This is a genomic window from Arthrobacter sp. TE12232 (genome assembly GCF_054062615.1).
This window is the reverse complement of the sequence record NZ_JBSSFK010000001.1, coordinates 2,063,339-2,290,087: the sequence shown is the minus strand read 5'-3', so window position 1 is coordinate 2,290,087 and position 226,749 is coordinate 2,063,339. Positions and strand designations below refer to the sequence as shown.

Sequence of the window (226,749 nt, the reverse complement as noted above, 5' to 3'; positions counted from 1 at the left end):
GGACCGGCCGGGCGGGGCGGTCTTCACATCGTTCTTCGGTTCCGCGCCCATGACCGTGTTCTCGACGGTCACGCTGGTGGTGGCCTCGTTCACGATGGCCGAGCTGAGCTATGAACAACAGACTCGCGACCTCCGGGCACGCGCCACCGTGGACGGCCTCACCGGCCTGCTGAACCGCTCAGCGTTCCTCGACCTCGCGGGCAACGAACTGCGCAGGTTGCGGCGCACCGGAACCACGGCCTCGCTGATCCTCGCGGACCTGGATCACTTCAAGACGATCAACGACCAGTTCGGCCACTCGGCCGGGGACTCCGCCCTGCAGGCGTTCGCCGGAGCCTGCGCCGGCACCGTCCGCTCCACCGATCTCGTGGGCCGCTACGGCGGCGAGGAATTCATCCTCCTGCTCCCAGGCGTCACGCCGGAACAGGCCCGGGAAATCACCTCCGACATCAGCCTCCGGCTTCAGGAATCCGGCTCGGAAGTCATCCCCCGGCTGCCGACAGTGAGCTACGGCATTGCATCCACCGATGCCGGACCGGGCGGCCTCGACGCTGTAGTGGCCTCGGCCGACGCGGCCCTCTACCAGGCAAAGACGCTTGGCAGGGACCGCGCCGTGGTGGCCGCGGTCGGCGGAACTACGAAATAACCCCGTCCACCAGGGCCTTCGCCTCGGCCTGGACCTGCTTGAGGTGCTCGGCGCCCTTGAAGGATTCGGCGTAAATCTTGTACACGTCCTCCGTACCGGAGGGCCGCGCCGCGAACCAGGCGTTTTCGGTGACCACCTTCAGGCCGCCGATCGCCGCGCCGTTGCCCGGCGCCTCGGTCAGTTTGGCGGTGATCGTTTCGCCGGCGAGTTCGGTGGCGGTGACGTCCGACGAGGACAGCTTGCCCAGTGCGGCCTTCTGTTCACGTGTGGCGGCGGCATCGATCCGGGCATAGACGGGGTCGCCGAACTGGTCCGTGAGGCCCTTGTAGAGCTGCGACGGCGACTTGCCGGTGACGGCCGTGATCTCCGAAGCCAGCAGGGCCAGCAGGATCCCGTCCTTGTCGGTGGTCCAAACACTGCCGTCCATCTTATTGAAGGACGCGCCCGCGGATTCCTCGCCGCCGAAGGCCCCTTCGCCGGACAACAGGCCCGGAACGAACCACTTGAAGCCCACGGGAACCTCCACGAGCTTGCGCCCCAGGCTCGCGGCCACGCGGTCGATCATCGAGGAGGACACCAGGGTCTTGCCGATCACGGACTGCGGGTTCCATCCGGTGCGGTGCCGGTACAGGTAATCGATGGCGACGGCGAGGTAGTGGTTCGGGTTCATCAGCCCGCCCTGACCGTCAACAAACGGTGTGACGATGCCATGGCGGTCGGCGTCGGCGTCGTTGCCGGTGGCGACGTCGAACTTCGCCCCGTCGGACATCCGGCCGATCAGCGACGCCATCGCGAACGGCGAGGAGCAGTCCATCCGGATCTTCTCGTCCCAGTCCAGGGTCATGAAGGCCCACTGCGGGTCAACGGTCGGGTTCACCACCGTGAGGTTCAGGTGGTGGCGTTCGGCGATCTCGCCCCAGTAGTCCACCGACGCCCCGCCCATGGGGTCCGCGCCGATCCGGACGCCGGCCTCACGGATGGCGTTGAGGTCCAGGACGGAGGGGAGGTCATCCACGTAGCTGCTGAGGAAGTCGAACTTTCCGGTGGTCCCGGCGGCAAGGGCGTCGGCCACGGGGATCCGCTTGACGCCGCGCAGGCCGTTTTCCAGGAGCTCGTTGGCGCGGTTGGCGATCCAGCCGGTGGCGTCGGTGTCCGCAGGGCCGCCGTGCGGGGGGTTGTACTTGAATCCCCCGTCGCCGGGAGGGTTGTGGCTGGGGGTCACCACAATCCCGTCCGCCTGCGGTGCGCCCGGGCCGGCCTTGCGGTTGTGCGTGAGGATGGCGTGGCTCAGTGCAGGGGTGGGTGTGTAGCCGTGGCGGGCGTCGATGAGGACGTGCACGCCGTTGGCGGCCAGCACCTCGAGGGCGGAGTTTTGGGCCGGTTCGCTCAGGCCGTGGGTGTCCTTCGCCATGTAGAGGGGCCCGGTAATTCCCTGGCCCGCACGGTATTCCACGATCGCCTGCGTGATGGCGAGGATATGGGGTTCGTTGAAGGACGCCTTCAAGCTCGAACCACGGTGCCCGGAGGTGCCGAAGGCCACCCGCTGGCCCGGGTCCGTGAGATCCGGCGAAACGTCGTAGTACGCATCCAAAAGCGCAGTGAGGTCAACAAGGTCTTGGGGTTGGGCAACTGTGCCCGCGCGGCTAGCCATGGCACCAGCATGCCAGACGACGGCGGGGTGCAACACGCTTTCGCGCCAAACCCGCTCCTGTGACGCAAGAAAGCCGCAGACCGGGCCGGCCCCAACGCAACCCTCCGGCGGTAGTCTGGATCCAGGGACTTCTTGAGGGGACACGCCATGACTGAACAGCCACAACAGGGCAAAGACGAGAGCAAAGACGAGCCAGGCAAAGACGGGATACCCGAGGGCTACCAGCCGACGCTGCGTCTCCCGGACCACCAGCCGGACGTTCCGCCGCAGCAGGCAGCCCCCGTCAGCCAGGACTCCGGCCAGGCGACCGGCCAGGAGGCCGGCCAACCGGCGACGCACCAGTTCGCGCAGCCCGAGCCGCCGCAACAGCCGGACTACCCGCAGCAGCCCTCCGCGGGCCGGCAGCCCGGGCAGGAGCACTACGGCCAGCCCGCACAGGATCAAGGCCAGTTCTCCAGCCCGTACCCGCCGATCTACGGCCAGTCCTACACGACGCCGTATGCGCCCGGCCAGGGGGCTTACGGTCAACCGGCCCAGCAGTACGGCCAGCAGTCGCCGTACGCCCAGCCGGGCAGCGCGAACGCCTACGGCCAGCCCGCCTACTACAGCGTGCCGGCAGCGCCGAAAGGCCTGAGCATTGCCAGCATGTGCTGCGGCATCGCCGCACTAGTGGGATTCGGGTTCTTCCTGCTCCCGCAGCTGGCTGCGGTCATCCTGGGACACCTGGCCCTGCGGCGCGAACCGGCCGGCCGGGGCATGGCGATCGCCGGTCTCGTGATGGGGTACGTGGCGATCGCCGTCACGGTGCTGGTGATGGTCATCTTCGGACTGGTCATCGGCAGTGCGCGCAGTCGCGGCTACGGAGTCTAAGGACGGCGTCCCGCGCCGGTTGCGCCGTACCCGGGCCGGCGGCCGCGGCGGCCGCCGGAGGCTCAGCGTGTCAGCGCGGCCACCAGCGGGCGGGCATTGGCCTCAAGCCAGGCCCGCCGTCGATTGATGAGGCCGCCCACGCCGTCCTGCCACATCCGGGCCCAGCCGCCGCCCAGCGTCGCGGCGTTGTGCCGCATCCGTTCGTAGCTCAGCTCCGCGGCGTCGATCCCGGCACCTGGCACCCGGCGTCGTTCCTCCTCGGACCAGCCGTAGGCGTCGGCGAAGAGGCGCAGCCGGCGGAACGGATCCTGGTCCTCCCAGCCCGGCCATGCGTCGGACGGGTCGCGGAGCGGCACCCAGTGCATGGCGGTGTTGAGCGAATCGTGGAAGGCCGTGGACGGTCCGGCGAGGTCGAAATCCACCAAACCGGCGGCCAGGCCGTCCCGGACCACCACGTTCTGCGGCGTTACGTCCAGATGGCAGATGAGCCCGGAAGCCTCAGTGGGGTTCGGCCGGAGCGGACTGCGCGGAAACGGATGGTCCCGCGGCACGTAGCCCGCCGACGCCGTGTGGAGCCGCCGCACCAGGCGGCCCACCGAGGCCAGAAGGTCCGCGGACTGTGCCCAGGCTTCCGGCAGGGCCCCGGCGCATTGTCCGGGCACGAAGGTCAGGACGTCCCGGCCCTGATCATCCGGGCCCAGGAACCGGGGAGAGCCCTCAAAGCCGGCGTCTTCCAGCCAGTCGAGGTAGCCGGCCACGGCCAGGGATTGCGGCTGGTGCGGGCGGCGGATGGTTCCGCCAACCCGCACCACACCGTCGGTGACATCGCCCGCCGGCATGAGTTCGACGTCGGACGCCTCACCTGGGGCGGGGACGTAGACGCGCGCTGCAACCGGGACGCGATGTGCGGAGCTCATCGGGTCAGCGTACGCCGCCCATGAGCTTCTTGATGGCCGGCGAGGCAGCCGCCATGCCTACGGCCAGCAGGATGGCCGTTCCGCCCACACCGATGAAGTACGGCAGCTCGTCATTCGGGTTGTACAGGCCGGACAGGATGCCGGCCAGCGTGGTGCCCAGGGACACGGACAGGAAGAACAGCGCCACCATCTGGGTGTGGAAGGCCTTCGGCGCCAGCTTGGTCGTGACGGACAGCCCGATGGGCGAAAGGAACAATTCCGCCAGCGTGAACAGCAGCAGGATTCCCGCCAGAGCCAGCAGGGGAGTCTTGCCGTCGCCGGAGAGCGGAATGAAGGCCAGGAAGGCCAGGCCCATCACGAACAGGCCGATGGAGAACTTCAGCGCCGATCCCGGCTGCTTGCGGCCGAGCCGTGTCCACAGGGCCGCCATGACGCCGGCGAAGATGATGATGAACACCGGGTTGATGGACTGGACCCAGGCGGCAGGCATTTCCCAGCCGAAGAAGTTGCGGTCCAGCTTCTCCTCCGAGTACACCGCGATGAAGGTGAACTGCTGCTGGAACAGGGCCCAGAACGCGGCCGAGGCGATGTACAGCGGGATGAACGCTGCCACCCGTCCGCGTTCGGTGGCGGTGACCTTCTTGCTCCGGAAGATCAGGGTGAAGTAGACCACCGACGCGCCGATGGCGGCGTACGCCATGGACGTGGCCAGGTTCTCGGCGTTCACGGTGCCCGAGATGAACAGCGCGGCGATGACCGCGGCGATGCCGACGAAGATCAGTCCATACTGCTTGCGCTGCGCAGCCGGGAGGGGATGCGCAACCCGCTGGGTCTGCGCGGGGAGCTTGTTGCGTCCCAGCGCGTAGACGGTCAGGCCCACAGCCATACCGACGGCGGCAGCGCCGAAGCCCCAGTGGAAGCCTTGGCTTTCCTGCAGCCAGCCGGTGACGAGGGGGCCGATCAGCGCGCCGGCGTTGATGCCCATGTAGAAGATGGAGAACCCGGCATCGCGGCGTTCGTCCTTCTCGCCGTACAGGCTGCCGACAAGGGCGGTGGCATTGGCCTTGAGCCCGCCGGAACCGACGCCCACCAGCACCAGGCCGGCGATCAGGCCGGGGACGCCGGGCACGAGGGCCAGCGCGATGTGGCCGCCCATGATCATGATGGCCGAGCCGAACAACACCTTCTCGGAGCCAAACAGCCGGTCAGCGAGCCACGCGCCCAGGATCGTTGAGAGGTAGACGCCGCCGCCGTACGCGCCGACGAGGCTGGCGGCCAGGCCCTGCTCAATCCCGAGGCCGCCCTTCTCGACCGAGAAGTACATGTAGTAGAGCAGGATTCCCTGCATGCCGTAGAAGGAGAAGCGCTCCCACATTTCTACGGAGAAGAGGCTGGCCAGCATCTTTGGGTGGCCAAAAAACGAGGTATCGCCCGGCGTTGTAGCGGGGCGAGTTTCTAAATGAGTTGTGCTCATTTACTTAATGCTGACATTATGACGCGCGATTGTCACATTCGCGGCGCCCCGGGGCAAGTAACCCTGACGGTGTTTCGCCCCTATTTTCCCGCTGTTCGGTCGTGTGGACGCCGCCCCACCCCCTCCGGTCAGGGCACCGGCTTGGCCCGGAGCCGGCCGTCAGGCGGGACCGCCGGCGTCGAACATGATGATCTGCCGGATGGCGTGCCCGTCTGCCAGCTGGTCCATGGCCCGGTTGATATCGGCCAGAGCGATGCGGTCCGAGATCAGTTCCTCGACCGGCAGCTTCCCGTCCCGCCACAGCTGGGCGTATTTCGGGATGTCCCGCGACGGGACGGCGGAGCCAAGGTAGCTCCCCACGATCGTCCTTGCCTCTGCGGTGATTGTCAGAGGCGGCAGCTGGGCGCGGGCGTCGGAGGAGGGCAGCCCGGCCGTCACGGTGGTGCCGCCGGGGGAGGTGGCGGCGAAGGCGGTTTCGAAGGCGCGCGGATTGCCGGCGCACTCGATCACGAATCTGGCTTTAACCCCGCCGTCGAGGACCTGCTGCGGCGTGTACGTTTCGTGGGCGCCGAGGCGGCGGGCGTGGTCGAGTTTCTGCTCCAGCGTGTCCACGGCGATGATCCGCGAGATTCCTTGGGAGACGGCGGTGATGAGGGCCGCCATGCCCACCCCGCCCAGGCCGACGATCATGATGCTGTCCTCCGGCCGGGGCCGGGCCGCGTTGAGCACGGCGCCGCCGCCGGTCAGCACGGCGCAGCCCAGGACCGCCGCAATGTCTGCGGGGATGTCGTCGTCCACCGGCACGGCCGAGGCTCGGTCCACCACGGCGTATGTGGCGAATCCCGAGACGCCCAAGTGGTGGTGGACGGGCTCCCCGCCTCGGCTCAAGTGCCGGGACCCGTGCAGCAGGGTTCCGTCGTTGTTGCTCTTCGAGCCGGCCGCGCAGGGCAGCCGGCCGTCCTCGGCGCAGTTCGCGCAGCTCTCGCACCGGGGCAGGAAGGACATGACTACGCGCTGACCGGGCTGCAGATCCCCGACGCCGGACCCCACCTCGACGATCCGGCCCGCCGCCTCGTGGCCCAGCAGCATGGGCACCGGCCGGACCCGGTTGCCATCGACAACGCTCAGGTCCGAGTGGCAGATCCCGGCGGCCTCCAGTCGGACGAGGATCTCGGTGGGCCCGGGAGCGGCCAGATCCAGCTCGCAGATGCTGATCGGCCTGGATTCCGTGAAGGGGCGCGGGCGGCCGATTTCCTCAAGTACTGCACCGGTGATCTTCATCGATCCTCTTTCGCGGCCTCGTCGGTTTTGAGTGAACGATAGCCGCCGGCCGGAGCCAGCGTCCATTTGGCGGGGGCAAGAAAACCCCAAGGTGGCTCGGCAAGAGTGTGGTCCATGGCTGATTGGGGCAAGCTTTGTCGTCCCCCGAATGCGGCGCAGCCGCCGGTGCGGACACTACCTTCCTCAACGGCGGCCTCTGGGCTACGGCAGCCCCGGCACCCGGGTGGCAGGCCCCCGACGCGGCCCACGGCCCGGAGCCTCCACCGTGTCCTGATCGGTCTCGCGGTCTTCGCCTTGGTGGCGGCGGGCGTCGTGCCGGCGCGGGCTGCAACGGCCACCACCACTCTGCACGTGTTTCTCGCGGTCGGACAGTCGAACATGTCCGGGCGAGGTCTTCCCATCGATGGCGCGACAGACGTCGAAGACCCGCGCATCTTCCAGTTCGGAGCTAAGACCCGCACCTTCCGGGCCGCCTCGGTCCCGCTGGACATGCACGACACCCCCAGCGGCCTTTCCCCCGCCACAACGATGGCCAGGGAATACCTGAAGACCCAGCCCGCCGACGTCGGGGTCCTCATCATCCCGGCGGCGCACGGCGACACCGGATTCACCAGCGCGCCGGGGACACTGACCTGGTCCGTCGGTGCGGCTTCGGCCCCGGACTACGATCTGCCGACACTGGCCGTTAAACAGACGCTGAGCGGCCTCGCAGCGGCGAAGGCGGCCGGCTATGCTGTGGAGCTCAAGGGCATTCTCTGGCATCAGGGCGAGAGCAATTCCTCCACAAGCACCTCGGCCTACAGCGCCAAGCTGGACCAGCTCATTGCGTTCTTCCGGGACCGGCTGTCGGCCCCGAAGCTGCCGTTCGTCCTCGGGCGCATGTCACCGGAGGGCATCGCGGCCACGCCGGGCAGGACCAATGTGGACGCGAGTCACTACCAAACGCCGGGCCGCGTCGCCTACACCGGCTTCGCGCCCTCGCTGCCCTGTGCCCTGAATTCGGGGGACACGACCCATTTCTCCCGGGTGGGTATCGAATATCTGGGACGGGCATACCTGGCCGCGTACCGGCAGGCGGCCGCGAACACCCAGGCGTCCGCGGTCGCCACCCCCGCGCTCACTGTGCCGAACTGCGCGGGCCGGGCCATAGCGATGGACCCGACGCGATTCCTCGATACCAGGATCTGGCCGGGGCGCGTGGCCGCGGGCGGGTCGGTTTCCTTCCGGGTAGCCGGCGTAAGGGGTGTGCCGACCAGCGTGTCCGCGGTTGTCATCAACCTGACTGCGACGTCGCCGACGTCGCACGGGGTCATCACCGCCTATGCCTCGGGGACGGCCAAACCCGGGACCTCGAATCTGAACTACGTTGCCGGGCAGACCGTCTCGAACCTCGCTACGGTGCCCGTCGGCACGGACGGCCGGCTGACGCTCACCAACTCCTCGTCAGGCTCCGTGCATCTGATTGTGAGTGTGTCCGCGTATTTCCATGCCGGCACGCCGTCGTCGCCCGGGACGTTCAGTGCCGTGGCGCCCGCCCGGCTGCTGGACACGCGGAAGTCTTCCGGGGCCGTTTCCGGCGGAAGCTCGGTGTCCTTCATGGCTGGCGGGAAGTCGGGGATCCCCACGAATGCCTCGGCGGTGGTCCTGAACCTCACGGCGACCGAGACAAAGTCGTACGGCTTCCTGACCGCATACGCCGCGGGGTCCTCGAAACCGAGCTCGTCCACTCTGAACTACTCGGCGGGGCAGACCGTGTCCAACCTCGTCGTGGTCCCGCTCGGGACCGACGGGAAGGTAACAGTCTCGAACACGTCGTCCGGGTCGGCGCAGGTCATTGCCGACGTCGAGGGGTATTACCTGTCCGGCAAACCGGTCCAGGCCGGCGCCTTCGGAGCCCTGGCGCCCACCCGGTTCCTGGACACGCGGCTCTCTTCAGGAGCTGTCCCGGCGGGAGGGTCGGTCACTTTCCATGTGCGCGGCGTCAAGGGGATACCCACCACCGTGGCCGCCGTGGTGGTCAACGTGACGGCTACAGCGGGCAAGTCCTACGGACTCCTCACCGCATTCGCCTCGGGGTCCTCCACCCCGAAAGTCTCAAGCCTGTTCTATTTGCCAGGACAGATCGTCGCTGACCTCGCCGTGGTTCCCGTGGGGCCGGACGGCAACGTCAAAATTACGAATACGTCGAGCGGCTCGGTGCAGATCATCGCCGACGTCGCGGGCTACTTCCGCGGGTAGCGGTAGCGGGTGTGGGTGCGGCAGTTCGCGGAACCGGGGAACTGAAGAACAGGCAGGCGCGGAGCAGCGGATCTGCTGAGCCGGGGATTTGCTGAACCGCGGATCTGCTGAACGGCCCGTGGGGGACATGCCCATTCCTGGCACCCGCGCGTGGACATGATGGCATTGTGCCCAAGTCTCGCCGCGATGGAGGAGCATGTCCCCGGGCCGGCGCCGGACATGTCCCACGCATGGCGTCAACGCGGAGCATGTCCCCGGACCGGCGCCGGACATGTCCAACGCCCCTCACCACGGCCGGACATGTCCACGGGCGCCTGGAGAAGTGCCGGACGCCGCTGTGCTGCCCGTGCGCTGCCGGCGAACTCCTCAGGCCCATCGACCCGGGCCCGGCTGGTCGATCCCCTGGGGGAACAAGTGTGAAATAATCTGCGTATGGATGCAGATAAGCAGATATGCGGGCGCGAGCCGGACAGCCAGTATGTCGAACTCGCCGTTGAGATTTTTGCCATGCTCGCCGACGCCACGCGTGTCCGGATTATTCTTGCCCTGCGGGAGGGCGAACTGCCGGTCAACCAGCTGGCCGAGATCGTCCACAAATCTCCGGCGGCCGTTTCCCAGCACCTGGCAAAGATGCGCCTCGCGCGCCTGGTGACCACCAGGCAAGACGGAACACGCGTCTTTTACCGCCTGGAGAATGAGCACGCCCGCCAGCTCGTTACCGACGCCATCTTCCAGGCCGAACACTCACTGGGGGGAACCCCCCGCCACCACCACCCCGAAAGCGCGGACCTATCGTGACCGAATCCCATGACCTCCACCGTCCCGGGGCAACCGCGCCCGTCCACGCACAGCCGGACGCTGGCAGCCATGATCACGGGTCCGAGGACCACGGCCACGATGATCATGACCATGGGCACGACGGCCATGACCACGGCCATGCCCACCACAGCCACGGGCACGACGGCCACGATGATCATGACCATGGGCACGGCCATTCCCATGAGCATCCGACGGGGATCAAGGGCTTCTTGTACGGATTGTTCGTCCCGCACACCCACGACGCCGCGGACTCTGTCGACGACGCCCTTGAGGCGAGTGAGCACGGCGTCAGGGCGGTGAAGATCAGCCTCTTCATGCTTCTTGGCACGACTGTCCTTCAATTCATCGTGGTGCTGATGAGTGGTTCGGTGGCACTCCTCGCGGACACGATCCATAACTTCTCCGACGCCATGACGGCTGTGCCGCTGTGGATCGCGTTCCTGCTGGCCCGCCGGCCGGCGACCCGCCGTTATACCTACGGCTTCGGGCGTGCCGAGGACCTGGCCGGGCTCTTCATCGTTGTGGTCGTCGCGCTCTCCGCCGCCGTCGCCGCATGGCAGTCGATCGACCGGCTGTTGAATCCCCAGCCGCTGCAGAACCTGTGGTGGGTTGCGGCAGCGGGACTGGTGGGCTTCGCCGGCAACGAAGCCGTGGCCATCTACCGGATCCGGATCGGCCGGAAGATCGGCTCCGCCGCACTGGTGGCCGACGGTGTCCACGCCCGGATGGACGGTTTCACGTCTCTTGCCGTGGTGCTGGGCGTGATCGGGGTGTGGGCCGGGTTCCCGCTGGCCGACCCGATCGTGGGGCTGCTGATCGCGGCCGCCATCGTCATCCTGTTGTGGGGAACCGTCCGCAGCATCGGCCGGCGCCTGATGGACGGCATTGAACCGGACCTTGTTGACCGGGCACGGTCGGCCCTGGCCTCCACCCCCGGCGTGCACGCCGTCCCGGCGCTGCAACTGCGCTGGATCGGCCACCGCCTCCAGGGCAACGCCAGCATCCAGGTCGCAGACATGCCGGTCTCCGCAGCCGAACAGGTCGCCGCGGATGCCAGGCACCGACTCGGCCACGCTCTGCCGAACCTGGACGGCATCGCGATCCGGACCACCACCGGGCCGGTACACGACGGCGGGGATCTGGCGCGGTCAGCGTCCTCGCACGGACACGAATAACCCCGGCCTAGAAACCCAGCTGGGCGGCCACCTGCAGCAGCAGCCGCTCGGAGCCCATCGGCCCGATCAGCTGAATGCCCATCGGCAGGCCGGAACCCGGAGCGCCGCCCGTCCAGTGCACCGGGATCGTGATGGCCGGCAGGCCGCAGACGTTCACCATGGAGGACCACGGCGCGTATTCACATTGCTTGCGGTAGTCGCCGTCGGCGTCGCCCGCCCATTCAGCGGCCGGCCAGTAGCCGACGCCGTGGGCCGCGCCGGTGAACCAGCCCACCGGTCGGGGCGTCTGCGCCAGGGCCGGGGTCACGATGAGGTCCCAGCGGGCATACTGGGCGATCGTGTCCCGCTGGAACTGCCGCAGGAACCCGAGGCATTCATTGAGCTTGGACGTATTGCGCTGCTGCGCGCGCCGCCGGAACGTCCTGGTGAGCGGGGTCAGGAGCGCCTCGCGCTGGGGTGCTATTCGCGCGCTGCCGACGCCGGCGGTCCAGGCAGTGGTGAAGGCATCCGGGTAGCGGTTGTCATAGCGGATCGCCGCCTCCGAGGTCTCGTGGCCGGACGCCTCCAGCCGTGCGACGCCGTCGGCCAGCGCATCGAGCGCCTCGCGGTCCGGGGTGAAAGGGAAAATCGTCTGCCACGGGCTGTCCAGGCTGACGCCGATCCGCAGCCGGTCCGGCTCCCGGGCGGTCAATTCGAGGTAGCTGGCATCCGCCGGGCCGGGCACCAGGGCATCGAGCATCAGGGCAGCATCGGCGGCGGAGCGGGCGAGCGGGCCGGCAACCACAAGCTGGGCCGGATCGCCTGAGCTTTCCCCGGCCGGCACGAGCCCGCGGCCGGGCTTCAACCCGACGAGTCCACAGGCGGCGGCCGGAATCCGCACCGAGCCGCCGCCGTCGGATCCGGGGGCAAACGGCAGCAGCCCCGCGGCCACAGCGGCAGCGCTGCCGCCCGAGGATCCGCCTGAACTGCGGCTGAGGGCATACGGATTGCGCGACGGCGGGGCGATCCGGTTCTCGCTGTAGGCTGTCAGGCCGAATTCCGGGACCTGCGTTTTGCCCAGCGACACCACCCCCGCGGTCTTGAGCACGGCGGGGAGTGCGCCGTCCGTCAGCGCCGGTTTGTGCTCCAGAGCGGCGCTCCCATGCGTGGTGATCACCCCTGCCACATCTGTCAGGTCCTTGAAAGCGAGCGGCATGCCGTGCAGCGGCGGCAGGCCGCCGTCGCTCGGGTCCTGGCTTCGGAGGGCACGGAGCTGGTCTGCGGCTGCGGCATCCTTCCGGGCCTGGTCAGCCGTGACGGTGATGAAGGCCCCGAGGTGCGCGTTTTGGGCTTCGATGCGGTCCAGGAAATGATCCGTGGCCTGCCGGGCGGAGAGCTCCCCGGAACGAAGTGCATCCCGTAGTTGAACGGCAGAGAGCTCGTGGATTTCAGCCAAGGAAACGGGGCTCCAGGCCGTCCCGGAACCGTCCGGCAGGCATGGTGTGCCCTGCGGCCGCTCCGACGAGGGGAGGACATGTCCATTGTTGGGGACTGCGGACGGGCACTGTGGCATCATGCCCAACCCTGGCGGCGAGGGGAGGGCATGTCCCGCGGCGGGAACCGCGGACAGACCGCTCCGCGGGGTGTTTGGCAGCCATGAGGTCTCCTTTGCGCTCTCCAGAAGCGTAACGTGCCGACTGCGGGGGCGCTCGGCCAGCGGCGGGGGATACGCTGGGAACGGACCTTGAAATCTGCGGAAAGGGCGAACATGAGCGACTTCCACACCGTCAGCGTGTCTGGCATCCCCGACGGCGCCAAGATCCTTGATGTCCGCGAGGACTACGAATGGGTCGCGGGCCACGCCGAGGGCGCCCTGCACATTCCCCTGGACCAGCTGCCGGCCCGGCTCGAGGAGCTCGACCCGGACGAGGACGTCTATGTCATTTGCCGTACAGGTGGCCGCTCCCACCGGGCCGCCCAGTGGCTCGTCGGCATGGGATATTCCGCGCTGAACGTGGCCGGCGGCATGGACCAGTGGGTAGAGACCGGCATGCCGCTCGTGTCCGACAACGGCCTCAAGCCAGTCATCCTGTAACCGAAGAAGGAAAAGCCGATGCCCGCACCAACCGTCACGTACACATTCCTCGGCCCCGAGGGGACCTTCACCGAGGCGGCCCTGATGCAGGTTCCGGACGCGGCGCACGCCATCCGCATTCCGTCCTCGAATGTCAACACGGCGCTGGACAAAGTGCGGGATGGCTCCGCCGATGCGGCCATGGTGCCGATCGAGAACTCCGTCGAGGGCGGCGTCACTGCGACCCTCGACGCCATCGCCACCGGCCAGGAACTCAGGATCCTCCGGGAGGCCCTGGTGCCCATCAGCTTCGTCCTAGTGGCCAGGCCGGGCGTGGAGATCGGGGACATCCGGCGCGTCTCCACCCACGGCCATGCCTGGGCCCAGTGCAGGCTCTGGGTGGACGCCAATATTCCCAATGCGGAATACATTCCGGGGTCCTCCACCGCCGCGGCCGCCATGGGCCTGCTGGACGCCGACGGCGTCCACTACGATGCCGCGATCTGCGCCCCGATCGTGGCCCAGGAACAGCCGGGCCTGTCCGTTCTTGCCGAAAACATCGGCGACAACCCCGGCGCCGTCACCCGGTTCGTGCTGGTGGGCCGCCCGGGCGAACTGCCCGCCCGCACGGGAGCGGACAAGACCACGGTGGTGGTCCCGCTGCCCGAGGACCGGCCCGGTGCGCTGATGGAGATCCTGGACCAGTTCGCCACCCGCGGTGTCAACCTGAGCCGGATCGAATCCCGCCCTACCGGGCAGTATCTGGGCCATTACTTCTTCAGCATTGATGCCGACGGCCACGTGGCCGACGCCCGGGTGGCGGACGCGCTCGCGGGTCTCCACCGGATCAGCCCGGCAACTCGCTTCCTCGGCTCCTACCAGCGTGCGGACGGCCACCGCAGCATCGTGGCGCCGCATACCTCGGACCAAGCATTCCGGGCCGCGCATGCGTGGGTCAGAGACATACTGAGTGGCGCATCTGCCGTGGCGGAATATACCCCGGGGGCTTCGCCCAGAGCGTAGGCAAATGCCTTCCGGTGCACTTCCACCGCTTCCCAACTGTGCGTATGCTTGCCTGATCCATATTGGGGAAGTCCTCTACCGGAGGGAGCGGGTCATGTCAGGAACCAGCACAGACAATGACGGCCAGGGAATGATTGTCAATCCCAAGCCGACAGCTGACAACCAGGACTGGGACGGCGACGACGCCGACCGCGCGGACCGTCTGCGCTTTGAAGAAGAGCAGGCAATGATCCGCGAGCAGTCCGAGGCCAGGGCCGCCAAAGCTGCAGCAGATGCGAAGAAGGCCGCAGACGCCAAGAAGGCCGCCAGCGCCTAGTCCCCTCAGAGGAGCCGCCGTCAGACTAACCGGCGCGGGCCTAGTCGCCTCCCGCCCCGTCCTTGACCCGGACCAGCAGGGATCCCGGGGCCACCTGGACGGTGACCGTCGTGGCCTCGCCGGAAGGATCGCCGTCGATCTGGGTAGGCATGGGTTCGGAGCACCGGATGGTGATCTTGCCGGAACGGTAATACGTCATGACCGGCAGATCCTTCTTGTGCTTCAGCACGATCTTTGTGTACATCGCCAGCCAGCCGATTGCACTGCGCGGGCTCATCACCACGACGTCGAGCATCCCGTCATCGATCATGGCCTGCGGGATAAAGTCGATTCCCCCGGGAATCAGGCCACAGTTCGCGAACAACACACTGCGGATCTTCCGCGACTGCTCAGGCTGGTCATCCAGCCCAATCGAGACCTTCTTGCGGCGCCCCGGGAGGTGCCGCACCCCGGCTTCCGTATACGCCAGCCAGCCCACGGCCTTCTTCAAACCGTCATTGGTATCACTGACCACCTCGGCGTCCATGCCCATGCCCGCGATCACCAGGAAAGTGTGCTCCGCTGACTCCCCGGTCCGCGCATTCTCAACGGTCATCCGCGCCGTATCGATGAACCGCTGGTGACCGAACAGGGCCGCCTGCACGTTGCCCTGGAGGTCGTTGACCTCCAGATGCACGTTGCGGGCCAGGAGGTTGCCGGTGCCGAGCGGAATCAGGCCCATGGCGGTGTCCGTCCCGGCAAGGACCTCGGCCACGACGCGCACCGTCCCGTCCCCGCCGCAGGCCAGGACGACGTCGGCCCCGCTGGCCACCGCCGCCCGCGCCTGCGAGAATCCGGGGTCCTCGGCGGTGGTTTCAAAGATGCCGGGCGGCTCCCAGCCGGCCTCGGCGCACGCCGCTTCAACGAGTGCCCGCGCCTCTGCCGAACGGGCCTTGATGGGATTCAGGACCACGGCAACCTTCTGCCGCCCCAGGTCCGGGCTGTGGGTTTGCTCCCACACGGCACTGCGGGTGTGCTTGGCCCTCAGCCGGCGCACCCCCCACCAACTGGAGGCGGCAAACGCCAGGACCCCAGCGATGACGAGGTAGAGCAGCCAGTCGCGCATTGTGATCCAACAGTATCCCGCCAGCGCCCCGTGACCTGCTTGCCCGCTAACGCCGGCCGGATTGGATACTCTTGTCTGGTGATCGACGTAAAAGACCTCAGCGAAAACCCGGACAAGTTCCGTGCCAGCCAGCGCGCCCGCGGCGCCGACGAATCCGCGGTGGACGCGATCATCGCCGCGGATTCGGCCAGGCGCGCGGCGCTGATCCGGTTCGAGAACCTGCGGGCCGAACAGAACGTGTTCGGCAAGAAGGTCGCGCAGGCCAAGGGCGAGGAAAAGCAGGCCCTCCTCGCCGAGGTCAAGGTCCTTGCCGCCTCCGTCAAGGCCGCATCGGCCGAGGCCGATGTCGCCCAGGCCGCCCAGGAGGAGCTGCTCCGCACCATCCCCAACCTGATCGAGGACGGCGTCCCGGCCGGCGGCGAGGATGACTACATCGTTGTCAAGACCGTCGGCACGCCACGCGAATTCTCCGACTTCGAGCCCCGGGACCACTTGGAGATCGGCGAGCTGATCGGGGCCATCGACATGGAACGCGGGGCGAAGGTGTCCGGTTCACGCTTCTACTTCCTGCGCGGCGTCGGCGCCCGGCTGGAAATGGCGCTGCTCCAGATGGCCATGGACCAGGCGATCGAGGCCGGGTTCGTCCCCATGATCACGCCCACCCTGGTCCGCCCGGAAACCATGCAGGGCACGGGCTTTGACGTCAAGCACGACGCCGAGATCTACCGTCTCGCCGAAGACGACCTCTACCTTGTGGGCACCTCCGAAGTGGCCCTCGCCGGCTACCACGCCGACGAGATTCTGGACCTGTCGGACGGTCCCATCCGCTACGCGGGCCAGAGCTCCTGCTACCGCCGCGAGGCTGGCTCGCACGGCAAGGACACCCGCGGCATCATCCGGGTCCACCAGTTCAACAAGGTCGAAATGTTCATCTACACCACGGTCGAAGAGGCGGCTGCCGAGCACGCCCGCCTCCTGGCGTGGGAAGAGGAAATGCTGGCCAAGTGCGAGCTCCCGTACCGCGTGATTGACACCGCTGCCGGGGACCTGGGCAATTCTGCGGCCCGGAAGTACGACTGCGAAGCCTGGGTCCCCACCCAAGGCGCGTACCGGGAACTGACCTCGACGTCCAACTGCACCACCTTCCAGGCCCGCCGACTGAACATCCGCGAGCGTGTCCTGAACGAGGACGGTGCGCCCAAGGGCACCCGGGCCGTGGCCACGCTCAACGGAACCCTGGCCACCACGCGCTGGATCGTCGCCATCCTGGAGCACCACCAGAACCCCGACGGCTCTGTCAACGTCCCCGCCGCCCTGCAGAAGTACCTTGGCGGCATGACGGTCTTCCCCGTTCTCTAACCGCCGACCCCTAACTACCAGCCGGGCCTCCGCCCGCCGCCGGGTAAACATTCACACTGTGGACAGGCTGTGGGTGTTTACCGCAAATTCACGCCCTGCTGTGGCCTGAGTCCTAGCGGCAGTCGGGGCTCTCTGCTCTACTTGTGAGATGACAACCATGACTGAATCCTCAGTCGCCGGCAACGATGACCGGCGCACCACACACGAGAACAACATGCAGAACACCGAGGCCCGGAACAACACGGCCCCGAAGAGCCCCGGCGACAAGATGATGGTCGCCCTGGACGTCGACGGCACCCTGGTGGATCACGACGGCCACATGTCGGTCCCGGTCCGCGAGGCCGCCCAGGCCGTCGTGGCCGCGGGCCACCACGTCACGATCGCCACGGGCCGCTCGCTCAACGCCACGCTGCCGGTCATCGAGCACATCGGAATCGAGAACGGTTACGCGGTCTGCTCCAACGGCGGCGTGATCCTGCGCGTCGACTCCGGACTGTCCGACGGCTACGAGGTAATCCACAAGGCAACCTTCGACCCCGGTCCGGCCCTCCGCGCCCTGCGCAAGCGGCTGCCCTCGGCCAAGTACGCCCTCGAGGACGAATCCGGCAACTTCCTGTCCACCGAGCGCTTTCAGGACGCCAGCTTCGGCGTCGAGGCGGTCGGCGTCGACTTCCAGACCATGCTGGAGGCAACCGCCGTCCGCGTGGTGGTCTTCAGCTCGGAGAACACCCCGGAGGAGTTCAACGCCGCGATCCGCCACATCGGGCTTGCCGGCGTGACCTATTCGGTGGGCTGGACGGCGTGGCTGGACATTGCCGCCGCCGGCGTCACGAAGGCCAGCGCGCTGGAACACCTCCGCGGCCGGCTCAGCATCGAAGCACACCGCACAATCGCCGTCGGCGACGGCCGCAACGACATCGAGATGCTGACCTGGGCGCGCCGCGGTGTGGCCATGGGGCAGGCCCCGGTGGAAGTGATTGCCGCGGCCGATGAGGTGACGAAGTCGGTTTACGACGACGGCGCCGCGCACGTGCTGCGCAGCCTCCTTTAGACGCCCGGCCGGGCGGTCCGGGAGCCCGGACCGCCGCGGCCAGCGGATGTCGGGCTAGCTGACGTCGAGGATGAGGCCCAGGAGCCGGGCCGCCGCGGGACGTGCCGCGTGTTCTTCGTTCCACTGGGACCGGGCCACGGCCTTGCTGACGGCCTGCGTGGTGATCCCGAGTTCCTCGGCGACGGCCTTCTGCTGGCCGCGGACTCCCGGAGTGAGCAGATCCAGGACCCGCCATTCGGCGTGGCTGCGGTCGTGCACAATGTGGCCCAGGAGGCGCAGCACGGCCTCGGCTTCCGCGGCGAGGTCCGCCAGCGGGCCCTCCACGGCCACCCGGATGCGGTCCTTGCCGTTCCGCAGGCGGTCCACGGCGCGCCGGGCATAGATCAGCCCGTGGCCGGAGGCGTCTTTGATCTGGTTCGGCAGGGGTTCGTTCACCGGGCCCACCCCGATGCCCACATACCAGCTGCCGCTGCGCAGGGCGATCATGGCCGCCTCCACCGCCTGATGCGGACAGTCCACGATGCCCTGGACCTCGTCCTCCACGGAGCGGTCGAAATCAAGGCGCGCCGGGATGTGCCGCAGGTCCTTCAGGAGCTGCGGCACGCGGTCGCCGTCGCGCCGGCTGTCGGTTTGATTGATGGTCAGCGTGAACATTCTGGATCACACACTACCCGGTGGCAGTTCGGGGGCAAGTTGCCGGCAGGGCCGCCATGCCGGGGCCGTAACAGAGGCGGCTAGCCGCCCGCCAGCCCGGAAAGATGCCCGGACGGCAGGTGGATCCAGCCCTCGCTCACGGCTGCCGCGGCATCGCCGGGCCCGGGGCGCAGTGTTTGCCCCCGGCGGACGGCCCGTGCCGTCAGCGAGGCGATGACGGCATCAAACATGTCATCGGAGGCGGCAAGGTCATCCCGGTACCCCGCCAGGTCCAGCCACGGGGCTTTCAGGGTCAGATCCGCCAGCGCCGAGGACAGCTTCTCCGCTTCCGGGGCCCCGCGTCCCTTGTAGCCGCGCGCCTGGATCCCCCAGAGTTTCAGGGATGCCGCGGGATAGACCTCGGCGAGGCGGCCGGAGCCGTCGCGGGCCTGCGGCCCCGCGTCCCGGGCGATCTTGGCCTGGATCACGGCGCACCGCATGGCCGGGTGGGCCAATCGGTCGGCGGACACGCTGAGCGGAATCAGCCCGGTTCTGGCCGTGACGAACCGGTCGGTGTCCCGGTAGGCGAGCAGGCGGCGGCCCTCGATCCCGTCGTAGCCGAGCACCGGCCCGGCGTCGAAAGCCAGGTGCCCCGCAAGGAAGGGAAGGAAGGCGTCCGGCCAGCCCAAGGGGCAGTCAATCCCGGTCATATCGCTGCTGCAGAAGAGCCTGACGATCTCCTCGTCGCCGACGTCCAGGGACAGATGCGCCAGGTGTGCGGCGCCGTCGGCCCATTCGATGACGGCCACGGCCGTCTTCTTCGCAGCCGCCGCGAGGTCGACGCCGAGGGTCCTCACCGGCGTGCCCGCACGCCATGAAAAAACGCGGGGTCACGCACCGCCCGTTCCGGAGCTCCGGAACGGCAGTATGTGACCCCGCGTTGCAGTGCGGAAACGACTAGTGTCCGGCAGCCGGAACGTAGCGCTTGATGGAGGCCTCGAGCTCGGCCTCGGCGGCGGCGCGGTCGCCCCAGCCCTCGGCCTTGACCCACTTGCCCGGCTCCAGGTCCTTGTAGCGGGTGAAGAAGTGCTCGATTTCCCTGATCAGGAACTCGCTGACGTCGCTGATTTCCTTGATGTGGTCAAAGCGCGCATCGGTCGGCACGCAGAGGACCTTGGCGTCGCCGCCGCCGTCGTCGGTCATGTTGAAGACGCCGATCGGGCGGGACTCGACGATCACGCCGGGGTAGAGGTCGAAGTCCTGCAGGAGCACCAGCGCATCCAGCGGATCTCCGTCCTCGCCCAGGGTGTTCTCGAAGAAACCGTAGTGGGTGGGGTACTGCATCGACGTGAAAAGGACGCGGTCCAGGCGGACGCGGCCGGTCTCGTGGTCGACTTCGTACTTGACGCGCGATCCCTTGGGGATCTCGATAGTCACGTCATGCTTCATGGAATGCTCCTTGACGACTTCAGGGGGTGCGCGGCACGTGCATAAAGGCTGTCGGTGCCGCCGACTACTATTGAGGATATAGCGAGAGGCGCTGGTTTCAGGAACTAGTGGGGACATTTCAGGACTATAAGGACCAGCAGCAGCATGAAACCGAGAACCAGCCCCGAGGGCACCAGGCCGGTGCCCGGCAGGCGTCGGGGGATCCTCGTACTACTGCTCCAGGCCCTCCTGGTGGCGGCCGTGGCACTGCCGGCCGGCATCGCCGTCGCCCCGGCTTTCCTCGGCCCGGACCGGTCCCCGGACGCATCCCGGGCAGCCCCGCCCTGGCAGCAGGTCCCCGCCACACTGAGCGATTCCAACGGATCAGACGGGATCGGTCCCCTCACTGATACCGCACCCGTTCCCGCCGGCGCCGCCCTCTCGGACCGGCTCAACGAGACCCTGAAGACCGACGGCGGCGGCACCTTCACCGGGATCGTCCAGGACGCCGCCAGCGGGCAGGTGCTCTTTGACCGGTCCGCCGACGAGGCCCGCATTCCGGCGTCGAACATGAAGCTCCTCACAGCCAGCGCGGCCCTGCGCGTCATGGGCCCCGACCACCGCTTCAGCACCCGGGTTTTGGCAGGGCCCACGCCCGGGTCGGTGGTGCTGGCCGGCGGCGGAGACGTACTCCTGGGGGCGGGCGAATCCGATCCCGGGGCGGTCCTCGGCCGTGCCGGGCTGGCCACGCTCGCCCAGGCCACCGTCCGGGCACTCCAGGACGGTGCCGCCGGCAGCGGCGACGGCGGCGGCGCAGCCACCGGCACCGTGCGCGTCCTGCTCGATGACTCCCTCTTCACCGGCCCGCCGCTCCGACAGGCCTGGAGTCCCGAGGACGTCGCCGCCGGCGAAATGGCCCCGGTGTATCCGCTGGCACTGAACTCGGCCCGGTTCGATCCCGCCAAAACCACCGGACCCCGCCCGCAGGACGCCGCCATGACCGCCGCCGAGGCCTTCGCCGCCCGGCTCACGGCGGCCGCCGCGTCCGCGGGGCTGACCGTGGCACCGGGCGTCGCCCGCGTTCAGGCCGGTGCCACGCCGGACAGTGCCCACGCGAAAGTCCTGGCCGAGGTCCAGTCCGCCACGGTGGGGCAGCAGGTGGACCTCATGCTGCAGACCTCGGACAACTACCTCGCCGAGGTGATGGGACGGATGACCGCCCTCGGCGCCGGCCGGCCCGGCGGCGGCGACGACGCCATCGCCGCCGTGCTGCAGCAGGTCAAGGACCTGGGCGTTTCCACGGATGCCCTCCGGGCCGCGGATGTCTCCGGCCTGGCCCCGGCCGACCAGGTCTCGGCCCGGCAACTCACGGACGTGGTCCGGGCCATTACCTCCGGCACGGACACCAGGCTGCGCGCCGCCCTCGCCGGCTTCCCGGTCGCCGGGCTCACCGGCACCCTGGGGGGCCGGTACACGGACGCCGCGACGGCCGCCGGGGCGGGGCTGGTGCGCGCCAAAACAGGCACGTTGAACACGGTCATCGCGCTCAGCGGGTACGTCGTGGACGCCGACGGCCGGCTGCTGGTCTTCTCCTTCGTGGGCAACGGGCTGACCCCCGGCGCCGCGAACAAGGCCGCCCTGGACCGCTCCGCCGCCGTCCTGGCCGGCTGCGGCTGCCGCTGACCGGCGGAGTGCCGCCCTGAACCTGCGCCCGGCCGGTTCAACTGCCGGGTTCGCCGGCCGGTTCGCCGGTCAGCGAAAATTAAGGCGGATTGTCGGGGCCCTGTGATCTGATGGACCCCATGGAGTCCTCTGCGAGCGAGACATCAGGCAAGACAAACACAGGCAAGACAAACACAGGCACGACAAGCAGCAAGCCGTACGGCCAGACTTCAGGCGGCACACCGGTCCAGGCCCAGGATCTGATCAACTGGGAGCTTGCCGCCTCGACGGCCGCGCGGCTGACACCGGCCGGTCCCGTCCTGAGCCCTGCCGAGATCGGCGCCGCCGTTGAGAACCTGCGGCTCATGGCGGACATTTCCGTGCCGCACGTCCACGACATCACCGGCCTCGATGCCGCCCGGGACCTGCGCGATTCCGAGGTCCTGGTGGTGGACCGCGCCTCCTGGGCCAAAGCCAACACGCAGAGCTTCGCCGTCATGCTCGGGCCGGCCATGGAAAAGATGCTCGAGGGCCGCGGAACCCTCAACCCCGGGGCCGCGAGTGTCAGCGGCGCCATCACCGGCAGCCAGCTCGGGGCTATCCTTGCGTTTCTCTCCAGCAAGGTCCTGGGCCAGTACGACCCCTTCTCCGCGCTCGCCGAGAGCTCCACGGCCCCCGCTGCCGGCCGCCTGCTGCTCGTGGCGCCGAACATCATCTCCGTGGAACGTGAACTGAACGTCACCCCCGCCGACTTCCGGCTCTGGGTCTGCCTCCACGAACAGACCCACCGGGTGCAGTTCGCCGCCGCCCCGTGGCTCCGGCACCACATGCTCGACGAGATCGAAAACCTCAGCGGCCAGCTGCTCGGCAACGTCGATTCCCTCATGGAACGGGCCTCCGCGGCCGCGAAGTCATTGAAGGACCGCGCCGCACCCGGCGCGGCCCCCGGCCGGGGCGCCATCCTGGACCTGCTCCAGAACCCGGAGGAACAGGCCGCCCTGTCCCGCCTGACCGCGCTCATGAGCCTGCTCGAGGGCCACGCCAACGTGGTCATGGACGCCGTGGACGCCAGCATCGTGCCCTCGGTGAAGACCATCCGGCAGCGCTTCAACGCCCGCGGCAAGGATCGCGGCATGATCGAGAAGTTCATCCGCAGCCTGCTCGGCCTCGACGCGAAGATGCGCCAGTACAGTGACGGCTCCAAATTCGTCCGGGAAGTAGTGGACGCCGTCGGCATGGAAGGCTTCAACAAAGTCTGGGAGTCAGCTGACCGGCTCCCCACCGAAGCCGAGATCCACGACTCCAGGCTCTGGCTCATCCGGATGGGCCTCTAGCGGTCATGACAGCCCGTAATCCCGCCGGTTCGTCGTCGGTGTCCAGCGGACGACGCCGGCCCGGCCGCCTTGCGCCGGTGGTCGGCACCGCGCGGAAAATGCTGCAGGACGCGCTTGCCGCCGCCGGCTACCCGGAGCGTGTCCTGGTCGCCTGCAGCGGAGGTCCTGACTCGCTGGCCCTCGCGGCCGTCGCCGCCTATTTCGGCCGCCGGGGCCATGTGGACGGCCACCCCGTGTCCGTGGGCGCCGTCGTGGTGGACCACCAGCTTCAGCCCGGCTCCGCCGCGGTCGCCGCAACCACCGCCCGGACCCTCGAGGACCTCGGGCTCTCTCCCGTGCAGATCCGCACAGTCGACGTCGCCGCCACCGGCATGGGCCCGGAGGCGGCCGCCCGGGACGCCCGCCACGCGGCCCTGGACGCCGCAGCGGACGAGGCCGGCGCCGGCGTGATCCTGCTCGGCCACACCCTCGATGACCAGGCCGAGCAAGTGCTGCTTGGCCTGGCGCGGGGCTCCGGCACCCGGTCGCTCGCCGGGATGCGGCCCTCCCGGGGCCGGCTCCTGCGCCCCTTCCTGGGCCTGCGGCGCGCGGACACCCTGGAGATCTGCCAGGCGGAGGGCCTGGAACCCTGGCACGACCCGTCCAACACGGATCCCGCCTACGCCCGCTCCCGGACCCGGGTTGAGGTGCTGCCCCTGCTGGAAGACAAGCTCGGCCCCGGCGTCGCCGAATCCCTCGCCCGCACGGCCGCGATCCTGCAGCTCGACGCCGACTATCTGGAGGACGTGGCGAACGACACCTTTGACCGGCTGCGGGAGCAGGACGGGCAGGAAATCAGCCTTCCGGAGGCGGCACTGCGGGACCTGGCCCCGGCCGTGAGGTTCCGGGTGATCGCCAAGGCCGCCGCCGCCGTCGGCGGTCAACAGCCCAGCTACCAGCGACTGCTTGCCGCCGAAGCGCTGCTGCGCCGGCAGGGATCGGCCGGCCCGGTGGAGCTTCCCGGTTCGGTCAGCGTCTTCCGACTCTCGCTCTCGCAGCTCCTGGCGGAGCAGACGTCCGCCGCCGGCGGCGTTCCCCGCGAAGCCGCCCGCTGTGGGAAGCTTGTATTCCGGCCTCAACAGCCGCCCCGAAAATAGTCGCACCCCGCATCTACACAGGAGCCATTGGTGGATTCAAACGACGTCCAGGCAGACCTCAAGCACGTTCTCTACACCAAGGAACAGATCCAGCAACGGATCACCGAACTCGCGGCGCAGATCGACAAGGACTACGAGGGCCGCGATCTGCTGATCGTCGGCGTGCTCAAGGGCGCCGTGATGGTCATGGCAGACCTCGCCCGCGCACTGCACAGCCACGTCTCCATGGACTGGATGGCCGTGTCCTCGTACGGCTCCGGCACCCAGTCCTCCGGCGTGGTCCGCATCCTGAAGGACCTCGACACCGACCTCATGGGCAAAGACGTCCTGATTGTCGAGGACATCATCGACTCCGGCCTCACGCTCTCCTGGCTCAAGACCAACCTGGAATCCCGCGGCACCGCTTCGGTGGAAATCTGCACCGCGTTCCGCAAGCCGACGGCCGCGAAGGTCAAGATCGACGTCAAGTACGTCGGCTATGACATTCCCAACGAGTTCGTCGTCGGATATGGCCTGGACTACGCCGAGAAGTACCGCAACCTGGACTTCGTCGGCACCCTGGCGCCGCACGTATACGAATAGATCGTTCACGCGGAGACGCCCCCGCCCGGGACCGGGCGGCAGGACGCCGCGTCCCGCTACGCCCACAGGGAACTTTTGCACTTCACCGTGCGTGAGTTAGTGCGACGGTGTATAGCTAGAACCTGACGCAGCACCACACGCGCGCAGAACGGTCGCCGTGCAGCACTACCAGGAGGGACGGGGCCAGCCCCGAACAGATGAAAGCTAAGAGTTTCTTCAAGGGCCCGGGGATCTGGATTGTCGTCGTGGTGGCCATGCTGCTGCTTGCCTTCGCCACCCTGGCGCCGGGCGGCGCAAGCCGGATTGACACCGACAAGGGCCTTGAACTGCTGAATTCCGCCGGCAAGGTTGAACAGGCCAAGATTTTCGACGCCGAGAACCGCGTGGACTTGGTCCTGAAGGACAACCTGCAGGTCGACGGCCAGGACAAGGGTAAGAACGTCCAGTTCTACTTCGTCAACGCCCGCGCCCAGGACGTCGTCAAGGCGGTCACTGATGCCAAGCCGTCGGGCGGTTTCACGGACCAGCCGATCGAGAACAACTGGTTCTCGGGGCTCTTCTCCCTGCTGGTGCCCGTGCTGCTCCTTGGTGTCCTGTTCTGGTTCCTGCTTTCCCGGATGCAGGGCGGCGGGTCCAAAGTCATGCAGTTCGGCAAGTCCAAGGCGAAGCTCGTCAACAAGGACATGCCCCAGGTGACCTTCAGCGATGTCGCCGGCGCCGATGAGGCCGTCGAGGAACTTGAGGAGATCAAGGAATTCCTGCAGGAGCCGGCCAAGTTCCAGGCCGTCGGCGCCAAGATCCCCAAGGGCGTGCTGCTCTACGGCCCTCCGGGCACCGGCAAGACCCTCCTGGCCCGCGCCGTCGCCGGCGAGGCCGGCGTGCCCTTCTTCTCCATCTCCGGTTCCGATTTCGTGGAAATGTTCGTCGGCGTGGGCGCCTCCCGCGTCCGCGACCTGTTCGAACAGGCCAAGTCCAACGCGCCGGCCATCATCTTCGTCGATGAGATCGACGCCGTCGGCCGGCACCGCGGTGCCGGCATCGGCGGCGGCAACGACGAGCGCGAGCAGACCCTCAACCAGCTGCTGGTTGAAATGGACGGCTTCGACGTCAAAACCAACGTCATCCTGATTGCCGCCACCAACCGGCCCGACGTCCTGGACCCCGCCCTGCTGCGTCCTGGCCGCTTCGACCGGCAGATCTCGGTCGAGGCCCCCGACCTGATCGGCCGCGACCAGATCCTGCAGGTGCACGCCAAGGGCAAGCCGATGGCTCCCGGCGTCGACCTCAAGGCTGTCGCCAAGAAGACCCCGGGTTACACGGGCGCGGACCTGGCCAACGTCCTCAACGAGGCCGCGCTGCTGACGGCGCGCTCCAACGCCAACCTGATCGATGACCGCGCGCTGGACGAGGCGATTGACCGCGTCATGGCGGGCCCGCAGAAGCGCAGCCGGGTCATGAAGGAACACGAGCGGAAGGTCACCGCCTACCACGAAGGCGGCCACGCCCTGGTCGCGGCGGCCCTGCGGAACTCTGCCCCGGTCACCAAGATCACCATCCTGCCCCGCGGCCGTGCCCTGGGCTACACCATGGTGGTCCCGGAAAACGACAAGTACTCCATCACCCGCAATGAGCTGCTCGACCAGATGGCGTACGCCATGGGCGGCCGTGTGGCCGAGGAACTCGTCTTCCACGACCCGTCCACCGGCGCGTCCAACGACATCGAGAAGGCCACCGGGATCGCCCGCAAGATGGTCACCGAGTTCGGCATGAGCGAACGCGTCGGCGCGGTGCGCCTCGGCCAGGGCGGCGGCGAGCCCTTCCTGGGCCGCGACGCCGGCCACGAGCGCAACTACTCGGACCAGATCGCCTACATCGTCGACGAGGAGGTCCGCCGCCTCATCGAGGGCGCCCACGACGAGGCCTACGCGATCCTCACCGAAAACCGGGACGTACTGGACCAGTTGGCGCTGGAACTGCTGGAACGCGAAACCTTGAACCAGGCCGAAATCGCCCAGGTCTTCACCCACATCCGCAAGCGCGATTTCCGCGAGGTCTGGCTCTCCAAGGAGACCCGTCCGATCCTGTCCGCCGGCCCGGTGGAATCCCGCCGGGAGAAGGCCGAACGCGAAGCACAGGAGGAAGCAACCCAGGCCCGGCTCGAAGAGCCGCTGGACGCCCTGCCGCCGCACGCCCAGGGTGTCCCGGGACAGGAGTCCTTCGAAGGAGGAGCCGGCGGCGTTACCGATATCGGGACTGACGGCCTTCCCAGCTAGGCTTCTTCTGTGACTTCTAACTTCGACGACGACGTTCCCGCCCCCGCTGACCCTTCGGCGGGGGACGGGGAAGCCCAGCATCCAAGCACCAAAGTGGACCGCCCGAGGATCGAGGCGGCCGTGCGGGAAATCCTGCTGGCCATCGGCGAGGACCCGGACCGCGGCGGACTCCTGGACACCCCGAAGCGGGTGGCCAAGGCCTATGCCGAAATGTTCGCCGGCCTGCACCACGACCCCGCGGAGATCCTGGCCACCACGTTCGACCTCGACCACGAGGAACTCGTGCTGGTCAAGGACATCCCGTTCTACTCCACGTGCGAGCACCACCTGGTGCCGTTCCACGGGGTGGCGCATGTGGGCTACATCCCCTCGCACGACGGCAAGGTCACGGGACTGAGCAAGCTGGCCCGCGTGGTGGACATGTTCGCCCGGCGCCCCCAGGTCCAGGAACGCCTGACCACCCAGATCGTCGAAGCCCTCGTCACCCACCTCAAACCGCGCGGCGCGATCGTCGTCGTCGAATGCGAGCACCTGTGCATGTCCATGCGGGGCATCCGCAAGCCCGGTGCCAAGACCGTCACCAGCGCAGTGCGCGGGCAACTGCACGACCCGGCCACCCGCGCCGAAGCCATGAGCCTCATACTCGGAAGGTAAGTAAACAGACTATGGACTCCCTAGCTGCAGCCCCAGGGACCGGCCCCGCAACCTCGCCCCTGCCCATCCTGCGCAAGCCGCGCCCGGCGGCGAAGTTCCAGGACCTGCCCACGGACCGGACACTCGTCATGGGAATCCTGAACGTCACCCCCGATTCCTTCAGCGACGGCGGCGACTACGCGACGCCGGACACCGCGATCGCGGCGGGCCTGCGGATGTTCTACGCCGGGGCGGACATCATCGACGTCGGCGGCGAATCCACCCGTCCGGGCGCCACGGCGGTCGGCGTGGACGAGGAACAGCGCCGCGTGCTGCCGGTTATCGAGGCCCTCGTCAAGGTCGGCGCCCTGGTCAGCATCGACACCACCCACGCCGCGACGGCGGCCGCCGCCCTGAAAGCCGGCGCCGCGATCATCAACGACGTCTCCGGCCTGACCCTCGAACCGGAAATGGCTGAACTGGCCGCCCGGACCAAGGCGCCCTATATCCTGACGCACCGCCGCGGCGACGCCAGCACCATGAATGACCTCACCGACTACGATGACGTCGCCCGGGACGTCGTCGCCGAACTCGCCGGCGTCCGCGACAAGCTCTACGCCGCAGGCGTCAGCCCGGAACAGATCATCGTGGACCCGGGGCTGGGCTTCGCCAAGAACGACGTCCAGAACTGGGAACTGCTGCAGCGCCTGGACGTCCTGCAGGCCATGGGCCACAAGGTCCTCGTGGCCGGCTCCCGCAAACGCTTCCTCGGCAGCCTCCTGACCGTGGCCGGCAAGGCCGCCCAGCCGGTTGAACGCGATGCCGCCACCGCCGCCGTGACCGCCATCAGCGCCTTCCGCGGCGCCTGGGCGGTGCGGGTGCACGACGTCGGCCCGAGCCTGGACGCCGTCAAGGTCGCCGCCCGCATGGCACCCCCGGCGCACTCCGCACCGGCCGCCGCCGGCACCAACTGATCCGGCCGGCGTCATGGACCAGATCACGCTGCGCGGCGTCACCGCCGTCGGCCATCATGGAGTGTTCGACTTCGAGCGCCGCGACGGCCAGCCGTTCGTCGTTGACGCGGTGCTGCACCTTGACTTCAGCAAGGCTGCAGCGTCGGACGACGTCCTGGACACAGCACATTACGGCGAAGTCGCCGGCTGCATCCGGGACTGGATCACGGGAGAGCCGCTGAACCTGATCGAGGCACTGGCCGTGCGGATTGCCGACGACGTCCTGCAGAAGTTCCGCGTGGCCGCCGTGGACATCACCGTGCACAAGCCGAAGGCCCCGATCGAGGTCGAGTTCGGCGATGTCTCCGTCAGCGTGCACCGGAGACGCACATGAGCCCGCTCTACACCCGCGCGGTGATCGCGCTCGGCAGCAACCTGGGTGAGCGCAGCGACACGCTGTCCGCCGCCGTCGCCGATCTCGTCGACCCGCCGGAAGTACGCCTCCTGGCCATCTCGCCGATCGTCCAGACGAAGGCCGTGGGCGGCCCGGCGGATCAGCCCGACTTCCTGAACATGGTGATTGCGGTCGAGACGTCCCTGCCGCCTCGAGAACTGCTGCGGCACTGCCACGCCGTGGAACAGAAGCACCTGCGGGTGCGTGAAGTCCGGTGGGGACCGCGGACCCTGGACGTGGACATCATCACCTACGGTGACCTGGTGAGTTCCGACCCCGAGCTCACCCTGCCACACCCCCGGGCCGCGGAACGGGCGTTCGTGCTCTACCCGTGGTCACTGATCGATCCCGCGGCTGAGCTCAACGGCCAACGCGTGGGCGAGCTCGCCGCCAAAGCCGACGATTTCGCCGACCTCGCACCGTTTGACGGCTTCCGGCCCCCGGCCCCCGCGGACGTCACAGGCGCAGACGCCGCCGGCGTCCCCGGTAGGGTGGACCGGCCGTGAAGCTGACCAACCCCCTGCTCCTGCTGGCCATTGCTGTTGTCCTGGCCGTGGCGGGCTGGTTCGCCACCGTGATGGCCGGCCGCTACAGCCTGGCCACCCCCGTCCTGCCGCTCACCGGGCTACTGACCATGGGCGTGATCGTGGTGCTCACCCTCGTGCTGGGCATCCGCGTGCTGCGCTGGCGCAACGGCAAGAAGAAGAAAATCCTCAACCCCATCCTCGCGGCGTGGACCCTGGTCCTGGCCCAGGCCTGCGCCTACACCGGCACGGTCCTGCTGGGTTGGCACGCGGGAATCGTGATCGAGCAGCTGCGGCTGTGGAACCTGCGCAGCAACCAGGACATCACCTGGCAGGCCCTTGCGATGGCCGGCGGCGGGCTGATCATGGTGGTCGTGGGGCTGGTCGTCGAGCGGTTCTGCCGGATTCCGCCCGAGGACGGCGACGCCGAATCCGGGCACGAGGTGCAGGGAAAGCGCAACAAGCCCTCCGCAGAAGGCGAATATGCCTACCGAAGCGATTGACCCGCCGGGCATCGACTGGCTCAGGGTGTCACCGAAGTACGTCACCGTGCGCCTCGCGGAGTGGGCGCTGGGCAACCTGATCGCAGTGGTCCTGCTGTCGCTTCCCCTGGTGCTGGTACTCAACGGCGCCTGGACGTGGCCGCCGCTTTGGCTGGCCGTTGCCGTTCCCGCCGTCTGGCTGCTTCTGGCGGTCTGGCGGCTCGTCCTGATTCCCCGGCAGGTGCGCTCGATCGGCTACGCCGAGCGTGACGATGACCTCCTGGTCCGCCGTGGCATCTTCTTCCAACGAACCCTTGTGGTCCCCTACGGGCGGATGCAGTACGTGGACATCGCGGTGGGACCCGTCGAACGCCCGCTGGGCCTGTGCACCCTGAAGCTGCACACGGCTTCCGCCGGGACCAACGCCGAGATCCCCGGACTGCCCGCCGGTGAGGGAGCCCGGCTCCGCGAACAGCTGTCCGCCCGCGGCGAAGCCCGTCTGGCCGGGCTGTGACGGGAAGGCCATGACGGCATGGCGCTGACACCGGAGGGTCTCCCGGCGGCGCGGGAGCCGGGAACCGGCCCCGGTTCGGGAGACACCGGTGCCGCGGGGGAAACCGGCCCCGGTTCGGGAGACACCCGTACCGCCGACGCCGGCTGGCTGCGTGTCCACCCGGGATCGCCGTTCGTCCGCGGCTGGGTGGCAGTGGCCGCGCTGTTCTTCTTCTTCGGACGGGACTCCTTCGAACGGCTGCTCCAGGGCGGCCCGGTCTTTGACGAGCGGTTCGCCGGCCGTGCGCCGTGGTTGTTGCTCGGCGGCGGCACCCTCCTGCTGCTGACCGTGCTCGGCTTCGTCCTGAGCTGGTACTTCACCCGCTACCAGGTGGCGGACGGGTACGTCCGGGTCAACACCGGGTTCCTGTTCAGGCAGCAGCGCCAGGCCCGGCCGGACCGGGTGCAGGCCATCGACGTCGTGCAGCCCCTGCTGGCCCGGATTTTCGGTTTGGCGGAACTCAGGTTCGAAGTCGCCGACGCCGGAGAATCCGCTGTGCACCTGGCCTACCTGCGTGCGGACGAGGCCCGCCAGCTACGCGCGACAATCCTCGCCGGTGCCTCCGGTGCCTCCGGTGGGACGCTGTCGCCGTCGCAGGCGACGGAACCGGGGCAACCGGGGGCCGCCGCTGTTGAGGCACCGGAACGGACCGTCCTGACCGTGCCGCCGGCGCGCCTGATGGGCTCAGTGCTCCTGAGTGAACAAGGCCTGGCCATCGTGGCCGGCGGCGTCGCCACCGTGCTGCTGTCCGCCATCACCGAAAACCGCAGCTTCACGGTTTTCCTGATCCCCGCCGTGATCGGACTCGCCGCCTCCTACTGGTCCTCGTTCAACAAGGGCTACAACTTCACCGCCGCCGTTTCCCCGGACGGCATCCGGCTGCGCTACGGCCTGCTGGACACCCAGGCGCAGACCGTGCCGCCGGGCAGGATCCAGGCCTTGAAGATCAGCCAGCCGCCGCTGTGGCGGTTGTTCGGCTGGTACCGGATCCAGATCAATGTGGCCGGCTACGGCCTGGCCGGAAGCGCCCGGGAAGGCTCCCACCGGACCACCCTGCTGCCGGTGGGATCCCTCACCGACGTCCTGAAACTCCTCTCCCTGGTGCTCCCGGACCCCGGAACCGCGGACCCGGCGGGCGTCTTCACGGCAGGAATCAACGGACTCGCGGACCCAACCGGAACACGGGACGCCGGAGCACAGGAAACAGCGGCCCGGCAGGACGCCGACGGCGGCTTCGTCACCACGCCGCGCCGGGCCCGGCTTCTGGCACCGCTGGGCTGGCGGCGGAACGGCTTCACCGCAACGGAGACCGCACTGCTGCTGAGATCCGGACGGTGGTGGCGGAACCTCGTTGTGGTGCCGCACCAGCGCACCCAGTCGATGGCGCTGCAGCAGGGGCCGCTCGCCCGCAGGTTCCGGGTGGCGGACCTGGTCCTGCACACCACCGCGGGCCCGGTCGCCCCGCGGCTCATCCAGGCCGGCCTCGATGAGGCCCGGGCCCTCCTGGATGCCCAGGCCGCCCGCGCCCGCGCCGCACGCAAGCGCCAAACGAGCGAACACTGGATGGAACCAACCACGCAGCCCGCGCAATCACCCGCACCAGACACTCAGGAAGGCCCGCATCATGGCTAAACCAGGACGCCTCGGCGTCGGAATCATCGGTGCAGGGAAGGTCGGTGCCGTCCTGGGGGCGGCGCTGCGCGGAGCCGAGCACGCCGTCATTGGGGTGTCCGCCGTGTCGGACGCCAGCCGCGAACGCGCCGAAACACTCTTGCCGGGCGTGCCCATCCTGGAAGTGCAGGACATCGTGGAGCGCGCCGAACTGGTCCTGCTCGCCGTCCCGGATGACGCCCTCGGCCCCCTCGTGGACGGCCTTGCCAAGCTGGGCGCCTGGCAGCCCGGCCAGCTCGTGGCGCACACCTCCGGACGCTTCGGCGTCGGGATCCTGCACCCGGTCCGCGCCGCCGGCGCCGTGCCGCTCGCCCTGCACCCGGCCATGACGTTCACGGGCATGAGCCTGGACCTCACCCGGCTTCTGGACTGCACCTTCGGCGTCACGGCCGACGCCGCGATGCTGCCGATCGCCCAGGCACTCGTCGTCGAAATGGGTGCCGAACCCGTCGCTATTGCAGAAGCCGACCGCGTCCTCTACCACGCTGCCCTGGCGCATGGCTCGAACCATCTGGTCACGCTCGTGGCGCAGGCCTCGCAGCTGCTCCGCGACGTCGGCGTCGAAGCCCCGGACCGGATGCTGGGCCCGCTGCTCCGCGCCACGCTGGAGAACGCGCTCGCCTCCGGCGAATCGGCCCTGACCGGGCCCGTGGCCCGCGGCGACACCGGCACGGTCGCCGCGCACGCCGGTGCCCTCCGCGAGTACGACGGCGGCTCAGGCGGCGATATTCTGGAGGCGTACCTGGCCATGGCCCGGGCGACAGCCCGCCGGGCAGGAAGCCGCGGGCTCTTGAAGCCGGACCAACTCGACGGCATCGAACAGGCGCTCCGCGGCCCCGACCAGAACGGGACCCGCGCCCCGGAAGGACCCTGACATGGCAATCCAACTCGTCACCACCGCTGCCCAGCTCCGCGCCGCAAGCGCCCGGCTGCTGGCGCAGAAGGGCGGCACATCCCAGGGGCTGGTGCCCACGATGGGCGCCCTGCACGAGGGGCATGCCCAGCTGGCCCGCACCGCCGTCGTCCAGAACGACGTCGTCGTGGCCAGCATCTTCGTCAACCCGCTGCAATTCGGCGAGGCCGCGGACCTGGACCGGTACCCCCGGACGCTGGAGGCCGACCTCGCCCTGCTTGACGCCGAAGGCGTTGACCTGGCGTTCGCGCCGGCGGTGGAGGAGGTCTACCCCGGCGGGGAGCCCCTCGTGCGGATCACGGCAGGGCCCCTGGGCGAAAAGTGGGAGGGTGCGTCCCGGCCCGGACACTTCGACGGCGCGCTGACCGTCGTCGCGAAACTGCTCCACTATGGCCTGCCGGGCGCCGGGCTCCCCGGCGGAGGCCAGCCGGCCTACCGCGCCTACTTTGGCCAGAAGGACGCCCAGCAGCTGGCCCTGGTCCAACGCATGGTGGCGGACCTGAATTTCCCGGTGGAAATCGTATCCGTGCCCATTGTGCGCTCGTCCGACGGCCTGGCGCTGTCCAGCCGCAACCGCTTCCTCTCCGCGGACGAGCGCGGGGCCGCCCTGGTCCTCTCCCGGGCGCTGCGGCTCATCGAGGAGCGCGCCAACGCCCATCAGCCCCTCGACGTCGAGTCCGCGCAGGCCCTGGTCCGGTCCCAGCCGCTCGTGGAACTGGACTATTTCGAGGTCGTGGATCCGCGCACCCTCGAACCCCTCGCGGAGAACTGCAAGGAAACCCCGTTCCGCGGCGAAGCGCTGGCAATCATTGCGGCCAAGGTGGGTCCGGTGCGGCTGATCGACAACGTACCGCTGAAGGCCTGACGCCAGCCGGACCAGCAAACAGCAACGCGGGGTCAGACATGGCCCATGCCGAGGGCCGGATGTGACCCCACGTTGCTTTTCCGGCGGTGGAATTCTGCTCCGGTGACGGGAATGCGCCCAGGGCTTAGACTGTTGCAACCTGCAGCAGCGCCGACGCTCGCCGGACCCACACCCAACGCCCTGAGGGAATTCCCATGTCAACAGACGTCTCTTCCAACAACGCCGGCGCCCCCGCGCCGGGCGCTGGTCCCGCCAGCCCGGGACCGACGCCGACCGCGCCCGCCTCAGCTCCCGCGCCGGCCAAGATGTCGCGGGAGTCCGTCACCATCATCGTGACGTTGCTGGTGGCCACGTTCGTCGTGATCCTCAACGAGACGATCATGAACGTGGCCCTGCAGCGGCTGATGGTGGACCTCGGTGTTGACGCCCCCACCGTGCAGTGGCTGTCCACCGGTTTCATGCTCACCATGGCGGTCGTGATTCCCACCACCGGCTTCATCCTGCAGCGGCTGTCCACCCGTGCCGTGTTCCTGCTGGCCATGGGGCTGTTCTCCGGTGGAACTCTGCTGGCCGCCGTCGCCCCGGGCTTCGAAGTCCTGTTGCTGGCCCGCATCGTCCAGGCCGGCGGCACGGCCATCATGCTGCCGCTGCTCATGACCACCATCCTCACGCTCGTGCCGCTGGAACGCCGCGGCGCCGTCATGGGCAACGTCAGCATCGCCATCTCGGTGGCGCCGGCGCTCGGCCCCACGGTTTCCGGCCTGATCCTCCAGCACTTTTCCTGGCGGTTCATGTTCGTCTTCGTGCTGCCGATCGCGCTCGCCGCACTGGCCATCGGGGCCAGGTACCTGACCAACATCGGCGAGACGGAGAAAACCCGGCTTGATGCCCTCTCGGTAGTGCTGACGGTCCCGGCGTTCGGCGGCCTCGTGTATGGCCTCAGCCAGATCGGCGGCGGCGACGCCGGATCCCGCACGCCCGCCGTGCTGGCGCTGGCCGCTGGAGTGCTGGCCCTGGCAGCGTTCGTCCTGCGCCAGCTGAAGCTGCAGAAGAGCGACCGGCCCCTGCTGGACCTGCGCGCGTTTACCTTCCGGATGTTCACGGTGTCCGTACTCCTGCTGGTCGTGGCCATGGTCGCATTGTTCGGCGCGGTAATCCTGCTGCCGTTGTACCTGCAGGAAATCCGCGGCCTGAAGTCGCTCGAGACCGGCCTGGTGCTGCTTCCGGGCGGCCTGGCCATGGGCCTGCTGGGGCCCTTCATCGGCCGCGTTTTCGACAAGATCGGCCCCCTGCCGCTGACGGTGACGGGCTCGGTCATGATGGTGCTGTCCCTGTGGCAGTTCTCCATGCTGGACGCCGCGTCACCGGTGGGGTGGATCATTGCCTTGCATGTGACCCTGAGCCTGGGCCTCGCGCTCGTGTTCACCCCGGCCTTCACGACCGGCCTGAACCCGTTGCCCCCGCACCTGTACTCCCACGGCTCGGCCATCATGAGCACCCTGCAGCAAGTGGCCGGCGCCGCCGGCACTGCGCTCCTGGTCTCGATCTATGCGTTCGTGGCCGCAGCCTCGGGCATGGTGGCCGGCATGCATGCGGCGTTCCTGACGGCAGCCGTCATAGCGCTCGGCGCCGTCGTGCTGTCCGCCATGATGCGCAAGACCGCAGGCGTGGCACAGCCCGTCGCGCACTAGCCGCAATTGACAAGCAACGCGGGGTCACCTCGCGGCCATGTCCGGACTTCCGGGACGGGCGCGAAGTGGCCCCGCGTTGCTTCGTGGGTGTTGGTGGCCGGGAGTCAGCCGGCGTAGAACGCGCTGAGTTCGGCGATGAGCTTGTCCGGTGCCTTGTTGACGCCGTCGTGGCCCATGCCCGGCAGGATCGTGTAGCTGGATCCGGAGAGGACGTCGTGGATCTGGGCGCAGGCCACACCGAAGTAGGCAGGGCTCTTTTCGCCGACGATGATCAGCGTCTCAAGCGGCAGTTCCAGGAACGGCTCCGCCGGCATGTCCGCCGCGATGATCGCCTTGATCTCCCGCACACCTGTCTGCATAAGGTCGCGCAGCTGCTTGCCGATCGGGGTGCCCGCCGAAAGCTTGTTCGCCAGCGTCAGCATGGACAACGGCATCCGGGACAGGGCGCTCCCGGTTTCCAAGCCCTTGAGCAGGACGGCAAGGGCGCGGTCGTCGTCGCCGGCCGCCGTCGCCCGCTCGTATTCTGGCGTCCAGTCCGCCGTGACGCTGTGGTTGACCGACACGGCGGGGTCGTAGACCGCCAGGCGTTCCACCGGCAGGGTGCGGGCCGCGTGCAGGGCCACCGCACCGCCGAAGCTGTGGCCGAAGACGTCCGTGCTGGACGTGTGCTTCATGACGGCGTCGAGGTCGTGGATGTCCACGTCCAGGGTGTAGTCCTCCGGCTGCGGGGATGACGAGCCGCGTCCGCGCCGGTTGAAGGTGTGCACCGGCCGGCCCAGCGATGCGCTGAGCTTCTGCGCGAAACGCGTGTAATCGGCGGCCGTCACCATCGAGGCCGGCACGACGACGATGCCCGAGCCCGCCGAGGCAAGCTCGGCGCCCGTGCTGAAAAGCTCGATCGTTCCGCCGTCGGGGGTTCTGATGTTCTCGCGGGTCATGCTCCGAGCCTAGCCGAGCACACGCCGCCATGCAGTAGACGGTGCACTAAGTCCCGGTGCTAGTTGCCCAGCCGGCCGCCGGAGACCTCGAGGTAGCAGGCGCCGCAGAGCGACTCGTACCAGACGTCCTGGCCGTCGATCGCCACCTGGTCGCCGTCGAAAACCACATGGTCCCCGATCCGGCGGGTGTTGAAGATGGCCTTGCGTCCGCAGCGGCAGATGGTCTTGAGCTCTTCGAGGGTGTGCGCAATTTCCAGCAGCCGCAGCGAACCGGGGAAAGCCCGGGTCCGGAAGTCGGTGCGGATGCCGTACGCCAGCACGGGGACGTTGTCCAGGACCGCAATGCGGAAGAGGTCGTCCACCTGCGCCGGTTCCAGGAACTGCGCCTCGTCCACCAGCAGGCAGGCCACGGGCGAGGTCTCCACGTGCTGCAGCAGGGCATCGGGATCGTCCCCATGGGCCTGGGCCGTAAAGAGGGCGCGGGCTGACGCGCCGGCGGGGATCAGGAAGTCCACCGAACGGGTCATGCCGAGGCGGGACACGACGTCGGCGTCGCCCTTGGTGTCCACGTCCGGCTTGGCCAGAAGCACCCGCTGTCCGCGTTCTTCATAGTTGAACGCCGCCTGCAGCAGCCCCGTGGATTTGCCGGAGTTCATGGCGCCGTAGCGGAAATAGAGCTTGGCCAAGGGGGTCCTTTCGAAAGGGTCGCCCCCGATTCTAACGGCAGGCCGCGCTAGCGGCCCGTCAGCGGTCCGGCCCGGGCCGCCGCGTTCGGCCGGGGATCCGCCCGGGGATGCGCCCGTAGATGCCGGGCATGCCGCCAGCCATTGTTCCGGTAATGCTGCCTATCCCTCGGCCCGTAGCCGTGGACGCAGCACCGGGCCCGCCGAGCAGGAACCGCGCTGCCCGCAGGGCCAGCCTGTTGCCGGGCCGGATGGGGCCCTCGTGGAGCTGCCCGGGAACGACGGCGAAGGTCAGCGCGGGGACGGCGGCGGCGAGTTGGCGGCCCGTCTCGGCGAAGTACGCCGGGCTCCAGCCGCCGCTGAGCATCAGCGTGGGGGTGGTGATGGAGGTGAAATCGGCGACCTCGGCGTCGGCATCCAGCACGGCCCGCATCTCGGCGACGGCCGTGGGCAGCAGTTCCCGCATTTCGGCGCCCAGGCTGGTCCTCGCCGAGACGATGCTCAGCATGCGCAACGCGCCCAACGGCAGCCGGGACACCGGGCCCGCCGTCTCCAGGCCCTGCACCAAATGGGCCCAGGCCTCGTCAAGCTTGCCGGCAGCCACCGACCGCTCAAGCTCGGGCCGCCAGCGCCGGCTGAGGTTCCCCGAAAGGCTGACGGCCGCGTCATAGGTCACCATCCTGCGGATAGGCAGGCTCCGGGCGGCCTGGAGGGCCACAAACCCGCCATAGCTGTGGGCCACGACGTCGCTGGCGCCGGTCTCGCGCAGCACCGCTGCCAGGTCGGCCACCTCCGTGGCCGCCGAATAGTCTGCCGGCTGGGGGGAGGAACCGGCGCGCCCCCGCCGGTTGTAGCAGTGCACCGGCCGGCCCAGCAGCCGGCTGAGCTTTCGGGCAAAGGGCCGGTAGAGCGCATCGGTCACCAGCGTCCCGTGCACGACGACGACGCCGGATCCAGCGCCGGGTCCAGCGCCGGTTGTGGCGCCCGTTGTGGCGCCCGCGGCGGCCGATCCGCCCGGCCCGGGCGTCTCCGGCCGGAACGTATGCAGCTCGAGGTGCCCCTCGCCGTCGTCGGTCTTCACGGTCCACGTCTCCACAGCCCTGAGTCTATTCCCGCACCCGGACTGCGCAGTCAACGCCCGGCCGAACTTGCCGGGACCTGTCCGGGACCCGACCGGGACCTGACCGGGTGGAAATCGACGGTAAACTTGGGGATTGTGACTTCCCAAAACACCCCTGCCCCGCACAACGCCGCCGAGCCGCACGATGCCAGCGAACAGACGCGCATCCGCATGGAGAAGCGCGCCAAGCTGATCGAACGCGGCGTCGAGGCTTATCCGGTGGGTGTCGAGCGTACGCACTCGCTCACGGAAATCCGCGAGAAATACGCCCACCTGCAGGCCGACGAAACCACCGGCGACGTCGTCGGCGTGACCGGCCGCATTGTCTTCGTCCGCAACACGGGCAAGCTCTGCTTCGCCACCCTCCAGGAGGGCGGCCTGGACGGCAAGGCGGTCCGGCTGCAGGTCATGCTGAGCCTGGCCAACATCGGTGAGGAGGCGCTCGCGGACTGGAAGTCCCTCGTGGACCTCGGCGACCACGTCTTCATCACCGGCGAGGTCATCTCCTCACGCCGCGGCGAGCTGTCCGTCATGGCGGACTCCTGGACCATGGCCTCGAAGGCGCTGCGCCCGCTGCCCGTGCTGCACGCTGGGCTGAACGAGGAAACCCGTGTCCGCCAGCGCTACGTGGACCTCATTGTCCGTGACGAAGCCCGCGAGATGGTTTACACCCGCGCCGCGATCACACGCTCCATCCGCGAAACCCTGCACCGCCAGGGCTACGTCGAGGTGGAAACCCCCATGCTGCAACTGGTTCACGGCGGCGCCACGGCCCGTCCCTTCGAGACGCACATGAACGCCTTCGACCAGAAGATGACCCTGCGCATCGCCACCGAGCTCTACCTCAAGCGCACGGTGGTCGGCGGGATCGACCGCGTCTATGACATGGGCCGGGTCTTCCGCAACGAAGGCGTCGACTCCACCCACAGCCCCGAGTTCACCACCTTGGAATCCTACGAGGCCTGGGCCGACCAGTTCGTCATGGCGGACCGGATCAAGGAGATCATCCTTGACGCCGCCGACGCCGCCGGCGTGGGCCGGGTCCTGCAGACGGAAGCCGGGGAGATCAACCTCGACGGCGACTGGGCCTGGATGGCGGTTTACCCGGGGCTCTCCGAATTCGTCGGCCGGGAAATCACCCCCGACACCACGGTCTCTGAACTGCTGGAACTGGCCGCCAAGCACGAGGTCAAGGTGGACGCCGCCTGGGACGCCGAGAAACTGGTCGTCGAACTCTTCGGCGAGCTGGTGGAGCCCACTCTGCTCAACCCCACGTTCGTCTACGACTATCCGCCGTCCGCCCAGCCGCTGGCCCGCCATCACCGCGAGGACGGCCGCTTGATCGAGGCATGGGACCTCATCATCGGCGGCATGGAGCGCGGCACGGCGTTCTCCGAACTGATCGACCCTGTGATCCAGCGCGAACGGCTCACCGAGCAGTCCCGCCGCTCCGCCGCGGGCGATGTCGAGGCCATGCAGCTGGATGAAGACTTCCTCCGCGCGCTCGAGTACGGGGCGCCGCCCATGGGCGGGATCGGACTGGGCATCGACCGCCTCGTCATGCTCTTCACCGGCGCCGGCATCCGCGAGACCATCCTCTTCCCCCTGTTGAAGCCTGAAGGGCACTGAGCATGGACTACATCGCCGTATTGGTGCCCCCCATCGTGGTGGGCCTGCTTTTCTGGTTTGCCATGAAATCCATATTCAATGCCGATAAATCGGAGCGCCAGGCAGAAGCCCGCGCTCAGGCCGAAGCGGACGCTCGAGCGGAAGCTCAAAACCCGGGACAGGAATCCGGGCCCGCCAGGGGCTAATTCCCCTGAATGGGGCAATAGTCCCTATTGCTGTGAGCGGGTTTCCTTTGACCGGAGTTATACGCTTTGACTCTCTGCTGTAACCCGGAGGATACTTTTTACAGATACATCCTGCTTTTCTAAACGCTCGTCCTTTTGGAAAGAGAGTCATTTATGGCACAGAAAGTGAAAATCATCCTCGTTGATGATCTGGATGGGGGATCCGCGGACGAAACTGTCCGGTTTGGCCTGGACGGCGTGAGCTATGAAATAGACCTGTCGTCCGGCAATGCGTCAGACCTGCGTTCCGCGTTGGAGCGGTTTGTGGGGCATGCACGCAAGACATCAAGCGGCCGCGCCACGCGCACCAAAATTTCAAGCGGACGGAATCAGGACTCTGCCCAGATCCGTCAGTGGGCACGGGACAACGGCTATGCGGTAAACAGCCGCGGACGTATCCAGGCTGAAATTCAGGAAGCCTACCAAAAGGCTAATTCCTAGTCCGGACCTCCGTGCCAGGGCCAGTATCAATGGCCCTATCAAGTCTGCGCATCAAATGCTAATGCCCCCGTTATCTGACGGGGGCATTGCTATGCCGACGGCGGTATGTGCGGAACGGCGGCCCGGGCGCTCCCGGCGGGGCGGCCGGCGCCGCTGCGAGGGTGCCGCCGGACTGTTTCCCGGGTCCCGCGCCTGCGCTCGTCCGAACGGCCGCAGGCGGGATCCGTGTGGCATCCGGACAGCGTCCGGGCCGGGGAGCGCAACCCTTCGGTTTCCCCTGTGGCGAACAAGCCCCAAATCTGGAACCCGGGCACGTAGCATCAAAGTACGTCGTAGCTAGGAGTGTGGCGAAATGTTTGAGCGATTTACGGACCGTGCCCGTCGCGTAGTTGTGCTTGCCCAAGAAGAGGCACGCATGCTGAACCACAATTACATTGGTACCGAACACATCCTCTTGGGTCTGATCCATGAGGGTGAAGGTGTTGCTGCCAAAGCCCTTGAATCCTTGAGCATTTCGCTCGACGGTGTCCGCGAGCAGGTGCAGGAGATCATCGGCCAGGGCCAGCAGGCCCCGTCCGGACACATCCCCTTCACCCCGCGCGCCAAGAAGGTCCTGGAGCTCTCGCTGCGCGAGGCCCTGCAGCTGGGCCATAACTACATCGGAACCGAGCACATCCTCCTCGGCCTCATCCGCGAGGGTGAAGGTGTGGCCGCCCAGGTGCTCGTCAAGCTCGGCGCCGACCTCAACCGGGTCCGCCAGCAGGTCATCCAGCTGCTGTCCGGCTACCAGGGCAAAGAGTCCACCGGAGCCGGCGTCGGTTCGAGCCAGGCCGAAGGCACCCCCGCGGGCTCCGTCGTCCTGGACCAGTTCGGGCGCAACCTGACCCAGGCGGCGCGCGAGAACAAGCTGGACCCGGTGATCGGCCGCGAGCAGGAAATGGAACGCGTCATGCAGGTCCTTTCCCGCCGCACCAAGAACAACCCGGTGCTGATCGGCGAGCCCGGCGTCGGCAAGACCGCCGTCGTCGAAGGCCTCGCCCAGGCGATCGTCCGTGGCGATGTCCCGGAGACCATCAAGGACAAGCAGCTGTACACCCTGGACCTCGGGTCCCTCGTGGCCGGCTCCCGCTACCGCGGTGACTTCGAAGAGCGCCTCAAGAAGGTTCTCAAGGAGATTCGCACCCGCGGCGACATCATCCTGTTCATCGATGAGATCCACACCCTAGTGGGTGCCGGTGCCGCCGAAGGCGCCATCGATGCGGCCTCGATCCTGAAGCCCATGCTGGCCCGCGGCGAGCTCCAGACCATCGGTGCCACCACGCTGGACGAATACCGCAAGCACATCGAAAAAGATGCAGCGCTGGAGCGCCGCTTCCAGCCGATCCAGGTCAAGGAACCCTCCGTTGCACACGCGATCGAGATCCTCAAGGGCCTCCGCGACCGGTACGAGGCGCACCACCGCGTCACCATTACCGACGGCGCCCTCGCCTCGGCCGCGGCCCTGTCCGAGCGCTACATCTCGGACCGCTTCCTGCCGGACAAGGCGATCGACCTGATCGACGAGGCCGGTGCGCGGCTGCGCATCCGACGCATGACCGCTCCGCCGGAGCTCAAAGTCATGGACGAGAAGATCGCCGCCATGAAGCTGGAGAAGGAATCCGCCATTGACGCGCAGGACTTCGAAGGTGCCGCGTCGCTGCGTGACAAGGAGCAGAAGCTCATTGCCGAACGCGCCGAGAAGGAACGCCAGTGGAAGACCGGCGGCATGGACGACATCTCCGAGGTTGATGAGGATCTCATCGCCGAGGTGCTTGCGAACTCCACCGGCATCCCGGTCTTCAAGCTGACCGAGGAAGAGTCCTCGCGCCTGCTGAAGATGGAGGACGAGCTGCACAAGCGTGTGGTCGGCCAGAACGAGGCCATCAAGGCCCTGTCCCAGGCGATCCGGCGCACCCGTGCAGGCCTGAAGGACCCCAAGCGTCCGGGCGGTTCGTTCATCTTCGCCGGACCCACCGGCGTCGGCAAGACCGAGCTCGCCAAGGCTCTCGCGGAGTTCCTCTTCGGCGAGGAAGACGCGCTGATCACGCTGGACATGTCCGAGTACTCGGAGAAGCACACCGTGTCGCGGCTCTTCGGCGCCCCTCCGGGCTACGTGGGCTACGAAGAGGGAGGGCAGCTGACCGAGAAGGTCCGCCGTCGTCCGTTCTCCGTGGTCCTGTTCGACGAAGTGGAGAAGGCACACGCCGATCTCTTCAACTCGCTGCTGCAGATCCTGGAAGACGGCCGACTGACCGACTCGCAGGGCCGAGTGGTGGACTTCAAGAACACCGTGATCATCATGACCACCAACCTCGGCACCCGGGACATCTCCAAGAGCGTTGCCACCGGCTTCCAGTCGGGCACGGACACGCAGACCGGCTACAACCGGATGCGCGCCCGCGTCACCGAGGAGCTCAAGCAGCACTTCCGCCCCGAGTTCCTCAACCGTGTTGACGACGTTGTGGTCTTCCCGCAGCTGACCCAGGACGAGATCATCGAAATCGTAGACATGTTCGTGGCCCGGCTCGAGAAGCGCCTCAAGGACAAGGACATGGGCATCGAGCTCACGCCCGCGGCCAAGATCCTGCTCGCGACCCGCGGCTACGATCCCGCGATGGGTGCCCGGCCGCTGCGCCGCACCATCCAGCGCGAGATCGAGGACCAGCTCTCCGAGAAGATCCTCTTCGGCGAGCTGCACGCCGGAGACATCGTGGTGGTGGACGTCGAAGGCGAAGGCGACGACGCGAAGTTCACGTTCGCGGGCAACGCCAAGCCGCGCATCCCGGAGATCGCTCCGAGCGTCTAAGCAGCAATTCCAAAGGCGCGATAACTCAACGCCACACAGCAAGAGGCCCCGTCCGCTCCCGAAAGAGAGTGGGCGGGGCCTCTTGCTGTGTGATGCCAGCCGGGCGCCAACAGGCGCCCTGCGGTTGCCGTCAGGCGGTGACGGTGATCCAGTCCCCGTCGATGGCGGCGGTCAGGGGCGCGAGGGGGCTGCGCGCCGGACCCGTTATGACACTTCCGTCCGCGCCCTTGAAGGCGGAGCCGTGGCACGGGCATTCGAAATTCTGGCCGGACGGGGCCACCGGGCAGCCGGCGTGGGTGCACGTCGCGTCATAAGCCAGGACCTTCTGATCCGCGGACCGGAAAATGACGACTGTCTTTCCGTTGGCGGTCCCGGTGGCAGTGGCGCCCACTTTAACCTCGCTGAGCTTGCCGACCCGGACAGGCGTGCCCGCAGGCGCCGATGCGTCGGCGGCCGTCGAGGGGGCCGCGCTGTCCGAGGGTTGGGCGGCGCATGCGGAAAGGGCCAGGCCGCCACCAACCGTGGCGGCCGCACCGAGCAACATGGAGCGTCTGGGCAGGGACTTTTCAGGGTTCATGGACCCATCATGCCAAGCCCCCCTGAAAGGACGCTGCGATTCCGGCGGCAGGCCGACCCGGCCCGTGTGTCCCGGAAGGGCCCGGGCACTCTGAAGCGGCCGGTTCACTCTCAGTGAACTTTTTGTGATCGACGCCACAGGAGGTGTTGAATCGGTGCATGGCTGCCAAGGACTCAGTGACCCTGAGCGAACAACCCGAGACCCCTTTCCATGACCTGGACCATTACCTCGCAATTCCCCGAGTGAGCGGTCTGGCACTGAGCCCCGACGGCGGGCGGCTGGTTACCACGGTGGCCACGCTTAACGCCAAGGGCACCGAATACTGCGCCGCGCTGTGGGAAGTTGACCCGAATGGGTCCAGGCAGGCCCGCCGGATCACGCGCAGCGCCAAGGGGGAAGCGGGCGCGGTGTTTGCAGCCAACGGGGACCTCTACTTCACCTCCGCCCGTCCCGATCCGGAGAGCCCCGAGGCCGACCCCGTCAATGCCCTGTGGATGCTCCCGTCCGGCGGCGGCGAAGCCCGGGTGGCCTTTTCCCGCGCCGGCGGGATCAGCAGCGTCCTGGCAGCCGCGGATGCAGACACCCTGGCGGTCGCGGCCCCGGTCCTCGCCGGCTCCACCGACGAGGACAACGACGAGGAACGCCGCAAGGCCCGCAAGGACAACAAGGTCGCGGCGATCCTGCACAGCGGCTACCCCGTCCGCTACTGGGACGCCGACCTCGGCCCGGCGCAGCCGCGGCTGTTCGCCGTCGAACCCGGAGAGCCACTGGAGTCCGGAAAGCCGACGACGGTCGACGCCGCGCCGCCGCTGAAGCTCCGCAACCTGACGCCCGACGCCGGCAACAGGCTCAGGGACGCCCAGACGGTGATCAGCCCGGACGGCAGGACCATTTACAGCAGCTTCACGAAGCCGCTGGCGAACGCCGATTCGCGCTCCGTGCTGGTGGCGATCGACGTCGCCACCGGCACCCGGACGGTGCTGCTGGACACGGACGGGATGCACTATTACCCGGGACCTGTCAGCCCGGACAACCGGAGCCTCGTGGTGGTCAGTGAAAGCGATACCACCCCGTTTGCGGCCCCGCAGATGAAGCTCCACCTTCTCGACGTCGCCGTACCGGCAGGCGGGGGCGCGCTGACGCCCCTTGCCCACGACTGGGACCGCTGGGCCCGCCCCGCCGCCTGGCTGCCGGACGGATCGGCCCTGCTGGTCACCGCGGACGAGGACGGCGCCGCGCCGGTCTTCCGGATCCCGGTCGCAGGGGGACCGGGCCAGGCTTCCCAGGTGTCCCGCCTGACAGCCGACGACGCCGCGTACACCGACGTCGTGGTCGCACCGGACGGGCACAGCGCCTACGCCCTGCGCAGCTCCTACGAATTTCCCGCCGAACCCGTGCGGATCGACCTCGCCTCCGGCGGCGTCGTCCGCTTGCCGGCGCCGGCCGAGCGACCGCAGTTCAAGGGGACGCTCGAACGAGTGGAGACGACGGCGGCCGACGGCGCCCGGGTGCCCGCGTACCTGGCCCTTCCGGAGGGCGCGTCCGCCGCAAACCCGGCCCCGCTGCTGCTCTGGATCCACGGCGGCCCGCTGGGATCCTGGAACGCCTGGACCTGGCGCTGGAACCCCTGGCTGCTGGTAGCCCGCGGCTACGCGGTGCTGTTGCCGGACCCGGCCCTCTCCACCGGCTACGGCCAGGACCACATCCAACGCGGCTGGGGCGAATGGGGCAAGGCACCGTACACGGACCTGATGGCCGTGACCGACGCCGTCGTGCAGCGCCCCGACATCGACCAGGAGCGCACGGCCGCCATGGGCGGGTCCTTCGGCGGCTACATGGCCAACTGGGTAGCCGGGCACACGGACCGTTTCAAGGCCATCATCACGCACGCCAGCCTCTGGGCCCTGGACCAGTTCGGGCCCACCACGGACGCTGCGCAGTACTGGCTCAAGGAAATGACGGCCGAGATGGCGATGGAGAACTCCCCGCATCTGCACGTCGACAACATCCGGACTCCCATGCTGGTCATCCACGGCGACAAGGACTACCGCGTGCCGATCGGCGAGGGGCTCCGGCTCTGGTACGAACTGCTGGCCAAGTCACAGCTCGCGGCCGACGCGAACGGCGAAACCGACCACCGCTTCCTGTACTTCCCGGACGAGAACCACTGGATCCTGCAGCCGCAGCACGCCAAGGTCTGGTACGGCGTCGTGGAGCACTTCCTCGCCCGCCACCTGCTGGACAAGGACCTCCCCGTCCCTGACGAACTGGGTCTCTGACGCCGCGGACCCGGGGGCCGGCCGCGGGCCGGCCCCCGGGGCACCCGTAAGATTGGGCTGTGACTGAGACGATCCGTATCCGCCCTGCCCGCACCGGCGACGTCGCCGCCATCAAGACCTTGGTTGCGCCGCTGGCCGAACAGCGGATCCTCATGGCCAAGGAAACCGTGGCCTACTACGAAAGCCTGCAGGAATTCCGGATTGCCGAGTCGGACGACGGCGAGGTGATCGGCTGCGGGGCGCTGCACGTAATGTGGGAGGACCTCGCCGAGGTGCGCACCCTCGCGGCCTCCGATGCCTGGCGCGGCAAGGGCGTGGGGCACGCGCTCGTGGAGCGCCTGCTGGAGGACGCCCGGGACCTGGGCGTGTCGCGCGTCTTCTGCCTGACGTTTGAAGTGGATTTCTTCAAGAAGCACGGCTTTGAAGTCATGGCTGACCAGACCGCCGTCGACCCTGTGGTGTATTCCGAGCTCCTGCGCTCCCATGACGAAGGCGTCGCCGAGTTCCTGGACCTGGCGCGGGTCAAGCCGAACACGCTGGGCAACACCCGGATGATCAAGGAGCTGTAGGGCGCGCCCAAAATGCCTGATTTGTAGATCTTCCGATATATCCACTCGATCTATAAACTTCTAAGAGCTCGCTGGGGAGCGATCCGCCTAGCTGAAAGTACCCCATGCGCCCTCACGCCTCCGCTCACGAAAGAACCTCCCTCCAACTGCGCGTCCGCGGACTCGTCTACCTCCCCGGAGACTCCGCCTATGACCAGGAAACCGCGGCCTTCAACCTCGCCACCCGCCACACCCCCGACCTGGTCCTCGCCGCTGCCGACGCCGACGACGTCGCAGCAGCCGTCCGCTGGGCCGCCGAACGCGGCATGTCGATTTCGGTCCAGGCCACAGGGCACGGTGCCGCCAACGCCATCACGGACGGGCTCCTGGTCAGCACCCGCAGGCTCCTGGACCTCGACATCGACCCGGAAGAGCGCACGGCCCGGGTCGGCGCCGGCATCCGCTGGCGCGAGGTCGTGGCCGCCGCCGCACCCTACGGGCTGATGGGCCTGCACGGATCCGCCACCGACGTCGGCGTCGTGGGCTACACCGTGGGCGGAGGGCTGCCGCTGCTCGGCCGAAAGTATGGCTTCGCGTCAGACCATGTGCTGGCCGTTGAGGTCGTGACGCCCGACGGCGTCCAGCACCGCGTGGACCAGTACAACAACCCCCGGCTGTTTGCGCTCCTGCGCGGCGGCAAGGGCAACTTCGGCATCGTCACCGCCATGGAGTTCAGGCTCTTCCCGGCCGGCGAGCTCTACGCGGGCGGAATCTTCTATCCCGGGGAACGGGCCCGGGAAGTCCTCGCGGCCTTCCGTGAATGGGCGCCGGCGCTTCCTGCGGACGCCTCGGCTTCGCTCGCCTTCCTGCGGCTGCCCGAACTCGAGGACATCCCGGAGTTACTGCGTGGGCGCTTCGTGATGCACCTGCGGTTCGCGTGGCAAGGGACTGCCGCTGAGGGCCGACGCCTCCTTGACCCGATGCGCGGCGTGGCCCCGGTCCTGGCCGACCTCTCCGGTCCGCTGCCATTCACGCAGGTCGATGCGGTGCACCTGGATCCGGAGAATCCCGTCCCGGTGCGCGAAGGCGGCATGCTGCTAAATGAACTGGACGAGGCACTCGCGGAGGCCCTTCTGGAAGTCGCCGGCCCGGACAGCAACGCACCCCTCCTCCTGGCTGAGATCCGGCTGATGGGCGGAGCCCTCGCAGCCCCGGTGGCGCCTTCGAGCCACGGCGACCACGTGGCCGGGCGGGACGCCGCGTGGTCGTTCTTCGCGGTGGGCGTCATGATGCCCGAGAGCGCCGACGTTGTCCCGGCAGCCATCGCGGCCGCCCGCCGGACGCTGGCACCGTTTGGAACCGGCGGCACCGCCGTGAACATGCACGGCCACGTCGAATCCGCCGACGACGCCGCCAGGGCCTGGCCGGAAGGCTCCCGCCGCCGGCTCAGCGAAGCCAAAGCAGAGTTGGATCCGCAGAATCTGTTCCGGCATGGCCACGCGATTGCCCCGGCAGTTCCGGGGCCGGCCCCGGCGTTTTAGGGCCGGCGGCGGGCAGTCGCCGCACCCCGCCGCACCCCGCAGCGCCTCGCAGGACGGGGGCTTCCATTCAATAAATTTGGTGGATAAACTGATGCCGGCCCAGGGGGTGGGCCGCCATACTTCCGGAGGCAAAAAATTGCATAACGACGTGATTTTTCCCGATTTCTCCGCTTCGCCCAGCAAAGATATGCGCAGGACAGCCGCCAGCGCCCCGGCAGCGCCGCGGGTCCACTCGCTCGATACGCCGGACCAGCCATCGCCGGAACCTGCGAATCAGTTGTCGCCCGATGCCGATGCACCCGTAGGCGGACGAACGGCCGGCCCCGGATCCGCCTCCGGGCCGCCGGCCGCGTCCCGCACCCGCAAGGGCCGTCTCGCCGCGCCGCCGTTTTCCTGGTTGGGCGGCGATGCCTGGCCGCACTTTCCGGCATGGGCCGACACGCAAGTCTGAATCGTCGTCGGAGCCCAAGAGCCCGCCGCGGCACCGTCCCGCCGGCACGGGCGCTCGCAGCCCCGGCGGGAAGCCTCACAAGGGGAAACGGGAGCCTACCGCCGGCCGTGCCCCGGTAGTAGGGTCTAAGCAAGCAGCCAGGACACCATCCAGGGAGCACCGCCATGAAGAAACTCATCAATGATCCCAAAGCCGTGGTCGACGAGTCAGTGGAAGGGTTCGGGCTTGCACATGCCGACCTCGTGACCGTTTTTGCCGACCCCAAGTACATCGTGCGCAAGGACGCGCCGGTGGCGGGGAAGGTCGGACTCGTCTCCGGCGGCGGCAGCGGACACGAGCCGCTGCACGGCGGCTATGTGGGAATGGGCATGCTCGACGCCGCCGTTCCCGGCGCCGTCTTCACTTCGCCCACGCCCGACCAGATCCTGCCGGCCACGCTGGCCGTGAACTCCGGCGCCGGCGTTGTGCATATCGTGAAGAACTACACCGGCGACGTCCTCAACTTCGAGACCGCCGCCGAACTCGCGCAGGCCGAAGGCGTCGAGGTCCGTACCGTCCTGGTCAACGACGACGTCGCCGTGCAGGACTCGCTGTACACCGCGGGCCGCCGCGGCGTCGGCGGCACGGTCCTGGTCGAGAAGATCGCCGGCGCCGCCGCCGAGCGCGGCGATAACCTGGACGCCGTCGCCGCGATCGGTGACCGCGTCAACCAGAACGTGCGCAGCATGGGCGTGGCATTGTCCGCCTGCACCGTTCCGCACGCGGGCGTCCCCAGTTTCGAGCTCGAGGAAAACGAGATCGAGATCGGGATCGGCATCCACGGCGAGCCGGGACGGCACAAGATCCCCATGGAAAACGCCGACGGCATCACCGACCGGCTTCTGGACCCCGTGGTCAGCGACCTCGGACTGAGTTCCGGGGACAAGGTGCTTTTGTTCGTCAACGGCATGGGCGGCACCCCGGCGAGCGAGCTGTATATCGTTTACCGCCGGGCCGCGCAGAGGCTGGCGGATCAGGGTGTCACCGTGGCCCGCTCGCTCGTGGGCAACTACATCACGTCCCTTGAGATGCAGGGCTGCTCCATCACGGTCCTGCGCCTCGATGACGAAATGACGTCGCTCTGGGACGCTCCCGTGCACACCGCGGCCCTCCGCTGGGGCGTCTGACCGTGGGGCTGGATGTCGGCTGGGCCGTGCGCTGGCTGACTCTGTCAGCGCAGGCCATGGCGGAGCACCGGGTTGAGCTGATCGAGCTGGACCGGCCAATCGGAGACTCGGATCACGGCGAGAACATGGACCGCGGCTTCAAGGCCGTAATGGTTAAGCTCGCCGAGGCGCCGCCGGAAACCCCGGGCGCGGCCCTGAAACTGACCGCCATGACGCTCATGTCCAAGGTCGGCGGGGCCGCCGGCCCGCTGTACGGCACGGCATTCCTGCGGGCCGCCACCGCGCTGGGAGACACTTCCGACGTCGACGCCGCCACCCTGGCCACGGCCCTGCAGGCCGCCCGCGACGGAATCGTCGCCCGTGGAAAGGCAGAGTCCGGGGACAAGACCATGGTTGACGCGTGGACGCCCGCGATCGAGGCGGCCGCTGCCGCGGCAGGGGACGGCGACGTCCGGAAAGTCCTCGTGTCTGCGGCGGAAGCGGCCGAGGCAGGGGCCGTTTCCACGGATCCGATGCTCGCCCGCAAGGGCCGTGCCAGCTACCTGGGGGAGCGCAGCATCGGCCACCGCGACCCCGGAGCGGTCTCCAGCGCACTGATCCTGCGCGCCGCGGCCGGAGCAGCCGAATGACAGTCCGGCTTGTCGTCGTCTCGCACAGTGCAAAAATCGCGGACGGCGCCGCCGAACTCGCCGCGCAAATGGCGCCTGACGTCCTCATCCTCCCCGCCGGAGGCACCGACGACGGCCGGATCGGCACCAGCCTGGAGAAGGTCATGGCGGCCCTCGAACAGGCCGCCGGTGACGGCGTCGTGGTCCTCACCGACCTCGGATCCGCCGTGATGACGGCCGAGTCCGCAGCGGAGTTCGCGGCGGATCCGGAATCCGTGCTGCTCGCGGACGCACCCCTGGTGGAAGGACTCGTGGCCGCAGCGGTGGCGGCACAGACGGGGGCCGACGCAGCGGCGGTGAAGGACGCCGCCGAAGCCGTCTACCGGCCCCCGGTCCACCCCGCGGAGGCTGAACACGTGCACCAGCAGCCGCCGGACGCCACGGGGGACTTCGAGCTCGTCAACCAGGCCGGCATGCATGCCCGGCCGGCAGCCAAGATCGCCGGGGGACTGTCCGCCATGGATGCCGACGTCACCGTCAACGGGGCGGATGGGGCCTCCATGACGGAGCTCATGATGCTTGCCGCCGGCAAGGGAACCGTCCTGCATGTGGAGGCCAGCGGCCCGGACGCCGCCAAAGCGGTGGGCTATCTGGAACGCCTCGTCAGCTCGGGGTTCGGCGAGCCGTAGCCGTTGTCCGGCCGGGCGTAGCCCGGGCGCGGAGAGATGTCCGGGCCGGGCACCTCGGAGTCCGGGGAATATGAGCTAGGGCGACGGCCGAAGGCCGGCCGCGTCGAGCACCACGTGGGCCGTGATGAAGCTTCCGCACTGCTCTCCAAACGGATGCGCCACCCGGGGTGTGAAAGCCGCAGTCCGTGCCGGCAGCGGGGCCCCGGTGTTGGACGTGCCCGTGGCCGTCACCTCGATCCGGTTGGCGGTCAACGTCTCCATCATCAGCATCCCGGTCAGGGTGCCGTCGGGGGAAGACGTGGCCGAACAGACGCCGTCGAGGCCCGAGGGGCCCGGTTTGCAGCCCTGGTCCACGGCGACGCTCCCCGGGACCAGTTCCAGGTCCGCTTCCTTACAGCGGCCGTCCTGGCAGGCCAACAGGTGGATGGTCTTCACGGACGGGGCGTACTCCCGGTCCACGGTCAACGACACCACCGGCGCCTGCGCGATCGCCGGACAAACGGCCTCCGGCCGGCACGAGGTGACCAGGACGGCGGTGAGGGCCAGAGCGGCCACGGCCGCCAGCTTGCGCATGCTCCAGCGTAGATCCTCAGGCAGGGAGCCGGAAGCCGCCCCGGTGCAGCTCCGCGAGCCCGTCTCCCAGCAGGCCGGCCAGCGCGCGTTCCAGCTGTTCGGGAGCCGCATTGAGCCGGTGCAGGGCCGCGAGCGGAATCCCGATTCCATCCGGTTCGAAGCCCAGGTCCGCCGGGGCCCGGTGGAACAGTTCCGGCGCCACGGGGTCCTCGGCCACCCGCAGGACAGCCATCACGGCGCCGCGCACCTGCCGGTCCGTGCCATGCCATGACTGGCCCTTTGGCGTGTACGTCGGCGGCGGCTCGCCGGCGGCAAGCCAGGCGCAGGAGTCACGGACCGGGCACTGCCCGCACTTGGGGGCCCGGGCCGTGCAGACCATCGCGCCGAGTTCCATGACGGAGGCGTTCCAGCGGACCGAGGCGGCCGGGTCTTCCGGGAGCAGCGATGCCGCCAGCCGCATTTCGGCTGCGGTCAGGGCCTGCGACGGCAGCGCCGAGCCCGAGACCAGGCGTGCATGGACCCGGCGGATGTTGGTGTCCACCACCGTTTCCCGGCGCCCAAAGGCGAAGGCGGCAACGGCGGCTGCTGTGTAGCTGCCCACGCCCGGGAGTTCCAGGAGTTCGGTGTAGGCGCCGGGGACCGTCCCGGCGTGGCTGTCCCTGATGGCGACGGCGGCCGCGTGCAGGCGCAGCGCGCGCCGCGGATACCCCAGCCGGCCCCAGGACCGGACGGCTTCCCCCGCGGGTTCCGCGGCGAGGGCGGACGGCTCCGGCCAGCGGCGCAGCCACTGCTCCCAGACCGGCAGGACCCGGACCACCGGTGTCTGCTGGAGCATGACCTCGCTGACCAGCACGCCCCAGGGCGTGCACTCCGCCGCCCGCCACGGCAGCTCCCTGGCGTTGGACGCGAACCAGTCATCCAGCGCGGTGTGGAGGGCGGGCAGATCCGCGGCAACGGCAAGCCCTCCGGCGGCAAGCTCGCCGGAGGGAAGCGGCCCGGCGGCCCGGGATCCGGGTGGCGCCACGGCATTGACGGAAGGGGTGTGGGTTAGAGTTTCGATCCATTCAGCGTAATAGATCCGGCGAACCGATCCGGACGGCTGCGGGTCCCGCGGCGTGGTCGGACGCCATAGCCTGCAGGGTTCTCTAGGCTAGAAGAATGGTCAGGCAAGGCAGTTCAGCAACGGGTGGTTCACGGCCGAAAGGACCCGGCGGAGGACAATCCGCCGGAAGGCCCGGACGGCGTCCGCTCAGCCCGGTGTACCGCCGACGCCGGCTGTTTGCGGGCGTGGTCCTGCTAATCGTCCTCGCCGTCGCCTTCGGCGGCTTTGCCGCCGTCTCCAACGCCCTGGGCGGAGGTCAGCCTTCCGGAGCGGGAACGGCGCCGTCGGGCGAGCCGTCCGGGGCAGGTGCCGCGCCGTCGAACCAGCCAACAGCCTCAGCGTCGGGGAGCCCCGGGGCTTCGGAGGACCCGTCGGCCACTCCCATCCCCACAACATCGGGCGATGGCTGCGAGCAGAATCTGCTGATCGTCACGGCCGCCACCGACCAACAGGTCTATGCCGCGGGGGAGAAGCCGCTGCTAACCCTCAAAGTGACCAACAACAACAAGGTGCCGTGCACGGTCAACATCGGGACGTCGCAGATGGAATACATGATCACCAGCGGTTCGGACCGGATCTTCTCGTCCAAGGATTGCCAGGCGGAGGGCACTGACCTGATGAAGACCATCGCGCCGGGCAAGAGCGAGACCGCGAACTTCCCGTGGCAGCGCAACCGCACGGTGCAGGGCTGCGAACCCGTCGCCGCCAAGCCCGGAGCCGGCGGCGCCTACTACGTCTTCACGGCCCGGCTGGCGAACAAGACCAGCGACAAGGCCGTATTCCAGCTCAACTAGTTCCCGTCGAAGGGTGTTGGAAAGGTGAGGCGGGCTAGAGGAAGCGGTCCAGCAGGCTGGCCTCGGCCATGCGGCTCAGGCCCTCCCGGACGGTCCTGGCCCGCTGGTCACCGATCCCATCCACGGTCATGAGGTCATCGATCGTTGCCGCCATCAGGAACTGCAGGCCGCCAAAGTGGTCCACCAGGCGGTCGGCGACAGCCTTCGGCACGGCCTTGAGGCCGGAGAGCAGGCGGTAGCCGCGCGGCTGCACGACGGCGTCGAGGTTCGCTTCGCCGCCGGCGAAGCCGACGATCCCGGCGATCTTGCCCAGATCGATCAGCTCGGTGGGGCCCAGGCTCACCAGGGCCTTGACCGCCTTCTCAATGTCCTCGGCGGTTGCCGCCGGGCCGGAGTAGTCGCGGATGATCACGTCGCTGCCCGGGCCTCGTCCCACGGTGAGTTCGTCGAGCTGCAGCGAGAGCAGGCGGCCGTCCTCGCCCAGTTCCAGGACGTACTGGGAGATTTCCTCGGAGATCCTGCGCACCATTTCCTGGCGCTGCAGCGTGACCGCGACGTCGCGGACCGTCACCATGGCCTCGATTTCCAGGGCGGAGAGCGAGCTGGTCACCTGGTCCAGGCGCGAGCGGTAGCGTTCCAGGGTTGCCAGGGCCTGGTTGGCGCGGGCCAGGACCTTCTCCGAGCCCTCCAGGACATGCCGCAGCCCGTTCACGTACAGTGCGATGATCTGCATCGACTGGCTGACCGAAATGACAGGGACTCCGGTCTGGATGGCCACCCGCTCCGCGGTCCGGTGCCGGGTGCCCGATTCCTGGGTTTCGATGCTCGAGTCCGGGACGAGCTGGACCGCCGCGCGCAGGATATTGCTGGCATCTTTGTCGCAGACAATGGCGCCGTCCATTTTGGCCAGTTCGCGCAGCCGCGTGGGGGAGAAATCGATACCGATCTCGAAGCCGCCCGAGCAGATGGACTCTATGGTCCGGTCGATGCCGAGCACAATCAGCGCGCCGGTGCGTCCGCGGAGAATGCGTTCCAGACCGTCTCGTAGGGCGGTGCCCGGTGCCACTCTGGCCAGAGTCGCCTTGAGCGAATCTTCAGGGCTCCGAGCCATAGATTTCCCTTCAAAGGTGCGGGCACTGGCCCGCAGGTACGCCGGTTTCCAGGGTCCACCGGCAGGATCAAAAGTACTCAGTTCCCCGCTCTCCCCATGATAGGGGTAAAGCAGAGCCACTTCCGCACAGGCAAGCCTTAAAGTGGTCCATTGCGACGTGCGCGCGAAGCCCCCGGAATGGCTGTCGCGGGTCCCGTCGGCGGCGGCACTTTGGTGCAGCCGGGCGGCCGCCGCGCGTGGTGCCCTGCGCGGTGTTGGTCCAAGGTGTTTGGCCGCCACTTCGTGCGGGTCCACGGCCTGCGATAAACTTGGATCCTTGGGTGTACCGCGGGCTCTCCGCGCCGTGACCCGTCCACAGCCGCAGCGAAAGTAGCATCGTGTCTCAAGAAGTCCTCAGCCCCGCCCGAGTCCAGGAGATTCACAAGCAGGCGGCCCGGCGCCGGACTTTCGCGGTCATTTCGCACCCCGACGCCGGCAAATCCACCCTCACGGAGGCCCTCGCGCTGCACGCCAAGGTGATCGGCACGGCCGGTGCCTCCAGCGGCAAGGCCAACCGCAAGGAGACGGTCTCGGACTGGATGCAGATGGAAAAGGACCGCGGCATCTCCATCAGCTCGGCCGCACTGCAGTTCGCCTACCGGGACACCGTCATCAACCTCCTGGACACTCCCGGGCACGCCGACTTCTCGGAAGACACCTACCGTGTGCTGGCAGCCGTGGACTGCGCCGTCATGCTGGTCGACGCCGCGAAGGGCCTGGAAACCCAGACGATGAAGCTCTTCGAGGTCTGCAAGCAGCGGAACCTGCCCATCATCACCGTCATCAACAAATGGGACCGGCCGGGCCTGGACGCACTGGCCCTCATGGACGAGATCACCGAGCGCACCGGGCTGCAGCCGATGCCGCTGACCTGGGCCGTGGGCATCTCCGGCGACTTCCGCGGCGTATGGGACCTGCGCAACGACCGTTTCGCGCAGTTCAAGCGCAACAACGCCGGCGCCAACATCGCCCTCACCGAGTACTTCACCCCGGACGAGGCCGCCGCCAGCCAGGGCGACGACTGGTCCAACGCGGTGGACGAGGCCGGACTGGTCATCGAATCCAACCTCGCGTTCGACGTCGAGGCCTTCCATGCCGGCAAAGCGACGCCGATCCTCTTCAGCTCTGCAGCCCTCAACTTCGGCGTGAAGGAAATCCTCGACGCCCTTGTCGACTTCGCCCCGCCGGCCGCGCCGCGGCCCGACGTCGACGGCGAGCCCCGCCCCGTCGATGCCCCCTTCGCCGGGTTCGTCTTCAAGGTCCAGGCCGGCATGAACAAGGCCCACCGCGACCACGTGGCCTTCATCCGGGTCTGCTCCGGCATGTTCGAGCGCGGCATGGTGGTCACCCAGGGCCGGACGGGAAAGTCCTTCGCCACCAAGTACGCCCAGCAGGTTTTCGGCCGCGAACGCGAGGTGATCGATGAAGCCTTCCCGGGCGATGTGGTGGGCCTCGTCAACGCCTCCTCCCTCCGTGTGGGGGACAGCCTGTTCCTGGACCAGCCCGTGGAGTTCCCCGCGATCCCGCTGTTCGCCCCGGAACACTTCCAGGTGGCGCGCTCCAAGGACCCCAGCCGGTTCAAGCAGTTCCGCCGCGGCATCGAACAGCTCGAGCACGAGGGCGTCATCCAGGTGCTCCGCTCCGACATCCGCGGCGACCAGGCGCCCGTTCTGGCCGCCGTCGGCCCCATGCAGTTCGAGGTGGTTGAAGACCGCATGGCGCACGACTTCAGCGCGCCCATGCGGCTGGAGCGGCTCCCGTATTCCCTGGCCCGGATTTCGACGGCGGATGCGATGCCTGCGCTGGCCAACGTGCCCGGCGCGGAGGTTCTCTTGCGGTCCGACGGGGAATACCTGGCCCTGTTCAACGACGTCTGGGCCCTGCGCCGGATCGAAAAGAACCACCCGGACCTCACCCTGGTTCCGATCGGCACGCACAACCCCGCCAAATAGCGGCAAGGCGCCGGTGCCGGAAGATTCCCCGGAGAGTCTTCCGGAATCCGGTTTCCGCGTTATCATAAGTAACCTTGCTAACGATGCGGGCGCCGGGTCGGTTTCCGGCTTTGGACTGATCCGCCCGATACTCGCCGGCGGGCCCCATTAGAGGGACCACGTAAACCTTTGACAATAACCATGGACCCCGGTTTTCTGCTGAGCGGGCGTTACCGGATCGAAGAACTCATTGGCCGGGGCAGCCAATCGAGCGTGTACCGTGCCACGGACGAGGTCCTGGGACGCGAAGTGGCAGTCAAGCTCTTCAGAGACGGCGCCGTGTACGAAAATGCGGTGGAGGAGGAACGCATCCTCCGGCAAAACGACGAAGTGCGGATCCTCGCCGGGATGGCCCACCATGCCCTCGTGACGCTGTTCGACGCCGGGACGGATCTGAGCAACCCCGACCGCAAGCTCAGCTACCTCGTGATGGAACTCGTCCGCGGGCCCGACCTCCGCCGCCGCTCGGCCGAGGGACCGCTGTCCGCAGCCCACATGGCGCTGATCGGACACGATCTCGCCGACGGACTGGCACACATCCACCACCACGGCATCATCCACCGGGACGTCAAACCGGCCAACATCCTCCTTGTGGACTACAGCGTGGAGGACCGGCGTCCGCGCGCCAAACTCAGCGACTTCGGCGTGGCGATCACCATCCGCAAAGGCCACCACGGAGACCCGGACGACAGCTCAGGCACCCCCGCCTACCTGAGCCCCGAACAGGCCGCCGGAGAACCGGCCGGCCCCGCCAGCGACGTCTATTCGCTGGGGCTGGTCCTGCTGGAAGGCCTGACCGGGAAGATGGCCTACCCCGGCGCGCCGGTCCAGTCCGCGCTGGCCCGCCTACTCAACGACCCGGACATCCCCGAAGGGCTCGCGCCCATGTGGGTGGCCCTGCTGACCTCCATGCTGGACAGGGATCCGGCGGCCCGCCCGCCGGCCCGGGAAGTGTCCCTGGCCCTGCGGCAGGAAGTCATCAACGGCGCCGGGCGCCACCGCCGGGACGCGGCTCCTCTGCTGACCGATGAAGACGGGCGCATGCAGGCGGTCGAGCGGTACCGGATCCTGGACACCCCGGCGGACGGAGCCTTCAACCGCATCGCGGCGCTCGCCGCACGCATGTTCTCGGTGCCCGTGGCGATTGTCAGCGTGGTGGACCATGACCGTATCTGGTTCAAGGCCCACCACGGCACGGACGTCAGCGAAATCGGCCGCGATCCCGGACTGTGCGCCTCCGCAGTCCTGCAGGGCGATGCCTGGATTGTCCAGGACGCCACCAAGGATCCCCGGACGCTGTCCAATCCGCTCGTGGCGGGCGATTTCGGCCTGCAGTTCTACGCCGGGGTGCCGCTGCGCACTCCGGACGGCTACAACCTGGGCACCTTCTGCATCCTGGACCGTGAGCCCCGCGAGTTCAGCGACGAGGACACCTCAGCGCTGGAGGACCTGGCGGCGCTCGTGATGCATGACCTGGAACTGCGGCTCCACAGCCGGCAGGCGCTCGCCGGGTAACTCGCCGGGTAAGCGGCCTACCGCCGGCCGGCGTGCAGGGCCAGCTCAAGCTCGAAGCGCGCCGTCGGGTCCTCGAGGGCGTCGCCAAAGAGCTCGCGCAACTGCGCCGCCCGGTAACCGACGGTCTGCGGATGGATGCCGAGTTCGGCGGCCACGGGGGCCCGCTGGCCCCAGTGGCGCAGCCAGGACAGCAGGGTTTCGGCAAGCCGCTCCCGCTGCGCCGGCCGGAGTCCTTCCAGCGGTGCCAGGCGGCGGTTGGCCAGCTCGGTAATCGCCGAGGGCTCCGCTCCGAGAACCACCTGCGCCAGGTGCTCGTCAGCCCAGATCGGCGGGTCCTCGGGCCCCTCGCGCGGAGGCAGCGCCGCGGCCGCCAGCACGGCCAGCCGCAGCGAATCCGGGACCCTTTCCCAGCCGCCGGAGGGCCCCACGGAGGCTCCGCGCCCCTTCAGGGCGCGGTCCAGCTCCTCCCGGGCAGACTGCGACTTCCGCGCGGGCACCAGGGCCACGACGTCGGTCTCGCGTTCAATCACCAGGGCTCCTGGGCCGAGCCGCAGCCGCAGCCCGGCTGCCCGGTCCAGCGGAAGGGTCACCACCGCCATGCGCTGGGGCAGGGACCAGTCCGCCATCGCCGCCGTCTGGCGCAGGGCCGCCTCGTCGGCCTGGCCGAGCAGGAGCAGGTCCAGCAGTTCGGTGCGCCGGCGGTCCACCGCTCCGGCGCGTTCGGACTGTTCGAAGGCGTAGGCCTCGGCGCTCACGGCCGAGAGCTCGTCGATGTAGGCGAGGATCGATTCCCCCAGGTCCACCACGACGCCCTGGCCCAGATGGTGTTCCACGGAGACCCGGGACATTTCCCGGAAGGTCACGCGGGCACCCATGCGGTAGGCGCTCAGCAGGGCGTCCATGCTCCGGCCCTGCCGGAATTCCCCGCTGCCCAGCCCGGCCACCAGATCCCGGCTTTCCTGGGACAGCGCCGGCAGCCGGGTCCCGGGCAGCTGCAGGAACCGGTCCAGCGCCGCGGCCACACCCCTCCTCAGGCCGCGGCCGAACCGCCCCTCAATCGGCCTGGCATACGCCGGAACAAGCTGCGGGACGGCCTCGATGATGGCCTCGACGATGCCGGGCATCCTGGGCCGCAGCATGTCGCTGACCTCCCGGGGCAGCGCCAGCCACGGCGGATCGTAGGCGGGAGCGGAGCCGGCGGGCTCCCGGACAGGGGAGGCGTTCATAGACAATCCAACGAGTTGTTGCGGCGGGATAGTTTTCTACAGTCGATCGTATGCCTTGGGTGAAGAAGTATGGCGCAAACTGACATATGGTTAATGAATGATCCGGCTCCGTAAGCTGGCGCGCGCCGCATCTCTACTGACCACCCCCCTAGCTCCAGAAGACATTCTGTCGCTGTTCAACCCTGTGTTCTCCGCACGCCAATTGCGTGGCGTAGTCACCCGGGTGGTTCCAGAAACGGCCGATTCCGCCACCATTTTCTTCCACCCCGGCCGCGGCTGGCAAGCGCACCTTGCCGGCCAGTGGGCCCGAATCGGCGTCGAGCTCGACGGTGTCCGCCACTGGCGGTCGTATTCGCTCAGCGCCCCCGCCGGGCAGGATCCGGCCATCACGGTTACCGACATGGGAGCCGTTTCCGGCGCTCTTGTCCGCGGCACCAAACCCGGCGACATCCTGTTCCTGGCGCCCCCGCAGGGCGACTTTGTCCTGCCGGAACACCCGCGCCCGCTGCTCATGCTCACCGCGGGCAGCGGAATCACCCCCGTGATGTCGATGATCCGCACCCTCGTGCCGCACCGTCCCGACTCCGACGTCGTCCTCATCCACACGGCCCGCACCGCCGCGGACGCCATCTTCCGTGAGGAACTCGCCGAGCTCGCAGACCAGTTCCCCAACTTCCGCGTCACGCACTGGTTCACCGGGGACCGCGGACGGCTGGACTTCACCTCCGCTGCCGATCTGGACCGGTTGTGCCCGGACTGGCGCCAGCGCGCCGCCTACGCGTGCGGTCCGGAGGATTTCCTCAACGACACCGAGGCGCTCTGGGAGGCCGAAGCCGAGGACGCCGCGCCGGCCGCGGCAGTCCGGCCGGGCACCCTGACCATCGAACGCTTCACCACCAGCCTCGCCGCCGGTGCCGGGCACGACGGCGGCCTGGTCACCTTCGAGGCCTCCGACCGCGAAGTCGAGGCCGACGGCGACACCCCGCTGCTCGATGTCGGCGAGGACGCCGGAGTCCTGATGCCCAGCGGCTGCCGCATGGGCATCTGCCACAGCTGCCTCATCCCGCTGCGGGCCGGCCACGTCCGCGACCTTCGCACAGGCGAAGTGCACGGCGAGCCGGGCCAACTAATCCAGACGTGCGTGTCGGCAGCCGCCGGCCCCGTTAACCTCGACCTCTGAGGAGTATTACCGTATGACGATTGTTTCCAACACGCCTGATCTATCCGACGCCGACACCCCCGACGCGAACACCCCCGCCGCAGGCGGTCCAGCCAGCGGTTCAGCCGTCGATGTCGCGGCAGCAAAGGTGCGCACTACCGCGAAGAAGCGGCCAGGCGCCCTTGCCGAGTCCGGCAGTCCGCTGGTGCGTCCGCCGGCAGCCGCGCACCTCTCTGACGAGCAGGTAGCGGAGCTGGGCCGCGAACTTGACGCCATCAAGGACGACATCCTCGCCAAACGCGGATCCTCCGACGCCGCCTACATCCGCCGCATGATCAAAATCCAGCGAGGCCTGGAAATCTCCGGCCGCGCCGCACTGCTGGTCAGCAAGAACAAGACCGCCTGGGTCGCCGGCACGTCCCTGCTGAGCCTCGCCAAGATCCTGGAAAACATGGAACTCGGGCACAACATCCTGCACGGCCAGTGGGACTGGATGCGGGACCCGGACATCCACTCCACGACGTGGGAGTGGGACTTCGTCACCCCCGCGCGCTCCTGGCAGCACACCCACAACGATCTCCACCACCGCTGGACGAACGTGATCGGCAAGGACAACGACGTCGGATACAACCTGCTGCGCATGGATCCCCAGCAGAAGTGGACGCCGTTCAACCTGGGCAATCCGGTCTACAACGCGCTCCTGGCCCCCGTCTTCGAGTGGGGCATCGCGATCTACGACCTCGAACTCCAGGACTTCAAGGAGGGCAGGAAATCCAAGGAAGCCCTCGTCCGGGACCTGAAGGCCCTCGGCCGCAAGGCTCTCAAGCAGTTCACCAAGGACTACGCCGCCACGCCCGCCGTCGCCATGCTCACCGGTTCAGGCAAGCAGGCCCTCTACGGCACACTGACAGCCAACGCCGTCCGCAATGTGTGGGCGCACGCGGTGATCTTCTGCGGCCACTTCCCCGAAGGTACTGACACCTTCACCGAGGAAATGGTCGAGGGCGAGACCCGCGGTGACTGGTACGTGCGGCAGATGATCGGCTCGGCCAACATCTCCGGTTCCAAGTTCATGCACCTCATGACCGGCAACCTCTCGCACCAGATCGAGCACCACCTGTTCCCGGACCTGCCGTCCAACCGCTACGGGGAAGTGGCGCCCAAGGTGCAGGAGATCTGCCGGCGTTACGGACTGCCGTACACCACGGGCCCGCTCCTGAAGCAGGTCGGCTCCACATGGGCCAAGATCTTCAAGCTGGCCCTGCCTCCCAAAAAGGCCTAGCCACCAAGGCCGGGTCCGCCCGGAGAGCATCGCCGAAAGGGGCGTCCGCCATAGTGGCGGGCGTCCCTTTCGCGTGGCGCGTCCTTTTGCGTGCCGTCCCGGGAACGTTGGGCCGGGAGCGTTTGAGCCCGGGAGCGTTTGAGCCCGGGAACGTTGGGCCGGGAGGTTGGGACGGAGCCGCTCTGGACGGAACGTCACGCCGGCGGGGGGCTCAGGCTTTGCTCGCCGCCCCAAGGACGTGGGCCAGCCGCGGGTTGCCGGGGAGGGCCGAAAAGCCGAAGCGCTCCAGGCCCTCCACGGTGAGGCCGGCCACGGCGATCGCGGCAGCGGTGTCCCGATTCGGGTGGCATCCGCCTGCCACGCGGCTCCACAACGGTGTGATCAGGTCTTCGGCGGCCCCCAGCACCCGGTGCGCCGAACGGACATGTTCATAAAACAGCAGCACGCCGCCGGGCCGCAGGACCCGGACCACTTCCGCCAGGGCGGTCGCCTGGTCCGCCACGCTGCACAGCACCAAACTGGAGACGACCACGTCCACCGAGGCGTCCGCCGCCGGCAGCGCTTCCGCCACGCCGTCCTGTACGGTGACGGGCACCGGCGCCTTGCTGGCAGCAGCGCGGGCCAACCCCCGGAGCGTGGGATCAGGTTCGAGGGCCAGCACGCCCGTTACCGCGGAAGGGTAGAACGGGAAGGTGGCCCCGTAGCCCGCTCCGATTTCGACGACGACGCCGTACGCCGCTTCCACGAGGCGCCGACGGTGCTCCGCCGCCCCACGGGCGTCCATCCGCGGGCCCACGCGGGCAAAGGATCGCCCGAATGATGAATCGCGGGGGTTCGTCTCCGGCATGCCTGGCTTCTTCCGCTCAGCCGGCCGCAGCCGGATTGAGCTTGAGCCTGCGCAGCAATTGCGCGTTCAGGGCCACCACAATTGTCGACGCCGACATCATCACGGCGCCCGCGGCGGGGGAGAGGACGATCCCCGCGAAGGCCAGAACCCCGGCCGCCAGCGGCACCGAGATGATGTTGTACCCGGTGGCCCACACGAGGTTTTGCCACATCTTCCGGTAACTCGCCTTGGACAGGTCGAGCATCGACAGCACGGCCCGGGGGTCGTTGCCGGCCAGGACCACACCGGCGGATTCCACGGCCACATCCGTGCCGCCGCCGATCGCAATCCCCACCTCCGCCCGTGCCAGCGCGGGGGAATCGTTGACGCCGTCGCCCACCATGGCCACTCTCAGCCCCCGGCCCTGTAGTTCTGCCACCTTCTTGTCCTTGTCCGCGGGCAGGACCTCGGCAAACACTTCGTCGATGGCGAGTTCGGCGGCGACGGCCTGCGCGACCTGCCGGGCGTCGCCGGTGATCATGGCCACCTTGATGCCGCGGGCCTGGAGGGCCCGGACGGCCTGGCGGGACTCGGGCCGTACGGCATCCTCGAGGCTGACAGCGCCCAGCACGGTGCCGCCGTCCACCACGTGGAGCACAGCCGCGCCGCGCTCCAGCCAGGCCCCGGTGGCGGCGGCCAAAGCCGGGGGCTCCTGCAGACCGAGTTCCCGGAGCAGTGCCGGGCCGCCCACGTAAACGGTGCGGCCACCGACCGTGGCACGGACTCCGCGGCCGGTCAGCGAGGTGAACCCGTCCGCCGTCGGAATCTCCAGCCCCCGTTCCCGCGCGGCGGCGACGATGGAACGGGCTACGGGATGTTCACTGTCGGCTTCCACGGCGGCCGCGAGGGCCAGGACTGCGTCCTGGCCGGTTGCCGTGCCGGCGCCTGCGGCGCTCACGACTCCCTTGAGCTCCGGCTCGCCCCGGGTCAGGGTTCCGGTCTTGTCGAAGAGCACGACGTCGACCGTCCGCATCCGCTCCAGCGCCATCCGGTTCTTGATCAGGACGCCCGCCCGGGCTGCCCGCTCGGTGGAGATCGCGATGACGAGCGGGATGGCAAGGCCCAGGGCGTGGGGGCAGGCGATCACGAGGACGGTCACGGTGCGGGTGACGGCGTCGGTGACGCTGCCCATCAAGGTCCAGAAGACGAAGGTGAGGAGGCCGGTTCCGGCGGCGAAGTAGAAGAGGAACGCGGCCGCCCTGTCGGCGAGGGCCTGGGCCCGGGAGGACGATGCCTGCGCCTCGGCCACCAAACGCTGGATCCCGGCGAGGGCGGTGTCCTCGCCGATGGCTGACACCCGGACCCGCACGGAGTTGTCCGTTGCGATGGTGCCGGCCACCACGGGATCCCCCGGTGTTCGCAGAACAGTTTTCGATTCGCCGGTGATCATGGATTCGTCGAATTCGGCCTGGCCGTCGCTGACCGTACCGTCGGCCGGCATCCGGCCGCCGGGGCGGACCAGGATGGTGTCTCCGGCGCGGAGCTCGGAGACGCTGACAGTCTCCGTCCCGGCGCCGGTGACGCGTTCGGCTTCGTCAGGCAGAAGAGCTGCCAGGGCATCCAGTGCGCCTTGGGCGGAGCCGAGGGCGCGCATCTCGATCCAGTGGCCCAGCAGCATGATGGGGACCAGTAGCGCCAGCTCCCACCAGAAGTCGAGGTCGAAACCGCCCAGGCCCAGGCTGGTCACCCAGGAGGCGATGAAGGCAACGCTGATGGCCATCGCGATCAGCAGCATCATTCCCGGCTTGCGCGTCCTCAGCTCACTGAGGCCGCCCTTGAGGAAGGGCTGGCCGCCGTAGATGAAGATCGCCGTGCCGAACACCGGGGGAATCCAGGCCGAGCCGGGAAAGACGGGCGGCTCGTAGCCGAGGAGATCCGCGAACATGGGGCTGAAGAAGACCACCGGAACGGCCAGGGCCAGGCTCAGCCAGAACCTGTCCCTGAACATCGCGACGCTGTGCCCGGCATGCTGTCCCTGGCTGTGCACCATGTGGCTGTCCCCGGCTGGGCCTGCCGTGGCGGGGGCGGCCGCATGCACCCCGTGGCCACCGTGCGGCGTCCCGTGCGGGCCGTGGCTGTGGGTGTGTTGGTCGACACTCTTGTCAACGCCGGGGCCGGTGTGCCGGTGTTCCATGATGCATGCTCCTGAAGGGTGCTCAGTCATTGATGGCTACGCCCCAACATACCCCGGGGGGGTATTTCGCGCAAGAGGTCGAGTGATTCAGCGGACCTCGATGGCGCCCATCATCCCGAGGTCCTCGTGGTCCAGGATGTGGCAGTGATACGCGGATCGTCCGGTGAAGTCTCTGAAGGCAATCCGGACGGTCACGCGTCCGTTCGCGGGCACATTGACCACGTCCTGCCAGGCAGGGGAGGCGGGGGCTGCGCCATCGACCGAGATGAGCTGCATCGGCCAGACGTGCAGGTGGAACGGGTGGTCCATGGGACTGGTGTTGACCACGGTCCACTCCTCCACGCTGCCGGCCGCTACGGTGGTGTCCGTCCTGGCCTCGTCGAATTCCCGGCCGTTGATGGTGAAGGCCATCATCCCGGTGCCGTCTCCGCCCATGCTCCCTCCGCCCATGCCGGCTGCCAGCAGGAATTGCCGGTGCGCGGCGACAGGTGCCTGGCGCAGATCCGCGGGGGCAGGCTGGGGCGGCACCCCGGAGGGGCCGGGGACGGATTCGCCCGCTACCTGGAGCGTCGCCAGGGAGACGCCCTGGGAGGGGTCCCCCTGGGCCCGTCCGGCGGGACCCCGGCCCATCATGCCGGGCATGCTGCCGCGGTCATAGTAAGCGGACCGGAGAACGGACTCGCCGGCCATCGTCGTCACGAGAAGGTCGGCCCGGTTCCCCGGCGCCAGGAGCACCTCCTCCACGGCTGCCGGCGACTGGAAGCGCCCGGAGTCCATGCCGAGCAGCTGCATGCTCTGTCCGTCCAGCTGCAGCCGCAGGTAGCGGGCAGCGCAGGCGTTGACCAGCCGCCACCGCTCCCGTTGCCCGGGAAGGGCGCTAAGCAGAGGGTTGCTTTGGCCATTGACGAGCACCAGCCCGCCTTCCCGGCCGGCCATGCGTTCTGATGGCGGAACGTCCCGGACGTTTCCGGCGGCGTCCAGGTCCGTGTCGGACACCACCAGGACGCGGTCCATAGACACCGGAAGGGGGACGGCGTCCTCGACGACGATCGCGCCGAAAAGGCCGCCGAAGATCTGCTCCGCGACCATGCCGTGGTGGTGGGGGTGGTACCAGTAGACGCCGGGCGGGTGGTCGGCCGGCAGCCGGTATTCGTAATCAAAGCTGCCGCCGGGGTCCACCGCGACAAACACGTTGTCCCCAGCCCCCGCCGGGGACACATGGAGCCCGTGCACGTGAAGGTTGGTGGGTTCAGCCAAGCGGTTGGTCAGCCGGATGCTGAGCACGTCACCTGCGCGCAGGCGCAGCGTGGGGCCGGGGCTGGTCCCGTTGTAGCCAAGGGCCGTGGCCTGGCGGCCGGCAAGCTGCACGGGACCCCGGGCCGCCTCCAGCTCGAGCGCGAGGCTGCCGCCAGCGCTGCGAAGTTCGGCCGGGTGCGTCAGGGCAGCCCCGGAAACCGGCGCGCCGAGGGAAGTCAGCGTCCAGGCGAGCCCCGCTGCGCCGGCCGCGGCTCCGGCCACGCCAAGACCGCCCAGGAGCAGGGCGCTGCGGCGGCTGAGCGGCTGCACTAGGACTCCTCACCCAGCACCTTCAGGCTCTCGCGGTACTCCTCGGCGGAGAGCTCGCCCCGGGCAAAGCGTTCGTCAAGGATCAGGCGGGCCTGGGACCGTCCGGGGAGCGGGGAAACAGGTCCGTTGGGAGCAGGAAAAGAACCGGGAGGGGTGACCTGCCCCGGCGGCGGATACTGCCCGGGACCATGCTGGCCCGGGCCCGGCGCCACGCCCCCGCCGTCATGGCGAACCCCGCCTGTCACGAGCCGGATGGCCAGGATGACCAGCACCGCAATCCCGGCGAGCAGCAACACGCCCCAAAGCCACATCCAGCCGATCTGGTACCCGTAACCCCACATCATGACGCATCCCTTCGCCGCGGTCGCGCCGGCCGGGCCGGCCGCATCCCGTGCAACCGTCCCTGGCCACAATCCAATCGTGCGTCCGCCGGCGCTCCAGTGCTAGGGCCCTAAGTCGTCTTTGTGCCTGCAACCGGAGGCTCCGGTTGCAGGCGCCACGTTCCAGGGCTGCCCGGGCTTCAGCTGATCAGCAGCCCCAGTGCCTCGGCCAGGTGGCCGACCTCCCGGACCGTGAATCCCGCGGGCACCGGCCCGTGCCCGTTGGGGCTGGACGGCACCACGGCATGGGTGAAGCCGAGCCGGTGTGCTTCCTGGATGCGCTGGTTAATGCCGGGGACAGGACGGACTTCGCCTGCCAGGCCTACCTCGCCGAAGGCGATCAGGCGCTGGGGGAGGGGCTTCTTGGCCTTCGCGGAAGCCACGGCCAAGGCCACGGCGAGGTCCGTGGCGGGCTCGCTGAGCTTGACTCCGCCGACCGTTGCCACATAGGAGTCATCTTTGTTCAGCAGGCAGCCCGCGCGCTGCTGCAGGACGGCGAGCAGCATCGCGACGCGCGAGCTGTCCAGGCCGCTCGTGGCGCGGCGGGGCTGCGAGCTGGCGCTCTCGGCGAGCAGCGCCTGGACTTCGGCGAGCAGCGGCCGGCGGCCCTCGAGCGTCACCGTGATACAGGTTCCGGACACCGGGTCCTTCGTCCGCGAGACGAACAGGCCGCTGGGATCGGCGAGGCCCTCGATGCCGTCCTCGTTCAAGTCGAAGCAGCCGACGTCGTCGGTAGGTCCGTAGCGGTTCTTGACGGCGCGCAGCAGGCGCAGCCGGGAGTGCCGTTCGCCCTCGAACTGGCAGACCACATCCACGAGGTGTTCCAGCAGGCGGGGCCCGGCAATGGAGCCGTCCTTGGTCACGTGTCCTACCAGCAGCGTGGTCATGTTCCGGCGCTTGGCCGCGGCGATCAGGGAGGCCGCAACCTCGCGCACCTGGGACACCCCGCCGGCGCTTCCCTCGACGTCGGCGCTGCTCAGGGTCTGCACCGAATCCACCACGAGCAGTCGCGGTTCGAGTTTTTCCACCTGCCCCAGGGCCTGCCCGAGGTCCGTTTCGGCCGACAAATACAAGGATTCGGCGACGGCGTCGATCCGGTCCGCGCGGAGTTTGACCTGGGCGGCGGATTCCTCGCCGGTGATGTACAGGACGTCCTGCGCGGTGCGGGCGAACTTCGCGGCAACGTCCAGCAGGAGGGTGGACTTGCCCACCCCGGGTTCGCCCGCGAGCAGGATCACGGCGCCGGGCACCAGCCCGCCGCCGAGCACGCGGTCGAGTTCGTCCACTCCGGTGGGCAGGAAGGCCGCCGTGGTGGCGTCGACGTCGGCGATCCGGCGGGCAGGTTCAAGGACCGTGGTGGCCGCCGTCGTCCGGGCGACGGCGGTGCCGGTCTCCTCGACGCTGCCCCACGCCTGGCACTCGCCGCAGCGGCCCACCCACTTGACGGTCGTCCAGCCGCATTCGGCGCATTTGTAGCCCGGTGCCTTCGGCCCCCGGGAAGTCTTTGTAGCCATTGGTCCACACTATCCGGGGGCAGCGACAACGAACGGCGCGGCCGGGGTGAGGGGCCGTACTTAGAGCGGGGGAAGGATGTCCCGGGCTTCCCCGGAATCCACGCCGGCGGCTTCGAGCAGGTCCACCATGAGCGGCCGGAACAGCATGACCACCGTTTCGCCCTCGAGCCGGTGAACGTCCAGGATCCGGGGATGCAGGCGCCCGGCGATCTGCCGCAGCTCGGAGCGGGCCGTGCGCAGGTGGGCGCGGCGGGTGCCGTCGTGCACCTCGGCCAGGCCCAGCGACAGTTCGTCGACGGCGGCGGCCGTCTCCTGCAGGATCTCGGCGATGTTCTGGGTGGCCTCGTCCGAGAGCGCCGCATGGTTGATGGCGCTGGTTAGCCGGCGGGCAAAGACCCGGCTGTTGCGAAGCGCGAGATCTATATAGTCGAGCGACTGATCCATCTGGTCCAGCTCGTCCCGGTGCCGCCGGTAGGCGGGTGCCAGGGTGGCCACCTCGCCGGAAGCGCGCAGCGACTGCCGCATGGCGTCGATGAGGGGCTGGCAGTTCCGCCCGCGGATGAGCGCATGCCAGGCCTGGGTGGCGTCGCTGTAGCTCAGCGCCGAGGCGCATTCCCGCAGCACCTCGGCGAGCTCGTGCAGGAGCTTCTTGACGTCATTGCGGGGTTCACGCCGGGGGTCCTTGGGCACGAGGATGGTCACGAGCAGCGCGAACACTCCGCCCACCACGGCATCGATGCTCCGGGTGAACGGGCCCCCGGCCGGCGCGGGCAGGAGCACCACGAGCACTGACTGCAGACCCAGCTGGGTGGTGAAGATGGTCCCGCTGTCCAGAAACCGGGCCAGCAGGATGGAAAACAGGAGAACGACGGCGGCCTGCCAGATCCCGGAGCCCAGCCAGTGCAGCAGCAAGTCCCCGACCACGATCCCGAGGGTGCAGCCCAGGCCCACCTCGATGACGCGGCGAAGCCTGGGGTCGCGGGAGAAACCGAGGGCAATCAGGGATGAGGTGGCAGCGAACAACGGCCCGCTATGCCCCAGGACGTATTCGGCGAACGCGTAGGCGCCCACGGCGCACGCGGTCATCTGGATGGCCGGCATGAGGGAGTTCCGGCTCCGGACAAAGCCGGTGCGGACCCGGCCGCGCAGGAATCGTGCGCTTGCGGAGAGTCCAGTCGCGGAGGCCATGCCCTCCAGTCTATTTGCTGCCCCGCGCCGGCCGTTCACGGCCGTGTCACGGGCCGGGACGGCACAATGCACGGGCGCAACGGGCAGGCGCGGCAGTGCGGCACGCGGGTCTGTCCCAAGGGTTCTTTGTGGGGCTTCACCGATACGACTGTGACGCACAGAACACAATGGTGACCCGGCAGATGTAAACCAATAGTCCGGCGTCGTTAACCAGCCGTTCACCTTGGACCGCAATTCTCTTCATCTGGGCGACCTACCTTCGGTAAAGGTACAAACCGTACGCATCCTTGCGGGCCTTCTCCGGCCCGGCACGCAAAGCCCTGGAAGGGGTACATCTAAGTGAAGGCACTCCGCTTCGGCCGCAACGCGGCTATCGCTGTTATCGCCGTTGGCGCACTCGCGCTGACCGCTTGCGGTTCGGACAACGCAACGAACGCGGCTTCATCCGCCGCGCCGACCGCCTCGGGTCCCGCTGTCACCGGCACCCTGACCGGCGTCGGCTCCACCGCCCAGGGCGCGGCCATGGATGTCTGGAAGACCAACTTCGCCTCCGCGAACCCGGGTGCCACCGTGCAGTACTCCCCGGACGGTTCCGGCGCCGGACGCAAGGCGATCCTCGACGGCTCGGCCCAGTTCGCCGGCTCCGATGCTTACCTCAAAGACGACGAGCTCGCCAGCTCCAAGGCCAAGTGCGGCCCCGACGGAGCTCTCGACATCCCGGTCTACATTTCCCCGATCGCCGTGGCGTTCAACGTGCCGGGCATTACGGACCTGAAGCTCGACGCCACCACCATTGCCAAGATCTTCCGCGGCCAGGTGGCCAACTGGAACGACCCCGCCATCGCGGCCCTGAACCCGGGCGTCCAGCTGCCGGACCTCAAGGTCACCCCGGTGAACCGCTCGGATGACTCCGGCACCACCACGAACTTCACCGACTACCTGGCCGCCGTCGCCCCCGAGGTCTGGACCGACAAGGCCGCCGGCGTCTGGCCTGCGAGCCTGAAGGGCGAGAACGCCAAGGGCACCTCCGGCGTCGTCAAGACCGTCACCGACACCCCGGGCGCCGTGACCTACGCCGATGACTCCGCAGTCAGCGGCAAGCTCGGCACCGCGCAGGTGAAGGTCGGCGACTCCTTCACCAAGATCTCCGCCGACGCCGCGTCCAAGGCAGTTGACCAGGGCAAGCCGGTCGAGGGCCGCAACGCCAACGACCTCGCCATCAAGCTGGACCGCACCACCACGGTTGCGGGCGCCTACCCGATCGTCCTGGTGTCCTACCACATCGTCTGCACCACCTATGACACGAAGGCCACCGCCGACCTCGTCAAGGCCTTTGTGAACTACGCAGCGTCCGACGCCGGCCAGAAGGCCGCCGCCGATTCCGCCAAGTCGGCACCGCTCTCCGCGGCACTCCAGGGCAAGGTCAAGACGGCCCTCGAGGCAGTCAAGGGCAAGGCCTAGGGAAACGTTGCGCTCAAAGGCATAGTGGAGACACCAGCCTGACGAAGGTTCCCTGTTCCGAAACGGCCGCCACCGGCGGCCGCGACGGGGCAGGGAACCGACGCATTTGTTCGAAGAACCAGGATTTGCCGGACCCCGGCGCAGACGCGTCCCCAGCCCGGATTCCCACCCAAACCGAAGGACCATGAAGTGACCACCACCTCCCTGACCAAGTCCCGGGGCGCAGGCCACACCGGTGACAAAGTCTTTTCCGCCGCCACCTTGGCGGCAGGGTGTCTGATCCTCGCCGTGCTCTTCGGCGTGGCACTGTTCCTGGTCGTCCAGGCGATCCCGGCCCTCGTGGCTCCGGCCGACCAGATTCAGGGCGGCGAAGGATTCTTCACCTATATCTGGCCGCTCGTCATTGGCACCCTCATCGCCGCCGTGATCGCCCTGGTGATTGCCACCCCGCTCGCCATCGGTGTGGCGCTCTTCATCTCGCACTTCGCCCCGCGCAACCTCGCCTCCGGCCTCGGCTATGTGGTCGACCTGCTCGCCGCCATCCCCTCCGTGGTCTATGGCGCCTGGGGTGTTGCGTTCCTCGCCAAGGAAATCTCCCCGTCCTACGACTGGCTGGCCAAGAACATGGGCTGGCTGCCGATCTTCCAGGGCCCGGCCTCGGCCACCGGCAAGACCATCCTCACCGCTGGAATCGTCCTCGCCGTCATGGTCCTGCCGATCATCACCTCCCTGACCCGCGAGATCTTCCTGCAGACCCCCAAGCTGCATGAAGAGGCCGCGCTGGCACTAGGCGCCACCCGCTGGGAGATGATCCGGATGACCGTGCTGCCCTTCGGCCGGCCCGGAATCATCAGCGCCGTGATGCTGGGACTGGGCCGGGCACTAGGAGAGACGATGGCCGTCGCGCTGGTCCTTTCCTCCGGCGCCCTCACCGCCAGCCTGATCCAGACCGGAAACCAGACCATCGCCGCCGAAATCGCCCTGAACTTCCCCGAGGCCAGCGGGCTCAAGGTCAACACGCTGATCGCCGCCGGCCTGGTGCTGTTCGTCATCACCCTCGGCGTGAATGTGATCGCCCGCGGCATCATCAGCCGGCACAAAGAATTCTCGGGAGCCAACTAAATGACCTCCACCCTGACCCCGGTCCGGAAGCGCTCGGCCCTCACCAAAGGCCAGCTGCCCAAGACCGCACCGTATATCGTCCTGGCCGTTGCCTTAATCCTCGGCGCCGCTATCCTGGCCCTGATCGGATTCAACGCCTTCGGCTGGGGACTCGTCTCCGCCATCCTCTTCGCCGCCGGCCTGGTGGGCTGGAGCCTCGTTGTGGAAGGCTCGCGCAAGGCCAAGGACAAGCTGGCGACCTGCCTCGTCGTGGGTTCCTTCCTGATTGCCCTGCTGCCCCTGGTCTCGGTGATCTGGACCGTGCTGGTGAACGGGCTCCCCGGGCTCCTGGATCCCGGCTTCCTCACCACCTCCATGAACGGCGTTACCGGCGCCTTCGACAACAAGACCGTGGAACAAGGCGCCCCGTTGCTGGGCGGCATCTACCACGCGATCGTGGGCACTTTGCTGATCACGGTGCTCGCGACCCTCATCTCGGTCCCTGTGGGACTGCTGACCGCGATTTATCTCGTGGAATACGGGCAGGACCGCGCTCTGGCCCGTGCCATCACCTTCTTCGTGGACGTCATGACCGGCATCCCCTCGATTGTGGCCGGCCTGTTCGCCGCGGCCGCCTTCTTCGCCGTGGTCGGCCCGGGCACCAAGACCGGTGCCGTCGCCGCCGTCGCACTCTCCGTGCTGATGATCCCCGTGGTGGTCCGCTCCAGCGAGGAAATGCTGAAGATTGTCCCCAACGAGCTCCGCGAGGCAGCCTATGCCCTTGGCGTCCGCAAATGGCGGACCATCCTCAAGGTGGTCCTTCCGACGGCGATCTCCGGCATCGCATCCGGCATCACCCTCGCGATCGCCCGCGTAATTGGCGAAACCGCGCCGATCCTGGTCACCGCCGGTTTCGCAACCACCATCAACACCAACGTGTTCAGCGGCTGGATGGCCTCGCTGCCCACCTTCATCTACACCCAGATCCTGAACCCCACTTCACCGTCCAACCCGGACCCGTCCTCCGAGCGGGCCTGGGGCGCGGCCTTGGTGCTCATCATCCTGGTGATGCTGCTCAATCTGGGCGCCCGCCTGGTTGCAAGCCTCTTCGCCCCAAAGACCGGCCGCTAGGCCAGCGCCGCGCCCGCCGTCAATACCTCCAGCAAGTGAAGGAACACCATGTCTAAGCGCATCGACGTCAAGGACCTGAACGTCTACTACGGCAAATTCCTGGCCGTCGAAGACGTCAACATCAACATCGACGCCAAGTCGGTCACGGCCTTCATCGGCCCCTCGGGCTGCGGCAAGTCCACCTTCCTGCGCACCCTGAACCGCATGCACGAGGTCATTCCCGGTGCGCGGGTTGAAGGTGAGGTGCTGCTGGACGGCGACAACCTTTACGGCCCCGGCGTTGACCCGGTCACGGTCCGCTCCCAGATCGGCATGGTGTTCCAGCGCCCCAACCCGTTCCCCACCATGTCCATCCGGGACAATGTGCTGGCCGGCGTGAAGCTGAACAACAAGAAGATCTCCAAGGGCGAGGCTGATGTCCTGGTGGAGCGTTCCCTGCAGGGCGCGAATCTGTGGAACGAGGTCAAGGACCGCCTGTCCAAGCCGGGCTCGGGCCTGTCCGGCGGCCAGCAGCAGCGCCTGTGCATTGCCCGTGCCATCGCCGTGGAGCCCCAGGTGATCCTCATGGACGAGCCCTGCTCGGCCCTGGACCCGATCTCGACGCTCGCCATTGAGGACCTCATCAACGAGCTCAAGGACCAGTACACGGTGGTGATCGTGACGCACAACATGCAGCAGGCGGCCCGCGTGTCCGACAAGACGGCTTTCTTCAACATTGCCGGTACCGGCAAGCCGGGCAAGCTGATCGAGTTCGGCGACACCCCGACCATCTTCAGCAACCCCACCGAGAAGGCCACCGAGGACTACGTCTCCGGCCGCTTCGGATAGACCAACCCGCTCGTCGATTGCTCCGCAGGTGCCGTTTTTTTGAGCCCTCAAAAGGGCACCTGCGGAGCAATCGAGGAGTCCTACAGCCCTGCCAGCGGCGAGAGCGCCAGCTGAAGGACGAACGCGGCGGCGGCGGTGGCAACCGGGGTCAGGGCCCATAGCGCCAGGATGCGGATCACCAGCTTGCGGTTGGTGCCCGGGAAGCTCTGGTTGGCGCCGGCGCCAAGGGCTGCCGACGTCACGGTGTGCGTTGTGGAGACGGGCCAATGCAACCCGATCGCGCCCACGAGCAGCATCACCGAGCTGTACATCTGCGAGACAAATCCGCGCAGGGGGTCGATCCGGGTCAGCCGGTAGCCGATCGTGTACGAAATCCGCCAGCCCCCGGCCAGCGTTCCGGCCGACAGCAGGACGGCGGTCAGCACGGCCACCCACGCCGGCACGGAACCGCCGTCGGAGAGCCCGGCCGCTACCAGCGCGAGGATCACCACAGCGCTGGTGCGCTGGCCGTCCTGCAGCCCGTGGCCGAAGGCAACGGCGCCCGCGGCGATGGCCTGTGCGCGCCGCGACCGGGAGTTGACCACGCTGGGCGGCGTGTAACGGGCGGCCCAGCTGGCGGGCCAGACCAGCAGGTACGCCCCGATATAGGCGATCACCGGTGAGAGCAGCAGAGGGAGCGCCACCTGGTACACGAGGGAAGCGTCAACACCGGTGACGGGATGACCGCCGACGGCGACGCTCGCGACCCCTGCTCCGGCGAGACCGCCGACCAGGGCGTGCGTGGAGGAAGTCGGAATCCCGCGCCACCACATGTAGATGCCCCACAGGATGGCGCTGAGCAGCCCGGCCAGCAGGATCGTGAGGCCGTTCGTGCCTGGCGGAAGCGACACCCACGCCTGGCTGACAGCCAGCGCCAGGGCGGCGCTCAGTCCGGCGCCGATGAAGTTGAACAGGGCGGCCAGCAGGACCGCCACGGTGGGGGTCAGCGCCCGTGTCCGCACGGCCAGGGCCACCGACGAGGACGCGTCCCTGAAGCCGTTGAGGAACGCGAACGCACCGGCGCAGATCAGCACCAGGGCAAAGAAGAAGATCATCACGTCAGGATTCCTTGACGATGATGCTGCCTACTTGGGTGGCGATCCGGCGCATGTCCTTCGTGACTTCCACGAGCTGGTTCGCGATGTCGCGGTTGCGCGCGTACTGCGTCGACTTCATCTCGCGGAGCATGTCCGCAACCCAGACCCTGTGCGTGCGTTCTGCACGTTTGGCCAGGCGCAGGATCTCGATCCAGTAGTCCTCAAGGTCGTCCAGGTTGTTCAGCTTCCGCATGGCGTCGACGGTGAGCTCGGCCTGCCGGCTGATGATTTCCAGCTGGTCCGCAGCGCGTTTGGGCAGCCGTTCCAGCTTGTAGAGGGAGACGAGCTCGGCGGCGGCATCGAGTTTCTCGATCGCTTCGTTGAGATACCGGGACAGCGCGTACATGTCCTCGCGGGGCAGCGGGTTCACGAAACTGGTCCGCATGTGGGTCAGGAGCGCAAAGTGCAGCTCCGCCGATTTAGCTTCATGGTTGTGCATGTCCTCCACCAGCCGGGCATGCTCACTGGCCGGGACGCCGAGGATCTCCGACAGGGTTCCGGTTGCCAGCACGATCTGGCGCGCCATTTGGGAGAGCAGGTTCAGCCCGGCGGATTCCTGCGGGAACAGGCGCAGCTTCACGTGGTGTCACCGGTCTTCCGGGGAGAGGTTCGCGGGTGGACTCGGCCGGCCGTGTGACTTGACGGAGACCAGCGCATACGCATTACTTTACCGTCCGCCCCCGGCCCGGACCGTCCGGACGCGGCGTATGTCTGCGCAGGCAACGCCGCAGTTTGAACCGCAGGCAAAACAGCCGTCAAAGCCGTAGGGAAAGTCACCGTCAAAAGGGCATAAAAATGGTGCCGAACCGGATACGCCTCTCGGCGGTAGGCCGCTCTAGGCGGCTAAATGTTGAAGCCCGGGGGTTTCGCGGTTCGGCACCGCTTTTAGTTTTCTACGTAGGTTCAATCAAGTCAACATTGACAGCCTGCCCCCGCCGTGCGTGCCCGTCGCGGCGCCGGAACTCTGTCCGCAGGCGCATCGCAGGCATCCCAGCCAGACCCGGCTGGCCGTCGTCTAGTCCAGTTCGCCGAGCCGCCACGCGTTGGCGGCGTGTTCGAGGTCCTCCGCCGTCTTGACCAGGAGGTGGGAGTTGCGGGTGAGCTTGCTGGCATGGTTCTCGTTGCTGTGCTCGGCGCCGTCGGCCAGGGTTACCTGGCCCAGAGCCACAACGCGGCAGAACGCGGCAGAGCGTTCCAGAGCGACGTCGAAGTCGCCGTCGAAGGCTCCGGAGAGGATGGCGTCCGCCATGGATTTCATCTCGTCCGCTCCCGGCGGCTCGGCAGCGCCGGCCACCACATGGGACACCTGGGCCGTGTCCTTTCCCGCCTTGAAGTACACGGAAATCCGCTCCGGATCCTGGATCGTGGCGGCCCGCAGGGCATACAGGCGCCACAGGGCACCGGGGAGTGAGCGTGCGGGGCTCTCGGCCCACATTTCGGCGATCGCTTCCAGGCCCTGCTCGTCGGCGAGCTTCACGAGCCGCTTGGTGACCCTGGGGTCATCGCTGTCGCGGCCGCGGCGCACGAGCGCCTGGGCGGCCAGATGGGCCGCCTCCGAAACGCGGGCGGGATCAGCCCCGCCGGCGAACGGTTCAAAATCGATCGGCGCGAAAGGTTTCGGCTTGTGGTGCCGCGGGCCGGGGGCGCTGGATCCTGCTTGCTCGCTCATGCCACCACGCTACTCCAGTGCCGCCGGGTAATCGAGGATCGGCCGGCGGTCCCCCCGGTGACGGCCGACGCCGGTCCCGCCACGGTGAAAAGCCGGCCCGGGTCTGGGGTACAGTATTAATCGTCCAGAAATGGACTGGGCTGAAACGCGCCGCAGCTACGGATTTGTCCGCTGGCTTGGGCGCTTTTGGCTGGGGCCTTTAGCTCAGTTGGTAGAGCATCGGACTTTTAATCCGTGGGTCGTGGGTTCGATCCCCACAGGGCCCACTCTTTCTCGTGAAGAGTGGAAAATCCCCGGTTTCCTGGCAACAGGACGCCGGGGATTTTTGCGTGCGCGGCCCCGGACGCGCCCGCCAGGGCAGGAAGGGCTTGGGGGCCCGGCACTTCAACGAGGCATCCTGGATTGTACGGCAGGCTAGTTACCAGTTCCGCTAGGATTGCCGGATGGACTCCCACGGCACGCCGGCCTCCGGATATTGGTATGGCCCCGATGACAGGCTGGATCCCCCCGCGGCCATCCTGCAGGCCCTCCGCGACTACAGGGCCTCGGAGGTGGCGACCCGGCGGTCCACCCGCGATTCGATGGGCATGGGCGAGACCGACCTCCTGGCCCTGCGCTACCTGCTGCGGGCCAAGTCCACCGGCGAGCGGGCCGGCCCCAAGGATCTCAGCCGCGCCCTGGGGATCACCACCGCGTCCACCACCTCGCTGATCGACCGGCTGGTTGCCAGTGGACATGTCCGGCGCGAGCCGCACCCCACCGACCGGCGCTCGCTCGTGATTGTGCCGACGGTCGCGACAGACTCCGAGGTCCGCGCCACCCTTGGGCAGATGCACCGCCGGATGATGGAAGTTGCCGAGTCCATGAGCGCTGAAGAGGCCCGGGTTGTCATCACGTTCCTACGGCGGATGAGCTCGGCCATTAGTGAAGAGCGGCACCAGCCCTAGCCCCCTGGCGAAAACTAGTACGCCAAACTAGTTAGCCGGACTAGTTATATGTATGCTTACTACTTGTTCCTCACCATCGAATGAGAGTAGGCGTCGTGACTGAATCCGCAACTCCCAACGGGGGAGCCGGCGACGGTTCCCTGTCCGCCGGGCACGTGGGCCTGGCCGACGCGGATATGGCGCTGCCCGAGATGAGGTTGGCGCACACTGTTCGGCCCTGGGCGGCGGACAGCCAGGCCCCCCGGCACTGCGGAACACCCATGGAATGGCGGTCCCCGGAACCGGGTGCGATGGCCTCCTACTCGTTCGAGCCCGCCGGCCACTCCGCGGCCCTGCCCGCCCTGTGGCGCTGCCGCTGTGGCTTCCAGCTCGACGGCGTCGACCAGCGTGGCGCGTCGCTTGCCGCGGCCTACTGGCACAGCCGGTGACCGCTCCGGCGGCGGCCCGCCCGGTACTCGCGGGCAGCGTCCTTCCGGCACGCCGGCCCACGGGCGAGCCGGGATCCTTCCTGATCCACGAACTCCTGGGCAGGGGAGCCACCGCCACCGTCTTCCGCGGAACTGATCTCGCGAACCAGCGCCCCGTGGCCGTCAAGGTGGCCGAGGGACCCGACGGCCGGCACGCGCGCAGGATCCATGAAGAAGCCCGCATCCTGTCCGGGCTGGATCATCCGGCCGTGGTCGCGTTCGCAGGTGAGGGCCGCGTTCCGGACGGAAGCCCGTGGGCCGGCCGCCCCTTCCTGGTGGAGGAATTCGCCTTTGGCGGCAATCTGGCGGAACGGATCCACGCAGGCCCGGGGGACCCCGGGGAAGTCGCCGGCTGGGCCGCGGCGGCCCTGTCCGGGCTCGGCCACGTGCATGCGCTCGGACTCGTCCACCAGGACATCAAGCCCGCCAACATTCTGCTGAGTTCCCTGCGCAGGTCCCCGGTGCGGATTGCGGACTTCGGCATTGCGGCCCCCGCGGGGACCGTGCTCGAGCCGGGAATGTCGTCCGGCACCGTGCACTACATGAGCCCGCAGCAGGCCAACGGGGGCCCGGCTGATCCGGCGACGGACGTCTATGCCCTGGGCCTGGTTCTCCTGGAGTGCCTGACGGCGGCCAGGGCATTTCCCGGGACGCATGTGGAGTCGCTGGTGGCGCGCACCTTGAGGGGGCCCGCAATTCCGCAGGGACTGGGACCGCGCTGGGTGTCGCTCCTGGCGGCCATGACGGCCATGGAGGCCGCTGACCGGCCCTCGGCCGAAGAGGCTTCCGCCGCGGCCGCCGCCATGGTGCAGCGGCCTGTACCGCCGCTGCGGGACTACGCCGCCGGGCTGTTCGCCGGCGGGTGGAGGGCGGCTCCTCCCGCTTCCAGACGCCGGCCGCTCACTCCCGTGGCGTGAGCCGGGCCCGGGCCGGCACCAGCGCGGTGGGTGACGCCACTCGCAGCCGGCCCGAGGGGGAGCCCGGCAGCCCGGTTTCCGGGTCCAAGGGGTAGGTCACGACGTCGCCGGACCGTTCGTGGGCCACGTGCAGCCATCCGTCGCGGACCAGGTGATGGCGGGGCCAGTCCCCGCCGCTGGGCACATCGGCCACCGGCCGCAGCGCCGCGCCTCCGGCCTCAACCACCAGCGCACTGATCCGGTTCGAGCCGCGCACGCCCACGTAGGCGTGCCCGGCGTCGGGCGCCAGCGCGATCTCGGCCGCGGAATCTCCCGGCAGCGCCCCGCCGGCCGTGGCCGGTCCAACGAAGCCGAGCCGGAAGTCCCCCGAGCCCGGCGACATTGCCGCCACGGCCACCTCAATTGAATACTCGGTCACCACAAAGACATGCCCGCCCGGGTGCTGAACCAGGTGCCTGGGACCGCTGCCCTGAGGCAGGACCACCTCGTGGTCCAGAACCAGCCCGGGCACCGGCCCGGGGCGGACGTTCCAGATCCGCAGAAGGTCGTGACCGAGGTCCGTGGTCATCACCCGGCCGTCCGCAAGCATGAGCGCGGCATGGGCACGGCTGGGCCGCTGGGCGCCCCCGGAAGCATCTCGATAGGGATCTCGGGACCCCGCGGCGGCGGCCCGGTCCATGATCCCGCCGTCGGCGTCGAGCTCGTAGTACAGCACCTGGCCGTCGCCCCAGCAGCAGACCACCAGGAATCGGCCGGAGGGCTCGACGGCGACATGGCAGGCCGCGTCGCCGGCCGGCCACGCCGGGCCGGCCGGCTCCAGGCCAAACGCGCCGGCCCTGCGGTAGGCCCTGACCGTCCGAGCGTGCTCGGCAACGGCGTAGACCACAGGAAGTAAGGGGTGGGCAGCCAGGAAGGACGGAGAGTCAGCCGCCGCCGCAACACCCAGCCAGCGCAGGGTGCCGTCCTCCGCCGCGGCCACTGCGCCGATCCCCGTGCCGCTGCCGCCGGAGTCTGCCGTGTAAGAGCCGGTCCAGATGAGGTCGTGTGCCGGGAAGGAGTCCATGGTGACATCCTGCCAGCCCGGACCGGGAAGCCGCGGTCAACCGCCGTCACAAACCCCGGACTCAATGCCGCCGGATTAATCACCGCGCGACGGTCTGTCCTTGGGTAGCATGGGGGAGTTCGAGCAACTGCAGCAAAAGGAGGTGGGTCCCGTTTACACAAGTCCAGACAGGGTGCCCTCCTGGCGCTGCCGGCCTGCCGGCCGCGGCTAGCTCACGGTGAGGGCGTCTGAGATCAGACCGAAGGGCGCTCCCATGCCAGTAATCCGCCACCATTCCCCGCACGGCACCCTCACAGCCAGGCTCCGGGCCGCCGGCTGTGTTTTCGCCGAGGACGAAGCCCGACTGCTCCTCGACGCAGCTCCGACGCCTGAAGCACTCGAAGCGATGGCACGCCGGAGGATAGCCGGCCTGCCGCTGGAACACATTCTTGGCTGGGCCGAATTCTGCGGACGCCGCATCGCCGTCGGCCCCGGGGTGTTCGTCCCGCGGCGCCGGACGGAATTCCTCGTCCGGGAGGCTGCCGCGCTCTTGACCGAGTGGCGCTTGGAACCGCTCGGGGTCGCCCGCCCGGCACCCGTTGTGATCGATCTCTGCTGCGGTTCCGGCGCCGTCGGGGCCGCGCTTTCGGCGCTCGGCGGCCCACTCGAACTCCACAGCGCCGACATCGACCCCGCAGCCGTGGCGTGTGCACGCACCAACGTCGGGCCGCTGGGCGGGGAGGTCTACGAGGGTGATCTCTATGCTCCGCTCCCGGCAGGACTCCGTGGCCGCGTCCGGGTGTTGGCGGTCAACGCCCCCTACGTGCCATCAGCGGAGATCGAAACCATGCCCCAGGAAGCGCGCCTGCATGAACCGCGGACCTGCCTGGACGGCGGTGCCGACGGGCTTCACGTGCAGCGCAGGGTGGCCGCCGGGGCGCTGCAATGGCTCGCGCCTGGCGGCCACGTGCTCATCGAGACCAGCCGCCGGCAGGCCGCGCAGACGGCGGGGATCTTTCGCCGCCACGGACTGACGGCCCGGGTGCTGGTCTCTGAGGAGCTCGGCGCTATCGTGGTGGCCGGTACCCTGGCGCCTCCCGGTTGAGGGCGGTGCCCTCAACCGGGAGGCGCTGCAGCTGCCTAGGGCAGTTTGTCCGTCTCAACGCTGGTGGCGGGACCGGCAGGGGTGGCGCCGCCTTCATCAGACCAGTCCTGTCCGTCCTGGTCAGTGAGCGCCGGGTCGGATTGGACATCGGCGGCCACCGGCACTGACATTTCCGGGCCCGCGTCGCGGTGGACGGCTGAGCCAATGACCGTCCGTGCACGGCGGGCGGCCTCGGTGAGCTGTCCGGCGACCTCGGGGGCTTTATCCTTGACCGTCTCGGCTGCCGCCGTGAGCTTGTCCTGGACCGGTTTGCTGTGCCAGAGGTCGGTAGTCCGGGACTTGAGCTTTTCGTAGGCTTCGCGGCCGGACCGCGAGCCCAGAACATAGCCTGCTGCCAGTCCGGCGCCGAAAAGAAGTTTGCCCTTCATGCTGTACTCCTGTTCTTTAGGGACGTATGAGAACGGTCGTGCGTGAAGAAGTGGAGGTTCCCGGGAAATGGCCGTGCCGCCGAAATATGCGGTCGTGACGCCATTGCGTCCTGCCAAAATTGTGCGAAAAAACCGGCCCCGGGGATCACCCGGGACCGGTTTCCGTTCAGTTTCCGTGTTAGCGGACTGAACGCTTGCTGATCATGCCGTAAACGAGCAGGACGATGATCGCACCGCCGATGGCCAGCAGCCAGGTCGACAGCGAGAAGAACTCGTTGATGCCAACACCGAACAGTGCACTGCCGATGAATCCGCCCAGGAGAGCGCCGACGACGCCCAGGATCAGGGTGATCACGATGCCACCGCCCTGACGTCCCGGGAGGATTGCCTTAGCGATTGCGCCGGCGATGAGGCCCAGAATCAGAAATGCGAAAAAACCCATTTTATCGTTCCTTCTTCTTTCATTGAGGAGGCACCCGGATCGCCGGGTGCGCTTCATCCTTCTGCCCTAATACTAATCATGCTTAGTATAAAAGAGCCACCCGACTACCGGCAGGTTTCGCCGGTACACGGCTAAAACGGCTGAAAACGGCCGGAAGGTTCACTCGGGATTCATCGCGGATTCGGAAATCGTTCCATTGCCCACAGGGTGCCGGGCGCTGTCACGGCCTACCAGGCGTAGTCTTCGGGTGCCGTGCGGTGTCCCGGGAAGATCTCGTCGAGGCGCTTGAGCGCGTCGGCGTCGAGCTTCAATTTCTGCGCCCGGATGGAACCTTCGAGGTGCTCGAGCGTGCGCGGGCCGATAATCGGAGCGGTGACTGCCGGCTGGTGGAGCAGCCACGCGAGCGCCACATCGCCAGGCTCCTGGCCCAGTTCGTCGGCGAAGTCCTCGTAGCGTCGGATCTGTTTCTGGTGTGCCTTGAGTGCCTCGTGGGCGCGGCCGGCGATGCGGCGGACGCCTTCGCGCTCCTTCTTCAGCACCCCGCCCAGCAGGCCGCCGTGCAGCGGCGACCACGGCAGGAGCCCCAGGCCGTACTGCTGCGCGGCCGGAATCACTTCCCGTTCCACGTCCCGGGTCAGCAGGTTGTAGATCGACTGCTCACTGACCAGCCCGTTGTAGTTCCGGCGTGCCGCTGCTTCCTGCGCGCGGGCGATGTGCCAGCCGGCGAAGTTGCTGCTGCCGCTGTACAGGATTTTGCCTTGCTGCACGGCGACCTCGACGGCCTGCCAGATCTCCTCCCACGGCGTGTTCCGGTCCACGTGGTGGAACTGGTAGAGATCGATGTAATCCGTCTGCAGCCGTTTCAGGCTGGCGTCGAGCGCCCGGCGGATGTGGAGCGCCGAGAGCTTGGACTCGTTGGGTCTGTCCGTCATGGTGCCGAACAGCTTGGTGGCGAGCACCGTGCGCTCACGGCGCTCGCCCCCCTGGGCAAACCAGCGGCCGAGGATTTCCTCGGTCCAGCCGCGGTGGCTCGACCCGCCGTACACATTGGCGGTATCGACGAAATTGATGCCGGCTGCCTGCGCGGTGTCCAGGATGGCGAAAGCCTCCGCCTCCCCGGTCTGCGGGCCAAAGTTCATGGTGCCCAGGCACAGGCGCGAGACTGTCAGGCCGGAGCGGCCCAGATGCGTATAGCGCATGAAGCGTTCCTCTCCGTCCTGACCTCCTCCGCCCTGACGCGTTGCGGGTTGGCTCCGAAGGCGGCCCGGTGCGCGCCGTTGCCGCTCCGAAGCGGGGGTCAGCGTTCCAGGCGGAACCCGAGCTTGATGGTGACCTGCCAGTCGGCGACCTGACCGTTCTCAAGGTGGCCGCGGATTTCCTTGACTTCGAACCAGTCAAGGTTCCGCAGAGTCTTGGCGGCCTCGGCAATGCCGTTCCGGACGGCCGCATCGACACCCTCGTTCGAGGTTCCGACAATTTCAGAAATGCTGTAGGTGTGATTAGACAACTTCGCTCCTCGTGATCGCCATCGATGCCCGGCTGTGGGCCGTTCCTGCAGACTAGCCCACGGAACCCGGCCGGACTAGGGGTGCGGGGCCCGGGGGCCGGGACCCGGGGGGCGGCCCCGGCAGCGGGCGCTTGGCCTGGCGGGGCAGGGTGTCGGCCCGCGGCCTGATCCGGCTCACCATCCAGGGCAACATGTAGTGCGCCATCCAGGCGAGGTCCCCGGCTCTGGTTTCCCGCCAGTTGCCGGGCGGCATGGGCTTGGGTTCCAGCGGCCGCAGCCGGTGCGGCACGCTGAGCGTGTCCAGGACCATGGCGGCAATGGTGTGGTGCCCCAGCGGCGAAAAGTGAAGGCGGTCAGGGTCCCACATCCGGGGATCGCTCAGTTGCCGCAGCGCCCACAGATCGGCGATGACCCCGTCATGCCGGGCGGCGATGACGCGGATATTCTCGTTGAACACCGCGACCTTGCCGCGGATGTGCCCAAACACGGGTGTCTCGCCCCAGTCCGGGCCGGTAAACAGGACCACCGTCGCCCCGGTGGCGGAGAGCGCGGCCACGGCATCGTCAAGGGCGGCGGCCATCCGGTCCGGATCGCCGCGATGGAACACGAGATCATTCCCGCCGGCCGAGAGGGTGACGAGGTCCGGCTTCAGGTTCAAGGCCGGCCCGAGTTGCTGGTCAAGGATGTCGCGAAGGACCAGGCCGCTGATGGCCAGGTTGGCGTAGCCGAACTCGCGACCCTCGCCGAGTTCTTCGGCAATGCGGTCGGCCCACCCGCGCATGCCGCCGGGGCTCAGCGGTTCCGGGTCGCCGACGCCTGCCGTGAATGAATCCCCCAGGGCGACGTACCGGCTCCACGGCTGTGAATGCCAGGCGCCGTACTGCCCCCGTGCGGAGCCCTGTTTCCCCGGCGGCCATGGCCCCGGGGAGGGGGTGTTGGAGCCGGTATGGCCGGCGTCCGGCTCGGGGAACCTGGCGGCGTTCACATCACCAGCAATACGCCGATAATGCATGCCGCACAAGGTACTTATGCCCCTAGCGACCCGTCGTGGAGACGCTCCCATGGCCGCTCCGGAGCCTGTCCCGGAGCCCGCGTCGCCGTCGCGGCGACGAGGTCCTCCAAATACTCAGGGGGGTATGATATAAAAGCTGACGCATCGAACCCGGAGGAACAAATGGAACTCGATCCCACAGACATGAAGCCTGTCATCAACCGGCTTCGCCGCGCCCAGGGCCAGCTTGCCGCGGTCACCCGGATGATCGAGGAGGGCCGTGACTGCAAGAGCGTCGTGACCCAGCTGGCTGCCTTATCGAGCGCCCTGGACAAAGCCGGATTCTCCATCATCGCCACGGGCCTGCAGCAGTGCATGCAACAGGAGGACCCAAGCCTGGACCGGGCCGAACTGGAGAAGCTCTTCCTCTCGCTCGCCTGAGTGCTTCCACCGGGCGCGTCCGCTGTGGCCCGCCCGGACCGGTGCGTCGGTGTCAGGCGGTACCGTCGCCCAGGACATAGGTCTTCAAGTCATCCAGGGTCTGCTGCATGTGCGCGTCCATGGCATCGCGGGCGCGGTGCGGATCCCGTGAGGCCAGGGCATCCGCGATGTTCTGGTGGTGTCCGATTGCATGCTCCTGGATGTCCGGCACCTTGGACGTTTCCGTCCGCCGCTTCTCCAGGACGCGGTGCAGCGGCTCGAACAACACAGCGACGAAGACGTTGTCCGACGCCTGCAGGATGAGGTCGTGGAAGGCCAGATCCGCCTCCACGAAGGCCGCCAGGTCGTTGCGCTCGTGCGCCAGCCGCATCTTTTCCACGTGCGCGCGGAGGGTCTGGATGTCCGAATCCGCCATCCGTCCGGCGGCCAGCTCGCAGGCGCCCGTCTCCAGCATCCGGCGCAGCTCGATGAGCTGAATAGCGGCGGAGGCGTCGTTGGTGCCTTCCGAGGCCGCCCGCAGCACCGCGTCGAGGGAGCCCCAGCGGTTTACCGGGTTCACGAACGTGCCCCGGCCGCGTTCCACGCTGAGAATCCGCTGGGCTTCGAGGGTCTTCATGGCCTCGCGGACCGTCATTCGGCTGACCTCGTGCCGGGAGCTGAGCTCCAGTTCGCCGGGGACGCTCGCGCCGGGCGGAAATTCGCCGGCAATGATCCGGTCCAGCAGTTCATCGGCCACTACGCCGACCAGCGATTTCCTAGCCAATTCTCCCCGTCCAGCGACTCCGCTTTGCCTGAAGCTCTGCCTGATGTTTTGTCTCACGGCATGTTCCCTGATGGCCAAGTCTACTTGCGCGTCGTTGTGCCATATGCCACACTAACACTCGGAAATAAGATGTCTGACATCTTACATTTAGCCTCAACTCCGGTTCCCTCCCGGGCCGTAGCTTTTCACCGATAGATCCCCACACAATGGAGTGCATAGTGCCCCTCGAAGCAGACGTGCTGGCCGCTTTCCCCGCGGAAGTACAGATCCCCGCCCGGCTAGTGGCAGACAGCGTGGCCGCCTCGTCCGAGGCGTCCCCCCGCGTCCTGGTAGTGCTCGACGACGACCCCACCGGCACCCAGTCCGTGGCGAACCTGCCGGTTCTCACGCGCTGGGACGTGGCGGACTTCGCCTGGGCCTTCGGCTACGAAGTCAACGGCCAGCGCCAGCGCGCGGTCTACGTGCTGACCAACACCCGCAGCCTTGACCCGGCAGAGGCGGCGTCCCGCAACGAGGAGATCGTCCGGAACGCCCTCGCGGCCGCCGCATCGGCTGATCCGGCACTGCGGCTTAGCTTCGTCAGTCGCAGCGATTCCACCCTCCGCGGCCACTACCCGCTCGAACCCGACGTCATCGCCGCCACCGTCACCGCCGTCAACGGCGAGACGACGGACGGCGTCGTGATTGTTCCCGCGTTCCCCGATGCCGGCCGCGTGACCATCGGCGGCGTGCACTTCATGCGCGGCACGGGCGAGGACGCCGAACAGCTCACCCCCGTGGCCGAAACCGAATTCGCCCGGGACGCCAGCTTCGGTTTCGCCAATTCGGAGATGGCCAAGTACGTCGAGGAAAAGTCGAAGGGCCGGTTCCCCGCGGATTCGGTGATCGTGCTGGATCTGGACATCATCCGTGCCTCAAATGATCCGCTGATCTCCGCCAAGGCCATTGCCGACGCCATCGAACCGGCCACCGACTCCACGCCGATCGTGGCGGACATCGTCACCGAAAACGATCTCCGCGCCCTGGCCCTGGGCCTGGAAGAAGCAGAGCGCCGCGGCAAGAAACTGCTCTACCGCGTAGGGCCGCCCTTTGTCCGGGCACGGATCGGCCAGGAAATCCGCACCGAACTCAGCGGAGACGAAGCATATGCCGGCAACACGCCGTCGGAGGCCGGCGGCCTGATCGTCGTCGGCTCCCATGTCGGCGTCACCACCCGCCAGCTCAACGCACTCACCGAGCAGCACAGCGCGGCGCGGATCGTGGAGATCGACGTCGAACAGCTGCTCGGCGACAACGCGGGGGCGTACCTCGACGAAACCGTCGGCACGGTGGTCGCTGCCCTCCGCGCCGGCGACGTGATCGTCCACACCAGCCGGCTGCTGATCAAGACCTCCGACGCCGCCGAAAGCCTGCGGATCGCCCGCACCGTCTCAGCCGCCGTCGTCGCCGTGGTGAACCGCACACTCAAGACCTTCCCGCCCCGCTTCGTGATCGCCAAGGGCGGCATCACGTCCTCGGACGTCGCCGCGCACGGCCTGGAAATCCGCCACGCAATCGTCCGCGGACCCATGCTGCCGGGCATCGTGAGCCTCTGGGAGCCGATGGACGGCCCGGCCAAGGGCATCCCGTACATCGTCTTCGCCGGCAACGTCGGCGACGACCAGTCCTTGGCCCAGGTCACCCGCAAGCTCAGCAGCACCTTCTGAACCCCGCTTTCCTTCCGCCTCTTTCCCCGCTTCAATTTCAATGGAGAAGATCATGACCACCGATTACAAAGTCACCGTTCTGGGCCTGGGCGCCATGGGACTGCCCATGGCCGCGCGCCTCGCCACCCGGCTGACCGTCCACGGCTTCGACATCGCCAAGCCCCGCCTCGCGCTCGCCCAGGAAGCAGGGGTCCGCACCTTCGGTTCCGCCCGCGAAGCCGCCGAGGGCGCCGACGCCCTGCTGCTGGCGGTGCGCAACGGCGAACAGCTGGACGACGTCCTCTTCGGCGAGCACGGCGTGGCCGCCGTCCTGAAGCCGGGCGCCGTCGTGATCCTTGGCAGCACCGTGGGCACCGAAGCCATCCCGGCCACCGTTGCCCGCCTCGCCGAGCACGGCGTGGCCCTGGTTGACGCACCGCTCTCCGGCGGCCCGAAGCGCGCCGGGGAAGGCGACCTCCTGATCGTCGTCGGCGCCGAGCCGGCCGCCCTCGAAACCGCCCGCCCCGTCCTGGAGCTCCTCGCCTCCACCCTGACCGTGGTGGGTGAGAAGCCCGGCGACGGCCAGGCTCTCAAGACCGTCAACCAGCTGCTCTGCGGCGTCCACATCGCCGCCGCTGCCGAGGCAATGGCGCTGGCAGACGCCCTGGGCCTGGATCAGGCCAAGACACTCGCCGCCCTCGAGGCCGGCGCGGCGGGCTCCTTCATGCTCTCCAACCGCGGCCCGCGCATCCTGGAGGCCTACACCGAGGACGGCGCCGAGGTTCTCAGCCGCCTGGACATCTTCGTCAAGGACATGGGGATTGTCGGCAAGGCCACCCGCGCCGCCGGCCTCGCCGCCCCCGTGGCCGCCGCCGCCGAGCAGCTCTACCTCCTCGGCCAGGCCCAGGGCCTCGCCGCCGCTGACGACTCCGCCGTCATCAAGGTCGTCGCACCCAGTAAGCGCACCGCCTAGACAGCCCTTCATCAGCCGGCGAGGGCGGATCCCCTCCGCCGTCACCGGCCCCCTCCCCGCCACTTTTCCCGACGACGTATCGACGACCTTCCTGTCAAAGGAGACACTCCCTCATGACCCCCCTGCTCAATTTCCTGATGGTGCGCGCCGCCGACGCGCCCGTCATCAAGCCGGCCGTGCAGCTGGGAACTCCGCTGCTGCTGACCATCGCGGCTGCCGGCGTCGCCCTGCTGCTGATCATGATCATCCGCTTCAAGATCCAGGCCTTCGTGGCCCTGCTGACCGTCAGCATCCTGGTGGCCGTCGCCGCGCAGATCCCGCTCAAAGACGTCTTCACCGTGGTGGCCAACGGCGTGGGAAGCACCATGGGCAAGGTCGCGCTCCTCATCGCCCTCGGCGCCATCCTGGGGCGCATGATCGAAATCTCCGGCGGCGTGCAGTCCCTCGCCGACCACTTCACCGCCAAGCTCGGCGCCAGGCGCGTGGCCGTGGCCCTCACCGCCGTGGGCTTCCTCGTCGCGATTCCGGTGTTCTTCGAAGTCGGCATCATCGTGCTGGTGCCGATCGTCTACGCGTTCGCCAAGATCGCCAACGTCCACCCGGTCAAGTTCGGCCTGCCCATGGCCGGCATCATGCTGGCCATCCACGTGGCCGTGCCGCCGCACCCGGGCATTGTGGCCGGTGCCGGCGTGCTCGGCGCCGACATCGGACTGATCGCCCTGATCTCGCTGACGATCTGTGTCCCGCTGGGCTTCCTGTCCTACTGGGTTGCGTCCATCATGAACCGCAAGAACTACGATCTGCTGCCCACCGTCAAAGCCCAGGTGGACGAGTTCGGCTCCGATTCCCTGGTCCGCGTCGGCCACGAGGGCCCGGGCAGCAAAGCCATGGCCGCGCCCCGCCCCGGACTGATCATCTTCCTCATCGCCACCCCCATCGTGCTGATCCTCCTCGGCACCGTCGGAACCCTCGTGATCGACAAGAACAACTTCTGGTACGGCGTCTCTGCCTTCGTCGGCAACCCCGTCTTCGCCCTCCTCGTCGCTGTGGCGCTCTGCTTCTTCCTCCTGGCCGTCCGCCGCCGGTGGTCGCTGACAGCAACCGGAGAAATCTTCGAAGGCGCCCTGCCCCCGATCGCCTCCATCCTCATGGTGGTCGCCGCCGGCGGCGTCTTCGGCAGCGTCCTGCAGGTCAGCGGCATCGGGGCGGCGCTCTCCGAGTCCCTCGACACCCTCGGGGTTCCGCTGCTGCTGCTCGGCTTCATCATCTCGCTTGCCCTCCGCGCCGCCCAGGGCTCGGCCACGGTCGCGATCGTCACCACGGCCGGCCTGCTCTCCTCGGCCGTCGCCGGCGGCGGCTACACCCCGGCCCAGATTGCCGTGATCGTGATCGCCATCGGCTTCGGCGCCCTCGGTCTGTCCCACGTGACCGACGCCGGCTTCTGGGTGGTTGTGCGGTACTACGGCCTGACCGTCGCCGACGGCCTCAGGACCTGGACCGTGCTCACCACCGTGCTGGGACTGGCAGGGTTCGCCCTGACGTTCGTGGCCTGGATGCTGGTGGGAGGCCTGAGCGCCTGATGCGTACCCGACTCGACGCCCTGGTCAGTGCCGCCCTGCAGCAGGGCTCGGCCGTGCCGGCGTTCACCTGCTACGACTTCACCACCGCGCTCGCCGTTGTGGCGGCGGCCGAAGAGGCCGGCCGGGGCGCCATCCTGCTTGTCGCGCCGAAGACCGCGGCCACGCCCAACGGGCTGCGGCTGATCGCCGCCCTCCGCGGGCTCGCCGACGCGGCCGGAGTACCGGTTGCGGTGCAGCTGGACCACGCCACCGATCCCCAGGTGATCGCCGAAGCCGTCACCGCGGGCGCCGACTCGGTGCTGGTCGACGGATCCTCGCTGCCTTACGAGGAGAACATCGCCCTGGTCCGCGGCGTCCGAGCGGACCTCGCCGCGCAGGGCAATGCCGACGTCGTGATTGAAGCAGAACTCGGCGGACTGGCCGGGGACGAGGACCGGGCCTTCGGTACCGGCGCCGCAGACGGCGCAGGCAGCGCCTCAGGGGAGGACCCCTCCGGCCTCACCGACTCCGCCCAGGTGGAGGACTTCGTGGCCCGCACGGGGGCGCAGCTGCTCGCCGTGGCCGTGGGCAACGTCCACGGAAAGTACAAGGGGGAACCCCGGCTGCGCTGGGACGTGCTGCAGGACATCGCCGTGCGGACCCGGATCCCGCTGGTCCTGCATGGCGCCTCGGGCATCCCGGCGGCGGAACTGGTCAAGGCCGCGGCCATGAACGTGGGCAAGGTCAACTTCAACACCGAACTGCGCACCGGCGTCCTGGCCGTCCTCGAGGAACAGACCGCCGCCCACCGGGCCGACGGCGAGAACCTCCAGGCATTGCTGGGCCTGTGGGATGCCTCCGCCCGGGGTTTCGCGGCCACCGCCCTCGCGACGCTCTCGCGCTGAGCCCGCCGGCAGCGCGCCACGGCGTGCGCGACGCCACTGCCCGTCGTCGTCCCGGCCCCCGGGTCCGCACCGCCTGATCGCCGGTGCGGAACCGGGCCGTAGGACCCCTCGCCGATAGGCCTCCCAAGGCCGACAATGGAGGCAACACAGCAGGCCTTCCCAGGGGGCGCCATGGTTCCACAGCAGCGGGCAACCCGCGGCCCGGCCCCGATGCCGGTCCGCGACCCGGTGATTGACCTTGCCAGGTTCTTCTGCCTGACACTTGTGGTGGTCGGACACACCATGATGGTGAGTCCCGTCCTGCACGCTGACGGCACTGTGACCAGCGAAAACACCCTGGGCAATGAGCACTGGTTCGAACCCGTCGTGTGGGTCCTTCAGATCATGCCGCTGTTCTTTGTGGCCGGCGGAATCACCGGGCTGCAGTCCTGGCGGCGGCTGCGGGCCAGGGGCGGCAGCGCCTTCGATTTCATGCAGATGCGGCTGCTGCGGCTGATCCGTCCTGCTGCCGTACTGCTGGCCGTTATGTTCACCGGCCTGTCGCTGGCCCTGCTTTCGGGGGTTGACCCTCAGGTGATCCAGTTACTCACCAGCGGGGCGGGAATGCCGTTGTGGTTCCTCGCCGCGTACCTCGCCGCGCAACTCAACCTTCCCTGGCTGGCGGGCCTGCATGCGCGCGCGCCCTGGCTAACCCTCGCCGGGCTGATCTCCCTGGTGGTGACGGTCGACTGCCTGCGGGGGGTGCTGCCGCAACTTGCCTACCTCAATATGGTGTTCGTGTGGTGCGCTGTCCAGCAGTTCGGATTCATCGTGGCCGACACTCGAGGGCCGAAGCCGGGCGGGCTGGCATTGTTTGGCCTCATGGTCGCCTGCAACCTGCTGCTGGGACTTCTCGTGCTGCTGGGGCTGTACTCCGGGAACATGCTGGTGAACCTCAACCCGCCCAATCTGACGCTGGTGCTCCTGGGGATCTCGCAAGCCGCCGCACTCCAGCTCTTCCGGCCGGTGCTGTCCCGAATCGCGTCCCTGGCCTGGGTGGGCCGGCTGGTGGGCGTGGCCGGCAGCCGATCCATGACGGTCTACCTGTGGCACCTGCCCCTGCTGGGGGCGATGTCCGGGGTGTTGCTGCTGACAGATTTTCCCCAGCCGGCCGGCGGCTCCGCGGCATGGTGGTGGGGGCGTCCGCTGGTGCTGATGACCGTCATCGCGCTGTTGCTGCCGGTTGTGGCGCTGTTCGGCCGGCTGGAGAATCGGCCGACGTCGTCCGGCCCGTCACCGAGCCGCCCGGCGGCGGCTGTGCTGCTGGCCGCCGTCGCCGTTTTTGTTCCGGCGGTCCAAGCGGCGCTCAACGGGCTCACGCTGGGGCTCCTGGGCGGCGGCGCCGGGTGCTTCGCGCTCGCGGTCGTGCTGCTGGGACGGATTCCGGCCCGGCTCATGTCGCCGGCCGAACGGTCCGGCGGACCAGAACCGCCATTGCCACACCCGCCATTAAGTGCCAATGTCGAACCATGACGGAGAACTCGGCAGCCACGGAAGACCCCTTCAGCCCGGACGTTGCCACCACCCGCAACGACGAGCTGCACCGCTACGAGCTCCACGTCGGCGGCAAGCTCGCCGTCCAGGTGCGGTTCATCGACCGGCCGGGTCACATCGACTTCATCCACACGGACACGTCACCGCAGTTCCAGGGCCAGGGGCTCGCGAAAGTGCTGGCGCATTTCGCCCTCGACGACGTGGTGGCCTCCGGCAAGCGGATCATCCCCAATTGCCCGTTCATGTACCGTTATCTGCGCAGGCATGAGACGTACCACCAGTACGTGGACTGGCCGGAACGGGCACCCGAGGGAGCCTAGCCCCTCGGGCAGGGCGCGGCCCAGCGGGCAGGGGCCCGGAACTGCCATGGGCGCCGGGCCCGGCTTGTGAGCCGGACAACAACCTCGTAAGGTTTGAGCAGAGTTATGCAGTTGGCTCTTGGACAGGTCCCTTTGGAGAACCCCATGAACCATAAACTGCGTGTGCTTGTCCGTGTCGACGTCGATCCCGCACATGTCACCCTCGAAGTCACCGGCTGCGTTACCCAGTCTGATTCCGCTGCGCTCCTGCATATCGTGCGCCGCGCGTGCCGTCTCGGAGCGGGAGCCGAGGTGGTGATCAACCTCCACGGCGCCTCCCACCTGGATCCGGAAGTGCTGCTTGACCTTCGGCGGCTCGCGGACAGCGGACCCTTGCCGGCCCCTGACGCCAGGGACTCGGCCGTGCCCGTGCTGGTCCGACTCACCCTCGACGAGCCGGCCGTTTTGCCCATCTGCCTCCTGCACGTGGGACCCGACGCCGAAGTCCTCGCCGGACTCGAGACCGATTTCCGAGCGGGCCCTGTCACCGTCTCGGCCGGCACCAGCGAACCGGCCGGACTGCTCGACGTCGGGTTCGGTTCCGGACCCGATTCCGGGCCGGGGGATGCCAACAGCCCGCTGGCCGCGGAAACCGGCGGAGTCAATGACTTCGGCACCATCAACGGGCTGGCGCTCTCGGAGTACTTCGAAGGCACGCTCGATCCAGCCGCCACGGTCCGTGCCTTGTCCGACACCGCGCTGTGCCGCCTCGCGGACGCCCTCTACCGTCACCTCGACACCAGCAGCCCGTCATTTGGCGCGCATACCTGGTACGAGCTCGCGGCCGAAGAGCTCCAGAACCGCCACCTGACGGAGGGGGAAGGCCCCGAGGAGGAAGAACTGGCGTCGGACACGGCCTTGGCCTGAGCCTGCACGAGGCTAGGCTGTCGCTATGAACCCACACACAGCGTCCACACCGGGCAGCACCGCTCTCATCACGGGCGCAACAGCTGGCCTCGGCGCCGAGTTCGCCCGCCAGCTTGCAGAGCAGGGCCACCGCGTCGTGCTCGTGGCCCGCGACGCCGGTCGCCTCGCGGCCACTGCCGCGGAGCTGGAGAACCGGTACGGGTCCCCGGCGGAGACGATCGCCGCGGACCTGACGGACGACGCCGGGGTCGCCGCCGTCGTCGCGCGCCTCGCTGATCCCGCCCGGCCCGTGGAAATCCTGGTCAACAACGCGGGAATCGGGTTGCTGCGGTCGTTCGAGGACAACGACATTGCCGAGGAGAAGCGGCACCTGAAACTTCATGTTGAAACCGCCATGGAGCTGACCCATGCCGCCCTGCAGGGCATGCTCGCCCGGCAGTCCGGCAGGATCATCAACGTCGCCAGCGTGGCGGCCTTCCTGCCCCGCGGCACATACTCGGCGGCGAAGGCGTGGCTGCTGAGTTTCTCGCGCTGGGCCAATATGGCCTACGCGGCGCGCGGGGTGCAGGTCACTGCCGTGTGCCCCGGCTTCACCCACACGGAGTTCCACGACCGGATGGGGATGGACAAGACCGTGGCGCCGCGCTGGATGTGGCTCGAGGCCCGCCAGGTGGTCAGCGAGGCCCTGGCCGATAACGCCAGGGGCAAGGCCGTCTCGATTCCCAGCAGGCGCTACAAGGTCCTGACATCGGTTTCGCGGGTGCTCCCGTCGCGGCTCGTCGCCGGACCGCCGCGCCGCGCGAAGTAAGAGCGGCGGGTTCCTCCGGGGCCGGCCGCGCGACCGTGCCGGATCAGTCTGGGCCGGATCAGTCTGGGCCGGATCAGTACGACGACGAGGATCCCGACGGCAGCGCCCACCAGCGTCTCGACGGCCCGTTCGGACACCAGGACCTGCGGGTCGGCCGGCGCCGCAAGCTGTCCGATGAGCAGGATCACCGGGGTGAAGGAGATCATGGCGAGGCCGTAGTGCCGGGTCATGAACAGCTCCGTGCTGAACTGCAGGACGATCACGAGGCAGGCCATGACGGCAGCCGCCTGGCCGGGGAAGGCCTGCAGCGGTGATCCCGGCCAGGGGAACAAGACGGCTGCCACCACCACGAGGCCCAGGAGTGTGCCGACGATCCTGTGGATGCCGCGGTACACGCTGCTGGGCAGATCCGCCCCGGCAAGCGGCACCGCGGCGGCGGCCATGGCCCAGTGCGGGTGGCCGCTGCCGCTGAGGACACCGATGGCCCCGGCTGCGCCGACGGCGCTGACGTAGCGGGCGGCGTGAAGCCACGCGGCCCGGCGGCGTTCCCCGCGCAGTACCGTGACATCCCGCCGCCGGCCGCGCTGCCAGGTCCGGCCCCGGAACCAGCCGACAAAGCCGACGGCGATCGAGAACGCGGCCGACCCGGCGGCGATGAGGACGGCGGCATGCCAGGGGACGGTGGCGGGAACGGACGCGCACGCCCCCAGCGCCAGGATCCCGAAGAAGGGCCCGGCCGGTTTCAGGGTGGTCCTGTCCGCGAACAGCGACCCGGCGCCGGCGAACACGGCCTCCGTGATCACCAGCGCCCACGAGTGGATGTGATGGACCGAGAGAAGGACTCCCGTTCCTACGCCGGTGAGCAGCAGGACAGCCGCCTGGCCTTGGTGCCGCAGCCGGAGCTGATGGGGCTCGGTGCGGCCGTACATGCCGGTCAGTGCGCCGAAGACGGCGTAGGCGATCAGCTCCGGGCGCCCGCTTGCCAGCAGCGCGAGGGACGGCACGGCGACGCTGATCGCCACCCGCCACGCCGACACGTGGTCTTTGTTGGCCGGGGCCAGGCTGTGCAGCGAACGCACGTGGCGCTGCAGGGACATGAGACTGCCTCTCGGCTTTCTCCGGGGTTTCCCCGGGTTCTCCGGGATTCCCCGGGGGTTGATCGGAGGGCGGACACGCCTAAGGCCTGTTCCGTATGGATCCCCAACGGGTAAGCATACGGAACAGGCCTCAAAGGGCGGGGCTGTTACGGAGTCCGGACTAATGCTGCCGGCCCGGGACGGGCCGGACTAGGCCCGAGCCGGGACTTTCCCGGCGTCGACGCGCCCTGCTGCCGAGTCTGCGGCCGGGGCCGGGACCATCGGCATGTCCATGTGCTCGAGGTCGATCAGCGGGTTTTCGTCCTGTGTCGCGACCAGTTCGCGGGCCTCGGCCTGGGTGTCCACGCTCGGCATGGAGCCCGGGAGCGGCATCTGGGCGGACTCCTTGAGGAAGTAGATCGCCACTGCGCCGATCGCCGAGGTGGCCATCAGGTAGTAGGCCGGCATCATGTCGTTGCCGGTTGCATTGATGAGGGCGGCCACGATGAACGGCGTGGTGCCGCCGAAGATGGCCACGGAGAAGTTGTACGCGATGCCCATGGCGCCGTAGCGGCTGGCCGTCGGGAACTGGGCCGGCAGGGCAGAGGCCAGGTTGGCCACGTAGAAGGTCACCGGGAAGGCAATCAGGGAGAGGCCGGCCAGGGTGGACCAGATTTCGCCGATGCCGATGAGCAGGAACGCCGGGGTAGCCAGGACAACCGTGCTGATGGCACCGATCCACAGCACGGGGCGGCGGCCGATCCGGTCAGAGAGCTTGCCGGTCAGCGGGATGCACAGGCTCATGATGACCAGTACGGGGATGGTCAGCAGCGTGCCGTGCAGCTCGTCGTAGCCCTTGGACTCCGTGAGGTACGTCGGCATGTAGGAGGTCAGGGCATAGCCGGCGGTGTTTGCCGCCGCGACCAGGATCATCGCCACGATCAGGGAGCGCCAGTAGGCCTTCACGATGCCCACCGGGCCCTTGGATGCTGCCGTGTCCGAGGCGGTGGCGTCCTTGGCGAGGTTTTCCTGGGCATCCAGGGTGGCCTGGAACTGCGGCGATTCCTCGATCTTGCTCCGGAAGTACACGGCGATCAGGCCGAGCGGACCGGCAAGGAGGAACGGAATGCGCCAGCCCCACTGCTCCATGGTGTCCTGGCCGAGGGTCAGTTGCAGCACCGAAACGAGTGCCGCGCCAAGGGCGAAGCCGAGGTAGCTGCCCATGTCCAGGAAGCTGGCGAAGAATCCGCGCCGCTTGTCCGGGGCGTACTCGCTGACGAAGGTGGTGGCACCGGCGTATTCGCCGCCGGTGGAAAAGCCCTGGATGACCTTGAACAGGACCAGCAGGACCGCGGCCCAGATGCCGATCTGGGCATAGCCGGGCAGGAGCCCGACGGCGAAGGTGCTGGCGGCCATGATCATCAGGGTCGCGGCGAGCACCTTCTGGCGGCCTACCTTGTCGCCGAGCCAGCCGAACACGACGCCGCCGAGGGGGCGGGCGATGAAGGTGGCGGCAAAGGTTCCCAGCAGGAACAGGGTCTGGACGGACTTGTCCGCGTCCGGCAGGAACACCGGTCCCATGGTGGTGATCAGGTAGCCGAACACGCCGACGTCGTACCATTCCATGGTGTTACCCACGATGGTGCCGCCGAGCGCTTTCTTGAGCATCGGCTGGTCGACAACGTTGACGTCGGACTCACGGAGTCGACGGCGACGCAGCTTTGGTTTCTTCGCACCGTTGGGTGCCACTTGGTTGGTTCCGCTGGCGTTCAAAACGCCTGCTGAAGAGTCGGTCATGCTTCGGTCTGTGGGCATTTGGGCCACTCCTATGGAGGTCATTTGCTTGCGACTTGTAGCTGCCCCGCTCTGGGCAGGCTTTCAATTTTACGGGATTTCTCTGGAGTTTCCGAGTTCGGTGCCGTATCATCCGGCATTTGAGGTTCTATTTGGGGGCAATTGTCCATATTCTTTTGCCCTGTTTCACCGCGCGGTTACTGGGAACCGGCACTGCCCGCGGTGCCGCGGCCAAAATTTTCCTCACCACCCCCCGCAAACGCTTGTTCTTGGGCCGGATTCAGGCCGAAGGAAAGTCCGCCGGCACCTGCTACAGACATCTCATCCCTGCAGTCCTACGATTGATGAACACTTCATTTCACAGCGGTTATTTACAGCGGAAAGGAAGATCGATGGCGGATCATCAGTTCGGAGAAGAAATCGAGCCCGAGGTTGCGAGCCATCTGGCGCAGTCGATGGATGAGGCTCCCGGACCGGAGGCCTTGCACCACGTTCCCCCGGCGGCAGCACAAGGACAGCAATGGCCGGACGGCAGCGGCAAACACCGTCATCCCAAGGACCGTGACACCACTCGCGGACGGCAAGGCCAGCAAGTGGCCGACGCGGCAATCCACCGGCAGAGCCGTCCGCAGATGCCCCACCACGACTAAGGTCCCGCGGCAGGACCGGCGACAGGTTCGACCACGACGTCGGCTGGCGTCTTATCCAGGCGCCAGCCGCGCCACACCGGGTGCCGCAGCTTCCCGCCCCCGGTCCAATCCCCGTAGCTGACCTCGCCGACGAGTTTTGCACTCACCCAATGCGCGTCTGCGGCATCGGCGTCCGGCACCTCCCGGAACGGGGATGTCTTCCGGGGCAGGGCGTCCAGTTGTTGCCGGAGTTCCTTCAGCTCGCGGGTGCTGAAGCCGCTGCCCACGCGCCCCACGTACCGGAGCTTCGAGCCATCCGGGATCCCCAGCAGCAGCGAGCCCACGGATTCCCGACGCTCGCCGTTTCCGGTCCGCCAGCCGCCCACCACCACTTCCTGGGTCCGCTCAAGCTTGAGCTTGAGCCAGGACCGGCTACGCTGGCCGACATAGCGGCCGTCCGTGCGCTTGGCCATGACCCCCTCCAGTCCCAGCTCAGCGACGCTTTCCAGGATGTGCCTGACGCTGATTTTGTGCGCGTCGCCGGCGTCGATCACGCCGGAGAGCTCGATGTGGGCGCCGGAGGGGCGGAAGAAGCGCTCGAGCCGGAGCCGGCGCTCGCTGAGCGGCAGGGGCCGCAGGTCCTCGCCGGCGTCGAAGAGGAGATCGAACAACATCAGCCGCACCGGAGTCGAGTCCTGCGCTTTTGCGACGTCGGCGGCCTTCGTCAGTTTCATGCGGCCCTGCAGCAGGCCGAAGTCCGGCCGGCCCGTGCGCCCGACGGCGATGATCTCGCCGTCCGCGACGAAGTCCTGTTCCGGCCAGAGGGGCCGGTCCGTCAGTTCCGGGTAGCTCGCGGACATGTCGTTGCCGTTGCGGCTGACGAGCCTGACGGTCGTGGCATCGCCGATGACCAGGGCCCGGACGCCATCCCACTTGAGCTCAACCTGCCAGTCCTTGTCGGCGAGGTCGGCAGCGGTCCCGGCGCTGGCCAGCATGGGGCTGAAGCCGGAGACATCGGGTGCCGGTGCAGGGTCCGGGACCTGTGCCCGGCCTGGTGGCGGATCAAGTCCCGGGGCCGCCGGCTGCCCGGGGGAGCCGCCGGGCGCAGCCTCCTGCCCGCCGTCGGGCGCGGCGTCCTGTCCTGTCTCTTGGTCTGCGGGCGCTGCTGTCCGGTGTCCCTTGTGCGGCCCGGCCGGGTCCATCAGGTGGATGAGCCACTGGTCGTCGGCCTGGCCGGTGTGAATGAGGGCGAACCTGCGGGTGCCGCCGAGGCCGCCGCCTTCCGCGCCGGTCAGCGTGGCAATGACCTCCTTGCCGGCGATCCACTTTTCGCAGTCGTAGTAGCCGCGGTCCCAGACGCTGACCGTCCCGGCGCCGTACTGGCCTTTGGGAATGACACCCTCGAAGTCCGCGTAGTCCAGCGGATGGTCCTCGGTCTGGACCGCGAGGTGGTTGGTGGCCTTGCTGGTGGGGACGCCCTTGGGCAACGCCCAGGACACCAGCACGCCGTCGCGTTCAAGGCGGAAGTCGTAGTGCAGCCGGCTGGCGTGGTGCTCCTGGATGACAAACGACTCCCGCAGCGGACCGGCGCCAGCGACGGTGCCGGCGGCGCGGGCGTCCGCCGCGAAGGGTTCGGGGGTGGAGTTCGCGTCCCGCTTCGCGCGGTAAGACTCAAGCCGGGGATCGGCGGCGCTGCCGCCTGAGACCGCGGCGAACGGGTCCTTGCCGGACTGCACGCGCTTCATGACCTCGTGGTAGTCCAGCTGGCGCAGGGACGCCGAGCTGAGCTCCCGCCAGGTCCGCGGCGCCGCCACGGTGGGCCGCAGCCGCCCGCGCAGCGAATAGGGCGCGATCGTCGTCTTCGCCGCGCTGTTCTGGCTCCAGTCGACCAGGACCTTCCCGGTGCGAAGGGTCTTTTTCATGTCGCTGACCACCAGGTCCGGATGGTCCGCTTCCAGGGCGCGGGCCAGTTCATGGGCGAAGTCCGAGATCTGCTCAGAGCCCCGGGTTCCGTCCAGTGCGGCGTAGAGATGGATGCCCTTGCTTCCGCTGGTCACGGGGACGGGGTCCAGGCCGACGTCCTGCAGGATGGCGCGGGCCAGTTTGGCCACTTCCGCGCATTCGGCCAGCCCGGCCCCGTCGCCGGGGTCCAGGTCCAGCACCATCCGGTCCGGCGGCAGGGCTCGGCCGTGCGAATCCACCCGCCACTGGGGGACATGGATTTCGAGGGCGGCGATCTGGGCCAGCCAGGCGAGGGTGGCGGCATCGTTGACCAAGGGGTACTGGTTCGTGTGCTCTTTGTGCTTGATGGCCGCCCGGGAAATCCAGCCGGGTGCCGATTCGTCCAGATTTTTCTGGAAGAACACTTGCCCCGGCTCCTCGGCCGTTCCCACGCCGTGGACCCAGCGTTTCCGGGTGGCCGGCCGGTTCCGGACCGCCGGGATCAGCACCGGCGCGACGGCGGCGTAGTAGGCCAGAACGTCTGCCTTGGTGGTGCCGGTTTCCGGGTACATGACCTTGTCCAGATTGGTCAGGACGAGCTCGCGGCCCTCCACGAGGACCCGTTGCCGGCCGTTTGCCGGGGGCGTGTTTTCCCGCTGGGCATCCCGCCCGGCGGCCGGCTGCGTGGTTCGCTCAGCCAACAGTCTTCACCTCCGAACCGCTCTGGTGTTCACTAGTCCCATGAGAGCCATCTGGAAGGGCGCGATCGCATTCGGGCTGGTCAACGTCCCCGTCAAGGTCTACAGCGCCACTGAGGACCACGACATCAGCCTGCACCAAGTCCACAACGCCGACGGCGGACGGATCCGCTACCAGCGCCGCTGCGAGGTCTGCAGCAAGATCATCGACTACGAGGACATCGACAAGGCCTATGAAGACGACGGCCGCACAGTGATCCTGACCCGGGAGGAACTGAAGTCCATCCCCGCGGAGAACAGCCACGAGATCGACGTCGTGCAGTTCGTCCCGGCGGACCAGCTCGATCCCATCATGTTCGAGAAGAGCTACTACCTGGAACCGGACTCCAAGTCGCCCAAGGCCTATGTGCTGTTGCGCCGGGCCCTCGAGGACACCGACCGGGTGGCGATCGTCCAGTTTGCGCTGCGGGAAAAGACCAGGCTGGGGGCCCTGCGGATCCGCGGCGACATCCTGATGCTGCAGTCGCTGCTCTGGGCCGACGAAGTGCGCGAGGCCAGCTTCCCGGCCCTCGAAACCTCGATCCGCATCTCCGCCCAGGAACGCGAAATGTCCGCCGCCCTGGTGGATTCGATGGCCGCGGACTTTGACCCCGAACAGTTCACGGACGACTACCAGCTCCAGCTCCGCCAGCTCATCGACGCGAAGCTGGAGAAGGGGGAGTCCCTGGACACCGAAGAAACGTTTGGCGCCGCCGCTGCCGAAACCGGCACCGGCGAAGTGATTGACCTGATGGAGGCCCTCAAACGGAGCCTGGAGAAGAAGCGCGGAGGTGGGCCGGCGGCCGCCGGGAGCGGGTCGAAGACCGCGGTCGAGGCGCCGGCCAAGGCACCGGCCGGGGCCGTCTCTAAGGCTGCGGCCCCCAAGGCCGCCGCCAAGAAGACCGGAGAAGGCGGCGCCACTGAAAGCAGCGCCGGCGAAAGCCGGGCCGCCACTGCGAAGGGCACGGCGCCTAAGGCGGCTCCCAAAGCGACGCCATCCAAGACCACGGCGGCAAGGGCGCGCAAGGGTGCCTGAGGCCGTGGACAGGGATGCCGCGGCCATCAGACTCAGGAGTTCCGCAGGGCGGAGATGAGCTCGCTCTTCTTCTTGGCCGAGTAGCCCTTGAGGCCGATCTCCTTGGCCCGTTCCTTGAGCTGCGGGACCGTCCAGTCCTCGTAGTCCCCGGCCTTGCCGCCCTTGCGGCCCACCGCGGACCGGCCGCGCTTCGCCGCCGCCTTGGAGATCCGGGCAGCCTTCTGTTTTGACGCGCCGTCCTCGACCAGCTTCTCGTAGAGCTCGGGGTCCTTGATGCTTGGGCTCTCTGCGCCGCGGGGTCCGCCCCTCTTCGTCGGCATGGCTACCGCCCCCGGGTCTCGTCAGCGGCCGGTCCGGCGGCGATCTCCATGAACGGCTGCTGCCGGCGTCGGGTGGGCGGCACGGCAACGTCCGCCCCGATGCTCTTTTGCACGCGTGTCACGCGATCATCTCCTTCGGCTGGGAACCATTCCGCGACGGCCCGCGGACGCTGCCGCCGCGGATTCCAAACTAGCCGCGCCGCAAGGCGGTGACAAGCACTTACTAAGCCCACTGACAACGATCGCGGATAGCGCACAGGGCCCCGGCGATGCCCGGGAACACGAAGGCCCGGCGCGCCCCCTTGTCGGGGGCGGCCGGGCCTTCTGATGCTGCTTGTTACTGCCGGGTGTCCGGGCGCAGGCGCCGGACGGTGCGGCTATTCGGCGTCGTGATCCGTCTCAAGGATCTGCACGAGGCGATCCAGGGCGGCGTCGGCGCCTTCGCCCTCGGCACGCAACACCACAACCTCGCCGTGCGAAGCGCCCAGGCTCATCAGCGACAGGATGCTGGCGGCGTCCATGGCCTCGTCCTCCGGCTCGCCCAGGCGGGCGATCGTGATCTCGAGGTGGTCGAACTCGCCCGCAGCCTCGGCGAAGATGGCGGCCGGGCGGGCGTGCAGCCCGACGCGGCTGGCAATGGTGGCGTTACGTTCGGTCATTTCTGCTCCTTGAAGTCAGCTTGGGTGTTTATCAGCTGTGAATATCTGCTTGGAAAGTCGCCCTGGACTGGCTTAGGCGGCTACGGGAACCGTTTCCACCGTATCAACCGGCTTCTTGACTGCCCAGCGCTTGAGCCCGATCACGGCGAAGGCACTCACGACCGTACCGGCCGCGATCGCGACGACGAACATCAGGAAGGGATCGATCGCGAAGAAGACGAAGATTCCGCCGTGCGGGGCCTTCGATCCCACCCCTGCTGCCATCGAGATGGCACCGGTCACGGCACCGCCCAGCATGCTGGCGGGGATGACGCGGAGCGGGTCGGCGGCGGCGAAGGGGATGGCGCCTTCGGAGATGAACGAGGCTCCCAGCAGCCAGGCGGCCTTGCCGTTTTCCTGTTCCGCCAGGCTGAAGAGTCGCTTGTTCAGCACGGTCGAGGCCAGCGCCATGGCCAGCGGCGGGACCATGCCGGAGGCCATGACGGCCGCCATGATCTGCCACGGTGCCTGGTTGGTGATGGACGCGGCTCCCAGGCCGGCGACGGCGAAGGAGTAAGCCACCTTGTTGACCGGACCGCCGAGGTCGAAGCACATCATCAGACCCAGGACAATGCCCAGGGCGATGGCGCTGGCGCCGGTCAGGCCGGCCAGGAAGTTGTTGAGCCCGGTGGTGACGGCGGCGACGTACCTGCCGAGGAAAATGAACAGAATGCCCGATGAAACGAGCGACGCCACGAGCGGGATGATAACCACCGGCATCAGGCCGCGCAGCCAGCGGGCCACGTTGAGCTTGCCGATCGAATGCGCCACGTAGCCGGCGAGCAGGCCGCCCACAATGCCGCCGAGGAAGCCTGCGCCCATGAAGACGGCTACGGCGCCGGACACGAAGCCCGGGGCGATGCCGGGCCGGTCAGCGATGCCGTAAGCGATGTAGCCGGCCAGTGCGGGCACGAGGAAGCCTAGGGACAGGGCACCGATCTTGAAGAACACGGCACCCAGGTACGCGCCCATCGGGCCCCACGCCAGTTCCGGGTACACGGTGGGCAGATTGAAGAGGCTGTTCTCTGCCAGGATCTTGTCCGCGAAGCCGGTGATGGTGTAGCCGCCCAACAGGAAGCCGAGGGCGATCAGCAGACCGCCGCCTGCCACGAACGGGATCATGTAGCTGACACCTGTGAGCAGCGCCTTCTTCAGCTTCGTGCCGATGTGCTCGCCCTTTTCCTCGGCGTTGTGTTCGGCCTGGTCTTCAGCGAAGTGCGGGACGCGGCGGGCGTGCGGGTTGTCCGCGGCCGCCAGTGCTTCCGCAACCATCTTGTCCGGTTCGTCGATGCCGCGCTTGACCGGTGCGTTGATCACCGGCATGCCGGCGAAGCGCTCCTTGCCGCGCACGTCCACGTCCACCGCGAAGATCACGGCGTCGGCGGCGGCGATCACGGCGGGGTCAAGGGCCTTGGCGCCGGAGGCCCCCTGGGTTTCCACCTGCAGGTCCACGCCGACTTCCTTGGCTGCGGCGACCAGCGAGTCGGCGGCCATGTAAGTGTGGGCGATGCCGGTGGGGCAGGCCGTTACCGCGACAAGGCGCTTGGGTCCCTTGGCCTTCGCCGTGCCCGTGCCTTCCCCGGCAGTGCCAGCTGCGGCCCCGGTGGCTGCGTCAGCGCCAGTGCCAGCGCCAGCGCCTGCGGCGGCAGCGGCCGGCGCGGCAGCGGCGTGGGCGGAGGGCTTGTCCGCCAGTGCGGCTTCGACGAGCTCGACAATCTCTGCCGGGGAGGTCGCGGCGCGCAGGCTGGCCGTGAAGTCCTTCTTGATCAGGGACCGGGCCAGCTTCGACAGCAGCTTCAGGTGCTCCTGGTCCGCGCCCTCCGGAGCGGCAATGAAGAAGATCAGGTCCGCGGGCCCGTCCTTGGCACCGAAGTCGACCGGCTGGGACAGCCGCGCCATCGCCAGGGTGGGCTCGGTGACCGCCGTCGAGCGGCAGTGCGGGATGGCGATGCCGCCCGGGACACCCGTGGCGGTCTTGGACTCCCGGGCGAAGGCGTCGGCGAAGAGGCCTTCGACCTCGGTGGCGCGTCCGTTGGCCGCAACTCTGCCTGCCAGGTGCCGGATCACGTCCTCGGGCGAACTGCCCAGGTTCTGGTCGAGCTCGACCAGTTCGGTGGTAATGAGCTGAGTCACTGTCAATCCTTCCGGAGGGCCGTGATGGTTACGGCATCAGGGGTGGTTTGGTTGACTGCCGGGACAGTGGAGCCCGGCAGGGAAGCGGCGGCGGCACCATGGGCCACCGCCTGACGGAGGCAATCGACCGGGGCGGCGCCCTGGCTGGAGGCGAGCAGGTATCCGGCCAGCGACGAATCGCCGGCGCCGACAGTGCTGACCGCGGTGACCGGCGGATGCGTGGCCAGCCACGCGCCGTCGGCCGTTACAAGAACGGCACCCTTGGAGCCGAGGGTGGCCAGTACAGCACCCACTCCGGAGCGCACGACGGCGGCGGCTGCTGCTGCTGCAGCCTCCGGGTCCGCTTCGAGCTCCTCGGCGGATTTGTGCGTGGCGAAGCCGGCTGCCGCAGCCAGTTCCGCCAGTTCCTCGGCGTTGGGTTTCAAGAGGTCCGGCATTCCCGAGGCGTCGCCGGAGACCGCTGCGGCGAGAGGTTCGCCGGAGGAGTCGACGGCGACCCGGGGTGCGGCCTCGCCATCAAACAGGGAACGCAGCCGCCGGATGACGGTGGCGTAGAATTCGGCCGGAACTCCGGGTGGGAGCGAGCCGGCCAGGACAACCCAGGCGGCACCGCGGGCGTGGTCCAGCAACAGGCTGATCAGGGCCTCCTGCTGGTCCTCGCTGAGGACCGGTCCGGGTTCGTTGATCTTGGTGGTGACGCCGCCGGGCTCGGTGAGGGCCACGTTGCTGCGCAGCGGTTCGCCGATCGGGAGGGCAGCGAACGGCACCTCCGTATCCCGCAGCCCGGCGAGGACGGGATCGGCCTCGGCGCCGGGAAGGACGGCGATGGTCTTGAGCCCGGAGGCCACGAGGGCGCGGGAGACATTGACTCCCTTGCCGCCGGATTCCTGGCGGACGGAGACGGCCCGCTGTACTTCCCCGCGGAGGAGGGGGCCGGGCAGCGCCACGGTGCGGTCCAGGCTGGGGTTGGCGGTGAGGGTGACAATCACGCGACCACCACCTCCACTCCGGCTTCCGCAAGGGCGTCGGCGAGTTCCCGGCTAGGTTGCGTGTCTGTGATCACGGTGTCCAGATCTTTCAACGAGGCGAACTGGACCAGCGTCTCTGCATCCAGCTTGGAGGAATCAGCCAGCACCACAATGCGGCGCGCTGATTGGACGAAGGCCGCCTTGACGGCGGCTTCTTCAGGATCGGGTGTGCTCAGCCCGAAGGCTGCATGGATGCCGTTGGTGCCGATGAACGCGATGTCCGGCCGGATCCGGCGCGCGGCCTCCACCGTGGATTGGCCGACCGCGGCCTGGGTTAGTCCGCGGACCTTGCCGCCGAGCAGGTGCAGGGCGATGCCCGGTTCGCCGGACAGCCGGGAGGCGATGGGCAGGGAGTGGGTGATGACGACGAGTTCGGCCTCGGGTCCGGTCGCCGGGAGGCTGCCCGTTGCTGCGGCCCCGGCGGCCCGGGCGGCGAGGAGTTCGGCGAGGGCCTCCGTGGTGGAACCGGCGTCGATCAGGATGCTGCCGCTGAGGCTCTGGGGAATCAGGGCCAGGGCGGCCTCGGCAATGCGGGTCTTTTCGGGCTGCCGCTGGACGGTCCGCTCCAGGATGCTTTCTTCCGTGGTGCTGAAGCGGTCCGGGGAGACCGCGCCGCCGTGCACCCGGCGGACGCTGCCGGCAGCTTCCAGGGCGGCGAGGTCCCGGCGGATGGTCTCGGTGGTGATGCTGAAGCGCTCGGCCAGGTCCGTGACGCTGGCCCGGCCGCTGGCGTAGATGAGCCCCACGATCAGCTGCTGGCGTTCTTCGGCGAACACTTACCCTCCATTGCGTACTGCATCTGACTTGGTTCTTGTTCTGCGTTCCTGGGGCTTCAGTGACTCCCATCACATGAAGTGGAATTGTTTGACTTTATCTTTGTTCTTGTTGGTTTGTCAATGAAAAACAACATGAACGCAGAAGTTACGCGCGGCCCCCGCGGGACATGTCCAGTGCTCGCGCCGAGGGGTGGGCAGGATGGGACTATGTCCACTCTTCGCCCCGGGGGCTGGGCATGTGCTGCGCTCGGGCCGGGCTCCGGGGGACATGTCCGGTGATGGTGCCGAGGATTGGGCGTGTGCACTCTGGGTTGACGTTCGGGCTTGGCCTGCGGCCTGGAGATGCCGGGGGGCATGTCCAGTGGTCGGGCTTGGCGGTGGGCAATTTGGGAGTATGTCCGTTGCTCGCGCCGGGGTTGGGCATGTGCTGCGCCCGGCCCGGGCCTGCGGGCGGGAGATCCGGGGGGACATGTCCAGTGATGGCGCCGAGGGTTGGGCATGTGCGGTCTGGGCGGCTGCTTGGTGGGAAACATGGCGGAAGCCGGGCCCGACATTGAAGTCCGGCCCGGCTTCCGGGTCGTTGGATTCCGCGCCGTGCAGGGTGCGCGGGCAGGGCTCAGATGCCGGCGTCGCGGCTCTCATTGCGGGTGATGGTCTCGCCGGTGTTGGGGTCCACAACCGTGCGGCTTTCGCTGACGCGGCGGGTGCGGCCGCGTCCGGGGGAGGCAAGGACGAGTGATGCGATGAGTCCGATAACTCCCACCACCATCAGGATGTAGCCGATCATGGCCTGGTTCACATTGGGGATCAGCCCCGGGGTGACGGCCCAGGCGAGGATGGCGCCGAGGGCGATGAGGAAGATTGCGGAACCGATTCTCATGAAGTGCTCCTTGGTGCCCTGTGGGGCGAATGGGGAATGATAAGCATGCTGTCCAGCGTCACGCTACAACCCCGCCCCGGCTGTTTCAATGAAACGCACTCCGCCTCGCCGGGAATTTTACGCACCGTTTCCGGACCACCGCTGCGCTTTCGGGAGGCCGCACCGCGGATCCGGGGTGCGAGAATCCGGTTTCGTAGCGGAAACCCCTGCAGGTCAGATATCCGAGGAAGTGTCGGACCCGATCCTCAGGAGCAGACCCCGCGCCCGGAGCGCGCGGCAGGTCTGGATAGGCTGAGCCCATGGAGACGGTCGTCTGGTCAAAGCCCGAACACGAACGCGCCGGCACGCCGTTGCTGGTGATGCTGCACGGCTACGGCACGGACGAATCCCGCATGGCCAAGCTGTTCGGTGCCCTGCCGCCGGAGTTTAGCTGCGCCGCCCTGCGCGGGCCCAAGGACATCGGAGACCACTACGGCTGGTTCCTGCTGGACTACTTCCTCACGCATGACTTTGCCGACGTCATCGCCTCCACGAACTCGGTGTTCGCGTGGATCGAATCGGTCAAGGCCCGGCACAGCAGTGTCAGCCTGCTCGGATTTTCGCAGGGCATGGCCATGGCCAGTACGCTTCTGCGGCTCCGGCCGGAACAGTTCCGCGCGGTCGTGGGCCTCTCGGGCTTTGTCCTGGACAACGAACTCCTAGCCATGAGCGAATCCTTTACCTCCCGGCCGCCGTTCTTTTGGGGCCGGGACAGGGGCGATGTCGTCATCAACGACGCCGCCACCGAACACACCGAGGAGTGGCTCCACCGGAACACCCAGCTCACGGCCCGGACCTACCCCGGCATGGGCCATTCGATTTCGAAGGCCGAACTCGTGGATGTCGGCGCGTTTCTGCGCCACTACGTCCTGCGCTGACCGGGCCGCTGGTCAGGCCGCTGACCTGCGCTGACCGGTCCGCTGACTATCCGTCGGGCAGTCCGGATCGTCCACTTGCATGCCAAATTTGTAAGCGTTTACAATCGACCTCGGCCATGAACACCGGGCCCACTACTTCAGGGGGAAGAAAGGGCTGAGCCCGTGCCGCAGGCCAAGACCTCGCGCGTGACCATCCAGGACGTCGCCGCGCTCTCCGGGCTATCCATCTGCACCGTCTCCCGTGCGCTCCGGCAGCTTCCCAACGTCTCCGAACACGCCAGGGCGCGGGTCAATGACGCGGCGGCCCAGCTCGGCTACAAAGCCTCGTCCGCAGCATCCCGGCTCGCCGGCGGAAGCACCGGCTCCGTGGCCATCATCGCCCCGACCGCCACAGCCTGGTTCTTTGCCCGGGCGGTGGAAGCTGCCGAGGAAGTCTTTGCCGACGGCGGCTACGACACCGTCCTGATCAGCCTCAGGAACCGGCCCACTGTGCAGCAGAAACTCTTCGGCGACCTCGCCGGCCTGGCGCAGCGCGTGGACGGCGTCCTGCTGCTCAACATTGCCCTCGGTGAGGCCGAAATGGCCGCTCTCGCGGCTTCGGGCCTCGCCGTGGCCAGCGTCGGGATGCACGACGTCCCGTGGGACAACGTGGGCATCGACAACGAGGGCGCCGCCCGCGCGGCCACGAACCACCTGCTGGGATTGGGCCACACGGACCTTGCCATCCTCGCCGGCAGCGAAACCGGCGCGCCCTCCCTCGTGACCGCCAGCGAACGACGCCGGGGCTTCGAACTGGCCCTTTCCGACCACGGCCTCACAGCCGATCCGGACCTTGTGGTCGACGCCGGTTCCAGCATCGAGGGCGGCCGGCTGGCCATGGTGGAGCTCATGGAGAAACGCCGGATGCCGTCCGCGATCTTCGCCGGTTGCGACGAAACAGCGTTCGGCGCGCTCATGGCCTTGCGGGAGTTCGGTTTGTCAGCGCCGGAAAACGTGTCCATCATAGGAATAGACGATCATCAGATGAGTTGGTTCCTGGGCCTGACCACAATGGCCCAGCCCGTGGCCGACCAGGGCGCTTTCGCGGCCAGCCTGCTGATTGACAGACTTCATCGCTCGGGCCTCCCCAATCCGCCACCGGCCGGGCCGCCGTCGAACCATCTGCTGGAAACGAAACTGGTAGAGCGCACGAGCACAATCCCCCGCTGAACCGGCTGAACCGGCTGAACCGGCTGAACCCGCTGAACCAGGCCAATCAGGCCAACCGGATGGCTCCCGGCGCCGGAGGCCCGGTGCCCCTGACAGAGCACCACGGGCAGCGGCCGCCGTCGCGCCGGATGACCTCAAACAACCGGTCTCAGCCAACGCCCGTGAACCGGGCACCTCAAGAGTTTTTGAACAACGCCGTCTTGCATGCCCGCCGTCTGAAAGGACTATGACCCATGACTTCAGTTCCCGATACCTCCGGCCTCGCCGGTGCGCTTTCCGGCGCTTCCGCCATTCTTTTTGACCTCGACGGCGTCCTGACGCCCACCGCGGTGGTGCACGAGCATGCCTGGAAACAACTTTTCGACGGTTTCCTGGCCTCCGTTCCCGACGCCGCCCCGTACCGGGAGAGCGACTACTTCGACCACATCGACGGCAAGCCGCGGTTCGACGGCGTCCGGGACTTCCTGGCCTCCCGCGGGATTGTGCTGCCCGAGGGCCCGGCGGACGACGACCCCGCCCACGACACCGTCCACGGACTCGGCAACCGCAAGAACAAGGTCTTCAACGACATCGTCGAAGCCGGCGGGGTCCAGCCGTACGAGGGCTCCGTCCGCTTTGTCGACGCCGCACTGGTCCGCGGGCTCAAGCTCGCCGTCGTCTCCTCCTCCCGCAACGCCCCGGCCGTGCTCAAGGCGGCCGGATTGTCCGATTACTTCCCGGTGGTGGTCGACGGCGTCGTCGCGGTCACCGAGGGCCTGCCCGGCAAGCCCAGCCCGGCCACCTACGAATACGCCGCACGCCTGCTGGGACTGCCGAGCGATCAGTGCGTCGTGGTGGAGGACGCCGTCTCCGGAGTCCAGGCCGGCAGCGCAGGAGACTTCCGCTCGGTGATCGGCGTCGACCGCGGCGCCGGCCGGCAGACCCTGCTCGACGCCGGCGCCACGGTAGTGGTCAACGACCTCGCCGAACTGCTCTAGCCCGGCGCCCGTTCCCGGCCGCCCGCACCGCCTGCCCGCAGCACCCTCCCGCACCGCTCACCCCCGAAGGAACCCCTCAACCATGGCTCTCATCACCTCGGACCGCGCCCGGTTCCCCAACGATCCCTGGCAACTGGTCGAGACCGTCCACCTTCCCGGCAATGCCGGCACCCTGGAGACCCTGTTCAGCCTGGGCAACGGGCATCTGGGGATCCGCGGCGCGCATTGGGCCGCCGCCGACGCCGAGCTTCCCGGCAGCTTCATCAACGGCTTCCACGAGACCTGGGACATCAAGCATGCGGAGAACGCCTACGGGTTCGCCCGGACCGGGCAGCGGATCCTGTACGTCCCGGACGCCAATAACTTCACCGTGATCATCGACGGCGAGCCGCTGAGCCTGGAGGAGTCCACGGTGCTGGACTACCGCCGCAGCGTGGACTTCGCCACCGGCCTCTACGAATGCCGGATCACGTGGCAGTGCCGCTCCGGCGCCACCGTGACCACCACCGAGCGCCGCGCCGTCGGCTACGAATCCCGCGGCGCGCTGGGCATCAGCCTCGAGGTGGCGGCCGACCGTGACATCTCCGCGGACGTGACGTCCTCGGTGATCAACCGCCAGGACCAGCCGGTGGAGGACCACTCCGCCCACGACCCGCGCCGCGCCGGCCGCCACGCCGGGCGGGTGCTGCTGCCGTTGCGGCTCGACGGCGGAGACGGTTCCCTGCGCCTGTCCTGGGAGGCCGCGGAATCCAAGCAGCGGCTCGGGATGGCCGTGGATCACTGGACCTCGGCCGGGGTGCAGCCGTTCGACACCCTGGTGGACCAGGACGACAGCAGCGTCCGCTACGTCCTCGCCGTCAGCGCGGATGAGCCGTTCGTGCTGGAGAAGAGCGTCAGCTACGCCGTGGGCCAGGCCGCCGAGGACCTCGCGGACAACGCCGAAGCCGGCCTCAAGCCGGTTAGCGAGATTTTCGCCCAGAGCGAGGCCCACTACCGCGCCTACTGGACGACGAGCGACATCGTGGTGGCGGGCCAGTCCGAGCTTCAGCAGGCCGTCCGCTGGAACCTGTTCCAGCTCGCCCAGGCCACGGCCTGCGCCGATGTGGCCGGCATCCCGGCCAAGGGAGTGTCCGGCTCCGGCTATGACGGCCACTACTTCTGGGACCAGGAGGTGTACCTGCTGCCTTACCTGACCTACACCAACCCGGGCAACGCCCGGCAGGTCCTGGAATTCCGCCACGACCTCCTGCCCGAGGCCAAGATCCGGGCCAAGGAGCTCAGCGTCGACGGCGCCCTGTTCCCGTGGCGGACCATCAACGGGCTTGAGGCCAGCGCCTACTACGCGGCCGGTACTGCCCAGTTCCACATCGCCGCAGCAATCGCCTTCGCGACCAACCGGTACATCTGGGCCAGCGGGGACCGGGCCTTCGAAGAAACCCTCGGCGCCGAACTGCTGATCGAAACCGCCCGGATGTGGGTGTCCCTGGGCTTCTTCGGCAAGGACGGGCTCTTCCACATCCACGGCGTCACCGGCCCGGACGAATACACCGCGGTGGTCAACGACAACCTCTACACCAACGTCATGGCCCGCTTTAACCTCCGCGCCGCCGCCGCCCTGGACCACCCCGAGATCGGCGACGCCGAACGCGAGCTCTGGGAACAGGCCGCGAACCGGATGCAGCTGCCCTACGACGAGGACCTTCAGGTCCACTCCCAGGACAACGACTTCATGACCCTGGAGCCGTGGGACTGGACCACGCCCCGGTCCAAGTACCCGCTCCTGCTGCACTTCCACCCGCTGGTCATCTACCGGCACCAGGTCCTGAAACAGGCCGACACCGTGCTGGCCATGTTCCTGCAGTGGCAGGACTTCACGGCCGAGGAAAAGCGCCGCGCCTTCGATTTCTACGACCCCATCACCACCGGCGACTCCACCCTGTCCGCCTGCGTCCAGGGGATCATGGCCGCCGAGGTCGGCTACGGCAAGGCCGCGCTGGACCACTTCACGCACGCTCTGTTCATCGACCTCGACGACACCCACGGCAACACGATCGACGGCGTGCACATCGCCTCCACCGGCGGCGTGTGGAGCTCGCTGGTCAGCGGCTTCGCCGGCCTCCGGGACCAGGGCGCCGTGCCGTACTTCGACCCGCGCCTGCCCGCCGAATGGGACGGACTCGAGTTCTGCCTGAAGATCCAGGGCCGGCTCCTGCACGTCGGGCTCGATCAGGGCTCCATCACCCTGACCGTCCGGGACGGCGCACCGCTGGACGTCGACGTGCGCGGGGAACTGCTCACCGTGGGCACCGAACCCGTCCGGGTTCCGCTGGCCCCGGTCGCGGCCCCCGAGCCCACCATCTTCCCCAGCGGCCTCCCGACGGCGTCGATCCCGGTGGTGCGGGCCGCGGTCTGAGCCGCCGCCCGGGCGTTGCGCCCGGGCGGCGTTGCGCCGCCGTGCCGTGAGCGTCGTCTCTCACGGAATAGTCAGCGCCGCGTCGGGGTTGCCGCCTAATGGGACCGGTTCTGCTCATGAGGCAGGCTGGCCCCGTGCACTGGGCGGAGACCGACGCCGGCGCCGTCCCGGCGCCCCGACGGACTGCGCCTGATTCGGCTCGACTAGCCACGAAACGGAGATGGTGGATCAATGACTGCCTACAAGACAGTGAACCCCGCAACCGGAGAAACGCTGAAGGAATTCCCGGTTGCAACCGCAGCCGAGGTGGAGCAGGCGCTCGCCGCCTCGCAGGAGGCCTTCCGCGCCTGGCGCTCCGGCCCTGCCGAAGACAGGGCGAAGATTCTGGCGCGCGTCGCCGAGCTGTACCTGGAACGCCAGGACGAATTGGCCCGGCTGATCAGCACCGAAATGGGCAAGCCGCTGGCCCAGTCCCGCGGTGAAGTGAAACTTGTTGCCGATATCTTTTCCTACTACGCCACCGAGGGCCCCGGATTCCTCAAGGACGAGCCGCTGAACGTCAGGGGCGGCGGCGAGGCCGTGGTCCGCTCCGCTCCGGTGGGACCGCTGCTAGGCATCATGCCGTGGAATTACCCCTACTACCAGGTGGCACGGTTTGCCGCTCCGAACCTGGTCCTTGGCAACACGATCCTGCTCAAGCACGCCGGAAGCTGCCCGCAGTCCGCCCTGGCGATCGAACAGATCTTCAAAGACGCCGGTCTCCCGGACGGCGCTTACGTCAACCTGTTCCTGACCAACGAGCAGGTCGCGGAAATCATCGCGGATGACCGTCTCCAGGGTGTTTCGCTCACCGGGAGCGAGCGGGCCGGTTCCGCTGTCGCCGAGGTGGCCGGGCGGAACCTGAAAAAGTATGTCCTGGAACTCGGCGGTAGCGACCCGTTCATCGTGCTTGATTCCGAGGACCTGGACGCCACCGTCAAGGCGGCCGTCGGCGGCCGCATGGGTAACGCCGGGCAGGCGTGCACGGCGTCCAAGCGGTTCATTGTGGTGGAGGACCTCTACGACGCCTTTGTGGAGAAGTTCACGGCACGGATGGCCAGGATCAAGCCGGGGGACCCGCTGCAGGCCGACACGACGTTCGGCCCCCTGTCCTCCCAAAGCGCTGCCGACGGCCTCATCGAGCAGATTCAGGACGCCGTGGACAAGGGCGCCAGCCTCCGGACGGGCGGACACCACGTGGACGGTCCGGGAGCGTTCGTTGAACCGACCGTTCTGACCGACGTGACGCCGGACATGCGCGCGTTCTCCGAGGAACTCTTCGGTCCCGCCGCGGTCATCTACAAGGTGGCGAATGCGGCCGAGGCGATCGAACTGGCCAACGGCTCCCCGTACGGCCTGGGCGGCTCGGTGTTCAGCGCCGACGTGGCCAGGGCACAGGAGGTCGCGGACCAGCTGGATACCGGCATGGTGTTCATCAACTCCGTGGCCCAGACCCAGGCGGACCTGCCGTTCGGGGGCGTCAAGCGCTCCGGCGTCGGCCGTGAACTGGGCCGGTTCGGCATGGACGAGTTCGTCAACAAGAAGCTCATCCGCACTCCGCGCTAGCCACCCGGGCCGTCCGCCGCCGGCGGGGCCGGGGCCGAGTCTGCCCGGCGCGTGCCCTAGTGTTAAGTGAACTTACTTTTACGGTTCCGACGAGAGGCGATCATGGCCAAGCGCAGCAACCCGGCAATGAAGATTGCCCAGGAAACAGCCCACAGCGCGATGTTCGACGCCGCCGGCCAGCCCCGGCCCGGCCTTCACAACGTGCTCCTGCGCGCTGTTGAAGTCCAGCGCCCGCTGGTGCTGGCCAATATCCGCAGGCTCCAGCGCAGGCACCCGCAGGCCTCGTCGGCGCAGCTCGCCGCGATCCTGGAGCGCGATTACCTGCTGGCCGTCACCGGTGGCGGGGCGCTGGTCGGCGGAGCGGCTGTGATCCCGGGCGTCGGGACCGCGGCAGCACTGGGACTCTCGGCCGCCGCGGCCGTCGGCTTCCTGGAGGCCACCGCCCTGTACTCCACGGCGCTGGCCGAACTGCACGGCGTGCGGATGGTGGATCCGGACCGGGCGAGCACGCTCGTCATGGCGATCATGCTGGGCGAGGAAGGCACCGAGCTGCTGAGCTCGCTGAGCGGACAGGCAGCCGGCCGGGGCAAGGGCCCGTCCCAGGCCTGGACCGCCGCCTTCACCCGCCGCGTTCCCCTCGCCGGCTTCGGCACCGTGCGCGAGCGGATCCAGACGATGTTCCTGCGCTCCCTGCTGAAAAAGCAGGGCACGGCCTGGTTGGGCCGCGCCCTGCCCTTCGGCGTCGGCGCCGTCGTGGGTGGCGTCGGCAACCGGCTGATGGCCCGCGCGGTCGTCGCCAACGCCAAGGAAGCGTTTGGTCCCATACCGGACACGATTCCGGGAGAACTGCGGGCCCTGGCGCAAACTTCCGGGCCGGCCGCGCTGTACGACGCGCCGGACGATGACCGCGACTCGCCGCCGGCCAGCGGCGCCCGGAACGTCTCAGCGAAGGCTTCAACGAAGGATGGCGGCACGTTTTGGATCTGAACGCTGACCTGGGGGACTCCTTCGGGACCTGGACCATGGGTGACGACGCCGCCATGTTCCCGCTTGTCACGAGCGCCAGCGTGGCCTGCGGCATGCACGCCGGCGACCCCGTGACCATGCTGGACACGTGCCGGGCCGCGTACGAGCTCGACGTCCGGGTGGGGGCCCACATCGGGTACCCGGACCTGGCCGGGTTCGGCCTCCGCGCCCTGGACATGACCTTCGATGATCTCTTCGGTGCCGTGCTGTACCAGCTCGGCGCCCTCGACGGCGTGGCGCACGCGGTCGGCGCCTCGGTGGACTACGTCAAGATGCACGGGGCGCTGTATGACCGCACCGTGCGCGACGCCGAACAGTCGTCCGCCGTGATCGCCGCCATCCAGGCCTATGATCCCGGACTGCCCGTTCTCGGCTTCCCGGGCTCCGCCCTGCTGGGCATCGCCAAGGAAGCCGGCCACCCCGTGTTCTCCGAAGCCTTCGCCGACCGCGCCTACCTCCCGGACGGCACCCTGGTGCCGCGCTCACAGGAGGGTGCCGTGCTGGACGACGCCGGTCGGATCGCCGAGCGGGCGGTGCGCCTGGCCACGACGGGCGAAGTCGAGGCCGTCGATGGCACCGTGCTCCGGTTGGCGCCGGACTCGCTGTGCCTGCACGGCGACACGCCCGGGTCCATCGCGACGGCCACGGCGATCCGGACGGCCCTGGAGGCCGCCGGCGTCGAACTGGAGAGCTTCGCCTAGCCGGCCGTCCCTGACGGTCACGGTGAGGCGGCCCCGCCTGAACCGACGCCCGGGGGTGCCAGCAGAGGCGCTTGCTAGCCGAACAGCAGGGTCGCCACGGTGAAGATGGCCAGCCCGGCCAGGGCACCCACCACCGTGCCGTTGATGCGGATGAACTGCAGGTCCTTGCCCACCTGCAACTCGATCTTCTGGGAGGTTTCCTCGGCGTCCCAGCGGGCCACGGTGTCCGTGATAACTCCGGCGATGTCCGAGCGGTAGGTCTTCACCAGGTAGGCCGCGGCGTCGCCGATCCAGGCGTTCACCTTCCCGGCGAGCTCGGGATCGACCACCAGCCGGGTGCCGAAGTCATGGACGGCCGCCTTGAATTTGATGGTCAGTTCGCTGTGCGGATCATCGACGGCGGTGAGCAGCGCCGTCTTGATGGTGTCCCAGGTGCGGGAGGCGAGCTCCCGGACCTCGGGGTCGCCGAGCACCTGGGCCTTGATGCCCTCGGCCCGGGCGATCATGACGGGATCGTGCTGCAGGTCCTGCGCGAGTTCCTTGAGGTATTTGTCGATCGACAGGCGCACCTGGTGCTGCGGATCGGACTGCACGGCGCGGGTGAACTTGAGGATCTCCACGTACACTTTGTCGCCTACCAGCCCGTCCACGAACGACGGCACCCAGGTCGGGGAGCGGTCGGTGACCAGCCTGTTGACCGTCTCCTGGTTGTCCCGGACCCAGTCCACGGCGCGGTCCACGAGCAGATCGACCAGGGCGTGGTGGTGCCCGTCGTCGAAGACCCGCTCAGCGAGCCGGCCCACCGGCGGCCCCCACGGCGGGGTAAGCAGGTGCTTGCGGACCATGGCCTCGATCACGGCCTGGACGTCGTCGTCGTTGAGGACCTTGAACGCGCCGCGGATCACGGCGGCACCCTCCTTGGCGACCCGGTCCGGGCCGGCCGGGCTGGACAGCCAGGCGCCGGCCTTGCGGGCAATGTCCGCGGACGCCAGCTTCTCCTGGACCACCTGCTCGGAGAGGAAATTGGTCTCCACGAAGTCGCCCAGCGAGGCGCCGATCTGGTCCTTGCGGCGCGGGATAATCGCGGTATGCGGGATCTTGATTCCCATGGGGTATTTGAACAGGGCCGTGACGGCGAACCAGTCGGCCAGGGCCCCCACCATGCCGCCCTCGGCCGCGGCGCGGACGTATTCGAGCCATGGATAGTACTTCTGCAGGGCGAACGCGACGACGAAGATCACGGCCATGACGATCAGGAGCGAGAGCGCCAGGAGCTTCATCCGGCGCAGCGCCGCGGCCTTGTCGGCGTCACTGGACGCAGCGGGACGCCGTCCGGCGGGACCGTCCGGCTGCACGCCGCCCGGAAGTCCCGCGGCACCGGTCAGGGAAGTTGGCTCAGTATTCACCTGCATGAGCCCAGCCTAGCCCCGCCGGGGAGCCGGCCGTCCGCTAACGTGGCACCATGACGACTGACGTGTCCGCCTCCGCCCGTCCTCTGGTCTATGCCCACCGGGGCTCCAGCGAAGCCTTCGCTGAGCACACCCGGGCCGCGTACCTGCAGGCAATCGCCGACGGCGCCGACGGCGTGGAGTGCGACGTCCACCTGACCCGGGACCAGCACGCCGTGCTGTTGCACGATGCCACCCTGGACCGTACCTCGGACGGCACCGGGCAGGTCGCGGACCGGACCCTGGAAGAGCTCCGGCTTCTGGACTTCTCCTCCTGGAAGGGGGCACGCATCCCGGAAGCCTATGGTGCCAAGTCCGAGCAGTTCCTGACCCTGCCGGACTTGCTTGAAATCCTGCGCGCTGCGGGGCGCGGGATCGGCTTGGCGATTGAGTTCAAGCACCCCAGCCCCTACCATCTCGGACTCGAGGACCGGGTCCTGGAACTCCTGAGGGACGAGGGCTGGGATCCGGAAACATCGATGCTGGACAACATCAGAATTTCCTTCATGAGCTTCAGCCCCGACGCCGTCAAGCACCTGCTTGAGTCGGCGCCGGCGGGGGCCGTGTGCCAGCTTGTGGACGACGTCAACGTGGCAGACATCCGTGAGGAACTGGGCCTGGGTGCACTGACCGGCGGGGCCCTGGCCAATGTCATGAAGGCCGCACAAGCCGAAGCCGAACGGATCCTGGACGCGGCCGAGACCGGCATTGCCGGCCCTGGCATCGGGTACGTCCGCGCGCACCCCGGCACCGTGCAGCGCTGGCTCGGCTCGGGACGAAAGTTCCGGGTGTGGACCGTCGACGCCGAGGACGAGGTCAAGCTGTGCAGGGAACTCGGGATCCACGAGATCACCACGAACTGTCCGGCCCGGGTCCTGTCCCAACTCATGGCGGACAGCCAGCCCCTCCGGTAATCGCCCGGAGTGTCGCGGATCCCCGGCGGATTACGGCCGGCGTGGCCGCTGTGGTTGAGTGGTTGCATGCCATTTCGCTGGTCCGGCCGGGCCTCCCAGACGCTGTCCGCGGCGGCGATGAGCGCGCTGTTGCTCGCCAGTGCCGCCAAGCACTTCCGTGAACCCGAGTTCTTCCACCCGGTGGTCCCGGACATGCTGTGCCGTGACGATTCCGGCGGGCAGTCGAACGGCCCGCTGGCGGTACTTTCACGTGAGGAATGGGTGGCGGCGAGCGGCCTGCTGGAAGCGGCTGCCGCCGTCGGGCTCCTGATCCCGGCCACGCGGCCGGCCGCCGCCGTCGGAGTGACGGCGATGTTCGCCGCGTTCCTGGTCGGCCACGTCGACGCCCTGCGGAAGGCCTACGGCCCGGACGGCACGCCGGGCCGGCGCCGGCTGCACACCGTGCGCCTCCCGCTTCAAGCGCCCCTGATCGCATGGGCCTGGACCCTGACGCGGCGGGACCGGCGGCGGTGAAAATCCTGCAGTCACCGGCAGTACGGATCGGCCTGTCGATCAGCATTGCCACCGGCCTCTACGGCGTTTCCTTCGGCGCGCTCTCTGTAACTTCCGGCCTTGATTTCTGGCAGACCATGGCGTTGAGCCTGCTGCTGTTCAGCGGCGGCTCGCAGTTCGCCTTCATCGGCGTGGTAGCCGGCGGCGGGTCCGGCGTCGCGGCCATGAGCGCCGCGACGCTGCTGGGCATGCGCAACGGTATCTACGGGATGCAGATCAACGCCCTGCTGCAGCCGCGCGGGTGGCGCAGGTTCGCCGCGGCCCAACTGACCATCGACGAGTCGACCGCCACCAGCACGGGACAAACGGACCCGGCTGAGCAGAAGCGCGGATTCTGGACCGCCGGGATCGGCGTGTTCGTGCTCTGGAACCTGTTCACGGCCCTCGGCGCGCTGGCCGGCGGTGCGCTCGGGGACCCCAAACAATGGGGACTCGACGGCGCCGCCGTGGCAGCCTTCCTGGGCCTGCTTTGGCCGCGGCTCAAAGGCAGGGAACCGGTGGCCATCGCCGTGGTCTGCGCGCTGGCCACCGTGCTTGCCGTGCCTTTCGTGCCGCCGGGCGTGCCGATCCTCGTCGCCGCCGTCGTGGCGGCCGGGATCGGCTGGTTCAGCCATGGCCGCAGCGACGAAGGCCTTGAGCCCGACGTCGACCCCTACGCCGAACACCACACGCACCACCACAGCGGCCACTCCGGAGAGCACTCCGGCGGCCGCCCTGAAGACCGCCCTGGAGAGAACGCATGAACCTCTGGATGTGGCTGATCCTCTCCTGCCTGCTGGCGTATGCCTGGAAGCTGCTCGGCTACCTGGTGCCGGCCAGCCTGCTCCGCAATCCGCGGATGTCCAGGATCGCCGGGACCATGACGATCGGGCTGCTGGCATCCCTGACGGTGGTCAACGCCGTCGCCTCCGGCCAGTCACTCGCTCTGGACGCCCGGCTGGGCGCACTGGCCGCGGCGGCCGTTGCGTTGTGGTTCCGGGCACCGTTCCTGGTGGTGGTGATCGCCGGTGCCGCCGCGGCCGCCGGCCTGCGGCTGCTTGGCTGGGACTGACTCCTTCGGCGGCAACCCTCGTCGGGGACGCTCGGCGGGGACGCTTGGCGGGGACGCTGGGCTGTGCCAAGGACCGGCCTGCGTCTGCCCGGGCGAACCCGTTGACGCGAATTTGCCTACGTGACGCGGGGTGGGGCGGGAATGGTCTTTAGTCCCTACTTGCTGCCGGTATCGCGTGGGACCATTCGAACATGAGTGAACATGACGACCCGGAGGCTGCGGAGCCACGCAAAGATCAGCACTCCAAGCAGCACGAGCCGTTTGTTTCCGCAGGGGCTGAATCCACCAGGGAACTGCGAGAGATGGCGCGACGTCGCCGGGAAGCTGAAGAGAAGCTGCAGCACCACCTTCTCGAGGCCAAAGAAAAACCGGTCGAGGAATAGTGCCGGGCGCCCGGCTGTCCGAGCACCTCCAGGATCTGGTGCTTGAAAATGCCAGCATCGACGAGTTCCTGCAGGAATTGTCCGGCGCAATTGCCGAGTTTGGTGAATCCGTGGCAGGCTGCCGGATGGTCAGTTCGGTCCGACTTGTCCGCGACCGGCAGCCGGCCGTCCTGGCCGGCAGCGATCCCGCGGCGCTGGCACTGGAGCAGCTCCAGGAGCGCGCGGCGGGGCCGGCCCTGGATGTCCTGGAGACCGGCCGGGCAGCCCTGTTGGCCGGCGGCCCGACGGAGCCGAGGCTGGACCGTTACCGGCGGACGGCGGCCCGGTGGGGTATCCATAGCGTCCTCAGCGTGCCGGTGGCCCTGGACCAGGGCGCCGCGGCCGCCCTGACGTATCTCGCCGCCGACCCGGACGCCTTCGACGATGGGGCGGCCGCCAGTTGCGAGGCGTTTGCCGCCACCGCCGGGAAGTCCATGCGCCTGGCCGTGCGCCTGGGAACCGTCCAGGACATGAACGCCGATCTGCTCCAGGCCATGAAGTCGCGCACCACCATCAACCTTGCATCCGGCATCCTCATGGCCCAGAGCCGGTGCTCGCAGGCCGAGGCCTTCACCCTGCTCAGCAAGGTCTCGAACAACCGCAACGTCAAGCTCCGGCTCGTGGCTGAGGAGATCTTGCGCCGGTTTGAGTCCGGACCCTACTCCACCGACTTTGGCACCCGGGCCTGAAGGCGGCAGCACCAAACAGCGGGGGCGGGCCCGCCGGCGGGTCAGCCGGCGTCGTCGACTTTCACGATGATCTTCCCCCGGGTGTGGCCCTCCATGTTGAGCCGGAACGCTTCGGCGGCCTGATCCAGCGGGAACGTCCGGGCCACCTCGACTTTGAGCCGGCGTTCGTCCACCAGCCGCGCCAGGCGCTCCAGGTCGGCCCCGACGGGATTCACCCACATCCACGTGCCACCGTGCTGCTCCACCGCGCTGTCCGCGATGGAGGCATGCCGTCCGCCCTCGGCGAGGACCGCCAGGGTGGTGTCAAGGTTGTCGCCCACGAAGTCGGCAACGACGTCGGCGCCGCCGGGCGCCAGCGCCCGGACACGGTCCGCCAGGCCCTCTCCATAGGTGACCGGTTCCGCGCCGAGGGCACGGAGGAAATCATGGTTCTTTTCGGAGGCGGTCGCAATCACGCGGGCGCCGAGCGCAGCCGCGATCTGGATTCCCAGCGAGCCCACGCCGCCGGCGCCGCCGTGGATCAGGACAGTGTCTGCGGCCTTGACGCCCAGCCGGGTCAGGACCTGGTAGGCAGTCAGCCCGGCGAGCGGAAGCCCTGCCGACTCGTCCCAGTCCAGGGATTCCGGTTTCCGGGCCAGGAGCCGCTCCGGCAACGCAATGTACTCGGCGAAGCTGCCGCCGTGGACGAAGTCCTTGCGGCCGTAGGAGATGACTTCATCGCCGGGCCGGAACTCCGGGGCGTCGATGCCCACGGACTCGACGACCCCGGCCACGTCCCAGCCTGGAATGGCCGGGAACTGAAGGTCCATCATCGAGTCGAGGTAGCCCGCCATGATCTTCCAGTCGACCGGGTTCACGGACGCCGCCTTGACCTTCACCAGGACCATTCCGGGCCCCACTTTCGGCAGGGGCTGTTCCGTTAGTTCAAGGACGTCAGGGTTTCCGTACTGGCTGTATGTCATCGCTTTCATGATGTACGACAACTACTTCCCGCGCGATGGTATTCCGGCGGTCAGGCGGCCGTCCCGAGCCCGGCGAGCCGCAGCATGACGGCCAGGCCTTCCGGGGTGCCGGGCCAGTGGCGCCGGACGGCGCCGGCGCCGGCGCGGGCCACCACCGAGCGCAGCACGAGTGCCACGATCACGACGTCGTCCGCGTATCCGATCACCGGTATGAAATCCGGAACGAGATCGATGGGGGAGGCAAGGTAGATGAGCAGGAGAGCCAGCCGAACCCGGACCCCCACCGCCACCGAGCGGTCGGCCAGCAGACGTCGGATGAGCCGCAGCAGGTCCGGCAGCAGCCGCAGGGCGTCCTTCATGGTGACGGTCTCGGGGTGCCGGCGGGCATAGGCCCACAGCAGCAGCAACAGGATCCCGTAGATCACCAGCACGCCGCCGATGACCCCGGCGAGGGTTTCCCATCCCATAGGCAAGAGCTTACCTACCTGGCCAGGGATGCTTCGCTAGCCAAGAATGGCGTCGAACGCGGTGCCCGGCAGCGGAGCCTGGGGCGGGAGCGCCCGGTCCGGCCGCTCCGTGCGGATGGCGTCCTCGACCAGCGCCACGGGACGCCGCCACGCGTCGGATCCTGGCTCCATCGTGTCCACGACGCCGATCAACATGGCCAGCAGCCGGATCATGTCCGTCATGGAAATATCGCTGCGCAGGGTGCCCTGGCCCTGCCCTCGGCCCAGGAGCACGGCGATGGATTCGATCAGGCCCCCGGTGATCCCGGTCAGCAGCCCGCGCCGGCCTGCGACGGCGCCCAGGAGGTTGGCTTCCTCGCTGGCAACCCGCATGGTGGCATCGATGACCCGGAAAAGTCCGGCGGCGGCGTCCGGATCGGCCAGGGCCTGGTCGATGGCAGGATCGACCTGGAGCCGGAGCTGCCGGTTCAGGGCCGCGAGCACCAGTTCTTCCTTATCCGCAAAGTTCCGGAAGAGGGTGGCCGGCCCCACCCCGGCCGTGACGGCGATGGTCTGCAGCGGCACTTCGGGCCCGTGCTCGCGGAAGCATTGCCGGGCCGCGGAGATAATTTTGTCCACGTTGCGCGCGGCGTCGGCGCGAAGCGGCCTGCGGTCTACTGCCCGGTTCATTTGCCTAGGTTAGCAATGCGCGCGGCGAGCGAAGCGGTTACCGCCGGGTAGTGCGTTATGTGACGAGTTCCGCCCCAAATCCGCGCGCCCCGGTGACGGAAGCGCGTGAAAGACTGGTCCGGGCAGCCCGAAAATTCCCCCGGCTGTCCGGACCGAGTGAAGGGACCCATCACATGCTCGTCGCATTCTCCGTAGCACCCTCCGGCGACCCCGCCAGCGGCCAGGCGCCCGGTGACGCCTCGGTCCACGACGCCGTTGCTGCTGCCGTGCGGATCGTCCGGGAGTCCGGGCTGCCCAACCGGACGAGTTCCATGTTCACCGAGATCGAGGGCGAGTGGGACGAGGTCATGGACGTCGTCAAACGGGCCACCGACGCCGTGGGCGTTTACGGCTCCCGCGTTTCGCTGGTCCTCAAAGCGGATATCCGGCCCGGGTACAGCGGCGAGCTGACCGGCAAGGTCGAGCGGCTGGAAAACGCCATCGGCGGGCAGGGTCCAGTAGGCCAGGAACTGTAGCGCCGGGGCGGGCCGGCTGGGACACTGGGGGCATGATCGAGCATCAGCCCGCCCCCGGCTGGGTTGCCGTGGAGAACTTCCTCTCCGACGTCGTGGTCCGCCCGGACAGTGCGCTTCAGCGCGCCGTGACCAGCGCCCTGGAGGCGGGCATGCCGCCTATCGAAGTGGCACCCAACGCCGGCAAACTCCTGAAGCTGCTGGTCCAGCTCTCCGGCGCACGGCGAGTCCTGGAGATCGGCACGCTGGCCGGCTTCAGCACCATCTGGATGGCCCAGGGACTGCCAGCCGACGGCCGCCTGGTCACCTGCGAGTACCTCCCCAAGCACGCCCGTATCGCGCGCGCCAACATCGACAACGCCGGCCTGGGCCACAAGGTGGACATCCGGATCGGGGCGGCGCTGGACACCCTGCACGCGCTGGAGAGCGAGGCCGGGCCACCCTTCGACTTCGTGTTTATCGACGCCGACAAGGAAAACAACCCCCACTACCTGGACTGGGCCATCCGGCTCGGGAGGCCCGGCACCACCATCGTGATGGACAACGTCGTGTGGGAAGGCGTCGTGCTGGACGCGTCCATGGACACGGTGAACGCCCCGGGAATCATCAGTGCGCTGCAGATGCTCGGCGACGACGCTCGGCTGGACGGGACCGTCATGCAGACCGTCGGTTCGAAGGGCTGGGACGGGTTCGCCCTCGCGATCGTCCGCTAGGTAGGGCCGGCCGTGCGAGATGCTCGCCGTGCGAGAAACTGCCGGGCAAGAGGCTGCCGTGGCGTGGCCGGGGCACCCAACACCAAGTGCTAAGTATGCTTAGATTGCTTGGCGGCGGCCCGGCGGGCAGCCGCTGACGCGAAGGACTGGAAATACGCAGCCCGGACGTTCACCTCCCACAATCGCACAGCCCGAAGGAAAACAGGCAGCCGAAATGAACGGGACCCCGACCTCCCACCAGCCCCTCCCCGCCAGGACCCGTCCTGTCATGACCAGTCCCGCCACGTTCAGCCCGGTCAGGATCAGTTCCGCTGACCCGGACCTGAACGCGATCGGCCCTTTGCTGACCGGCGCGCGGGCCGCCGTCGGCGATGTCCCGGCCCTGCTGGACCTCGCCAAAGCAGCAGCGGAGAAGGCGCCAAAGCCAGGGGAGGGCCGGACCGCGTTCCTGTGGGAGATTCTGGCCTCCGTGACCGCCGTCGACGTCGCCGCAGGCCGGGTCCTGGAACCGCACCTGGACGCCGCCGCGATTCTGCGGCAGGCAGCGGGCGCGGCCGCGGGGGAGGGCCGGGACTGCCCGGACTTCAACGGGATCGGCTTTGAGGGCGCCTGGGGCGTGTTCGCGGCCGAGGCCCCGGGACTCCGGCTGGAGGCAACCGAGGCCGACGGATGCTTCCGGCTCCACGGCTCCAAGCCCTGGTGCTCGCTGGCCGCACAACTTGACCATGCGGTGCTGACCGCTCACGTCGGAGGCGGCCGCGCCGCGTTCGCCGTCGACCTCCACGCCGAGGGTGTGAGCTTCGCCGATCCTGAGTGGACCAGCCGGGGCCTGCGGGAAATCCCCAGCGGCACGGTGCACTTCGATGGTGTCCCGGTCGTGCCGCTGGGAGGAACCGGCTGGTACTACCAGCGCCCCGGCTTCGCCTGGGGCGGCATGGGCGTGGCCGCCTGCTGGCTGGGCGGCGCCGTCGCGGTGGCCCGCAGCTTCACCGCATCCCTACAGAAAGCTGCCGACGGCGGACGGGAACCGGACCAGATTGCCCTGGCGCACCTTGGCGAGATTGACCGGACCCTGGCCGCCCTGACCGGGTACCTGGCGCAGACAGCCGCCCGGATCGACGCGGGGGAACTCTCCGACGCCGGCGCATGGCGCGAGGCCCTGCGGGTGCGGGGAACCGCGGCCGCCGCCGTCGAACGCATCCAGACGCTCGTGAGCCAGAATCTGGGGCCGGCCCCGCTCGCCTTCGATGAGAGCTACGGAAAACGGATGGCGGATCTGGCCCTGTACATCCGCCAGCACCACGCCATGCGCGACGACGCACAGCTGGGCGCCCTCTCACTGAACGGAAACGCCCCATGGTGAGCTTTACCCATGACGACCCAGGGACCAGCGAGGCAGTATGGGCTACCGGCGGTGCGGCGGAGCTGCCGGAGCTGCCACTGGATCATGGGGAGCTCGCCGGCCGGGCGTTCATTGTCCTGGCCGCCCACCCCGACGACGAGACGCTCGGGGCCGGCGGGCTGCTGGCCCGGCTGCACGCCGTCGGCGCCGCCGTCCGGGTGCTGTTGTGCACGGCAGGGGAGGCCTCGCACTCGGGTTCGCCGACGACGACTCCGGAGCAGCTGGCAGCGGTCCGGCTGCAGGAGTTCGGCGGCGCCATGACGCAGCTGCTTGGCGGCAGGGAATGGCAGTGTCTGGGCCTGCCCGACGGCAAACTCGCCGAACACCGGGAGCAGATCCGCGCCGCCGTCCACGAGGCGGTCAGCGAGGTGTCAACCGCGTGCGGGGCCGCCGCCGGCGACGTGGTTCTTGTAGCGCCCTACCGCTCGGACGGCCACACCGACCACGACGTCCTCGGATCCGTAGCCGCCGACTTCAGCGCCGCGGAGGGCTGCGCTCTTCTCGAATACCCCATCTGGTACTGGCTGTGGGCCGCACCGGACGCTCCCGTCTCCACCGGCGACCCGGCTGATCCTGCATCCTCCGCTGGCTCCGCCGGTGCGGCGTGGCGCGGCTGGTTCCGGCTGCCGCTGACCCCGGCCGAGCAACAGGCCAAGGCCGCCGCCATGGCGGCGCACAGATCCCAGGTCCAGCCGCTTTCCGGGTTGCCGGGCGATGAGGTGCTCCTGCCGGCGGCTTTTCTGGCGCACTTTGAGCGGCCATGGGAGACGTTCGCCTGGTACCCGGCGAGTGCCCCGTCCGGGCATGTCCCGTCCAGAGTTGTCCCGTCCAGGGATGCCCCGTCCGACGGCGGGTCCCCGCACCCCTACGCCGCGCGCGACGCAGAGCGACTCTTCGATGCCGTCCACGCCCGGGAGGAGGATCCCTGGCAGTACACCTCGAGCTGGTACGAGCACCGCAAGCGTGCCCTGACGCTTGCCGCGCTGCCCGCGAGCAGCTACGCGGCCGGGTTGGAGATCGGCTGCTCGATTGGAACGCTGAGCGTGGAGCTCGCGCCGCGGTGCGGAAGTTTCCTGGCCGTTGACGCCAGCAGCACCGCCCTGGACCACGCCGCCCGGCGGCTCGCCCACCTGCCCGCGGCACAGACGCGCCACCTGACGGTCCCTGACGAGTGGCCCGACGGATCGTTTGACCTGATCGTGGTCTCAGAGGTGGGGTACTACCTCTCGCCGGCAGAGCTCGGCGGCCTGCTCGACCGGATCCGGGACGCGCTCCGGCCCGGCGGGACCCTGGTGCTGTGCCACTGGCGGCACCCCGTTTCCGGCTGGGAACTGGACGGCGACGCGGTCCACGCCGCGGCCCGGCGCCAGCTGGGCTGGGCCGGCGGCGGGATCTACCGGGAACGCGACTTTGTCCTCGAGGTGCTTCTTGCGCCGGACACCGTGCCGGACCGCGGCGCCCGCGAACGGGGACGGTGACCGGGGTGGCAGCACTGGCATTGCCGCTGGCGCGCGGGTACGGCATCGAACGGGTTGCCGTCGTCATGCCCGCGCACAACGAGGAAGAGCACCTGGAGGACGCGCTGCGGGCCTTTCAACAGTCCGCGGACGCCCTGCACAGGGTCCGGCCCGACGTCGACGTCCGATTGACGGTGGTGCTGGACAGCTGCACGGACGGATCCGCCGCCACCGTGGCCGGTTTTGTTGGTGCAGACCGGCGCATCGGTGCCCTTGAGGTCAGCTACCGCAGCGCCGGTGCCAGCCGGGCCGCAGGAGCCCGGGCGTCGGGCATCGGAATCCCCCGGCGACGGCCGCCGGGGCAGCGCTGGACGCCGCCGGCTTGGGCCGGCCGGACCTGGCTGGCCAACACCGACGCCGATTCCAGGGTGCCGGAGAACTGGCTGGTCCGCCAGCTTGAGTTCGCCGAGGCAGGCGCCGATGCCGTACTGGGGTCCGTGGAGCCGGACCCGGCCGGAATGGACCCTGAGTTGCTCCGGCGGTGGCGGGAACGCCACCCGTTCCACGAGGACCATCCCCACATTTACGGTGCGAATTTCGGCGTCCGGGCATCCGCCTATCTGGCCGCCGGAGGGTTCGCACGGATCACATCCGAAGAGGACCGGGCCCTCGTCCACGGCCTTCGCAGCCGCGCTTTCACGGTCACGGCGACGGACAGCAACCGGGTGGTGACCTCCGGCCGGACCCACGCCCGGGCACCGCACGGCTTTGGCACCTACCTGCGGAGTCTGGACCGGGTGCCGCCGCCACCAGCCGGCTGACGAGTCACCGACCCCGGGACCCGTTGACGCCGGGATCGGGCCCCTCCACACTGATAACGTGACCGACGCTGCTAACGAACCCAGCATCAATCAGGTTGTTGACCGCCTGGCGGCCCGTTTCCCGCACGTCCCCCGGGTACACATCGCCGGGATTGTCGGCGAGGAATTCGAGGCCCTGGACGCGGGCCGGATCAGGACGTTCATCCCCACCCTGGTTGAACGGGGTGCCCGCGTGCGGATCCAGAGAGAATTCGGAATGAGCACCGCCGGCGACTAACGCGCCCTGGCAGCCTCGAGTTCGCCGTATACGCGTCAAATCGCCGTAAAGTTCCGGCGAGCCCGCACCATTCCGGCGATTTCGACGGCGGCAGCCAGGCGGGACCGGCCCGGCGGCCGTGGACAGCGGACCTTTGGCCCTTACCGGCCCGGGCCACCGGCAGGATGCTCGACCCATGAGGTACCTGATCAGGGCCGGCGGCCGGCGGTGTCCGTGAGGGGCGGAGCGCGGGCGTGAACCCCGGTGCGGGGCAGGACTCGCTGTCAGCCGTAGCCGGCCTCAGCGCGGACGAGGCAGCCCGGCGGCTGCAGCAATTCGGCGCCAACAAACTGCCCGAACCCCGATCGGTCCCCGGCTGGCGGAGGCTTCTGGCCGAGCTGACCCACTTCTTCGCGATCATGCTCTGGGTGGCGGCCGTCTTCGCATTCATTGCCGGCATGCCACAACTGGGGATCGCCATCATCGTGGTGATCGGGGTCAACGGGGTGTTCGCCTACATCCAACAGGAGCGGGCCCAGCACGCCGCCGCCAAGCTCCGCGAACTGCTCCCCGCCATGGTGTCCGTGCGCCGAGACCGCCGCGTCATCAAGGTCCACGCCACCGAACTGGTTCCCGACGACGTCGTGGTGCTTGTGGCCGGCGACCGCGTCCCCGCGGACCTCCGGCTGGCCGTTGCCACCAGCTGCGAGGTGGACGAGTCGATGCTGACAGGCGAAAGCGAGGCCGTGGTCAAGTCCCCGGGCGACACCGCTTTCGGCGGCACGTTCCTGGTCAACGGGCAGGCCGAAGGCGTGGTCCTGGTGACGGGAGGCCAGACCAGGCTCGCGGAAATCGCGGCCCTGACGGGCAACGTCGAAGCCCCGACCAGCCCGCTGGCACTGGAACTGCAAAGAATCGTCCGCATCACCGCCTCCATGGCCCTGGGCATCGGTGCGCTGTTCTTCGTCATCTCGCTCCTTGTCGGCATTTCCTGGCGAGATGCCTTCCTGTTCGCCATCGGGGTGGCCGTCGCGCTCGTTCCCGAAGGCCTGCTTCCCACGGTCACGCTCTCCCTGGCTGTCGGTGCGCAGCGCATGGCCAAGCGCAACGCCCTGGTGCGCAACCTGCAGGCGGTGGAGACCCTCGGCTCCACCACGTTCATCTGTACCGACAAGACAGGCACCCTGACACAGAACAGGATGAACGTCGTCGAGGTCTGGACCCCGGCTGGGCTGCTGACCATCGACGGCCAGGGCTACGGCCCCGAAGCCGATATCACCGGCACCGGCACGGAGGACGCCCGTCAGCTCAGCGTCGCGGCGCGCGCCGCCTCGGTGGGGCGGGCCGTCCTCCACGAGGACCGGTGGATAGCAGAGGGCGACCCGATGGAGGCCGCGATCGACGCGCTCGCCGCCCGCCTCACGGCCGTCCCCGCCGAAGGGCCCGCTGACCGGGGCGAACACCGGGAGCAGCCGACGCCGTCGCACCGGTTCGCGTTCGACCCCCGCCGGCTGCGGGAATCGGCAATCGTCGGCACCACCCTCTACGTGAAGGGCGCCCCGGAATCGGTGATCCCGCTGTGCACCGGAGACGGCACGTGGGCTCCATCCGGGGCGGGGGCTTCGGGCGCGCGCCGGGCGCTGGGCATGGTCGACGAGATGGCCGCGCGCGGCCTGCGCGTGCTCGCCGTCGCCCAGCGCAGCCTGCCCGGGGCACCCGGCGCCACGTTCCGGCTCGAAGACGCGGAGGCCGGGCTGACGCTGATGGGCCTGATGGGCCTGCACGATCCTCCCCGGACCGAGGTGAAGGTGGCCCTCCAGGCCGCCCGCGACGCCGGCATCAAAGTGGCCATGGTGACCGGCGACCACGCCTTCACCGCCGCCGCCATCGCCCGGGAGACCGGGCTGCTCGGCGCCACCGAAACCGTGCTGCAGGGACCGGACCTGCCCGAGGACGACGCCGTCCTGGCGGCCCTGCTGGACCGTGACGGAGTGGTGGTCAGCCGAGTGACGCCGGAACAGAAACTCCGGGTGGCGCGCCTCCTGCAAGGCCGCGGGCACGTCCTGGCCATGACCGGCGACGGCGTCAACGACGGCCCGGCGCTGCAGCAGGCCGACATCGGGGTCGCCATGGGCCTGAGCGGCACCGACGTCGCCCGTGAGGCCGCCGACCTCGTGCTGCTCGACGACGACTTCGCCACCATCATTGCCGCGGTGGAACAGGGCCGGGCCACCTACGCGAACATCCGGCGCTTCCTGACCTACCACCTGACGGACAACGTCGCCGAGCTCACCCCCTTCATCATCTGGGCCTTGTCCGGCGGCCACTTCCCGCTGGCGCTGGGCGTACTGCAGATCCTTGCCCTGGACATCGGCACCGACCTGCTGCCCGCCCTCGCCCTGGGCAGCGAGGCGCCCAGCAAGGGAACGCTGAAGCGGCCGCCCGAGCGCCGGCATCTGATGGACCGAGCCCTCATATTCCGGGTGTTCGGGCTGCTGGGACCGGTGGAGGCCGTGATGGAGATGACCGCGTACACGGTGGTGCTGCTGGGCGCGGGGTGGCGGCCCGGCACGGAACTGCCGGCCATGGACGTGCTCATGGCGGCCTCCGGTGCGGCCTTCACAACGGTCGTCCTGGCCCAGTTGGCGAACGCCTTCGCCTGCCGCAGCGCCACCGTCCCGCCCTGGCGGCTGGGCTGGTTCACCAACCGGCTGTTGCTGTGGGCCGTGCTCGCGGAGCTGGGTCTGCTGTGCGTGTTCCTGTTCCTCGGTCCGGTGGCGGCGCTGCTGGGCCACGCCCCGCCGACGCCTGGAGGGCTGGCGGTGGCTCTGGCCGCTGTCCCCGCCGTCCTGATCGCCGACTGGCTGTACAAGATCGTCCGCCACCGCCGGGCCGGTTCACCGGCCGGCGGCCCCGGAACGGTCGGCCCCGGAACGGCCGGGGGCGGCACGCGGGTCCAAAGCCCCTGACCCCGGGACACCGGTCCCGCGCAGTATGGGTCCACCGACAACGCACAGGAGTGCTGACATGGCTGATTCCCCCGTGATGTGGTTTGACGAGATCGGCATGGGCGACGTCCCGAGGGTCGGCGGCAAGAACGCCTCCCTCGGCGAGCTCATCCGGAACCTCCAGAGCGAGGGCGTCCGGGTCCCCGACGGGTTTGCCACCACGGCCGCCGCGTACCGCACCTTCATTGCGGCCAACGGGATTGACGCCGCCATGCGGTCGCGCATCGCGGCCTACCGGTCCGGGGACGCCACGCTGCGCGCCACCGGCGAGGCCATCCGGGAGCTGTTCCTGGCCAGCGAGTTCCCCGAGGACATCGCCGAATCCATCCGCGCCCACTACCGGACCCTGGGGGAGCGCGCCGGCGTGGACCGGCTCTCGGTCGCGGTCCGCAGCAGCGCGACCGCCGAGGACCTCCCGGACGCGAGCTTCGCCGGACAGCAGGAGACCTTCCTGAACATCGCGGGCGAGCACGAACTGCTGGACGCCTGCCGCCGCTGCTACGCCTCCCTCTTCACAGACCGGGCCATCAGCTACCGGGAAGTCAAAGGCTTTGACCACCTGGATGTCGCCCTCTCGATCGGCATCCAGCGGATGGTGCGTTCCGACGTCGGGGCCTCCGGGGTGATGTTCTCCATCGATACCGATTCGGGCTTTCCCCGGGCCGCCGTCATCAGCGCGGCCTGGGGCCTGGGCGAAACCGTGGTCCAAGGCACCATCAACCCGGACAAGTATGTGGTCTTCAAACCGCTCCTCTCAGAGTCCGCGGCCGCGCAAGGCGTCACCCCGATCATCGAGAAATCCCTCGGCTCCAAGGCCCGGAAGATGGTCTACGGCCGCGGCGGGAGCGCCCGCACCCGGATGATGGACACCTCGGCGGCCGAGCGCCGGGCCTTCGTGCTGGGCGACGCCGAGATCCTCGCCCTCGCCCGCTGGGCTGTCAGCGTCGAAAACCACTACGGCCGGCCCATGGACATGGAATGGGCCCGCGACGGCGAGACCGGGGAACTCTTCATGGTCCAGGCCCGCCCCGAGACCGTCCAGTCGCTCCGCACCGGTCCCCACTTCACCATCCACCATCTGCTGGAGCAGGGGACGGTGCTGGCCACCGGGGCCGCGATCGGCGATTCGATCGCGCACGGCACGGCCTGCGTCATCCGGACCGCGGCGGACATTGCGGCATTCCGCGACGGCGCCATCCTCGTGACCGAAATGACCGACCCCGACTGGGTGCCCATCATGAAGCGGGCGGCCGGGATCGTCACGGACCACGGCGGCCCCACGAGCCACGCGGCGATCGTGAGCCGCGAGCTGGGCGTGCCCGCCGTCGTCGGAACCGTCAATGCCACGGCTGTCCTGGCCGAGGGCCGGCCCGTGACGATCTCCTGCGCCGAGGGCGATACGGGCCGGGTGTACGACGGCACCCTGGCCTTCGAAACAGAAGACGTGGACCTCGGCGCGCTCCCCGAAACCCGCACAGCCGTCATGGTCAACATCGCCAGCCCGGCTGCGGCCTTCCAGTGGTGGCGGCTGCCGGCCGACGGCGTCGGGCTCGCCCGGATGGAATTCATCATCAGCAGCCTGATCCGCGTGCATCCCATGGCCCTGGTCCATCCGGAACGGGTCACCGACCCCGCCGAGGCGCAGCAGATCAGGGAGCTGGCGCAGGGGTACGCGGACCCGACCGAGTACTTCGTGGACGCCCTGTCGCTGGGCATCGCCAAGATCGCCGCGCCGTACTACCCGCGCCCCGTGATCGTCCGGCTCAGCGACTTCAAGACCAACGAATACGCCCACCTGCTGGGCGGCGCCGCCTTTGAGGAGCCGGAAGAGAACCCGATGCTCGGCTTCCGCGGTGCCTCGCGCTATTACGACGCCCGCTACCGCGAGGGGTTCGCGCTCGAATGCGCCGCGCTCAAGCGGGTCCGCGAGAAACTCGGGTTCACCAACGTGATCGTCATGGTGCCGTTTTGCCGCACGCCGCAGGAGGCGGACAAGGTCCTTGCCGTGATGGCCGAGCACGGTCTGGTCCGCGGCAGCAACGGGCTGCAGGTCTACATGATGTGTGAAATCCCGTCCAACGTGGTCCTGGCAGAGAAATTCGCCACCCGCTTCGACGGGTTCTCGATCGGCTCCAACGACCTCACGCAGCTGGTCCTGGGCGTGGACCGCGATTCCGGCCAGCTCGCTGCGCTCTTCGATGAGCGGGACGAAGCCGTGATGGTCATGATCAGCGAGGCCATCCGCAAGGCCCACGCCGGCGGCATCAAGATCGGCATCTGCGGGCAGGGTCCCAGCAACCATCCGGAGTTCGCGGCGTTCCTGGTGCGCGAAGGGATCGACTCGATCTCCCTGAACCCGGACAGCTATCTCAGGACCGTGCCGCGGATCGCGGAGGCGGAGAAGACAGCGCCAGCCGGGGCAGCGTCAGCCGCGACAGCCTCAGCCCGGTAGCGGTGCCCGGCGCGCGCCTTCCCTGGCCCGCGCCGTGCTGACGGCGCCGTGGCGACCCGGTCCGAGGGACCGCAAGGCGTTCAGGATCGTGGCGAGGTCCACGAGCTCCTGCGTCAGGGCCCCTGCGATGGCCGGCACGTACCCCGCGGCCGCGGCCACCATGAGGGCCACGCTCAGCCCGATGCCGATCCAGATGCTCTGCAGGGCCACTTGCACGGTGCGCTGTCCGATCCGGACGGCCGACGCCACCTTAGAGAGGTCATCTAGGATGATCACGACGTCGGCCGACTCGCCGGCCGCCGTCGAGCCGCGGGCGCCCATGGCGATTCCGACGTCGGCGACCGCCAGGACGGGGGCGTCATTGACGCCGTCGCCGACCATCATGACCGGACGGTCCGGCAGCGACCTGACGGCCTCGACCTTGTCCGGCGGGAGGCACTCCGCCCGGACGTCGGTGAGTCCGGCCTCGTCCGCGATGTGCCGGGCGGTGGCGAGCGCATCGCCGGTCAGCATGACCGTCCGATTCACGCCGAGGGCCTTGAGCTCGCTGAGCGTGCGGCGGGTCTCTTTGCGGATGGGATCGCTCATCACGAGGGAGCCCACGAATTCGCCGCCGGTACCGACGTAGATGGCGAGCTCACCGCTGGCCAGGTCCGTCTCCGCTACGCCGGAGGCCCACTCGGCCACGAACGCGGGCTTGCCCACCACCACGTCCTGGTCGTCAAACCGGGCCCGCACCCCGTGCGTGGCGAATTCCGTGGCCTCGGTGGCAGCGCCAAAAGGCAGCCCCCGGGAACGGGCTGCGTCCATCACCGAGGCGGCGAGGACATGGGAGGAGTACTGTTCCGCGGACGCCGCCAACCCCAGGACCTCATCTTCCGAGAGGGTCCCGGCGGTCCGAACGGCCACCAACGCGGGGCGGCCGTAGGTCAGGGTTCCCGTCTTGTCGAACGCCACCGTCTTGATCCGGCTCAGCTGTTCAAGCACCCCGGCGTACTTGACGATGACGCCGGAGCGCGCGGCGCGACTCATGCCGCCTAGGAACGCCACGGGAGCGGCGATCAGCAGCGGGCACGGCGTGGCCACCACGAGGACCTCGGCGAACCGTGCCGGGCTGCCGCTGATGATCCAGCCCACGGCACCCAGCGCGTAGGCCAGGGCCGTGAACGGCACGGCATAGCGGTCGGCCAGCCGGACCATGGGCGCTTTGCTTTCCGCCGCCTCCTTCACGAGGGCGACGATCCGGCTGTATTGCGAATCCTCCATACGCGCCGTGACCCGCATCCGGATTGCGGCCTCACCGTTCAACGAGCCGCTCATGAGCCCTTCCCCGGCGGACCGCTCCACCGGCAGGCTTTCCCCCGTGAGCGACGATTCATCGAACGTGCCCGAATCGGAGAGCAGGACGCCGTCCAGCGGGACCACCTCACCGGGCCTGACCAGCAGGATGTCGCCGATGTCGACGTCGGTGGCCGCCACGTCCTCGTGCTGGCCGTCCGTGTGGGCTTCGGCAGTGTGGTTTCCGGCAGTGTTGGTTCCGGCAGCGGAGGTGCCGTTGCGCTCCCGGTGGGCCGTCTGCGGGACGCGTTCCAGCAGTGCCGTCAGTTCGTGCTTGGCCCGGCCGGCGGCGTAGTCCTCGAGCGCCGTGCCGCCGGCGAGCATGAGCACGATGATCATCGAGGCGATGTACTCACCCACGAGGACGGTGGCGACGATTGCGGTGACGGCCAGGATGTCGATGCCCCACTGGCCGCCTGCGAGCCGGCGCACCATTCCGATGGCGAGGTAGGCAGCCACGGCCAGGGCATAGATGCTCGCGGCGGCCTGGGCAATGCCCTCCTGGCCTGCGGCCAGGAGGGCCACCACCGCCAGCAGGACAAGCAGGGTCCCCGCTACGAGCGGATACCGGAGAACGATTTTCACGGATTTTCTGCCTTCGACGGCGTGTCCTGAACTACTTGAATCCTACTGCGCCGCAGCCGGCAGCCACGCAGACTCAGCATGAGAGGCTGGAAGAGCACCCGTCCCGACCAAACGGGCGGCGAGCCGAGCCCGACGGGCCGCGGCGCAGTATCAGTGACACCAGGAGGAATGACGTGCGGAGCAGTTCAGACACCGTCGAAACGCGGTCGGCCCTGGTGGTGGGGGCCAGCGGAATTGCCGGGTCGGCGCTGGTGGACAGGCTGGCTGACGAGGGGTGGGACGTGGTGGGGCTCTCCCGCAACCCGCTGCGCCGCCGCGACGTACGCCATGTGAGCGCGGACCTGAATTCCGTGGAGGATCTGCGCGAGGGTCTGGCCGGCGAATCTCCCACCCACGTGTTTTACACGGCGTGGTCCAGGATGAATACGGAACAGGAAAACATCGAGACAAACGCGGGCATGCTGCGGAACGTCCTCGCGAGCCTCAGCGGCAAGCCCGTGAAGCACGTCGCCCTCATGACCGGGCTGAAGCACTATCTGGGCCCGTTTGAAGCCTATGCGGCAGGGCAAATGCCGGACACCCCGTTCCGGGAGAGCGAGCCCAGACTGCCGACGCCCAACTTCTACTACGCCCAGGAAGACGAACTGTGGGCAGCCGCCGGCACGCAGGGCTTTGGCTGGTCCGTGCACCGGGCGCACACGGTGATCGGACATGCAGTCGGAAACGCCATGAACATGGGACTCACGCTCGCCGTCCAGGCCTCCATCTGCAGGGAACTGGGACAGCCGTTCATCTTCCCGGGCTCCGAGACGCAGTGGAACAGCCTCACGGACATGACCGACAGCGGGCTGCTGGCGGACCACATGATCTGGGCGGCCACAGCGGACAACGTCAGCGACGAGGCCTACAACATCGTCAACGGCGACGTCTTCCGCTGGCGGCGCATGTGGCCGGCGCTGGCCGCCTACTTCGGTGTCGAGCCAGTGGGCTACGCCAACGAACCCCGCCCCCTGGAGCAGCAAATGCGCGGCATGGAAGGCGTGTGGGCAGGCATCGCCGCCCGCCACGGGCTGGCGGAACCCGACCTCGCACGAGTCGCCTCCTGGTGGCACACGGACGGTGACCTGGGCCGGAACCTCGAAGTGGTCACCGATATGAGCAAGAGCCGACTTGCCGGCTTCACCGGGTACCGCCGAACCGAAGACGCCTTCCTCCGGCTGTTCGACCGGTACCGGGCGGACGGCCTGATTCCGGCAATGCCCTAGGGGACGCCACGGCAGCGGGGGCCTTTCAGCACTAGACCGGCGGTGACCCGTGGGGCCACAGTGAATCATGGGGTCCACGAGTGCTGGCAGCCGGCGCCGGTGGTGGCTGATCGCGGCCGTCGTGGCCGCCGCGGTGCTGCTGCTCGGCGCCGCGGTCCTGCTGCTGCAAGGGGCGCCGACGGCGTCCCCGCCCGCATCTGCGCCCGTCACCTCGCCGGCGTCCGGATCCGCCTCCGAGACCCCGTCCCCTGACTCGCCGACCGCGGCTTCGCCGGCCCCGGGCACCAGCGTGCCTGCTCCGGCCGTTCCCGTCCCGCCAGCCCCTGAACCGACCGCTCCGCCCCCGGTGCCGGCCGTTCCTGCTCCCGTGCCGCCCGCGGCGCCGTTCCCCGCCGCGCTCGCCGGACGCGATGTCGAGACCATCCCGGGCGCGGGCCGGGTGGTGGCCCTGACGTTCGACGCCGGCGCCAACGCGGCCGGACTTCCCAGCATCCTGCAAAGCCTCGCCGCCGCGGGCGTGCGGGCCACGTTTTTCCTCACCGGCAGCTGGGCTGCCGCGAACCCCGGAGGCGTGGCGGCGATCGTCGCCGGAGGGCACCGGGTGGGCAACCATTCCATGACCCATCCGGCATTCACCGGACTGCCGGACGCCGGCATCGCGGACCAGGTTACATCGGCCGAGCGGGCCATCCGGGCGGCCGGCGCGGACCCGCGGCCGCTCTTCCGGTTTCCCTTCGGCGATCGCGACGCCAGGACCATCGCCACCGTCAACAACCTCGGCTACCTTCCGGTGCGCTGGAGCGTCGACACCCTGGGCTGGAAAGGCACCAGCGGCGGGGTGACAGCGCAACTCGTGGCTGACCGGGTCCTGGCGGCACTGCAGCCGGGGGAAATTGTCCTGATGCATATCGGTTCCAACCCCGACGACGGCACCACCCTGGACGCCGATGCCCTGCCCCGGCTGATCAACCGCATCCGCCAGGCCGGCTATGGCTTCACCACCCTCGACGCACTCGTGGGCTAAGGGCGCATCCCGGGCCGAACGCCACTGTCGCGGCGCACCGATCGCTGATAGGACTGGGCCATGACGGAGTCGCCCACAGTTGCCGCCGCGCTGGCCCCCGTCGACGCCGTGATCTTTGACCTCGACGACGTCGTGACCGACACCGGAGAGCTCCGCGCGGCAGCCTGGAAACAGCTCTTCGACGACATCATGAAGGACCCCCGGCTTCCCGCCGACGCGCGGCGCGGGCCCTTCACGGACGGCGACTTCGCACGCTGCGTCGAGGGCCGGACCTGGGAGGACGGCGTGGCTACCTTCCTGGCCTCGCGCGGCGTCGCCATTCCCCGCGGCTCGCCCGCGGACGGCCCGGCGGAGTGGACGGCGTTCGGACTCGCGCAGCGCCAGGGCGGGATCTTCGAAAACATGCTCGCGGGCGGTCCCGTTCCGGTCTTCCCCGGTACCGTGGCGCTGCTCGAGCGGCTCCGCGCAGGGCGGATCCCGGTCGTCCTCGCCACCTCCAGCCGGAATGCCGCCGCAATCGTGGCCGCCGCGGGCCTTGGCGACGGCTTTGATCACATCGTGGATGGCCAGACGGCCCTGGACCACGACGTCGCCGGAATGCCGGCGCCGGCTTTGGTCCTGGAGGCCGTCCGCAGAATGGAGATCACCCCGGCCCGGGCCATGGTGATCGCCGCCGCCGCGGCCGGCGTGGAAGCGGGGCGGCGCGGAGGCTTCGGGCTCGTAGTTGGCCTCGACCGGGCCGGGCGGCGGGCCGCGCTGGAAGCCGCGGGCGCCGACGTCGTGGTTGAAGACGTCAGCGAACTGGACATCGGGCTGGTCATCACGCACCCGTGGCTGCTGGTCTACGAGGGATTCGACCCGGCCCACGAACGGCACCGGGAGGCGCTGACCACCCTCGGCAACGGCTATCTGGCCACCCGCGGCGCCGCCCCGGAGCACCGCGCGGGCGAAGTCCACTATCCCGGCACTTACCTCGCAGGCGTTTACAACAGCCTGACAAGCAATGTCCAGGGCGAGGTGACAGTGGACGAACACATGGTCAACATCCCGGACTGGCTGCCGCTGGATGTCAGGATAGGCGACGGCAACTGGTGGTCCGACGGCGGCCTGACGCTCCGCAGTGAGCGCCGCACGCTGGACCTCAAACGCGCCCTGCTGACCCGGGAAGCGGTTCTGGAGGACGACGCCGGGCGGCAGCTTCAGGTGCTACAGCGCCGGCTCGTCTCCATGGCCGAGCCCCATCTGGCCGCGCTGGAGACGACGCTGACCGCCGTCGGGTGGAGCGGAACCGTCAGCGTCCGCAGCGGCTGCGACACCGGCGTCACCAACTCCAACGTGCCCGAGGACGCCCAGCTGGCCAACCGGCACCTGACGGCGGTGACGGTGTCCTCCTCCTCCGGGGCCGGGCCGGACGCCTCGCAGCTGACGGTGGAGATGCAGACGAGCGGGAGCAAGATCGGGATCGCCTTGGCGCTGCGGACGCGGATTTCCGGCGGCGGACAGCCGCAGCCGGAACCCGGAGCCGGCGGGGTTCCGGCCGGTATTACCGAGCCGGCCGGGGGCCTGCACGGACACCGCTTCGACCTGCCGGTCACGGACGCCGTCCCCGTCACGGTCACCAAGACGGTGGCCGTCGCGACGTCGCGGGACCACGCGATCGCCTCGCCGGTCTCGGCCGCGCTCGCCGTGCTGGCGCGCGCACCCCAGGACTTCGGCGAACTGCTGGCAGCCCATGAGACGGCGTGGAGCCTCCTCCTGGCGCCGTTCATCATCGAATCCGATGCCCCGTCCCAGGCGCAGCTGATCCTGAACCTCCACGTCTTCCACCTGCTGCAGACGCTCACCACCCACACGGCCGAGCTCGACGCGGGGGTCCCGGCCCGCGGGCTCCACGGCGAAGGCTACCGGGGCCACATCTTTTGGGATGAGCTGTTCGTCCTGCCGGTCCTGAACTCCCGGCTGCCCGCGGTGGCCCGCGAACTGATTGACTACCGCTGGCGGCGCCTGGGAACGGCGCGGGACGCGGCCCGCAAGGCCGGGCTGCGCGGCGCCCTCTTTCCCTGGCAGAGCGGCAGCGACGGCACCGAACAGACACCCAAGTTCCTGTTCAACAAGCTCTCCGGTCACTGGATGCCTGACTACTCCCATCTGCAGCGGCATGTGGGTCTGGCGGTCGCCTACAACGCATGGCAGTACTTCGAAGCGACCCAGGACCGGGGCTGGCTGACCCGGCACGGTGCTGAGATTGTGGTGGACGTCGCCCGGCTGTTCGCATCCATGGCAGCGCATGACGCTGCGGAGGACCGCTTCCACATCAAGGGCGTCATGGGGCCCGACGAGTATCACACCGGCCATCCGGGCAACCCCGGCGGCGGCCTGGACGACAACGCGTACACGAACATCATGGCGGCCTGGGTGTTCGACCAGGCCGTCTGGATCATGCACTCCGTGCAGGGGTTCGACATGGAGGAGCTGCGGTCACGGCTGGAGATCACGCGGGGGGAAATCGACGCCTGGGCGCACCTGAGCCGGCGCATGTTCGTCCCCTTCCACGACGACGGCATCATCAGCCAGTTCGACGGCTACGGCGCACTCCGGGAACTCGACTGGAACCACTACCGCCGCGCCTACCGGAACATCGAACGGCTGGACCTGATCCTCGAGGCCGAAGGCGACAGCACCAACCACTACCGGCTGGCCAAACAGGCGGACGTCCTGATGCTCCTGTACGTCCTGGGCGAGGACCAGCTCCTGGGGTTCCTGCGCCGGATGGGCTACGACGTCGAGCCGGCGCACATCGCGGCCACGGTGGACTTCTACCTGGCCCGGACCGCGCACGGTTCCACGCTCAGCCGGGTCACCCACGCCTCCGTGCTGGCGCAGCGGGACCCGGAGCGGGCGTGGGCCACGTTCCGGGAAGCGCTGGACACGGACCTGGACGACACGCAGGGGGGCACCACGAGCACAGGCATCCACCTGGGCGCCATGGCGGGCTCGATCGACGTTGTCCAGCGCAGCTTCGCCGGACTCCGGATCACCCGCGATGCCCTGGACTTCACCCCGCGGCTGCCGGCGGAGCTGCACCGGGTGGAATTCCAGGTCCGCTACCGTGACCAGCTGCTGGCGGTGCACCTCGGACCGGACCGGCTCAGGGTGTCCGCGGCCCCGGGGGACGCCGCCCCGGTGCTGGTGCGGGTCGGCGCGGAGAAGGTGCTGATCCGGGCTGGCCGGGAGCACGAGTTCCTTCGCGCCGCCGGGCCGTCCGGCTGACGCCACGTGCGGGCTATGTGTGCTCCATGTGCAGCACGGCCGCTCCCGTGATCCGGTCCTCGGCCAGATCCCGCAGTGCCTGATCCGCGGCCTCGAACGGGTACGCCATGGTGGTGGGGCGGAGCGGGATCTCGGCGGCGATCCGGAGGAATTCCTCGCCGTCGGCCCGGGTATTGGCCGTGACGCTGCGCAGCTGGCGTTCGTTGAAGAGCTCGTCGCTGTAGTGCAGCGGCGGGATGTCGCTCAGGTGGATGCCGGCGACGGCGAGCGTGCCGCCGCGGTCCAGGGCGCGAAGCGCCACCGGCACCAGCCCGCCGGCGGGGGCAAAGAGGATCGCGGCGTCGAGGGGATCCGGTGGCTGTTCCTCGGCGCCGCCGGCGAACGTCGCGCCCAGATCCAGGGCCAGCCGGCGGGCCTCCGCGGACCGGGTCATGACGTACACGCGGGCACCCCGGTAGAGTGCGATCTGGGCCGCCAGGTGCGCGGAGCCGCCGAAGCCGTAGATGCCCAGCCGGCCGCCGATCGGCAGTTCCGCCCGGCTCAGCGCACGGTAGCCGATGATGCCTGCGCACAGGAGCGGCGCAGCCTGCTCGTCGCCGAACGTCTCCGGGATCCGGTAGGCGAAGTTCTCGGCCACTGTGACGAGCTCGGCGTACCCGCCGTCGCGGTCCCAGCCGGTAAACGTGGGGGACAGGCACAGGTTCTCCTGGCCGCGCACGCAGAAGCGGCAGGCGCCGCACGTGCCGCCCAGCCAGGCCACCCCCACCCGTTCGCCGAGGCCGAACCTGGCCGCACCCGGGCCGAGCCCGATCACCTCACCCACCACTTCGTGGCCCGGGATGGTCCCGGGGTGCCGGGGTTCGAGGTCGCCCTCGGCCAGGTGCAGGTCTGTACGGCACACGCCGCAGACGCGCACTTTGAGCAAGACCTCCCCGTGCCCGGGCACGGGATCCGGGCAGTCGCCAGCCACGAGGGGTCCGCCGGAAATCGGCCCCGGACGTTCAACCCGCCAGGCGCGCACCGCGGCCTCCTTTACTGCAGTCCCGATGTTGTTTCATGCGGTTTCCATGCGCTTCGTCGCCGCTCCCTTGGATCCGTAAGCGGCGGTCAGCGGCTGACGAGCACGTTGCAGCGCGCCTTGTGCAGCACGGCGGAGACCGTGTTGCCGGGTCCCGCCGAGGGGTTATGGGTCCCGAGTACCAGGACGTCGGCGTCGGCTGCGGCGGCAAGGAGCTCCCGGGCGGCGGCATGGCTGCCGAACAGGACGCCGGACACTTCCAGCCCGGGGGCCAACCCCCGGGCCTCGTCGATGGCGTGGTCCAGCAGCTCTTCGCCGAGGAGCCTGGCATGGCGGCCGTGTTCCTCCCGTGCCCCGCCCCGCAGCGTGTCCACATGGACGAGGTGCAGCGGGGCGCCGAGAATTCCGGCCAGCCGGACGGCCTCGGCCAGAGTGGCGTGGCTGCGGGGCGAGGCGTCGACCCCCACCACGACGGGGCCGCCGGGGATGCTCGGGCGCCGGATCACCATGACGGGGCAGTGTGCCGAGCCGGCCAAATCAAGGCAGACCGAACCCGCCACGGGGCCCAGGACGGCGCCAAGTCCCCGGCTGCCGACCACCAGTAGCCGCGCGTCCCGGGCGGCGTCGCGCAGGACGGGCGCGGCGAGCCCGGCCTCGATGACGCCGTCGACGGCGGGACCGGGGTGTTCCGGGTCGGTAAGGGACGTGAATCGTTCGATGCCAGCCGCTTCGAGCCCGGCCTCGGCCGCGTCGCCGGGCGCTGTTTCACGGGGTTCGGTAGGGGGTTCGACGCCGGGCCGGGTGCCCGGTTCAGTGGCGGGTTCGACGCCGGCTGCCCCCACCCCGGTTGCCTCCAGGAGGGCGCTGCGGGCCAATTCGACGCCTTCCGCGAGGATGGCTTCGGCGGAGTGCCGCAGTCCGCTGCCGGCCACTCCCTTGACGGGGCCCAGGTTCTTGGTGAAGACCGGCCATACCCAGGCGTGGACCACCCGAACGTCGAGCCCGGTGGCGGCCGCGTAGCCGGCGGCCCAGCGGACGGCAAGCCGGGCCGCCTCGGATCCGCCGTAGCCGACTGCCACGACGCCGCCTTGATGCTCTGCGGGTGCCGACATTCTTCCTCCCGGCTCGGCGGACGCACCCCTTCGCCCGGCTATACGTGCAGCCCCAGTAGAACGCGGCGGTCCGTCAATGGCTAGGGGCTTTGGTCCCGCGAGCCGGCCTGCTGCTCGCGCAGTTCGCGTCCGTGCCGGATGTCCTCTTCCTCCCGGGCCTGCAGCTTGTCGCTCTGCTTGGTGTCCCTGGGCGGCAGCTGGATGGTCTCTTCCGCCTCGATTCCGGCCTGCAGCTGCCGGCCGCGTTCCATCTCGGCGTCGAACTCCGCGCCGAACAGCAGTGACATGTTCAGGATCCAGAGCCACAGCAGCGAGATGATGACGCCGCCGATAGCGCCATAAGTCTTGTTGTAGCTGCTGAAGTTGGCCACGTAGAACCCGAAGGCCAGGGAAGCCAGCAGGAAGATCATCAGGGCGATGAAGGACCCCAGGCTCATCCACCGGAACTTGGGCTGCTTCACGTTGGGGGTGGTGTAGTACAGGATGGCGATCGCGAGCACGACGAGCAGCAGGATTACCGGCCATTTGGCAAAGTTCCAGACGGTGAGGACGATCCCGCCCAGGCCAATCGCCTTGCCGACGGACTCTGCCACAGGCCCGCTGAGAACCAGCATGAAGGCGAGGGCGACGACGATCAGCAAGGTGGCAACGGTGACGGCGAGCATGGTGCCACGGAGCTTGATGAACGGCCGGCCCTCGTCAATTTCGTAGATCCGGTTCATAGCCCGGCCAAACGCCCCGACATAGCCGGAGGCGGACCAGAGTGCGGTGAGAATGCCGATCACGAGTGCAAATCCGGCAGTGGAGGAACTGCTGAGCTGCTCGACCGGCTGGCGGATGGCGTCCACAGTTTCAGCGGGCGCGAAGCCCTGGACGATCTCCAGGAGCGCCGACGTGGTCTTCCCGGCCTGGCCGAAAATGCCGAGCAGGGACCCGAGCGCCAAGAGCGCGGGGAAGATTGAGAGGACCGAATAGTAGGTGAGGGCCGCGGCGAGATCGGGGCACTGGTCCTTGGTGAATTCCCGCAGCGTCTTCTTCGCGATGTACTTCCACGACGGCTTGGTCACCTCGGTGGGGCTGTCCGGCTTGCGGGAGTCGTCCGGAGGGGGTGCGGTCCGGGCCTTGGCGGTGCTGCTCTCCGGGGTTTCGGCGTCGGCTGAAGTGGCGGCCGCGGCGGGGTTCTTGAACATGGAAGTTCTTCCTTCGGGGTTAAGTGCATCAGCCGGCCGTCCGGCGCGTGAGCGCAGGACGGCCGGCCGGGTTCGAACGGGATCAGGCCCGCTGGACGTTGTCCTTGGCCTCGACGGTGCGATCCTTGACGTCAGCAACTGCCCCCTGGCCCTCGGTCTTGACATGCTCGGTGGCGTCGGCGGCTGTCGCCTTGACGTTTTCCATTGCGGCCTGGACCGGCTCCCTGAGGCCTTCCGCCACGTGTTTGGCGGCCTCGGTGAGTTCCGTGGTCAGCGGTTCGGCCGCGGTCTTCAGTGCATCTGCGGCTTCGCGTTCCTTCTGGCTCGCCGGGATCAGGGAGGAGACCAACAGGCCTGCCCCGAACGCAATCAGACCTGCGGCCAGGGGGTTGCCCTGGGTTTTGGTCTTGACCTGCGCCGGGGCGTCCCCGATCGCAGTGCCGGCGTCACCCACGTGTGCGCCGGCACTGCCGGCAGCCGCGTGCATGCTCCCGACAGTGTGGTCGGCCGTGCCCATGACTTTCTCCTTCACTCCGAAGACTGCGTCCTTGACGTTTTCTTTGACCCTGTCAGTCTGCCGCTGGACGATGTGCGACGGCGTGACCTTGTCGGCCACGGCGTCGACGTTGGTGCCAAGACGTGCGCGGGTAGCTTCGATATCTGCTCGGATGACATCCGGGTTTTCACTCATCGTGTTTCCTCGCTGGAACTAGGGGTTGGGTTTGAGCGTGGGCGGGATTTCCTGCAGGGTCTCGGAGGTCTGAGGCAGGCCGTTGATTGCCTTGAGTTCCTTGCGGCCGGTCGTGGCCAGGACGGCGGCAACGATGCCCCAGATCAAGGCGACGACGACGGCGGACCAGCCCAGCCCCATCAGGCTCCCGAGCGCCCACCAGAGCGCCAGGGACAGGAACAGAAGCACGAAGTGTCCCGCGACGCCGGCGCCGGCGAGCATGCCGGCGCCCTTGCCGGCCCGGGCGGCCGACTGCTTGAGTTCGACCTTGGCGAGCTCGACTTCCTGCCGCATCAGGATGGACATGTCCCTCGTTACCTCGCCCAATAGGTCGCCGAGGGACGACGATTCGGCCTTGGCATGCGCGGCGGTCGGAGGCATATCGCTCATCGACGGCCACCGTCGAAGGGGTCACTGCCGTGAGGGTCACTGCGGAGCGGATCCTGCCCGAGCGGGTCGGTCACGACGGGCTCGGAGGCCCAAGGGTCCTGACGCTTGCCGTCGCCCACCTGATCAACATCCAGCGGGTTCGGCGGGTAAGGGTCCGCGAAGCCCGCCGTCGTCGTTTCCGGGGCCGGCATCTGGACCGGCGGCGGCGGAACCGCGTTTCCGGTGTCCGGAACCCGGCTGATCGGCGCCGCTGGAGTGCCGGTGGCCGACGGAGCGGCGGCCGTAGCGCCGGTCGGCTCCGGGGCGCCTGCGCTGAGGCTCCGGCTGAGCCGGCCGGCCAGGACACCCGCTCCTGCCGCAAGCAACAGGAAGGTCCCCGGCTTCTGCCGCGCAAAGGACTTCACCTCGTTCAGGAGCGAACCGGGATCCCGGCCGTCAAGCCACGTTGCCGCGGCGGAGGATCGCTCGGCGGCCTGGCGTACGAGGTCGGTGGCGACGCCGGGCTGCTCGGAGGCCGCAGCCATGGAGTGAAGTTCGGTCGAGACGGACCGCAGGCCCTGGGCCACCTTCTGCTGCTGCACACCCGCTTGTTCAGTGAGGTCTGATTGCGCTTGGTGCAGGAGGTGTCGGGCGTTCGTTTTGACCTCAGCAGCCACCTGGGTGGCTTCGCTCTTAGCCGTCTCGGCCACATTCTGGGCCGAATCCGCGGCCAGGCGGGAGACCTCCGCGGCCTCATGCCTGGTGGTGTCGGTGGTGGAAGCACCGGTGGCCGTTGTCGGGGGCAACGTTAACGGCCCTCCGTCCGGAGTCGCGCTGTAGATTTCGCCGTCGGCGACGGGCGGAAACGTGGACGCCTGCCGGAGGGGAGTCTGCTGGGTAGCCGTAGGGGTGCCGAGGCTCCCATCCTGGGGCCATGGGTTCTCTGTCATCTTCGCTCTCTTTCAAAAAGATCGGCTGCTGATCAGACGCCAGCCATGCTGGAGTTAAATAGTAAGCATGATTACTAATAAATAGTAAGTACCCTTGTTTGTTGATTTTGGTGCGGATGTGGGTTACCCGGCCGGGCGGAGTGGCCGGGGATGCCGGTGAACTAGGGTTGAACCATGGAAGATGCGGGGGATAGCTGATGGCCAAGCGGGGCAGGGGCCGGGTCGCAGGAGCCGCCGAGCCGGGAGTCGTGGACGTACCCAAGGGTTCCCGTCCGGCCGGTCCCGTGGCGGGGGTGTACTACATCGACACCGGAGACTGCGAGCTGATCCCGGACCAGGACAATTCCACCGGCTGGCTCCTGCGCATCAATGGCGTCATGAGCTCGCACATTGACCTCGCGGACCCGCTGTTCCTGGACTTCGAGTACATGCGCTGGATCTCTGCCTTGGTCGAGTCGCGCTGGCCCCGCGAGTCCAAGCCCAAGCTGCGCGCCCTGCACCTCGGCGGGGGAGCATGTTCACTGGCCCGCTATTTCCACGCCGCCTACCCGGACGCCCGCCAGGTCGTGGTGGAGCTGGACGGCAAGCTGGCCGACTACGTCCGGGGCTGGTTTGACCTGCCCAAAGCCCCGCTGCTGCGCCTGCGGGTGGGGGAGGCCCGGGAAGTCACCGAGAGCCTGACCCCGCAGACCCGGGACCTGATCATCCGCGACGTCTTCGCCGGATCACTGACCCCGCGCCCCCTCACCACGAGGGAATTCACCGAGCACGCCAAACGCGTCCTCGCGCCGGGAGGGGTCTACGTCGTGAATTCCGGCGACGCCCCGGACCTCAAGAATGCCCGCGAAGACGCCGCCACCATCGCGGACGCCTTCGCCTACACGGTGCTCATCGCCGATCCGGCCATGCTCAAGGGGCGGCGTTACGGCAACATGATCATGGCCGGCAGTGACCTCCCGTTCGACGACGATCCCGGCCTTGCGCGGCGCCTGCTCGGCGGTGCGGTGCCGGCCCACATCTGGAACGACGAGAAGGTGCGGGCATTCGCGGCCGGTGCCGCCGTCCGCCACGACCCGGCAGGCCAGGTCCCGGCGCCAGGGCCGTCCGAACCCCCTCAGCCGTCGACTGCTCCGTAACGGCCCTTTTGGGGCTCCATAAGGGCGCCTACGGAGCAGTCGATGGGGTTCCGCCCCGGCCCAGCAGGGCATCGCGGTGGGCTGCGGTCTGCTCCCGCAGGGCCTGAACGAGGGCCGCGACCGCCGGGCGGCGCATCGAATCGGGCCGCAGCACCATCCAATAGGGGAGCATCTCGGCAAATTCCTCCGGCAGGAGACGGACCAGGTCCGGATGGAGGTCGGCCGCGAAGCACGGCAGGAACCCGATCCCGGCGCCGGCGCGCGTGGCCTCCACGTGGACAAAGACATTGGTGGAGCTCAGCCCGTCCCGCATCGCCGGCACCAGCCGCCGCGGGGCATCCAGATCGTCCACCTGCAGCATCGAATCGACGAAGTAAACGAGCGAATGTGCCGTCAGTTCCTCCACGGTGGCCGGGGTCCCGTACTCGGCCAGGTAGTCCCGGGAGGCATACATCCCCAGCATGTACTCGCCCAGCTGTGCGGCCTCTGCCCGGTGCACCTGCGGCTCTCCGACCACCACCTCGATGTCCAGGCCGGAGCGCTGCTGCAGCGCCCGGCGCGTCACTGTGATGATCTCGACGCTGAGGCCGGGATGGTGGCGGCGGAGCCGGGCCACCGCCGGGGCGGCAATGTAGGCGCTGAAGCCGTCCGTGGCCGTCATCCGGACCACTCCGGTGATGGGATCCGGCGTGTGCCCGGGCTGTTCCAGGGTCCGGACGGCGCTTTCGACCTGCTCGGCCACCCGCACGGCCTCGGCGCCGAGTTCGGTCAGTTCCCAACCGCCCGACGCGCGCGAGAGCACCCGGCCGCCGAGCGACTTCTCCAGCGCCGCGATCCGCCGGGAGACGGTGGTGTGGTTCAGTCCGAGAGTCTGGGCCGCCGTCGTGAATTTCGCCGAACGGGAGACGGCGAGCAGGACCAGCAGGTCATCAGGATTGGCGTTCATATCTGCAATTCTGCACACATAGGGTGCCCGTTTGGCCATTGAACCGCCGCGGATGTGCGGCAATACTCAATGGAGCCATTTCAGTGCTGTGCGTCACAGCGCGTGTCACCGTGGACACTAAGGAGAACCAGATGAGCGTAAACGAACGCTCTGCAACATCCCCCGCCGCACCCGCATCCAAGGGTTCCGGGCTCAAGAAGATCGTCGCAGCATCGATGGTGGGAACCGTCGTCGAGTGGTACGAATTCTTCCTCTATGCCACCGCCGCCACCCTGGTGTTCGGCAAGTACTTCTTCCCCGCCACCGGCAATGAGCTGGACGGCATTATCCAGGCGTTTCTGACTTACGCCGTCGGCTTCGTGGCACGCCCGCTGGGCGGCATCGTCTTCGGCCAGATCGGCGACAAGCTGGGCCGCAAGCCCACCCTGCAGCTCACGATCGTCATCATCGGTGTCTCCACCTTCCTGATGGGCTGCCTCCCGGGCTTCGCCACCCTCGGATACCTGGCGCCGGCACTGCTGGTCTTCCTGCGCTTCATCCAGGGCTTCGCCCTGGGCGGCGAATGGGGCGGCGCCGTGCTGCTCGTCGCCGAGCACAGCCCCAACAAGACCCGCGGCTTCTGGTCCAGCTGGCCGCAGGCCGCCGTCCCGGTGGGCAACCTGCTGGCCACCCTGGTCCTGTTCATCATGTCCAACATGCTCAGCGCCGCCGACTTCCTCGGCTGGGGCTGGCGCGTGGCGTTCTGGCTCTCCGCCGTGATCGTGTTCGTCGGCTACTACATCCGCACCCACGTCTCCGAATCGCCCATCTTCCTCGAAGCCAAAGCCCAGCTGGAGAGCGAGCAGGCTGTCAGCTACGGCGTCCGCGAGGTCATCCGCAAGTACCCGAAGGGCATCCTGCAGTCCATGGGCCTCCGGTTCGCGGAAAACATCATGTACTACCTCGTGGTCAGCTTCTCGATCGTCTACCTCAAGACAGTGGACAAGTACGACACCTCATCCCTGCTGCTCGCCCTGCTGATCGCGCACCTCGTGCACTTCCTGATCATCCCGCAGATCGGCCGGCTCGTGGACAGCTGGGGCCGCAAGCCCGTCTACCTCGTCGGTGCCATTAGCGGCGCCACCTGGCCGTTCTTCGCCTTCCCGATGTTCGACACCCGCAACCCGGTGATCATCGTCCTGGCCGTCACCATCGGCCTGTGCCTGCACGCCTTCATGTACGCCGGCCAGCCGGCCCTGATGTCGGAGCTGTTCCCGACCCGGATGCGCTACGCCGGCGTCTCCCTGGGCTCGCAGGTCACCTCGATCTTCGCCGGTTCGCTGGCGCCTCTCCTGGCCACCCAGTGGCTCAAGGACACCGGCTCCTGGCTGCCGACCGCGGTCTACCTGGTGGTCGCCTGCGCCATCACCACCGTGGCAGTCCTGAGCCTGAAGGAAACCAAGGGCATCGCCTTGGAAGACGTGGACCGGGCCGACGCCGAACGCGAGGGCCTGTCCGTAGCAGCCGTACGCTGAGCTGCTTGAGTTACCTGGCGGCTTGAGTTTGCGGGCTGCTTGAGTTTGGGCCGGCCCCAGCCATGCTGGGGCCGGCCGCCTCATTAGATTTATGACATGGAAGGCTGAGTAATGGAAAACACGCTGAACGGACGCAAGGCACTGGTCACCGGCGGGGCCGGCGGGATCGGTGCCGCCAGCGCCCGCGCCCTGGCCGCACGCGGGGCCAAGGTCGTGATCGCGGACGTGGACGAGTCCGCCGCCGCGGCCCTCGCCGACGAGATCGGCGGCACCTCGTGGGCCGTCAACCTGCTCGACGTCGAATCCCTCCAGACGCTCAGCCTGGACTGCGACATCCTGGTCAACAATGCCGGAATCCAGCGCATCAGCCCGATCGAGGACTTCGATCCGGCCGACTTCCGGCGCATCATCACCCTCATGCTCGAGGCGCCGTTCCTGCTGATCCGGGCCGCGTTGCCGCACATGTACGCCAACAACTTCGGCCGCATCATCAACCTGTCCTCCGTTCACGGCCTCCGTGCCTCGCCGTTCAAGAGCGCCTACGTCTCGGCCAAGCACGGCCTGGAAGGCCTGAGCAAGGTCACCGCGCTGGAGGGTGGCGCGCACGGCGTCACGTCCAACTGCATCAACCCCGGGTACGTCCGCACGCCCCTGGTCGAGTCGCAGATCGCAGACCAGGCCAAGGTGCACGGCATTCCGGAGTCCGAGGTCCTCGCCAAGATCATGCTGACCGAATCAGCGGTCAAGCGGCTCGTGGAGCCCGAGGAAGTGGCGTCGCTGGTGGCGTGGCTCGCCTCGGACGACGCCGGCATGGTCACCGGCGCCAGCTACACGATGGACGGCGGTTGGTCGGCGCGGTAGTCCGCCGGCGGGCGCCGCCCGCTTCCAACTGCGGGCAGCCCAGTTAGTTCTTGCTGCCCGTCAGTGCCAGGGTGCCGCCCAGGCCGATCATCATCACGCCGCCGGTGGTGCTGAGCGCGGCGATCCGCCGGGGCGACCGGGCGAACCAGTGCCGTGCCGTTCCCGCCGCGAGGGCCCACGTACTGTCGGAGACCAGGGCGATCAGCAGGAAGACCGCCCCCAGCGTGGCGAGCTGGACCGGAATCGCGCCGGCAGAATAGTCCACGAACTGCGGGAGCACGGCCACGAAGAAAACAATCGACTTCGGGTTGGTCGCGCCCACAATGAATCCCTCGCGGAGCACCCGGGCCGTCGAAGACGGGTTGGCAGGGTCTGCCGCCGTCGCGCCGCTGCCGCGATGCCGGATGGCCTGGATCCCCAGGTAGACAAGGTAGGCGGCGCCGGCAAACTTCACCACGCTAAAGAGCAGGAGCGACTGGGCCAGCACCACCCCGACGCCCACGGCCACCGCGGCGATCTGCACCAACTCGCCGCCCGCGTTCCCCGCGACACTCAACAGACCACCCTTGCGTCCCAGGGCCAGCGTCCGTCCGATCACGAACAGCACGCTGGGCCCCGGGACGGCGATGAGCACGAGCGCCGCGAGGGCAAAAGCCAGAAGATTTGGGGCGGGAACCATGCCTGATCTTAACCCTCCCGGGGCGCTCCCGGGAGGGGCCCGGGAGGGGCCCGGGAGGGGGAGACATGATTACCGCCCCGCAGGAACCTGCTGGAGCTGGGCCGTTTCGTCGGTGAGTTCGGCCCGGGCCCGGCCGTGGCCGCGGACCCAGAGCCGGTAGGCGAGCACCAGGAGGCAGAGCCAGACGGCACCGACGTATAGGGCCACCCGGGTGTCCTCGAAGGCGCCCAGGATCACGATCACCAGGGCCATGAAGGCGATGGTCAGCACGGATGCGGCGGGCCACCAGGGGGACGGGAACTCCGACGCCGGCAGTCCCTTGCGGGCGATCTCGCGTTTCATGGCGACATGGGAGGCCAGGATCATGGCCCAGACCCAGACGGTCGCGAAGGTAGCGATCGAGGCGATGATCAGGAACACGTCCTCCGGGATCACGGCGTTCAGGACGACCCCCACGAGCAGGATGCCCGTCATCATCACCACGGTCATCCACGGCACCCCGTGACGGGAGACCTTGCCGAAGCTCGCCGGGGCGTGGCCCTGCCGGGCCAGGCCGAAGAGGATCCGGCCGGCGCCGAAGATGTCGCTGTTGACGGCCGAGAGCGCCGCCGTGATCACCACGGCGTTGAGGATGTGGGGCGCGGCCGGGATGCCCAGGCTGCTGAAGATCTGCACGAAGGGGCTGCCGTTGCTGCCGATCTCGTCCCACGGGAACAGGCTCATCAGCACGCCGAGGGTCAGCACGTAGAACAGCAGGACGCGCACGGGGACGGTGTTGACGGCCTTGGGGATGACCTTTTTCGGATCGGCGGCTTCACCGGCGGTGATGCCCAGGGTTTCCACCCCGCCAAACGCGAACATCACTACCGCGAATGAGGCCAGGAGCCCTTCGAACCCGTTGGGGAACAGGCCCCCGTGATCAACAAGGTTGCCGAGCCCAGGCGCCACGGTGGCGCCGCCGGTCTGGAAGCCGAAGACGATGATCGCGGCGCCGCCGGCGATCATGGCGATGATGGCCGCCACCTTGATCAGGGAGAACCAGAACTCCAGTTCGCCGAAGACCTTGACGCTGAGCAGGTTCAGGGCCGCCAGGAAGAAGATGATGGCCAGGACCCAGACCCAGCGCTCCACGCCGGGGAACCAGAATCCCATGTAGATGCTGAAGGCCGTGACATCCGCGATGGCGACGATTGCCATCTCGAAGACGTAGGTCCAGCCGGTCACGAACCCGGCGAGCGGGCCCAGGTAGCGGCTCGCGTACTGGCCGAAGGACCCGGACACCGGATGCCGCACCGCCATTTCACCCAGGGCGCGCATCACCATGAAGACCGCGGCGCCGCCGATCATGTACGCCAGCAGGACGGCGGGGCCGGCCTTCTGGATGGCGGACGCGGAGCCGTAGAACAGCCCCGTGCCGATCGCCGAGCCCAGCGCCATGAAGCGGATGTGGCGGACGTTCAGCCCCCTGCTGAGTACGGAATCGACGGCGGCGCCGACGGCGGTGGCTGCGCCGCCGGTGCCTGCCTCTGCAGGTGCCGGCTTGGTGGCGGTTTGGGCTTGTTGCATGCGAATACCTTCTCGTCATTGGGAGGGGGATCGCTATCCAGCAGACCATGTCCGGCACTGCTGTGATGAGCCTCACGGGGACTTCGTGTCTTTGATTTCAGACTATGCGGCGGGCCGCGCCCGGGTTTCCCCACCTTTGCCGGGGCTCGACGGCGCGTGGCGCCGTGACGCCGGCGCGTCCCGGCGTCGTGGGGTCAAAGGTGGGGAAATTCCGCGCGGGCAACCCGAGAAAGTCGAAAACTCTTGACATCATGTTAGGTTTTCTTTACTTTTGCCATGTCAGGTTTGTTTTACATCCGGTTCATCGCGCGGGAGCGGCACATGTCATTCGAAGAAAAGAGCGCCTGGATCATGGGGGTGCTGGCGGCCGGAGCCTACGCGGTGTATCTGGCGGCAGTCCTCGGGCTGGCCGGGAGCATGCCGCTCACGGACGTGCCGTACGTGGCGCCGCTGCTCTGGACGGTCGGCAGCTCGATCGTCCTGTCGATCGTCCTCCACATTCTCATCCGCAGCCTCTCCGCCAAGGGCGCTGGCATGAAGGACCAGCGGGACAGGGAGATCTATCGCTTCGGCGAGCATATCGGCCAGTCCTTTGTGGTCATCGGGGCGGTGGCGGCGCTCATCATGGCCATGGCCGAGGTGAATCAGTTCTGGATCGCCAACGCCATCTACCTGGCCTTCGTGGCCTCGGCGATCCTGGCCTCCGTGGCGAAGATCGTGGCCTACCGGCGGGGCTTCCAGACGTGGTGAAGCCGACCAGGGTCACGAACTCCATCCGGCGCCTGCGGTTCGAAAACGGCGAACTGACCCAGGCGGAACTCGCCGATCGAATCGGCGTGACCCGGCAGACTGTCATCGCGATCGAACAGGGCCGCTACTCGCCGTCGTTGGAGCTGGCGTTCCAGATTGCCCATGTTCTCAACGTTCCGCTCGACGACGTCTTCCAGTACCCCGACTCTGAAGGAGAAGCATCATGAAAGCGATCATTCAGGACACCTACGGTTCCGTTGAGGTGCTGGAGCTGCGCGACGTCGACGTTCCCGTCCCCGGCGACGACGACGTGCTGATCCGGGTCCGGGCCGCCGGCGTCGACCAGGGCGTCTGGCACCTCATGACCGGCCTGCCGTACCTGACCCGGGTTGCAGGCTACGGGCTGACGAAACCGAAGACGCGCATCCGGGGCCGGGCCGTGGCGGGCCGCGTGGAGGCCGTCGGCCGGAGTGTGGTCGGCTTCAGGCCCGGCGACGAGGTATACGGGACGTGCGAGGGATCCTTCGCCGAATACGTGTGCGCGAAGGAAAGCCGTCTTGCGCTGAAGCCGAAGAACCTCAGTTTCGAGCAGGCCGCCGCCGTTCCCATCTCCGCCGTCACGGCCCTCCAGGCGCTCCGGGACACCGGCAAGGTCCAGCCCGGGCAGGACGTCCTCGTCATCGGCGCGGCCGGCGGCGTCGGCGCGTACGCGGTGCAACTCGCCAAGGCGTTCGGGGCGGAGGTGACAGGGGTGTGCAGCACTGCGAAGACCGATCTGGTCCGGTCGATCGGCGCGGACCATGTCATTGACTACACGCACGACGACTTCGCGGACGGGGCCAGGCAGTTCGACCTCATTGTCGACACCGCCGGCAACCGCCGGCTCTCCGTCCTCCGACGGGCCCTCAAACCCAAGGGAACCCTCGCCATCGTCGGCGGGGAAGGCGGCGGGCGGCTCACGGGCGGATTTGAACGGTCCCTCCGCGCGGCACTGCTCTCCGCGTTCGTCGGCCAGCAGCTCAAGGGCGTCATGTCGACAGAGCGCGCCGAGGACCTCCGGTTCCTGGCCGGGCTCATCGAGGCCGGCGCGGTGACGCCGGTTGTCGGCAGGTGCTACGCCCTGGCCGACGCGCCGGCCGCGATCCGGGACCTGCGCGACGGCCAGGTCCGCGGGAAGGCCGTCGTCACCGTGTGACCGTCTTTGCTGTTTGAGCGCGTCCTACGGTGTGTCCCCGCGGAAGCGGGCCACGTAGAGGCGCTGCCACGGCGTTTCCACCGTCAGGCGCCGGTACTGGCGGCGGACGTAGGACACCGCCTGGCCGGGCGGGACGCCGTCGAGGATGGCGATGCACGCCAGTGCGGTGCCCGTCCGGCCGATGCCGCGCCAGCAGGCCACTTCAACCCGTTCGGTCGCGGCCCGGCGCCAGGCTTCCCGGAACGCGTCAAGTGCGTCCGGCCGGTCCGCGGGCAGCCGCAGGTCCGGCCAGAGGAGCCATCTGGAATCCCATTCCACCGGGGGCGGCTGCTGCCCCAGCAGGTACAGGCCGAATTCGGGAAGCGGGCCGGCGGGCAGCGGATAGTGCAGACCGCGGCCGCGGATGCTCCGGCCGGAAGGAAGAACCAGGACGCCGTCCTGGGCCGGCTCCCACGTCTGCTTCATGCTCCAGATCGTAGTCCTTCGGCGGGATAGGCGGGGCAGGGTTGCGGGGCGGGGCCGGCGGGCGGATGCGTCGAACGCGGGATTGTCCGGTATTCCAGACAGGGCGTGCGGCTGACGGTCTGGCGGGCCTGCCCCGCCGGGCGCATGCTTAAGTACGGGATACCGGACACCAACCGTTTTTCGAAGAGGATCCATGCCAGCCACCAGCCCTACCCTGAACCATCTGCCCGCTTCCGCGGCGCCCGGAAATGCCCCGGCCGGCCCGGCAAGCAGCGCCGCGGGAGGCGCCGTGAGCACCCTCGGAACCGCTCCTGACGCCGCGACCGTGATCGCCCCCGCCGCTCCCGGCGCGCCTGCACCCAAGCCCGTCCGCCGGGCCGCCGCCGGAAAGGTGGCCTCGAAGGTGCCGGCGGCGGAAAACACACTGCGCATCCTCAAACTGCTGGCCTCCAGGCGGGGGCCGATGGCGGCGTCGAACATTGCCACCGCGTTGGGCTTGCCGCGCTCCAGCGTCTACCACCTGCTCGGCGTGATGGAGGCGAACGGATTTGTGCTGCACCTCCACGAGGAGCAGCGCTACGGCCTGGGCATCAGCGCGTTCGAACTCAGTTCGGCCTATTCCCGCCAGGAGCCGCTGTCCCGGCTGGGCCGGCCCATGCTTGCCTCGCTCGTGGATGTGATCGGCGAAAGCGCGCACCTGGCCGTGCTGCACGGCCGCGACGTGCTCTACATCGTGGAAGAGCGGGCCAAAAACCGCCCGTCCCTCGTGACCGACGTCGGGGTCCGGCTGCCCAGCCACCTCACCGCGAGCGGCCGCGCGATTCTTGCCGCGCTGCCGAAGTCCCAGGTGCGGGCCCTGTACCCGAACGCCGCCGCATTCACGGCCCGGCACGAAACCGAGTCGCCCATCATGAAGTACTCCGCGCTGTCCTCGCATCTGGACCAGGTCCGGCAGCGCGGTTACGCCACCGAACACGGTGAGGTGACGCCGGGCTTCGGCTCGATCGCCGCCGCCGTGACGGACCACGTCGGGTGGCCGACCGCCGCCGTCGCCGTGACTTTCCTCGAGGACAAGCTGCCCGCAGACCAGTGGCCGGCTCTGGCCGCCCGGATCCAGAAGGTCGCCGACGAACTCTCGATCCGGATCCACGGCCGCCCCGCCTGACCCGCCCCGCCAACCCCCCGTTGCGCTATCACTTATGGCTCCTATTCGGGTGTTTTAGGCGCCATAAGTGATAGCGCAACGGGGGAGAGGGGATGCGGCAGCGGGGAGCATTGGAGGCGTCTGAAATCCCGGACAGCACCCGTCCGCAAGCCCTGTTTACGCGGCCTCGAACAGGCTTTAGTTGATACAGAACCTCATTCCCTCTGATTCATTCAGCAGCACATTTCAGCACACACCTTCAGCACAGACACCACCACGAAACAAAGGAGCCCCTCATGGCACCCGCCGATTTCACCACCGGTGCCCGCCCGGTCAAAGCAGCCCGCGGCACCGAGCTCACCGCCAAGAGCTGGCAGACGGAAGCCCCGCTGCGCATGCTCATGAACAACCTCGACCCCGAGGTCGCCGAGCGCCCCGATGACCTCGTGGTCTACGGCGGCACCGGCCGCGCGGTCCGAAGCTGGGCCGCGTTCGACGCCATCACCCGCACCCTGGAAACCATGGAAAAGGACGAGACCCTTCTGGTCCAGTCCGGCAAGCCGGTCGGCGTCTTCCGCACCAACGAGTGGGCGCCGCGCGTCCTGCTGGCCAACTCCAACCTCGTCGGCGACTGGGCCACCTGGCCCGAATTCCGCCGGCTCGAAGCCGAGGGCCTGATGATGTACGGCCAGATGACCGCCGGGTCCTGGATCTACATCGGCACCCAGGGCATCCTGCAGGGCACCTTTGAGACCTTCGCGGCGATCGCCCGCAAACTCACCGGGGACGAGAACGGCACTCTCGCCGGCACCCTGACGCTCACCGGTGGCTGCGGCGGCATGGGCGGCGCCCAGCCGCTCGCCGTCACCCTGAACGACGGCGCCTGCCTGATTGTCGACGTCGACGAGACCCGGCTGCGCCGCCGCGTCGGCAAGCGCTACCTCGACGAGGTAGAGACCGACCTCGACGCCGCCATCGCCAAGGTCCTCAAGGCCAAGGAAGAGCGCCGCGGCTGGTCCGTGGGCTACGTCGGCAACGCCGCCACGGTCTTCCCGGAGATCCTGCGCCGCCACAACGCCGGCGAGCTCACCGTGGACATCGTCACGGACCAGACCTCCGCACACGATCCCCTGAGCTACCTGCCCGAGGGCATCACGGTCGAGGAATGGCACCGCGAGGCCGCGGCGGACCCGGAAGGCTTCACGAAGAAGGCCCAGGCTTCCATGGCCAAGCACGTCCAGGCCATGGTCGAGTTCCAGGATGCCGGCGCCGAGGTCTTCGACTACGGCAACTCCATCCGCGACGAGGCCCGCAAGGGCGGCTACAACCGCGCCTTTGAGTTCCCCGGCTTCGTCCCGGCCTACATCCGCCCGCTGTTCTGCGAAGGCCTCGGCCCGTTCCGCTGGGTTGCCCTTTCCGGCGACCCCGAGGACATCGCGGTCACGGACAAGGCCATCAAGGAGCTCTTCCCCGAGAACAAGCACCTGCACCGCTGGATCGACGCCGCCGGTGAGCGCGTCGAATTCGAAGGCCTCCCGGCCCGCATCTGCTGGCTCGGCTACGGCGAACGCGCCAAGGCCGGCCTGCTGTTCAACCAACTCGTCAAGGAAGGCAAGGTCAAGGCCCCCATCGTGATCGGCCGCGACCACCTCGACTCCGGCTCCGTCGCCTCCCCGTACCGCGAAACCGAGGCCATGGCCGACGGCTCCGACGCGATCGCCGACTGGCCGCTGCTCAACGCCCTGCTCAACACCGCCTCCGGCGCCACGTGGGTCTCCATCCACCACGGCGGCGGCGTCGGCATCGGCCGCTCCATCCACGCCGGTCAGGTCTCCGTCGCCGACGGCACCGACCTCGCCGCGGAAAAGCTCGCGCGCCTCCTCACCAACGACCCCGGTATGGGCGTCATCCGCCACGCCGACGCCGGCTACGACCGCGCCCTCGAGGTCGCCAAGGAACGCGGCGTCCGCATCCCCATGACCGAGTCCCGCTAACCCAGCCGCTAAACCCGTCGATTGCTCCGTAAATGCCGTTCTGAGCCTTGAAAAGGGCAGATGCGGAGCAATCGACGGGGGAGCTTGGCTCAACCACCAGATTTAGGTAGATTTCAATGACTCTCACAACCCACGAACCGCTCACCGTCACCCTCGGCTCCAGCGGCGTCACGCCCGAGGACGTCGTTGCCGTCGCCCGCCACGACGCCAAGGTGACCATCTCGCAGGAAGCCCTGGACACCGTCGCCAAGGTCCGCGCCCACATCGACGACCTCGCCCACAGCGAGGTCCCGGCGTACGGCATCTCCACCGGCTTCGGCGCGCTGGCCAACCGGCACATCCCCAACGAGCTGCGCACCCAGCTGCAGAAGTCGCTGATCCGTAGCCACGCCGCCGGCATGGGCCCGGCCGTGGAACGCGAAGTGGTCCGCGGCATCATGTTCCTGCGCGCCAAGACCCTCGCCTCCGGCCGCACCGGCGTCCGCCCCGTGGTCCTGCAGACCATGGTGGATGTCCTGAACGCCGGCATCACCCCGGTGGTCCGCGAATTCGGCTCGCTCGGCTGCTCCGGCGACCTCGCGCCGCTGTCCCACTGCGCCCTGGTCCTGATGGGCGAAGGCGAAGCGATGGGCCCCGATGGCGAGCTGTACGGCGCCAAGGGCGCGCGCCCCGTAGCCGAACTCCTCGCCGCCCACGGCATTGAACCCGTCACCCTGGCCGAGAAGGAGGGCCTGGCGCTCGTCAACGGTACCGAGGGCATGCTGGGCATGCTGCTGATGGCCATCGCGGACATCCGCCAGCTGCTCACGACGGCGGACATCACCGCTGCGCTCAGCGTTGAGGCGCTGCTCGGCACGGACCAGGTGTTCCTGCCCGAGCTGCACGCCGCGCTCCGGCCGCACCCGGGCCAGGCAGCCTCCGCGGACAACATGCTCCGGGTCCTGTCCGACTCGCCGATCGTGGCCTCGCACCGGATCAACGACACCAAGGTCCAGGACGCCTACTCGCTGCGCTGCGCACCCCAGGTGGCCGGCGCCGTCCGCGACACGGTTGACCACGCAGCCCTGGTCGCCTCCCGCGAACTGGCCGCCGCGATCGACAACCCGGTGGTCCTGCCCGACGGCCGCGTCAGCTCCAACGGCAATTTCCACGGCGCCCCGGTGGCCTACGTGCTGGACTTCCTGGCCATCGCCGTCGCGGACCTGAGCTCCATTGCCGAGCGCCGGACCGACCGGATGCTGGACCCGGCACGCTCGCACGGACTGCCGGCCTTCCTCGCCTCGGACCCCGGCGTCGACTCGGGCCTCATGATCGCCCAGTACACCCAGGCCGGCCTGGTGTCGGACAATAAGCGGCTGGCCGTCCCGGCGTCGGTGGACTCGATCCCGAGCTCGGCGATGCAGGAGGACCACGTCTCCATGGGGTGGCACGCGGCCCGCAAGCTCCGCCGCGCCGTAGAGAACCTGCGCCGCGTTCTGGCGATCGAACTCGTGACCTCGGCCCGGGCGCTGGACATCCGCACCCAGGTCTCCGGCGGCGAACTGACTCCGGGCCCCGCGGGTACTGCCGTGATCGCCGCGCTGCGCGACGTCGTCAACGGTCCTGGCACCGACAGGTTCCTGTCGCCGGAGCTCGAAGCGGCGGACGCCCTGGTGGCGTCGGGTGCGGTCCGGGCGGCGGCCGAATCGGCTGTTGGAAATCTCGCCTGAGAAGAAACAAAGTGCACTGCAGTTGAACATTTCCCGGCGCCCCCGAAATCTTTGGCGACACGGCCAGCGGGGGCCCGGGAACTGTAGTACAAATGGAAGTCCACACCAACGAAGTTGTGGCAAAGAACACATACAAAGGGGTAGAAGTTCAATGAAAGCACGCGGCACGGTACTGTCCAGACGCCTTGCATCCGCAGCCACGGTTTCCGACTGGAGCGGCCTCCGGGTCGGCGAACGGGTCGAAATCGTCAAGCACGCACAGGTCATTGCGGCCGGTGAGGTTGAAGAAGTCTCACTGAGCGGCAACGTCCTCTGGCTGGTCCCCGCCGGGCCGTCCGAGACGCAGCTCTTCCTGCAGTCCGACGGCGTCCAGGTGCGCCGCGTCTAACTCGCACGAGAAAGTCCCCGCCCTTCCCCGGCTCCGCACTTCGCGGTCCGGGAGGGGACGGGGACTTTCTGCGTTCCGGGAGGGCGTTCGACGGCCCCGGCACGGCCGGGACCGGACGCTGTCAGGCCCGGTTGCGGCCGGCTCTGCCCCCCCGGCCGCGGCTAGCGCGCCGCAAATGGCGGCGGTCCCAACAGCACGATGCCGCCGTTCCTGCGGGCCGACTCCTGTACCTTGCTGAAGTCCACGGGGCCCGCCGGGGCTGAACCGTCCGCCGAGCCGCCGGACGAACCATCGGCAGAGTCGTCGGGGGAGAGCGGCGTGCTCGCATCCCAGTAGAAGGCCTCGCAGCAGCCGGGCGTGTGCAGGCAGAGCATCCGCGCGGAGTCGGACACCACCATGAACGCGTGGGGAACTCCCCGCGGGGCCACGGCGAGGCCGCCGGCGCCGATCCGGTGATTCTCGCCGTCGACGTGCATGAGGATCTCGCCCTCGAGGATGAACATCGTCTCGTCTGAATCGGGGTGGCTGTGCAGCGGTGTCATCTTGCCGCCGGCCATCTGGTCCTCGAAGAGCAGGAACGCCCCGCCGGTCTCACCGGCCCTGGCTTTCCAGGTGTGAACTCCTCCGCCGAAGAACCAGCGGCGCTCGCCCTGTCCTTTTGTCCGGATGATGGTTGTCTGGCTGCTGACCGCTTCCATGGGATCGCCTCTTCGGGATCGCTTCTGAGGAATTTATGGGACTCTTGTCCCATAACAAGACTGGAGTACCATGAATTCCATGTCAACCCCCTACAAGGACGCAGGCCGGACGGGCCAGAAGCGCCGCACGTTCGAGGCTCTGGTAGCGGCCGCCCGCGAGGCGGTGGCGGCGGGGGAAGCCCCGACTGTTGATGGCACCGCCGCAGCGGCCGGCGTCGCCCGGAGCACGGCCTACCGGTACTTCCCGAGCCAGCGCGAGCTCCTCGCCGCGGCCCACCCGGAAACGGTCCGGCAGTCCCTGCTGCCGGCGGACGCCCCCGAGGATCCCGCGGAGCGGCTGGACGCCGTGGTGCTGGAGTTCACCAGGCTGATCGTCAACACGGAGGCGCAGCAGCGCACCATGCTCAGGCTGTCCCTGGAACGCGACCCGGCGGAGCCGGCGCAGGCTCTGCCGCTGCGGCAAGGCCGGGCGATCGCCTGGATCGAGGAAGCGCTCGCTCCGCTCCAAGGGACGTTGTCAGGTCCCGGGATCCGGGCGCTGGCCCTGGCCGTGCGCAGCGCGATCGGCATTGAGGCCCTCGTCTGGCTGACGGACATCGGCGGGCTCTCACCGGAGCAGGCCATGGCGTCGATGCGCTGGTCCGCGCAGGCACTCCTCCGGCAGGCCCTCGTGTCCGGGCCCCCGCCGGCCGCTGCCGGCTGACGCCTACCCCAGTAGCGTGTTGACCAGCCGGGCGGCCACCTTCGCGGTGCGGGCGTCGATGTCAAACTCGGGGTTCAGTTCGGCGACATCCAGGTGCAGGAGCTTCCCGCTCGCCGCGACCTGCCGGCACACGGCATTGATCACCGGGAGCGGCACCCCGTACGCGGCCGGGGCGCTCACCCCGGGGGCCACCGAGGCCGGCAGCACGTCCAGATCGATCGTGAGGTACAGCGCGTCCACCTGCGCCAGGAACGCGGCCACAAACGCCTGGGCGGCCTCCGCCGAGCAGTCCTCGTCCAGCAGGTAGTCCACGCCGAGTTCCGCGGCGGTCCGGAAGAGCGCCCGGGTGTTGTTCGGCTCGGAAATGCCGACGACGGCGTAGCGCAGTTCGCGGCCGGCGGCGGCTTCCGCGCGGGCCATCTGCAGGAACGGCGTCCCGGAACTGGGCACGGCCTCGTCACGGAGGTCGAAGTGGGCATCGAGGTTCAGGACGCCCACTCTCAGGCCCCCGCGCACGGCAGACGATCCGGCGACGCCGAGGTAACTGGCGAACGCGGTTTCGTGGCCGCCGCCCAGAACGACCGGAAGCTGCCCGGCATCGATGAGCCGGGAGATGGCCTGCCCGGCGCGTGCCTGCCCGGCCTCGAGAGACTCATCGCGCACGGTGACGTCGCCGGCGTCGAGCACGTCCCGGTCGAGGTGGAAGGCGAGCGGACCCAGGGCGGCCCTGATGGCGGCGGGAGCGGCCGCGGCGCCGGTGCGGCCCTTGTTGCGGCGCACGCCCTCATCGCTGCCGAAGCCGAGGATGACGGCGGGCCGGGTCCGGGAGGAGGCCGTGGCCGGGTTTGCGGGCGGGGCGTAGGGGGCCACGGCCTGCCACCAGCGCCGGTGCTCGGCGCCGTCGCCATCGAACCGTCCGGTCCAGGGCTGCGGCGGGACATCGACAGTGAGCGCAGAAGAATCCATGGTTCTACCTCACCTCAGCCGGCACCCGAACACCAGCCGCTGCGCGCCGGGACTGTCCGGAATCCCGGAAACCCCGCCTGGCGGGGGACAAACGGTGGCGGCCAAACAGCAGCGCCGAGCTAGCGTTTCGCGGCAATGTATTCGAAGAACACTGCCGCGAAATGCCAACTCGGCGCATGGAAAAGGCGGGAGGACCCTAGTGGATGCCGAGGGCCGCCTCGATGGGGCCGATCGCGAAGAACAGCGTGAACGCGGCAGCCACAACCCACATGAGCGGGTGCACCTCGCGGGCCCGGCCCTGGAACAGGCGGATCAGCACGAAGGTGATGAAGCCCGCGCCCAGGCCGTTGGCGATCGAGTAGGTGAACGGCATGAGGGTGAAGGTCAGGAACGCCGGGATCGCGATGCCCAAGTCCTGCCAGTCGATCTTGCCAACCTGCGAGACCATCATGAAGCCGACGATCACGAGGGCCGGGGCCACGGCCTCGAATGGCACGAGGTTGATCAGCGGCGTGAAGAACATGGCCACGAGGAACAGCAGGCCCGTGACGATGGATGCCAGGCCGGTGCGGGCGCCTTCGCCGATGCCGGCGCCGGATTCGACGTAGATCTGGTTCGAGGAGACGGAAGCGCCGCCGCCGATGATCGCGCCGAGGGCGTCCACCTGCAGCACACGGTCAACGTTGGGGATGTTGCCGTCCTTGTCGATCGTGCCGGCCTCGGTGGCCAGGCCCACCATGGTGCCCATGGCATCGAAGAAGATGCTGAGCAGGATCACGAAGGCCAGCAGGGTGGCGGCGACGAAGCCGAGGTGCTCAAAGGCGCCGAACGGGTTGGCGTTGCCGATCAGGGACAGGTCCGGGGCGGCCCACTCGGAGAACTTGGGCGCGACAAGGGACCAGCCCTGCGGGTTGTGGGTCTTGCCGTCGAAGCTGGGACCAATGTGCAGGGTGGATTCCAGGATCACGGACAGGATGGTCGAGGCCACGATGCCGATCAGGATGGCGCCCTTGACCTTGCGCACCACCAGGGCGATGGTCAGGATCAGGCCGAAGACGAACACGAAGGTGGGCCAGCCCAGCAGCTTGCCATCGAAGCCCAGGCCGACCGGAACTGTGGTGCCGGCGACATCCGGGATGCGGCGCACGAAGCCCGCATTGACAAGGCCGATCAGGGCGATGAAGAGGCCGATGCCGACCACGATCGCGGTCTTGAGCCCGTCGGGGACGGCCTTGAACACGGCCGTCCGGAAGCCGGTGAGGACCAGGATCAGCATGGTGATGCCGGAGAGCATCACCAGGCCCATCATGTCCGGCCAGGACAGCCCGGGGTTGGTGGCCACCGTGACGGCGACGAACGCGTTGACGCCGAGTCCGGTTGCCAGGGCAAAGGGATGCTTAGCCCACGCGCCCATGAGGATCGTGAGGATGCCGGCCACGAAGGCGGTGGTTGCGGCGACCGCTGGGAAGCCGAGCGTCGTGCCTGTCGAGTCGGGCCCGGAGAGGATCAGCGGGTTTAGCACCACGATGTAGCTCATGGCGAAGAACGTGGCGAACCCTCCGCGGATCTCGCGCGAGAAGTTCGACCCCCGCTCGGAAATCTTGAAATACCGGTCGAGTGCAGAGCCCTGCTTGAGCATTAGTCCTCCGGGAGTGATGGGTGTTGCCTAAATCCTATTGGGAGCCCCGCGGCCAACCCTTTGTTTTCGCCTAGTCTGTAAGGAAGACAACACTAGGAGTAGCCTGCCCATGCGCCCTGTCCGACACCTTTTGAGTGCCCTGCTGGGCGCAGTCGTCTTTGCGGCCGTCCTGCTGGGAGCCGTCGGCCCGGCGTCGGCGCACGATACCGCGGAGTCCACGAGCCCGGCCTCCGGAGCCACCGTGGCCACACCTCCGGACAAGGTCTCCGTCACGTTCACCCACAATCCGCTGGCCCTGGGCTCGGAGATCCTGGTTAACGACGCCACGGGCGCCAACTGGGCGGACGGTTCCGTGGAGATCGTGGACAACGTCGCTTCACAGAAACTGAAGTCCGGCGCCCCTGCAGGGCTCTACACCGTGCGGTGGCGGGTGGCCAGCTCCGACGGCCACCCGATCGAGGGCAGCTTCACATTCACCGCCACCGCCGCCGCATCGGGCACGACGGCGGCTTCCGCAGTCCCAACGATGGGCACCGCCCAGCCGGGCGCAACGCAGGCGCCAGCCCCGGTGCCGGATGCATCGCAGCCGTTTCCATGGAGCGTCATGGGCTTCGTCGCGGTGGGGGTCGGCATCCTGGTGGCCCTGGGCCTGATGGCCAAACGCCGCCTCACCCCGGACGCGGACAGCGAAACCGCCGACGACTCAGGCAGCGACGCCGACAGCTGAACCAAAAGCAACGCGGGATCAGTTATGACCCATCAGGCGCCCTCTGATAGGCCATAACTGACCCCGCGTTGCTAAGCGGGAGCCGCCAGGGCGAAGCCGCCCGGAAGGAGCGTGGGGAGGCCGTCCGGGTAGACCTTGGCGGAGATCGCCTGCCCCACCACCTTGGCCTGGCGCAGGACCTCCTTGGGCGTGGGGGTAATGAGCTCGCCGACCCCCACGAGGTACATCCCGAGGGCATGCATCGCCGTCATGAGGTTCTGTCCGGCCGCCATGCCGAGTTGCGAGAGCATGCGTCGCAGCTGGCTGTGGGCGCAGCGGGTCAGGACGAGGTGGTCGGCCAGGAGGACGCCGCCGGGGGTCTGGACGGCCCACTGTTCGGTGGGGGCCCCGTCGGCCCCGGCCTCAAGGTGGTCCAGCTGCAGGGCCCGGATGTTGTTCCGCACATCGAGCTTGTGGCTTGCCGCGTAATTGCGCAGGTGCCGCAGGATTTCGTTGCGCTCCTTCAGGCTCGCGGCATCCGCCGCGTCGCAGCGCTGGAGCGAGGAGGTGTTGGCCGGATGGCCGGACCCCAGAAGGTCCAGGCCGTCCACAATGATGGACGCGACGCCGCGGCGCTGGAGCTCGCTGGCCACAGCCAGCCCGGACAGACCCGTCCCGATGACTACGGCCGTAGTCCGCTCAATCCCGCCGTACAAAGGCATGCTCGACACTGCAGGGTTCCTCCTCGAAATGGTGCCAGTCGCGGGGTGAAACCCCGGACGCTGACCGAAACCTGGTTCCGGCCGCAGCAACCCCAGTAGCTGCGTTCTGTAATGCCGGTCTCGGTTCAGCAACGCCTCGAAGGATACCCAAGATTCGCGCCGATGGATAGGGGAGGTAGGACATTGGCCGAAGTCCCGGATTTTCGCGGATTTCATGCCGGCCATCGTGGGGATCCGGCCCCGAATGCCCGGGAAACCGGGCCGGCAAACAGCGTGTTAACTCTGCGTAAATCCTTCGGCCGAGGGCCGCCGGACCCGCCCGGACGGCCGTCTTGTGTGTTCGAAATTTAGGGGGAATAGTGAGGAAAATCAGGGGTTCCTGGGCGCAGATTCGGGGCCGCCTCGCCGGTGAACGCCGGGCGCCGGTACTTCTGGCAGAATAGCCGCAACATCAGGCAAGAATCGCGAGGAGGCGGACCCCATGGGCCGTGAACAGGTGCATCCGGACCCGGCAGGGGAGACCGGCGGCGAGCAGGCGCCTCCGCGTGGCATCGTGGTGGGCGTGGATGGCTCCGACCACAGCCACTGTGCCCTCGTGTGGGCAGCCCGCGAGGCGGAGCGCCGTCGCCGCCCGCTGCACATCGTGACCGCCTATTCGGTTCCGATTTTTGCCGCATCCGGGCTCGACGGCGGCTACGCCACCGTGGACGACTCCGTGATCCGCGAAGGCGCCGAAGCCATCCTCAAGCACGCCCTGGACAAGGTGGCCGGCTACAACATCGACGTCGACGCGTCCGTGGAGAACGGCGATGCCTCCGGCGTACTGCTGGACATCAGCGAAACGGCAGAACTACTGGTGTTCGGAACCCGCGGCCGCGGCGGCTTTGTTGGCCGGCTGCTCGGCTCTGTCAGCAGCGCTCTGCCCGCCCACGCCAAGTGCCCTACCGTCACCGTGCCGTTGATCTGCGCGGACCGCCTGGGTGAAATCACTGACGACAAGCACGTCCTGGCCGAACGGGCGAAGTCAGGCCACCAGCCTGTCGAGAACGTCGTGGTGGCCGGCGTCGACGGCTCCGACCAGGCCCGCATCGCGGTGCTGGAGGCCGCAGCCCAGGCCGAACGGCTCTCCGCTCGGCTGCGGCTGGTGTGCGCCGTGCCGCAGTACACCGGCTCACTGGCCTGGGTGCCCACCCCGATGGACCGCGATGCCTTGTTCGCGGACATCAAGGTCCAGCTTGACGCCGGCGTGGCCTGGGTGCGGAGCCACTTCCCCGGCCTCGAGGTCGAGACCCAGCTCGTGGATGGTTCTCCCGTTGACATTCTCGTGGGCGCCAGCCGGCACGTGGAACTCGTGGTGCTCGGCACCCGCGGCCGCGGCGGCTTCGCCGGAATGCTACTGGGCTCCACAACCGACGGCGTCCTCCACCACGCCAAGGGACCGGTCATGGTGGTGCCGGACCGCGACGACCCCCGGCTGGCGGACAGAGCCAGCTTCGGTCCGATGCTCGGCGACTCCTAACCGCCTGAGGCTACGGGCTCGACGCCGGAAGGACGGTCCGCACATGGAGCACCCCCGGAGGCCGGACCCGTCCGGAGACGCGGTCATGGCCCAGGACGCGCCGGTCCTGGCCTTGGAACGTCTTGGCCAGGACATGCTGGCCGAGGCCGGCGGCAAGGCGGCCAACCTGGGCGAGCTGGCCCGGGCAGGCCTGCCCGTTCCCGCCGGCTTCTGTCTGACGACGCGGGCCTATTTGGACGCCACGGCCTCCCCGGCTCTGGCGGACGTGCACCATGCCATCGCCGCAACCGCCCCCGATGACCTGGCCGGACTGGCGTTGCTCGCCGCAAAGGCCCGGGCACTAGTGCTCGACGCCGCCGTCCCGGCCGGCATCGATGCCGCCGTGCGGGCCGCCTATGCGGGGCTGGGCGACGATACGGCGGTCGCGGTGCGGTCCTCCGCGACCGCCGAGGACCTGCCCTTTGCCAGTTTCGCCGGCCAGCAGGACACGTTCCTGAATGTGGTCGGCGCGGATGCCGTGCTGTCCGCCGTCCGGCAGTGCTGGGCCTCGCTGTGGACCGACCGCGCGGTGACGTACCGGGCGGTGCAGGGAATCAGCCCGTCCGCTGTGTCCCTCGCGGTGGTGGTCCAGCGCATGGTGGACGCGGCCGTGGCGGGGGTGCTCTTCACGGCCAACCCGGTCACCGGGCGACGGCATGAGGCGGTCATCGACGCCAGCCCGGGGCTGGGGGAGGCCGTGGTGTCCGGGGCCGTCAACCCGGACCACTTCGTGATCGACGGTGCCACGGGAACGATCCTGGAGCGGCGGATCGGGGACAAAGGACTGCTCATCCGGCCCCTCCCCGGCGGCGGAACCGAGCGGGTGGCCCAGCCGGGAGCCGGGTCCGGGCCAAGCCTGAACGATGCCCAGCTGGCCGCGCTGGAACTCCTGGGCCGCCGTGCCGAGGTGCATTTCGGCTCGCCGCAGGACCTCGAATGGGCCATCGGCCGCGACGGTGCCGTGTGGCTGACCCAGTCCAGGCCCATCACCACGCTCTATCCGATGCCGGACAAGCCGCCGACCGGGCCGGGGCCGCGCGTCTATCTGTGCTTTAGCCTGGCCCAGGGCCTGACCCGGCCGCTGACGCCGATGGGCCTCGCCGGCATCCGGCTGATTGCATCCTCCGTGGCGGAGGCGGCGCATTTCCCGGTGCCGGTGCCCCGGGACGGGCCCTCGCCCTACGCGGAGGCCGGACAACGCATCTTCTTCGACCTCACTCCCGTGGTCCGGAGCAAGGCCGGGCGCGCGTTCGTCCCCCGGGTCTTCGACATCATGGAGGCGCGGTCGGCGGTTGTGCTGCGCCAGCTCTTCGCCGATCCCAGGTTCTCCGTCGTCACCAGCTCGCCGTGGCGGCTCCTGCGCCGCGTCGCCCCGGTAGCGGCGCGGGCGAGAGTCCCGGAGACCCTGGTCCGCGGCCTGCTCCGGCCCGAGGACGCGCTGCGCCGGGCCGACCGTGTGGGCGAACAGCTCAGGGCTGCCCTCACAGCGCCCGCCGCCGCCACGGCCGCGCAGCGACTGGACCACGTTGAGCGGATCCTCGGCCGAAGCGTCTTTCCGGTGGTTCCCGCCCTCATGCCTCTGCCCGCGCTCGGGTTCGCGCTGCTGGCCGCGGCCGGGAAACTCGCGGGAAGCCCGGGGAACGGGGCACTGCAGGACGTCCTGCGGGGCCTGCCCAACAATGTGACCACCGAAATGGACCTCGACCTGTGGGCGCTGGCTGCCGCCATTCGGAAGGACCCCGCAGCGGCGGAGGTGTTCGGCTGGACCGCACTGCCCGAGCTGGCACGGCGCTACCGGACAGGGGAGCTTCCCGGCGTCGTGCAGTCCGGGCTCTCCGGCTTCCTGAGCCGGTACGGCCACCGGGCCGTGGCGGAAATCGACCTCGGCATGCCCCGCTGGTCTGACGACCCGACCCACATCCTCGGCGTCCTGGCCAACTATCTGCGCGTGGACGACCCGGCCCTCGCCCCGGACCGGCAATTCGAGAAGGCGGCGGGGGAGGCGGACGCGCAGGTGGAGCGGCTTGTGGCTGCGGCGAAGCAGCGCAGCCGCTTGCGTGGAGCGCTTGTCCGGGCCGCGCTGAGACGGACCCGGATGTTCGCCGGGTTGCGTGAACTGCCCAAGTACCACCTCGTGGAGGCGCTCGGCGCTGTCCGGCAACAACTCGCGGCGGTGGGGGCCGAACTCGCCGCAGCGGGGACCATCGACGCGGCGGACGACATCTTCTTCCTCGACCTGGGCGAGGCGCACGCGGGCCTGGGCGGCGCCGCGCTGCGCGGGATCGTGCAGCAGCGCCGGGAGGCGTACGTGGCCGAATTGGGCCGGCGGCACATTCCGCGCGTGCTGCTTTCCGATGGCACCGAGCCCGAAGCCGTGCAGTCCGACGCCGGCGGCCGGGGGGCGGGGGACGCGGACCGATCGGCGGGGGTGCTCTCCGGGACGCCTGCCTCGGCCGGGACTGTCAGCGCCCGGGCCCGCGTGATCTTGGACCCGCAGGGCGCGCATCTGGAACTGGGCGAGATCCTCGTGGCGCCGTCCACGGATCCCGGCTGGACGCCGCTGTTCCTGACAGCCGGCGGCCTCGTGATGGAAATGGGCGGCCCCAACTCCCACGGCGCTGTCGTCGCGCGGGAATATGGCATCCCTGCGGTGGTGGGTGTACCCGACGCGACATCTCGGATCGCCACGGGCGACGACATCACTGTCGACGGCGCCGCCGGCACGGTGACTCCGTCACAGTGACGCTGGCACCGTAACGCCGTCACAGTAGCGCTGCTCGCTACAGTGGGGCCATGAGCGAAGCACGCGGTTCGGAGGGCCAGCATCCCGGGGCAAGCGGGATGCCCGGCACGGGCGCCCCGGTAGCCGAGACCGCACCGCCCGAAACCCCTGCGCCCGAAACCCCCGGGCCGGAGGCGCGCGCCCCGGAAGCTCCCGGCCGGCTCCGGTCCCTGGACGGCGATGCATGGCTGCCGGCGTGGCTCGTGGAGCATCCGCTGACGGCCGGCTGGGCGTGGGCCGGGTTCTGGGCGGCCCTGATCGTGGCCGACGAGTTCCTGGACCTGGCCGGCTGGTCCTGGTATGTGCTGGTGGGCATGGCCGCGCTGCCGACCCTGCTGGCCAGCATCGCCTTGCTGCACGCGACCCCGCGCCGGTACCTGAAGCCGCGCCGGGACTCCGTGCTGGGCCACTTCTTTGTCCGCTTCCTCGCCTTGATTGCCGCGTTCCTCGTGTGGGGCGTGTCCGTGGTCATGAGCGCCTCGATCTCAACGACCCTTCAGTCGCTCGTCGGCGCGTCCGAACGCGAGGTCACCGCGGTGGGCTTCAACCTCCTGCTGGCCGCGATCCCGCTGGTGGTCTCGGTACTGTGGCTGGCCTTCATCATCCGCTGTGCCTGGTTCCTGCGGCGGCTCCGGGGCTGGAAACAAGCCCCGGGATCCGGCACCGTGCCCAAGAAGTTCCTTCGCGACAGGCCGCGGCTGAAGCGGGTGGTGGTGGGCCTCGCCCATCCCGGGCTGCTGCTCGTCGCCGGTCTTGGCACCTCGGTGCTCGCGTTCCTGCTCGGCGCCGTCGAGCTGACAATCAACGTGCTGAAGTAGGACACCGCGCGGCCGGGGCCAGGCGTACTGTTGATGTATGAGCTGCACTGCTGGAGCACGCGTTCTTCAGACGCGGAATTGTGAATCACTTCTTTTTGGGGCGCGGTCACGATGACCCGCAAGTGGCTGCGGTGGCTACCCGCCGTGGCCGTTCCCGCCGTCATCGCCGCCGGTGCGCTGGCCGGATCCCTGCCCGCCAGCGCCGGGGACCCGCTGCCGCCCAAGACGCCCGAACAGGTGCTGCAGCTGATCGCCCAGCACAGCGAGCCCGCGCTCTCCGGAACCCTGGAACAGTCCTCGGAGCTGGGCCTTCCCGAACTCCCCAAGACCGGTCCCGGCACGGATTCTTCAAGCACCGCCTGGCTCGAACTGCTGACCGGGCCGCACACCGCGCGCGTCTATCGCGACGGCCCGGACCACGCCCGCATCCAGGTGATGGACCAGCTGGCCGAACGGAACGTCGTCCGCAACGGCAACGACGTGTGGTTCTACAACTCCAAGGACAACACGGCCTCCCACGTCCAGCTCCCGGCCGACGCCGGCCGCGCCCACAACAGCGGCAAGGACGCCACGGCCACCCCGGACCAGCTCGCCGCAATGTTCTTGGCCAAGATCGACCCCAGCACTGACGTCACGGTGGGCGCCGACGTCCAAGTGGCAGGCCGGCCCGCATACAACCTGGTGCTCACGCCGAAGTCCGACGCGACCCTGGTCTCGTCCATCGCAGTTGCCGTGGACGGCCAGACCGGCCTGCCGCTGGGCGTTGAGGTCAAAGCCCGCGGACAGGCGGACCCCGCCTTCCGCGTCGCCTACACGAGCCTGACCCTTGCGGCCCCCGACGCGTCCGTCTTCGCGTTCAGCCCGCCGCCGGGCGCCACGGTCAAGGAGATCCCGGTCCCGGAACACAAGCACGGCACTGACTCCGAAAAGGGGACGCCCCCGGCCAAGGACAGCGCACGCAAGCCGGCCGTCACGGGGTCCGGCTGGGACGCGGTGGTTGAGTTCCCGGCGGGAACGCAGAAGCCGACGTCGGACGCGGCGGCACCGCTCCAACAGCTCACCGTCCCGGTCCAGGGCGGCCGGCTCCTGTCCACCGCGCTGGTGAACGTCCTGATGCTCGACGACGGGCGGATCTTTGCCGGCTCGGTGCCTGTGGAGCGGCTCCAGGCCGCTGCCGCGCAGAAGTGAATACCGGCCCGGTTTCCGGGGACCTGCCGGTGACGGCCGCGTGAGCGCCGCCGGGCCGGCGGCCGAGCTGCGCACCGAGCTGAGCATTGAGACCAGGGGCCTGACCAAGCGGTTCGGCCATCAACTGGCAGTCGACGATGTCGATCTCGCCGTGCCGAAAGGCGCCGTCTTCGGCTTCCTGGGCCCGAACGGCTCGGGGAAGACCACCACCATCAGGCTCCTGCTGGGCTTGGCCTCGGCCACCGGCGGCTCCATGCGCGTCCTGGGCGAGGAGATGCCCGGGAAACTCAATGACGTCCTGCCCCGGGTCGGCGCCCTGGTCGAGGGGCCAGCCTTCTACCCCTTCCTCTCCGGCGCCGCCAACCTGCACCGCATGGACGCCGCGGATCCCTACGGGGTGGCCGCCACGCGGCGGGCCCGGATCCAGTCGGCCTTGGACCGGGTGGGCCTGACGCACGCCGCGGACAAGAAGGTCCGCGCCTATTCACTGGGCATGAAGCAGCGGCTGGGGATCGCCAACGCCCTGCTGGCGCCGCGGGACCTTCTGGTGCTGGACGAACCCACCAACGGACTGGATCCCCAGGGCACCCGGGAAGTGCGCAGCCTGGTGCGTTCGCTCGCGGCCGACGGCGCCACGGTGTTCGTCTCCAGCCACCTGCTCGCCGAAGTGGAACAGATCTGCACACATGCGGCCATCATGAGCGCGGGACGCCTAGTGGCGCAGGGAACCCTGGCAGAGCTGCGCCGGGCCGGCCAGGCGCGGATCCGCGTGCTGACGCCGGACCCCGGCACCGCGGCACACGTGCTAGCCGGGCTGGGACTGACCGCCTCGGTGAGTCCCGACGGCGCCGCTTCCGCGGGGCCCGACGCGGTCCTTTTCGCGCCGCTGCCTGCACCGGCGGCAGCGCCGGCCCCGGCGGCCCGGGAAACGGCAGGGGCCGCGGACGCGGGGCCGCAAGACGTGGAACCCGAAGCCGTGGTGGCCGCCCTCGTGGCAGCGGGGGTCCGGGTCCGCGGCTTCGCGACCGAACAGGTCAGCCTGGAGGACCGCTTCGTGGCGTTGACGGGGGAGGGGTTCGACGTTGTCCAGTAACGGCTCATCCGCGGGCGGCCCGTCGGGGGCCCCATCAGGCAGCCCGACCGGCGGCCCCAGCGGAGCGGCCGGTGACGCCGCCACCGACGTTACGGCGGCGAGCCTGCCGGGCCGACGCCGGTCCGTGACCGGGGGCCTGCTGGCCTCTGAGCTCGGCTTGCTGTTCCGCCGCCGCAGGACGTGGGCCATGCTGTGCGCGCTGGCGGCCATCCCCATCCTGATTGCCGTGGCCGTGCGGGTCTCCTCGGCCGTGCCGGCCGGCCGGGGGCCCGCCTTCCTGGACAGGATCACCCAGAACGGCCTGTTCGTAGGCGTCACGGCGATGGTGGTCTCCATTCCGCTGTTCCTGCCGCTGACTGTCGGCGTGGTGGCCGGAGACACGATCGCCGGCGAGGCCGGGCAGGGAACCCTCAGGTATCTGCTGGTGGCTCCGGCCGGGCGGGTCCGCCTGTTGCTCATCAAATATGCCGGCGCGGCACTGTTCGTGGTCGTTGCCCCGCTCGTCGTGGCACTGGTCGGAGCAGGCATCGGCGCGGCGCTCTTCCCCGTGGGACCCGTGACCCTGCTCTCCGGCGACACGATCGGTACCGGCGAGGCCATGGTCCGGCTGCTGCTGATCGCCGCCTATCTGGCGGTTTCGCTGCTGGGGTTGTCCGCGATCGGACTCTTCATCTCCACCCTGACGGACGTTCCGGTCGGGGCCATGGCGGCCACCGTGGTGCTCTCGGTCGTTGCGCAGGTCCTGGACGCGCTGCCGCAACTTGAGTGGTTGCATCCCTGGTTGTTCAGCCACTACTGGCTGGACTTTGGCGATCTCCTCCGCCAGCCGCTCTCCTGGGATTCCTTCGCCGCCAACGCCGTCCTGCAGGCCGGCTACGTCGCCGTTTTCGGTGCGCTGGCCTACGGCCGTTTCATCACCAAGGACGTGCTCTCCTAGCTCCGGGACCAGGCCCTCGCGTCTCAAAACCCGGCGCCCAGGGGCGTGGCCCCACGAGCGGGACCAACCGAAGGACCCGGCTAGCGGGACCTAGTAGCGGCTCTCAGTAGCGGGCCGCGTAGCCATAGAGCTGCATCCCGGACATGGCGGCCACATCGGTGACGGTGATGCCGGCGTCGGGATTGAGCGCCTGGACCACGCGGCCGCCGCCGAGGTAGATGGCCACATGGTAGAACCCCGAAGGTGAACCCCAGACGAGCAAGTCGCCGGGACGGGCCTGGGAGAGCGGTACGTGAACAGGGGCCTGCGCGAACTGCTGGGAGGCCGTGCGCGGCAGGTACTTGCCGGCCGCGGCGAATGCATTCTGCACCAGGCCCGAGCAGTCAAACCCGTAGGCCCCGGTTCCGCCGTACTGGTAGAAGTACGGCGATCCGGTCTTGCCAAGCGCCACCGAAATGGCCGTCTGGTTTGACCCGCCCGCAATCGGCGCGGGAACCGGGACCGGTGCCGGGACAGGCACAGGAACCGGTACGGGTGCCGGTGCCTGAACGGGCTCAGGAGCCGGCGCAGGCGCAGGAGCAGGAACGGGCTCCGGGGCGGCAGCGAGCGGCACCTCGACCGGGGCGGGGGCCGGCGCGGCTGGCTGCGGGGCGGCCGAACCGCCTCCTCCCGGTGATGCCGGGGCCGGCTGGGAACCTGAAGCAGGCTGGGAGCCGGTGCCCGGCTGCGGGGCGGAGCCGGCAGCGGCGGTCAGGGCCGCCAGCCGTTCCTGCTGGCGCTGCCGGTCGAGGGCGTCCACCCGGGCCGACTCCAGCGCCGCGGTCGTGTTCCTGAGGCTTGCCAGCTGGTCCACCAGGGCGGACCGCTGGGCTTTGGCATCTGCCACGGCCTGGCGCTGGGCAGCCGTCGCGCGGTCGGCGTCGGTCTTGCGGGCTTCCGCCGTCGTGGCCGCCTCGTCGGCGGCGCGGTTGGCATCTGCCGCGGCCTCCGTCAACGACTGCGCGGCGGCGGCGGCGGTTTCCGCGGACTGGAAGGCCCGGGCGCGTCCGGCCGTCACGGCCTCCAGGGTGGCGGCATCTTCGAGCGCCTGCCCGGTGCCGCTGACAAAGCTGCTAAGGGCCGGATTCAGGCCGCCGTTGCGGTACAAATCGCCGGCCAGCTGGCCGACCTGCTTGCGGGTCTTGGCCTGTTCGGCCTCGGCGGCGGCAGCCCTGGCTGCTGCGACAGTTGCCGCGTCACGCCGGGTGGCGAGCTCCACGAGGGCCTCGCCGTAGGCGTTGTTCGCTTGCAGGGATGCGCCCAGGCTGGTTTCCTGGGCGGCCGAGGCATCGGCCAGGAGCCCGTCGATCCTGGTGACCTCCGCCGCCGTCGCGCTTTCACTGGACTTGGCGGCGGCAATCTCTTCCGGCGAGGGGATCTCCGGCGACGCCGGAACCCGGCCGGCGGCCGGCAGGGATCCGCGTGCCTGCCCAAGAGTCAGTGCAGAGGCCTGCGCCGGGAGCGCGAGCGTTCCAAGGAGGACGACGGCGGTGCACAGCACAGCCGTCTTGCGACCGGATCCGGTCCAGCTCATGGGCAAACCTCGCTGAAGTCTAAGGCTGGAATGAGCGAGGTTGGATTTGGCACGTGAAGAAGCCCCTCTGCGGATCACCCAGCAGGCATGAGGCTACGTGCCAAAGACCACTTTGGCAACACGAGTCACACCAACAACATAAACAACATTGGTGTCATTTAGCCACGTTTGCGCGGGGTGTGTCCGGCCGGGGACAGGATATCGGCGGCGCGTCAGCCGGGCCCGGGGCAGCGCAGGGAGGAACGCATGCAGCAAACGGCGCCCGGGGCAGCGGCCGGACCAGCGGCCTGAACGCCAGCGGCGACGGCGGCCTGCCCCGGGTTAACGCGCTCCCGTCGCTCAGGCGTGCTGGTGCGCTTCGTGCTCCGAATGGGTGGCGGGTTCCAGCTGGAAGGTGCAGTGTTCCGTGTCGAAGTGGGAGCCCAGGCAGGCGGTGAGCTTGTCCAAGACCCGGTCGGCGCCACGGGCGCCGAGCGCGGCGTCCTCCACCACCACGTGCGCGGAGAACACGGGGACGCCCGAGGTGATGGTCCAGATGTGGATGTCGTGGACGGAGACCACGCCGTCCACCGCGAGGATGTGCTCGCGGATCATCTGGACGTCCACGCCCTTGGGGGTGGCCTCGAGGAGCACGTCCACGACGTCGCGCAGCAGGTGCCAGGCCCGCGGCAGGATCATGAGGGCAATGAGGATCGAGGCAATGGTGTCTGCCGCCTGGAATCCGGTGATCATGATGACCAGCGCCGCCGCGATGACGGCAAAGGATCCCAGCAGATCGCCCAGGACCTCCAGGTAGGCGCCGCGGACGTTGAGGCTTTCCTTCCGGGCGCCGCGCAGGATCAGCAGGGAGACCAGGTTGGCGACGGCGCCGAGGATCGCAGCGGACAGCATCACGTCGGTGTGGACCTCCGGGGCCGAGCCGAGCCGGCGGATCGCTTCGGTGAAGATCACCACCGAGATGACGATCAGGACCAGGGCGTTTGCCAGTGCGGCCAAGACCTCGGCGCGCTGGTATCCGTAAGTGCGAAGGTCGCTGGCGGGCCGGGTGGCGATCCATGCGGCCAGCAGGGCGATGAAGACGCCGGCGGCGTCGGAGAGCATGTGGCCGGCGTCGGCGAGCAGCGCCAGGGAGCCCGAGATGACGGCGCCAATGGTTTGCACGAGCACCACAGCGAGCGTGATGGCCAGGACGGCGATCAGGCGCTTCCGATGTTTCCCGGTGGCGGTGATGCCGTGCGAGTGGCTGTGGTCGTGTCCCATGCCTCTAAGGCTAGCCCCAGCCGAGCTCGTGCAGGCGTTCGTCGCTGATGCCGAAGTGGTGCGCGATCTCATGCACGACTGTCACGGTGACTTCCTCGATCACGTCCTCGCGGGATGCGCAGATCTCCAGGATGGGCTGGCGGTAGATCGTGATCCGGTCCGGCAGCGAGCCTGCGTCCCACCAGGAGTCCCGCTCGGTCAGGGGAACCCCCTCGTAGAGGCCCAGCAGCACGGTGTCCGGGTCCTCGCCGGGCTGCGGGGTGTAGTCGTCCTCGATGAAGATCGCGACATTGCTCATGGTATGTGCCAGTTCGGGCGGGATCCGGTCCAGGGCGTCGCTCACGGCGGCCTCGAAGTCGTCCTCGGACATCGGGAACGGGCCGCCTTCCGGACCGTCACCGTCGTCCCCGCCGTTTGGAATGATCGGCAGGCCGGGCGGCAGGGACGGGGTCATGGGGAAACTCTAGCGGGACCGGCGCCGCGTCAGCCCCACGCCCACGAGGCAGATCACGCCGCCCACCAGGCCCCAGATGGTCGGAATCTCGCCCAGTACCAGCCAGGAGATCAGGATCGTGGTGCCCGGGACCAAATAGGTGGTGGCGGCGAGGCGTCCGGCGTCAATCAGGGACAGCGCGTAGGCCCACGTGGTGAAGGCGATCGCGGTGGGGAAGATGCCCAGGTACACCAGTCCCAGCGTGGCCGGCAGGGAAGCGGCCTGCAGTTCACTGATCAGCTGGCCGCTGAAGGGCAGGCAGCAGATGGCGCCGACCATAATGCCGAACCACGTGGCCTGGGCGGCCGGGAACTTCCGGAGCACCGGTTTTTGCACGATCACGCTTACTGCGGCCAGCGCGGCCGCGAGAAGGCAGAGCAGCACGCCGGCCACGTCCGCCGTCGACCGCTGGCCGGAACCGAGGGCGATCACGGCCACGCCGCCGAAAGCGATCAGGCTGCCGATGATCAGCCAGCGCGGGAAGCCCTCTTTCAGGATCACACCGGCCATCACGGCGACCAGGATGGGGTTGACGTTGATCAGCAGGGCGGCCGTGCCGGCGTCGAGCATGTGCTCGGCGGCGTTGAGCGCCACGTTGTAGCCTCCGAACCACATGACGCCGTAGGCCAGGATGGGCCACCATTCGCGGCCCCGGGGCAGTCCCCTGAGCTTCGGCACCACCAGGAGGCCCAGTACGACGGCGGCGACGGCCAGCCGCCCGAGCGTCAGGGGGCCGGGGGAGAAGCTCGGGCCCACGGCCCGGATGCCCACGAAAGCGGAAGCCCACAGCACCACGGTGACGACGACGGCGGCGATGCCGAGCCTGCTGATCGGGGCCGGCTGGCCGGGGGTTCCGGGGCGGCGGGTGCCGGTCGGGCCCTTCGGCTGGACGGTGGCGGAGGTGACCGCCCGGACGGGGGCGGGGGTGACCGCCTGGTTGGGCACGTCGTGCGTGCCGGCCGGCTGGGTGTGGTCCGGACTGGGAGAGCCTGTTTCGGCGGTTGTTGCCATGCTGCAAATCTAGCCTCTCGCACCCGGCCTCAGCTGGCGGAAATCGGTCACGTCTAGACGGTTTTCCGCCAAACTTCTGCCAAAGTGCCGCCAAGGTACATGGCCCGGGACGGCAGGCGGCTTCAGCGGAGGACGCGGGCCGCCGCCTGGACCGAGCCCGCGACCTCCGTCAGCGCCGCCGAGCCGCGCCGCCATTGCTGCCAGTAGAGGGCGACGTCCACATGCGCGCCGGGAGTGAGCGTCTCGAGCGTTCCGTTCCGGAGGTCTTCGCCGATTTCGATCTCCGGGATCATCCCCCAGCCCATGCCCCAACGGATGGCATCGCCAAACTCCTGGGCGGCCGGTACGTAGTGCCGTGGTGCCTGGGGCGGTGTGCGGCTGAACCGGCGCAGCCAGCGGTCCTGCAGATCATCTTTGCGGTCGTAAACCAGGACGGGGGCCTTGGCCAGGGCCGCCGCGCTCACGCCGGAATCGAACCAGCGGCGGCTGAAGTCCGGCGCGCATACGGGCAGGTAGCGCATGATGCCGAGCTTGCGGGACGAGCACCCGGGCACGGGCGTCGCCGTAGCCGTGATCGCGGCAGCCGCGGCGCCGGCGCGCAGGAGATCCAGCGAGTGCTCCTGGTCCTCGCGCACGATCTCCAGCTGGATGTTGTCGCTGGCCGCCGCGAGACCGGCCAGCGCCCAGGTGTGCAAGGAATCGCTGTTGATCACCAGCGTCAGGCGCGTCCGCCCCGAGAATTCCTCGGGCTGCAGCTCCTCGGCAAGGTCGGCCGACAGCAGCTCAAGCTGCCTCGCGAACCGCACCACAGCCTGGCCGGACTCCGTGAGACCGGCCGGCCGGGCCCGGGTCAGGACCGGCCTGCCGACGGCCGTCTCGAGGGCGCGGATACGCTGGCTGACGGCCGAGGGCGTCACGGACAAGTGGGCGGCCGCGGCGTCGAAACTTCCGTGAGTGACAATGGCGGCCAGCGTCCGGGCCTGTTCAGGGGAAATGTCGATCATTAGATCATCTTATGTTCGGGAAGAAACTTTAACTGGTTTCATCCGAGCCGGACACCTACCGTGGAACGGTGATCCTTCCTCTGTTCTCCGGCCTCTCCGCCGGACTGTCCCTCATCGTTGCCATCGGCGCGCAGAACGCCTTTGTCCTCCGCCAGGGCATCCAGCGCTCGCACGTCGCCATGGTCGTGGCAGTCTGCGCAGCGTCGGATCTGGTCCTGATCCTGCTGGGCGTGGCGGGCATCGGCGTCCTCCTGGACCGGGCGCCCGCCGCCCTCGTGGTGATCCGCTGGGCGGGCGCAGCGTTTCTTTTCGCCTACGGGGCGCTCGCGGCCCGGCGTGCGGTCCGGGGCGAACAGATGGACTACTCCGGAGACAGGCCGGGCGGCGCCCGGGGAGCCGTACTGGGCACCTGCCTGGCCTTCACGTGGCTGAACCCGCACGTCTACCTGGACACCGTGTTGCTGCTCGGGTCCCTCGCCGCGGCTCACGGCGAGTCCGGGCGCTGGTGGTTCGCTGCCGGGGCCGGACTCGGGAGCATCGCATGGTTCACTGCACTGGGCGCGGGGGCCCGGTTCCTGGCGCCCGTGTTCCGGCGGCGGGCGGCGTGGCGGGTGCTCGACGCGGGGATCGCCGTCGTGATGATCACCCTCGCGGTGCTCCTGCTGAGCTGAGCCGGCCCGCGCGCGTGACCGGGCGGGCTTTCCCGGACGGGCGGGCGGCGCGGCCCCCGGCGATGGCCGTTCCTGGCCGATTTTGGATAAACCGGGGGTCTGCCCTTATAGTTTTATAGTCCAGTTCGGAGGAACCCGAAAGGACAAAAACGAAAGGCTTCGGCCCTTAATTTTTGCCCAGAAGTGTTCAACCGGATGGCGTCCTGGCCCCCATCGTCTAGCGGCCTAGGACACCGCCCTTTCACGGCGGCGGCACGGGTTCGAATCCCGTTGGGGGTACGCAAGGAAGTGGTCAAACCGGATGAAAAAGTCTGGTAGGCTAAAGGCCTTGAAAAATTGCGGTAGCGATACCGCAGTGAGCAAGAAACACGCAGTACAAGCAGTAAACAAGCAAGGCCCTGTAGCGCAGTTGGTTAGCGCGCCGCCCTGTCACGGCGGAGGTCGCGGGTTCAAGTCCCGTCAGGGTCGCTCTGATTGCCAGAAGAAATTCCGGCCGTCAAGGTGACATGTCACCTAGGCTCTGTAGCTCAGTTGGTAGAGCGTTCGACTGAAAATCGAAAGGTCACCGGATCGACGCCGGTCGGAGCCACCACTGGGAAGCATCAGTTCTTTTAGAACTGGTGCTTTTCTTCTTTAACCCCACCTCACCCTCGACGATGGGTTAGCGATTGCTCCATAACGGCCCTTCTGGCGGGTCGAAAGGGCCGTTATGGAGCAATCGGCGCATGGGTCGGCGGGAGGCCGACGGCGGGAGCCCGTTTGCGGGCCCTTCAGGCGGGCGGGCTAGACTCGCACGCTGGGGAAAGAACACCAAGGCCGCCGGCAGCCCTGTCCGGGCCGGCGGCGCAATCTCAACCGAAAAGTGATTCTGCAACGTGACTTCGAAGAATATTGCCCGTCCTCTCGCCGCAACCGCCCTTCTCGCCGCTCTGGCCCTCACCGGCTGCTCGGCACCGCAGGCCGCAAGCGCTCCGTCGTCCGCCACAGACGCGGCCCCGGCGCCCGCGTCCGCCACGCCAAGCACCACCGCGACGTCCGGACCCTTCGGCGGTTTCGCCAGCGCCGCCGAGGCGTGCACCAAGATTTCGGAGCAGGCCGCCGGCGCCACCCTCCTGCCGCTGTCGGCCGCCCAGGGCAAGACGGCGGAGCTGCAACAGTCCAAGGCGGAGCTGGCCGAGACCGCCGAGCGCGTTCCGGACAGCCTTAAGGCCGATTTCGCCAACCTCAAGGACGTGGCAATCGCCGGTGTCACCGACCAGACGGTGTTCTCCAGCGGAAAGCTCCAGGCCGCCATGGCGCCCGTGACCCAGTGGATCGCCACCAACTGTAAGTAGGCCCACCGGATCCGCCCTTGCCGCCGCGGTCGCCACGCACCTCCCAGTTCCGGCCCTCGCGGCGGCCGGGGTAACCGGGCGCGGCAAGATTCCCCCGCACGGCCCAAGGCAGGGACTAGGGTTGTGTCAAAGAGAAGGGGGAGTGCTCCATGGAATACCAAGATTCTCAGCCGGTGGCGGGTCGCATGGCCGGCCGGGCGCCCGGCCCGGCGCCCAGCCAAGCGCCCAGTCAAGTAGCCAGTCCTGTAGCCAGTCCTGTGGACGGGCTGCCCGCGCTGGCGGGCACCGGACGCACGGTCATTTCCGAAGCCGCCGTCGCCAAGGTCGCTGGCATCGCCGCCCGCGCGGTACCCGGTGTCTACTCACTGGGATCCGGACCGTCGCGGGCCCTCGGTGCCATTCGCGACGCCGTCGGCAGCGCCGATCACGGCGCGGGGGTCCGCGTCGAAGTCGGCGAAACGCAGGTCGCCGTGGACATCGACCTCGTCGCGGTCTACGGCACCCCCCTGCAGGCTCTCGCCGACCAGATCCGGGCGGCCGTCTACTCCGCCGTGGAGGAACTGGTGGGGCTTGAAGTGATCGAGGTAAACATCGAGATCAACGACGTTCATGTGCCCGGTCCGGCCAAACCGGCCGTCGCCGGCGAGGTCCGGCCGGTAAGGGAGGCAATCCAGTGAATCTGACGGTTGTGGGAATCGCCATGGGCGCCTTCGTGGCCTTCATGTCCTTCCAGTTCGGAGCCTGGGGCTTCCTTGGCGCGCTCTTCTTCATGGGTATCGGCGCGCTGCTGGGCCGGGCCGCAGCGGGGAAACTGGACCTGCGCAGCGTGTTTGATGCCCTCACGGGCCGGCGTTCTTCCTCATGAGCATCACGGCTGGGGCGCCGATCCGCGGCGCCGCGGTGGCCGGGCACAACCGCATCAGCACCCAGGCCCTGACGAGCGTGGCGCGGGCGGCCGCGGGTGAGGCGCTCGGCGTACCGGCGCAGGGCGTGCGTGCCGAGTGGTCGGATGATGACGGGCTGCTGGCGCTCTCGCTGGTCACGCCGATCGGGATCCCGCCCCTCACCACGGTTCTCCGGGACCCCGCGCGCGTGGCCGGGTTCGGCGGCGCCATCTGGGACCGAGCCGTCGCCGCCAAGGCCGAAATCCTGCACCGGGTCACCGCGTTGACCGGGGCACAGCTGAGTCGGGTGGACATCCGCATCAGTGGGGCCACCGTACACGGGGGAGGGCGGGTGCGTTGAGCCAGGATACCCGGGATGCCACTGTCGGCTCGGGCCCAAACGACGCCGGCGCGGTGACGGAGAGCGGAATGCCAGGCTCCGGTGCGGCCGGCATGGCACGGATCCTCAAACGGGAGACCCACTCATCGCGTGCCGTTGTCTCCGTGATGGCGGCCGCCCTGGTTATTGTGGTGTGCGGGTACGCGCTGCTTGAAACGGCGGTCCGTGCCTTCGGGCAACCACCGTGGCTCATAGATCCGCAGACCGCGGCCGAGCGTGCCGTCGCCCTCCCGGCCGGGATTCCGCCGCTCCTGCTCGGCGTCTCCGGCGCCGTGGTGGCCATGGCGGGCCTGTTCTTCTTCCTCAATGCCGTCCTGCCGGGACGCCGTGCGCGGCACCTTCTCGCAGACCGCCGGGCCGGCGTCGTAGTCGACGATGAAGTGATCGCGGCGGCCCTGGCACGCCGCGCGCGGCTGGCCGCCAACGTGACACAGGGCCAGGTGATGGTGATCGTCTCGCGGAACCGGGTAGAGGTTAACGTCCGGCCCACCTCAGGTGTGCCGCTGCGCCCCGACGCCGTCCTTGAGGCCGTGCGGCGGGAGCTGCAGGACATGGGCCCCTCGCCCACTCCGGAAGTTCGGATCCACGTAGCCACGTCAGGGGTGGTGGGGGCATGAACAACACTCCCAGAGTCCTGAACCGCATCCTGATCGGCATCCTCGGCATCAAGCTGCTCGCCATCGGCGTCCTGCTGATGCTGCTCGCGAGCGTCCCCGCCGTCGGCGTCTGGTGGCACGAGTGGGCGGGCGGCGTCTTGAAATACTGGCTCGACCTGTTCGAACGGACGCAGTTCCCCCGCCACCAGGGGAGCTGGCTATGGTTTGCCATCTGCGGTGCGCTCGTATTGGTGCTGGCCCTGATGGTCGCCTGGGTCGCCCAGCAGGGCAAAGGCCGGACCAGCCTGATCGCGGCCGAGGAGGACCCGGGCGGCGTCCCGGGCAATGTCGGGATCAGCGGCGGAGTGGCGGAACAGGCGCTCCGCGCGGCCCTCGCGGACCGGCCCGACCTGGCGGGAGTCACCGTTGCCGCCTACGAGATCCGGGGGGAACCTGCCCTGAAGATCCGGGTTGAGCCGCGCCAGGGCGTCGCGCCGCACGCGCTCGCCGCCGAAGTCTCCGCACTCGTGGAAGCGCTCGACGCCGTCATCGGCAAGCGCACCCCGGTCCTGATCCATATCGGCTCCGGGACGCGGTCGCGGTTTGGCCGGGCCGAGCGCGTCCGATAAGCCGCGGTGAAGTGGACGCAACATACCCGGTAGGCGCTTGAACCGGGCGTGCCGGGCGGCCGAACCGGCGGGTCGGCCGCCCCCAGGGCCGGTGGCCCCAGCGGAACTACTAAGTCTCCTTTGTATTAAGGTTTCATGTAAACGCTTGCATTCCCCGCAGACTGTTGATTACTGTGATGGTCGACACACCAACTGCACGGCCGTTTTTACCGGTACTCAGCGAGGAGCACTCCAGTATGAAAACCCGCAATTTCCTACTTCCCGTCGCCACAGCAGGCGTTTTGGCACTGACCCTTTCGGCCTGTGGCGGCGGAGGCGGCGGCAGTTCCAGCGGCGGCAGCGACGCTGCCTCGCAGGGCCTGGACGGGCGCGGTCCCATCACGTATGTCCAGGGCAAGGACAACAGCAACGTGGTCCGGCCGCTGATCGAAAAGTGGAACGCCGCCCACCCGAATGAGAAGGTCACCTTCAAGGAGCAGACCGACCAGGCGGACCAGCAGCACGACGACCTCGTCCAGCACTTCCAGGCCAAGGACGCCGGCTATGACGTTGCCAGCGTCGACGTCGTCTGGACCGCCGAATTCGCGGCAAAGGGCTGGCTGCAGCCGCTCAAGGACAAGATGGCGCTGGATACCTCGGCCATGCTGAAGCCGACCGTCGTCGCCGCGTCCTACAAGAACACGCTGTACGCGGCACCGGAATCTTCCGACGGCGGCATCCTGTACTACCGCAAGGACCTGGTTCCCACGCCCCCGAAGACCTGGGACGAGATGATGAGCATGTGCTCCATCGCCAAGGCCAACAACATGGGCTGCTACTCGGGCCAGTTCAAGAAGTACGAGGGGCTGACAGTCAACGCCTCCGAGGCGATCAACTCCGCCGGCGGGGCCGTGCTGGACGCGGACGGCAAGCCCAGCCTGCTCACCCCTGAGGCAAAGGCAGGGATGGCCAACCTGGCCAAGGCCTACGCCGACGGCAGCATCCCGAAGGAAGCCATCACCTTCCAGGAGGAAGAGAGCCGCCAGGCGTTCCAGGACGGCAAGCTGCTGTTCCTGCGCAACTGGCCCTACGTGTACAACCTGGCCACCACGGAAGGTTCATCCAAGGTCAAGGACGTCCTGGGCATGACCGCACTCCCGGGCAAGGACGGTCCGGGCGCCTCGTCCCTCGGCGGCCACAGCGCCGCGATCAGCGTCTACTCGAAGAACAAGGCCACGGCGCTGGACTTCCTGAAGTTCCTCACCACGGAAGAGACGCAGAAGTTCTTCGCCACGCAGGGTTCGCTCGCCCCGGTTCTCGGCGCGCTCTATGAAGACAAGGACCTCGTCGCCAAGCTGCCGTACCTTCCGGTCCTGAAGACCTCGATCGAGAACGCCGTGCCGCGCCCGGTCACCCCGTTCTACCCGGCCGTCACCAAGGCCATCCAGGAAAACGCGTACTCGGCCATCAAGGGCGAGAAGACCGTAGACGCTGCCCTGTCCGACATGCAGAAGTCCATCGAGTCCGCTAGCGCGGGACAGTAGGTTCATCATGGCAACTGAAGTAGGCCCGACGTCGGTCAAGGCACCGGCGTCGGGCGGTGCTCCGATCCACCACGCACCCAAGGGTGTGGGAGAGGACAACCGCATCGCGACGCAGGGGCGCTGGGCCGCCTGGCTCCTGGCGCCGACCATCCTCGCATTGTCAGTGGTGATCGTGTACCCGATCATCACCGCCATTGTGATGTCTTTCCAGAAGGACGCTGGTCTGGACCCCGCCACGGGTCTCTTCGTAGAGGGTGGCCCGGCCGGCTTCTCGAATTACTACAACTGGATTTTCCAGCAGTGCCCTGCTCCGTCCGGCGGAACCGTCGACTGCCCGCCGGGAACCCTAGGTGCGCAGTTCTGGTCCGCCACCGCCACCACGTTCTTCTTCACCATCGTCACGGTGGCACTCGAGACCGTGCTCGGCTTCTGGATGGCCGTCATCATGGCACGGGCCTTCCGCGGCCGCAGCCTGGTCCGCGCAGCCGTCCTGGTGCCGTGGGCCATCCCCACCGCCGTTACGGCCAAGCTGTGGCTGTTCATCTTCGCCTTCGAAGGCATCGGCAACAAACTCTTCAACACGTCCATCCTGTGGACCGGCAGCGAATGGCCGGCGAGGTGGGCCGTGATCATCGCCGACGTCTGGAAAACCACTCCCTTCATGGCGCTGCTGATTCTGGCCGGCCTGCAGATGATTCCCGCGGAAGTGTACGAGGCGGCCAAGGTCGACGGCGCCTCCGCCTGGCAGCGTTTCCGGATGATCACCCTGCCGCTGGTGAAGCCGGCGCTCATGGTGGCTATCCTGTTCCGCACCCTGGACGCGCTGCGCATGTTCGACCTCCCGTACATCCTGACGGGCGGAGCCAACAACACCACCACGCTGTCCATCCTGGTGATCAACCAGATCAGGCAGGGCTTCAACGCGGCGGCGGCTTTGTCCACCATCACATTCATCATCATCTTTCTGGTGGCCTTCATCTTTGTACGCTTCCTCGGGGCGAACGTGGTGGAGCAGCAGACCGGCGCAGGTAAGGGGAAGAAATGACCGCCGCGACGACCGCCGCAACCGAGCTGCGCGCAGAGCAGGACCGGGGCCGGAAGACCGCGCAGAACCGCGAGAAGTGGGCCCAGGGACGGACCTACATCAGTGCGGTTGTGATCCTCATCTGGTGCCTGGCCCCGGCTTACTGGATGGTAGTGACGGCGTTCCGCGACGTCGGCTACACCTACGACACCTCGATCCTGCCCACCCACGTGACGCTGGACAACTTCAAGACCGCATTCGACACCTCGTTCGGCAACCACTTCGGCCAAGCCCTGCTCAACAGCTTGTTCATCGGTTCCGTCGTGACCGTGGTGTCGCTGCTGATCGGCGTGTTCGCCGCGTACGCGCTGGCACGGCTGAACTTCAAGTTCAAGTACCTCGTGCTGGGCTTCATCCTGGGGGCCTCCATGTTCCCCGGCGTCGCTCTCATCACGCCGCTGTTCCAGCTCTTCACCAACATCGGCTGGATGGGCACCTACCAGGCCCTGATCATCCCGAACATCTCGTTCGTGCTGCCGCTGACCGTCTACACCATGACGTCCTTCTTCCGGGAGATGCCGTGGGAGCTCGAGGAGTCGGCGAGGGTGGACGGCTGCACACAGGGGCAGGCCTTCCGGAAGGTCATCATGCCGCTGGCCGCGCCGGCGATCTTCACGACCGCCATCCTGGCGTTCATCTCCTCTTGGAATGAATTCCTGATCGCCAGCCAGCTCTCGAGCGACGCAACGCAGCCCGTTACTGTGGCCATCGCCAGCTTCGCCGGCGCCCAGCCCAACCAGATCCCGTACACCGCGATCATGGCGGCGGGCACCATCGTGACCATCCCCTTGGTCATCCTGGTGCTGGTGTTCCAGCGCAAGATCGTGGCCGGCCTGACCGCCGGCGCCGTCAAGTGAGGATGGCCTCGAGTGAGGGCGGCGTCGTGACAGACGAGCAGAACCAGGGCCATGTGCCGGCATCGCGTCGAAAGGTGCGTTCCGGCGAGGACTTCGACATCATCATCGGGTTCCTCGGCTTCTGGGCCCTGGTTCTGCTGGTAGTCACCGTCTGGATGGAGGTGACCGCCCAGGACGCCCTCGGCTGGGCCCTGGGCCTGCTCGTCGCACTGCTGGCCCTCTACGGGATGATCCGGCTGCGCCGGCGCCTGCCGCGCCGGACAGCCAGCAGGCGCGGCTAGGCCGCGAGGCCAGCACTTTTATTCAACTGCCGCGGGGGAGGCGGGGCGCAGCACGTCTGCGGACAGCCGTCAGGGATCCACGGACCGTCAGTAAGGGGACACAAGTGGCACGGGTAGAACGGGCGCAGCGCGGCGGCCACTCCGGCGTCAGCATCGAGGACGTCGCTGCCGCCGCCGGCGTCTCCACGGCTACGGTCTCCCGGGCCGTCCGCGGACTGCCCCGCGTTTCCCCGGCGACGCGGGAGAAGATCCTCGGCATCGCCGAATCCCTGGGCTATGTTGCCTCGTCCTCGGCGTCCGGCCTGGCGACAGGCCGGACCAAGACCATCGGTGTGCTGGCACCGTTCGTCAGCCGCTGGTTCTTCTCCAAGGCCATCGAGGGCGCAGACCGCGAGCTGCACGCCCGCCAGTACAACCTCTCGCTCTTCAACCTCGGCGGCCACGGCAGCCACCGTGAGCGGCTCTTCAGCAAGACCATGGTCTACAAACAGATCGACGCCCTGCTTGTCCTCTGTATGGCGCTCACCCATGAGGAAATCGAGCACCTGCAGAAGATCGATATCCCGCTCGTGGTCGTGGGCGGGCACGTCGAGGAATGCCCCTACATCGGCATCGACGACTACGCCGCTGCGGCCACCGCGGTCCGGCACCTGATCGGGCTCGGCCACACCGATATCGCGCTCCTGCACGGCGACGACGAAACCGACCTCAACTTCGACGTCCCCCGGGTCCGGATCCAGGCCTTCCAGGACGTCATGCGCGAAGCGCGGCTGCCTGTTCGGCCGGAATGGGACGAGTGGGGGGACTTTACCGTTCGCAGCGGCCAGGAGGCGTTCCGGCGCCTGTGGGCCCGGAGCGGACCCAAGCCCACCGCAATCTTCTGCGCCTCGGACGAGATGGCCATGGGCGTCATCTTCGAGGCCAACAAGGCCGGGGTGAAGGTGCCGGAGCAATTGTCCGTCATCGGCATCGACGACCACGACTTCGCCGAGGCCATGGGGCTCACGACGGTGGGGCAGCAACCGGACGAACAGGCCGAACTCGCCACCAAGATGCTGCTGGACGAACTCGACGGAATCGCCGGGGCCGTGCAGTCCACGGTCGCGCCGCACCGCCTGATCGTGCGGAGGACGACGGCGCCGCCGCACCGCCGGCCGGAGCCGTCCGCCTAGCGCCGTCTGCCTAGTGTTGTCCGCCTAGCGCCGGCCGGCACGGCGGCCGTCCCTCGGATCTAGGACGCGCGGGCCAGTTGCCGGATCGGCACCCAGCGCGAGGCCAGCCGTCGGTAGGCCGCGGCGGCCCCGGTCATGTCGCCTTCCGCCAGGCACTCGATGCCCAAGCGCACGTCCAACGGCGAATCGTCCGGGTAGACCTTGTCGGCCACAGCGCCGTAATCGAGTTCCACGACGGAATCCGGGTGGAAGAGCTCAAGCCACTCCGTGAGCTGGGTCAGGTCCTCGAGCATGTCGAGATCGGGCGCGGCCATGGCCAGATGCGCCACCGCATAACTCACGCGCTCCAGCGCCTTGCCGATGCCGGCGCGGATACGGACCGTGACAATGTGACCCTCGGACTCCACGACGTCGGTGGGGTCCGATTCCTGGAAAAGGCAGAACCAGCTGAACGGGATACCCCACGTGGACGCCCGGGTGTGGACCCGGCTCACACCATCGTGGGCCCGCACCTCATCAATGCGCTCCTGATGCTTGTCCCGCTGCTCCTCCGGAATCAGGAGCTGGGCCAGGGGCCCGTGGATGCCTTCCATCAGCGCATTGGCCGCCAGCCCCGCGCGCAGGACCAGCTGGCTGGGGCAATACAACAGCCGGTCGGCCTGGTCCGCCGTGGCCGTGCCGCTGCCGGACTCCGCGGCGTCGTGCGCTGCCCCGGCCGAGGCCTGCTTGGCCGGGGCCGGGACAACGCGCACGAGGTCGGTCCGGCCGGTGGGAAACGGATCCCCGTCGGGACGGGTGATCCGGCCCAGGGACGCCATCAGCTCGGCGTTCTCCACGGCGGCGCGCGATCCCTGCCCGGCGCCGGCTGCCCGCAGGGTTTCCTGCTGCTGCGCGGGGAATGCCTCGAGGGGCTCGTAGATCCGGAGCGCGGAAGAGAACGGCAGTCCGGCCTGTCCGCGGTAGATGTTCCCCGTCATTGGATCACGACGCTTCCCTCGGCGGCAGCCATCAGTCCGCCAGTTCCGCAATCACCGGGGCGTGGTCCGAGGCGCCCTTGCCCTTGCGTTCCTCGCGGTCGATCATCGCACCGGTCACCCGGGCTGCCAGCGCCGGGGAGGCCAGGATGAAATCGATCCGCATCCCTTCCTTTTTCGGGAAGCGGAGCTGCGTGTAATCCCAGTAGGTGTAGACGCCGGGCCCCGGGGCGTGCGGGCGGACCACGTCCTGGAAGCCCGCCTCCTCAAAGGCATGGAAGGCGTTGCGCTCGGGCTCGCTGACGTGGGTGAGGCCCTCGGAGCGGAAGTAGTCGATGTCCCAGACGTCCTCATCCAGGGGCGCAATATTGAAGTCGCCCATCAGCGCAATCTGTGCCTCGGGGTCGTCCTTGACCCAGGTTCCGGCATGGTTTTTCAGTGTGTCCAGCCAGTTGAGCTTGTAGGGCATGTGTTCGTCGTCGAGGGCGCGGCCGTTGGGGACGTAGAGGCTCCAGACCCGGACGCCGCCGCAGGTGGCGCCGATGGCCCGGGCCTCCTGCACGGCGTCCTTGCCGTTCTTGCCGAACACTGGCTGGTCCAGGAAGGTGCGTTCGACGTCGTCGAGCCCCACCCGGGAGGCAATGGCGACGCCGTTCCACTGGCTCAGGCCAAAGTGCGCCACCTCGTAGCCCAGGTTCTCGAAGAGCTCCCATGGGAAGTTCTCGTCCTTGCACTTCGTTTCCTGAATGGCCAGGACGTCACAGTCAGTGCGCTGAAGCCAAGCCTCCACGCGGTCGGCGCGGGCACGGAGCGAGTTCACATTCCAGGTAGCAATCTTCACAGTCCCTAACTTACCGAACTTGGCCCGCGGACGAAGCGGCCGCCTCCCACCGGTCCTCTGGAAATTAGTAGGAAGTCCGAGTATATTCGGCTGGAGAGATGATCTAGGTCACATGCAAAGGAGCATTCGGTCATGGTTCGAGAGCTATCCCATTACATTGACGGGCAGCGGGTGGACGGCACCTCCGGCCGGTTCAGCGATGTGTACGATCCCTGCACCGGCGAGGTCCAGGCCCGGTTGCCGCTGGCCAGCGCCGAGGAGGTGGGCAACGTCATTGCCAGCGCGGAGAAGGGTCAGCTGGCATGGGCCGCCATGAATCCGCAGCGGCGCGGCCGGATCCTGCTCAAGTTCGTGGACCTGGTCAACCAGAACATGGACGAGCTCGCCACCCTGCTGTCCTCCGAACACGGCAAGACCTTCCTCGACGCCAAGGGTGACATCCAGCGAGGCATCGAAGTCGTGGAATTCGCCGCCGGCGCCCCGCACCTGCTCAAGGGCGAGTTCTCGGACAGCGCCGGGACCGGCGTCGACGTGCACTCGATGCGGCAGCCCCTCGGCGTCGTCGCCGGCATCACGCCGTTCAACTTCCCGGCCATGATCCCGCTCTGGAAGTCCGGCCCGGCCCTCGCCGCCGGCAACGCCTTCATCCTCAAGCCCTCCGAGCGGGACCCCTCCGTGCCGCTCCGGCTGGCCGAGCTCTTCACCGAGGCGGGCCTGCCCGACGGCGTCTTCAACGTGGTCAACGGGGACAAGGAAGCGGTGGATGCGCTGCTCGCGGATCCCCGCGTCCAGGCCATCGGGTTCGTCGGCTCCACGCCCATTGCCCAGTACATCTACGCGACCGCCGCGGCGAACGGCAAGCGCGCCCAGTGCTTCGGCGGGGCCAAGAACCACATGGTGATCATGCCGGACGCGGACCTGGACATGGCCGCGGACGCCCTCATCGGGGCAGGCTTCGGCTCCGCGGGCGAGCGCTGCATGGCGATTTCGGTGGCCGTCCCGGTCGGCCGGAAGACCGCCGATGCCCTCGTGGCGAAGCTGCAGGAGCGCATCGCCGTGCTCAAGGTCGGCCACAGCCTGGCCAAGGATTCCGACTTCGGCCCCGTCGTGGCGGCCTCCGCCAAGGAGCGGATCGAAGGCTACATCGCCTCCGGCGTCGAGGAGGGGGCCAGCCTCGTCACTGACGGACGCGGCCTGAAGGTAGAGGGCTACGACAACGGCTTCTGGGTGGGTCCCACACTGTTTGACAACGTCACGAAGGACATGAAGATCTACAAGGAAGAGATCTTCGGCCCGGTGCTCAGCGTGCTTCGCGCGGAGGACTACGACGAGGCGCTGCGCCTGTGCAGCGAGCACGAGTTCGGCAACGGCGTGGCCATCTTCACTCGCGATGGCGATGCTGCCCGCGACTTCGCCAGCCGGGTCCAGGTGGGCATGGTGGGCATCAACGTTCCCATCCCGGTGCCGATCGCCTACTACACCTTCGGCGGCTGGAAAGCCTCCGGTTTCGGCGACCTCAACCAGCACGGCGCCGACGCCTTCCGCTTCTACACGAAGACCAAGACCGTCACCACCCGCTGGCCCTCTGGCATCCGCACGGGCGCCAGCTTCGTCATGCCGGAAGGCAGCTGATGGTTGACCAGGGGGCCGACGAGACTGCCGACGTCCTGTTCGAGCGCCGCGGCCGCCTCGGCGTCGTGACGCTGAACCGACCCAAGGCCGTCAACGCGCTCACCGCCGGAATGGCTGCCGCGATGCTGGACCAGCTCACGGTCTGGGCCGAGGACGACGCCGTCGCGGCGGTACTGGTCCGGGGCGCCGGCGACCGGGGCCTGTGCGCGGGCGGCGACATCGTGGCCATCTACCGGGACATGCTCGATGGCGGGGACGCCACCCCGGACTTCTGGGCCGTCGAATACCGGCTGAACCTGCTCATCTCCGAGTACCCCAAGCCCTACGTCGCCTTCATGGACGGGCTGGTCCTCGGCGGCGGGGTGGGCATCTCCGCGCACGGTTCGGTGCGGATCGTCACCGAACGCACCCGCTCGGGCATGCCGGAAACGACCATCGGGTTCGTGCCCGACGTCGGCGGCACCCTGCTGCTGTCCCGCGCACCGGGGGAGACCGGCACGCACACGGCCCTGACCGGCGCCCACCTGAGCGGGGCGGACGCGCTGTTCCTGGGCCTTGCAGATCACTTCGTGCCTTCGGCCCGGCTGCCGGAGCTGGCGGCGGCGCTCGAAACCGAACCGGCGGACGCCGTCGTCGCACGGTTCGCCGAACCGGCTCCGCAGTCTGTTCTCGCCGGACAGCGCGGGTGGATCGACGCCTGCTACTCCAGTGACGACGCCGGGGAGATCGTTCGCCGACTGCGCACTATTGGGGGAGAAGCAGCCGCCGAGGCCGCGGACACGATTACAGCCAAATCACCGACGGCCGTGAAAGTGGCGCTGGCATCCCTGCGCCGGGTCCGCGGGCTGACCCTGGCGGAGGCCCTGGAACAGGAGTACCGGGTGGGCCTGCGGTTCCTTGCCGGCCCCGACTTCCGCGAGGGCATCCGGGCGCAGGTGGTGGACAAGGACCGCACGCCACACTGGCAGCCCGCCACCCTCGCAGACGTGACGAACGAGGACGTCGAGTCCTATTTTGCGCCGCTGGGCGACCGTGAACTGAAGCTCTCTTCAAAGGAGAAGAACAATGCCTGAGACCACACCACGGGAAGGCCGCATCGCTTTCCTCGGGCTCGGCCACATGGGCGGCCCGATGGCCGTTAACCTGGTCAAGGCCGGTTACGGCGTGACCGGGTTCGACGTCGTCCCGGCGGCCCTGGACGCCGCCCGGGAACACGGCATTCCGACCGCCGGGACGGCCGTCGAGGCCGCGGCGGGGGCCGCCGTCGTGCTGACCATGCTGCCCAGCGGGCAGCACCTGCTCGACGCCTACCGGGGCACCGGCGGCCAGCCCGGTCTGCTGGAGGCCGCGGCGCCGGGCACCATGTTCCTTGACTGCTCCACCATTAACGTGGACGAGGCCCGCGAGGCCGCGGAGCTCGCGGTCGCGGCCGGGCACCACGCCGTCGACGCCCCCGTCTCCGGAGGCGTGGTGGGCGCCGAGGCCGGCACGCTCACGTTCATGGTCGGTGCCCTCCCTGAAGATTTCGAGGCCGTCAAGCCGCTGCTGGACGTCATGGGCAAGCGTGTGGTCCACTGCGGCGGGCACGGTGCCGGCCAGGCGGCCAAGATCTGCAACAACATGATCCTGGGCGTCTCGATGATCGCTGTCAGCGAGGCCTTTGTGCTGGGCGAGAAGCTCGGGCTGACCCATCAGGCGCTGTTCGACGTCGCCTCCGCAGCCTCGGGACAGTGCTGGGCGCTGACCACCAATTGCCCCGTGCCGGGGCCGGTCCCGACGAGCCCCGCCAACCGGGACTACCAGCCCGGATTCGCGGGGGCACTGATGGCCAAGGACCTCAAACTGGCGCTCAACGCGCTCCAGAGCACCGGCGTCGCGGCCCGCCTGGGTCCGCTCGCCTCCGAAATTTACGATACCTTTGCCGCGGAGGGCGGTGCCGGGCGGGACTTCTCCGGCATCATCACCGACATCCGCGACAAATCAGAATCCGGCGCGTCCGGGCACTAGTCCCGGGCGGCAGCAGCATCTGGAGCCAGACAGGCTCAGGGCCACGCAGGCTCAGAACCAGCTAAGGGGAACACGCATGACGGAACAGTACGCGAACATCCTGGTGGAGCGCCGCGGCCGCGTGGGCCTCGTGACGCTCAACCGGCCGGAGGCCCTGAACGCCCTCAACAAGGCCACGATGGACGAGCTCGTGAAGGCCGTCACCGCGATGGACAAGGACCCGGACGTGGGAGCGGTGGTGGTGACCGGCTCCGCCAAGGCCTTCGCCGCCGGCGCGGACATCAAGGAAATGCAGTCCAAGGGCTACATGGACATGTACGCGGCGGACTGGTTCCGCGGCTGGGAGGACTTCACCCGGCTCCGCATCCCCGTGGTCGCGGCCGTGTCCGGGTTCGCCCTCGGCGGCGGCTGTGAACTGGCCATGATGTGCGATTTCATCATCGCCGGGGACAACGCCAAGTTCGGCCAGCCGGAAATCAACCTCGGCGTCCTCCCGGGCATGGGCGGCTCGCAGCGCCTCACCCGCGCGGTGGGCAAATCCAAAGCGATGGACATGATCCTGACCGGGCGGTTCATGGGCGCCGAGGAAGCCGAACGTGCCGGACTGGTGTCCCGGGTGGTCCCGGCCGCCGACGTCGTCGAGGAGGCCCTGAAGGCCGCCACGGTGATCGCCTCCAAGTCCAAGCCCGTGGCGATGGTGGCCAAGGAAGCCGTGAACGCGGCCTTCGAGACCGGCCTGGCCCAGGGCGTGCTGTTCGAGCGGCGCGTGTTCCACTCGCTGTTCGCCACCGAGGACCAGAAAGAGGGCATGGCGGCCTTCACTGAGAAGCGGCAGCCGGAGTTCAACCACCGCTAAGCGCTGGCAGGAAGGCACGCATGAACACCGGATTCCTGGGAGTCGGTCCGTCCCCGGACGAGGTCCGGGCCCTCGTGCCGGGCGATGCGCTGGTCCCCGCCCCGGACGTGGTGATGGACCGAGCCTTCGACCTGCCGGCCCCGCCCGAGACCGTCTGGCCGTGGATCGTCCAGCTGGGCAAGGAACGTTCCGGCTGGTACCTGCCCGGCTGGGCGGAAGCGCTGATCCCCGCCAGGCGCAGGGCCCTCCGGACCGTTGACCCGGAGCTGCAGGACCTCAGCGTGGGAGACGTCATTGCCGACTGGGGCGGCCCCGGGGCCACCTTCGAGATTGTGGCCGTGGACCCGCCACAGGTCCTGGTGCACCGTTCGCAACGCGGCGCGCTGGCAGTCAGCTGGGCGATCGTGCTGCGGCCGGCGCCGGGCATTGGACCGCAGCCGAGTGACGGTCCGGGCGCCCGGACCGGGACCCGGGTACATCTCCGGCTCCGGCTCGCCGGGGTCAAACGCCGCCGTTTCGTGAAAATTGGCGTCGGCCTGTTCGACCTCCTGACCATAGCCGGACTCGCAGCCGGGCTGCGGGAGCGGCTGCGCATCATCAGGTGAAGATGTCGGCCACGTACCTGCCGTGGGTGCGTTCGACCTCATCCATCCACGCCTCGGCGTCCGCCAGGGAGGCACCGGTGGCCTCACGGTAGATCTGCACGCACGTCTCGCGCACCTGCGGCGCCATGTGCTTGCCGTCGCCGCAGACGTAGACCGTGGCGCCCTGCTTGACCAGCTCGACGACGTCTGCCCGGTCGGCCCAGAGCCGGTCCTGGACGTATTTCATGCCGTCTTCGGGTGCGGTGGAAAAGACCGGCCGGAGGTCCAGGTTAGCTTCGTCCGCCCACGCCGCAAGTTCGTCGTGATACAGGAAATCCGTGTCCGGGGCGCGGCAGCCGAAGAACAGCAGGGCGGGCGCCGGCGCCGAACCGTCGGCCTGGGCCCGCAGCGCCCGGTCCTGGATGAAGCCGCGGAACGGCGCCAGCCCGGTCCCGGCGCAGACCATGATGAGCGGGACCGCCAAGGATGCGGGCGGGTGGAAGGCCGCATTCGAGGGACGGACGGTCACCGCGATCCGTGATCCCGGCCTGGCCTGGGCGAGATAGGTCGAGGAGGCGCCTTCGAAGACGCCTCGACCCGACCAGGCGGGCGCCTGGACGACGGCGAACGTCAGGGTCGCGTGGTCGGGGCTCCACAGCGGGGAAGAGGAAATGGAATACCGCCGGGGTGTCAGCTGGGTCAGCAGCTGCAGAAACGAGGTGAACGACAGCTGGCACGACGGATACGTTTCCAGCAGATCCAGGAGGGAGACGCGCTTGTCGAGGATCTCGGCCGCATGGCGCTCGCGGTCCTGTGCCAGGGCCTCAAGTTCCCTGCGGTGTGCCGGATCCGCCGCGACATCGGCCAGGTCCTCGAGCTGCGTGCGCGTGGCCGGGACCGCCAGCTCGACGTAGCTGCTCAGCAGTTCGCCCACGGCCACAGGCGCGCCGGTGGGCAGGAACGTGTCGCCGCGCTCCATGCTCAACAGGACATGCGAGTCGTAGTCGAGGTTGAAGCGGGCCAGGGCGCGCTGGACGAGTCCGCTGGGATTCAGCGGCAGCACGGCCAGATAGTCACCGGTCCGGTAGCTCATCCCTTCGGGCAAAGCGATCTCGACATGCCGCTTGGACCGGGCGCCGGGCTTGGCCAGATCGACCAGCTCCCGGTTGGCGACGACGGTGCCGAGGGCGAGGCCGTTCTGGCGCAGCAGCGGGTCCCGGACGTTGCCCACGAACTGAAGTTCAAGCTGGGGCTGCGCGGCCGGTGGGCTGGTCCGCTGCCCGAGGGCGGCGTCGACGGCGGGCCAGAATCCCGCATACCACTCGTCGAAATCGCCGAAGAAGTCGCCGCGGGCGTTGGCCTCGCCCCGGGGATAGACGCGCACGGCGCCGGCGGCCTCGAGCCGGGAATCGACGGCCTTGGGCACCTGCTGGTACGTTCGCGCCCAGTCCTTGTTGCCGTTGCCGAAGACCGTGTACCGCACCCCGCTGAGGCCGCCCGGCGGTAGGCCTACGGTCCAGGCCAGGAATTTCCGGGCGTTGTCCGGCGGCTGCCCCTCGTAGGAGGAGGCCACGATCGCGACGAGCCCCTCCGTCGGCAGTCCGCCGGCTGCCTCGTCGAGCGGGCCGATGGTGGGGCTGTAGCCGCGCCGTCCGGCGTCGTTGGCAATGCGCTGGGCGAAGTCCTGGGAGGTGCCGGCGTTCGAACCGTAGAGCACCCGGATCGGGATGCCGTTGGGGGCGGCGCTCGGCGTTTCCGCCTGCCGGGCATGTTCGACGGCGGCATGGCTGGCGGCGTCGATCCGGACGTCCCGCCGGCGCACATGGATGAACAGCCCTTCAGGCTTCATCGTCAGCGTGTGCTTGATCTGCAGTTCATAGCCCGGGTCCGCCGGGGTGATATCGAAGCGCTGCAGGAGTTTGGCCAGGAACAGCATGGCCTCCTGCAGGGCAAAGCCCCGCCCGATGCAGGAGCGCTGCCCGTTGCCGAACGGTTTCCAGGCATTGGCCGGGATGGTCGCGGCCCGCTCGGGCGAGAACCGCTCCGGGTCGAAGACGGCGGCGTCCTCGCCCCACGCCGCCTTGTCCCGGTGCAGCCGCGGGAGCAGGACCAGGATCGGCTGCCCCGCGGGGACTTCGTAGCGTCCGCCCAGCGTCGTGTCTTCGAACGGGGCCACGTTGAACGCGGGGGCGGTGGGCCAAAGCCGGAGGGTTTCCTTGAGGACCTGGTCCAGGTATCCCAGCCGGGGCAGGTGCTCGAACCTGGCGCTTTCGGTGCCCAGGACCTCATCCACCACGGCGTGCGCCTTGGCCAGGACTGCCGGATGCCGCATCAGCTCGTAGAGGGTGAAGGACAGCAGGCCGCTGGTGGTCTCATGGCCGGCGATGAGGAAGGTGACCATCTGGTAGCGGATGTTCTCATCGGACAGCCGCTCGCCGGTCACCGGGTCAGCGGCGTTGAGCATGGTGTCGAGGATATCCTCGCTGCCCGCAGGGCTGGGATTGCGCCGCCGGTCGCTGATCATCTGCTCGGCGACCTCGAACATTAGAGCATTGTCTTCCTCGAGCTGGTGCCGCCGGCGCAGCATGATCTTGTTCTGCACCGGGAGCCTGCGGGCCCGGTCCCCGGATTCGACCAGGGCACGGACCATGGCCCCGACGAAGGGATGCATCTCCTCCCGGTAGAGACTGTTGAACCGGTATTTGAACGAGCACAGGGCGATCGTGTCCAGCGTCAGGCGGGTGGTGTTGTCCGGAACATCGATCCGGGCCGTGGGGCCGAGCCGTTCCCACTTGAGCAGCAGCTGCTCGACGATGTCGTCCATGCCCACGAACATCCGCTTCAGCGCCGCCGGTCCGAACGCCGGCATCAGGATCCGGTGCGCCTTTTGCCAGTTGGGCTCCCGTGTTTCCGCGGTGAACAGGCCATCGCCGGCGAATTGCCGCACCTCCCGGAGCGCGACGCCGAGCACCTTGCCAAAGCGGGATTCGTCGCACACTTCGTTGACGAGCTCCTGGGAGGAGAGAGCGATGATGCTGCGGTTGAAGAACTGGATGCGGACGATGGGGCCGTACTGCTCGGCCACCTCGACCAGCCCCAGAATGCCCTTGCTGGAGTCGATATCGGGCAAGTTGCCGACTACCGGCCGCGGGGGAGGCTGCGGTATGGGGACGGGAGTTGAAGGCATGGGCCCTCCTAAGCGGTCGCCGATATGACGCTTGTGAGCACTGTTTCCTCTGGGATTCCTGCGGGACGGGACGGGACGGGACCGGCCTGCCCGGATCCACGATACTCCGCTCAGATCCCGGGCAATAGGGGCGATAGGTCGGGACCGAGGTGTGGGCGATATGCCGACGCAACGGTCAGGGGCTTCACTTTTCATTGATGGAAATCGCAAAATAGTGAAGCTCGACGTACATTATGACAATGACCGCCCTTGATGATCTTGACCGCCGGCTCCTTTCTGCCCTCCGTGAGGACGGCAGGGCCTCGGTGGCCAGTCTGGCGCGCCGGCTAGACGTTGCTCGGGCTACCGTCAACAGCCGGCTGGAGCGGCTTGTGGCATCCGGGACCATCGTCGGATTCACGGTCCGAGTCCGCGATGAACTCGACCCGCTGGCGATCCGCGCCGTTGCCTTGATTGCTGTGGAAGGCAGGACGACAGACAGGGTTATCCGCCAGCTCAGGGGCTTTCCCGAGATCACGGCACTGCACACCACCAACGGAGGGTGGGACCTTGTTGCTGAGCTCCGCACCGAGAGTCTTGTCGAATTCGACCAAGTCCTGGGCCGGATCCGCGGCGTCGACGGCGTTGTCAACAGCGAAACGAGCCTCCTGCTGAGTTCCGTGCTGCGCTAGGGATCACGGGGCCCAGAAGATCCAGCCAACAAAATATGCAACCAGCGTCGTCATTATGATTAGTTGCACAACAAAAAGCTTGCTGTTTGGCAATTGAGACTGCATATCGCCGAATCCTAGAGTTGTGGCATCAGCAACTAACTAGAGAATGAGGAGGCGCGATGACGCGCTTTGTCGATGTCCACAACATGGTGCGCTGGGCAGCCGGACGCGGACCGGAGACCATCATTTCCGGCATGATCGAGTACGTTGAGAACGACTTCCGGCGCTGGGAGTCGTTCGACAAGACGCCCCGGATCGCCAGCCACACGCCGTTCGGCGTCATCGAACTCATGCCCACGAGCGATCACGAGACCTATGGTTTCAAGTACGTCAACGGCCACCCGTCCAACCCCGCACGCGGTTTCCAGACCGTGACAGCGTTTGGCGTCCTGGCCGACGTCCACAACGGCTATCCCACGTTCCTCACCGAGATGACAGTCCTGACAGCGCTGCGCACCGCAGCGACGTCCGGCATGGTGGCCAAGAAGCTCGCCCGTGCCGGCTCGCGCGTCATGGCGATGATCGGCAGTGGAAGCCAGTCCGAGTTCCAGGCCCTCGCGTTCCGGAGTGCCCTGGGGATCTCCACACTCCGGGTATGGGACACGGATCCCGCCGCGCTCAAGAAGTTCGTGGCCAACATGGCGCCGCTGGGCTTCGACATCACAATCGCCGCATCCGCCGCGGATGCGGTGCGGGATGCCGATGTCATCACTACGTGCACCGCGGACAAGGCCAACGCCACCATCCTCACGGCGGACCTGATTGAACCGGGCGTCCACATCAATGCCATCGGCGGGGACTGCCCCGGGAAGACCGAGCTTGAACCGGCGATCCTCGGACTCGGCGACGTGTTCGTCGAATACGCCCCCCAGACCCGGATCGAAGGGGAGATCCAGCACATGCCGGCCGACTTCCGCGTCACGGAGTTCTGGCAGGTCCTGACCGACAAAGCACCCGGACGAACCGGCGATGCACAGGTCACCATCTTCGACTCGGTCGGCTTTGCCATTGAGGACTTTTCCGCCCTGCGGTTCGTGCGCGACGCCGTCGCCGGCACCGACTTCTTTGTGGAGATCGACCTCGTTGCCAGCCCGGAGGACCCGAAGAACCTGTTCGGCCTCGTGGGCGCCCTTTCCCCGGTTGGCTCGTAAGCCTGCGATGTCAGTTCAAGCCCCCTCCGCCGTCGTTCTCGTGAGGCCGCACAACTTCATGCCAAACGAGGCGACGGCAGTGGACAATGCCTTCCAGACGGCCTTCCAGACGCAGGCTCACTCCGGGGACCGGCAAACGCTGGCCGCCGCCGCCCGTCACGAGGTGACGGGGCTGGCCGCGGCGCTGGAGGCGGCCGGTGTCACGGTGCACCTCTTCGAGGACCATGACGAAACCCGCCCGGACAGTGTGTTCCCCAACAACTGGCTCTCCACCCATGCGGGTGGCCGGATCGGGATCTTCCCGATGTACGCCCCCAACCGCCGGCACGAACGCCGCAGCGACATCCTGGACTTCCTGAAGACCCATTACCGGGTGCAGGACGTCATCGACTATTCCGGGCTGGAAATGGACAGCGTCTTCCTGGAGGGAACGGGAGCCATGGTCCTGGACCACGGCGCCCGTGTGGCCTATGCCGCACGTTCCCGCCGCGCCGATCCCGTGGCGCTGGAGCGGTTCTGTACGAACTTCGGCTATGAGCCCATGCTGTTCGACGCGGTCGACGTAAACGGCACTGCCGTCTATCACACGAACGTGATGATGACTGTGGCGACGGGCTTCGCAATGGTCGGAGCGGACCTGATCCCCTCGGCGGTGCGCCGGCGTGAGGTGATGGAACGGCTTGCCGCCGGGGGACGGAGGGTCATCGAGCTGAGCCCCTACCAGATCAGCAATTTCGCAGGCAACGCGATCGAGCTGCAAGGCGTCGAAGGCCGCGTGCTGGCGCTCTCCCGTCGGGCCCTGGGAACCCTGACGGCGGAGCAGAAGGCCGTCATCGAACGAAGCTGCACCCTCCTGCCCGTGGAGGTTCCCACGATCGAACTGGCCGGAGGGTCCGTGCGATGCATGATCGCCGGCATCCATCTCGACCGCAGGCCCGTCCCTGCCGGCGTCGGCGGCTGACCGGTCCTCTAATCGCTGAAGTCCCCGGCGTTCCGGCGGAACGTGCCAAGGATCCGGATCAGCTGGTCCACGTCCTGGTCTGCGAAGCCCGAGCGGCCGAAGACCTCGGAGTTCAGCACCGCCGTCGCCTGTTTGGCCAGGGCGCGGCCCTCCGCGGTGAGCTCGATCAGCGTGGTCCGGCCGTCCGTCGGATGCGGGGAACGGACCACCAGTTCGGCATTCTCGAGCCGGTCCACGGCGTTGGTGACCGAGGTGGGGTGAACTTGAAGCAGCGCGCTCGCCTTATTCATGGGCAACGCGCCGCTGCGTGCGAAACTGAGCAATGCCAGCAGCTCATACCGTGCAAACGTGAGCCCGAACGGCTTGAGCACGGCTTCGATCCGGCCCAGCAGAATCTGCTGGGTCCGCATGATGGCGGTGATGGCCGCCATCGGGGCGGCGACGTCGGCCCAGCCGTGGCGCTCCCAGTTCAGCCGGGCGTCGGCGATCGGATCTCGGGGCAGCGGCGTTCCCACGGTCAGCTCTGCCCCTTGAGTCCCGGGAAATCGGCCTCGGAATACTCGATGCCCAGGCCCTCCGGAACGGGTCCGCCGCCGTGGCGCATTTCCTCGCTGTGGCGGAGCTCCACGCGCCGGATCTTGCCGGAGATGGTCTTCGGGAGTTCGGCGAACTCCAGGCGGCGGATCCGCTTGAACGGGGCCAGGTGTTCGCGGCAGTACCGCAGGATGTCCTCGGCGAGCTCCGGGCCGGGCTGGTGCCCGGCGGCCAGGACCACAAACGCCTTCGGCACGGACAGCTTGAGCGGGTCGGGGGACGGGACGACGGCGGCCTCCGCCACCGCCGGGTGCTCGATCAGCACGCTCTCCAGCTCGAACGGGGACAGCCGGTAGTCGGAGGACTTGAAGACGTCGTCGCCCCGGCCCACATACGTGATGATGCCGCGCTCGTCCCGGCTGGCCATGTCGCCGGTGTGATAGTAGCCGTCGCGGAAAGCCTCCGCGGTCTTCTCCGGGTCGCCGTAGTAGGCCTTCATGAGCCCCACGGGGCGGGGGTCCAGACGCAGGCAGAGTTCGCCGTCGTCAGACTCCTCACCGGTGGCGGGGTCCACGAGCACGACGTCGTAGCCGGGCAGCGGCCTGCCCATGGCGCCGATCTTGATCGGCTGGCCCGGGGTGTTCGCGATCTGCACCGTCGATTCGGTCTGCCCGAAGCCGTCCCGGATGGTCTGGCCCCAGGCGCGGTGGACCTGGTCGATCACTTCGGCGTTGAGCGGTTCGCCGGCGGACACCACCTTGGTGGGCGGGTTCTTCAGCTGCGTGAGGTCGGCCTGGATGAGCATGCGCCAGACCGTGGGCGGGGCGCAGAAGCTCGTCACCGACTCGCGGTCCATCTGCTCCATGAGGGCCTTGGCGTCGAAGCGCTCGTAGTTGTAGATGAACACGCAGGCCTCGGCGATCCAGGGCGTGAACACGTTGGACCAGGCGTGCTTTGCCCAGCCCGGGGAGGCGACGTTGAGGTGGACGTCGCCCGGCTCCATCCCGATCCAGAACATCGTGGAGAGGTGACCCACCGGGTAGGAGGTGTGCGTGTGCTCCACCAGCTTGGCCTTGGACGTGGTGCCGGAGGTGAAGTAGAGCAGGAGGGTCTCGTCGGCCAGGGTGGGGGCGTCCGGGGTGAAATCCTCACTGGCCGCGGCGGCGTCTGCGTACTGCAGCGCCGTGTCCTGTGGTCCGGCCGGTTCTGCGGCGGCGTCGGCGATTTCGATCAGCGTGTAGTCACCCGCGACGTCAACGAACTTGGCGATGTTGGCACTTCCGACGGCGGCCCAGGCCGCGCCGCCGCGCTCCACCCTGTCCTGGAGGTCCGCGGGCCCCATCAGGGTGGTGGTGGGGATCATGACGATGCCCAGCTTGATGCCGGCCAGCATGAGTTCCCAGAGCTCCACCTGGTTGCCGAGCATGATGATCATCCGGTCCCCGCGCCGCACGCCCCGGCTCCGCAGCCAGTTGGCCACCTGGGAAGAGCGCCGGGAGAGGTCCGCGAAGCTGCGCCGCGTCGCTGATCCGTCCTGCTCGACAATCACTAGGGCCGGGTTGTCCGCCTTGGCCGGGTCTGCCGCGAGCTGGTCGAACCAGTCCAGCGCGAAGTTGAATTCCTCGAAGCGCGGCCACTGGAATTCGCTGCGGGCGGCCTCGTAGTCCCCGCGCAGGGCAAGCAGCCGGTCCCTGGCGGCCCGGAATTCCTCAGTTACGGTCATGGTGCACCTTTCGAAGTTCGCTGGCGCAGCCGTTCCGGGCGGTCCGTGGCACAACGCCGTTGCCTGGGATCCCGCCAGGCCGCCGCGGCGCCCGCCTAGTGATCCCCGTCACTCTGCAATATACTAGGACATCCAAGGGTTTGGAAGAGCGGCGTCGCTCTGCTGGCGGCGCATGACGAAGGGATGCGTGCCCGTGCAGTCACCAGGACGTGCCAACGGACAGTCGGCCACAGCCGAATCAGACACAGCCGAATCAGGCACAGCCGGATCAGCCCCAGCCGGAACGGTTGCGGCGGGCCCCGCGGCAGAGCCGCCGTTTCCCGACGCCGACCTCATGTACATCGTGGACCTGCTGCCGCCGGACGAACAGCTCCGGTACCAGGAGGTCCGGGAATTCCTGCAGTCCCGGATCCGGGCGGCGTCGATCGACTACTGGAACCGCGAGGAGTTCCCCTTCGGTCTGCTCGCGGAACTCGGCAAGTACGGCCTGGGCGGGTTGCAGACGGACGGCACGTCCAAGCTCTTCAAGGGCCTCATGTACGTCGAGGTGGCCCGCGCCGACGTCTCGCTCTCGGCGCTCGTGGGCATCCACAACGAGCTGATTGTCGGCATGATCGATCAGCTTGGCTCCGAGGAGCAGAAGGCCCGCTGGCTTCCCGGCCTCACCGCCTTCACCCAGCTCGGGGCGTTCGCCCTGACCGAGCCGGACCATGGTTCGGACATCGCCGGCGGGCTGGAAACCACGGCGCGGCTGGAGAACGGCGAGTGGGTCATCAACGGCGCCAAACGCTGGATCGGAGCCGGCACCATTGCGGACTTCGCCCTCGTCTGGGCCCGCGACGTCGCCGACCAGCACATCAAGGGTTTCATCGTGGAAACGGACCGGCCCGGGTACACCGCCACGAAGATCGCCAACAAGATCGGCCTGCGCATCATGCAGAACGCGGACATCGTCCTGGATGAGGTCCGCATCCCGGAAGCCAACCTGCTGCCGGGGGCCACCGACTTCTCCAAGGCCAACGAGCTTCTGCGTGATTCGCGCGCTTGGGTGGGCTGGCAGGGCGCCGGCATCCAGCTGGCCGCGTTCGACGTCGCGCGTTCTTATTCGCTGCAGCGCCGGCAGTTCGGCAAGGAGCTGGCCCGCTTCCAGCTCATCCAGCAGCAGCTCGCCGAGATCCTGGGCAACGCCACCGCCTCGCTGGCCCTGATGGCCCAGCTGGCGAGGATCCAGGAGGAGGGCAAGCTGGAGATGGTCCAGGCCGCCATGGCCAAGTCCACCACCACGCGGCTGGCGCGGGCCTCGGTGGCGATGGGCCGGTCGCTCATGGGCGGCAACGGGATCAGCAGCGACTACGAGATGGGCAAGCTCTTTGGCGACGCCGAGATCCTGTACACCTACGAGGGCAGCTACGAGATCAATTCACTGATCGTGGCCCGGGCCGTGACCGGAAAGTCGGCCTTCGTTTAAGCGCTGAGCTAGGCGCGGAGTCCGCCCGGGCCGTCCCCGGCACGGGCGGTCCGGGTGGCGTGGCCGTAGCGTGAGGTGCGGTTGCGGCCGGCGTTTTTCGCCTCGTAGAGAGCCCGGTCCGCGCAGTCCAGGAGGGTCCCGGCCGCGGCGTCGCGCTGCTCGCAGACGCCGGCGGAGATCGTCAGGAAGCCGACGTCCCCGAACGGCTCGGACGCGATGGCCTCCCGGGCCCGTTCCGCCGCCTGCAGGGCCTCGGCGCCGTTCGTCTCCGGGAGCAGCCACACGAACTCTTCGCCGCCGAAGCGGGCCAGGATGTCCTGGCTCCGGGCGACCCTCCGGAGCCTCGCCGCGACCTCGGCCAGGACGACATCGCCCAAAAGGTGGCCGTAGGTGTCGTTGACCCTCTTGAAGTGGTCGATATCCAGGACGACCGCGCTCAGGCTGGTGCCGCGCGTCCCGGCCAGCGCAACCTGTTCGGCGAGGTGCCGTTCCAGGGCCCGCCGGTTGGGCAGGCCGCTCAGGGCATCCGTGGTGGCCTGCAGTTCGAGGTCGGTCCGGGCCTCCGAGTTTCCGATGGCGATCTCGACGAGCTCCGCAAACTGGGCCAGCCGCGCCATCATGGCTTCCGTGACACCCGTGCGGGATTTCGAGGTCAGGGTCACCACGCCCCACAGGCTTCCCCCGACCCGGACCGGCGCCGCCGCCGCGGACTGGAAGCCGCCGGCGCGCATCTGCTCCGCCGCCGGTCCGCCCTCCGGCCCGTAAATAACGAGGGCAGGCTTGCCCGTCAACGCCACCCGGACGGTGGCCGACTCGTCAGTCGGGGCAAAGATGTGCCGGCGGCTCAGCGTCGGCGGGAGGGCGGGGGCCATGGCGACGATTTCCGCCGACGATGCACCCGTGAAACGGACGACGGCGGCGGAGTCCACATTGAACAGCTCAAGGACGATGGCCGCGACCCGCTCGGAGATGTCGGCGGGGGCGGCGTTGCGGGCGACAGCGGTCGCTATTTCGTGGAGGGCCTCCCAGACCTGCTGCTGCTGCAGGCGCTCGGTGACGTCAACCGCCACGACCATGCCGGCCGTGGCCTCGTCGTCGGAGTACACCGGTCCGGCTTTGAGCCGGTAGGTGCGGTGGCCGATCTGACGGCTCCAGGAGACTTCCCGGCCGGCGAGGGCCGCACGGTAGCGCGGTTCGAGCTCGCTGGCGAGATCGCCCTTGAGCACGTCCTGGATGCGCCGGCCTTCCAGCTCCTCCGTGCGGTAGCCGAACGTCTCCAGTTCCTGCCCTTCGGCGATCAGGTACCGCAGATCGGCGTCGAAGAGGAGCACGAAGACACCGGGGACGCTGCGCGCCAGGGCCCGGTACCGGTCCATGTCCTGCTGCCTGCGCCGATCGGCCAGCACCCGCTCCGTGATGTCCGTGACCTGGACGAAAAACCCCTGTACCGCGCCGTCGTCCCGGGCATCGGGGGTGTACGTCACCTCGGTGAAGCGCGATTCGCCCGCGGCATCCACGAGGGTCCGGTCAAACTTCTGAGGCTCTCCCGCGAGCACGAGCTCGATGTGCGGCCGGTTCGCCTCGAAGACTGCCTCCCCGAGCACGTCGCCGATATGCATGCCGTACAACTGGCCGGGTTCAATGCCGAACCACGTGCCGTAGGCGTCGTTGGCCAGGCGGTTGCGGAGCTCCGTATCCCAGTAGCCCACCATGGCCGGGATTCCGTTGAGGACGGCCCGCAGTTGCGCCGGGATCTCCGGCAGCGGCGACGGGCCGGCATCGTCCCAGTTGAGCGGGCTGCGATTTGTCATTGCCCCAGTATCCATTGCCGGCCGCGGCATGCGAAAACTCAGCAGTCGCTCTGAGCAAGCACAGCCAGGAAAAACTCTCAGGGCATGAACCGGTAGCCGATGCCGGCCTCGGTGAGCAGATGGCGCGGGTTGGCGGTGTCCGGTTCGAGTTTGCGCCGCAGCTGGGCCATGTAGACCCGGAGATAGTTGGTTTCCTTGGCGTACGCCGGACCCCAGACCTCGGAGAGCAGCTGCTGCTGTGTGATGAGCTTTTCCGGGTTCCGGACCAGCACCTCCAGAATGTTCCATTCGGTGGGGGTCAGCCGCACATCCTGGCCGTCGCGGATGACACGGTGTTTGCCCAGGTCCACGGTGAAGGCCCCGGCGGTCACCACGGGTGCCTGCTCCTGGTCAACGCTGCGGCGCAGGAGGGCACGGATCCGGGCCAGCAGCTCGTCGAGGCCGAACGGCTTCGTGATGTAGTCGTCCGCGCCGGCGTCGAGCGCTTCCACTTTGTCCTCGGAGCCGTGGCGGGCTGAGAGCACCAGAATCGGGACCTGGCTCCAGGACCGGAGCTCCCGCAGGACTGTGGTGCCGTCGATGTCCGGCAGACCGAGATCCAGGATGACCAGCGCCAAGGGGTGCTGGGATGCGCTCAGCAGGGCAGAACGCCCGTCTGCCGCAGTGGTCACCGAGTAACCGTGGGCCTGCAGCGTGATTCGGAGTGCCCTCAGCAGGTGCGGGTCGTCATCGACCACCAGGACGGCGGTCATCCGGCGTCCGGTCCAGGCCTGAGCGGCAGTGCATGGCGGCGCCCCACGGCCGACTGCGGCTCGAGCGGAGCCTGGGCGGGGCGTGCGTCGAACGGCACGCCCGTGGACAGGGGAAGCCGGATGACCATCGTCAAACCGCCACCTGGCGTCTCTTCCGCGGCCAGCGTTCCGCCCATTGCTTCGGTGAATCCTTTCGCCACGGCCAGTCCGAGTCCGATCCCGGTGGCCTGCGGCGTGTCATCGAGCCGCTGGAACGGACGGAACATCTCGACGACACTCTCCGCCGGGACGCCGCGACCATGATCGATGATCCGCAGCTCGCCCGCAGGGTGCCCTTCGAGTGTCGCCGAGCTGAGGCCGCCGGCCGTCCCCACCAGGACAATATCTGAGTCCGGGGCGTATTTCACGGCGTTTTCGACGATGTTCGCAATGACACGTTCCAGCATTCCCGGGTCGGCGTCGATCTCCGGCATGTTGGCGGGCAGGTCCACCCGCACCCTGCCCGGAGGGACGGCGCCGAGGGCTCCGGGGATCACTTCGAACCAGCGCACCGGTTTGAGGAGGGGATTGACGGCATCCGAGGTGAGCCGGGACATGTCCAGCAGATTCCCCACCAGGGCGTCCAGCCGGTCCGAGCACTCCTCGATGGTAGCCAGCAGCTCCTGCTCCTCTTCCGGGGTGTAGCGGACGCCGTCGTGGCGCAGGCCACCGACGGCGAGTTTGATCCCGGCTAGCGGGGTGCGCAGGTCGTGGGACACGGCGCGGAGAATGGAAGTGCGCATCGTGTTGCTCTCGGCAAGGCGCAGCATCTCCCGGCGGCTGACAACCAGCTGCTGGCGTTCAAGCTGGGCCGCCAAATGGACGCCGAAGGCCCCCAGGAGGCGCCGGTCGCTTGCTGGCAGGATCCGTCCGTAAAGGACCAGCCGGGTGGCGGCATCAATCTCCTCGACGTTGTCGCCGGTGGCGGCGTCCCCCCGAGCGCTCTCGGCAGTAGCCGGGATCTCTCCAGCCGAGGCGAGCAGCCGCCACGGCCGGCCGCTGGCCGTGCTTCCGGCGCCGTACCCGGCGCCAGCCTCGCGGCTGAACAAGGCAGTGCCCCGGACTTGGAAAACACCCAGCGCCTGCTCCAGCAGCGCCTGAACGGTGTCCTCCGACCCGGCGGCGCCGCGGGTCAGGTCACCCAGCGTCGTTGCCTCGGCACGGGCCCGCGCAGCCTCCTTCGAGCGGCGGGCCGAAAGGTCGACGACGACGGCGACGGCCGCCGAGACGCCCACGAACACCAGCAGGGCAAACAAGTTCTGCGGATCACTGATGGTTAAGTTGCCGACCGGCGGGGTGGAAAAGTAGTTGACCAGGAGGCTGCTCCACAGCGCGGCGAGGATCGCCGGCCATAGTCCGCCAACCAGGGCCACCACGACGGAGCCGGTCAGTTGGACCAGCATCGCTGTGGCCACGTTGCGCTCCGGGTTCAGGGCCAGCAGCAGCAATTGCAGCAGCGCAGGCAACAGGACCGCCAAGATCAGGCCTACTGCCACCCGAACCCGGCCGAGATCGCGGGGGTGCGGCACCCCCGTGCCCTGGCCGCCGAGGGGGTGAGAGACCATGTGGACATCGATGTCTCCGGAGCCCCGCACCACCCGCGTCCCCACCCCGCCACCCAAGAGACCGCCCACCACGCCCGCGAGGTTCTTGTGGCGCGAAATACCGACCACGATCTGGGTGGCGTTGACGCTGCGGGCGAAGTCCAGCAGTGCGGCCGCAGGGTCTTCTCCGGATACGATATGGTAGCTGCCGCCCAGATCCTGGATCAGCCGCCGCTGCCGTTCGAGCGCCTGTGGTGACTCCGAAGCGACACCGTCGGCGGCGCGCACATGGACGGCCAGAAGGTCCCCGCCGCTGACCCTGGTCAGGATACGGGCCCCGCGGCGGATGAGTGCCTCGCCCTCAGGGCCCCCGGTCAGGCCCACCACGATGCGCTCGCGGGCTGGCCAGCTGGCTTCAATGCCCTGTTCGGCCCGGTATTTGGCCAGCCCTTCGTCCACCCTGTCGGCCAGCCACAGCAAAGCGAGCTCGCGCAGCGCGCCGAGGTTGCCCAGGCGGAAATAGTTGGACAGGGCCGCGTCAATCTTATCCGAGGCGTAGATTTTTCCGTCGCTGAGCCGCTGGCGCAGCAGTTCCGGCGGGATGTCGACCAGATCGATCTGGTCGGCGCGGCGCACGACGTCGTCCGGCACGGTTTCTGCCTGGCGGACGTCGGTGATGGCGCTGACGACGTCGCCCAGGGACGCCAGATGCTGGATGTTGACCGTTGATAGGACATTGATCCCGGCGTTGAGAAGTTCATCCACGTCCTGCCAGCGCTTCTGGTTGCGGCTGCCCGGGACGTTGGAGTGGGCGTACTCGTCCACTACCGCGGTCTTGGGGGCACGGGCCAGAACTGCGTCCAGGTCCATTTCCTCGAACTCGGCCCCCCGGTAGCGCAGCTGCCGGGGCGGAATGACCTCGAGGCCGGCCATGAGTGCCCTTGTGTCGGCGCGGCCGTGGTCGAGCGCGAACGCTACCGCCACATCTTCGCCTCGCTCGCGGAGTCGGTGGGCTTCCTCCAGCATCTCGTAGGTCTTACCTACGCCGGGCGCGGCCCCCAGGAAGATCCGCAGCGTTCCACGTGCCATGTCGTCATTCTGTCACTTGGAGGCGGACACAGGCGACGCGGCGGCGACTGCGAGGTTCAGGACCGTCACGTTCACCGCGGGCTGCCCCAGGAATGCCTCGGCGCCGCCGCTGGTCTGTTGTGCGACGAGGGCGGTCACAGTCTCCGTGCTGAGCCCGTGGGCGGCGGCAACGCGCGGTATCTGGAGTCGGGCGTAGGCCAGCGAGATGTCCGGATCCAGTCCGGAGCCGCTGGCGGTCACGGCATCGGCAGGAACGGCCGCTTCGGGGACGTTTTCGGCCTTCGCGACGGCCGCGCGGTTGGCAGCGATGGCCTCTGCCAGTTTGGGGTCGTTGGGGCCCAGGTTGCTGGCCGAGGACGATGCCGGGTCCCATTTCACGGCCGAGGGCCGGGCATGGAACCAGCGCGGGTCCTGGGCTCCGGCGTCGTTGGCGGATGCCTGGGCGATCAGGGCCGACGCGGCCGGGGTGCCGGCGCTGTCTTTGATGATGGAGCCGTTGGCCTGGTACGGGGCGATGAGCTGTCCGACGCCGAAGACGGCCAGGGGGTAGGCCACGCCGAGGACCAAGGTGGCGAAGAGCAAGAACCGGACGGCGGTGCCTGCCTGCCGGAGGTAGCCGGTGAGTGTGTTCATGGGGATGTTCCTAGCCGATTCCGGGGATGAGGGAAATCATGAGGTCGATGATCTTGATGCCGATGAAGGGGGCGATGAGCCCGCCGAGCCCGTAGATCAGCAGGTTCCGCCCCAGTGCCTGGTTGGCGGAGACGGCACGGTATTTGACGCCGCGGAGCGCGAGCGGCACCAGGGCGATGATGATCAGGGCGTTGAAGATCACCGCGGACAGGATGGCCGAGGACGGGGTGGCGAGTCCCATGATGTTCAGCAGTCCCAGCCCCGGGAACGCGGCGGTGAAGAGGGCCGGAACGATCGCGAAGTACTTGGCGACGTCATTGGCGACGGAGAAGGTGGTCAGGGCGCCGCGGGTGATGAGCAGCTGTTTGCCGATGCCGACGATGTTGATGAGCTTGGTGGGGTCGGAGTCGAGGTCCACCATGTTGGCAGCGTCTTTGGCGGCCGGGGTGCCGGAGTTCATGGCGACGCCGACGTCCGCCGCGGCCAGGGCCGGGGCGTCGTTGGTACCGTCCCCGGTCATGGCCACCAGCCGCCCTGCCGCCTGCTCCTTCTTGATGACCGCGAGTTTGTCCTCCGGGGTTGCCTCGGCCAGGAAATCGTCGACCCCGGCCTCGGCGGCGATGGCCTTGGCAGTGATGGGGTTGTCGCCGGTGATCATCACCGTCCGGATGCCCATTTGCCGCAGTTCGGCGAAGCGGGCATGCATGCCGGGTTTGACGACGTCGGCGAGGTGGATGGTCCCCAGGATCTCGGCGCGGCCGTCCTTTCCCACCTGGGCGACGAGCAGGGGCGTTCCGCCCTGTGCCGAGATTTCCGTTACCCGGTGGTCGACTTCCGCCGGGGAGTGCCCGCCGTATTCGGCAACGAAGGCCGTCACCGTGGAGGCGGCGCCTTTGCGGATCTGCCGGCCGTCAAGGTCCAGTCCGCTCATGCGCGTGCTGGCGCTGAAGGGGACCACGGCAAAATTGCCGGAGCTGCGTTCGAGTGCGGCCAGATCGGCCCCGGTCACGCCCTTGTCCGCGGCGAGGTCCACAATGGAGCGGCCCTCGGGGGTTTCGTCGGCCAGGCTGCAGACCCGGGCCGCTTCGATGAGTTGGGTCCTGTCCACATGATCGGCGGGGAAGAAATTGACTGCACGGCGGTTGCCGTAGGTAATGGTGCCGGTCTTGTCCAGCAGCAGTGTGGTGATGTCTCCGGCGGTCTCCACGGCACGGCCTGAGGTGGCCAGCACGTTGTGCTGGACCAGCCGGTCCATGCCGGCAATGCCGATCGCCGGGACCAGCGCCCCGATGGTGGTGGGGATCAGGCAGACCAACAGGGCCACCAGCACGATCGGGGACGGCGTGGCGCCGGCCAGGGCGGCAAACGGGGCCAGGGACATGGTGACGGCAAGGAACACGATGGTCAGGGACACCAGCAGGACGTGGAGGGCGATTTCGTTAGGGGTCTTCTGCCGCACGGCGCCCTCGACGAGCTTGATCATCCGGTCGATGAACGTTTGGCCGGGCTCGGCAGTGATGCGGATGACGATCCGGTCCGAGAGGACCTTCGTGCCGCCGGTGACGGAGGACCGGTCACCGCCGGGATTCGCGGATCACCGGGGCTGATTCACCCGTGATGGTCGATTCGTCGACGCTGGCGAGACCTTCGATGATTTCGCCGTCCGAGGGGATGACGTCTCCGGCTTCGCAGATCACGATGTCATTGAGTCGCAGCTCCGTACCGGGGATGTCCCGGGTGTTGCCGTCGGGCTGCCGGAGCCGGGCCTGGACGCCTATGCGGCTGGCGCGGAGGCTGTCGGCCTGTGCCTTGCCCCGGCCCTCGGCGATGGATTCGGACAGGGTGCCGAAGAGCACGGTGAGCCACAGCCAGGCCGTGACCGCGATGCCGAACACCGACGGCCTGTACAGGGAGATCGCCGTGCACAGGGCGGCCCCCACCAACACGGTGAACATGACCGGAGAATGGATCATCTGCCGCGGGGAAAGTTTCCGGACCGCAAGTGGCAGGGCGGCGGCGACGGACGTGATCGTCAGTTTTGCCGGGGCTTTGGTGTGGTGCTTGTGCTCGCCGGGGGTGCCGAGGGGGTTGCCGTCGGCGTAGGTCTGGGCGGCGAGGTCCGAGGCTGATGCCGTGCTAGACCGGGTCATTTCAGGAGTCCTTCTGCGAGGGGGCCCAGGGCAAGGGCCGGGAAGTAGCTCAGGGCGGTCAGGATCACTGTCACGCCGAGCAGCAGCCCGCCGAACAGGAGACCGTGGGTGGGGACGGTGCCGGCGGAGGCGGGAACCTTGCCCTGACGGGCGAGGGAGCCGGCCAGGGCGAGGACCAGGACAATCGGGAGGAATCGGCCCAGCAGCATCGCCAGGCCCATCATGACTGAGAGGTAGGGGCCCGAGGTGGTGATGCCGCCGAACGCAGAGCCGTTGTTGTTGGCCCCTGATGTGAAGGCGTAAAGCACTTCGCTGAACTGGTGCGGGCCGGTGGCCGGGGCGTTGGCCATGGCGTCCGGCAACAGGACGGTAATGCCGGCCAGGGCCAAGACCACGGTCGGGGTGACGAGGATGTACATGGCGGCGAGTTTCATTTCCGTCGGGCCGATCTTCTTGCCCAGGTACTCCGGGGTGCGCCCGACCATCAGCCCGGCAATGAAGACGGAAATGATGGACAGGATCAGCAGCCCGTAGAGCCCGGACCCGGTTCCACCCGGGGCGACTTCGCCGAGCATCATGTTCACCATGGCCACACCGCCGGCCAGCGGGGGCAGGGAATCATGGGCGACGTTGACGGCGCCGGTGGAGGTCAGCGTGGTGGACGTGGCGAAGATCGCGCTTTGCACCGGTCCGAAGCGCTGTTCAAAGCCTTCGCCCAGGCCGCCGGCCGCCGCCGTCGCGGTTCCCTGGCCGGAAGCCACGGCCCATCCCATCAGGGAAACCGATGCCAGCCACAGGGCGCCCATCACCGCGGCCACCGTGTAGCCCTGCTTCTGGTCACCCACCATCCGGCCGAAGGCGTAGGGCAGGGCAGAGGGGATGAGCAGGAGCAGGAACACCTCGAAGAAGCTGATGAGGGCATTGGGGTTCTCGAACGGGTGGGCGGAGTTGGCGTTGAAGTAGCCGCCGCCGTTGGTCCCGAGCTCCTTGATGGCTTCCTGGGACGCGACCGGGCCGCCGGGAATGGTCTGGTGGATCCCGGACGCCTGGTTGGTGACGTCGGTGGGCCAGAAGTTCTGCACCACGCCGCCGAGGACCATCACCACTGCCGCGACGAACGCGATCGGCAGCAGGATCCGGAAAGTGGTCCGGGCTAGGTCCACCCAGAAGTTCCCCAGCCGCTGCGTCCTGGTTCGGGCGATGCCGCGGATGAGGGCGACGACGACGACGATGCCGACCGCGGCCGAGAGGAAGTTCTGCACTGCCAGCAGAGTCATCTGCACGAAGATGCCCAGCGTGGTCTCCGGTACATACGTCTGCCAGTTCGTGTTGGTCACAAAGGAAATGGCCGTGTTCATGGCCACCCACGGGTCGACGCCGGGCAGGGAACCGCTGCCGGGCAGGACGCCCTGCAGCCGCTGCAGGCCGAACACGGCCAGGATGGAGACAGCGGAAAACGCCAGGACGCTGCGCAGGTAGACGGACCAGCTCTGCTCGGTGCCGGCGTCGATCCCGGCGAGCCGGTAGAAAAGACGCTCGGTTCGGCTGGACGTCGTGCCCTCGAAAACCCGGGCCAGATAGATGCCGAAGGGCTTGTGCAGGGCTGCGAGGACAATGAGCAGTCCCGCCACCTGGACTACAAAGGATGCGGAGTTGAAGGTCATGATCCGTTCACCACTTTTCCGGATGGATCAGGACCGCCAGGAGGTAGCCGAAGAGGCACAGCCCGGCCAGCAACAGAACGAGCCACATGATCGCGTCCGCGCTCAACGTCCACCCTCCGGCCTGTCATCGGCACCCCCGACCATCCCGGCCAGGACGTGGCCGATCCACATGACGAACCCCATGGACACCATGAGGATTCCGATAACAGCCAGGTCGGCCATAGCAGGTTCCTTTCATCTGTGCCCCGTTTGCGGGGCTACTGAAAGTCAACTCCTCTCCAGAAGGAGAAGGCCGGTTCCTGATGGTTTCTTAACGCCCTGAGGAGGGATCTTGACGCAGCCTTAATGTGCGCGGAAATTCCGGACCGTCCTGCATCCGTACTCGGCCTGTTTGGCTGCGGCCGGAGCCCGTCTTGTCCTCCGGGCCGCGGCGCTCAGCCGACGTGGACCCAGGGCCGTTTGGTGACATCGGGTTCTGCTTCGCGGAGCACTTCGCGGGTGACCGGGGCGATTTCGCCTTCGCCGAACGCGAGGAAGCGCAGCAGGTTCGTGACCGGGTTCCCTTCGGTCCAGCGGAAGTAGATGTGCGGCATCAGCCCGGTCACGTCCCGGATGTGCAGGAGCACCGAGGCGATGGTGTTCGGCACGACGGGTCCGTGGACTTCCAGGACATGGTAGCCGTGCCGGGTCACACCGTGGACCTCCAAAGCCGTCTCAAAGTCGGAGGAATCGTCCACGGTCACTTCCAGGAACAATGCCTGGTAGTCCACGGGCAGGTGGCTGACCTCGATCGCAGACGTCAGTTTGTCCCGGTACGCCTCGGCGCTGAGGCGCAGCGGTTCGTGGGCGATGATCGCTATGGGCCCTTCCAGGTTGGAGGACATGAACTCCAGAGCCTGCCGGTCCATGTGGACATGGGTGGCGTGGAGCTCGAAAGAACGCCGGATGCGCGAAAGCAGCGAAATCACGATGATGCCCACGATGAAGAACGCTGCGATCCGGATGCCTTCGGGGCGTTCAATGATGTTGGCCACTGTGGTGTATATGAAAACGACGGCGATGATGCCGAACCCGATGGTGCGTTTGCGCTGTTTCCCGCGCCGGGCGGACAGCGCCACGGCAACCGCGGCTGAGGTCATCAGGACCAGGACGCCGGTGGCGTAGGCGCCGCCCTGGGCGTCGACGTCGGCGTTGAAGAGCCAGGTGATCAGAAACCCGACGGCGGTGAACACCAGGACCAGCGGCCGGACGGCCCGGGCCCACCCGGGGGCCATGCCGTAGCGGGGCAGGTAGCGGGGCACGAGGTTCAGGAGCCCGGCCATTGCGGAAGCGCCGGCGAACCAGAGGATGGCGATCGTGCTGATGTCGTAGACGGTGCCGAATCCGTTTCCCAGATATTCGTGGGCCAGGTAGGCCAGGGCGCGGCCGTTGGCCTGGCCGCCGGGCTGGAATTCCTGTGCCGGGATCAGGATCACCGTGGTGAAGCTGGTCGTGATGAGGAAGGCGCTCATGATGACGGCGGCGGTTGTCAGCAGCCGGCGGGCGCCCTCGATCCGGCCTACGGGCTTCTCTTCGGTGTCACCGGGGCGTCCTTGGATCTGTGGCATCACGGCCACGCCGGTTTCGAAGCCGGACAGGCCAAGGGCCAGCTTGGGGAAGACGAGCAGGGCGATCCCGACCACCATGAACGGGTTCCCGTGCGAGGTTGTCAGGGCGAGCCACCAGTTAGCCACGTCAACGGGGTGAGTGAATAATTCCAGGATGGTGGTGATCACGACCACGACATTCAGGCTCAGATAGATGCCGACCAGGACGACCGCAACGCCGATCGCTTCTTTGAACCCGCGCAGGAAGACGGCACCCAACAGGGCGAGCAGGAAGAGCGTGACCGGCACGTTTTGGCCCTGCATCCAGCCCGGAACGAGGGGGTTCTGGATCGCGTGTGCGGTGGCGTCGGCGGCGGAGAGCGTCATGGTGATCATGAAGTCGGTGGCCGCGAACCCCAGCAGGACCAGCACGAACAACTTCCCGCCCCAGCGCGGCATCAGCCGTTCCAGCATGGCGATGGAGCCCTCGCCGCGGTGGCTCTCACCGGCAACCCGGCGGTAAACCGGTAGGGCCCCAAGCAGGGTGACAGCCACCAGGACCATGGTCGCCAGCGGCGAGATTACGCCCGCAGCCAAGGCTGCGATGGCCGGCTGGTAGCCCAAAGTTGAGAAGTAATCAACGCCGGTGAGGCACATGACCTGCCACCACGCATGCTTCTTCAGATGCGAGTCGCTCACTGCGCCGGGTCCCTGATGGACACCTTTGGCGTCCTGCAGGCCGAAAAGCAGCCATCTTCTGAAGTTGTCCCCGGCTCCCGGCCGTACCGCTGAGGGATCCGAAGGCGGTCTGCTCATCGTGGTCATCTGTGCCTCTCCGCGCGATGCCCACCATCGTGTTTAGTGCCGACGATAACACCGGAGCCGGACGCCGTTCCCGACCCGGGAACGATCTTGACGGATCCTTAACGCCGGGCCGGCCCGCAGGGCACCGCGGTCAGCGGGCCGTGACCGGGGCCGGGACTTCGACGTAAAGGATGGCTCCGGCGGATGCCGGCAGATACCAGTGACTCCGGTGTCGCGCCGGCCGGTAGATGTGTCCGAACGGGTCCGTCACGTGGACGTGCACCAGCCGTTTCTGCCGGGCGAGCAGACGATCGAGTTCCCCGAGGCTGGACGGCCGCGAGGCAAAGCCGTGGATGTCCAGAGACCATGCTCCCTCGGCCGGTTCCCTCGGGCGTTCCAAGGCAAGGGTTTCGAACAAGTCCGACACCACTTCGTCGCTCGTGACGGGGTAGAAGCGCCGGAGCCGGTGCTCGTCCGGATGGGCATTTTGAGCGTCCAGCCACGCGTGACGGAGCCAATGGAATTCCACCGGTCCCAGCGCGGGCCCAACGGACAGGTGACGATTTCCATCCAGCACCAGGCGGTAAGAGCTGCCGCCGCGGTCGATGATGCATGCAGCTTCCCCGACGTATTCAAACGCCGTCAATAGTTCCTCCTCCGATCGGTGGTAGGAGAAATCCCCGCTGTCGTCGACGGCGACGAAATCCCGAGCGCCACCGGCACCGGCCGGAAGTCCTGATGCTTCCCGCATCCGCCGGGACTTGGTGTTCATTTTGTTTAGCTCCTGCCGAGGATCTGACCGCGACCACAGTGGCCGCAGTGTCCCCTTGTTTCATGACATCACCGCCGAAGCCCGACCGGATCGGGCCTTAATGCTTTCCATATGCAGGCGGCCCCAGAATTTGCGTTATCTTAATGCGGCGGCTCGTCCGGGCCAGCAGGAAGGGCGGCCGCGGGGAGTCAGGCCGGGTACACAAGCGCCGCGTTAAGGAACCGTCAGGATTGTCCGCTGGACGGCGCTGGACGGCGCCGGCGGTTGCGGGGGCTGGTACTGTCGCGGACGGAAGCGGCGCGGTGCGTCGTGTGGAAAGGACAAAATGACCACGCTCAGCCGACCCCCGGCAGACCCCTCCGCGCCACGGCCCGGCGCCGGGGACCACTTCAGGAACTGGCTCCTGTTCGGGCTGCAGGACAGCAAGGGAACCCACCAGGGGCCGGGGGCCGTCAGTGACAGCCACCTGAAAAAGCACACGTGGTGGCAGGTCATGTGCCTGACCGGTGTGGACTACTTCTCCACGCTGGGCTACCAGCCCGCCATCGCCGCGCTCGCGGCCGGTGTGATTTCGCCGTTGGCCACTCTGGTCCTGGTTGCCGTGACCTTGCTGGGCGCACTGCCCGTGTACCGCCGGGTGGCCGGCGAAAGCCCGCGCGGCGAAGGGTCCATCGCCATGCTGGAGCGGCTCCTGCCGAGGTGGGGCGGAAAACTCCTGGTCCTGGTCCTGCTGGGGTTCGCGGCCACCGACTTCATGATCACCATGACGCTCTCCGCAGCTGACGCGACCGCGCACGCCATCGAGAACCCGTTTGCGCCCGCCTGGATGCAGGGCCAGAACGTCCCGGTCACCTTGTTCCTGCTCGCCCTGCTCGCCGCGGTGTTCCTGCGCGGTTTCAAGGAAGCGATCGGCGTCGCCGTCGTCCTCGTGGGGCTCTATCTCGGCCTGAACGTCATTGTGGTTATCACAACCATCTTCGAGGTCATCGCGCACCCGGTGGCGGTCGACAACTGGTGGCTGGCCCTGACCACCCAGCACGGAAACCCCCTGATGGTCGTGGGCATCGCGCTGCTGGTCTTCCCGAAGCTGGCCCTGGGCCTGTCGGGCTTCGAGACCGGCGTCGCGGTCATGCCGCAGATCCGCGGCCACGCCACGGACACCGAGGCGAACCCCGAGGGCAGGATCAAGGGCGCCCGCCGCCTGCTGACCACGGCCGCCGTCATCATGAGTGCGTTCCTCGTCACCACGAGCTTCACCACCGTGGTGCTCATTCCGGAACAGGAATTCCAGCCGGGCGGCCAGGCGAACGGGCGCGCCCTGGCCTATCTGGCCCACGAATACCTGGGCGCGGGCTTCGGCACCGTGTATGACATCAGCACCATTGCCATCCTGTGGTTTGCCGGCGCCTCCGCCATGGCCGGGCTCCTGAACCTGGTTCCCCGCTATCTGCCCCGGTACGGCATGGCGCCGGAATGGGCCCGCGCCGTCCGGCCGCTGGTCCTGGTGTTCACGCTCGTGGGGTTCCTGATCACCTGGCTCTTCGACGCCGACGTCGACGCCCAGGGCGGCGCCTACGCCACCGGCGTCCTCGTCCTGATGACCTCTGCCGCGGTCGCCGTGACCTTCTCGGCGCGCAGCAAACGGCAGCGCAAGCGCAGCATCGGGTTCGGGATCATCGCCGTCGTATTCATTTACACCACGGTGGCCAACATTTTCGAGCGCCCCGAAGGCATCCGGATCGCGGCGCTGTTCATCCTCGGGATCATCGTCATCTCGCTGCTCTCGCGCATCCGCCGCTCCTTCGAGCTCCACGCCACCCATGTGCGCATGGACACCCCGGCCCTGGAATTCCTGGCTGCCAACGAAACCGGGCCCATCGCGATCATCGCCCACGAACCGCTGCGGCTCAGTGCTGAGGCGTACCGGGACAAACTGACGTCGGCCATCGAGGTCAGCCACCTGCCGTTGGACTACCAGGCCCTGTTCCTGGAAGTGGTGGTCGACGACTCTTCGGACTTCGAGACCGAGCTCGAGGTCCGCGGGGTGATCCGGCACGGGTACCAGATCCTGGAAGTCCATGGGCCCGTGGTTCCCAACACGATCGCCTCCGTACTGCTGCACATCCGCGACGTCACCGGGCTGATGCCGCACATCTACTTCCGTTGGACGGAGGGTAACCCCATCACCAACCTCATGCGGTTCCTGGCCTTCGGCGAAGGTGAAATCGCCCCGGTAACCCGTGAAGTGCTGCGCGAGGCCGAGCCTGACGTCACGCGGCGCCCCTGGGTCCATGTCGGCTGACGCTCAGGCAGATAGTTGCCATCGGGCATAAACGCTCCCGCACACAAACAACCCTCCGGAGGAATCCTCCGGAGGGTTGTTGTGGTCTTCGGGGACGGTGTCCCGGCCGGGCGGCCGGGGCTTGTCCTGTGTACTTAGAGCGGGCGGATGTTCTCAGCCTGCGGGCCCTTCGGGCCCTGCGTGACGTCGAATTCAACCTTCTGGTTCTCGTCCAGCGAGCGGTAGCCGCTGGTTGCGATTGCCGAGTAGTGGGCGAAAACGTCGGCCGACCCGTCATCCGGGGCAATGAAGCCAAAACCCTTTTCGGCGTTGAACCATTTAACTGTGCCTGTAGCCATGCCTTTATCCTTCTGAAATGCTGCTGATCTCCGGCGGCCATGAGGCCAACGGCTGCGGAGACATTCGTCCGCTGTCCCCCAACGTACGGGGCCGGGGGCCATGGTGCAAGAGGCCGACGGGGGCATTTCGTCCCGTCCCGGGACTATAGTCGGGGCACGATGACAACAATCTCGGTGGTTATCCCGACCAGGAACGACGCCGGCATGCTCGCCGCGTGCCTGGCTGCGCTCGCCGGCCAGACCCGCCCGGCCGACGAAATCGTCGTCGTGGACAACGCCAGCACGGACAACACCGCGGAGGTCTGCGCCGCTGCGGGGGCGCGGCGGCTCGCCGTCGAACTCCCGGGCATCGCCGCCTGCACGGCACACGGCTTCGATGAAGCCTGCTCCGAGCTGATTGCCCGGCTGGACACCGACTCCATCCCGCCCGCCGACTGGCTCGAACGGGTTGAAGCAATTCTCGAGAAGGCAGGACCGTTGTCCGCCGTGTCCGGCCCCGGCGACTTCTATGGCGAGACCCGGTTCGCCCGGTGGGTGGGCGGGAGCGTCTACATTCCCGGGTATTTCTGGGCCATCGGGTGGCTGCTGGGTCATCCTCCGCTGTTTGGCTCGAATTTCGCCCTGCGGTCCGACGTCTGGGACCGGATCCGGGGCTCCGTTCACCGGGGCATACCGCCGGTCCACGATGATCTCGACATTTCCTACCAGATTCCGCCCGACGTGAAGGTGATCGCTGACCCCGGGCTGCGCGTGCGGGTCTCCGCGCGGCCGCTGGCGAGCTGGCACTCCGTCGGGCGCCGGTTGTCGATGGCGTGGACGACGTTCGGCATCGAATTCCGGCAGGAGGGACCTTTCCGGCGCCGCCGGCGCCGGCGGCAATGGGAACGAACCCACTCGCGTCAGACGGAACCGTAAAGCGCGATCAGGTCCCGGCTCATTTGGTACGGCGAGGTCTCACTCGGGCTGTGCCCGCCCCGGTAGACCGCGATCCGCGCGCCGATGGACTGTGCGAAGCGGCGGTGCAGCGCAAGCGGCCAGAGGTCATGTTCGCCGACCGTGACGAACTTCGGCAGCGACGCGGCGGCCAGTGCCGCCCGAAGGTCCGGTGCATGCTGCATCAGCCCGATGATGTCACTCACAGAGCTCCGGCGGGTGAACCGGAAGCGGTACCGCACAAACCGAAGCCGGTTGGGCGCCACGTGCGCGACGTTGATGCGGATGCCCCAGATCATCAGCGCGGCGCCGATCCGAGGGTGGACCCAGCGGCTGACCCGGCCGACGCGCTGGACGCCGCGGAAACTCTGGCCGGGCTCCGGCGGGCAGCTGATCAGGGTGAGGCTCCGGAACTTTTCCGGGCGCCGGGTGAAGGCCAACTGGGCGACGATCGCGGCGAACGAATACCCGACGACGTGCGCCGGCCCGGCCTCGGCGTCGAGCATGGCGATCAGGTCATTGGTGAACAAGTCGTAGTCGTAGTGGGCGCGGGGAGGCACGAGGTTTTCGGGGCCCGCCGCCGCGGACTCGAACTGGCCGGCAATGTCGCAACTCAGGACGAAGTACCCGGCCGCGGCGAGTCCGGGGAGCATCAGCACAAAGTCTTCCTTGGAACCGGTCGCCCCCGGAATCAGGAGCACCCGGGGGTTTCCCGGTGTGCCCATGGAGATGGTCGCGAGTCTTCCGCTGGGGGCCTCGAAGGCGCCCCGGACGGCGCCTTCTGGCAAGGAGGCCCAGTCCACGTCGCCCAGCGCGGCGTCCCGGCGGGCGGCTTCATCGACCAGCGCGGATCCGAATCCCTCGGGTTCCTGCTCGCTCTGCGCGTTGCTGTCGGCGGACACCATGGACTAAACATAGCCCGGTCCGGCCCGGGCCGGGTCGGATTGGGCAGGAGCGGCGGCGCTCACGCCACTTTGCGCACGAAGGCGTGGAGCCGGCGGTAAACCTCCTGTGATTCCGGGTAGCGGAAGTTCTGTTGCCAGGTGTGTTCGGTGTTGGAGTTGTCCCAGCCGTAGATGAGGCTGTCCACGGGGACGGAATGTTCGCGCAAGCGGGCAATGAAGTTCACGTTGGCGGCGTAGAAGAAGTCCCGTTCCGAGGTGGTCACAAAGACCGGCGGGAAGCGGGAATCCAGCCACTCGATCGGCGAGAGGAAACCCGCGCCCTTGCGGAGGGCCTCCAAGTGGCCGGTGCCGTATCCCAGACCGAACAGGCCGCCCAAGCCGCGGCGCAGGCGTCCACCGATGCCCGCGTTTTGGCCGCCGGAACGGAGCGCGGGCAGCAGCATGCTGACGAAGTTCAGGCTCAGCACGAAGCCCTTTTCGAAGAAGACGGAAAAGTCCACCACGCTGCAGTGCTGGACAAGGCCCTTGAAGTCGGATGCAGGGACGGCCGGTAGCAGACCGTGGTGCCGTGCCAGTTCCGGACGGAAGCTTGCAGCGGTCAGGAGCGCCGCGACTTGGCCGCCGGCGGAGTCGCCGCCCAGTACGAGCCGCGATGCGTCGCCGCCATAGCCGGCGATGTTCTGCCGGACCCAGGCCAGCGCGGCATTCGCATCCGCCAGGACATGGGCCATGTGGAAACGCGGCGCCTTCCGGTAGTTCACGTTGACCACCACCATGCCGCCCTCGGCCTGGCTCGCGCAGTACTTGGTCAGCGAGGACTTGTCCCCGGAGGTCCAGCCGCCGCCGTGGAAGTACACGTAAACGGGGAGCACGGCGCCGGACTCGCCGGGCGCGGTTGCATCGGCCGCGGCGGTGCCGCCGGCAGGGGACGGGGAGATGACGTCGAGGCGGTGAGCCCGGATGCCGTCGCCCACGAAATCGATGTCGTGGACATATGCGACGCCGGTAATGGGGTCGGCGTTGAAGCGGGCGGTCTCGCTGGCGCGAACGCAGCGCATCAGCACCCGCCAGGTCCACACCGGAACCCGGCGCAGGACCTTCCTGGCCTTGCGGGCCAGAGTGAAGGTGTTGCGGTGCTGCGCTCTCCGTGGCCGGGCCGCCTGAAAGGATGAATCATGGTGCGTTGGCCAACGGGCCGGGGCGGTCATGCATCGATTCTATCTGGCACACCCGTGCTACAGCTGTGAGGCCAGCCTGCCCTCACGCTATGGCCGGTTCGGGGCCTGGATGATTGCCCGCTGCCGCCGGTTCAAGGCTCTTCGACGATGGTGCCCGCGGCCCCGTCAACGGTGACTGTCTGGCCGGTCCGCAAGCGGGTGGTCGCGTCCGGCACGCCCACCACGGCCGGGATACCGTATTCGCGGGCCACCACGGCTCCGTGCGAGATCACCCCGCCCATCTCCATGACCAGGGCGCCGGCGGTCATGAACAGCGGAGTCCAGCCGGGATCGGTGGATGGTGCCACGAGGATTTCGCCGGGCTCGAGGTGGGCGCCCACGGGGTCCATGATGACCCTGACCCGTCCGGTGGCGGTGCCTGCCGAGGCCGGTGTCCCGGCGAGGGCGCCGGACGCCGGAGACTTCGCCAGCATGGCGGCCTCGACGTCGGTGCCGTCGGACAGCAGCAGGCGCGGGATGCGCCGGCGTCGCAGTTCCGTATCGTACAGTCGCCGGCGGTCCGCGACGATGCCGTGAAGGTCAGCGCCGCGCAGGCCTACGCGAATCTCGTCGAATTCCAGGAAATAGACATCGTCCGCGGCGGCGATCGAACCGGATCGGGCCAGTTCGGCACCCACCTTGTTGAGCTGGCGGCGCATCTCGGCGAGGGCGAGGACGATGTAGAACTTCGGCAGTTCGCGCAGTCCGGACAACTGCCGGGTCCGGCGCAGGCAGAACTCCACCTGCCGGGCCCGGAGCCGGCTGCGCGCCCGGGTCCGTTCCACGAGGTCGCGGATTCTGGCTTCGGCGTGTTCTTCCGCGCGGGCAAATTGCCGGTCGGGGGCCTGTTCGGGGTCCTCCACATGGAGGTAGTTCGAGATCATGCCGAGGATGTGGTCCGGCTTCTCCGACCACCGGGGCATGCCGAGGTCAATTTCCGCCACGGCGCGGTGGCCGTAGCGGTCCAGGAACCCGCGCAGGCCGGTCTGGGCCACGGCGGGGAGGGTGCCGGCCGCGTACCGGGCGGCCAGTTCCTCCGGGCTGTGGGCCAGGAATACCTCACGGGACGCGGCATTCGC

The 226,749-nt window shown here is 68.4% G+C and carries 208 protein-coding genes, 4 tRNA genes and 1 pseudogene (2 of these 213 only partly in view); 129 read left to right on the top strand and 84 right to left on the bottom strand.

Annotated features, from left to right (window positions below; genetic code table 11):
* Positions 1–646, top strand: the 3' portion of a protein-coding gene (locus ACVWZ7_RS10130; RefSeq protein WP_456507744.1) for a GGDEF domain-containing protein. The gene continues 515 nt to the left of window position 1, outside the view; 646 of the gene's 1,161 nt are visible here — the last part of the coding sequence; the start codon falls outside the window, past its left edge; it ends in the stop codon at positions 644–646.
* On the opposite strand, the gene pgm is transcribed toward ACVWZ7_RS10130, so the two are convergent.
* Positions 636–2,297, bottom strand: a complete 1,662-nt coding sequence (pgm, locus tag ACVWZ7_RS10125) for a phosphoglucomutase (alpha-D-glucose-1,6-bisphosphate-dependent) (protein WP_456507743.1) — start codon at positions 2,295–2,297, stop codon at positions 636–638. The two genes, ACVWZ7_RS10130 and pgm, sit on opposite strands and share 11 nt — an antisense overlap.
* Before the next feature lie 147 nt (positions 2,298–2,444).
* On the opposite strand from pgm, the gene ACVWZ7_RS10120 reads away from it, so the two are divergent.
* Positions 2,445–3,167 carry a DUF4190 domain-containing protein gene (locus tag ACVWZ7_RS10120; protein WP_456507742.1) on the top strand — a complete coding sequence of 241 codons (723 nt, stop codon included), beginning with the start codon at positions 2,445–2,447 and terminating at the stop codon, positions 3,165–3,167.
* Positions 3,168–3,229: 62 nt separating this feature from the next.
* On the opposite strand, the gene ACVWZ7_RS10115 is transcribed toward ACVWZ7_RS10120, so the two are convergent.
* The 3 genes from ACVWZ7_RS10115 to ACVWZ7_RS10105 all read right to left on the bottom strand — a co-directional run bounded on the left by ACVWZ7_RS10115 (position 3,230) and on the right by ACVWZ7_RS10105 (position 6,839).
* Positions 3,230–4,084 (bottom strand): phosphotransferase, encoded by an 855-nt coding sequence (locus tag ACVWZ7_RS10115; protein ID WP_456507741.1) that lies wholly within the window; start codon positions 4,082–4,084, stop codon positions 3,230–3,232.
* A gap of 4 nt (positions 4,085–4,088) precedes the next feature.
* Positions 4,089–5,558: a peptide MFS transporter gene (locus ACVWZ7_RS10110; RefSeq protein ID WP_116765427.1), complete on the bottom strand. Its 1,470-nt coding sequence runs from the start codon at positions 5,556–5,558 to the stop codon at positions 4,089–4,091.
* 159 nt (positions 5,559–5,717) lie between these two features.
* Positions 5,718–6,839 (bottom strand): alcohol dehydrogenase catalytic domain-containing protein, encoded by a 1,122-nt coding sequence (locus ACVWZ7_RS10105; RefSeq protein ID WP_456507740.1) that lies wholly within the window; start codon positions 6,837–6,839, stop codon positions 5,718–5,720.
* 114 nt (positions 6,840–6,953) lie between these two features.
* Between ACVWZ7_RS10105 and ACVWZ7_RS10100 the strand changes: the two genes are divergently transcribed.
* From ACVWZ7_RS10100 to ACVWZ7_RS10090, 3 genes are all read left to right on the top strand, one after another.
* A complete protein-coding gene (locus ACVWZ7_RS10100) occupies positions 6,954–9,077 on the top strand; it encodes a sialate O-acetylesterase (RefSeq protein WP_456507739.1) in 2,124 nt (707 codons plus the stop codon).
* 432 nt (positions 9,078–9,509) lie between these two features.
* Positions 9,510–9,875, top strand: coding sequence for an ArsR/SmtB family transcription factor (locus ACVWZ7_RS10095; protein ID WP_091255538.1), 366 nt, complete (start codon positions 9,510–9,512; stop codon positions 9,873–9,875).
* Positions 9,876–10,114: 239 nt separating this feature from the next.
* On the top strand, positions 10,115–11,071 hold the full coding sequence (locus tag ACVWZ7_RS10090) for a cation diffusion facilitator family transporter (RefSeq protein ID WP_456509095.1): 957 nt from the start codon (positions 10,115–10,117) through the stop codon (positions 11,069–11,071).
* A 7-nt stretch (positions 11,072–11,078) separates the two neighbouring features.
* Here ACVWZ7_RS10090 and ACVWZ7_RS10085 read toward each other — a convergent pair whose 3' ends face one another.
* Positions 11,079–12,506: an amidase gene (locus ACVWZ7_RS10085; RefSeq protein WP_456507738.1), complete on the bottom strand. Its 1,428-nt coding sequence runs from the start codon at positions 12,504–12,506 to the stop codon at positions 11,079–11,081.
* Positions 12,507–12,818: 312 nt separating this feature from the next.
* On the opposite strand from ACVWZ7_RS10085, the gene ACVWZ7_RS10080 reads away from it, so the two are divergent.
* The 3 genes from ACVWZ7_RS10080 to ACVWZ7_RS10070 all read left to right on the top strand — a co-directional run bounded on the left by ACVWZ7_RS10080 (position 12,819) and on the right by ACVWZ7_RS10070 (position 14,463).
* Positions 12,819–13,145: a rhodanese-like domain-containing protein gene (locus ACVWZ7_RS10080; RefSeq protein ID WP_116765432.1), complete on the top strand. Its 327-nt coding sequence runs from the start codon at positions 12,819–12,821 to the stop codon at positions 13,143–13,145.
* Between the two features lie 18 nt (positions 13,146–13,163).
* Positions 13,164–14,147 carry a prephenate dehydratase gene (gene pheA, locus ACVWZ7_RS10075; protein ID WP_344361524.1) on the top strand — a complete coding sequence of 328 codons (984 nt, stop codon included), beginning with the start codon at positions 13,164–13,166 and terminating at the stop codon, positions 14,145–14,147.
* 94 nt (positions 14,148–14,241) lie between these two features.
* The gene (locus ACVWZ7_RS10070) at positions 14,242–14,463 is read left to right on the top strand and encodes a hypothetical protein (RefSeq protein ID WP_091255530.1); all 222 of its coding nucleotides are present in this window, start codon (positions 14,242–14,244) and stop codon (positions 14,461–14,463) included.
* Positions 14,464–14,503: 40 nt separating this feature from the next.
* On the opposite strand, the gene ACVWZ7_RS10065 is transcribed toward ACVWZ7_RS10070, so the two are convergent.
* Positions 14,504–15,568: a diacylglycerol/lipid kinase family protein gene (locus ACVWZ7_RS10065; RefSeq protein WP_456507737.1), complete on the bottom strand. Its 1,065-nt coding sequence runs from the start codon at positions 15,566–15,568 to the stop codon at positions 14,504–14,506.
* A gap of 78 nt (positions 15,569–15,646) precedes the next feature.
* Between ACVWZ7_RS10065 and serS the strand changes: the two genes are divergently transcribed.
* Together serS and ACVWZ7_RS10055 are read left to right on the top strand one after the other, a co-directional pair.
* Complete coding sequence (serS, locus tag ACVWZ7_RS10060) at positions 15,647–16,927, top strand: serine--tRNA ligase (protein ID WP_456507736.1); 1,281 nt, start codon at positions 15,647–15,649, stop codon at positions 16,925–16,927.
* A 148-nt stretch (positions 16,928–17,075) separates the two neighbouring features.
* Positions 17,076–17,978, top strand: coding sequence for an HAD family hydrolase (locus tag ACVWZ7_RS10055; protein ID WP_456507735.1), 903 nt, complete (start codon positions 17,076–17,078; stop codon positions 17,976–17,978).
* Between the two features lie 54 nt (positions 17,979–18,032).
* Here ACVWZ7_RS10055 and ACVWZ7_RS10050 read toward each other — a convergent pair whose 3' ends face one another.
* The 3 genes from ACVWZ7_RS10050 to ACVWZ7_RS10040 all read right to left on the bottom strand — a co-directional run bounded on the left by ACVWZ7_RS10050 (position 18,033) and on the right by ACVWZ7_RS10040 (position 20,060).
* On the bottom strand, positions 18,033–18,632 hold the full coding sequence (locus ACVWZ7_RS10050; RefSeq protein ID WP_456507734.1) for a hypothetical protein: 600 nt from the start codon (positions 18,630–18,632) through the stop codon (positions 18,033–18,035).
* An 80-nt stretch (positions 18,633–18,712) separates the two neighbouring features.
* Complete coding sequence (locus ACVWZ7_RS10045; protein WP_456507733.1) at positions 18,713–19,468, bottom strand: DUF429 domain-containing protein; 756 nt, start codon at positions 19,466–19,468, stop codon at positions 18,713–18,715.
* A gap of 100 nt (positions 19,469–19,568) precedes the next feature.
* Complete coding sequence (locus ACVWZ7_RS10040; protein WP_091255519.1) at positions 19,569–20,060, bottom strand: inorganic diphosphatase; 492 nt, start codon at positions 20,058–20,060, stop codon at positions 19,569–19,571.
* A 144-nt stretch (positions 20,061–20,204) separates the two neighbouring features.
* On the opposite strand from ACVWZ7_RS10040, the gene dacB reads away from it, so the two are divergent.
* From dacB to ACVWZ7_RS09965, 15 genes are all read left to right on the top strand, one after another.
* Positions 20,205–21,722 (top strand): D-alanyl-D-alanine carboxypeptidase/D-alanyl-D-alanine endopeptidase, encoded by a 1,518-nt coding sequence (gene dacB, locus ACVWZ7_RS10035; RefSeq protein ID WP_456507732.1) that lies wholly within the window; start codon positions 20,205–20,207, stop codon positions 21,720–21,722.
* Between the two features lie 110 nt (positions 21,723–21,832).
* A complete protein-coding gene (locus ACVWZ7_RS10030; RefSeq protein ID WP_456507731.1) occupies positions 21,833–23,035 on the top strand; it encodes a zinc-dependent metalloprotease in 1,203 nt (400 codons plus the stop codon).
* 98 nt (positions 23,036–23,133) lie between these two features.
* A complete protein-coding gene (gene tilS / locus ACVWZ7_RS10025; protein ID WP_456509094.1) occupies positions 23,134–24,171 on the top strand; it encodes a tRNA lysidine(34) synthetase TilS in 1,038 nt (345 codons plus the stop codon).
* A gap of 30 nt (positions 24,172–24,201) precedes the next feature.
* Entirely contained in the window at positions 24,202–24,753 is a 552-nt protein-coding gene (gene hpt / locus ACVWZ7_RS10020; RefSeq protein ID WP_091255514.1) for a hypoxanthine phosphoribosyltransferase, read from the top strand.
* Positions 24,754–24,950: 197 nt separating this feature from the next.
* Positions 24,951–27,026, top strand: coding sequence for an ATP-dependent zinc metalloprotease FtsH (ftsH, locus tag ACVWZ7_RS10015; RefSeq protein ID WP_344361503.1), 2,076 nt, complete (start codon positions 24,951–24,953; stop codon positions 27,024–27,026).
* 9 nt (positions 27,027–27,035) lie between these two features.
* Positions 27,036–27,680, top strand: coding sequence for a GTP cyclohydrolase I FolE (gene folE, locus ACVWZ7_RS10010; protein WP_425547107.1), 645 nt, complete (start codon positions 27,036–27,038; stop codon positions 27,678–27,680).
* A gap of 11 nt (positions 27,681–27,691) precedes the next feature.
* Positions 27,692–28,633 carry a dihydropteroate synthase gene (folP, locus tag ACVWZ7_RS10005; RefSeq protein ID WP_456507730.1) on the top strand — a complete coding sequence of 314 codons (942 nt, stop codon included), beginning with the start codon at positions 27,692–27,694 and terminating at the stop codon, positions 28,631–28,633.
* Positions 28,634–28,646: 13 nt separating this feature from the next.
* Positions 28,647–29,006 (top strand): dihydroneopterin aldolase, encoded by a 360-nt coding sequence (folB, locus tag ACVWZ7_RS10000; protein WP_116765443.1) that lies wholly within the window; start codon positions 28,647–28,649, stop codon positions 29,004–29,006.
* Entirely contained in the window at positions 29,003–29,572 is a 570-nt protein-coding gene (gene folK / locus ACVWZ7_RS09995; RefSeq protein WP_344361499.1) for a 2-amino-4-hydroxy-6-hydroxymethyldihydropteridine diphosphokinase, read from the top strand. The genes folB and folK overlap by 4 nt, the downstream gene beginning before the upstream one ends.
* Positions 29,569–30,093: a DUF3180 domain-containing protein gene (locus ACVWZ7_RS09990; RefSeq protein ID WP_116765445.1), complete on the top strand. Its 525-nt coding sequence runs from the start codon at positions 29,569–29,571 to the stop codon at positions 30,091–30,093. The genes folK and ACVWZ7_RS09990 overlap by 4 nt, the downstream gene beginning before the upstream one ends.
* A complete protein-coding gene (locus ACVWZ7_RS09985; RefSeq protein ID WP_344361496.1) occupies positions 30,074–30,586 on the top strand; it encodes a PH domain-containing protein in 513 nt (170 codons plus the stop codon). The genes ACVWZ7_RS09990 and ACVWZ7_RS09985 overlap by 20 nt, the downstream gene beginning before the upstream one ends.
* Before the next feature lie 18 nt (positions 30,587–30,604).
* Positions 30,605–32,257, top strand: coding sequence for a PH domain-containing protein (locus ACVWZ7_RS09980; RefSeq protein ID WP_456507729.1), 1,653 nt, complete (start codon positions 30,605–30,607; stop codon positions 32,255–32,257).
* Complete coding sequence (locus ACVWZ7_RS09975; protein ID WP_116765448.1) at positions 32,250–33,170, top strand: Rossmann-like and DUF2520 domain-containing protein; 921 nt, start codon at positions 32,250–32,252, stop codon at positions 33,168–33,170. The genes ACVWZ7_RS09980 and ACVWZ7_RS09975 overlap by 8 nt, the downstream gene beginning before the upstream one ends.
* A gap of 1 nt (position 33,171) precedes the next feature.
* Positions 33,172–34,074, top strand: coding sequence for a pantoate--beta-alanine ligase (panC, locus tag ACVWZ7_RS09970; protein ID WP_456507728.1), 903 nt, complete (start codon positions 33,172–33,174; stop codon positions 34,072–34,074).
* Between the two features lie 194 nt (positions 34,075–34,268).
* Positions 34,269–35,765: an MDR family MFS transporter gene (locus ACVWZ7_RS09965; RefSeq protein ID WP_456507727.1), complete on the top strand. Its 1,497-nt coding sequence runs from the start codon at positions 34,269–34,271 to the stop codon at positions 35,763–35,765.
* A 104-nt stretch (positions 35,766–35,869) separates the two neighbouring features.
* Here ACVWZ7_RS09965 and ACVWZ7_RS09960 read toward each other — a convergent pair whose 3' ends face one another.
* Genes ACVWZ7_RS09960 through ACVWZ7_RS09950 form a run of 3 tightly spaced genes read right to left on the bottom strand, consistent with a single transcriptional unit; the run spans position 35,870 to position 38,482 of the window.
* The gene (locus ACVWZ7_RS09960; protein ID WP_091255496.1) at positions 35,870–36,703 is read right to left on the bottom strand and encodes an alpha/beta fold hydrolase; all 834 of its coding nucleotides are present in this window, start codon (positions 36,701–36,703) and stop codon (positions 35,870–35,872) included.
* 59 nt (positions 36,704–36,762) lie between these two features.
* Entirely contained in the window at positions 36,763–37,389 is a 627-nt protein-coding gene (locus ACVWZ7_RS09955; RefSeq protein ID WP_456507726.1) for a thymidine kinase, read from the bottom strand.
* A 58-nt stretch (positions 37,390–37,447) separates the two neighbouring features.
* Positions 37,448–38,482 carry an alpha/beta fold hydrolase gene (locus tag ACVWZ7_RS09950; protein ID WP_456507725.1) on the bottom strand — a complete coding sequence of 345 codons (1,035 nt, stop codon included), beginning with the start codon at positions 38,480–38,482 and terminating at the stop codon, positions 37,448–37,450.
* Between the two features lie 120 nt (positions 38,483–38,602).
* On the opposite strand from ACVWZ7_RS09950, the gene lysS reads away from it, so the two are divergent.
* The 4 genes from lysS to ACVWZ7_RS09930 all read left to right on the top strand — a co-directional run bounded on the left by lysS (position 38,603) and on the right by ACVWZ7_RS09930 (position 43,645).
* Positions 38,603–40,135 (top strand): lysine--tRNA ligase, encoded by a 1,533-nt coding sequence (gene lysS, locus ACVWZ7_RS09945; protein WP_344361478.1) that lies wholly within the window; start codon positions 38,603–38,605, stop codon positions 40,133–40,135.
* Positions 40,136–40,137: 2 nt separating this feature from the next.
* Entirely contained in the window at positions 40,138–40,320 is a 183-nt protein-coding gene (locus tag ACVWZ7_RS09940) for a hypothetical protein (protein WP_344361475.1), read from the top strand.
* Between the two features lie 153 nt (positions 40,321–40,473).
* The gene (locus tag ACVWZ7_RS09935; protein ID WP_091255487.1) at positions 40,474–40,800 is read left to right on the top strand and encodes a histone-like nucleoid-structuring protein Lsr2; all 327 of its coding nucleotides are present in this window, start codon (positions 40,474–40,476) and stop codon (positions 40,798–40,800) included.
* Between the two features lie 352 nt (positions 40,801–41,152).
* Positions 41,153–43,645 (top strand): ATP-dependent Clp protease ATP-binding subunit, encoded by a 2,493-nt coding sequence (locus tag ACVWZ7_RS09930; RefSeq protein ID WP_116765455.1) that lies wholly within the window; start codon positions 41,153–41,155, stop codon positions 43,643–43,645.
* A 130-nt stretch (positions 43,646–43,775) separates the two neighbouring features.
* Here ACVWZ7_RS09930 and ACVWZ7_RS09925 read toward each other — a convergent pair whose 3' ends face one another.
* The gene (locus ACVWZ7_RS09925) at positions 43,776–44,222 is read right to left on the bottom strand and encodes a QcrA and Rieske domain-containing protein (RefSeq protein ID WP_161958189.1); all 447 of its coding nucleotides are present in this window, start codon (positions 44,220–44,222) and stop codon (positions 43,776–43,778) included.
* Positions 44,223–44,380: 158 nt separating this feature from the next.
* Here ACVWZ7_RS09925 and ACVWZ7_RS09920 point away from each other — a divergent pair, with 158 nt between their 5' ends.
* From ACVWZ7_RS09920 to dhaM, 7 genes are all read left to right on the top strand, one after another.
* Positions 44,381–46,501, top strand: coding sequence for an alpha/beta fold hydrolase (locus tag ACVWZ7_RS09920; RefSeq protein ID WP_456507724.1), 2,121 nt, complete (start codon positions 44,381–44,383; stop codon positions 46,499–46,501).
* A 59-nt stretch (positions 46,502–46,560) separates the two neighbouring features.
* Positions 46,561–47,070 carry an amino-acid N-acetyltransferase gene (locus ACVWZ7_RS09915; RefSeq protein WP_344361467.1) on the top strand — a complete coding sequence of 170 codons (510 nt, stop codon included), beginning with the start codon at positions 46,561–46,563 and terminating at the stop codon, positions 47,068–47,070.
* Between the two features lie 104 nt (positions 47,071–47,174).
* On the top strand, positions 47,175–48,590 hold the full coding sequence (locus ACVWZ7_RS09910; RefSeq protein ID WP_456507723.1) for an FAD-binding oxidoreductase: 1,416 nt from the start codon (positions 47,175–47,177) through the stop codon (positions 48,588–48,590).
* A gap of 76 nt (positions 48,591–48,666) precedes the next feature.
* Positions 48,667–49,041 carry a hypothetical protein gene (locus ACVWZ7_RS09905; protein WP_456507722.1) on the top strand — a complete coding sequence of 125 codons (375 nt, stop codon included), beginning with the start codon at positions 48,667–48,669 and terminating at the stop codon, positions 49,039–49,041.
* 164 nt (positions 49,042–49,205) lie between these two features.
* Positions 49,206–50,207, top strand: coding sequence for a dihydroxyacetone kinase subunit DhaK (dhaK, locus tag ACVWZ7_RS09900; RefSeq protein WP_456507721.1), 1,002 nt, complete (start codon positions 49,206–49,208; stop codon positions 50,205–50,207).
* Positions 50,208–50,209: 2 nt separating this feature from the next.
* Positions 50,210–50,836 carry a dihydroxyacetone kinase subunit DhaL gene (gene dhaL, locus ACVWZ7_RS09895; protein ID WP_091250073.1) on the top strand — a complete coding sequence of 209 codons (627 nt, stop codon included), beginning with the start codon at positions 50,210–50,212 and terminating at the stop codon, positions 50,834–50,836.
* Positions 50,833–51,504 carry a dihydroxyacetone kinase phosphoryl donor subunit DhaM gene (gene dhaM / locus ACVWZ7_RS09890; RefSeq protein WP_456507720.1) on the top strand — a complete coding sequence of 224 codons (672 nt, stop codon included), beginning with the start codon at positions 50,833–50,835 and terminating at the stop codon, positions 51,502–51,504. Before dhaL ends, dhaM begins: the two co-directional genes overlap by 4 nt.
* Before the next feature lie 75 nt (positions 51,505–51,579).
* On the opposite strand, the gene ACVWZ7_RS09885 is transcribed toward dhaM, so the two are convergent.
* Entirely contained in the window at positions 51,580–52,077 is a 498-nt protein-coding gene (locus tag ACVWZ7_RS09885) for a hypothetical protein (RefSeq protein ID WP_456507719.1), read from the bottom strand.
* A 16-nt stretch (positions 52,078–52,093) separates the two neighbouring features.
* The gene (locus tag ACVWZ7_RS09880; RefSeq protein WP_456509093.1) at positions 52,094–52,930 is read right to left on the bottom strand and encodes an A/G-specific adenine glycosylase; all 837 of its coding nucleotides are present in this window, start codon (positions 52,928–52,930) and stop codon (positions 52,094–52,096) included.
* 305 nt (positions 52,931–53,235) lie between these two features.
* On the opposite strand from ACVWZ7_RS09880, the gene ACVWZ7_RS09875 reads away from it, so the two are divergent.
* On the top strand, positions 53,236–53,973 hold the full coding sequence (locus tag ACVWZ7_RS09875) for a hypothetical protein (RefSeq protein ID WP_456507718.1): 738 nt from the start codon (positions 53,236–53,238) through the stop codon (positions 53,971–53,973).
* 34 nt (positions 53,974–54,007) lie between these two features.
* On the opposite strand, the gene disA is transcribed toward ACVWZ7_RS09875, so the two are convergent.
* Entirely contained in the window at positions 54,008–55,084 is a 1,077-nt protein-coding gene (disA, locus tag ACVWZ7_RS09870; protein WP_091250080.1) for a DNA integrity scanning diadenylate cyclase DisA, read from the bottom strand.
* 377 nt (positions 55,085–55,461) lie between these two features.
* Here disA and ACVWZ7_RS09865 point away from each other — a divergent pair, with 377 nt between their 5' ends.
* On the top strand, positions 55,462–57,075 hold the full coding sequence (locus ACVWZ7_RS09865) for a peptide chain release factor 3 (RefSeq protein WP_456507717.1): 1,614 nt from the start codon (positions 55,462–55,464) through the stop codon (positions 57,073–57,075).
* A 180-nt stretch (positions 57,076–57,255) separates the two neighbouring features.
* The gene (locus tag ACVWZ7_RS09860; RefSeq protein WP_456507716.1) at positions 57,256–58,629 is read left to right on the top strand and encodes a protein kinase domain-containing protein; all 1,374 of its coding nucleotides are present in this window, start codon (positions 57,256–57,258) and stop codon (positions 58,627–58,629) included.
* Between the two features lie 17 nt (positions 58,630–58,646).
* On the opposite strand, the gene ACVWZ7_RS09855 is transcribed toward ACVWZ7_RS09860, so the two are convergent.
* Complete coding sequence (locus ACVWZ7_RS09855) at positions 58,647–59,855, bottom strand: PucR family transcriptional regulator (RefSeq protein ID WP_456507715.1); 1,209 nt, start codon at positions 59,853–59,855, stop codon at positions 58,647–58,649.
* A gap of 97 nt (positions 59,856–59,952) precedes the next feature.
* On the opposite strand from ACVWZ7_RS09855, the gene ACVWZ7_RS09850 reads away from it, so the two are divergent.
* On the top strand, positions 59,953–61,035 hold the full coding sequence (locus tag ACVWZ7_RS09850; RefSeq protein ID WP_116765465.1) for a ferredoxin reductase: 1,083 nt from the start codon (positions 59,953–59,955) through the stop codon (positions 61,033–61,035).
* Positions 61,036–61,048: 13 nt separating this feature from the next.
* Positions 61,049–62,296, top strand: a complete 1,248-nt coding sequence (locus ACVWZ7_RS09845) for a fatty acid desaturase family protein (RefSeq protein WP_456507714.1) — start codon at positions 61,049–61,051, stop codon at positions 62,294–62,296.
* Between the two features lie 211 nt (positions 62,297–62,507).
* On the opposite strand, the gene ACVWZ7_RS09840 is transcribed toward ACVWZ7_RS09845, so the two are convergent.
* From ACVWZ7_RS09840 to ACVWZ7_RS09815, 6 genes are all read right to left on the bottom strand, one after another.
* Positions 62,508–63,143 (bottom strand): class I SAM-dependent methyltransferase, encoded by a 636-nt coding sequence (locus ACVWZ7_RS09840; RefSeq protein WP_456507713.1) that lies wholly within the window; start codon positions 63,141–63,143, stop codon positions 62,508–62,510.
* Positions 63,144–63,159: 16 nt separating this feature from the next.
* Positions 63,160–65,316, bottom strand: a complete 2,157-nt coding sequence (locus ACVWZ7_RS09835) for a copper-translocating P-type ATPase (RefSeq protein ID WP_456507712.1) — start codon at positions 65,314–65,316, stop codon at positions 63,160–63,162.
* Between the two features lie 87 nt (positions 65,317–65,403).
* Positions 65,404–66,882, bottom strand: coding sequence for a multicopper oxidase family protein (locus tag ACVWZ7_RS09830; RefSeq protein ID WP_344361430.1), 1,479 nt, complete (start codon positions 66,880–66,882; stop codon positions 65,404–65,406).
* Positions 66,882–67,226 (bottom strand): SHOCT domain-containing protein, encoded by a 345-nt coding sequence (locus tag ACVWZ7_RS09825; RefSeq protein ID WP_344361428.1) that lies wholly within the window; start codon positions 67,224–67,226, stop codon positions 66,882–66,884. The genes ACVWZ7_RS09830 and ACVWZ7_RS09825 overlap by 1 nt, the downstream gene beginning before the upstream one ends.
* Before the next feature lie 176 nt (positions 67,227–67,402).
* Positions 67,403–68,776: a DNA repair protein RadA gene (radA, locus tag ACVWZ7_RS09820; protein ID WP_116765468.1), complete on the bottom strand. Its 1,374-nt coding sequence runs from the start codon at positions 68,774–68,776 to the stop codon at positions 67,403–67,405.
* A 60-nt stretch (positions 68,777–68,836) separates the two neighbouring features.
* Positions 68,837–69,964 carry an FUSC family protein gene (locus ACVWZ7_RS09815; protein ID WP_456507711.1) on the bottom strand — a complete coding sequence of 376 codons (1,128 nt, stop codon included), beginning with the start codon at positions 69,962–69,964 and terminating at the stop codon, positions 68,837–68,839.
* Positions 69,965–70,303: 339 nt separating this feature from the next.
* On the opposite strand from ACVWZ7_RS09815, the gene pstS reads away from it, so the two are divergent.
* The 4 genes from pstS (at position 70,304) to pstB (ending at position 74,485) form a co-directional block, all read left to right on the top strand.
* Positions 70,304–71,425 carry a phosphate ABC transporter substrate-binding protein PstS gene (gene pstS, locus ACVWZ7_RS09810; RefSeq protein WP_456507710.1) on the top strand — a complete coding sequence of 374 codons (1,122 nt, stop codon included), beginning with the start codon at positions 70,304–70,306 and terminating at the stop codon, positions 71,423–71,425.
* A 189-nt stretch (positions 71,426–71,614) separates the two neighbouring features.
* Positions 71,615–72,547, top strand: a complete 933-nt coding sequence (gene pstC, locus ACVWZ7_RS09805) for a phosphate ABC transporter permease subunit PstC (RefSeq protein ID WP_091250109.1) — start codon at positions 71,615–71,617, stop codon at positions 72,545–72,547.
* On the top strand, positions 72,548–73,657 hold the full coding sequence (gene pstA / locus ACVWZ7_RS09800) for a phosphate ABC transporter permease PstA (protein WP_116765471.1): 1,110 nt from the start codon (positions 72,548–72,550) through the stop codon (positions 73,655–73,657).
* A 48-nt stretch (positions 73,658–73,705) separates the two neighbouring features.
* The gene (pstB, locus tag ACVWZ7_RS09795; RefSeq protein WP_091250115.1) at positions 73,706–74,485 is read left to right on the top strand and encodes a phosphate ABC transporter ATP-binding protein PstB; all 780 of its coding nucleotides are present in this window, start codon (positions 73,706–73,708) and stop codon (positions 74,483–74,485) included.
* 80 nt (positions 74,486–74,565) lie between these two features.
* On the opposite strand, the gene ACVWZ7_RS09790 is transcribed toward pstB, so the two are convergent.
* From ACVWZ7_RS09790 to ACVWZ7_RS09780, 3 genes are all read right to left on the bottom strand, one after another.
* Positions 74,566–75,579 (bottom strand): anion permease, encoded by a 1,014-nt coding sequence (locus ACVWZ7_RS09790; protein WP_456509092.1) that lies wholly within the window; start codon positions 75,577–75,579, stop codon positions 74,566–74,568.
* Between the two features lie 4 nt (positions 75,580–75,583).
* The gene (locus ACVWZ7_RS09785; protein WP_116765472.1) at positions 75,584–76,201 is read right to left on the bottom strand and encodes a DUF47 domain-containing protein; all 618 of its coding nucleotides are present in this window, start codon (positions 76,199–76,201) and stop codon (positions 75,584–75,586) included.
* 435 nt (positions 76,202–76,636) lie between these two features.
* On the bottom strand, positions 76,637–77,290 hold the full coding sequence (locus ACVWZ7_RS09780) for a hypothetical protein (RefSeq protein WP_456507709.1): 654 nt from the start codon (positions 77,288–77,290) through the stop codon (positions 76,637–76,639).
* A 193-nt stretch (positions 77,291–77,483) separates the two neighbouring features.
* On the opposite strand from ACVWZ7_RS09780, the gene ACVWZ7_RS09775 reads away from it, so the two are divergent.
* The 4 genes from ACVWZ7_RS09775 (at position 77,484) to ACVWZ7_RS09760 (ending at position 79,621) form a co-directional block, all read left to right on the top strand.
* Positions 77,484–77,556, top strand: a tRNA-Lys gene (locus ACVWZ7_RS09775).
* A gap of 177 nt (positions 77,557–77,733) precedes the next feature.
* Complete coding sequence (locus ACVWZ7_RS09770; protein ID WP_456507708.1) at positions 77,734–78,237, top strand: MarR family winged helix-turn-helix transcriptional regulator; 504 nt, start codon at positions 77,734–77,736, stop codon at positions 78,235–78,237.
* A 95-nt stretch (positions 78,238–78,332) separates the two neighbouring features.
* A complete protein-coding gene (locus ACVWZ7_RS09765) occupies positions 78,333–78,665 on the top strand; it encodes a hypothetical protein (RefSeq protein WP_456507707.1) in 333 nt (110 codons plus the stop codon).
* On the top strand, positions 78,662–79,621 hold the full coding sequence (locus tag ACVWZ7_RS09760) for a serine/threonine-protein kinase (RefSeq protein WP_237563264.1): 960 nt from the start codon (positions 78,662–78,664) through the stop codon (positions 79,619–79,621). Before ACVWZ7_RS09765 ends, ACVWZ7_RS09760 begins: the two co-directional genes overlap by 4 nt.
* On the opposite strand, the gene ACVWZ7_RS09755 is transcribed toward ACVWZ7_RS09760, so the two are convergent.
* On the bottom strand, positions 79,605–80,684 hold the full coding sequence (locus ACVWZ7_RS09755; protein WP_456507706.1) for a lactonase family protein: 1,080 nt from the start codon (positions 80,682–80,684) through the stop codon (positions 79,605–79,607). The genes ACVWZ7_RS09760 and ACVWZ7_RS09755 overlap by 17 nt on opposite strands.
* A gap of 253 nt (positions 80,685–80,937) precedes the next feature.
* On the opposite strand from ACVWZ7_RS09755, the gene ACVWZ7_RS09750 reads away from it, so the two are divergent.
* On the top strand, positions 80,938–81,768 hold the full coding sequence (locus tag ACVWZ7_RS09750) for a putative protein N(5)-glutamine methyltransferase (RefSeq protein ID WP_456507705.1): 831 nt from the start codon (positions 80,938–80,940) through the stop codon (positions 81,766–81,768).
* A 35-nt stretch (positions 81,769–81,803) separates the two neighbouring features.
* Here ACVWZ7_RS09750 and ACVWZ7_RS09745 read toward each other — a convergent pair whose 3' ends face one another.
* The 5 genes from ACVWZ7_RS09745 to ACVWZ7_RS09725 all read right to left on the bottom strand — a co-directional run bounded on the left by ACVWZ7_RS09745 (position 81,804) and on the right by ACVWZ7_RS09725 (position 85,157).
* A complete protein-coding gene (locus ACVWZ7_RS09745) occupies positions 81,804–82,196 on the bottom strand; it encodes a hypothetical protein (protein WP_456507704.1) in 393 nt (130 codons plus the stop codon).
* A gap of 178 nt (positions 82,197–82,374) precedes the next feature.
* Positions 82,375–82,638, bottom strand: a complete 264-nt coding sequence (locus ACVWZ7_RS09740) for a GlsB/YeaQ/YmgE family stress response membrane protein (RefSeq protein ID WP_091250134.1) — start codon at positions 82,636–82,638, stop codon at positions 82,375–82,377.
* 227 nt (positions 82,639–82,865) lie between these two features.
* Positions 82,866–83,837 (bottom strand): aldo/keto reductase, encoded by a 972-nt coding sequence (locus ACVWZ7_RS09735; RefSeq protein WP_344361392.1) that lies wholly within the window; start codon positions 83,835–83,837, stop codon positions 82,866–82,868.
* A gap of 98 nt (positions 83,838–83,935) precedes the next feature.
* Positions 83,936–84,145, bottom strand: coding sequence for a dodecin (locus ACVWZ7_RS09730; protein ID WP_011690139.1), 210 nt, complete (start codon positions 84,143–84,145; stop codon positions 83,936–83,938).
* 52 nt (positions 84,146–84,197) lie between these two features.
* Positions 84,198–85,157: an SGNH/GDSL hydrolase family protein gene (locus ACVWZ7_RS09725; RefSeq protein ID WP_344361381.1), complete on the bottom strand. Its 960-nt coding sequence runs from the start codon at positions 85,155–85,157 to the stop codon at positions 84,198–84,200.
* 162 nt (positions 85,158–85,319) lie between these two features.
* Here ACVWZ7_RS09725 and ACVWZ7_RS09720 point away from each other — a divergent pair, with 162 nt between their 5' ends.
* Complete coding sequence (locus ACVWZ7_RS09720) at positions 85,320–85,577, top strand: metal-sensitive transcriptional regulator (RefSeq protein WP_456507703.1); 258 nt, start codon at positions 85,320–85,322, stop codon at positions 85,575–85,577.
* A gap of 52 nt (positions 85,578–85,629) precedes the next feature.
* Here ACVWZ7_RS09720 and ACVWZ7_RS09715 read toward each other — a convergent pair whose 3' ends face one another.
* A complete protein-coding gene (locus ACVWZ7_RS09715; protein ID WP_091250148.1) occupies positions 85,630–86,340 on the bottom strand; it encodes a FadR/GntR family transcriptional regulator in 711 nt (236 codons plus the stop codon).
* Between the two features lie 218 nt (positions 86,341–86,558).
* Here ACVWZ7_RS09715 and ACVWZ7_RS09710 point away from each other — a divergent pair, with 218 nt between their 5' ends.
* The 8 genes from ACVWZ7_RS09710 (at position 86,559) to ACVWZ7_RS09675 (ending at position 95,029) form a co-directional block, all read left to right on the top strand.
* On the top strand, positions 86,559–88,046 hold the full coding sequence (locus ACVWZ7_RS09710) for a four-carbon acid sugar kinase family protein (RefSeq protein WP_456507702.1): 1,488 nt from the start codon (positions 86,559–86,561) through the stop codon (positions 88,044–88,046).
* Between the two features lie 52 nt (positions 88,047–88,098).
* Positions 88,099–88,998: an NAD(P)-dependent oxidoreductase gene (locus ACVWZ7_RS09705; RefSeq protein WP_456507701.1), complete on the top strand. Its 900-nt coding sequence runs from the start codon at positions 88,099–88,101 to the stop codon at positions 88,996–88,998.
* Between the two features lie 113 nt (positions 88,999–89,111).
* The gene (locus ACVWZ7_RS09700) at positions 89,112–90,578 is read left to right on the top strand and encodes a GntP family transporter (protein ID WP_116765484.1); all 1,467 of its coding nucleotides are present in this window, start codon (positions 89,112–89,114) and stop codon (positions 90,576–90,578) included.
* A complete protein-coding gene (locus ACVWZ7_RS09695) occupies positions 90,578–91,462 on the top strand; it encodes a class II fructose-bisphosphate aldolase (protein ID WP_344361369.1) in 885 nt (294 codons plus the stop codon). The genes ACVWZ7_RS09700 and ACVWZ7_RS09695 overlap by 1 nt, the downstream gene beginning before the upstream one ends.
* Positions 91,463–91,633: 171 nt before the next feature.
* Positions 91,634–92,974 carry an acyltransferase family protein gene (locus tag ACVWZ7_RS09690; protein ID WP_456507700.1) on the top strand — a complete coding sequence of 447 codons (1,341 nt, stop codon included), beginning with the start codon at positions 91,634–91,636 and terminating at the stop codon, positions 92,972–92,974.
* Positions 92,971–93,315 carry a GNAT family N-acetyltransferase gene (locus ACVWZ7_RS09685; RefSeq protein WP_091250164.1) on the top strand — a complete coding sequence of 115 codons (345 nt, stop codon included), beginning with the start codon at positions 92,971–92,973 and terminating at the stop codon, positions 93,313–93,315. The genes ACVWZ7_RS09690 and ACVWZ7_RS09685 overlap by 4 nt, the downstream gene beginning before the upstream one ends.
* A gap of 144 nt (positions 93,316–93,459) precedes the next feature.
* Complete coding sequence (locus ACVWZ7_RS09680; RefSeq protein WP_116765487.1) at positions 93,460–94,221, top strand: hypothetical protein; 762 nt, start codon at positions 93,460–93,462, stop codon at positions 94,219–94,221.
* Positions 94,222–94,246: 25 nt separating this feature from the next.
* Positions 94,247–95,029, top strand: coding sequence for an SDR family NAD(P)-dependent oxidoreductase (locus ACVWZ7_RS09675; protein ID WP_456507699.1), 783 nt, complete (start codon positions 94,247–94,249; stop codon positions 95,027–95,029).
* Here ACVWZ7_RS09675 and ACVWZ7_RS09670 read toward each other — a convergent pair.
* Positions 94,954–96,126 (bottom strand): FUSC family protein, encoded by a 1,173-nt coding sequence (locus ACVWZ7_RS09670; RefSeq protein ID WP_456507698.1) that lies wholly within the window; start codon positions 96,124–96,126, stop codon positions 94,954–94,956. The genes ACVWZ7_RS09675 and ACVWZ7_RS09670 overlap by 76 nt on opposite strands.
* Before the next feature lie 189 nt (positions 96,127–96,315).
* Positions 96,316–97,920, bottom strand: coding sequence for an MFS transporter (locus ACVWZ7_RS09665; RefSeq protein ID WP_344361356.1), 1,605 nt, complete (start codon positions 97,918–97,920; stop codon positions 96,316–96,318).
* A 119-nt stretch (positions 97,921–98,039) separates the two neighbouring features.
* Between ACVWZ7_RS09665 and ACVWZ7_RS09660 the strand changes: the two genes are divergently transcribed.
* Complete coding sequence (locus ACVWZ7_RS09660) at positions 98,040–98,549, top strand: hypothetical protein (RefSeq protein WP_456507697.1); 510 nt, start codon at positions 98,040–98,042, stop codon at positions 98,547–98,549.
* Here ACVWZ7_RS09660 and ACVWZ7_RS09655 read toward each other — a convergent pair.
* The gene (locus tag ACVWZ7_RS09655; RefSeq protein ID WP_456509091.1) at positions 98,546–101,041 is read right to left on the bottom strand and encodes an ATP-dependent DNA ligase; all 2,496 of its coding nucleotides are present in this window, start codon (positions 101,039–101,041) and stop codon (positions 98,546–98,548) included. The genes ACVWZ7_RS09660 and ACVWZ7_RS09655 overlap by 4 nt on opposite strands.
* Positions 101,042–101,210: 169 nt before the next feature.
* Between ACVWZ7_RS09655 and ku the strand changes: the two genes are divergently transcribed.
* On the top strand, positions 101,211–102,242 hold the full coding sequence (gene ku / locus ACVWZ7_RS09650) for a non-homologous end joining protein Ku (RefSeq protein WP_344361351.1): 1,032 nt from the start codon (positions 101,211–101,213) through the stop codon (positions 102,240–102,242).
* 32 nt (positions 102,243–102,274) lie between these two features.
* On the opposite strand, the gene ACVWZ7_RS09645 is transcribed toward ku, so the two are convergent.
* The 6 genes from ACVWZ7_RS09645 to ACVWZ7_RS09620 form a co-directional block, all read right to left on the bottom strand.
* Positions 102,275–102,562 (bottom strand): DUF7218 family protein, encoded by a 288-nt coding sequence (locus ACVWZ7_RS09645; RefSeq protein ID WP_456507696.1) that lies wholly within the window; start codon positions 102,560–102,562, stop codon positions 102,275–102,277.
* Between the two features lie 377 nt (positions 102,563–102,939).
* Positions 102,940–103,221, bottom strand: a complete 282-nt coding sequence (locus ACVWZ7_RS09640; protein WP_091250185.1) for an HPr family phosphocarrier protein — start codon at positions 103,219–103,221, stop codon at positions 102,940–102,942.
* A 72-nt stretch (positions 103,222–103,293) separates the two neighbouring features.
* Positions 103,294–105,393 carry a PTS fructose transporter subunit IIABC gene (locus tag ACVWZ7_RS09635; protein ID WP_344361343.1) on the bottom strand — a complete coding sequence of 700 codons (2,100 nt, stop codon included), beginning with the start codon at positions 105,391–105,393 and terminating at the stop codon, positions 103,294–103,296.
* 2 nt (positions 105,394–105,395) lie between these two features.
* The gene (locus ACVWZ7_RS09630; protein WP_344361341.1) at positions 105,396–106,382 is read right to left on the bottom strand and encodes a 1-phosphofructokinase family hexose kinase; all 987 of its coding nucleotides are present in this window, start codon (positions 106,380–106,382) and stop codon (positions 105,396–105,398) included.
* Positions 106,379–107,197, bottom strand: coding sequence for a DeoR/GlpR family DNA-binding transcription regulator (locus ACVWZ7_RS09625; protein ID WP_091250192.1), 819 nt, complete (start codon positions 107,195–107,197; stop codon positions 106,379–106,381). The genes ACVWZ7_RS09630 and ACVWZ7_RS09625 overlap by 4 nt, the downstream gene beginning before the upstream one ends.
* Positions 107,198–107,813: 616 nt before the next feature.
* On the bottom strand, positions 107,814–108,077 hold the full coding sequence (locus ACVWZ7_RS09620; RefSeq protein ID WP_091250195.1) for a DUF6458 family protein: 264 nt from the start codon (positions 108,075–108,077) through the stop codon (positions 107,814–107,816).
* Between the two features lie 299 nt (positions 108,078–108,376).
* On the opposite strand from ACVWZ7_RS09620, the gene ACVWZ7_RS09615 reads away from it, so the two are divergent.
* The 7 genes from ACVWZ7_RS09615 to ACVWZ7_RS09585 all read left to right on the top strand — a co-directional run bounded on the left by ACVWZ7_RS09615 (position 108,377) and on the right by ACVWZ7_RS09585 (position 116,925).
* Positions 108,377–108,994, top strand: a complete 618-nt coding sequence (locus tag ACVWZ7_RS09615; protein ID WP_456507695.1) for an alpha/beta hydrolase — start codon at positions 108,377–108,379, stop codon at positions 108,992–108,994.
* Positions 108,995–109,156: 162 nt separating this feature from the next.
* Positions 109,157–110,203: a LacI family DNA-binding transcriptional regulator gene (locus tag ACVWZ7_RS09610; protein WP_456507694.1), complete on the top strand. Its 1,047-nt coding sequence runs from the start codon at positions 109,157–109,159 to the stop codon at positions 110,201–110,203.
* Positions 110,204–110,436: 233 nt separating this feature from the next.
* Entirely contained in the window at positions 110,437–111,180 is a 744-nt protein-coding gene (locus tag ACVWZ7_RS09605) for an HAD family hydrolase (RefSeq protein WP_116765498.1), read from the top strand.
* An 82-nt stretch (positions 111,181–111,262) separates the two neighbouring features.
* Complete coding sequence (locus ACVWZ7_RS09600) at positions 111,263–113,593, top strand: glycoside hydrolase family 65 protein (protein WP_344361331.1); 2,331 nt, start codon at positions 111,263–111,265, stop codon at positions 113,591–113,593.
* Positions 113,594–113,824: 231 nt separating this feature from the next.
* The gene (locus tag ACVWZ7_RS09595) at positions 113,825–115,198 is read left to right on the top strand and encodes an NAD-dependent succinate-semialdehyde dehydrogenase (RefSeq protein WP_344361329.1); all 1,374 of its coding nucleotides are present in this window, start codon (positions 113,825–113,827) and stop codon (positions 115,196–115,198) included.
* A 102-nt stretch (positions 115,199–115,300) separates the two neighbouring features.
* Entirely contained in the window at positions 115,301–116,185 is an 885-nt protein-coding gene (locus ACVWZ7_RS09590) for a hypothetical protein (RefSeq protein ID WP_456507693.1), read from the top strand.
* Positions 116,176–116,925 carry a LamB/YcsF family protein gene (locus ACVWZ7_RS09585; RefSeq protein ID WP_344361325.1) on the top strand — a complete coding sequence of 250 codons (750 nt, stop codon included), beginning with the start codon at positions 116,176–116,178 and terminating at the stop codon, positions 116,923–116,925. The genes ACVWZ7_RS09590 and ACVWZ7_RS09585 overlap by 10 nt, the downstream gene beginning before the upstream one ends.
* 74 nt (positions 116,926–116,999) lie before the next feature.
* On the opposite strand, the gene ACVWZ7_RS09580 is transcribed toward ACVWZ7_RS09585, so the two are convergent.
* Positions 117,000–118,337, bottom strand: coding sequence for a DUF445 domain-containing protein (locus tag ACVWZ7_RS09580; RefSeq protein WP_456507692.1), 1,338 nt, complete (start codon positions 118,335–118,337; stop codon positions 117,000–117,002).
* Between the two features lie 50 nt (positions 118,338–118,387).
* Between ACVWZ7_RS09580 and ACVWZ7_RS09575 the strand changes: the two genes are divergently transcribed.
* From ACVWZ7_RS09575 to ACVWZ7_RS09550, 6 genes are all read left to right on the top strand, one after another.
* Positions 118,388–119,287, top strand: a complete 900-nt coding sequence (locus ACVWZ7_RS09575) for a glycerophosphodiester phosphodiesterase (protein WP_116765509.1) — start codon at positions 118,388–118,390, stop codon at positions 119,285–119,287.
* Positions 119,288–119,353: 66 nt separating this feature from the next.
* On the top strand, positions 119,354–119,800 hold the full coding sequence (locus tag ACVWZ7_RS09570; protein ID WP_344361320.1) for a DoxX family protein: 447 nt from the start codon (positions 119,354–119,356) through the stop codon (positions 119,798–119,800).
* Complete coding sequence (locus tag ACVWZ7_RS09565) at positions 119,761–120,582, top strand: AzlC family ABC transporter permease (RefSeq protein WP_116765511.1); 822 nt, start codon at positions 119,761–119,763, stop codon at positions 120,580–120,582. The genes ACVWZ7_RS09570 and ACVWZ7_RS09565 overlap by 40 nt, the downstream gene beginning before the upstream one ends.
* Positions 120,579–120,890, top strand: coding sequence for an AzlD domain-containing protein (locus tag ACVWZ7_RS09560; RefSeq protein ID WP_091250245.1), 312 nt, complete (start codon positions 120,579–120,581; stop codon positions 120,888–120,890). Before ACVWZ7_RS09565 ends, ACVWZ7_RS09560 begins: the two co-directional genes overlap by 4 nt.
* Positions 120,891–121,081: 191 nt before the next feature.
* Positions 121,082–121,273: a hypothetical protein gene (locus ACVWZ7_RS09555; RefSeq protein WP_091250248.1), complete on the top strand. Its 192-nt coding sequence runs from the start codon at positions 121,082–121,084 to the stop codon at positions 121,271–121,273.
* Positions 121,273–122,001, top strand: coding sequence for a GAF and ANTAR domain-containing protein (locus ACVWZ7_RS09550; protein ID WP_456507691.1), 729 nt, complete (start codon positions 121,273–121,275; stop codon positions 121,999–122,001). The genes ACVWZ7_RS09555 and ACVWZ7_RS09550 overlap by 1 nt, the downstream gene beginning before the upstream one ends.
* A gap of 41 nt (positions 122,002–122,042) precedes the next feature.
* Here the strand turns inward: ACVWZ7_RS09550 and ACVWZ7_RS09545 are convergent, their stop codons facing one another.
* From ACVWZ7_RS09545 to ACVWZ7_RS09535, 3 genes are read right to left on the bottom strand one after another with little or no spacing between them, the layout of a single operon-like run.
* A complete protein-coding gene (locus ACVWZ7_RS09545) occupies positions 122,043–122,972 on the bottom strand; it encodes an NADP-dependent oxidoreductase (protein WP_116765513.1) in 930 nt (309 codons plus the stop codon).
* 41 nt (positions 122,973–123,013) lie between these two features.
* Positions 123,014–123,430 carry a YkvA family protein gene (locus ACVWZ7_RS09540; RefSeq protein WP_116765514.1) on the bottom strand — a complete coding sequence of 139 codons (417 nt, stop codon included), beginning with the start codon at positions 123,428–123,430 and terminating at the stop codon, positions 123,014–123,016.
* Between the two features lie 36 nt (positions 123,431–123,466).
* Complete coding sequence (locus tag ACVWZ7_RS09535; RefSeq protein WP_116765515.1) at positions 123,467–124,099, bottom strand: TetR/AcrR family transcriptional regulator; 633 nt, start codon at positions 124,097–124,099, stop codon at positions 123,467–123,469.
* Between the two features lie 173 nt (positions 124,100–124,272).
* Between ACVWZ7_RS09535 and ACVWZ7_RS09530 the strand changes: the two genes are divergently transcribed.
* The 8 genes from ACVWZ7_RS09530 to ppsA all read left to right on the top strand — a co-directional run bounded on the left by ACVWZ7_RS09530 (position 124,273) and on the right by ppsA (position 134,720).
* Positions 124,273–124,614, top strand: a complete 342-nt coding sequence (locus ACVWZ7_RS09530) for a thiamine-binding protein (RefSeq protein ID WP_456507690.1) — start codon at positions 124,273–124,275, stop codon at positions 124,612–124,614.
* 32 nt (positions 124,615–124,646) lie between these two features.
* Positions 124,647–125,324 (top strand): O-methyltransferase, encoded by a 678-nt coding sequence (locus ACVWZ7_RS09525; protein ID WP_456507689.1) that lies wholly within the window; start codon positions 124,647–124,649, stop codon positions 125,322–125,324.
* A gap of 268 nt (positions 125,325–125,592) precedes the next feature.
* The gene (locus ACVWZ7_RS09520) at positions 125,593–126,687 is read left to right on the top strand and encodes a hypothetical protein (RefSeq protein WP_456507688.1); all 1,095 of its coding nucleotides are present in this window, start codon (positions 125,593–125,595) and stop codon (positions 126,685–126,687) included.
* The gene (locus ACVWZ7_RS09515) at positions 126,681–128,204 is read left to right on the top strand and encodes a PIG-L family deacetylase (protein ID WP_456507687.1); all 1,524 of its coding nucleotides are present in this window, start codon (positions 126,681–126,683) and stop codon (positions 128,202–128,204) included. Before ACVWZ7_RS09520 ends, ACVWZ7_RS09515 begins: the two co-directional genes overlap by 7 nt.
* Positions 128,201–129,004, top strand: a complete 804-nt coding sequence (locus tag ACVWZ7_RS09510; protein ID WP_456507686.1) for a glycosyltransferase — start codon at positions 128,201–128,203, stop codon at positions 129,002–129,004. Before ACVWZ7_RS09515 ends, ACVWZ7_RS09510 begins: the two co-directional genes overlap by 4 nt.
* Before the next feature lie 58 nt (positions 129,005–129,062).
* Entirely contained in the window at positions 129,063–129,281 is a 219-nt protein-coding gene (locus ACVWZ7_RS09505; RefSeq protein ID WP_116765519.1) for a three-helix bundle dimerization domain-containing protein, read from the top strand.
* Between the two features lie 233 nt (positions 129,282–129,514).
* The gene (locus ACVWZ7_RS09500) at positions 129,515–132,229 is read left to right on the top strand and encodes a cation-translocating P-type ATPase (RefSeq protein ID WP_456507685.1); all 2,715 of its coding nucleotides are present in this window, start codon (positions 129,515–129,517) and stop codon (positions 132,227–132,229) included.
* Positions 132,230–132,287: 58 nt separating this feature from the next.
* On the top strand, positions 132,288–134,720 hold the full coding sequence (ppsA, locus tag ACVWZ7_RS09495) for a phosphoenolpyruvate synthase (RefSeq protein ID WP_456507684.1): 2,433 nt from the start codon (positions 132,288–132,290) through the stop codon (positions 134,718–134,720).
* On the opposite strand, the gene ACVWZ7_RS09490 is transcribed toward ppsA, so the two are convergent.
* A complete protein-coding gene (locus ACVWZ7_RS09490) occupies positions 134,709–136,643 on the bottom strand; it encodes a heavy metal translocating P-type ATPase (protein ID WP_456507683.1) in 1,935 nt (644 codons plus the stop codon). The genes ppsA and ACVWZ7_RS09490 overlap by 12 nt on opposite strands.
* A gap of 173 nt (positions 136,644–136,816) precedes the next feature.
* On the opposite strand from ACVWZ7_RS09490, the gene ACVWZ7_RS09485 reads away from it, so the two are divergent.
* From ACVWZ7_RS09485 to ACVWZ7_RS09475, 3 genes are all read left to right on the top strand, one after another.
* A complete protein-coding gene (locus ACVWZ7_RS09485) occupies positions 136,817–137,908 on the top strand; it encodes an SDR family oxidoreductase (RefSeq protein WP_456507682.1) in 1,092 nt (363 codons plus the stop codon).
* A 67-nt stretch (positions 137,909–137,975) separates the two neighbouring features.
* Positions 137,976–138,932 carry a polysaccharide deacetylase family protein gene (locus ACVWZ7_RS09480; protein ID WP_456507681.1) on the top strand — a complete coding sequence of 319 codons (957 nt, stop codon included), beginning with the start codon at positions 137,976–137,978 and terminating at the stop codon, positions 138,930–138,932.
* A 60-nt stretch (positions 138,933–138,992) separates the two neighbouring features.
* Complete coding sequence (locus ACVWZ7_RS09475) at positions 138,993–142,202, top strand: HAD family hydrolase (RefSeq protein WP_456507680.1); 3,210 nt, start codon at positions 138,993–138,995, stop codon at positions 142,200–142,202.
* A 13-nt stretch (positions 142,203–142,215) separates the two neighbouring features.
* Here the strand turns inward: ACVWZ7_RS09475 and ACVWZ7_RS09470 are convergent, their stop codons facing one another.
* The 6 genes from ACVWZ7_RS09470 to ACVWZ7_RS09445 all read right to left on the bottom strand — a co-directional run bounded on the left by ACVWZ7_RS09470 (position 142,216) and on the right by ACVWZ7_RS09445 (position 147,571).
* Positions 142,216–143,223, bottom strand: a complete 1,008-nt coding sequence (locus tag ACVWZ7_RS09470) for a zinc-dependent alcohol dehydrogenase family protein (RefSeq protein WP_344361279.1) — start codon at positions 143,221–143,223, stop codon at positions 142,216–142,218.
* An 86-nt stretch (positions 143,224–143,309) separates the two neighbouring features.
* Positions 143,310–144,332: a universal stress protein gene (locus ACVWZ7_RS09465; RefSeq protein WP_456507679.1), complete on the bottom strand. Its 1,023-nt coding sequence runs from the start codon at positions 144,330–144,332 to the stop codon at positions 143,310–143,312.
* An 80-nt stretch (positions 144,333–144,412) separates the two neighbouring features.
* On the bottom strand, positions 144,413–145,522 hold the full coding sequence (locus ACVWZ7_RS09460) for a YihY/virulence factor BrkB family protein (RefSeq protein ID WP_456507678.1): 1,110 nt from the start codon (positions 145,520–145,522) through the stop codon (positions 144,413–144,415).
* Between the two features lie 82 nt (positions 145,523–145,604).
* Positions 145,605–146,213, bottom strand: a complete 609-nt coding sequence (locus ACVWZ7_RS09455) for a DUF3618 domain-containing protein (protein ID WP_456507677.1) — start codon at positions 146,211–146,213, stop codon at positions 145,605–145,607.
* 18 nt (positions 146,214–146,231) lie between these two features.
* Positions 146,232–146,633, bottom strand: coding sequence for a phage holin family protein (locus ACVWZ7_RS09450; RefSeq protein ID WP_116765529.1), 402 nt, complete (start codon positions 146,631–146,633; stop codon positions 146,232–146,234).
* A gap of 5 nt (positions 146,634–146,638) precedes the next feature.
* On the bottom strand, positions 146,639–147,571 hold the full coding sequence (locus ACVWZ7_RS09445; RefSeq protein ID WP_456507676.1) for a hypothetical protein: 933 nt from the start codon (positions 147,569–147,571) through the stop codon (positions 146,639–146,641).
* Between the two features lie 197 nt (positions 147,572–147,768).
* Between ACVWZ7_RS09445 and ACVWZ7_RS09440 the strand changes: the two genes are divergently transcribed.
* The gene (locus tag ACVWZ7_RS09440) at positions 147,769–148,707 is read left to right on the top strand and encodes a spermidine synthase (protein WP_456507675.1); all 939 of its coding nucleotides are present in this window, start codon (positions 147,769–147,771) and stop codon (positions 148,705–148,707) included.
* A gap of 28 nt (positions 148,708–148,735) precedes the next feature.
* Here ACVWZ7_RS09440 and ACVWZ7_RS09435 read toward each other — a convergent pair whose 3' ends face one another.
* Positions 148,736–149,653, bottom strand: a complete 918-nt coding sequence (locus ACVWZ7_RS09435; RefSeq protein ID WP_344361266.1) for a LysR family transcriptional regulator — start codon at positions 149,651–149,653, stop codon at positions 148,736–148,738.
* Between the two features lie 131 nt (positions 149,654–149,784).
* Between ACVWZ7_RS09435 and ACVWZ7_RS09430 the strand changes: the two genes are divergently transcribed.
* Both ACVWZ7_RS09430 and ACVWZ7_RS09425 read left to right on the top strand, forming a co-directional pair.
* Complete coding sequence (locus ACVWZ7_RS09430) at positions 149,785–151,167, top strand: MFS transporter (RefSeq protein WP_116765533.1); 1,383 nt, start codon at positions 149,785–149,787, stop codon at positions 151,165–151,167.
* A 111-nt stretch (positions 151,168–151,278) separates the two neighbouring features.
* Positions 151,279–152,028: a 3-hydroxybutyrate dehydrogenase gene (locus ACVWZ7_RS09425; protein WP_091250311.1), complete on the top strand. Its 750-nt coding sequence runs from the start codon at positions 151,279–151,281 to the stop codon at positions 152,026–152,028.
* 43 nt (positions 152,029–152,071) lie between these two features.
* On the opposite strand, the gene ACVWZ7_RS09420 is transcribed toward ACVWZ7_RS09425, so the two are convergent.
* Both ACVWZ7_RS09420 and ACVWZ7_RS09415 read right to left on the bottom strand, forming a co-directional pair.
* Positions 152,072–152,707 (bottom strand): LysE family translocator, encoded by a 636-nt coding sequence (locus ACVWZ7_RS09420; protein ID WP_456507674.1) that lies wholly within the window; start codon positions 152,705–152,707, stop codon positions 152,072–152,074.
* Positions 152,708–152,776: 69 nt separating this feature from the next.
* Positions 152,777–154,273, bottom strand: coding sequence for an amino acid permease (locus tag ACVWZ7_RS09415; RefSeq protein ID WP_116765536.1), 1,497 nt, complete (start codon positions 154,271–154,273; stop codon positions 152,777–152,779).
* 276 nt (positions 154,274–154,549) lie between these two features.
* Here ACVWZ7_RS09415 and ACVWZ7_RS09410 point away from each other — a divergent pair, with 276 nt between their 5' ends.
* Genes ACVWZ7_RS09410 through ACVWZ7_RS09400 form a run of 3 tightly spaced genes read left to right on the top strand, consistent with a single transcriptional unit; the run spans position 154,550 to position 156,218 of the window.
* Positions 154,550–155,023, top strand: a complete 474-nt coding sequence (locus ACVWZ7_RS09410) for a hypothetical protein (RefSeq protein ID WP_456507673.1) — start codon at positions 154,550–154,552, stop codon at positions 155,021–155,023.
* Positions 155,017–155,250 (top strand): helix-turn-helix transcriptional regulator, encoded by a 234-nt coding sequence (locus ACVWZ7_RS09405; protein WP_456507672.1) that lies wholly within the window; start codon positions 155,017–155,019, stop codon positions 155,248–155,250. The genes ACVWZ7_RS09410 and ACVWZ7_RS09405 overlap by 7 nt, the downstream gene beginning before the upstream one ends.
* On the top strand, positions 155,247–156,218 hold the full coding sequence (locus ACVWZ7_RS09400) for an NAD(P)-dependent alcohol dehydrogenase (protein WP_456507671.1): 972 nt from the start codon (positions 155,247–155,249) through the stop codon (positions 156,216–156,218). Before ACVWZ7_RS09405 ends, ACVWZ7_RS09400 begins: the two co-directional genes overlap by 4 nt.
* Before the next feature lie 24 nt (positions 156,219–156,242).
* Here the strand turns inward: ACVWZ7_RS09400 and ACVWZ7_RS09395 are convergent, their stop codons facing one another.
* A complete protein-coding gene (locus ACVWZ7_RS09395; protein WP_456507670.1) occupies positions 156,243–156,683 on the bottom strand; it encodes a protein-tyrosine phosphatase family protein in 441 nt (146 codons plus the stop codon).
* A 193-nt stretch (positions 156,684–156,876) separates the two neighbouring features.
* Between ACVWZ7_RS09395 and ACVWZ7_RS09390 the strand changes: the two genes are divergently transcribed.
* The 4 genes from ACVWZ7_RS09390 to ACVWZ7_RS09375 all read left to right on the top strand — a co-directional run bounded on the left by ACVWZ7_RS09390 (position 156,877) and on the right by ACVWZ7_RS09375 (position 161,918).
* On the top strand, positions 156,877–157,848 hold the full coding sequence (locus tag ACVWZ7_RS09390; RefSeq protein WP_344361246.1) for an IclR family transcriptional regulator: 972 nt from the start codon (positions 156,877–156,879) through the stop codon (positions 157,846–157,848).
* 275 nt (positions 157,849–158,123) lie between these two features.
* A complete protein-coding gene (hutU, locus tag ACVWZ7_RS09385) occupies positions 158,124–159,821 on the top strand; it encodes a urocanate hydratase (RefSeq protein ID WP_116765542.1) in 1,698 nt (565 codons plus the stop codon).
* 116 nt (positions 159,822–159,937) lie between these two features.
* On the top strand, positions 159,938–161,530 hold the full coding sequence (hutH, locus tag ACVWZ7_RS09380) for a histidine ammonia-lyase (protein ID WP_456507669.1): 1,593 nt from the start codon (positions 159,938–159,940) through the stop codon (positions 161,528–161,530).
* A gap of 151 nt (positions 161,531–161,681) precedes the next feature.
* Positions 161,682–161,918 (top strand): hypothetical protein, encoded by a 237-nt coding sequence (locus tag ACVWZ7_RS09375; RefSeq protein WP_091250330.1) that lies wholly within the window; start codon positions 161,682–161,684, stop codon positions 161,916–161,918.
* A gap of 161 nt (positions 161,919–162,079) precedes the next feature.
* Here the strand turns inward: ACVWZ7_RS09375 and ACVWZ7_RS09370 are convergent, their stop codons facing one another.
* On the bottom strand, positions 162,080–162,616 hold the full coding sequence (locus ACVWZ7_RS09370) for a cupin domain-containing protein (RefSeq protein ID WP_344361238.1): 537 nt from the start codon (positions 162,614–162,616) through the stop codon (positions 162,080–162,082).
* Positions 162,617–162,695: 79 nt separating this feature from the next.
* Here ACVWZ7_RS09370 and ACVWZ7_RS09365 point away from each other — a divergent pair, with 79 nt between their 5' ends.
* Positions 162,696–163,319 (top strand): TetR/AcrR family transcriptional regulator, encoded by a 624-nt coding sequence (locus tag ACVWZ7_RS09365; protein WP_456507668.1) that lies wholly within the window; start codon positions 162,696–162,698, stop codon positions 163,317–163,319.
* A 3-nt stretch (positions 163,320–163,322) separates the two neighbouring features.
* Here ACVWZ7_RS09365 and hutG read toward each other — a convergent pair whose 3' ends face one another.
* The gene (gene hutG / locus ACVWZ7_RS09360) at positions 163,323–164,285 is read right to left on the bottom strand and encodes a formimidoylglutamase (RefSeq protein ID WP_456507667.1); all 963 of its coding nucleotides are present in this window, start codon (positions 164,283–164,285) and stop codon (positions 163,323–163,325) included.
* 196 nt (positions 164,286–164,481) lie between these two features.
* Positions 164,482–165,924 (bottom strand): NCS2 family permease, encoded by a 1,443-nt coding sequence (locus tag ACVWZ7_RS09355; protein ID WP_456507666.1) that lies wholly within the window; start codon positions 165,922–165,924, stop codon positions 164,482–164,484.
* Positions 165,925–166,033: 109 nt separating this feature from the next.
* On the opposite strand from ACVWZ7_RS09355, the gene ACVWZ7_RS09350 reads away from it, so the two are divergent.
* A complete protein-coding gene (locus ACVWZ7_RS09350; protein WP_456507665.1) occupies positions 166,034–166,651 on the top strand; it encodes a copper resistance CopC family protein in 618 nt (205 codons plus the stop codon).
* A gap of 71 nt (positions 166,652–166,722) precedes the next feature.
* On the opposite strand, the gene ACVWZ7_RS09345 is transcribed toward ACVWZ7_RS09350, so the two are convergent.
* Positions 166,723–167,352: an FAD-binding protein gene (locus tag ACVWZ7_RS09345; RefSeq protein WP_456509090.1), complete on the bottom strand. Its 630-nt coding sequence runs from the start codon at positions 167,350–167,352 to the stop codon at positions 166,723–166,725.
* A gap of 481 nt (positions 167,353–167,833) precedes the next feature.
* Here ACVWZ7_RS09345 and ACVWZ7_RS09340 point away from each other — a divergent pair, with 481 nt between their 5' ends.
* From ACVWZ7_RS09340 to ACVWZ7_RS09315, 6 genes are all read left to right on the top strand, one after another.
* Positions 167,834–168,871: a universal stress protein gene (locus ACVWZ7_RS09340; protein ID WP_456507664.1), complete on the top strand. Its 1,038-nt coding sequence runs from the start codon at positions 167,834–167,836 to the stop codon at positions 168,869–168,871.
* Between the two features lie 43 nt (positions 168,872–168,914).
* Entirely contained in the window at positions 168,915–171,653 is a 2,739-nt protein-coding gene (locus ACVWZ7_RS09335; RefSeq protein WP_456507663.1) for a PEP/pyruvate-binding domain-containing protein, read from the top strand.
* Between the two features lie 50 nt (positions 171,654–171,703).
* Positions 171,704–172,510 carry a hypothetical protein gene (locus ACVWZ7_RS09330; protein WP_344361223.1) on the top strand — a complete coding sequence of 269 codons (807 nt, stop codon included), beginning with the start codon at positions 171,704–171,706 and terminating at the stop codon, positions 172,508–172,510.
* Positions 172,511–172,621: 111 nt separating this feature from the next.
* A complete protein-coding gene (locus ACVWZ7_RS09325; RefSeq protein WP_456507662.1) occupies positions 172,622–173,698 on the top strand; it encodes a LolA family protein in 1,077 nt (358 codons plus the stop codon).
* A gap of 40 nt (positions 173,699–173,738) precedes the next feature.
* Positions 173,739–174,791, top strand: a complete 1,053-nt coding sequence (locus ACVWZ7_RS09320) for an ABC transporter ATP-binding protein (protein WP_456507661.1) — start codon at positions 173,739–173,741, stop codon at positions 174,789–174,791.
* A 103-nt stretch (positions 174,792–174,894) separates the two neighbouring features.
* Positions 174,895–175,728, top strand: coding sequence for an ABC transporter permease (locus ACVWZ7_RS09315; protein ID WP_456509089.1), 834 nt, complete (start codon positions 174,895–174,897; stop codon positions 175,726–175,728).
* A 103-nt stretch (positions 175,729–175,831) separates the two neighbouring features.
* Here ACVWZ7_RS09315 and ACVWZ7_RS09310 read toward each other — a convergent pair whose 3' ends face one another.
* From ACVWZ7_RS09310 to ACVWZ7_RS09290, 5 genes are all read right to left on the bottom strand, one after another.
* Positions 175,832–177,301 carry a C40 family peptidase gene (locus tag ACVWZ7_RS09310; RefSeq protein ID WP_456507660.1) on the bottom strand — a complete coding sequence of 490 codons (1,470 nt, stop codon included), beginning with the start codon at positions 177,299–177,301 and terminating at the stop codon, positions 175,832–175,834.
* A 339-nt stretch (positions 177,302–177,640) separates the two neighbouring features.
* The gene (locus ACVWZ7_RS09305; protein ID WP_456507659.1) at positions 177,641–178,561 is read right to left on the bottom strand and encodes a cation diffusion facilitator family transporter; all 921 of its coding nucleotides are present in this window, start codon (positions 178,559–178,561) and stop codon (positions 177,641–177,643) included.
* A 10-nt stretch (positions 178,562–178,571) separates the two neighbouring features.
* Positions 178,572–179,015 (bottom strand): metallopeptidase family protein, encoded by a 444-nt coding sequence (locus ACVWZ7_RS09300; protein ID WP_116765558.1) that lies wholly within the window; start codon positions 179,013–179,015, stop codon positions 178,572–178,574.
* A 9-nt stretch (positions 179,016–179,024) separates the two neighbouring features.
* Positions 179,025–180,065, bottom strand: coding sequence for a DMT family transporter (locus tag ACVWZ7_RS09295; RefSeq protein ID WP_116765559.1), 1,041 nt, complete (start codon positions 180,063–180,065; stop codon positions 179,025–179,027).
* A 122-nt stretch (positions 180,066–180,187) separates the two neighbouring features.
* A complete protein-coding gene (locus ACVWZ7_RS09290) occupies positions 180,188–181,069 on the bottom strand; it encodes an ArgP/LysG family DNA-binding transcriptional regulator (RefSeq protein ID WP_456507658.1) in 882 nt (293 codons plus the stop codon).
* A 68-nt stretch (positions 181,070–181,137) separates the two neighbouring features.
* On the opposite strand from ACVWZ7_RS09290, the gene ACVWZ7_RS09285 reads away from it, so the two are divergent.
* The 15 genes from ACVWZ7_RS09285 to ACVWZ7_RS09215 all read left to right on the top strand — a co-directional run bounded on the left by ACVWZ7_RS09285 (position 181,138) and on the right by ACVWZ7_RS09215 (position 190,500).
* A complete protein-coding gene (locus ACVWZ7_RS09285) occupies positions 181,138–181,740 on the top strand; it encodes a LysE/ArgO family amino acid transporter (protein WP_456507657.1) in 603 nt (200 codons plus the stop codon).
* Between the two features lie 206 nt (positions 181,741–181,946).
* Positions 181,947–182,019 (top strand) — tRNA-Glu (locus ACVWZ7_RS09280).
* Between the two features lie 115 nt (positions 182,020–182,134).
* Positions 182,135–182,208: transfer RNA gene (locus ACVWZ7_RS09275), tRNA-Asp, on the top strand.
* Positions 182,209–182,256: 48 nt separating this feature from the next.
* A tRNA-Phe gene (locus ACVWZ7_RS09270) sits at positions 182,257–182,332 on the top strand.
* 283 nt (positions 182,333–182,615) lie between these two features.
* Complete coding sequence (locus ACVWZ7_RS09265; RefSeq protein WP_456507656.1) at positions 182,616–183,074, top strand: hypothetical protein; 459 nt, start codon at positions 182,616–182,618, stop codon at positions 183,072–183,074.
* A gap of 149 nt (positions 183,075–183,223) precedes the next feature.
* Positions 183,224–183,751 (top strand): Asp23/Gls24 family envelope stress response protein, encoded by a 528-nt coding sequence (locus ACVWZ7_RS09260; RefSeq protein ID WP_456507655.1) that lies wholly within the window; start codon positions 183,224–183,226, stop codon positions 183,749–183,751.
* Positions 183,748–183,939 carry a hypothetical protein gene (locus tag ACVWZ7_RS09255; RefSeq protein WP_116765564.1) on the top strand — a complete coding sequence of 64 codons (192 nt, stop codon included), beginning with the start codon at positions 183,748–183,750 and terminating at the stop codon, positions 183,937–183,939. Before ACVWZ7_RS09260 ends, ACVWZ7_RS09255 begins: the two co-directional genes overlap by 4 nt.
* Positions 183,936–184,319, top strand: coding sequence for a hypothetical protein (locus ACVWZ7_RS09250; protein ID WP_116765565.1), 384 nt, complete (start codon positions 183,936–183,938; stop codon positions 184,317–184,319). Before ACVWZ7_RS09255 ends, ACVWZ7_RS09250 begins: the two co-directional genes overlap by 4 nt.
* A gap of 68 nt (positions 184,320–184,387) precedes the next feature.
* Positions 184,388–184,975 carry a DUF6286 domain-containing protein gene (locus ACVWZ7_RS09245; RefSeq protein WP_237563280.1) on the top strand — a complete coding sequence of 196 codons (588 nt, stop codon included), beginning with the start codon at positions 184,388–184,390 and terminating at the stop codon, positions 184,973–184,975.
* Positions 184,972–185,583, top strand: a complete 612-nt coding sequence (locus ACVWZ7_RS09240) for an Asp23/Gls24 family envelope stress response protein (protein WP_344361199.1) — start codon at positions 184,972–184,974, stop codon at positions 185,581–185,583. Before ACVWZ7_RS09245 ends, ACVWZ7_RS09240 begins: the two co-directional genes overlap by 4 nt.
* 236 nt (positions 185,584–185,819) lie before the next feature.
* Positions 185,820–187,106: an ABC transporter substrate-binding protein gene (locus ACVWZ7_RS09235; protein ID WP_116765568.1), complete on the top strand. Its 1,287-nt coding sequence runs from the start codon at positions 185,820–185,822 to the stop codon at positions 187,104–187,106.
* 7 nt (positions 187,107–187,113) lie between these two features.
* Positions 187,114–188,151, top strand: a complete 1,038-nt coding sequence (locus ACVWZ7_RS09230) for a carbohydrate ABC transporter permease (RefSeq protein WP_116765569.1) — start codon at positions 187,114–187,116, stop codon at positions 188,149–188,151.
* Entirely contained in the window at positions 188,148–189,047 is a 900-nt protein-coding gene (locus tag ACVWZ7_RS09225) for a carbohydrate ABC transporter permease (RefSeq protein ID WP_116765570.1), read from the top strand. Before ACVWZ7_RS09230 ends, ACVWZ7_RS09225 begins: the two co-directional genes overlap by 4 nt.
* 26 nt (positions 189,048–189,073) lie before the next feature.
* Positions 189,074–189,328 (top strand): hypothetical protein, encoded by a 255-nt coding sequence (locus tag ACVWZ7_RS09220; protein ID WP_202615757.1) that lies wholly within the window; start codon positions 189,074–189,076, stop codon positions 189,326–189,328.
* Between the two features lie 104 nt (positions 189,329–189,432).
* Positions 189,433–190,500: a LacI family DNA-binding transcriptional regulator gene (locus ACVWZ7_RS09215; protein ID WP_116765572.1), complete on the top strand. Its 1,068-nt coding sequence runs from the start codon at positions 189,433–189,435 to the stop codon at positions 190,498–190,500.
* Between the two features lie 59 nt (positions 190,501–190,559).
* Here the strand turns inward: ACVWZ7_RS09215 and ACVWZ7_RS09210 are convergent, their stop codons facing one another.
* Together ACVWZ7_RS09210 and ACVWZ7_RS09205 are read right to left on the bottom strand one after the other, a co-directional pair.
* The gene (locus tag ACVWZ7_RS09210; RefSeq protein ID WP_456507654.1) at positions 190,560–191,477 is read right to left on the bottom strand and encodes a hypothetical protein; all 918 of its coding nucleotides are present in this window, start codon (positions 191,475–191,477) and stop codon (positions 190,560–190,562) included.
* Positions 191,478–191,508: 31 nt separating this feature from the next.
* Positions 191,509–192,315: an exodeoxyribonuclease III gene (locus ACVWZ7_RS09205; RefSeq protein ID WP_456507653.1), complete on the bottom strand. Its 807-nt coding sequence runs from the start codon at positions 192,313–192,315 to the stop codon at positions 191,509–191,511.
* 132 nt (positions 192,316–192,447) lie between these two features.
* Here ACVWZ7_RS09205 and ACVWZ7_RS09200 point away from each other — a divergent pair, with 132 nt between their 5' ends.
* The 5 genes from ACVWZ7_RS09200 to ACVWZ7_RS09180 all read left to right on the top strand — a co-directional run bounded on the left by ACVWZ7_RS09200 (position 192,448) and on the right by ACVWZ7_RS09180 (position 197,415).
* A complete protein-coding gene (locus ACVWZ7_RS09200) occupies positions 192,448–193,947 on the top strand; it encodes a CoA-acylating methylmalonate-semialdehyde dehydrogenase (protein ID WP_116765575.1) in 1,500 nt (499 codons plus the stop codon).
* Positions 193,947–195,020: an enoyl-CoA hydratase/isomerase family protein gene (locus ACVWZ7_RS09195; protein WP_116765576.1), complete on the top strand. Its 1,074-nt coding sequence runs from the start codon at positions 193,947–193,949 to the stop codon at positions 195,018–195,020. The genes ACVWZ7_RS09200 and ACVWZ7_RS09195 overlap by 1 nt, the downstream gene beginning before the upstream one ends.
* Positions 195,013–195,954: a 3-hydroxyisobutyrate dehydrogenase gene (mmsB, locus tag ACVWZ7_RS09190; protein WP_116765577.1), complete on the top strand. Its 942-nt coding sequence runs from the start codon at positions 195,013–195,015 to the stop codon at positions 195,952–195,954. Before ACVWZ7_RS09195 ends, mmsB begins: the two co-directional genes overlap by 8 nt.
* Positions 195,955–196,030: 76 nt before the next feature.
* Positions 196,031–196,810 carry an enoyl-CoA hydratase gene (locus ACVWZ7_RS09185; protein ID WP_116765578.1) on the top strand — a complete coding sequence of 260 codons (780 nt, stop codon included), beginning with the start codon at positions 196,031–196,033 and terminating at the stop codon, positions 196,808–196,810.
* A gap of 20 nt (positions 196,811–196,830) precedes the next feature.
* Positions 196,831–197,415 carry a hypothetical protein gene (locus ACVWZ7_RS09180; protein WP_456507652.1) on the top strand — a complete coding sequence of 195 codons (585 nt, stop codon included), beginning with the start codon at positions 196,831–196,833 and terminating at the stop codon, positions 197,413–197,415.
* On the opposite strand, the gene ACVWZ7_RS09175 is transcribed toward ACVWZ7_RS09180, so the two are convergent.
* Positions 197,408–200,581: a bifunctional cytochrome P450/NADPH--P450 reductase gene (locus tag ACVWZ7_RS09175; protein ID WP_456507651.1), complete on the bottom strand. Its 3,174-nt coding sequence runs from the start codon at positions 200,579–200,581 to the stop codon at positions 197,408–197,410. The two genes, ACVWZ7_RS09180 and ACVWZ7_RS09175, sit on opposite strands and share 8 nt — an antisense overlap.
* A gap of 239 nt (positions 200,582–200,820) precedes the next feature.
* On the opposite strand from ACVWZ7_RS09175, the gene ACVWZ7_RS09170 reads away from it, so the two are divergent.
* The 3 genes from ACVWZ7_RS09170 (at position 200,821) to ctlX (ending at position 203,406) form a co-directional block, all read left to right on the top strand.
* Complete coding sequence (locus tag ACVWZ7_RS09170) at positions 200,821–201,252, top strand: Lrp/AsnC family transcriptional regulator (protein WP_116765654.1); 432 nt, start codon at positions 200,821–200,823, stop codon at positions 201,250–201,252.
* Between the two features lie 161 nt (positions 201,253–201,413).
* The gene (locus tag ACVWZ7_RS09165) at positions 201,414–202,445 is read left to right on the top strand and encodes an ornithine cyclodeaminase (RefSeq protein WP_116765580.1); all 1,032 of its coding nucleotides are present in this window, start codon (positions 201,414–201,416) and stop codon (positions 202,443–202,445) included.
* 7 nt (positions 202,446–202,452) lie between these two features.
* Entirely contained in the window at positions 202,453–203,406 is a 954-nt protein-coding gene (gene ctlX / locus ACVWZ7_RS09160; RefSeq protein ID WP_116765581.1) for a citrulline utilization hydrolase CtlX, read from the top strand.
* A gap of 8 nt (positions 203,407–203,414) precedes the next feature.
* Here the strand turns inward: ctlX and ACVWZ7_RS09155 are convergent, their stop codons facing one another.
* Positions 203,415–203,921, bottom strand: coding sequence for a MarR family winged helix-turn-helix transcriptional regulator (locus tag ACVWZ7_RS09155; RefSeq protein ID WP_091250456.1), 507 nt, complete (start codon positions 203,919–203,921; stop codon positions 203,415–203,417).
* Between the two features lie 2 nt (positions 203,922–203,923).
* On the bottom strand, positions 203,924–205,663 hold the full coding sequence (locus ACVWZ7_RS09150) for an AMP-binding protein (protein ID WP_116765582.1): 1,740 nt from the start codon (positions 205,661–205,663) through the stop codon (positions 203,924–203,926).
* Between the two features lie 334 nt (positions 205,664–205,997).
* Between ACVWZ7_RS09150 and ACVWZ7_RS09145 the strand changes: the two genes are divergently transcribed.
* Complete coding sequence (locus ACVWZ7_RS09145) at positions 205,998–207,131, top strand: acyl-CoA dehydrogenase family protein (protein ID WP_456509088.1); 1,134 nt, start codon at positions 205,998–206,000, stop codon at positions 207,129–207,131.
* An 8-nt stretch (positions 207,132–207,139) separates the two neighbouring features.
* On the opposite strand, the gene ACVWZ7_RS09140 is transcribed toward ACVWZ7_RS09145, so the two are convergent.
* The 9 genes and pseudogenes from ACVWZ7_RS09140 to ACVWZ7_RS09100 all read right to left on the bottom strand — a co-directional run bounded on the left by ACVWZ7_RS09140 (position 207,140) and on the right by ACVWZ7_RS09100 (position 219,975).
* Positions 207,140–208,942 carry a sensor domain-containing diguanylate cyclase gene (locus ACVWZ7_RS09140; RefSeq protein ID WP_161958190.1) on the bottom strand — a complete coding sequence of 601 codons (1,803 nt, stop codon included), beginning with the start codon at positions 208,940–208,942 and terminating at the stop codon, positions 207,140–207,142.
* 77 nt (positions 208,943–209,019) lie between these two features.
* Positions 209,020–209,694: a response regulator gene (locus ACVWZ7_RS09135; protein ID WP_344361148.1), complete on the bottom strand. Its 675-nt coding sequence runs from the start codon at positions 209,692–209,694 to the stop codon at positions 209,020–209,022.
* The gene (locus ACVWZ7_RS09130) at positions 209,691–212,366 is read right to left on the bottom strand and encodes a DUF4118 domain-containing protein (RefSeq protein ID WP_456507650.1); all 2,676 of its coding nucleotides are present in this window, start codon (positions 212,364–212,366) and stop codon (positions 209,691–209,693) included. The genes ACVWZ7_RS09135 and ACVWZ7_RS09130 overlap by 4 nt, the downstream gene beginning before the upstream one ends.
* Positions 212,367–212,378: 12 nt before the next feature.
* Positions 212,379–212,999, bottom strand: coding sequence for a K(+)-transporting ATPase subunit C (gene kdpC / locus ACVWZ7_RS09125; RefSeq protein WP_344361142.1), 621 nt, complete (start codon positions 212,997–212,999; stop codon positions 212,379–212,381).
* 10 nt (positions 213,000–213,009) lie between these two features.
* A pseudogene (gene kdpB, locus ACVWZ7_RS09120) lies at positions 213,010–215,149 on the bottom strand (potassium-transporting ATPase subunit KdpB).
* Entirely contained in the window at positions 215,146–216,813 is a 1,668-nt protein-coding gene (gene kdpA / locus ACVWZ7_RS09115) for a potassium-transporting ATPase subunit KdpA (RefSeq protein ID WP_344361137.1), read from the bottom strand. The pseudogene kdpB and the gene kdpA overlap by 4 nt, the downstream one beginning before the upstream one ends.
* A gap of 7 nt (positions 216,814–216,820) precedes the next feature.
* Positions 216,821–216,919, bottom strand: coding sequence for a potassium-transporting ATPase subunit F (locus tag ACVWZ7_RS09110; protein ID WP_344361134.1), 99 nt, complete (start codon positions 216,917–216,919; stop codon positions 216,821–216,823).
* A 328-nt stretch (positions 216,920–217,247) separates the two neighbouring features.
* Positions 217,248–219,224 (bottom strand): APC family permease, encoded by a 1,977-nt coding sequence (locus ACVWZ7_RS09105; RefSeq protein WP_344361132.1) that lies wholly within the window; start codon positions 219,222–219,224, stop codon positions 217,248–217,250.
* Positions 219,225–219,354: 130 nt separating this feature from the next.
* On the bottom strand, positions 219,355–219,975 hold the full coding sequence (locus ACVWZ7_RS09100; RefSeq protein WP_344361130.1) for a hypothetical protein: 621 nt from the start codon (positions 219,973–219,975) through the stop codon (positions 219,355–219,357).
* 325 nt (positions 219,976–220,300) lie between these two features.
* On the opposite strand from ACVWZ7_RS09100, the gene ACVWZ7_RS09095 reads away from it, so the two are divergent.
* A complete protein-coding gene (locus ACVWZ7_RS09095; protein WP_456507649.1) occupies positions 220,301–222,277 on the top strand; it encodes an amino acid transporter in 1,977 nt (658 codons plus the stop codon).
* A gap of 134 nt (positions 222,278–222,411) precedes the next feature.
* On the opposite strand, the gene ACVWZ7_RS09090 is transcribed toward ACVWZ7_RS09095, so the two are convergent.
* Positions 222,412–222,615, bottom strand: coding sequence for a cold-shock protein (locus tag ACVWZ7_RS09090; protein ID WP_009357211.1), 204 nt, complete (start codon positions 222,613–222,615; stop codon positions 222,412–222,414).
* A 159-nt stretch (positions 222,616–222,774) separates the two neighbouring features.
* Here ACVWZ7_RS09090 and ACVWZ7_RS09085 point away from each other — a divergent pair, with 159 nt between their 5' ends.
* Entirely contained in the window at positions 222,775–223,530 is a 756-nt protein-coding gene (locus ACVWZ7_RS09085) for a glycosyltransferase family 2 protein (protein WP_456507648.1), read from the top strand.
* Here the strand turns inward: ACVWZ7_RS09085 and ACVWZ7_RS09080 are convergent.
* The 3 genes from ACVWZ7_RS09080 to ACVWZ7_RS09070 form a co-directional block, all read right to left on the bottom strand.
* Positions 223,515–224,453 (bottom strand): alpha/beta fold hydrolase, encoded by a 939-nt coding sequence (locus tag ACVWZ7_RS09080; protein ID WP_456507647.1) that lies wholly within the window; start codon positions 224,451–224,453, stop codon positions 223,515–223,517. The two genes, ACVWZ7_RS09085 and ACVWZ7_RS09080, sit on opposite strands and share 16 nt — an antisense overlap.
* 59 nt (positions 224,454–224,512) lie before the next feature.
* Positions 224,513–225,661 (bottom strand): alpha/beta hydrolase, encoded by a 1,149-nt coding sequence (locus tag ACVWZ7_RS09075; RefSeq protein ID WP_456507646.1) that lies wholly within the window; start codon positions 225,659–225,661, stop codon positions 224,513–224,515.
* A gap of 101 nt (positions 225,662–225,762) precedes the next feature.
* Positions 225,763–226,749: the end of a PEP/pyruvate-binding domain-containing protein gene (locus tag ACVWZ7_RS09070; RefSeq protein WP_456507645.1), read on the bottom strand. 1,740 nt of this gene lie beyond the right edge of the window; only the last 987 of its 2,727 coding nucleotides appear in the window; the start codon falls outside the window, past its right edge — the gene reads right to left on this strand; it ends in the stop codon at positions 225,763–225,765.

Bases quoted from the DNA above. Each gene is read 5' to 3' on its own strand.
- ACVWZ7_RS09735 (WP_344361392.1), bottom strand. From the start codon at position 83,837: ATGCGCTATACGCATCTGGGCCGCTCCGGCCTGACAGTCTCGCGCCTG.
- ACVWZ7_RS09445 (WP_456507676.1), bottom strand. From the start codon at position 147,571: ATGACAGAGAACCCATGGCCCCAGGATGGGAGCCTCGGCACCCCTACG.
- ACVWZ7_RS09145 (WP_456509088.1), top strand. From the start codon at position 205,998: ATGTACATCGTGGACCTGCTGCCGCCGGACGAACAGCTCCGGTACCAG.
- kdpA (WP_344361137.1), bottom strand. From the start codon at position 216,813: ATGACCTTCAACTCCGCATCCTTTGTAGTCCAGGTGGCGGGACTGCTC.
- ACVWZ7_RS09640 (WP_091250185.1), bottom strand. From the start codon at position 103,221: ATGACCGAACGTAACGCCACCATTGCCAGCCGCGTCGGGCTGCACGCC.
- ACVWZ7_RS09545 (WP_116765513.1), bottom strand. From the start codon at position 122,972: ATGAAAGCGATGACATACAGCCAGTACGGAAACCCTGACGTCCTTGAA.
- ACVWZ7_RS09565 (WP_116765511.1), top strand. From the start codon at position 119,761: ATGGGCCTGGACCCTGACGCGGCGGGACCGGCGGCGGTGAAAATCCTG.
- ACVWZ7_RS09390 (WP_344361246.1), top strand. From the start codon at position 156,877: ATGCCAGCCACCAGCCCTACCCTGAACCATCTGCCCGCTTCCGCGGCG.
- ACVWZ7_RS09815 (WP_456507711.1), bottom strand. From the start codon at position 69,964: ATGGCCTCCGCGACTGGACTCTCCGCAAGCGCACGATTCCTGCGCGGC.
- ACVWZ7_RS09520 (WP_456507688.1), top strand. From the start codon at position 125,593: ATGACCAGTCCCGCCACGTTCAGCCCGGTCAGGATCAGTTCCGCTGAC.
- ACVWZ7_RS09170 (WP_116765654.1), top strand. From the start codon at position 200,821: ATGACCGCCCTTGATGATCTTGACCGCCGGCTCCTTTCTGCCCTCCGT.
- ACVWZ7_RS09655 (WP_456509091.1), bottom strand. From the start codon at position 101,041: ATGTACCCGGAAACCGGCACCACCAAGGCAGACGTTCTGGCCTACTAC.
- ACVWZ7_RS09245 (WP_237563280.1), top strand. From the start codon at position 184,388: ATGCCAGGCTCCGGTGCGGCCGGCATGGCACGGATCCTCAAACGGGAG.
- ACVWZ7_RS10100 (WP_456507739.1), top strand. From the start codon at position 6,954: ATGGCTGATTGGGGCAAGCTTTGTCGTCCCCCGAATGCGGCGCAGCCG.
- ACVWZ7_RS10120 (WP_456507742.1), top strand. From the start codon at position 2,445: ATGACTGAACAGCCACAACAGGGCAAAGACGAGAGCAAAGACGAGCCA.
- ACVWZ7_RS09130 (WP_456507650.1), bottom strand. From the start codon at position 212,366: ATGGCACGTGGAACGCTGCGGATCTTCCTGGGGGCCGCGCCCGGCGTA.
- ACVWZ7_RS09750 (WP_456507705.1), top strand. From the start codon at position 80,938: ATGCCAGTAATCCGCCACCATTCCCCGCACGGCACCCTCACAGCCAGG.
- ACVWZ7_RS09325 (WP_456507662.1), top strand. From the start codon at position 172,622: ATGACCCGCAAGTGGCTGCGGTGGCTACCCGCCGTGGCCGTTCCCGCC.
- ACVWZ7_RS09620 (WP_091250195.1), bottom strand. From the start codon at position 108,077: ATGAGAATCGGTTCCGCAATCTTCCTCATCGCCCTCGGCGCCATCCTC.
- ACVWZ7_RS09940 (WP_344361475.1), top strand. From the start codon at position 40,138: ATGGACTACATCGCCGTATTGGTGCCCCCCATCGTGGTGGGCCTGCTT.
- radA (WP_116765468.1), bottom strand. From the start codon at position 68,776: ATGGCTACAAAGACTTCCCGGGGGCCGAAGGCACCGGGCTACAAATGC.
- ACVWZ7_RS09240 (WP_344361199.1), top strand. From the start codon at position 184,972: ATGAACAACACTCCCAGAGTCCTGAACCGCATCCTGATCGGCATCCTC.
- ACVWZ7_RS09295 (WP_116765559.1), bottom strand. From the start codon at position 180,065: ATGGCAACAACCGCCGAAACAGGCTCTCCCAGTCCGGACCACACCCAG.
- ACVWZ7_RS09575 (WP_116765509.1), top strand. From the start codon at position 118,388: ATGACGACTGACGTGTCCGCCTCCGCCCGTCCTCTGGTCTATGCCCAC.
- ACVWZ7_RS09400 (WP_456507671.1), top strand. From the start codon at position 155,247: ATGAAAGCGATCATTCAGGACACCTACGGTTCCGTTGAGGTGCTGGAG.
- mmsB (WP_116765577.1), top strand. From the start codon at position 195,013: ATGCCTGAGACCACACCACGGGAAGGCCGCATCGCTTTCCTCGGGCTC.
- ACVWZ7_RS09680 (WP_116765487.1), top strand. From the start codon at position 93,460: ATGAACCATAAACTGCGTGTGCTTGTCCGTGTCGACGTCGATCCCGCA.
- ACVWZ7_RS09600 (WP_344361331.1), top strand. From the start codon at position 111,263: ATGGCTCTCATCACCTCGGACCGCGCCCGGTTCCCCAACGATCCCTGG.
- hutH (WP_456507669.1), top strand. From the start codon at position 159,938: ATGACTCTCACAACCCACGAACCGCTCACCGTCACCCTCGGCTCCAGC.
- ACVWZ7_RS09305 (WP_456507659.1), bottom strand. From the start codon at position 178,561: ATGGGACACGACCACAGCCACTCGCACGGCATCACCGCCACCGGGAAA.
- ACVWZ7_RS09370 (WP_344361238.1), bottom strand. From the start codon at position 162,616: ATGGAAGCGGTCAGCAGCCAGACAACCATCATCCGGACAAAAGGACAG.
- ACVWZ7_RS09425 (WP_091250311.1), top strand. From the start codon at position 151,279: ATGGAAAACACGCTGAACGGACGCAAGGCACTGGTCACCGGCGGGGCC.
- ACVWZ7_RS09150 (WP_116765582.1), bottom strand. From the start codon at position 205,663: ATGACCGTAACTGAGGAATTCCGGGCCGCCAGGGACCGGCTGCTTGCC.
- ACVWZ7_RS10110 (WP_116765427.1), bottom strand. From the start codon at position 5,558: ATGAGCACAACTCATTTAGAAACTCGCCCCGCTACAACGCCGGGCGAT.
- ACVWZ7_RS09365 (WP_456507668.1), top strand. From the start codon at position 162,696: ATGTCAACCCCCTACAAGGACGCAGGCCGGACGGGCCAGAAGCGCCGC.
- ACVWZ7_RS09910 (WP_456507723.1), top strand. From the start codon at position 47,175: ATGCGCCCTCACGCCTCCGCTCACGAAAGAACCTCCCTCCAACTGCGC.
- ACVWZ7_RS09180 (WP_456507652.1), top strand. From the start codon at position 196,831: ATGAACACCGGATTCCTGGGAGTCGGTCCGTCCCCGGACGAGGTCCGG.
- ACVWZ7_RS09920 (WP_456507724.1), top strand. From the start codon at position 44,381: ATGGCTGCCAAGGACTCAGTGACCCTGAGCGAACAACCCGAGACCCCT.
- dacB (WP_456507732.1), top strand. From the start codon at position 20,205: ATGAAACCGAGAACCAGCCCCGAGGGCACCAGGCCGGTGCCCGGCAGG.
- ACVWZ7_RS09780 (WP_456507709.1), bottom strand. From the start codon at position 77,290: ATGAGCGAGCAAGCAGGATCCAGCGCCCCCGGCCCGCGGCACCACAAG.
- ACVWZ7_RS09755 (WP_456507706.1), bottom strand. From the start codon at position 80,684: ATGGACTCCTTCCCGGCACACGACCTCATCTGGACCGGCTCTTACACG.
- dhaK (WP_456507721.1), top strand. From the start codon at position 49,206: ATGAAGAAACTCATCAATGATCCCAAAGCCGTGGTCGACGAGTCAGTG.
- ACVWZ7_RS09770 (WP_456507708.1), top strand. From the start codon at position 77,734: ATGGACTCCCACGGCACGCCGGCCTCCGGATATTGGTATGGCCCCGAT.
- disA (WP_091250080.1), bottom strand. From the start codon at position 55,084: ATGGCTCGGAGCCCTGAAGATTCGCTCAAGGCGACTCTGGCCAGAGTG.
- ACVWZ7_RS09410 (WP_456507673.1), top strand. From the start codon at position 154,550: ATGTCAGGTTTGTTTTACATCCGGTTCATCGCGCGGGAGCGGCACATG.
- ACVWZ7_RS09455 (WP_456507677.1), bottom strand. From the start codon at position 146,213: ATGAGTGAAAACCCGGATGTCATCCGAGCAGATATCGAAGCTACCCGC.
- ku (WP_344361351.1), top strand. From the start codon at position 101,211: ATGAGAGCCATCTGGAAGGGCGCGATCGCATTCGGGCTGGTCAACGTC.
- ACVWZ7_RS09930 (WP_116765455.1), top strand. From the start codon at position 41,153: ATGTTTGAGCGATTTACGGACCGTGCCCGTCGCGTAGTTGTGCTTGCC.
- ACVWZ7_RS09165 (WP_116765580.1), top strand. From the start codon at position 201,414: ATGACGCGCTTTGTCGATGTCCACAACATGGTGCGCTGGGCAGCCGGA.
- panC (WP_456507728.1), top strand. From the start codon at position 33,172: ATGGCAATCCAACTCGTCACCACCGCTGCCCAGCTCCGCGCCGCAAGC.
- ACVWZ7_RS09935 (WP_091255487.1), top strand. From the start codon at position 40,474: ATGGCACAGAAAGTGAAAATCATCCTCGTTGATGATCTGGATGGGGGA.
- ACVWZ7_RS09595 (WP_344361329.1), top strand. From the start codon at position 113,825: ATGACTGCCTACAAGACAGTGAACCCCGCAACCGGAGAAACGCTGAAG.
- ACVWZ7_RS09540 (WP_116765514.1), bottom strand. From the start codon at position 123,430: ATGGGATGGGAAACCCTCGCCGGGGTCATCGGCGGCGTGCTGGTGATC.
- ACVWZ7_RS09335 (WP_456507663.1), top strand. From the start codon at position 168,915: ATGGAGCACCCCCGGAGGCCGGACCCGTCCGGAGACGCGGTCATGGCC.
- ACVWZ7_RS09330 (WP_344361223.1), top strand. From the start codon at position 171,704: ATGAGCGAAGCACGCGGTTCGGAGGGCCAGCATCCCGGGGCAAGCGGG.
- ACVWZ7_RS09225 (WP_116765570.1), top strand. From the start codon at position 188,148: ATGACCGCCGCGACGACCGCCGCAACCGAGCTGCGCGCAGAGCAGGAC.
- ACVWZ7_RS09340 (WP_456507664.1), top strand. From the start codon at position 167,834: ATGGGCCGTGAACAGGTGCATCCGGACCCGGCAGGGGAGACCGGCGGC.
- ACVWZ7_RS09665 (WP_344361356.1), bottom strand. From the start codon at position 97,920: ATGCCCACAGACCGAAGCATGACCGACTCTTCAGCAGGCGTTTTGAAC.
- ACVWZ7_RS09085 (WP_456507648.1), top strand. From the start codon at position 222,775: ATGACAACAATCTCGGTGGTTATCCCGACCAGGAACGACGCCGGCATG.
- ACVWZ7_RS09465 (WP_456507679.1), bottom strand. From the start codon at position 144,332: ATGTCGGCACCCGCAGAGCATCAAGGCGGCGTCGTGGCAGTCGGCTAC.
- ACVWZ7_RS09450 (WP_116765529.1), bottom strand. From the start codon at position 146,633: ATGCCTCCGACCGCCGCGCATGCCAAGGCCGAATCGTCGTCCCTCGGC.
- ACVWZ7_RS09300 (WP_116765558.1), bottom strand. From the start codon at position 179,015: ATGACCCCGTCCCTGCCGCCCGGCCTGCCGATCATTCCAAACGGCGGG.
- hutU (WP_116765542.1), top strand. From the start codon at position 158,124: ATGGCACCCGCCGATTTCACCACCGGTGCCCGCCCGGTCAAAGCAGCC.
- ACVWZ7_RS09435 (WP_344361266.1), bottom strand. From the start codon at position 149,653: ATGAACGCCAATCCTGATGACCTGCTGGTCCTGCTCGCCGTCTCCCGT.
- ACVWZ7_RS09350 (WP_456507665.1), top strand. From the start codon at position 166,034: ATGCGCCCTGTCCGACACCTTTTGAGTGCCCTGCTGGGCGCAGTCGTC.
- ACVWZ7_RS09310 (WP_456507660.1), bottom strand. From the start codon at position 177,301: ATGAGCTGGACCGGATCCGGTCGCAAGACGGCTGTGCTGTGCACCGCC.
- ACVWZ7_RS09745 (WP_456507704.1), bottom strand. From the start codon at position 82,196: ATGAAGGGCAAACTTCTTTTCGGCGCCGGACTGGCAGCAGGCTATGTT.
- ACVWZ7_RS09185 (WP_116765578.1), top strand. From the start codon at position 196,031: ATGACGGAACAGTACGCGAACATCCTGGTGGAGCGCCGCGGCCGCGTG.
- ACVWZ7_RS09140 (WP_161958190.1), bottom strand. From the start codon at position 208,942: ATGACAAATCGCAGCCCGCTCAACTGGGACGATGCCGGCCCGTCGCCG.
- ACVWZ7_RS09740 (WP_091250134.1), bottom strand. From the start codon at position 82,638: ATGGGTTTTTTCGCATTTCTGATTCTGGGCCTCATCGCCGGCGCAATC.
- ACVWZ7_RS09960 (WP_091255496.1), bottom strand. From the start codon at position 36,703: ATGACCCGCGAGAACATCAGAACCCCCGACGGCGGAACGATCGAGCTT.
- ACVWZ7_RS09460 (WP_456507678.1), bottom strand. From the start codon at position 145,522: ATGTTCAAGAACCCCGCCGCGGCCGCCACTTCAGCCGACGCCGAAACC.
- ACVWZ7_RS10030 (WP_456507731.1), top strand. From the start codon at position 21,833: ATGGACCCCATGGAGTCCTCTGCGAGCGAGACATCAGGCAAGACAAAC.
- ACVWZ7_RS09885 (WP_456507719.1), bottom strand. From the start codon at position 52,077: ATGCGCAAGCTGGCGGCCGTGGCCGCTCTGGCCCTCACCGCCGTCCTG.
- ACVWZ7_RS09720 (WP_456507703.1), top strand. From the start codon at position 85,320: ATGGAACTCGATCCCACAGACATGAAGCCTGTCATCAACCGGCTTCGC.
- ftsH (WP_344361503.1), top strand. From the start codon at position 24,951: ATGAAAGCTAAGAGTTTCTTCAAGGGCCCGGGGATCTGGATTGTCGTC.
- ACVWZ7_RS09535 (WP_116765515.1), bottom strand. From the start codon at position 124,099: ATGAACCGGGCAGTAGACCGCAGGCCGCTTCGCGCCGACGCCGCGCGC.
- ACVWZ7_RS09850 (WP_116765465.1), top strand. From the start codon at position 59,953: ATGATCCGGCTCCGTAAGCTGGCGCGCGCCGCATCTCTACTGACCACC.
- ACVWZ7_RS09860 (WP_456507716.1), top strand. From the start codon at position 57,256: ATGGACCCCGGTTTTCTGCTGAGCGGGCGTTACCGGATCGAAGAACTC.
- ACVWZ7_RS10115 (WP_456507741.1), bottom strand. From the start codon at position 4,084: ATGAGCTCCGCACATCGCGTCCCGGTTGCAGCGCGCGTCTACGTCCCC.
- ACVWZ7_RS10105 (WP_456507740.1), bottom strand. From the start codon at position 6,839: ATGAAGATCACCGGTGCAGTACTTGAGGAAATCGGCCGCCCGCGCCCC.
- ACVWZ7_RS09395 (WP_456507670.1), bottom strand. From the start codon at position 156,683: ATGAAGCAGACGTGGGAGCCGGCCCAGGACGGCGTCCTGGTTCTTCCT.
- ACVWZ7_RS09260 (WP_456507655.1), top strand. From the start codon at position 183,224: ATGGAATACCAAGATTCTCAGCCGGTGGCGGGTCGCATGGCCGGCCGG.
- ACVWZ7_RS10080 (WP_116765432.1), top strand. From the start codon at position 12,819: ATGAGCGACTTCCACACCGTCAGCGTGTCTGGCATCCCCGACGGCGCC.
- folP (WP_456507730.1), top strand. From the start codon at position 27,692: ATGGACTCCCTAGCTGCAGCCCCAGGGACCGGCCCCGCAACCTCGCCC.
- folB (WP_116765443.1), top strand. From the start codon at position 28,647: ATGGACCAGATCACGCTGCGCGGCGTCACCGCCGTCGGCCATCATGGA.
- ACVWZ7_RS09705 (WP_456507701.1), top strand. From the start codon at position 88,099: ATGACCACCGATTACAAAGTCACCGTTCTGGGCCTGGGCGCCATGGGA.
- ACVWZ7_RS09515 (WP_456507687.1), top strand. From the start codon at position 126,681: ATGGTGAGCTTTACCCATGACGACCCAGGGACCAGCGAGGCAGTATGG.
- ACVWZ7_RS09375 (WP_091250330.1), top strand. From the start codon at position 161,682: ATGAAAGCACGCGGCACGGTACTGTCCAGACGCCTTGCATCCGCAGCC.
- dhaM (WP_456507720.1), top strand. From the start codon at position 50,833: ATGACAGTCCGGCTTGTCGTCGTCTCGCACAGTGCAAAAATCGCGGAC.
- ACVWZ7_RS09605 (WP_116765498.1), top strand. From the start codon at position 110,437: ATGACTTCAGTTCCCGATACCTCCGGCCTCGCCGGTGCGCTTTCCGGC.
- ACVWZ7_RS09200 (WP_116765575.1), top strand. From the start codon at position 192,448: ATGGTTCGAGAGCTATCCCATTACATTGACGGGCAGCGGGTGGACGGC.
- ACVWZ7_RS09100 (WP_344361130.1), bottom strand. From the start codon at position 219,975: ATGAACACCAAGTCCCGGCGGATGCGGGAAGCATCAGGACTTCCGGCC.
- ppsA (WP_456507684.1), top strand. From the start codon at position 132,288: ATGGCTGATTCCCCCGTGATGTGGTTTGACGAGATCGGCATGGGCGAC.
- ACVWZ7_RS09670 (WP_456507698.1), bottom strand. From the start codon at position 96,126: ATGTCCCTGCAGCGCCACGTGCGTTCGCTGCACAGCCTGGCCCCGGCC.
- ACVWZ7_RS09840 (WP_456507713.1), bottom strand. From the start codon at position 63,143: ATGCCGGAGACGAACCCCCGCGATTCATCATTCGGGCGATCCTTTGCC.
- ACVWZ7_RS09875 (WP_456507718.1), top strand. From the start codon at position 53,236: ATGGTCAGGCAAGGCAGTTCAGCAACGGGTGGTTCACGGCCGAAAGGA.
- ACVWZ7_RS10070 (WP_091255530.1), top strand. From the start codon at position 14,242: ATGTCAGGAACCAGCACAGACAATGACGGCCAGGGAATGATTGTCAAT.
- ACVWZ7_RS09135 (WP_344361148.1), bottom strand. From the start codon at position 209,694: ATGACCGCCGTCCTGGTGGTCGATGACGACCCGCACCTGCTGAGGGCA.
- ACVWZ7_RS09980 (WP_456507729.1), top strand. From the start codon at position 30,605: ATGGCGCTGACACCGGAGGGTCTCCCGGCGGCGCGGGAGCCGGGAACC.
- pgm (WP_456507743.1), bottom strand. From the start codon at position 2,297: ATGGCTAGCCGCGCGGGCACAGTTGCCCAACCCCAAGACCTTGTTGAC.
- ACVWZ7_RS09235 (WP_116765568.1), top strand. From the start codon at position 185,820: ATGAAAACCCGCAATTTCCTACTTCCCGTCGCCACAGCAGGCGTTTTG.
- pheA (WP_344361524.1), top strand. From the start codon at position 13,164: ATGCCCGCACCAACCGTCACGTACACATTCCTCGGCCCCGAGGGGACC.
- ACVWZ7_RS09845 (WP_456507714.1), top strand. From the start codon at position 61,049: ATGACGATTGTTTCCAACACGCCTGATCTATCCGACGCCGACACCCCC.
- ACVWZ7_RS10065 (WP_456507737.1), bottom strand. From the start codon at position 15,568: ATGCGCGACTGGCTGCTCTACCTCGTCATCGCTGGGGTCCTGGCGTTT.
- ACVWZ7_RS09675 (WP_456507699.1), top strand. From the start codon at position 94,247: ATGAACCCACACACAGCGTCCACACCGGGCAGCACCGCTCTCATCACG.
- ACVWZ7_RS09825 (WP_344361428.1), bottom strand. From the start codon at position 67,226: ATGATGTGGGGTTACGGGTACCAGATCGGCTGGATGTGGCTTTGGGGC.
- ACVWZ7_RS10040 (WP_091255519.1), bottom strand. From the start codon at position 20,060: ATGAAGCATGACGTGACTATCGAGATCCCCAAGGGATCGCGCGTCAAG.
- ACVWZ7_RS09685 (WP_091250164.1), top strand. From the start codon at position 92,971: ATGACGGAGAACTCGGCAGCCACGGAAGACCCCTTCAGCCCGGACGTT.
- ACVWZ7_RS09105 (WP_344361132.1), bottom strand. From the start codon at position 219,224: ATGACCACGATGAGCAGACCGCCTTCGGATCCCTCAGCGGTACGGCCG.
- ACVWZ7_RS10050 (WP_456507734.1), bottom strand. From the start codon at position 18,632: ATGTTCACGCTGACCATCAATCAAACCGACAGCCGGCGCGACGGCGAC.
- ACVWZ7_RS09965 (WP_456507727.1), top strand. From the start codon at position 34,269: ATGTCAACAGACGTCTCTTCCAACAACGCCGGCGCCCCCGCGCCGGGC.
- ACVWZ7_RS09690 (WP_456507700.1), top strand. From the start codon at position 91,634: ATGGTTCCACAGCAGCGGGCAACCCGCGGCCCGGCCCCGATGCCGGTC.
- ctlX (WP_116765581.1), top strand. From the start codon at position 202,453: ATGTCAGTTCAAGCCCCCTCCGCCGTCGTTCTCGTGAGGCCGCACAAC.
- ACVWZ7_RS09250 (WP_116765565.1), top strand. From the start codon at position 183,936: ATGAGCATCACGGCTGGGGCGCCGATCCGCGGCGCCGCGGTGGCCGGG.
- ACVWZ7_RS09855 (WP_456507715.1), bottom strand. From the start codon at position 59,855: ATGAACGCCTCCCCTGTCCGGGAGCCCGCCGGCTCCGCTCCCGCCTAC.
- ACVWZ7_RS09725 (WP_344361381.1), bottom strand. From the start codon at position 85,157: ATGCATTATCGGCGTATTGCTGGTGATGTGAACGCCGCCAGGTTCCCC.
- ACVWZ7_RS09590 (WP_456507693.1), top strand. From the start codon at position 115,301: ATGGCCAAGCGCAGCAACCCGGCAATGAAGATTGCCCAGGAAACAGCC.
- ACVWZ7_RS09560 (WP_091250245.1), top strand. From the start codon at position 120,579: ATGAACCTCTGGATGTGGCTGATCCTCTCCTGCCTGCTGGCGTATGCC.
- ACVWZ7_RS09555 (WP_091250248.1), top strand. From the start codon at position 121,082: ATGAGTGAACATGACGACCCGGAGGCTGCGGAGCCACGCAAAGATCAG.
- ACVWZ7_RS09985 (WP_344361496.1), top strand. From the start codon at position 30,074: ATGCCTACCGAAGCGATTGACCCGCCGGGCATCGACTGGCTCAGGGTG.
- ACVWZ7_RS09415 (WP_116765536.1), bottom strand. From the start codon at position 154,273: ATGCAACAAGCCCAAACCGCCACCAAGCCGGCACCTGCAGAGGCAGGC.
- ACVWZ7_RS09835 (WP_456507712.1), bottom strand. From the start codon at position 65,316: ATGGAACACCGGCACACCGGCCCCGGCGTTGACAAGAGTGTCGACCAA.
- ACVWZ7_RS09345 (WP_456509090.1), bottom strand. From the start codon at position 167,352: ATGCCTTTGTACGGCGGGATTGAGCGGACTACGGCCGTAGTCATCGGG.
- ACVWZ7_RS09975 (WP_116765448.1), top strand. From the start codon at position 32,250: ATGGCTAAACCAGGACGCCTCGGCGTCGGAATCATCGGTGCAGGGAAG.
- ACVWZ7_RS09290 (WP_456507658.1), bottom strand. From the start codon at position 181,069: ATGATCGACATTTCCCCTGAACAGGCCCGGACGCTGGCCGCCATTGTC.
- pstA (WP_116765471.1), top strand. From the start codon at position 72,548: ATGACCTCCACCCTGACCCCGGTCCGGAAGCGCTCGGCCCTCACCAAA.
- ACVWZ7_RS10095 (WP_091255538.1), top strand. From the start codon at position 9,510: ATGGATGCAGATAAGCAGATATGCGGGCGCGAGCCGGACAGCCAGTAT.
- hutG (WP_456507667.1), bottom strand. From the start codon at position 164,285: ATGGATTCTTCTGCGCTCACTGTCGATGTCCCGCCGCAGCCCTGGACC.
- ACVWZ7_RS09480 (WP_456507681.1), top strand. From the start codon at position 137,976: ATGGGGTCCACGAGTGCTGGCAGCCGGCGCCGGTGGTGGCTGATCGCG.
- kdpC (WP_344361142.1), bottom strand. From the start codon at position 212,999: ATGAACACACTCACCGGCTACCTCCGGCAGGCAGGCACCGCCGTCCGG.
- ACVWZ7_RS10055 (WP_456507735.1), top strand. From the start codon at position 17,076: ATGACAACCATGACTGAATCCTCAGTCGCCGGCAACGATGACCGGCGC.
- ACVWZ7_RS09175 (WP_456507651.1), bottom strand. From the start codon at position 200,581: ATGCCTTCAACTCCCGTCCCCATACCGCAGCCTCCCCCGCGGCCGGTA.
- ACVWZ7_RS09195 (WP_116765576.1), top strand. From the start codon at position 193,947: ATGGTTGACCAGGGGGCCGACGAGACTGCCGACGTCCTGTTCGAGCGC.
- ACVWZ7_RS09525 (WP_456507689.1), top strand. From the start codon at position 124,647: ATGATCGAGCATCAGCCCGCCCCCGGCTGGGTTGCCGTGGAGAACTTC.
- pstB (WP_091250115.1), top strand. From the start codon at position 73,706: ATGTCTAAGCGCATCGACGTCAAGGACCTGAACGTCTACTACGGCAAA.
- ACVWZ7_RS09210 (WP_456507654.1), bottom strand. From the start codon at position 191,477: ATGACGGGGAACATCTACCGCGGACAGGCCGGACTGCCGTTCTCTTCC.
- ACVWZ7_RS09615 (WP_456507695.1), top strand. From the start codon at position 108,377: ATGGAGACGGTCGTCTGGTCAAAGCCCGAACACGAACGCGCCGGCACG.
- tilS (WP_456509094.1), top strand. From the start codon at position 23,134: ATGCTGCAGGACGCGCTTGCCGCCGCCGGCTACCCGGAGCGTGTCCTG.
- ACVWZ7_RS09095 (WP_456507649.1), top strand. From the start codon at position 220,301: ATGACCACGCTCAGCCGACCCCCGGCAGACCCCTCCGCGCCACGGCCC.
- ACVWZ7_RS09645 (WP_456507696.1), bottom strand. From the start codon at position 102,562: ATGCCGACGAAGAGGGGCGGACCCCGCGGCGCAGAGAGCCCAAGCATC.
- ACVWZ7_RS09430 (WP_116765533.1), top strand. From the start codon at position 149,785: ATGAGCGTAAACGAACGCTCTGCAACATCCCCCGCCGCACCCGCATCC.
- ACVWZ7_RS09355 (WP_456507666.1), bottom strand. From the start codon at position 165,924: ATGCTCAAGCAGGGCTCTGCACTCGACCGGTATTTCAAGATTTCCGAG.
- ACVWZ7_RS09090 (WP_009357211.1), bottom strand. From the start codon at position 222,615: ATGGCTACAGGCACAGTTAAATGGTTCAACGCCGAAAAGGGTTTTGGC.
- ACVWZ7_RS09080 (WP_456507647.1), bottom strand. From the start codon at position 224,453: ATGGTGTCCGCCGACAGCAACGCGCAGAGCGAGCAGGAACCCGAGGGA.
- ACVWZ7_RS09790 (WP_456509092.1), bottom strand. From the start codon at position 75,579: ATGATCTTCTTCTTTGCCCTGGTGCTGATCTGCGCCGGTGCGTTCGCG.
- ACVWZ7_RS09700 (WP_116765484.1), top strand. From the start codon at position 89,112: ATGACCCCCCTGCTCAATTTCCTGATGGTGCGCGCCGCCGACGCGCCC.
- ACVWZ7_RS09695 (WP_344361369.1), top strand. From the start codon at position 90,578: ATGCGTACCCGACTCGACGCCCTGGTCAGTGCCGCCCTGCAGCAGGGC.
- ACVWZ7_RS09075 (WP_456507646.1), bottom strand. From the start codon at position 225,661: ATGACCGCCCCGGCCCGTTGGCCAACGCACCATGATTCATCCTTTCAG.
- ACVWZ7_RS09530 (WP_456507690.1), top strand. From the start codon at position 124,273: ATGCTCGTCGCATTCTCCGTAGCACCCTCCGGCGACCCCGCCAGCGGC.
- ACVWZ7_RS09580 (WP_456507692.1), bottom strand. From the start codon at position 118,337: ATGCAGGTGAATACTGAGCCAACTTCCCTGACCGGTGCCGCGGGACTT.
- ACVWZ7_RS09230 (WP_116765569.1), top strand. From the start codon at position 187,114: ATGGCAACTGAAGTAGGCCCGACGTCGGTCAAGGCACCGGCGTCGGGC.
- ACVWZ7_RS09440 (WP_456507675.1), top strand. From the start codon at position 147,769: ATGGCCAAGCGGGGCAGGGGCCGGGTCGCAGGAGCCGCCGAGCCGGGA.
- ACVWZ7_RS09420 (WP_456507674.1), bottom strand. From the start codon at position 152,707: ATGGTTCCCGCCCCAAATCTTCTGGCTTTTGCCCTCGCGGCGCTCGTG.
- ACVWZ7_RS09570 (WP_344361320.1), top strand. From the start codon at position 119,354: ATGCCATTTCGCTGGTCCGGCCGGGCCTCCCAGACGCTGTCCGCGGCG.
- folK (WP_344361499.1), top strand. From the start codon at position 29,003: ATGAGCCCGCTCTACACCCGCGCGGTGATCGCGCTCGGCAGCAACCTG.
- ACVWZ7_RS09925 (WP_161958189.1), bottom strand. From the start codon at position 44,222: ATGAACCCTGAAAAGTCCCTGCCCAGACGCTCCATGTTGCTCGGTGCG.
- ACVWZ7_RS09475 (WP_456507680.1), top strand. From the start codon at position 138,993: ATGACGGAGTCGCCCACAGTTGCCGCCGCGCTGGCCCCCGTCGACGCC.